This is a genomic window from Chryseobacterium daecheongense, from assembly GCF_003729955.1.
In the GTDB taxonomy this organism is placed as follows: domain Bacteria; phylum Bacteroidota; class Bacteroidia; order Flavobacteriales; family Weeksellaceae; genus Chryseobacterium; species Chryseobacterium daecheongense.
Genome location: NZ_RJTX01000004.1, coordinates 57672 through 288357, shown reverse-complemented (window position 1 = coordinate 288357; position 230686 = coordinate 57672). Strand labels below are relative to the sequence as shown.

The window sequence follows — 230686 nt, the reverse complement described above, 5'->3', positions numbered from 1 at the left end:
CTAAAAAACCTTCTGAGAAAATATTATTGAATATCTCCTCATATCTTTTATCTGTTTTTAAATAAGCCAAATGGCTTAAAAAAACACAAAAAGCGAAAAAGAATCTCAAAGAAGTTAAAGGTTTTATCATTTTTTCAAAACCAATTTATCGTTAACGAAATGATAAGAATTTCCTTCTTTATCTTTCAACATGAGATTTAAAATTATACCTTCTTTTGTAATGTAACCGCTGTGTTTAGCAGGATTTCCAAACCAAACAGTATTGGCCGGAATATCTTTTGTTATAACACTTCCGGCTCCGATTAGTGCGTCCTCTCCAATTATATTTCCCGCAATAATGGTAGAGTTTGCACCAATCGAGGCCCCTTTTTTCACCAACGTTTTGCTAAATTCTGTAGGATATTTTTTTGAGCGGGGGATCAAATCATTGGTAAATGTTACATTTGGTCCAACAAATACATTGTCTTCTAATGTAACACCATCCCAAATTTGGACACCAGGCTTTACTGTTACGTTATTGCCTATCACGACATCATTTTCAATAAAAACATTACAGTTGATATTACAATTTCTCCCAATTTTTGCATTTTTTAAAATCACACAAAATTGCCAGATCATGGTATCTTCACCAATGTTTTCAGTTTGAACGTCAGCTAAGTCGTGAATTTTATATTTCATTTTGAATTTTTAAATAAGTTTCATAATTTCTTATATAATCTTCCTCATTGTAATTATGCGATGCTAATACTAAGCATATTGCCCCTGAAGAAAAATTAGCTTCTGAAGCCCAAATTCCTGGAGGAATGTGCAGCCCGATGTCCGGACGATTAAGAAAAACTTGTCGTTTGAACTTTCCATCATCCAAAGAAATCTCAAAACTTCCACTAGCTGCAATCAAAAATTGATGACATTCTCTATGCGAATGGGCGCCTCTGCTTTCTCCACCTGCAATATCATAGAGGTAAAATACCCTTTTTACATTAAAAGGAAAATTAGAATTATTTTCAATGACAGTAAGATTACCCTCATCAAAACTGATTTTTCCTAAATCTATTACACTACAATCAAATACAGATAATTTATTTTTCATTGATCAGCTTTTTAAATTCTTCAAAATCTCTAATATAATCTTTCTCGTCGTAAGACTGATTAGAAACAATTAATGCCAATGAATTGGTAGAAAAGTTTTCTAATTTCCTCCAATACATTTTAGGAATATATAATCCGTAATATGATCTGTTAAGTGAAAATGTTTTTTCTTCTTTTCCGTCATGTATCGTTACATCAAAGCTTCCTGAGAGAGCAATGATAAATTCCTGTTGTTCTCTAAAAGCATGACTGCCTCTGGTTTCACCCCCGGGAACATCATAAATCCAATATGTTCTTTTAATTTCAAAAGGTAAATTGGAAGGGTGCTGAAAAAAGGAAAGATTGCCTCTTTTATCATATATTTTAGGAAGCTCTATTATTTTAGGTATCATGGCGTTTGTACGTTATAGTCAAAATTAGGTCTTGTAACTCCTGGGTAAACATGCAGTTTACTTCCGACTTTTACATTTTCAACTTCAAATCCAACAAAATTATCTATAGCAAATAGGACCTCTGTTTGGTTTTTCCCAAAAATTAATTTAAAATAATAATTTCCAGCATTTAAAAACCCTGGTGGGATATCAAATTCAACAGTATAAATTCCAACTTTGGAATCCTGATTTTCCGTAATAAGTTTTCCAACATGGAAAATGATAAGTTCCTCATAGTTCCTAAGCTCAAAGGTCGTGTCTAAATTGATATTTGTGAGATTATTCTGGAAAACCAGTTTTATTCTTATTCCAGACTCAATATCAATGATACCTCCCTTTATTGGAGAAACCGTGAATTCTTTGATTCTGATGTTTTCATTTCCTAAAGAGTTCTCTGGATTTCCATTGTCAATATAGTGAGTTGCTGCTGTATTGCTCTTCTGGTATTCGATAATAGTATTCATTATACTTCCTTCATAGGCAAGTGAACCCTGATGTAAAAGAATGCCTTTATTGCAAAGTTCTTTTACAGCGGTCATATTATGACTCACAAAGAGAATAGTCCTTCCTTCCCCTCTTGTCACATCTCCCATTTTTCCCAGGCATTTCTTTTGGAATTCCGCATCTCCCACGGCTAAAACTTCATCTACGATCAGGATTTCAGATTCTAAATGAGCTGCAACAGCGAAAGCAAGACGTACATACATTCCTGATGAGTATCGTTTTACAGGGGTGTCAATATATCTTTCAACTCCTGAAAAATCAACGATTTCATCAAATTTCCTCTTGATTTCTTTTCGTGTCATTCCGAGGATAGCTCCATTAAGGAATACATTTTCACGCCCTGTCATTTCAGGGTGAAAGCCTGTTCCTACTTCCAATAAAGAAGCAATTCGTCCTTGCGTATATATTTTTCCGGTAGTAGGTTTGGTCACCTTACTCAGTAGTTTCAATAGCGTAGATTTTCCAGCTCCGTTTCTTCCAATAATCCCTACGGCATCTCCTTGTTGTATTTCAAAATTGATGTCACGAAGAGACCATACATATTCGGAATCTCCTTTGGTTGTCCTGTCATTGGCTTCACCAATTTTCAGATAAGGATCTTCTTTTCCTCTTACTTTATGCCAAAACCTGTTTAGGTCATGAGAAAGTGTTCCTGTTCCCACTTCTCCTAAACGGTATTGCTTTGATATATTTTCTGCTTTTAAAGCCAGCATGTTTTCTAATTTTTGAATTAATGACTTATACCGTGTCCATGAAAGTTTTTTCAACCTTGTTGAAAATAACAATTCCTATCGCCAGAAGGATTAAAATAATAATTGAACTGATTCCCAGCATTAATGGGGAAAACTCTCCAACACCCATCCATGCGTACTTGAAACACTCGAAAATACCGGTCAAAGGGTTGTACATAGCAATCTTTTTGAAAGGACCCGGAAGTGAAGATACCGGATAAATAACCGGAGTAGCGTACATATATAAACTTACTCCAAAGCCTAATAACATGTTAAGGTCTTTATATTTTGTCGTAAGTGCTGAAAAAATCATTCCTACCCCCAATGCGAACAATGCCATCAGAATAATAAGGAACGGTGTTGCCAGGATCCACCAGTTAGGATGAACTTCTCCTTTAGCAAGATAAAAGGCCCATCCGATAATAAATAATAATAATTGGACCGCAAAACGCATAAGATTGGAAATGACAACGGAAATTGGGGTAACAAGTCTTGGGAAATATACTTTTCCGAAGATATTGGCATTTCCGGCAAAAGTATAAGATGTCCCCGTTAAGGAGCTAGCGAAGTAATTCCAAAGCGTTACTCCGGCCAGGTAAAATAAGAGTTTAGGAGCCCCGTCCGTAGGCAGATTAGCAATCTTTCCAAAAACAACCAGGTAAACAATAGTTGTTAAAATGGGATTGATAAAAAACCAGATCGGTCCCAGAACAGTTTGCTTGAAACTTGAAACAAAATCTCTTTTCACAAACATATAAATAAGGTCTTTATATCTCCAGACCTCATTCAATCGTAAGTCAAATAAAGAGTGACTTGCCTCAATAGTTTCTGTCCACTTTTGTTGTGGTTCATTCATCAGTGTTATGTTTTATGCAAATTTATAATAATTAATTCGATCATTGCTTCTCAATTTATGAATTATTCATCGATATAAATCGAAAGTAACAACTAATATATTGATATTTGTTATTATGAACAAAAAAACTATTGACCATAAAGCCAATAGTTTATCAATATTTTAAATAAGTAAGCTTATTTCTTTACGAGTTGCTTCAGATATTCCCCGTATCCGCTTTTGCCATATTTGGTTGCTGTTTCAAGAAGTTTTTCTTCATTAATGAATTTATTTCTGAAAGCGATCTCTTCAATACAGCCGATTTTGAAGCCTTGCCTTTTTTCAATCACACTTACAAATTCGGAAGCATCGTGAAGCGAATCGAACGTTCCGGTATCCAGCCAAGCAGTTCCTCTGTCTAAAACACCCACTTCAAGTTTTCCTTTTTGAAGATAAACATTATTCACATCGGTAATTTCTAACTCACCTCTTGCGGAAGGCTGAATGTTTTTGGCAATTTCCACTATCTCGTTATCGTAAAAGTAAAGTCCCGGAACAGCGTAATTCGATTTAGGCTGTAAAGGTTTTTCCTCAATGGAAACGGCCTTAAAGTTATCATCAAATTCTACAACGCCATATCTTTCCGGATCGGCCACGTGATAAGCGAATACCACACCACCATCGGGATTGGTTTTATTTTTCAATAATGTTCCCATTTCAGAACCGTAGAAAATATTGTCGCCCAATACTAAAGCAGCCGGATCGTTGCCAATGAATTGCTCTCCCAATATAAAAGCCTGTGCTAATCCGTCCGGACTAGGCTGTACCACATATTCGATATTACAACCGATCTGTGAGCCATCTCCCAAAAGTTTGATGAAGCCTGCCTGATCATGAGGAGTGGTGATGATTAAAATATCCTTGATTCCTGCCAAAAGCAAAGTGGAAAGAGGGTAATAAATCATGGGCTTATCATAAACCGGCATTAATTGCTTGCTTACAGCAATGGTAAGCGGATAAAGCCTTGTTCCTGAGCCTCCAGCTAATATGATTCCTTTCATCTTGTTGTGTTACTAATTATATTGCTTTTCGTAGTATTTCTGATAATCACCGCTTGTTACATGCTCAAGCCATTCCTTATTTTCAAGATACCAGTCAATGGTTTTGGAAAGGCCTTCTTCAAAAGTTACAGACGGTTTCCATCCTAAATCTTCATTTAATTTAGAAGCATCGATAGCGTAACGCTTATCGTGTCCTGGTCTGTCTTTCACAAAAGTAATCAGCTTTTCGGAATACCCTTCAGGTTTTCCTAATTTAGCATCCATCTGCTTAATAAGTTCCTTAACAAGATCAATATTCTGCCATTCATTAAACCCGCCAATATTATAGGTTTCTCCTGTTTTGGCTTTATTGAAGATTTGGTGGATCGCTCTGGCATGATCAATCACGAATAACCAGTCTCTTGTGTATTTCCCATCACCATAAATTGGCAGGGGTCTTTCGTTAATGATATTCGAAATACAAAGAGGAATCAGCTTTTCAGGGAAATGATTCGGACCATAGTTATTGGAACAATTAGATACAATAAATGGCATTCCGTATGTATTTCCATAAGCTCTTACCAGATGATCAGACGCTGCTTTGGAGGCTGAATATGGAGACTGTGGATCATAAGGAGTAGTTTCAAGGAAGAAGCCTGTTTCTCCTAAACTTCCATATACTTCATCCGTAGAAACGTGATAAAATAAATTGGTTCTTTTTTCATCCGGGAATCTACCGTGAGTGTGATCCGGGTTTAATATCCAAAATTCTTTACAAAGATTAAGAAGATTAGCAGTTCCGTTTACATTCGTATTAATGAATGCCATCGGGTCAGTGATACTTCTGTCTACATGGCTTTCAGCGGCCAAGTGCACAACGGCATCCGGATTATATTTTTCAAATATTTTTCTTAATTCCTCAGGTTTTGTAATATCTGCTTTTTCGAAAACATAATTAGGTTCATTTTCAATGTCCTTTAAGTTTTCCAGATTTCCTGCATACGTAAGAGCGTCAAGATTAATAATAGTTGTTTCCGGATTGTTCTTTACAAACTCTCTTACAACATGAGAGCCAATAAAACCTGCTCCGCCAGTAATAATTATATTTTTCATCTATTATTTGCTTAAAATGGTTTTTCTACCAATACTTTTATAATAAAATCCATTTTGTTCAGGAACTTCCAATGGATACATATTCCTTCCGTCAAAAATAACTTTATTTTTCATTTTTTCGGCCATAAGCTTGAAATTCGGATTTTTAAACTCTGGCCATTCTGTTGCGATAAATAGTGCATCAGCATTCTCTAAAGCTTCATACATACTTTTTGCATATTGAATTTTATCTCCAAGAACTTTTTGAACGTTCTTTTCGGCAACCGCATCATACGCAACAATTTTCGCGCCTTTTTTTAAAAGCAGATTAATATTGTCCAAAGAAGAAGCTTCACGGATGTCATCTGTATTGGCTTTAAAAGCTAATCCCCATAAAGCAATGGTTTTTCCTTCCAGGTTGCCCCCGAAATAATTCTCAATGTCGGAAACCAGGATCACCTTCTGTGCAGTATTTACATTTTCTGTAGCTTCTAAAATCTGGAAATTGAAATCCTCCTGCTTTCCAGATTTAATTAAAGCTTTTACATCTTTAGGAAAACAGCTTCCTCCATACCCGATTCCCGGAAATAAGAATCTGTGCCCAATTCTGTCATCGCTTCCCATCCCTAATCTCACTTTATCAACATCTGCACCTACTTTTTCACAATAGTTGGCAATTTCATTCATGAAAGTGATTTTCACAGCTAGAAATGAATTCGCAGCATATTTGGTGAGTTCTGAGGATTTTTCATCCATAAAAATAATTGGAATGCCGGTGTTGGTAAATGGCTGGTAAATTTTAGCCATAATTTCTTTTGCTTTCTCAGAGCTTGATCCTACCACCACTCTTGCCGGGTTCATGGAATCTTCTACTGCAAAACCCTCCCTTAAAAACTCAGGATTCGAAACCACATCAAAAGGAATGTCGGTTTTAGAAGATATTACTTCGCTTACTTTATCGGCAGTACCTACGGGAACTGTACTTTTATTAACGATAACCTTATATTCGGTCATCATTTCTCCGATATTATTAGCAACCTGTAAAACGTAAGAAAGGTCTGCAGACCCGTCTTCTCCCGGAGGAGTAGGAAGAGCCAGGTAAACGACCTCGCTTTTGTCTAAAGCTTCTTTTAAGTTGGTGGTGAAAAATAACCTTTCAGCCTGAATGTTTCTCAAGAACATTTCCTCAAGGTTCGGCTCATAAATGGGAACAATGCCGTTTTTCATCCCTTCTACTTTTTTTTCATCAATATCAACACAGTATACTGAATTGCCAAGTTCTGCAAGCGTGGTTCCTGTAACCAATCCTACGTAACCTGTTCCTACAATCGTTATATTCAAAATGTATGTTTTTAAAAATTCATGACAAAAATAGTAAAAATACCATCATTGTGTTTTAATTTTAAGGATAAATGCAAACCTGCTTATTTACTTGATACTAAGATGATTTTGCTTTTTTAGAAAAAATGTGTATATTTGCATTGGATTTACGGAAAAAAATGAGAAGGCTTCGGAAGAAAGCCTTTTTTCGTACAGGTAAACCAAGATAATTATATGGAGTTTAGAAAAAGAATTGAAGAACTGTTACATGAGTTCCTTGAAACCAGAAAAGACTTATTTCTTATCGATTTAAAGTTTTCTGCCGGGGATGATATTACAGTAATTTTAGATGGTGACAATGGAGTTTCTTTGCAGGACTGTCTGGATGCAAGCCGTGCAATAGAGTTCAATATGGATCGTGAAGAGCATGATTTCAGCCTGCAGGTAATGTCGGCCGGATTAAGTGAGCCTTTATCAACTCCGCGACAATTCAATAAAAACATCGGACGAGAAATTGAAGTTCTGTTGAATGACTCTTCCAAGATCGAAGGAGAATTGTCTAAAGTGGATGAAGAAAAAATCACTCTTGTTTTACGATACAGAAAACCAAAAGACATAGGGAAGGGTAAAGTGGATGTGGAAGAAGAAAAGGAAATACCTTATACTGAGATAAAAAAAGCATTAGTAGTAATTAAATTTTAAAAAAAGAAAAAAGATAAATGGATAATATAGCGTTGATTGAATCCTTTGGTGATTTTAAAGACGAAAAGGGGATCAGTAAGATTGATCTTATGGCAATTATTGAAGATTCACTGAAAACTCTTTTGAGAAAAAGATTCGATTCAGATGATCATTTTGATGTGATTGTGAACCCTGATAAAGGAGATTTTCAGATATTCCTGAATAAGACGATTGTAGAGGATGAAATGTCTGAAGATGATGACTTGGAAATTGAAATTTCTGAGGCTAAGAAAATAGATCCTACTTTTGAAGTGGGGGAAGAATATACCATGGAAATCCCTGTTGCTCAATTGGGAAGAAGAAATATCCTTACTTTGAAGCAGATTTTAGCTACAAAATTACAGGAGCATAACAATGCCATGTTGTACGAGCAGTTCAGAGACAGAATTGGGGAAATTGTAGTAGGGGAGATCCACCACATCCGTCACAAGCACGTTATTTTGCTGGATGACGAAGGAAATGAATTTATCCTGCCAAAAGAAAATCAGATTCCATCCGATTTCTTTAAAAAAGGTGAAAATATCAGAGCTATTGTAGAAACAGTAGACTTTAAAGGTTCTAAACCACAAATTATTATTTCAAGAACTGCACCTAAATTCCTGGAAAAATTATTAGAGCTGGAAATTCCTGAGATCCAGGACGGAACCATCATCCTGAAAAAAGTGGTGAGAATTCCTGGAGAAAAGGCGAAGATTGCAGTAGATGCTTATGACGACAGAATTGATCCGGTAGGAGCTTGTGTGGGAGTGAAAGGATCAAGAATCCATGGCGTTGTAAGAGAGTTGAGAAATGAAAACATCGATGTGATTCAGTGGTCTAAAAACCCTGAGATTTTGGTGAAGAGAGCGTTAGGAAATGTTACCATCAATAAAATTGACATCAACGAAGGAGATACCTATGCATTAGTATATACTCCGGTTGAAGAGATTTCCAAAGTGATTGGAAAACAAGGTCAAAATATCAGACTGGCTTCTTGGTTGACAGGATATGAAATTGATGTATATAGAGAGTCCAGCGAGGATGATGACGTTGAATTGAAAGAATTTAATGACGACATTGAAGAATGGATTTTGGAGGAATTCAAGAAAGTAGGTCTTACTACTGCAAAATCTGTCTTGGATAAAGATACCGAGAGTCTTTTAAATATGGTTGACCTTGAAGAGGAGACAATTGAAGAGGTAAAACGTATATTAAGAGAAGAATTTGAGGATTAAAATTTTAAATAATTTTAATAAACAGTAAAAAAGAAATACTTTAATTTTAAAAATTAAAAAATAGTAAATAATATAAATGCCAAAAATTAGATTAAATAAAGCGGTCAAGGAATTCAACATTTCGATGTCCAGATTAGTAGAGTTTTTACAATCCAAGGGCTTTGAGGTTGAAAGCAATCCTAACGCTCAATTGGAAGAAGCGGCATATTCTGCATTGGAGGCTGAGTTTGCCAAGGATGGTGAACAACGTAAGGCTTCCCATGAAGTGGTGATCACCAAAGTTCCGGAAGAAAAACTGGAAATTGAAGAAAAGAAAACCCCTGAAGTCATAAGAGCTAAAGCTAATTTAAAACCTGAAACCAAAATTTTAGGTAAAATAGATTTAGAAAATAAAAAACCTGAAGCTGAAGAAGCTCCGGCTCCTGCACCTGTTGCAGAAGAGAAAAAAGAGGAACCAAAACCGGCTCCTGCTCCTGAAGTTACTCCGGCAACACCTGAGAAACAGGAGTTTAAGGTTTTAGATAAAATTGATTTATCCCAAATAGAAAGCAGAAACAGACCTGCTAAGAAAGAAAAGCCTGTAGTGGAAGAAAAGAAAGTGGAACAAAAACCGGTTGAAGAGCCTGTGAAAGAAACTCCTAAGCCTGTTGCTGCTGAGCCAAAACCAGTTGAAACAAAACCTGAGACTCAGGCAGCTGAGGAACCACAGGAACCTCAAAAAATTGAGACCGTTTATCAAAAACTTGATGGACCAAAAATTGTTGGGGAAAAGATTGATTTAACTCAATTTGCAGATAAGTCAAGATCTTCTGCGGGTGCTAAAAAGAAAAGAAAAAGAATTGAAAAACCTGGTTCTAATCAACCGAATCAAGGAAATAATCAACAATCCGGAAACAACCAAGGTGGTGGTCAAGGAAACCGTCCTCATGGAGGAAACCAAGGAAACCGTCCGCAAGGTCAGGGTGGCCAAGGAAATCGTCCACAAGGTCAAGGTGGCCAAGGCGGAAACCGTTTTGGAAACAACAATCAAGGTAACCGTCCACAAGGCCAAGGCGGAGGATTCAAGAAAGGAGGTCAGAACAACAGACCTGGGCAAAGAGTAATGCCTGTTGAATTAACGGATGAACAAGTTAAAAACCAGATCAAGGAAACTCTTGAGAAACTTACCAATAAAGGAGGTAAATCTAAATCTGCAAAACACAGAAAAGATAAAAGAACTTTCCGTAGGGAACAGGATGAGCGTCAACAAGAGCTTGAAGCACAAGACAGAACTCTGAAAGTTACTGAATTTATTACAGTAGGAGAATTGGCAAGTTTAATGAACGTTTCGCCAACTGAAGTTATCTCTGCTTGTTTCTCACTAGGAGTTATGGTTACTATGAACCAGAGACTTGAAGCGGATACTTTATTGCTTGTGGCAGATGAATTCGGATATAAAATTGAATTCTCTGATGCAGATCTTGAAGAAAATGATGCAGAAGAAGAAATCGATACTGAAGAAGATCTTAGCCCAAGAGCACCGATCGTTACTGTAATGGGACACGTTGACCACGGTAAGACATCATTGCTTGACTATATCAGAAAAACTAACGTAATTGCCGGTGAATCTGGAGGAATTACCCAGCACATTGGTGCCTATAACGTGAAGCTTGAAAACGGTCAGAGAATTACATTCTTAGATACGCCAGGTCACGAAGCGTTTACAGCGATGAGAGCCAGAGGTGCTCAAATTACCGATATCGCTATTATTGTGATTGCAGCGGATGATGATGTGATGCCTCAGACAAAAGAAGCGATCTCTCACGCACAAGCTGCCGGAGTGCCAATGATCATTGCTTTGAACAAAGTGGACAAACCGAATGCCAATCCGGATAACATCCGTCAACAGCTTTCAGGAATGAATATCTTAGTGGAAGAATGGGGTGGAAATGTTCAGTCTCAGGAGATCTCTGCGAAGTTTGGTAATAATATTGATCTTTTATTGGAGAAAGTATTGCTTCAGGCTGAATTATTGGAATTAAAGGCTAATCCTAACAGAAATGCTCAGGGTGTTGTTATTGAAGCATCTTTAGATAAGGGTAGAGGATATGTATCAACAATGTTGGTGCAAACCGGTACTTTAAGAGTTGGAGATTATGTTCTTGCCGGTAAAAACCATGGTAAGGTAAAAGCAATGCTTGACGAAAGAGGAAGAAACCTTAAAGAGGCAGGACCTTCAATTCCGGTTACTATTTTAGGATTGGATGGAGCGCCAACTGCAGGGGATAAGTTTAAAGTATATGAAGATGAAAGTGAGGCAAAAACTATTGCCAACAAGAGAGAACAGCTTCAGAGAGAACTTTCTATCAGAACTAAAAAGCATACGACCCTTGAAGAGCTTGGAAGAAGAATTGCTCTGGGTGATTTCAAAGAATTGAATATTATCCTGAAAGGAGACGTGGATGGTTCGGTAGAAGCATTATCCGATCAGTTACAGAGATTATCTACAGAAGAGATCAATGTTAATATTCTTCATAAAGGGGTAGGTCAGATCACCGAATCTGATGTTAACCTTGCTACGGCATCTGATGCTATCATTATCGGATTCAACGTAAGAGCCGGAGCTAATGCTAAAGATCTTGCAGATAGAGAAGAAATTGAGATTAGAACTTATTCTGTAATCTATGCCGCAATTGAAGAAGTAAAAGAAGCGATGGAGGGAATGCTTTCTCCTGAAATTAAAGAACAGGTGATCGGTAACGTTGAAATCAGAGAAATATTCAAGATTTCTAAGGTAGGGACAATTGCAGGTTGTATGGTTCTTTCAGGTAAAGTAACAAGAAACTCTAAAGTAAGAGTATTGAGAGACGGTATCGTAAAATTTGATGGTGAATTGGAAAGCTTAAAGCGTTTCAAGGATGATGTGAAAGAAGTTACAAAAGGCTACGAATGTGGATTGAACCTTAAAGGATATAACGATATTGAAGTAGGAGATATTTTAGAGGTGTATGAAGAAGTTGCTGTAAAGAAGAAGTTGAAATAAAGCTTTTTAATTTAAATAGATGAAAACCACTTGTTTACCAAGTGGTTTTTTTATTTCTCTTCTTTTAATTTATAATAATTCTAAATAATATTTTTCGCATTGATGATTATTTGTTAAATGTGTTTTTTGTTATAGTTATTTTGAAGTTTATTAAATAATAACGGTCTATTATTGCTAAGTTTTATTTGTTTTATCTATAATTCACTATTTATTGTGAAAAAGAAGCCTGTATATGTGATTAAAAAACTTGCAAGTGTTAATATTTATTAACATATTTGCCTATTAAAATATATTAAAATTTGTTAATATGAATGTTAAATTACGTGTATTGAGTGCTGGAGTATTGTTCTTTATGGGTGGGCAAACACTATTGGCGCAAGCAAAACAGGATACTATTCCAAAAAAAGAGACTAAAATCGATGAGGTTGTAGTAGTTGGATATAGAGCTGTATCTAAAAAAACTGCAGTGGTATCTACTGCGCAAATTAAAGAAGAAACTATTAACGGTAGACCAAACTCAAACCTTATGAACGTTGTTCAGGGGCAGTTGGCTGGGGTTAATATTAGTACTGGAACTGGGCAACCGGGGGCTAAACCTACTGTAATCATCAGAGGGGTTGGTACTTTCAGTGGTAACACTGACCCGTTATATGTAATCGATGGTTTCCCAACAAACAGTGACTCATTCAGATCATTAAACCCTAATGATGTTGAAAGCATGGAAGTATTGAAAGATGCTTCTGCTACAGCTCAATATGGTAACAGAGGTTCTAACGGGGTTATCGTTATCAAAACGAAATCTGGTAGATATGGTGATAGAACAACATTTAACTACAGATCTCAGATTGGGGTTTCAACGTTGCAGAATGCTAGATATAATTTAGCTAATGCGAGAGAATTATTAACTCTTGAAAACAGATATGGTGCTGGTGTAGGAGCTGGTATGACTCAGCAAGAAATTGATAATTATCAAACAAATACAAACTGGCGAGATATTTTCTTCAGACCTTCTTTCTTACAGAGTCATGATTTCTCTGTAACTACAGGAGCTAAAAATATCAATAGCTATACTAACGTAGGTTACTTACAACAAGATGGTATCTTACAGAATAGTGGTATGAAGAGATTTACTGTTAGAAATACAATTAACGGTAAAACTAATGACAATAAATTCAAATATAGTTTAGGTACTGCAATCGGTTTCACTAGAAACGATCAAATCGGAAGTTTAGGAACAGGAGGGGTAAACCAAAACATGATCATTGGTGCATACCAAGGAGCACCTCACCTTTCTCCTAGCATGTATCAAAATTCTCAGCAATTATGGGATCTATACCAAACTGAGGGAACGTTATTATTTACTCCATTATTCTTGATGGATAAGATGAAAACATTCTATACTGGTTTAGATGAAATGAGATTAGACGTTACTTCTGAAATGTCTTATCAGATCCTTCCTTCCCTTACTGCTAGAATGAGAGCGAACGCTCAGTTGATTACTCAAAACGGATTAACTTGGCAGCATCCAATTTCATTCAACTCTTTCTTATTCCAAAACGGAACTGAGGCTGTAGGTACTGAAACAATTGCTGAATCAAGACAATTCTACTTCAACAATTTATGGCAATTAGAATATAGCAAGTCTTTCGGAGACCATACAATTAATGCTACGGGTGCTTTCGAATTTAACAATGCTATGTTAAAATCAAGCACATTTACTCAAAGAGGTCTTAATCCATTAACTTGGGTACCTGGAACTGGAACAGGATATGTTACAGATACAAGTGCTAATGACTTCAACGTACCAACAGTGGGAGCAGGACAATCAAGATTGAATATGTTCTCTTTCTTTGGTAACCTTGATTACGACTACAACAAGAAATATGGTATCGTTGCCAACATCAGACGAGATGCTTCAAGTAGATTCAGCGCGGATCAAAGATGGGGTACTTTCTGGTCTGTGGGAGGTAGATGGAATGTAGATGAAGAAAACTTCATGGATAATGTAAAATGGGTTAGCTCATTTAAAATTAGAGGATCTTACGGGGTAACCGGTAACCAAAGGATTGTAGATGGAACTGTTTGGGCTGGACTAAACCCTCCTCCATATCTTGATACTTTCTCTATCGTTAATAACGTTTATAACGGATTAATGGGTATGGGAATCACTTTAGGATATGCTGACCTAAGATGGGAAACTACTAAACAATGGAACGTAGGTACTGATTTCGAATTATTCAACAGAAGATTAAGAGGACAGTTCGATATATATGATAGAAAAACTATTGACCTTTTCGATGACTGGGCTCAATCTCCAACAAGTGGGGTTTTATCTATCAGACAGAATACTCCACAGGATTTAAGAAACAGTGGATATGAATTATCTCTTGCTTATGATCTGTTTAAAAATGATAACCTTACCTTTACTTTAAGAGGGAATGGATCTATCAATAAGCAAAGAGTATATGATTTACCAGATGGAGTTTTAAGAGAAGGAACTCAGCCAATGGTATATTCTCAAAACGGATCGTTATATCAAGCACCATATGTGTATCACTATTTAGGTGTTAACCCAAGTAACGGTAACTTATTGTTTGAAGATATCAACGGTAACCCAACAGAAACACCAACAACTGCTGACTTAAGACCTCTTAAGTATAACACAATTCCTAAATACCAAGGTGGTTTTGGATTTGATTTAGACTATAAAGGACTATACTTATCTACAACATTTACTTATGTTGCAGGTCTATACAGATATGATTATGATATGTCAGGATTCTACGATCCAACAGATCTAGGTCAGTTCAATGTTTCAAAAGATCTATTAAATGCTTGGACTCCTACGAATACTAATACAAATATTCCTTCGCTTACAGCTACTAACTACGAAGCTCAGGCATTGTCAGATAGATTCTTAGTTGATGGTTCTTATCTAAGACTTAGAAATATTCAGTTAGGATATAATATTCCAAAATCTCTATTAAACGGAACATTTGTAAGAGAATTAAGAATTACATTACAAGCTGAAAACTTAGCAACTTGGACTAAATGGCAAGGTTATGATGCTGAAAGTAACAGAGCTGCAGATCAAAGTCAATATCCTTCTCCTAAAACATTTACTTTAGGGTTTGATGTTAAATTTTAATTAATGAATAAGAATTTAAAAAAATGAAAAAATTAGTTTATATATCACTTATAGCTTTAGCAGGACTGTCTTCTACATCTTGTAGTAACGATTTGCTAGATACTTATGCACCTGGGGCTTTAACAGAGGATGTTGCCTTCCAGACGAGTTCTGATCTAAGACTATTACTTAACTCTGTGTATGCAGCTACTTCAAGCCGATCTGAGGCAGAATTTGTATCTGTATTTACAGATGAATGTGGAATCGGGGTAGCAAACGGAGGACAAGGTTTAACAGATGACTATGTATTTTTCTTGACTCCTACATCAGGTGGACCTTCTGCTTTATGGGCAAACATGTATGTTGCTCTAGCAAGAATTAACAGAGTTCTGGAATATTCTAAAAAAATAACACCGGTGGATGCCGATGATGCAAAAGTTATCGCCAGAATTAAAGCGGAAGCTTTAACAATGAGAGCTTACTGTCATTTAGTGATCTTATCATATTTTACTACAGATATGAAAAGTGATTCTGCTTTAGCAGGTATTATTTCAGACAGAATCTTTGCACCTGAAGACAATGACCGTCCAAGAAATACAAACGGAGAGTTCTATGCATTTATTCATAGTGACTTAGATCAGGCCATCTCTTTATATACGGCTAACCCTGCACCTGGAATTGATCCAACTGTTGCTAACGTTAACTTTACAAAAGGATTAAAAGCTCGTGCTTATGCTTATAAAGGAGATTACACGAATGCTGAAACTTGGGCCAATCAAGTAATTTCTACTTCTGGAGTAAGTCTTGCGACTAAAGCTCAGTATCAAGGAGTTTTCTTTAATGAATCTAATGGGGCAGCTCAAGAAGTTATCTTTAAATTAAAAAGAACTGCTCAACAAAATGCACAAGGTACTAACTTACACAATGCTTGGTGTAGTGTTAGACCAAATGCGGCAGGTTCACCTTTCTATGAAGTAAGTAGAGCTTTATATAACTTAGTTGCTACAAATAGTGCAAATGATGTTAGATTCAGAACAATTGTAGCTCCTTCTTCAATTGTTGACCCTAACTATGCTACTTCTCCTACATACAGAGATTCTGACGTTTTAGTAATCAACAAGCACGGAGGTGTTGCAACAGGTACTGCTACTTGGGCAACTACAGGTACAAACGGAAATAACAATGATTTCAAAATCATGAGAATTTCTGAAATGTATTTCATCAAAGCAGAAGCGAGAGTTGCTGCTGGAGATTTAACTGGTGCTGCTGCTGCTGTTAAATCTGTATTGGATCAAAGATTCGGATCTAGCCAGACTGTTACTTATCCTAGTGCAACTGCTGCTTGGAAAGGAATCCTAGATCAGAGAAGAATTGAATTTGCTTACGAAGGTTATAGATTTATAGATATAAAAAGATTGGGTACTTTAGCTAACGCAGGAATTGACAGACACCCTGCTGATTACTCTTCTAGTACTTCAAACTTCCCTGGAGGTAACCCAGCAAACTTACCTTTAAACAGTTATAAGTGGGCATTGCCAATTCCATCTTTGGAAATTAATGTGAATACAGCTATTCAACAAAACCCAGGTTATTAATTTTATAAATAGACTAAAATGAAAAATATGTTAAAATATCTAATGTTTTTTGCAGCCTTCTTTTCAATATTTTCATGTGTTGAAGATGATGGTTTGCCAAACCCAGATTACGATAAAGGTTCTTACCTGAACTTTGCTAAAACTGAAGGTACAGCAGGAGTATTAGCGGGGACTAATCATTTCGATTATGTAATTGATTACGAAACCATCGCTGCTGTTTCTGGTAGCCATGACGTTAAATTAGTTTTTGATGCAGCTAATTCAACGGCAGTTGAAGGAGTTGACTTCCAAATTGTAAATGCTACAGACAACCTTGCTAGTGGAGAAAATACAGGTAAATTTACAGTTAGAGTTTTAGAATCAGGAATGTCTCCTGTTGCTAAAGTGGCTAAATTTAAATTGCAAAGTGCTACAATCCCTAACTCAAGCTTCAAACAAGAATTTGCATTATCTATGTCATTAGTTTGTAATGCTTCTACATTTGTAGGTACATTCGATGTAAATAATGGTTTATTTGGTGCTTGGAGTGGACAAACGATTGTACAAGGTACAGATCCAAACACTCTAATTCTGAAAGATTATATTGAAGTAGGTTATGATATTAAACTTACTTATGATCCTAACTCTGGAAACGTAACATTTACTCCTCAGCAAACTGGATATCTTCACCCATCTTATGGTATGATTTCTATGAAAATGGCTGTGAATGGTGCTGCTTCTAAAGTTGACTTCTGTGCTAGAAAATTAACTTTAAATGTTAATTATTATGTAAGTGCAGGTTCTTTCGGAGACAAAGTAGATACATTAACTGGTTCTTAATATTCAATATTGATATTATAAAAAAACCTCGTCTTTTAGACGGGGTTTTTTATTATCTTTTATTTCTTATTTTTGCTCTACAAAATCAGGAAATGAAGTACATATTTCTCATCATACTTTTCTCAGGCTTTTTTGCTCATGCACAAGTAGTCAATAAGACAGACTCAAATAAACTGGATAAGAAGCTGGAAGATACTTTGGTCATAGATTCGGGGAGAAAAGACTCCTTGAAAATATTTAAGCCGACCATCAATGATTATCAATTTCAGACGCAATATACTGAAAAGAAAATTTTTGATACGGTAATGACTTTCGATAAGACCTATATTTTTTCACAGTATAATAACAGAGACAATTTTGGTAGAATTCAGTTTGCCAATGTAGGTTCTGGATTTAATCCTTTGTCTTATGAAGTCAATTCTGAACAGAACCTGTCTTTATTGCCTACCAATAAATCTTATGGGATCATCGGAATTAATGATGTGAAATATTATGATGTAAAAACTCCGACTGCTACATTTGTTTATCATAACTCAATGAGGAATGGAGCAGCTTTGAAATCCACCTATACCCAAAATATTGGAAAAAGATTCAATTTTGCAATAGAATACATGGGACTTCGTTCTCAAGGGCTTTACAGGAATTCTTTGGCTTCGAATAATAATACTTTATTTTCAGGGCACTACATTACCAAAAAAGGGAATTATGAGATCTTTGCCCATTATTTACATCAAAACGTGAACAACCAGGAAAATGGAGGAATTTCGGAAGATGAACTGTTTCAGACTGGAGACAGTGATTATAGAAACAGACAGAATGCTCAGGTAAATCTGGCTTCTACCAGCTCTCAGTTTTCTTACAGGAGATATTATCTGAGCCATCAGTTTACGCCGTTCAATTCAGAGAAATTTCCTTTTAGGATAAGACATACGATTTTTCATCAGGGAAATAAATATTTCTATCATCAGGATGCTTTAGAACCTTATTGGTATACGAATGAAGATGAACTGATCAGCGGTTTCCCACTTTCTACAAAAAAGTATTCTGATAATTTAAGCAATACAGTCAGCTTAGTTTTAGATAATGAAAAATTCAAGCTTGATGCGGGAGTTCGTTATCAGATGTTAAAATTCGGAATTGAAGAAGGAATTGTGGTGAATGATGTTGTTTGGCCTACTGAAATTAAAGAAAATAGGATAGGAGCAGTAGGGAATTTACAGGTTAAGCTTTGGGATAAAGTTCAGCTGAATTCATTCCTTGAATTTTCAAATGGGAGCGAATTTGGGACTTATGTAAAGACCACCAATAATTTGAAATTTGAGCCTATCAAAGATTACTTCGTCAATGCCAAAGTAAACTTTCAAAGTGTTTACCCTACATTCAATTATTTACTGAATACTTCGGTTTATAAAAACTTCAATTATTATCTTCAGGATGCAAAGAATCAAACCATCACCGAAATTGGCGGAAACATCAATCTGAAATGGTTCAAAACAGAGCTATTTGTCAATTATTTCAGAATAGATAATTATACTTATTTAGACAGCAGCGCAACTCCAAAACAAAGTGAGACGCCTTTGAATATTTCTCAAATTGGAGGTGATGCTACCTTCAGCTATGGCAATTTCCATTTGAATACAAGATTGCAATTTCAAAATGCTTTAACGAACAAAGATCTATATCCAATGCCAGGTTTTATAGGAAGAGCTAACATTTTCTATCAAACCCATGCATTTAAAAAAGCAGCGGAAATTCAGGCGGGGATCAAAGTATATTACTTCTCTAAATTTGCATCAAGAGATTATTTCCCGGTGCTTAATGAGTATATTCTTCCGAACGCTAATTCATTCTCCATCGGAGGACAGCCAATTGCGGATGTTTATTTTAATATGAAAGTTAAAAAAATGTTCTTCTTTATAGAAGGGCAACAAATCGGGACACTTGCGTCTCATAATAAAGCGTACGCATTTCCACACTATCCTGTATACGACTTCAGATTGAATATAGGAATTGTCTGGTATTTGTTCAACTAAAAGTACAATCAGGTTGAAAACAATAAATAAAATATCATTTAATGATATAGAAAGCATTCCTCAATTAATTAAGGACTTTTTAAACCATAAAATTGAAGGATTTGAAGAAAACACATTTTCTTTAGATAATTTCAGAAAGCAGATTCACTTAAAACAGCAATCTTTTACTGCTCAGCAAAGAGAAATTTTATCTCATGCTGTTCAGCAACAGCTTTCAGGTCTTACACTTTCCTCACAACAGAAAGAAAATCTACATGATCTGAACGCCCCTAATACATTTACTATTACTACGGGACATCAGCTAAACTTGTTCTCGGGGCCTGTTTTCTTCATTTATAAAATATTGCAGACCATTAAAACCTGTACTTATTTAAAAGAAAACTTTCCTGATTTCAATTTTGTGCCTGTATATTGGATGGCTTCTGAAGACCATGATTTTGCAGAGATCAATCATTTCAAGACACAGAACGGGTACTATGAAATAAATGAAAAATCGGGAGGTCCTGTTGGAAGAATACCTATAACGGATACTTTCTTTATTTCTGAATTTGAAAAAGAATTTAAAGATTATGTTTTCGGAACAGAGCTTATATTAATGCTTAAAGAAGCTTATAAGGCGGGAAATACACTTACTAGTGCCATTAAAATCTTGGTGAACAGACTCTTTTCAGAATTTGGATTGCTCATTTTAGATGGAGATTCTAAAGAATTAAAAACAGAAATTAAAGAAGTGTTCAAAGATGAGCTTCTTCACTCCAGCCTGCAAAAAATATCAAAGCAGAAAGTAGAGTTTCTTACAGCGAAATATGGCAAAGTTCAGGTAAATCCAAGAGAAATCAACCTGTTCTATCTTTCTGATACAAGAGACAGGATAGATTTTGACGGACAACAATACATTGTTGTTGATAAAGGTATTCAGTTCAGTCAGGAACAAATCATCAATGAACTGGAAAACGCTCCGGAAAAATTCAGCCCTAATGCGTTGATGCGCCCTGTTTATCAGGAAAAAATATTACCCAACATTGCTTACATAGGGGGGAATGCCGAAATCATGTATTGGCTGGAATTGAAAGATTATTTTTCTCATATCAATATTCCGTTTCCTATTCTTATTCCAAGAAACTCTATGCTGTTTCTACAGGAAAAAACAATCAAGAAAATTGAAAAACTGGATTTGAAAATTGAAGATTTCTTTCAAAATTTTACAACCCTTACCAACAATAAAATTTTAGATAATAATGCTATTCTGAAATTATTGGAAGAAAAAGAAAATGTGTTGATCAGTAATTTTTCTGAATTAAAAACTGTTGCGGAAACCACTGAGAAATCTTTCGGAAATATGGTGAAAGCAGAAGAAATAAGACAGCTTAAATCGTTCAAGAGAATGAAGAAAAGACTTCTCCATGCGGAAAAAATAAAGCAGAATGAATTGCTCGAACGACTGGAAAATCTCTTTCTGGATGTACACCCTTCAAAGACTTGGCAGGAAAGAATTTATAATTTTAGTGTTTTTTTTGCTGACCAAGGTTATTCGTGGCTTGAAACTTGTTTAGAGGAAATGGTGGTACAAGAATCAAAATTAATAATTGTTGCCATTTAATTTTAAAGAAGTATTTTTGTAAATTATAAGTATCGAACATGATCAAGAGGTTTTTTATTTTATCCGGTTTATGTATGGTTTTGGGCGTTTCCGCTCAAAAATCCCACACTGTTGTAAAAGGAGATAATCCGTACAATATTGCTAAAAGATACGGCATGACCGTGGATGAATTGCTGAAACTGAACCCAAAGTTTAAAGACGGCAAATTAGCAATTGGAGATGTTCTTGCAGTAAAATCAGATAAAAAAACTGTAGCTGTTGCAAAACCGGCTGTAGTTGAAAAAAAACAAACGAGTACTGAATTAGGAAAAATTGTTTTGCAGCCTAAGCAAACTATTTACGGAATCACCAAACAATACCGAATTTCAGAAACCGATTTAAGAAAGTTGAATCCTGAGTTGGAATCTCATATGAAAATTGGGGATGAGATCACTTTACCTCTTGAAAGCATTAAAAAATATGGAGGAAATCAACAGGTAGCTGTTGCAGCAAAACCTGTAGAAACTGCCGGTGAAACATCAACTTCTTCCACATCTGATACTGAGAATTATACCATTCAATCTAAAGATAATTATTACAGGATTTCAAAACAATTTGGGATCACTCAACAGGAGCTTTTTGCTCTAAACCCGGGTTTAGAAGAAAAAGGCTTAAAACCTGGAGAAACTATTAAAATAAAAAGGTCAAATACCGATACGGCTACCGAACCTGTTGTCAATTCCAAAACAAGCATTGATTCCGGAAACGACAGGTCTTCTCATACATCTTCCAATACAGAAACAGCTTCAGCAGATGAATATGTGACTTATACAGTTCAGCAGGGAGACACTGTATTCTCTATCGTTAATAAATTCGGAGTTACCATTGATGAGCTGATCGCTTTAAACCCTGAATTATCGAACGGTTTAAAAACCGGTATGGTTTTGAAAATTAAAAAACTGGATCCGGCTTATGTAAAGAAAAGTGGAGATGCATTAAGCGTAGTCATGATGTTGCCTTTCGGATATAGCACCAACGAAACCCAATACAGAAGTATGGCAATGGATTTCTTAACGGGAGCCCAGCTTGCCATTGAAAGGAATGCCAGAAACGGACAAAAACTGGATATTAAAATCGTTGATTCCGGAAATGAAGCAACCTTTAAAAATTCTTTAACGCAGATCAATCCTAATAATACGGATCTGATTATCGGGCCATTCTTCAAATCTAATGTAGTAGATGTACTGGATTTTACTAAGAACCAAAAAATCCCGATCGTTGCTCCATTTGCCAATTCTCCGGAACTATACAATTACAGCAACCTGATCATTGTTGAGACAAACGATCAAACTTACGCAGACAAAATTGTTGATGAAGTAAAAGCAGTATATTCTGACCAGAAAATTTACATAGTAGCAGATGGCAAAAAAGATAATGCTAATTACATAAAAGCAGGTCTTGAAAAAGCGGTTAAAAATTCAAATGTGAAGATTGTAAGCTCACCTTCGGAAATTCAGCTTGACCAGAATATGATGACAGGACAGGCCGCTCCGGTAATTGCTATTTTAGCAAGTGATACTGATAATATAGGGGAAGCATTTTCCAATAAAGTTATAGCTTTATCAAAAGAAGTACAGGGGGTGAAGGCTTTCAGTATGTACTACGTTCCAAGCTTCGAAAAAAGAGTGGATGAGCTGAGCCAGGCCAATCTGGTATATTTGATGGACAGAAAGATCAACACAGACGGGACTTTTGAAAAAGAAATTTTAGCAGCATATAAAAGCAAATACTGTAAAACTCCAGGCAAATATGCCATCATAGGTTTTGATGTAGTAAATGATATGCTGACAAGAGAAAATAAAAAAGGAGAAATTTTTAAACAAATGAATAAAGTTCAGACCCAGTTAGCGACCAAATTTGAATTTGTGAAATCAAAAGCGAACGGGGCATATGTGAACACTGGTTACCGAGTGATCAGATTGGTTCCATAGACTTTTATCGATTACAGAATATTTTTCAACATTATATTTATATTTGCATAATATTTTAAATTAATACATGAAAGCACTTGTATTTCCTGGGCAGGGATCTCAATTCGTGGGGATGGGAAAAGAATTATACGATTCTCGAAAAGACATAAAGGATTTGATGGAGTCTGCCAATGAAATTTTAGGATTTGATATTCTTTCCATTATGTTTAATGGAACAGATGAAGATCTTAAAAAAACAGAAGTAACCCAACCTTCAATTTTTATACATTCAGTAGCTGCACTAAAAGCAGTGAACGGTCTTGGTGCCGAAATGGTTGCAGGACATTCATTAGGAGAATTTTCCGCACTGGTTGCCAATGGCGTTTTATCATTTGATGATGGACTGAAGCTCGTAGCAGAAAGAGCAAAGGCAATGCAGGAAGCCTGTGACGCCAATCCAAGCTCTATGGCTGCCATTTTAGGATTGGAAGATGCTAAAGTGGAGGAAATATGCTCAACTATAAATGGAATTGTTGTTCCGGCTAATTATAACTGCCCTGGGCAGTTGGTAATTTCAGGAGAAACAACGGCCGTAGAAGAAGCTTGCGTTAAATTGAAAGAAGCGGGAGCGAAAAGAGCATTGTTGTTACCAGTGAACGGAGCTTTCCATTCACCATTAATGCAACCTGCACAAGAAAAATTAGCAGCAGCTATTGAGAATACAAAATTCAGAAAAGCTACAATTCCTGTGTATCAAAACATTACTACAACAGCGGTAACCAATCCGGATGAAATCAAGCAAAATCTGATAGCACAATTAACGGGGCCTGTAAAATGGACGCAGTCTGTACAAAATATGATCAAAGACGGCGCTTCTAATTTTGTAGAAGTAGGGCCAGGTAAAACTCTTCAAGGGTTGATCAAAAAAATTGATGGTTCTGTAGAAGTTGCGTCTGCAATCTAAAATTAAAAAATATGACCGGAATATTCTCACCAGGAAAGCTGATGCTTACTTCCGAATATTTCGCAATAGATGGAGCTCTTGTCTTAGCGGTACCTACCAGGCTGGGACAAGAGTTTTTCTTTGAAGAAAAAGACGATCAGAAATGTTTGGTTTTCTGGGAGGCTTATCATCAAAATACCTTGTGGCTAAAAGCTGTCATTGATTACAAAAACTGGCAGATCTTAGAAACAAATATTCCTTCAAGCGCTGAATTTATTCTTAAAACCTTACACAATGTTCAGCAGCTTTCAGAAATTAAATTTCAGCATACAAATTCTTATTACTTAAAAACCAATCTTCAGTTTCCTGCAGATTATGGGTTAGGAAGCAGTTCCACTTTAATGAATAATCTTGCGGAATGGGCGAAAATAGATCCATTTCATTTGAATACAATAAGCTTAGGCGGAAGTGGCTATGATATAGCGGTAGCTAAAGAGAAATCTGCCATTCTTTATCAGAGCAAGCCGGAAATCAAATATGAGAAGGTGAATTTTAGTCCTTCATTCAAAAATGAGCTGATCTTTATTCATTTAAATCAAAAACAAGACAGCCGGGAAGGGATCAATTTATACAGATCCAAAGAGAAGTCTCAACGGCTGGTTGATGAGTTTTCCAATCTTACAAGAAATATTTTATTATGTAATGAATTGCAAATTTTTTCTCAACTAATGTTAGAACATGAGCAAAAAATAGCCAATTTTCTTAAAATTCCTACAGTTAAAGAGCGTTTTTTTGCGGATTCTCCTGTTTTTGTGAAAAGTTTGGGAGCATGGGGTGGAGATTTTGTAATGAGTGCTAAATTTGACGGCTTTAGGGACTATTTTTGGGGAAAAGGTTTTTCTACCATTTTTGATTGGGATGATTTAATTAGCTTGTAATCAGTAATTTACAAGGTTGTATTTTTCTTTGTCATTCTGACTTATATCATTATATTTAACCACCTTTAACAATTAATTAATATTTAATTTTGTTGAACCCAAAAAGAATATAGAAAATATAAGTAAAATGAAAAACGCTAAAATCATCCAGGATTTACAAAAATTAGGGATTAAAGGAGACTACGAAGTAATTTATAATCCTTCCTATGAAGAATTATATCAGGCTGAGGTTTCTCCTGAAAATCAAGGCTTTGAAAGAGCTGAGCTTACAGAATCTGGTGCGGTATCAGTAAAAACAGGAATTTTCACAGGTCGCTCACCTAAAGACAGATATATTGTTCAGGATGATATTTCAAGAGACACTATTTTCTGGGATGGTAAAGTAAACTTACCTACAACTCCGGAAATTTTCCAATCTTGTAAAGGATTAGTGTTAGATCAGCTTTCTAAATCTAAGAAAATTTATGTGGTTGATGCTTTTTGTGGAACCAATGCAGATACCAGGTTAAAAGTAAGATTCATTGTTGAAGTGGCTTGGCAGGCTCATTTCGTTACGAATATGTTTATCCGCCCGTCTCACTATGAGTTGGAAAACTTTGGTGAACCGGATTTCACAGTAATCAATGGTTCCAAAACGACCAACCCGAATTGGGAAGCGCAGGGATTAAACTCTGAAAACTTCATTATGTTTGATTTAACTGAAAAGCTTCAGATCATCGGAGGTACTTGGTATGGAGGAGAAATGAAAAAAGGAATGTTTGCGATGATGAATTATTACCTTCCATTAAAAGGTATGGCTTCCATGCACTGTTCAGCAAACGTTGGTGAAGATGGAGATGTAGCTTTATTCTTCGGTCTTTCAGGAACAGGTAAGACAACTTTATCTGCGGATCCTAAAAGATATCTGATTGGTGATGATGAACACGGTTGGGATGATAATGGAGTATTCAATTATGAAGGGGGATGTTATGCTAAAGTAATTGATCTGTCTGCTGAAAAAGAACCGGATATTTATGGAGCGATCAAGAGAGATGCTCTTCTTGAGAATGTGGTGGTAAACAATGGTGTTGCTGACTATACGGATGGTTCAATCACTGAAAATACAAGAGTATCTTACCCGATTTATCATATCAATAAAATAGTTTTGCCTTCCAAAGCAGGGCATGCTAAGAAAATCGTATACCTTTCTGCTGATGCGTTCGGAGTATTGCCTCCGGTTTCTATTTTAGATGAAAATCAGGCACAGTATCACTTCTTATGTGGATATACTTCCAAATTGGCAGGTACTGAAAGAGGAATTACTGAACCGGAACCATCTTTCTCTCCGGCGTTTGGTGAAGCTTTCCTTACCTTACACCCAACTATGTATTCTAAAACTTTAATTGGCAAAATGAAAGAGCATGGTGCTAAAGCGTATTTGGTAAATACAGGATGGAATGGAACAGGAAAAAGAATTTCCCTTAAAGATACAAGAGCGATCATTGATGCGATCATTGATGGTTCTATCGAAAACGCTCCAAAAACAAAAGTTCCTATTATGAATCTTGAAATTCCTACATCATTGCCAAATGTTTCCGAAGGTATTTTAGATCCTAGAGATACATACAGTAATGTTTCTGAGTGGGAAGAAAAAGCAAAAGATTTAGCTTCAAGATACATCAAGAACTTTGAACAGTATTGTAATACGGAAGAAGGTAAAAAACTGGTTGCTTCCGGACCTCAATTACAAGAACAAACTATCTAATCATACAAAAAGCCTCATCAACGATGAGGCTTTTATATTTATTTATTTTCAGTCAGACTTTGTATTGCTAACCTGTAGCCATGCATTCCAAAACCAGATAAAACGGCATCAGTATTTGCTGCTGTCACCGATTTCTGCCGAAACTCTTCCCTTTTATAAATATTGCTGATGTGTACTTCTATTTTGGACTTCTGGATATTCTTTAAACAATCAGCAATAGCATAAGAATAATGTGTATAAGCTCCCGGATTGATGATGAGAGCATCAAAATCATCTTGCTGGAGTCTGTCAATAATTTCCCCTTCAATATTAGATTGATAATAGGAAAGATCATGAGAAGGAAATTCAGATTTCAACTTTTCCATATAATTTTCCATGGAAGTGCTTCCGTAAATTTCAGGCTCTCTGGTTCCTAAAAGATTCAAATTAGGACCGTTAACAATTAAAATTTTCATAGTATAAAAATAGAGATTTTTTTAATTGAAGCTTTAAAATTTAAAAAAGAATACTTTGGTACAGATTGCATTATTTTTAATGATTTTTGTCATGTTTGAGAATTTGGTAATGATTGTAAATGTCTATTTTATCGCATTTTAAACAATTTTAAGTTAATTTTTCATAAAGATTCACATTGTGTTTTTAAAAGTCTACTTGTTTTATAGACTATTTGTTTCTAGCTTTGCAACATATTTCGATCGGCTTATAAAGAAAGATGGAGGGAACTGACCCTGCGAAATCTTAACAACCTGCATGCGCAAGGTGTTACATTCAGCCTTTAAAAGGAAAAATAAGCATTAGGTTAATCATATCTATGGATACCCTTTGTTGTTTTTTCTGCAAAGGGTTAAATTTTAATATTTGATAAATAAAATTGATTATGATTAGCAATAAATTAATTATTTCGAAATCTTGGCTGCCTTCAGCTGCTGTATTTTTCTTAGGAGCGGTAGGATTACAAGGTCAAGAGATAAAATCCGGCAAGAATACAATCCAGGAGAAAAATATTGATGAAGTGGTTATTGTGGCTTATGGTAAAGCTAAAAAAACAAGTTACACAGGATCAGTAGCAACCATTTCCAGTGAAAAAATCAATAACAGACCTGTAACGAACATCACAAAGGCATTGGAAGGACAGGTTCCCGGACTCCAGGCGGTGAGTGCCTCAGGGCAACCTGGTTCTGTAGCATCCATCAGAATCCGTGGAATAGGATCGGTAAGTGCATCCAGTAATCCTTTATTTGTAGTAGACGGAATTCCTTTTGATGGAAACATCAATTCCATAAGCCCTAATGACATCGAATCCATAAGTGTACTGAAAGATGCTACAGCAAGTTCATTATACGGATCAAGAGGGGCCAATGGAGTGATCATCATTACTACAAAATCCGGAAAAAAGGGAGAAGCGAGAATTAATTTCAATATCAGTCAGGGATTCTCAACAAGAGCGGTGAAAGATTATGAACAGGTAAGTACGGATCAGTATTTTGAGCTATATTGGGAGGCATTGAGAAATGGGTATAAATCCAGTCAGATCTCATCGCAGCAGGCAGCACAGATGGCAACGGACAACCTGGTGAATTCATTGGGAATTAATCCTTATGGGGCAGGTTATGCCAAACCTGTAGGAACTGATGGAAAACTTTTACCTGGAGCAAAAGCTTTATGGAATGATGACTGGAGAGACATCCTGCAAAGAGTGGCCTCAAGAAACCAGGTAGATCTGGATTTCAGTGGGGGAAGTGAAAAAAGCAATTACTATTTTTCATTAGGCTATTTAGACGATAAAGGAATCGCTATTGAATCCGGTTTCAGAAAGTACAGTACCCGTTTAAAAATAAATACAGAAGTAAAAAAATGGTTGAATGTAGGAGCCAATTTAAGCTATACAAATAGTTTACAGCAGGCACCTCCTTCTTCAGATTCCAGAACGGATAATATCATTAATGCGGCTAGGGTGATTCCTTCTTTCTACCCTTATTATGAAAGGAATGCAGATGGAAGCTATAAACTGGATGCCAATGGAAATTATATCTATGATTTCGGAAAATACAGGCCTACAAGTGCATTGCAGAATGAGAACGCAGCGGCCACTTTACCTTTAGACAAAAATGAAAACAGAGAAGATAATTTTTCGGGAAAAGGATTTTTAGACTTTACTTTTTTGCCTGAACTAAAATTTAAGTCGAGCTTTTCCATTGACCTGGTTAACTATAATGGACATTATTATACAAATCCTTTGATAGGAGAGGGAAGCGAAATTGGGGGATCAGTTACCAAGACCAACTCAAGAACACTGTCATACACCACAAGTAATATTTTGACCTATGATAAAAAGTTCAGCCAGCATCACTTTAACATTCTAGCCGGGCAGGAATTCTATCATTATGAATATCAAACCATATCCGGAAGCAGAAGCCAATTTTCACTTCCGTATTATTATGAGCCGGATGCAGCCGCTTTATTAGGCAGTTTTAGCGGGAATAGTGATAAATTAGGATTACTGAGTTTTTTAGGGAAAATAGAATACGATTATAAAAATAAATATTTTGTTTCCGGATCAGTAAGAGCAGATGGGTCATCAAGATTTTCTCCGGATAACAGATGGGGAACATTTTGGTCTGTGGGAGGTTCATGGAAGGTGTCAAACGAGGATTTTATCAAGAACCTGAATGTTTTTAATCAGCTTACCCTGCGTGCGAGTTATGGAGGACAGGGAAATGATAAACTAAGTACCTATTACGCATACCAAAGCTTATATGCATTTTACAATAATCTTGGAGAACCGGGAACTGTTGCAAGCAGACTTCCTACTCCGGATCTGAAATGGGAAACCAACCTCAATTTAAACGTCGGGTTAGAATTTGCCATCCTTAAAAACAGAATAAAAGGAAATGTAGAATACTTCCAGCGTCAGAGTAAAGACCTTCTGTTTGAAATGCCTTTAGCACCATCTTTAGGCTTCAGCGGTTTCCAGTCAAACATCGGAGAATTAAAGAATACGGGATTTGAGTTTTCCCTATTCACAACACCAATTAAGAATGATGATTTCCAGTGGGATGTTGATGTCAATTTAAGTACCTTGAAAAATGAAATCACCAAACTTCCGAAAGGCTCCATTGTCAGCGGAACAAAGCTTTTACAGGTAGGAGGTTCTATTTATGATTTCTTCATTCCTGAATGGGTAGGAGTAGATCCGAGTAATGGAAAGCCTTTATGGAGAACTATTTCTAAGGATGCCAATGGAAATACTGTGGAAGGGACTACTTCAGAATATGCAAAAGCAACAAAAACATTACAGGGCTCTTCACTTCCAAAATTAATGGGTGGAATTACAACCAGTATCAATTACAAAAACTTTGATTTTTCAGGGTTATTGACATTCAGCATCGGAGGGAAAATCCTGGATACCGATTATACTATGCTAATGCATAACGGAAGCTCAGCTGGTAGAGCATGGAGCTCTGAAATCCTGAACAGATGGACACCGGAAAATACCAATACAGATGTTCCGGCTTTAAGTACAACAACCAATAACTGGACTTCGGTTTCTTCCAGATTTCTGTATTCAGGAACATATGCAAGAATCAAGAATGTAAGTTTAGGCTATACTTTACCGTCTGGTTATTTTGAAAGGATAGGATTGAAAAAATTCAGAATCTATCTTCAGGCAGAAAACCTGTTAACATTCTATAAGCATAAAGGAATGGATCCGGAACAAACATTAGATGGGACCACTTATTACAGATATCCGGCAATGAGAACAATAACCTTCGGTCTTCAGGCAACTCTTTAATAATCTTTAAAAATTTGAAACATGAAAAAAATAATATATCTGTCCTTATCATTATTGCTTACACTTTCAATAGTGAGTTGTGAAAGTGATCTGGAAACAGCTCCAACCAATCAGGCCAACGAAGCGGAAGTTTTTAAAACAGCTGAAAGCGCAGAAACCGTAATCAATGGAGCCTGGGCAAAATTGAATGATGATGGTCCTACATATGCCAATATAGGTTATTCAACGGTGCTCAGAACAAGTGATGCTATGGGAAGTGACGTAGCTGTTTTAACAAATAAGTATGGTTTTCCTTCGGCTTATGCATTCACGGATTTGGTGAATAACACCGGAAGCCGTTCTCTTTTCATTTGGAATGCTCTGTATTCTACCATCAATAATATGAATAATGTAATAAGTAGAATTGATGGGGTGGAAGGAAGCCAGACGAAAAAAGATCAGGTAAAAGGCCAGGCAAAAGCACTCAGAGCTTTTTGTTATTTAAACCTGGCAAGCTTTTATCAATTCAGTTATTTGAAAGATAAAAATGCATTAACAGTTCCGGTATATACGGAGCCTACGACTATAAATTCTGTTGGAAAGCCGAAAGCAAGTCTTGAAGAAATTTATACTTTGATTAAAAGTGATCTAACGGATGCTGATAATTTACTGCAAAACTATACCAGAAATAATAAGGACAAAATAGATCGTTCCGTGGTTAATGGATTATTAGCGAGAACTTATTTAAATACCGGAGAATGGCCTAAAGCTGTTGCGGCGGCAAAAGAAGCCAGAGTCGGATATCCGTTAATGGCTCCTGAAAAATATAAAGAAGGTTTCAATGATATAGGCAACGGAGAATGGATTTGGGGCCATGGCCAGACCCAGGAACAATCCGGGGAAAGCTATGCCTTCCATTATCTTGATGTGTCATCTTCAGGGAGTTATTATTACAGCTTCATGGCTGATCCTTATTTCAAAGATCTGTTTGATACCAATGATATCCGTTATCAATTATTCCAATGGGATGGACTGCCCGGAAGAGAAGGCCTTTTGAGGTATGCTAAATTTAAATTTAAAGCCACTCTGATTGCTGATATCGTATTGATGAGATCCGCTGAAATGTATTTAATTGAAGCCGAAGCTGAAGCCAGAAACGGAAATGTTACCAATGCAATTTTAGTTTTAAACCAATTGAAAGCAGCCAGAAATGCAAATGTTTACAGTGGTTCGCTTGCTCAGGATGCTGTCATTAAAGAAATTTTAATTGAACGAAGAAAAGAACTCTTTGGAGAAGGCTTTTCATTGTCAGACATCATCAGAACACAAGGAACTGTAGTAAGAAAACCTTATGTGAATGCCAACGGGCAACCCATACAAGTACAGGTAACCACACCAAACGGAACCATAAAGACAGTCAATGGGAGAGGGCATACCATTTTTGCCTTTCCTGATCAGTCTGCATTTGCTCCGAACAGCAGGTATTACCTGTTCTCCATTCCACAAAAAGAGATTGAAAATAATCCTAATCTATAACTTTTTTTAATTCCAGAAGGCCATTGCATATTATGCAGTGGCTTTTATTTTAGACTTAAATTAATCAAAAAACGAGTTTTCGTTTATAAAAAAACTTTACCTTTGTCCATATGAACCTTTTAAGATTGATTTTAGCATTCTATTTCATGGCATTATCCTTAATGCCCTGTGCAGATGTGCGTAAGCAATCAGGATCAACCAATACAGAAGTTTCTTTAAGTTTTGACGAATCCCATTCTAAAGATAAAGGGGATATCTGTTCTCCATTATGTATATGTAATTGCTGTCAGATGACTGTTGCAGCATTTAAAATGGAACCATTGATTAATGTACCGGAGAAGGTTCAAATGTATTTCTCCAAAAAAATCCTTTTTCAGAAAAACAATTTCGCTTACCAGGTGTATGACCATATCTGGCAACCTCCTAAGATTTAATTGATATTGATTTTTAGAAAATAAATTTCTAAAGTCATGTTGACAACTTTGCAATTCCATTGCAGAGCTTATCGTGATATTTTTGTGGCTCAATTTTTTTTAAGATTTGAGCATGAATTTTCAATAAAAAATTAAATCGAATAGTGTTAGATAAAATCATAAAATTTAGTATTAAAAACAAGATCGTTATAGGTATAATGACTTTGTTACTCATCATTTGGGGAGCTTGGAGCGCAACCAGGTTACCCATTGATGCCGTTCCTGATATTACTAATAATCAGGTGCAGATCATTACAGTATGTCCTACTTTAGCAGGCCAGGAAGTGGAACAGCTGGTCACATTTCCCATTGAGCAAAGTATCGCCAATGTTCCGGACATAGAAGAAACCAGAAGTATTTCACGGTTTGGATTATCAGTTATTACCGTTGTCTTTAAAGATAAAGTTGATATTTACTTTGCGCGGCAACTGATCAATGAAAAACTAAAACAGGCAGAGGAAAATATCCCAAAAGGAATTGGAACACCGGAAATGGCTCCGGTAACTACAGGTCTGGGTGAAGTCTATCAATATATTTTACATCCTAAAAAGGGAAGTGAAAAGAAATACAATGCAAAAGATCTTCGGACCATGCAGGATTGGATTGTTGCCCGACAGCTTTATGGAACGGAAGGAATTGCAGAGGTCAACAGTTTCGGAGGAGAGCTAAAGCAGTATGAAGTTGCGGTGGATCCCAATCGTTTAAAAGCGATGGGAGTAAGTGTTAGCGATATTTTTACGGCCCTTGAAAAAAATAACCAAAATACAGGGGGAGCTTACATCGATAAAAAGCCCAATGCTTATTTCATTCGTGGAATCGGGTTAGCAACTTCATTGGAAGATGTTAAAAAAATAGCTGTAAAGAACACCGGAACTGTACCTATCTTCATAAAAGATGTTGCTGATGTTCGTTTTGGGAATGCAACGCGTTATGGAGCAATGACTTATAATGGAAAAACAGATGCTGTTGGCGGAGTGGTAATGATGTTGAAAGGAGCCAATAGCAATGATGTTGTCAATAGAATTAAAGAAAAGATTCCAACCATACAAAAATCTTTACCACCGGATGTGGTGATAGAACCGTTTTTAGATAGAACGGAATTAGTAGATCGGGCTATTGGTACTGTGGAAAAAAACCTGATAGAAGGAGCACTGATTGTTATTTTCGTTCTGGTACTATTCCTTGGAAATCTTAGAGCGGGATTGATTGTTGCCTCCGCTATTCCATTATCCTTACTCTTTGCCTTAGGAATGATGAATGTTTTTGGAGTCAGTGCCAATCTGATGAGCCTAGGAGCCATAGATTTCGGATTGATCGTGGATGGAGCCGTAATTATTGTTGAGGCAACATTACATCATTTAGGAGTACGGAAATCTATGCAGAAACTGACGCAGAATGAAATGGATGAAGAGGTGTTTTTATCCGCTTCAAAAATCAGGGGAAGTGCAGCATTCGGGGAGATCATTATTCTTATTGTATATATTCCGATTCTTACATTGGCAGGAATTGAAGGAAAAATGTTTTCACCAATGGCTAAAACAGTAGGTTTCGCCATCTTAGGAGCATTAATTCTTTCCCTTACCTACATTCCAATGATGTGTGCTTTGTTTCTTTCAAAGAAAATTTCTCATAAGGAAACTTTTTCCGATAAGATGATGAATTGGTTACAGAAAAAATATCAGCCGTTATTGCAAAAAGCCATAAAGATCAAGTATGCTATTGTTGGAATAGCTCTTCTTTTATTCAGTATATCAGCATTTATTTTCAGTAAAATGGGCGGTGAATTTATTCCCCAGCTACAGGAGGGAGATTTTGCATTTCACTGCATTTTACCACAAGGAAGCTCCCTGTCACAGAGTATAGAAACCTCCATGCAGGCTTCAAGAATCATCAAGCAATTTGATGAGGTGAAAATGGTAGTTGGAAAAACGGGTTCTGCAGAAGTCCCTACGGATCCTATGCCTCCTGAAGCTTCAGATATGATCATTGTTTTAAAGCCTCAAAGCGAATGGAAATCAAAAAAGTCGTACAATGAACTTGCTGATGAGATGATGGAAAAACTAGAGGTGATTCCCGGGGTATTCTTTGAAAAAAATCAGCCGATTCAAATGAGGTTTAACGAATTGATGACAGGTATTCGCCAGGATGTGGCAGTAAAAATCTTTGGTGAAAATATGGATACCCTCTCTATATATGCAGATAAAGTAAGTAAGGTGATCCAAAGTGTTGACGGAGCGACTTCGCCGCAGGTGGAAAGAGTAGGCGGGCTTCCCCAGATTAATGTTACGTACGATAGAACCAGGATTGCCAATTACGGATTAAATGTAGAAGATGTGAATGATGTATTAAGCACAGCCTTTGCCGGAAAATCTGCGGGACAGATTTTTGAGAATGAAAGACGTTTTGACCTTGTGGTGAGATTGGATAGTTTGTATCGTACCAATATTGACGATGTAAGCAACCTCATGATTCCTACAAATACAGGAACCCAGGTTCCATTATCACAGGTCGCGAATATTGAATATAAACTCGGGCCGGCCCAAATAAGCCGCGAAGCCGGAAAGCGTAGAATTGTTATTGGATTTAATGTAAAAGGCAGAGATGTGGAAAGTGTAGTAAAAGACATTCAGGATAAACTTACAAGAGAAATAAAGCTTCCACCGGGATATTACTTTACGTATGGCGGACAGTTTGAAAATTTAAAAGAAGCAAGCCAGCGACTGATGATTGCGGTTCCGGTGTCTCTGCTTTTAATTTTTATGTTACTGTATTTTACTTTCCACTCTTTCAAACAGGCTACTTTAATATTTACAGCCATTCCTATGAGTGCAATCGGAGGTGTCTTTGCCCTTTTATTAAGAGGAATGCCGTTCAGTATCAGTGCGGGAGTTGGATTTATTGCCTTGTTTGGAGTAGCGGTACTCAACGGGATCGTTTTGATAGGGACTTTTAACCAGTTGGAAAAAGAAGGCATTTCAGATGTGATGAAAAGAGTGATGGAGGGAACAAAAACAAGGCTACGTCCTGTGTTGATGACTGCCACTGTTGCCTCACTAGGCTTCTTACCTATGGCGATTAGTACAAGCGCGGGAGCGGAAGTTCAAAAGCCGCTGGCAACAGTAGTCATCGGGGGATTGATTTCAGCAACATTCCTCACGTTATTTGTATTACCTATGTTGTATATTATTTTCAATTCTAAAATTAAAGGAAAATTTCTTAAAAAGCCCTTTACGGTGATCGCTTTGCTCGGATTTTTGTTTTTAGGACAAAATTTCAAAGCTCAGAATTCAAGAACGGTATCTTTGGAAGAAGCTATAGAATTAATGCGTACCAATAATTCTTCCCTGAAAGCGAAAGATTTAAATGTTCAATCATCAGAAGCATTAAAACCAACAGCTAAAGAACTTCCAAAACTGGATTTCAGTGCACAGCTCGGGCAATACAACAGTCCGAAGTTTGATCAGTCATTTGCTATTTCCCAGACCATCCCTTTTCCGACTTTATTTAAAGCCAGAAAGGAATTGATTCAGGAAGAAATCAAAACTAAAGAGATTGAAAAGAAAGCCACGGAAAATGAATTGATCAAACAGGTAAGAAGCTATTTCTATCAGATAGAATATCTACAATATAATCAGTCTAAACTTGAATATCTTGATAGTTTATATAATGATTTTATAAGGATTGCCACTATAAGATTCAAAGCAGGAGATATTAAGAAAATAGAGATTAATACAGCGGAAACCCAAAAAGGAGAAATCAATCTCTTGCTTCAGCAGAATAAAGTATATCTGGATAACGCATATAAAAATTTAAAAGTATTATTAAATACTGATGAGGAGATTTCTATTCCGGTCTCTCAAAATTATGAGCCTTTAAAAGCCGAAGATCTTTTAGATAATACAGATTTAGCCAATCACCCTGCTGTACAGATTTTCAAGCAGAACATGGAGGTACTGGAAAAGAATAAAAATGTTGAAAAAGCACAAGGTTTACCGGATTTCAGTATTGGGTATACTAATCAGTCTCTGATAGGTTTTCATACTCTGAACGGGCAGGAAAAATATTTCGGAGCTGGTAATAGATTTAATTCTGTAAGTCTAGGTATGGCTATTCCACTAACTTTTGGAGCAACCAAAGCCAGAATCAAGTCTTTGGAATACCAAAAGCAGATGGAAGAAAACAATGCAAAATTTCAACAGCAACAGTTGGAGGTTCAACTAAAAAACTCGTTGAGCCAATATCGGCAGGATTTTGTACAGTACGAATACTATCTTAATCAAGCTGTTCCTAATGCTAAAAATATTGTTAAGGCAGCTCAGCTGGGATATAAAACAGGGGAAATTTCCTATGTGGAATATTTATTTGCCCTCAGAACAGCAACAGATATTGAACTGAAATATCTTCAATCTATTCAGCAGGTCAATCAGACTGTTATCAATATTAACTCTATAATCAACAAATAAAATGAAATTCAAGACAAATATTATCATAGTCATTCTTTTATCATTATTTCTGATCAGCTGCGGAAAGAAGGAAACCGGAACAGAAATCAGGGAAAACAAAGAAAAAACAGAGGAGCACGAAGAGCATGAAAGTTCTGAATCCGCTTCATTGACTCAAGAACAAATGAATGCTGTGGGAATAGTTTTAGGACAGATTGAGATGAAAGAACTCACGGCAACGATTAAAGCAAACGGAATACTCAGTGTCCCGGAAAATAATAAAGCTAATGCAACATCCTTATATGGAGGTGTTATCAAGACCTTACATGTGCAGGTAGGCGATTTTGTAAGAAAAGGCCAGGTAATTGCTACAATAGCCAATCCAGAGTTTATACAGCTTCAGGAAGACTACCTTACTACAGGCAGCCGTATCACTTTTGCGGAACAGGAGTACAGAAGACAAAGAGAACTTTTTGATAACAATGCAGGTGCAAAAAAGAACCTTCAGAATGCCGAGGCAGAATTAAAGACACTGCGAACAAGAAGAGCCTCTTTACAAAGACAGATCCAGATGATGGGAATCAGTCCGGGAAGTGTTTCCAATAAAAATCTGAGATCCGGGCTTGCTGTTACGGCTCCTATCAGCGGGACAATCAGTAATGTGTTTTTACAGATAGGAAGCTATGTTGATGTGTCAACTCCCGTTGCGGAAATCGTGGATAACAGTTCATTGCATCTCGATTTACAGGTTTTTGAAAAAGATCTGCCTTCTATAAGAGCAGGCCAAAAGATCCATTTTACCCTGACCAATAACCCGGTTGAAGAATATGATGCTGAAGTCTACAGCATTGGAAGCGCTTTTGAAAATCAAAGCAAAACGATTCCTGTTCACTGTAAAGTAAAAGGAAATAAAGCAGGACTGATTGATGGAATGAATACAACAGCTATCGTAAGTCTGAATAATACATTGATGCCTGCGGTACCCAACACAGCAATTACCAGCGCAGATGGAAAAGATTATATTTTCCTGGTAACCCATAAAAAAGAAGACAGCCATGAGCATGGAAAAGAAGAAGGAGGAGAATCTCATGAACAAGAAAAGCCTCATCAAGAAGGGAATGAAAATGCTGTTGATTTTGAAAGAGTAGAAGTGGTAAAAGGGACTTCAGAGATGGGGTATACTGCCATTACGCCGGTAAAACCTATCCCTCAAGGTGCTAAAATAGCCGTAAAAGGAGCGTTCTTTATTAATGCGAAATTATCGAATACCGGAGGACATGAACATTAATTCTAAATCAGGTCATATAATTCTTAATTTCCTGATACTTGGAACCTTTGCAAATACATGTTATCTCGAAATTATAGGCGACTTCTTATTTAGAAGACAATAGATTTTGATAACTTTATTAACATAAAAATAGCATTATGCTTTTAAATAAAAAAATATCGATTTGGTATTTTATCCGCGAGATAAGATCTGAAATCCTCTTTATTCTTGTTTTTGCAATATCCATAGGTTTGCTGGATCTTCTCCCGATATTTCGTACCATATCCCTTCCGTTAAATATACCGGCCCTTTTAGGAACCGCAGTATCACTCCTTTTAGCTTTTCGTACTTCTCAATCTTATGAAAGATGGTGGGAAGCAAGAACTATCTGGGGTGCAATTGTTAACGATTCCCGCACTTTTATCCGGTTAATAATGCAGTTCCTTCCTTATAGAGATCCTTCCATAAAAGAATTTGCCGAAAGACAGATCATATGGACGTATGCGCTTGGAGAGTCTTTGAGGAAACTGCCTTTTTCTGGGAAAGTACAGAAATATTTAGATGCTCATGATATTAAGGCATTCAATATTCCTAATGCACTTTTGGATGAACATTCCATGCAATTGAAAGACGTGATCGCTTCAAGGCAACTCACCGATTTTCAGCAAAAGCAGCTGAATGATATAATGACCAGATTATGTGACAGTATGGGGAAATGCGAAAGACTGAAGAATACTGTTTTCCCAAGGTCATACAGTATTTTAGTTCATGTACTCATTTATGTATTTGCCGTTATACTTCCGTTTGGGTTGGACGATTCCCAATTGATCGTTGAGATAGTTATTACCTTCCTGATTCCGGTGATGTTTATTGCAATAGAAAAAACATCCATCATTATGCAGGACCCGTTTGAAAACCGGCCTGTTGATACCCCTATGACTTCCATAGCCGAAACCATAGAAATTAATTTAAGGCAAATGATAGGAGAGCAGAATGTGCCACAAAAGCGGATCAACGATCTGTATTATGAAATGTGAAATTTACAATGCCACTATTAAAAACAAAAAAATGAAAAAAGAAATAGAAAATAAACTTATAGATAAAAACACCAAACCCACCAGTATGAGGATTTTGGTATACGATTTTTTAAGTTCACAGGAAATGGCTCTTTCTTTATCCGAAATTGAAAATTATTTTGATAATGCGGACAGAACCACTATTTACAGGACCTTAAAAACCTTTGAAGAAAAAGGGATTGTGCACAGCATACAGGAAAACACGACTACAAAATATAAGCTTTGCCATGATGGATGTGATGAGCAAACACATAAAGACTGGCATCTGCATTTTTATTGCAAAATCTGTAAGCAGACAACGTGTAAGGAAGATATTTCATTTCCGGAAAATATTCAGACGAATTTCAGGATCGATGAAATAAGGCTTTTTGCAAAGGGAATTTGTGAACAGTGTCTTGAAAGTTTGCAATAGTATTGCATTCGTTTTACAATTACATTTGATTAAAATTATCAGTTATGGAAGAATGTTGCAGTACAAAACCAAAAAAAGAACAACATACAGAAGGAGATGGGCATGATCACAGCCATTCTCATGATACGGGAAGTCAATCCACATTTCAGATGTTTCTTCCTGCTATCATTTCTTTTGGATTATTATTAATAGGGATTGCATTAGACAATTATATAAAGCCGGATTGGTTTTCCGGTTGGGTCCGCTTGGTATGGTATCTTGTTTCATATGCTCCGGTAGGATTTCCGGTGTTAAAAGAAGCGTATGGAAGTATCATAAGAGGAGACGTGTTTTCCGAGTTTTTCTTGATGGGAATTGCCACCATAGGAGCATTTGTTATCGGGGAATATCCTGAAGGGGTTGCCGTCATGCTTTTTTATTCAGTAGGAGAAGTATTTCAATCTTTGGCAGTTACAAGAGCCAAAAGTAATATCAAAGCTTTGCTGGATCAGCGCCCTGATGAGGTTACTATTTTAAAAGATGGGCAGCCTTATACCGTAAAAGCCGAAACAGTGAATATCGGAGAAATTATTCAGTTAAAATCCGGCGAAAAACTGGGACTTGATGGTGAGCTACTCTCTGAAACAGCTTCATTCAATACTGCAGCACTTACAGGAGAAAGTAAACCGGATACCAAAACAAAAGGAGAAACCGTCTTAGCGGGAATGATCAACCTGAATACGGTGAGCCAGGTAAAGGTAACAACGGCTTATCAAGACAGTAAGTTGAGCAAAATTTTAGAGCTTGTTCAGAATGCAACGGCTCAAAAAGCCCCTACGGAACTATTCATCAGAAAATTTGCGAAAGTTTATACCCCGATCGTTGTATTTCTCGCGATAGGAATTGCTTTATTGCCATACTTTTTTGTAGCTGATTATCAGTTTAAAGACTGGCTGTACAGAGCTTTGATCTTCCTGGTGATTTCCTGTCCTTGTGCCTTGGTGATTTCCATTCCGTTAGGATATTTTGGAGGAATAGGAGCGGGAAGCCGAAATGGAATACTATTTAAAGGCAGTAATTTCCTGGATGTTCTGGCCAATGTGCAAAATGTAGTGATGGATAAAACCGGAACCATGACGGAAGGTGTTTTCAAAGTTCAGGAAGTGGATTTCAAGCCGGATTTTGATAAAAATGAAATGTTGAAATGGGTCAACGCATTGGAAAGCAAAAGTACCCATCCGGTAGCTACAGCGATTCATGAGTACGTAGGTGAAATTGATCATTCCATTCCGTTGGAAAATGTAGAAGAAATCCCGGGGCACGGTTTGAAAGCAATGATTAATGGTAAAGAATTGCTGGTAGGTAATTTCAGGCTGATGGATCAATTCAACATCAATTATGATATAAAGTCTGAAAATATCGTTTATACATTGATTGCTGTTGCCTATGGTCAAAAGTTTGCGGGCTATCTCACGATTGCGGACAGCATCAAAGCTGATGCACAGGTGACAATCAATAAGCTTACATCATTAGGTGTAAAAGCAACCATGTTGAGTGGAGATAAAACTTCAGTAGTAAAATATGTTGCGGATACATTGGGTATTCAAAATGCTTATGGGGATTTGCTGCCTGAAGATAAAGTCAATAAGGTTAAAGAAATCAAAGCTAAAAGCCAGAGTGTGGCTTTTGTGGGTGATGGAGTGAATGATGCGCCGGTTGTTGCTTTAAGCGATGTGGGAATTGCTATGGGCGGATTAGGGAGCGACGCTACTATTGAAACCGCAGATGTCGTGATTCAGGATGATATGCCTAGCAAAATTCCGATGGCCATTAATATTGGGAAACAAACAAAAAAAATTGTCTGGCAGAATATCATTTTAGCCTTCGCAGTAAAAGCGGTGGTTCTTATTCTTGGAGCAGGAGGTTTAGCTACAATGTGGGAAGCAGTTTTTGCTGATGTAGGAGTCGCTTTACTCGCTATCCTGAATGCAGTCCGAATTCAACGAATGAAATTTTAACATAAATCGATAAAAGCATTGTTAATGTAGCAATGCTTTTATCTTTATCAATGACTTTCATCAGGATCATAAAATAGAACAATATTGAGCCTTATATTTGTTACACAGAAATTGAGAAATTGAAATTTTTTGTATCCATATTCATCATTTTTATGATTGCAGTACGTCCTGTGTTGCCATTGGTAAACTATGCGGTCAATTATGAATATATTGCTAAAAACCTTTGTGAAAACAGAAGTAGGCCTCAATCCACCTGTAAAGGTAAATGCTACATTGAAAAGGAATTGGCAAAAACCGAAAAGCAAACCACCAATACAGCTCAAATTAAGATTTCTGCATTAGATGTTTTTATTCCTCATGAAAATCCTCTGTGTTTACATGCGGAAATATTGGATTATTCCAATGATACTGTGAATTCAGCTTATCCGGATATACACCTTTCAGAATATTCCGCTAAAATTTTTCATCCGCCGTTAGGTTAAATTAATAATCCCAGGTCCTGTGTTTTGTTCTAAAATCAAAACTATTTCACGTTATTATTAATTTCAATTTAAATCTTTAATGAAATCTAAGATCATTATAACGGCTTTGCTGTCGATGTCTCTATTCTCGTGCGCGCAGGAAGCTCCTAAAGTAAAGCATAAAAAGAGCATGAGCTCTTCAAAAGAAAATATAAAGAATGTAAAGGTCGTGAACGCGGAAGATCCGATCTGCAATATGAAAACAGCAGAATTTTTAAAAGATACTGTAGTGTATAAAAATAAAACGTATGGTTTTTGCAGTGTCTATTGTAAAGACGAGTTCAAAAAAAATCCTGAAAAATATGCCCAAAAATAAAGATGCAGGCTCCAAAGCAAAGTTCATTATCCCGATTGCTATCATTGCGATCATTTTTCTGGGTGTTGGAATAGCGTCTGGCTATTTTAGGAATAATCTTTATACAGTAATGAAGGTTCCGGATTTTGAACTAACGGATCAGAATAACAAGAAAATCACCAATAAAGATATGCTGGGAAAGGTATATCTGGTAGAATTCTTTTACAGCAGATGTCCTACTATTTGTCCTGTGATGAACAGCAATATGAGAGCTATCGAAGATGCAGTCAATAGTCCGGATTTCGGAATTATTTCCATCAGTATCGATCCTGATAATGATACTCCTGAAATTTTAAAACAGCATGCTAAAAGTGTAGGTTCAAAATCTCCGAATTGGCATTTTTTGACCGGAGATAGAACCTATATTGGAAATCTGGCAGATCAGTTCAATATTTATGTCGGAGATGAGGAAGATGAAGGAGAAAGCCTTAATCATAGCGGAATGATTGCGCTTGTAGATAAAGAAGGAAATGTCCGTTGCAGGTATAATAAAGATAATATGCCGATTTTATATTACTCTGGGCTTAACTATGAAGATCCTGAAGGGAAGACTCCACAATTAACAGGAAAGTATCATCCTGACAGGGAAATATTAATTGAAGATATCAAAAAACTATTACAATAGTTATTTAACTAAAAAACAAAAATATTATGAAGATTTTGAAAGTAGCTGCTTTGAGCGCAGTTTTTGCTACACAATTGATGTTCGCACAATTTAAACAGACTCCTTTGCCATATGCTTATAACGCGTTGGAGGGTTCTATTGATGCACAGACTATGGAAATCCATTATTCAAAGCATGGAGCTGCCTATACTGCTAATTTGAATAAAGCTATTGCCGGAACGCCACAGGAAAAAGAAACTATCAACCAAATTCTCTCTCAGGTTTCAAAACTGAGCCCTGCCATAAGAAATAATGCAGGTGGACATTATAACCATGAACTTTTCTGGACAGTTCTTACGCCTGAAAAAAATACCCAGCCTTCAGCAAAACTTTTGAAAGCCATTAATGAAACTTTCGGAAGTATGGATGCTTTTAAGGAAAAAATAAGCAAAGCTGGTGCAGACCGTTTCGGTTCAGGATGGGCATGGCTTTCCGTAGATAAAAACGGGAAGTTATTTGTGTCTTCAACACCGAATCAGGATAATCCTTTAATGGATGTAGTGGAGGAAAAGGGAACTCCTATTTTAGGAATTGATGTCTGGGAACATGCTTATTATTTAAAGTATCAAAACAAAAGAGCGGATTATCTTTCTGCCATCTGGAATGTCTTGAACTGGAAAGAAGTGAGCAAAAGATATGAGGATGTTCTCAGCAAAAAATAAATACAAAAGACTAACATTGATACCGGCTGTTTTATGCCGGTATTTTTTTTGACTTATTTAAAATCATTCTTGAAAAAACATTTATTAATTTTGATTTGTGAAAAAGTTTATTTCCATATTATTACTCTCACTCTATCTGGTTTCAACAACAGAATTATATCAGCTGTTGAAGATGCCTGTTCTTATTGAGCATTTTATGGAACACGAAAAGTTGAATCCGGATATGACACTGGAGGCTTTTCTCAAAACTCATTATTGCCATCCTGTAAAAGATGCTGATTATAAAACGGACCGGAAACTGCCTTTTATAGCCCACTCTGTTCCGTTAACATTGGTTTTTATTATAGGATCATCATTTACTTTAGATATCAGTAATCATGTACCAAGACAAATAGAGCGTCATGGTAAAATTCCGGTATACAATGATGCCTATTATAATAGCGGATACCTAAATTCTATATGGGAGCCACCCAGGAACTCCTGATCTTTTTTATAAAATTACATTTTGTATTTACATCTGATAAGTTTCAATTTAAGTGAAACTTAAATACGTGTTTTGTAGACTCGAATACGTACCCTATTATTTATTTATACCCATAATCTAAAAAATAATGAAAACAATTATTTCTGCCTTCTTGTGGGCTGTTTTTTCTATATTCGTTCATGCACAATCCCGCTTTGATAAAGCCCAAAAAGATGCGGCTGATCATCATAAGCTTATTGTTCTCAATTTTTCAGGTTCAGACTGGTGCGTCCCCTGTATAAAACTGCATAAGAATATTATTGATACGGAAAATTTTAAACAGCTATCCACGGATAATGTGATCAATTACATTAATGCAGATTTCCCGAGAAATAAGAAAAATCAGCTTTCCCCGGAAATGAAAAAAGAAAATGCTTTGTTAGCTGATCAATACAATGCAAAAGGATTATTTCCGTATACTCTTTTATTAGATTCCCAAGGAAAGATTCTTAAAACCTGGGAGGGATTGCCGGCGGAAAATGCATCTGCTTTTTGTAAAGAGATCAAAGACATTTATCAGCAAAAAAAATAAATATGCTAAAAGAATTCAGGAAGCCACAGCGGCTTATGGGAAATGCTTTTGAAATTACAGTGGTGGGAGAAAATGAGTCTGTAGCATACAGGCATATAGATGCTGCCATCACAGAAATTCAAAGGATTGAGAAGCTTCTTACTACTTTTAATGAAGGCAGTCAGACCCATCTTATCAATGAAAATGCCGGAATAATGCCGGTAAAAGTAGATCGTGAGGTATTTGATCTGATTGAAAGAAGCCTCAAGATCAGTCAGATTACGGATGGATATTTCGATATTTCCTACGGAGGTATTGATAAAAGCTTCTGGAACTTCGATCGTGAAATGAAAAAGCTTCCCAACCCTGAAATTATTTTAAGCCAATTGAAACTGGTGGATTACAGGAATGTTCTTTTGAACCGTGAAATGCAAACCGTATTTCTTAAGGAAAAGGGAATGAGGATAGGTTTTGGAGGTATTGGAAAAGGCTATGCTGCCGAAATGGCGAAACGTGTTCTTGTCCGAAGAGGAGTTATTTCCGGAGTTGTGAATGCTTCGGGAGACCTTACAACATGGGGAACTCAGGCTAACGGGAAACCATGGACAATAGGAATTGCAGATCCGGATAATGCCAAACAGCCGTTTTCTTATATGAATATTACCGATATGGCAGTAGCCACTTCCGGGAACTATGAAAAGTTTGTAACTATTGAAGGAAAGAAGTATTCTCATACCATCAATCCTAAAACCGGAATGCCTGTCTCCGGGATCAAAAGTGTAACGGTGATCTGCCCGAATGCTGAAATAGCAGATGCCATGGCTACGCCCATTACTATCATGGGCATCCAGGCTGCATTGAATATGGTGAACCAGATTCACCAGTTGGAATGTATAATTATAGATGATGATAACAAAATTTACTCATCTCAAAATATCAACTTTAAATGAAAAATATTACCATAAAAATAATCAGAGGGATTTGTGCTGTGAGCCTTATTACCTCTCTCTCCTGTACTACGGTAAAGGAATATGAAAAAAATAAACTGAATGATGCCGAAATGGTTTTGGGGAACAGAACCATTGAAAAAACTGAGCTTAGTTTTCAGTCTTATCGGGAAGGTTCTTCCGGAGCTAATGCCGGAAAAGTAGGTGGTGGTTGCGGATGCAATTAAAAAGAGTATCAATGTATAAAAGATTGAAATGAAAAAAATTATTATAAGCATTATCGCTCTTTTTGGATTCATGAATTCCAAAGCACAGGAAACCTCTAACAATGAGCAATCCAGAAAGCTGACCCTGGATGAAGCCAATCTTGTTTCAAGCTACTACCATCAGGATGGAAATAATTCTGCGGTCACCGGAGGTATTGGTTCCGAAAAACTGACGGACTTTTCGAATACCATAGATGTGGTAATGGTAAAATATGATAAGAAACAAAGAAAGAATAAATTCGATTTCAGTGTGGGAGTAGACCATTATTCATCCGCTTCTTCTGATATGATTGATCTTAAGGCGAATTCATCCGCTTCCCATGCTGATAACAGAATTTATCCGTCTTTTAACTGGAGCCGTGAAAATGAAACTAAAGGAAGTGCCCTTATGGGTGGAGTTTCCTTTTCAACAGAATTTGATTATCAGTCATATGGTGCTACTATAGGTTTTGCACAAAAAACTGCTAATAGAATGGGAGAATTTACTGCCAAATTCCAGGCTTACCTGGATCAGGTGAAAATGATTGCCCCAATAGAATTGCGTACCGCAAATGAAAGTGAGGAAGGAAGTAATGGAAGAAATACGTTTGCTCTTTCATTAGCCTATTCACAGATCATTAACCAGAATTTTCAGGTTGAATTTCTGGCAGATGGCGTTCAGCAGACTGGTTTTTTAAGTTTACCATTTCACAGGGTGTACTTTGCGGATAATTCTGTTCACCAGGAGACACTACCAGATAAAAGATTTAAACTTCCTTTGGGAGTAAGAGCCAATTATTTCCTGGGAGACCATGTTATTCTGAGAGCATATTACAGATATTATACGGATGATTGGGGCTTGAAGTCTAATACACTGAGTATTGAAACACCTGTGAAAATTTCTCCTTTTGTTTCTGTAAGCCCTTTTTACAGATATTATTCCCAGACAGCTGCTAAATATTTTGCGCCTTATCAGCAACATACTGCTTTTGACGATTACTATACCAGCAATTACGATCTTTCAAAGTTTGACAGCCATTTTTATGGGGCCGGAATCCGGTTCAATCCAAAGAACGGACTGTTTGGAATAGAACGTCTTAATATGTTGGAGATCAGATACGGACATTATACTAAATCTGTAGGAATGAAATCTGATATTATATCATTAAATTTAAGATTTAAATGATAAGCTATGAGACTATTAATTATAGGACTGATTTTGGGCTGCTCGAATATTATATTTGGGCAGACTAAATCGGACTCTGTTGATTACAATCAGCAGAAGCTGATGATGTATCATGAGAAAATGTATCAATTCAGTTATAAAAAACTGATAGTTCCTACAGCTTTCATTGGCTATGGAGTTTTAAGTTTAAGCTCAGATGCATTGAAGAATCTGAACAGATCCACTCAATATGAAATAGGAGAACATCAGCCTAAACATATTAAGCTGGATAATTATACTCAATATTTGCCAGCTGTTTTGGTATATGGATATAATCTTGCGGGAATAAAAGGGAAGCATAATTTTAAAGAAAGAACTATTATCTATGGAACTTCTCAACTTATTTCTGCGGCGTTTGTATTGCCTTTGAAGCATATAGTGAAAGAAGAGCGTCCAGACGGGACTAATCATCTTTCTTTTCCTTCCGGTCATACTGCTGCTGCTTTTTCATCAGCACAGTTCCTTTTCAGGGAATATAAAGATGATAATTTCTGGCTCTCTCTCTCCGGATATCCTATTGCCATCTTTACCGGTGTTTACCGAACGCTCAATGATAAGCATTGGGTGGGAGATGTGGTTGCAGGAGCAGGATTTGGTATATTGAGTACAGAATTGTCTTATTGGCTGTTTCCTGTGGTTAATGGACTATTTAATAAAAAAGAAAATAAAAGCGTAGCTTTATTGTATCCTGTAATTGAATCTAAAAGTATGGGAGTCGGAATTGTTTTAAACTTTTAATTATGCATCATCAAATTGAAAAGCATTATGTAAACAGGGTAGGATGGCTCCGGGCAGCTGTTTTAGGCGCCAACGATGGATTGTTGTCTACCACGAGTATTGTTATTGGTGTTGCGGCAGCACAACCTGATAGAAATACTATTATTCTGGCTGCCTTGGCTGGAATGATAGCGGGTGCTATGTCTATGGCTGCCGGAGAATATGTTTCGGTAAGTTCACAGGAAGACACTGAAAAAGCTGATCTTTTTAGAGAAAAGAGAGAGTTGGAAGAAATGCCCGAACAGGAGTTGCATGAATTAGCCAAAATTTATGAAAAAAGAGGCGTCAGCAAAGAGACCGCATTGCAGGTTGCTAAAGAACTTACAGATCATGATGCTTTGGAGGCTCATGCCCGAGATGAATTGGGAATGAATGAAATTACACAAGCAAAACCTTTGCAGGCGGCAATTGCTTCGTTTGGATCTTTTGCTATGGGAGCTCTATTACCATTTATTGTCTCTTTGGCAGCACCAATAAAATTAATGGTATATTGTCAATATGGTTTTTCCATTATTTTCTTAATGGCTTTAGGGGCTATTTCTGCAAAAATGGGTGGCTCCGGAATTAAACTCGCTGTTTTGAGAATTTGCTTCTGGGGAACCGTAGCTATGGGAGTGACGGCATTAGTAGGGCATTTGTTCGGAGTAAATATAAATTAAGAACCAAATACAAAAAGCACTGAATATATTATATTCAGTGCTTTGTAGCCCGTAGGGGAATCGAACCCCTCTTACCAGAATGAAAATCTGAGGTCCTAACCGATAGACGAACGGGCCCTCTACCTTCCATTAATCGAAATTAATGTGTTAGCTTTTGTTTTTATAAGTTTACAACTCTTATTTTTTTTGTAGCCCGTAGGGGAATCGAACCCCTCTTACCAGAATGAAAATCTGAGGTCCTAACCGATAGACGAACGGGCCTACTATACTTATTAAGCTAGTTTGTTAACGTGCTTAGTTAATTTGCTTTTCAAGTTAGCTGCTTTGTTTTTGTGGATAATGTTCTTCTTAGCTAATTTATCCAACAAAGAGATAACCTTTGGCAATTGCTCTGCAGCAGCAGCTTTGTCCTCTTCATTTCTCAATACTTTCATAGCTGTTCTAGCAGTCTTGTGGTAGTATCTGTTACGAAGTCTTCTTGCTTCGTTTTGTCTAATTCTTTTTAATGCTGATTTATGATTTGCCATATCGTTCAAATGTGAGTGCAAAAGTATAAACTTTTTTTTTATCCGCCAAATTTATTTTCTAAAAATTTTAATTTTCTTTGGAAAGATATTCTCTAAGTTTATTGATTGCTTGTTCTATTTTTAAATTTTCTTTTTCTTTCTCTATTTTTCTGATCGTATTCTTCAACATGATCATTGCATTGTTCCATTCTCCAGTAGTATTGGTGAAGGTAAGGTCTTCTATAGTTACCTCAAAAGCAACCTTTTCTCCACTCTTATAAAATCTGAAACTAATTTTATCATCGCTGCCTGTTATCCCTCCTTCATTGATTTTTAAATCATAACTTTTTGGGTCAGAGTGGATTTTATTAAAAAGCAATTTAGCTTCCTGAATTTTTAAATCCGGCATGATATAAGTTTTTGCCCGTCGGGAAATTCCCGGGAAGGCTTCATAATTTAATTTTCAATCATTTGTCTCCTCAATAAAAACTCAAAGAATTTTTATCCTGACTTCTTTACCAAGGAAAAAGTGATGCAAAATTAAATAATTTTTTTTAAATCCTAAATAGATATGATCAGATATCATTTAAATTTGCCGGATTTAATAATATAAAAAAGTCTTTTTTAAAAAGACTTTTTTTATATAGTAGCCTATAGGGGAATCGAACCCCTGTTGCAAGAATGAAAATCTTGAGTCCTGACCACTAGACGAATAGGCCTAATTTTGAGGTCGCAAAAGTAGTAATAAACTTTCGAACTTCAAAATTATTTTTGGCCTATTTATATACCTTCTGAATGATCGTATTCTTAATTCCTTTAACTTCAATATCTTTCTGAAGCTTCACAGCATCTTCCAATGTATACACCTTTCCGTATGTGTAATAGAAAATTCCGTTTTCTTTGGTTCTTTCAACATCTTTCAGAGTTAAGAGAATAGGAGAGTTGCCGTTAAGTTTATCTTTTCCGGTGAATACTTCTATTGTATAATAACCACTGTTTAGCTTCTGATTTGGCATAAAACCAACAGCAAACGCATTTCTGAATCCGGCATCTTTCGCTGTTTTGATGTTAATATCTCTCACAGAAGCCATATTGGTAACTCCATAATAATATTTGTATTGTCCGTTCTCTTTGATAGGAAGAATATAGTTTAATCCTTTCAGTGCCGGGTCGCCATCATTATATTTAGTAGGAGAGCTCATTAATAATACTCTGAAATCATTCTTTAAAGGAACTTCTGCCGGTTTTTCAGGCTCAGGCTTTTTAGTTGAGGTAAATCCGCCGGATTTTCTGTCAATTGCTTTCTTATAATCAATGATGGCATTATAAATACTGACCGCAATTTCCTCCTGTCCTTTATCTGATGCCAAATAATGGCTTTCTTCAGGATGGTTGATGAATCCGGTTTCAATAAGAACCGAAGGCATCGCATTCATACGCAGAACGTGTAAGTTCTTTTGAAAAACACCACGGGAAAATCTTTTATCTTTATTTACAAAATTATCTTCCACCAATCCGCCTAATAGAAGGCTTGATTCAAGGTACTTGCTTTGTTGTAATTTCAAGGCAATTAATGATTCCGGTGAACTGGGATCATAAGAACCAAATACCTGCTTATCTTTTTCATCCAGATAAATTACGTCATTTTCCCTTTTGGCAACTTCTAGGTTAGTATCATTCTGGTCTGGTCCCTGCACATAAGTCTCGGTTCCATACGCCCCGGATCTTTGTGAAGAATTACAGTGAACAGAAACGAAAAGGTCTGCTTTACTTCTGTTGGCAAGATTGGTTCTGTCTGAAAGAGAAGGATATTCATCAAACTTACGGGTATAAATTACTTTGAAATCTTTATTTTTCTCAAGCATGCTTCCGATTTTAAGAACAATGGCAAGCGTAACATCCTTTTCTGCAACTCTTCCAATATCACCATAGGTTCTATTAGCTCCATGATCACTTCCTCCGTGTCCCGCATCTAAAACGATAGTGAACTTCTTTTGTGAAAAAATAAAGGTGTTAACGAATATGAGGAGAAATGATAAAATTATTTTAAAATTTTGTTTGCGCATCTTACAGTTTTAAAAATTATATTAATTTTGAGCCTTAATTATATAGCATAACATTGGCCAAAACCGTCTTCAAAAATATATTACAAATTTTAATTATCCTAATTTTTAACAATTTTTTAGCACAGAAAACGCCTGGAAAATTGCCTGAAAATGCGGTAAATGATACTATTCCCAAAAAAGATACTGTAATATTGAAAAAAGAATCTCTGGAAGATGTACTTCGTACAAAAGCAGATGATCAGAGAAGGGATGTTCCCAAAAGAATGACCTTCCTTAATAAAAATGCCCAGGTAAAATACCAGGATATGCAGATTGATGCGGATTATATTTCGATCGATGATAATAAAAATATCATTTTTGCACGGGGAAAGCAGGATTCTTTAGGAAGAATCATTGAACCGGTAATTACTACACAAGCCGGGAAAAAATACGAAACGGATCAGTTCAGCTACAATACAAAGACAAGACAGGCCATTGCCTACAATGCAAGAACAGAGGAAAGCGAAGGGGTGATTGTAGCCAATAAAACCAAAAAATATAATGACTCTGTTTTTGCCATGAGACATGGTCTTTATACTACGGATGATTATTTTATTAAGAAAAAAGATACTGCAGCAGACTATCACTTGCTGGCTTCTAATATTAAATTAATAAAAGGAAAGAATAAATCCCAGATTGTAACGGGACCTATCCAAATGTACATAGAACGTGTACCGACTCCTCTTATTATGCCATTTGCAATACTTCCGTTTTCCGATAAAAGATCTGCGGGGATATTGATTCCGAGTTTCGGGGAAAGGGAAGATGTTGGTTTCTTTCTAAATAGCTTAGGGTATTATCAACCGATCGGGGAGCACTTTGATATTAAAGTCCTTGCTGATATCTATACAAAAGGGAGCTGGAACTTAAGGCCGGAAATGAATTACGTGAAGAAATACCGCTATTCCGGGAACTTTTCAGCCGATATAGGAACTACGGTAAGAGGAATCAAAGGATTGGATGATTATACTAAAAACAGTACATACAGGATTGCTTGGAGACATACACAGGATACAAAAGCGAACCCGTTCCTTAATTTTACGGCTTCAGTAGATATTGTGAGTACAAAGTTCTATAATAATACGGTTAATAACAATTATATATTTAACCAGAATGTATTGAATACCCAACAGAACTCAACAGTTACGTTAACTAAAAGATTTTTAAAGCTTCCAATCACAATTACCGGTACCGCCTCTTATTCACAGAACTTTGCTACCGGCCTTGCCGATCTGCGATTACCTCAGATGAATATAGCGGTCAATCAATTTTATCTTTTCAAATCTAAAACAGGGACAAGACAAGGATTATTGGAAAATATTACGGTGAATACAGGGTTTAACCTAACGAACTTTGTCAATACCAGCGAAGGTGAACTGTTCAAAAAGGAAATGTGGGACAAAATGCAGACTGGGCTTAAAAACAATATCTCTTTAGGAACCAATACAACAGTTGCCAAATATTTCACATTCAGCTTAGGAGCCAATATAGATAATGCTCTTACCACAAAAACGTTGAACAGATATTATGATCCTCTGAAGAATGTGGTGGTAGACGAAATGGATAAGAATATATCCGGATATTCTACTTTCTCTACTTCGGCAAGTATCCAGACTACTCTTTATGGAATGCTGAAGTTTAAAAAAGGTTCTGCTGTAGAAGCGATCCGACATATGATGACCCCAAGTATCGGTTTTACATATTCGCCTGATTTTGGAGATACTAAGTTCGGGTATTATAAAAATTATTATGATGCAAACGGAGCGTTGACTCCTTATTCCGTTTTCGAGAAAGGAATCGTTGGTACTCCTTCAAGCGGAATGGTAGGTGCTTTAGGTTTTAATATCGGGAACAATATTGAAATGAAAGTGAAATCCAAAAAAGATTCCACCGGAGTGAAAAAAGTAAAAATCTTTGAATCATTGAATCTCTCGGGAAGTTATAATTTTGCGGCAAAAGATCATCCATGGTCTATATTTACGATCAATGGGCAATCATCTTTTTTTGACAGTAAGCTTAGTGTAAATACCAGTTTATCAATAGACCCATATAAGATTCTTTATCTTCCGGGACAAGAAACAGGAATCAGAACTGAAGATTTCGGGCATTTCAGTGTACAAGGATTTAATGTACAGCTTTCTTATCCTTTAAGCAGTGAGCTTTTCGGGGAGAAAGTAGATTATGCTAAAAAATATTCTGCAAAAGGAGAGATCAGAAATGAAAATTATTATTTTGATGATGATAATTATGCACATTTTAATCAGGCATGGACTTTAAATGTCAATGCGAATTATGCTTTTTCAAGAGGGGCGACACGTACTGGCAGCCAGATTGCCTCGGTGGGATTGGACGGAAGTATTAAGCTTACCCCATATTGGAATATTAACGGAAGTACTCATTACGATTTAGTAACCAAAGAATTAGCCTACACGAGAATCGGTTTTTCAAGGGACCAGCGAAGTTTCACCATTAATTTTAACTGGGTACCTTTTGGACAATATAAAGTATATGACTTCTTTATAGGAATAAAAGCTAATATTTTAAGTGATGCATTGAAATATAAAGACCGAAGCTTCACACAGCCGAATGCTCCGTTCTAATTTCAAACGATATCAAATATAAATTTTATATTTGCACCCAAAATAAATTCTAATGAAAAAGATAATCTCTACAGTTAATGCCCCTGCTGCAATCGGGCCTTATTCTCAAGCTAATCTTGCAAACGGTGTTTTGTACATTTCCGGGCAGATCCCGGTAGATCCTGCAACAGGAAAATTAGTGGAAGGAATTGAAAAGGAGACTCATCAGGTGATGAAAAACCTGGAGGCTATTCTTACAGAAGCAGGAATGTCCTTTAAAAATGTGGTAAAAGCTACCATCTTCCTTAAAAATATGGATGATTTCGCTGTAATGAATGACATCTATGCATCATACCTTGATGCAGAAAGTTATCCGGCTCGTGAAACGGTACAGGTTTCTTGCCTTCCGAAAAATGTAGATATTGAAATTTCTATGATTGCACATCAGGATTAATGAACTTTTTAAGAAATACATTAGCGGTGTTAGTAGGTCTTGGTATTGCAGGGCTCACTATTACTCTTGGTATAAGGGTGTTTCCGCAATGGGTTACTTTTGAAGCTTTTGCTCCTTTTGAACATTGGCAGAAATTTCTGGAAAGTATGAAAAATAATGATGCCTTCTTTGGTTTTCTGCTGTTCGTTTCCGGATTGGGAACCACGATTGGAGGAGTAGCTACAGCACTTATCGTGAAATATGCTAAAGTGGCGTATGCCATCCTTATTGGTTTTATAATGCTGTTCATCGCTATGCTGGACGTTATTATTTTCCCCTATCATCCAACTTTTTATAAAATATCTATCTTCCTTACTTTCTTTCCTTTTTCATGGATCGGAGGTAAAATTGTTGAGGTTATTTATGAACGGAATAAAAAAAGAAGAATCGCTGATAAAATGAATAAATAAAAAAACGCTGCAATTTGCAGCGTTTTTTACTAAGTATGATTGTATTTTAATTAAGGCATTTTAAATCCTTTGGTATAGATTCTTCCATATTCATCCACAAACTTCACCTGTACATTTCCTTGATATTTATCCAGGATCTTTTCAACATCTTTTTGTGAATTCACAGGTTTACCGTTGATTTCAATGATGATATAATTGTCAACGATACCTATTTTGGCCATCTCGCTTCCTTCTCCTACATTTCTTGCAATCACCCCGCTGTTAAGCCCATAATTGGTTTTGAATGATTCGCTTAATGGTTCAAAGTCTGCTCCGATTTTTTCTGAAACACTAAGATCTGCCTTCGTTCTTGTAGAAGTACCTCCTTTTTGATCCTTCAATGTTACGGTAGTAGTGTTTTCCTTACCATTTCTTATATAAGTAACTGCTACTTTATCACCAGGACGCTTGCTTCCGATAGCGATTGATAAATCAGCAAAATCGGTTACAGGCATAGTGTCTATTTTTGTGATCACATCACCAATTTTCAGGCCTGCATCTTCTGCACCACTGTTTTCTCCGAATCCGGTGACGTATACTCCGGAACCTGTTTTAATATTGGCTTTTTTCTGGAAGTTGTATGATGCTACTTGTTGTTCATCGGAAAGATCTAATGACTGTACTCCAAGGAATCCTCTCTGTACAATTCCGAACTTCTTAATATCTTCTACGATCTTTCTTGCCAGGTTAGAAGGAACTGCAAATCCATATCCTTGGTAATAACCGGTTGTGGACTGAATCGCAGAGTTGATCCCGATAAGATCACCATTTGAGTTAACCAAAGCTCCTCCTGAGTTTCCTGGATTAATAGCGGCATCTGTCTGGATAAAGCTTTCAATTGGATTACTTGCTTTACCTTGAGAACCTAAAATACCGATTCCTCTTCCTTTCGCAGAAACGATCCCTGCTGTAACAGTAGAATTCAATCCCAGTGGATTTCCTACGGCAAGTACCCATTGTCCTACTTCAATATTATCAGAATTCGCAAAGTTCAGATAAGGAAGTCCTTTTTCTTCAATTTTTAATAAGGAAATATCCGTATTCGGGTCAGTTCCTACTAATGTTGCGATATAAGATTTTTTGTTGCTTAATACGACTTCCAGTTTATTAGCGCCTGCCACAACGTGGTTATTGGAAATAATATATCCGTCAGGCGAAATAATAACACCGGAACCCATTCCTGAAGGCATATTGTCCGGAGCCTGCTGTTTTTGTCTCTGCTGTCCTCTTCCTCCGAATGGATCTCCAAAGAAGAAATCAAACATATCCTGTTCTGATGCTCTGCTGGATGTCCTGTTCTGATAGTTCTTAATAGTAACTACAGCCGGAACGGTTGTTTTCGCAGCTTTAACGAAATCATCCCCGATGGCAGCACTGTTCATCCCTGCAAAAGAAGCATTCGTTGATGAGGTAAAATACCCCTGATCGCCATTATTGGAATTATGGCCGAAATATTGTAATGTGCCTACAGCAGTAGCTCCTGAAATAACTCCCACCACTGCAAATGGTAATAGTTTTTTTAAAGTACTCTTCATTGTATATCTTCTTTTTTTATGTTTTAAAATTTTACAGTAAACAAATTTACTGCATAATAAGTATGCAATTAGTATGCTATGTTTCAACTTTAACTAAAATTTAACAGGAATAGTGATATTTTACATCTTTTGTCATAATTGTTGAAATGTCAATTAACGAACCTTAAAAATTTATTAAAGATAATGTCACTAATTATAAGATGAATTCATGAAGGTAAAAGTTAAATTTAATTATTAAAAGTGAAAAAAAAATCACTTATTCACTGCTCATTAGCCGGATAAGATTGTCCCGATTAATATCCCTAATTGAAAAATGTCTATCTTTGCAAAAATTTTTCTCACTTAAAACGTTTATAGCATGCAACTGTATAACACCTTAAGCGCAGAAGAAAGAGCTCAACTAATTGATGAAGCCGGTAAGGAACGCCTTACGTTGTCTTTCTATGCGTATGCCAAAATTGAAGATCCCAAAAAATTTCGCGACGAATTATTTATAGCCTGGAATGCACTGGATGCGCTTGGCCGTATTTATGTGGCTCATGAAGGAATTAATGCTCAGATGAGTGTGCCTGCGGATCAATTTGAAGCTTTTCGCGATACATTGGAAGCCTACGGTTTTATGAAAGGAATCCGTTTGAATGTAGCTGTTGAGCAAGACAATCATTCCTTTTTAAAATTAACGATAAAAGTCAGACACAAAATCGTTGCTGATGGATTGAATGACGATACTTTCGATGTAACCAATAAAGGAGTTCATTTAAAAGCAAAAGAATTCAATGAGATGCTTGAAGATCCGAATACGATTGTTGTTGATTTCAGAAACCACTACGAAAGTGAAGTTGGACATTTTGAAGGCGCGATTACTCCTGATGTGGAAAATTTCAGGGAAAGCTTACCAATTATCAATGAGCAGTTACAGGATTTTAAAGAAGATAAAAACCTTTTGATGTACTGCACTGGAGGAATCCGTTGTGAAAAAGCAAGCGCTTATTTCAAACACCAGGGTTTCAAAAATGTTTTCCAGTTGGAAGGCGGGATCATTGAATATACAAGACAAATCAAAGAAGAAGGGATAAAAAGTAAATTTATCGGGAAGAACTTTGTATTTGACCACCGTTTAGGTGAAAGAATCACAGACGATATTATTGCACAGTGTCATCAATGCGGCAAACCTTGTGATAACCATACCAATTGCGCAAATGACGCCTGCCATTTATTATTTATTCAATGTGACGAGTGTAAAGCAGCAATGGAAAACTGCTGTTCTACAGAATGTTTGGAAACTATTCATTTGCCTTGGGAGGAGCAGGTAAAATTAAGAAAAGGATTACAGGTTGGAAATAAGGTTTTCAGAAAAGGAAAATCTGATGCCTTGAAATTTAAAAAATCGGGGGAGTTACCGAACAAACCTTTGGCAAAAGCCGAAACAAAGAATATCCGTCAAAAAATAGCTGTTAAGAAAGTTTTGATCGGAAAGGCTGAACATTATTATTCCAAATCGAAAATTGCTCAATTCTTAATTGAGAACAAAGAGCTTTCAATAGGGGATAAAGTTTTGATTTCCGGACCGACAACCGGTGATCAGGAAGTTACCATTACTCAGATGTTTGCGAATGGAGGACCTTGTGAAACTGCAAAAAAAGGAGATCAAATTACTTTTGAGCTTCCGTTCAGAGTTCGTTTATCGGATAAATTATATAAAATTGAGCTTTAGTCATGCTTAAAGCAGATCTAAGAAAGATATATATGCAAAAAAGAAAAGCCTTATCAACCGATGAGGCTTTCTTGTTATCTGAAAAGATTTTCAATAATTTTCTCAGCTATTTTAGACCTGTTACAGGCGAGAAAGTTCATATTTTCATTCCCATTGAGAAGTTTAAGGAAATCGACACCCAAATTTTCATTCAATATTTTTTACGGCAGAATATCCGTGTTTTTGTGCCTAAAGTTACTGATAGGCTGATCTCAATAGAAATATTTGAAAATACAGAGTTTACAGTCAATAACTGGGGGATTTCCGAACCTGTTTCCAATACCGATTCCGGAGAGCATCATTTTGATTATGTCATCACTCCTTTGCTTTATTGTGACAAACATGGAAATAGAGTGGGATACGGCAAAGGTTTTTACGATGCCTTTTTCCAGAGCCTTTCTCCAGATTCCAAAAAAATTGGGATCAATTATTTCAATGCAGAGGAAAGTATTGATGACATCTGGGAAAATGATACCCCTTTAGATTACTTGGTTACCCCCACTGAAGTACTGTCCTTTTTTAAAGATTCGGAATAGAAGTTCAGGAAATAAAACTTAAATTCTTTTTTAAACTTAATAGGCGTGGACAATAAAATATATTGGGCATTTTTTTCAAATGTACCTATAGATTTATTTTTGTCATCAAAATATTCCACACTGAATTTGGCGTAATCCAATGTATCTTTTTTGTAATAATCTTTATATACCTGAAGATTATTTACTTTTACATTCTTTACTTTCAGGCTGTCAAGTTCCCTGAAGAGCTTTTTAAATGTTAAGCTGTCCGGTTTGTGAAAATAGCTTTGCATTTGGGAATAAATAAGCGTATCAATCTCCGTATTCCTGTTTCCGGATAAATACAATGTAGACAGATCTAAAAGCTCCTGTACTTTTTGTTTGGTAATAAAGTTGATAGCTTGGGCACTATCCATCTGAACGGCAGGGTAAGTGCTTGTATTGTTGCTGTTTCTCAGTTTATCAAGGTCGCTTATTTCTGTTTTCTTTTTATTGCATGAGAATAAAGCGAGCAGCAAGATCGTAAAAATCAAAAAGTTATTTATTCTTTTCATCGGTACTTGCAATTTTAAATTTAATTGAGATTATTTTTCCCTTTTTGTCTTTTTCCATTTTGATGACATTAAGGTTTTTAAGTGACGTTGTAGGCGTTGTTACTAAGGTAATATACTTTTGCTTATCCAATGTTTCGATGCCATAAGTATCATTATCATATACCTGGTAAATGACTGCCTCATTGCTGATAAGATTTTCCAGCTGCTTCCTTTTTTGTTTCATAAGAGCTATTTGCTCTTCCGGGTTACCTTTTACATCCTTTCTGGAGAAATAATAAACTGCCATTTTGTAATCATCCGGCTTCAGCTCGATCATTTCTTCTCCTGGAGCATTTTCCAGATTTCTATTCACTTTCAAAGGCTCGTAGAAAGGCGCACTGATCTCCATCTTCAGGTTTTTATCTTTAGTAGAGTAGTAGAAACATTCTCCGGGTTTCACTTTATACAAGAGATCGGATTCGTTTTCTTTAAGGATTTTGATTTCAAGGGTATTGATTACAGAAACTCCACGATCGGCATCCGTAAAACAATATTTATACTCTTTAGAAAAAATTTCATCTTTAAAACCTAAAATACCAGTAATAACAATTAAAATGGAGGTAACAATTGCCCAGGCATTTTTTTTAACAAAATTTTTGTTGGTTTTTAAAGGAATTATTTCAGGTTGTATTGTTGGTGTTTGATTTTCTTTAATGTTCTGATTATCAGTATTTGATTTTTGTAAATCAGAATTTTCAGGAGCTTTAAATTCAACTTTTGCCGGTTGAATTTCAGTTTTTGGAAGTTCAGGTGAATTGCTAACCGTTTTTTCCAATTCCTGAAGATCATTTTCATCCAAATCTTCATCATCCTGTAATAACTCTCCTGCAAAAAGATGCTGCTTTTTGAATTCGTACCATGATTCGTAACCCGTATAAATACTTAATAAATTAAGCATATCAATTCTTGGCAGTTTGGTAACCGGTGAAGTTTTGAAATAAGTATAAAAAGATTTTTCGCTGATGTTCCCTTTGGCCTTTTTGCGAAGATCTTCCTGGAAATAGATAATATCTATACCCTTCCATTTTGATATATCATCATAGGAAGGGGTGTGTTCTTTTAGATATTGAGCCTGAACGTCCCTTTTTAGCTGCTCAAAATGTAATAGATCTAAATCTGTCAATTTTTCAAGTGGTGATTAAATAGTTGATTTTCAGATGTGTTTTTTTGTAAAACTATTTTACAAAGGTATTACAATTATTTTTCATAAACAACTTTTCTATCTGCTATACCTTTGTCTTGTTCAAATAACAGAACGAAAAGAATTTTAAAGAACAATATTAACAAAATTAAATTTAATTTATTATGAAAAAGTCATTATTCGTAGCTGCTATCGCTGCAATCTCTCTAGTTGCTTGTAAAAAAACTGAAGCTACTGAAACTAACGCTGCTGATTCTGCTGCTGTAGCTACTACTGATTCTGCTGCTGTTGTAGCTGATTCTGCTGCTACTGTTGTTGATTCTGCTGCTTCTGCTACTGTAGATGCTGCTAAAGATGCTGCTGCTGCTACTACTGCTGCTGGAGCTGATGCTGCTAAAGACGCTGCTAAAGGAGCTGCTGATGCTGCTAAAGGAGCTGCTGATGCTGCTAAAGATGCTGCTAAAGACGCTAAACAAGCTGTAGACGCTGCTAAAAAATAATTAGTAACTGTTTACTAAAAATAAAGAACCGTTTCACCCAGTGAAACGGTTTTTTTATGTTCATAATCTAATGTTTAATTCTGACTGTTCTTTTGTCTTAAGGATTCATAACAGGTAATCGCTACGGCATTGCTTAAATTTAATGAATCAATGCTCCCGGACATTGGGATAAGTGTATTCTTTCCTTTTCCTGACCAAAAATCACTTAAGCCGGAATGTTCGGTCCCGAATAAAATGGCAGATCTTTGGGTAAAATCTCTTTGATAAAGATCTTCGGCACTTTCATCCATAATGGTGGTGTAAATATTAAAAGTATTGCCTTGAAGAAATTCTAAGGTTTCCTTATTTTCAGCCTGGAAAACTTCCATTCCGAAAAGGCAGCCCACACTGGAACGGATGACATTCGGATTGTAAAAATCTGCTTTGGCATCAGTTACAATCAGTGCATCTATCCCGAAAGCCTCACAGCTTCTTAAAATAGCGCCCAAGTTTCCGGGCTTTTCTACTCCTTCAACGATAATGATGGTAGAGTTGCTCTTAGGCTTAAATGAACTTAATGGAGTTTCTTTTACGTTATAAACTCCGATAATCCCTTCAGATGTTCCGCGGTATGCTATTTTTTCATATACTTTTTCACTTACATAGTGAATCTTTGAATCAGGAAGTTTTCCTTTGAAAATGCTTTCAGAAATAAAAAATTCAACAGGCTCAAAACCATAATACTGAGCTCTTTCATTTTCCTGTTGTCCTTCTACAACAAAAACTTTTGATTTCTTTCTAAACCTGTTGTCGGTAAGAAGTTTAGTGATATTCTTTATTTTATCGTTTTGAAAACTTTCTATTAGCATTCGGGAAATTTTAAATTAATAAGGTCTGTTTTTATATAAAACTAATCTTCCAGACTTAATGTACTCTCACTATTATCAATCAGGCTTTGGGGAAGTTCTTTTTTATTTTTGATACCCAAAGATTTTAATTTTTGTGTCTGAATCACCAAATTGTCATTTCCGGTAGATAATTGTTTATAAGCATCATTGTAAACATTTTTTGCCTGATCCAGGTTTTTACCAACTTTTTCCAGGTTATCTACAAATCCGACAAATTTGTCATATAATTTCGCTCCTCTTTCCGCAATCTCCATGGAGTTTCTGTTTTGATATTCACGTTTCCATAGGTCGGCAATAAGTTTCAGAGAGGTAATTAAATTACTAGGGTTCAATAATAAAATTCTTCTTTCATAGGCATAGTTCCATAAGTTTTGATCAGCCTGCATTGCTGCAATATAGGCAGGTTCACTAGGAATGAACATCATGACAAAATCCAGAGATTTTCCAAAATCATCATAGGCTTTCTGACTCAATTGCTGGATATGGTTTTTGATAGAAGATAAATGCTGGTTAAGCTTCATGGCATAAATATCCGCATCAGTTTCATCTACTAATTCCGTGAAAGCTGTTAAAGAAACTTTTGAATCAATAATTACATTTCTTTCATCGGGATATTTCACAACAGCATCCGGTCGCATCTTTTTACCTGAAAATTCTGAAAATAAAGCCTTGTTGTCTTCATCACGAAGCTCATGTTCAAGGAAATATTCTCTTCCTTTTACCAATCCGGATTTTTCAAGGATGCTTTCAAGGATCATTTCACCCCAGTTTCCTTGGGTTTTGCTTTCGCCTTTTAAAGCTCTTGTTAATTTTTTAGCGTCTTCAGAGATCTGCTGATTCAGTTCTGCAAGTTCTTTCACTTTTTCAGCCAGAGAAAAGCGTTCTTTATTTTCTTTTTCGTAAGCTTCATTCACTCTGTTTTTTAAATCTGTAATTTTTTCCTGGAAAGGCTCCAGGATTGTTTTAAGATTATTCTGATTAAGTGTCGTGAATTTCTCTGTTTTTTCCTCAAGAATTTTGTTGGCCAAATTTTCAAACTGAAGTTTTGCTTCTTCCTGAATTTTAGCAATTTCCTCTTTCTGTGTTTCAAGAGATTTCTGTAAACTTTCATTGATGGCAGAAAGCTCTGAGTTTTTGGCGAAAATATTTTGTTTCTCTGTTAATAAAGATTCAATTTGAGTAGTCTGTCTGGTGTTGATCTCTTTCTGTTCCTGAAACTGATTTTGCAGGGAAGTATGTTCAGCTGATATTTTGGCAAATTCACTTTTGAGATCATTTAATAAATCAGATTGTTGTTGATTCAATTCTTTCTCCTTGTTGATCTGTTGATTTAATTCCTGAATTTTCAGGTTTGAATTTTCAAGATCGGAATTGTTTCTGATATGCGAGTTGTTGAGATCGTCATAAAGACTTCTTGAAATCATGGAAGATTTCAACACGAAATATAAAATAACCGCTCCGAGAACTCCTCCGGCAATAAATCCAATAATTAAATACGTTATTTCCATGTCTCAAAATTACAAAAAGAAAAATTGATTTTCAGGATGGGAAACCGTAACAATTTGAAATTATTTTAACCACAAAAGACACAAAAATTTTACTCTATAATTTTACTTCTTAACTGTTTTTCGTAGAAGCTAAAATTTCAATATTCTTTACCACATCACTGCTTTCACATTTTTTCAACTCTTTGGTTAAAGCAGGAGTAAGAATTTTAGGATTTAAAATTTGGGTGGCCACTTTTGCGGCTGCGTAATCAACAATTCCGATAACGGATTCTCTCATGAAATTGGGAGTATTGGAAGCAATAACGGCGGTTGCCCATGATGTTTCTCTTGCCCTGGAAATCGCAAAATCGAGAACAGCATTGTCTTTCCCATTGGAAATTTTATCAATAAGATCAACAGGATAACATATTTTATTCAATGAATCTTGTACTTTTTGATTGATGGAGGCGATCACAGAATTGATGTTTTCAAAATCCTTTTTAAGGGGATTGATCTTTCTATAAGGCATGATGGATGCGGCGGAAATCCCAAGATCTAAATTGATGTGCGCATTCATTCCCAGGAAAATATGTTGTAAGATCAGCAGGTTTTTATTTTTGGCGGCTTCAAAAGCAATATACCAGGAATTGGTACACTTTTTCCCTTTGCTGTAGTTTTCCCAGGCTTCCAGATATCTTGTTGCAAATGCAATATCCAATACAGTCATTCTTGGGTTGTCTTCGAACTTTTTCTGTTGAATACCTTTTAAAACCTGAGCGGTCATGATCCTGTATGTACAGGCGAAATATCCTGCAGGACTTTGATTTTCCTTGCTCCAGATGATAATCTCATCGAGCTTTTTCAGAACTTCTTCTATGGTTTTCATGGTGGTTTAGTTTTTTATAAATATAAGAAAACCGCTGCTAGTTGATGTCTATTTTGTTATTTCTTGTAATTCTATTTCTAATTCCTGTTTTTCTTTTTCTGTATAAATTTCAGAATTCACCAAAGATGCCTTAAATTTTTCGACTGTTTGAAAATAGTTCTGTTTTAGTTGAATTTGAGCTTTTATGATGTATAAAAAGCCTTGTGAAAAATTGGGGTAAGAATCCATTAATATTTGCCAGGCTTGAATAGCTTTGTTGTATTGTTTTTCGTTATAAAAATACCATCCCTTACCATTTAAGGTGCCAATTGAAAAATTTAATTTAGTTCCGTAATTGGATTGTATTTTTTGCTCAAGAGATTTTTTGATGCTTAAATCTTTTTGCTTAGTTGAGGAAAATTCTGCCTGAATAGCAGACCATTCTTCAAATATTTCATAAAGAGCTCTATTTATTAATAAACCAGGTGTTGCATTGTGGTCAGCTGCTTTAAAGTGATATCCTTTCATGTCTAAAAAAGGATTGGGAGTACTTTTTTTTATAACGGAATCCATCTTGGCAAAATCCTCGGGATAATCGTTACCAATTCCAAAACGATAATATTTTTTGGAATGATATGAAAGTTTGTTCATTTTACTTATAGAATCCGTTAAATCAACATTTTTCTGAAAGAAAAATGGACTCATGGAAATGACACCGTTCAAGTCATTTATTCTAGAATTAAAAACAGAAGTTGTGAAATAGCCATATCTTGAATGGCCAATTAATATTCTAAATTTTGAGGCTTTGTAATCTTTTTCAGCTAGCGGGATAAGTTCTTCAAAAATGAAATTTTCATTCTCAAGCGCAAGTCCATTAGCATCAGAGATTTTGTATTGTGTTTCATTATAACGATAACGTTGTTCAGATTCTACACTAATTATTATAGATGACGGCATTTGTTCAGTGCTTGTCAGATAATCAATGGTATTGATTATATAATTATGACTTCTTTTGTTTTGCTTGTCAAATACGATAATTAATGGGAAATCGTTTTTTATTCCATCTTGCCATTCTATTGGGACTGTTATAGAAACCTTTTTTTTAATTCCAAGATTTTTCGAGATTAAGGTGGTGTCTTTTAGTTTTTTATATCTTTCATAGTTTTGTGCAAATAGAGTTGAAGTAAATAAAATAAAAAACAAAGTAAATTCTTTTAACATCTCGATTGGCTTAATGTTAGGTAAACCCCCATATTTATGAAGTTTGGGTTTTTATGGATTCTCTTTCGAAATTTCCTTATGATGCTTCAAGTACATGGGTAACGCCGCAGATCCATACCAGGGGAAAATCTCATAGCTGAAAACTCCTGCCTGAACGGCTGGATCAGTTTTTACCCATTCTTCAGCTTCTTCCTTCGATTTTGTATTGAAAATAAACATTCCCTGAAAGGCTTCTTTATTCTCTTCCAAAAATGGTCCAGCAACAATGATTTTACCTTCATCCGCCAATTTTCCGATATTGGCCAAATGCCCTTTCATCAGCTCACCTTTTTTGGTTTTGTCTTCAATTTTTGTTGGTCCGGTGGTAAGCATTACAATGGTGTAAGCTTTCATACCATATTTGTCAGCTCCTAGAGAGGTCGCCAATTCCTGGTTGAATTTCGGTTTTTCTGTTTTGTTTGTACCTGCTTCTGAAGTCCCGGATTTTCCCGGTTGCCCGTCTTGTCCTTTAGTGCGGATGGAGCAGGAAGTTATTAAACACAAGATTAGTACTAATAAAATGTTTTTCATGTTATTTAGTTTTTTATTCTTAAAAATTCTTTGGCTAGTTCAATCATTTTAGGATCTCCTGTATATTTTCCGTGTTCATCTGAAAGCTTTACCGTAGGAATCCAGTCGTTATTTGGTGCTTGTACACCGATGAGTTTCATCACAATATTCATGGGTTTTAAGCCTACATCATTGGTGAGATTGGTTCCGATCCCAAATGAAATCCCGATTTTTCCTCTGCAATAGTTTGTGATTTCTTCTACTTTTTCAAGGTTTAGACCGTCTGAAAATATGATATATTTAAATAAAGGATTGATTCCGTTTTTTTGATAGTGTGCAATGGTTTTATCTGCAAATTCCAAAGGATCACCACTGTCATGACGGACTCCGTCAAATAGTTTGGCAAATTTCTTGTCAAACTGCTGGAAGAAAACATCGGTGGTATAAGTATCTGAAAGGGCTACTCCCAAATCGCCTCTGTAAACATCTACCCAATGTTCCAACGCTAATTGATTGGCCATTTTGAATCCATATTCCGCTCCGTGAAACATAAACCATTCATGAGCATGAGTTCCGATGGGTTTTACATTATATTTCATAGCAAAATGGACATTAGAGCTTCCGATAAAGGTAGAATCCTTTTTCTGGATCAAAGCTTCCATCACCAGGTTCTGCACTTTATAAGAATGTCTTCTTCTGGTTCCGAATTCTGCGAAGTTTACTCCTAGTTTATTGAGCTGTTCTGCTTTTTCTAGTGTTTTACTCATTACGACTTCGTTGGAATCCCTTTCCATATGATTCATCTCGTAATGCAGCTCGCTGATTAAAGATAATAAAGGAACTTCCCATAGAATAGCTCTGTACCATAATCCTTCAACTGTTACCTTAATATCATTTCCTTCCTGATGGATCTTTACTTCCGAGGGATCATAATGATAACCTTCAAGAAAGTCTAGATAAGGAAGATCCAGATATGGACAAGTTCTTTCGAGGAACTTTTTTTCTTCTTTGGTGAGTTTAAGTTCGGCCATTTTAGTAACCGCTTCTCTTAAAGCTACATCAAAGCCTTCCGGAAAATGATGTTTCCCTCTATTGATAAATTCGTATTTTACGATTTGGCTTGGGAATAATTTTACCACTGCATTTTGCATGGTAATTTTATAAAAATCATTATCCAAGATGGAATTTAATCGTACGTCATGCATTATTATTGTGTAATTTATACGCAAATATAATTAGAAAAATTAAAATCGCCTAAATGTAAGGCGATTTTTTTATATTTCCGGATGAATTTTTTTATGTTTACTTACCTAAATAAGAATTGTACATCCAGACTTCTTTTTCCTGTTCTGTAATATAGTCGCTCATTTGAGAATTGGTTCCTTCATCTCCAGCTTTATCTGTAATATCCAGAAGTTCCCTTTGTAAATCAATCACAACTTTGAAAGAAGCCAGTATATTTTCCACACTTTTGGTAGCATCACTTACTTCTTTACTTTCTTTAATAGTGGAAACTTTCAAGTAGTCTGAATAATTATGAGCCGGAGTGGCGCCTAATGTCAGGATTCTTTCGGCAATTTCATCAATCTTTAATACCAAGCTGTTATACAGTTCTTCAAATTTCGGATGCAGGGTAAAGAACTGATCTCCCTTGATGTTCCAATGTGATCCTCTTGTATTTTGATAAAATACAGAGTAGTTGGCTAAAAGTACATTCAGTTTTTCTGCAATGTTTTTACAATCGGCTTCTTTCAATCCGATAATACTAGCATTTTTCATAAAGTTTACATTTATATAACAAATTTAAAGAATATTGCGCCGAATATTTTTAAATCTCAATAGAAGATAACTATAAAAGTTTTTAAAATAGTTGGGAATTATTAATATTGCAGACTATGAAAAGAAGTTTATTGATTACAATAGTTTTATTTTTCGGAATGTGTCTCATTTATATTATGGCCGTACTGCTGAAAACTGAAAACTATTTCACCTATATTTTGGATGATGCGTACATTCATCTTGCGATGGCTAAGAATGTTGTGTTTCATAAAGTATGGGGCGTAACGAACTACAATTTTTCATCCTCTTCATCTTCGCCTGTTTTTACATTACTACTCAGTGGTCTTATATCTATTTTTGGAAATCAAGAACTGATCCCTCTTATCTTTAATTTTTTCTGTTCTTTTTTTATTGCTTATTTTTTAGATAAATATTATAGTGGATTTTTTAGTGAGAACATAAGTATTGTAACGGCATCAGTTTTTACCTTACTTTTTGTATCTGTCCATTTGCTTGTTTTTTCAGGGATGGAGCATGTACTGCATGTATTGCTTATTGTTATTAATGTTTTTTATTTTGAAAGATGGAAGAAATCTGGGTTTAAAGATTTTTATTACTCTGTAGGGTTTTATGGCCCTCTTGCTTTGCTGGGATTAGTAAGGTTTGAAAGTATGTTTTATTTTCTAGGGGTTGCTTTTGTCTTTTTCCTGCTAAAAAAGTTTAAGGAAGGTATTAAAGTTCTGTTTTTTGGATTTACCCCGATTTTGATTTTCGGATATTTTACTTATAGTGAAACGGGATATTTTTTTCCTAATTCTGTCTTATTAAAAGGAACTAAGCTGGACCTTTACGGAAACTATCTCCTGCAGCTTGAAAATATTTTAAGAAAGGTTTTATTAAATAAATATTTTTATCTGGCTTGCTTTTTCCCATTGTTATTCGTTGGCTTTTTTCTATTCAAAGACTATAGAAAAAAAATACATTTCCAAAAGCTACTTTTAAGCAATTTTCTTTTTATTGTGTTTACTGTTACTTTGCTTATACATGGGGTTTTTGGACAATTCACAGATTTTTTTAGGTATGAAGGCTATATTCTGGTAGTATTCGTAATGGCCGGTGTTCCAAAGATGAAAACCTTTTTTGTCAACAAGAACTATCTATTAAAAGAAAATAGGGTTTTATCCTTATTAGTACTCTGTTTGTTTACATTGATGATTTATAGAATGAATCTTGTCAATACGTTAATTATAACTGGCAGTCAAAATATCTATGAACAGCAAATTCAGTCCACAAGATTTTTGAAAAAATACTATAATAATTCTAGGGTTATTGCAAATGATATCGGAGCAATATGTTATTTTACGGATATTCACCTGTTGGATATTGCAGGTTTGGGATCAAAAGAGATTATTCCTTTTAGGATGAAGATAAAAGGACTTGATAGTAATTTCGAAAAGTTTCTGACAGACTATTCTATCCGCAATCATTTTCAATTGGCTATTGTATATGAAGAGTGGTTAAAAGGGTACACACCTAAAAGCTGGAAAAAAATAGCTGTTTTAAAAATAAAAGGAACGAACGCTGTGTTAGGCAAAGATCATCTCTCTATTTATGCTGTAAACCCTCAGCTCAGTTCCTCATTAAAAGAAAATATAAAAAGCTTCCATTGGAATAAGAATGTTGATGTTAGAATTATAAAATAAGCCATACAATTATTTTTTATCATATCAACAGCCTATTTACTCTTCAAATGAGAGAGGCTTTTTTACATAAGTGGTTGATTTTAATTTTTGTATAAGTGTTTGTAGATTAAAAAATTATTACTATTTTTGCACCCTAAAATAAAAAGCAATTAAATGCCTACTATTCAACAATTAGTAAGAAAAGGAAGAGCCACGCTTGCCAAGAAGAGCAAATCGGCTGCCCTTGATTCTTGTCCACAAAGACGTGGTGTATGTACGAGAGTATATACTACTACACCTAAGAAACCTAACTCTGCACTAAGAAAAGTTGCAAGGGTAAGACTTTCAAACGGTAAAGAAGTTAACGCCTACATCCCGGGCGAAGGACATAATCTTCAAGAGCACTCGATAGTATTGGTAAGAGGCGGAAGGGTGAAAGACCTACCGGGAGTACGTTACCACATCGTAAGAGGTGCATTAGACACTGCAGGTGTAAATGGAAGAACACAGAGAAGATCGAAGTATGGAGCTAAGAGACCAAAACCAGGTCAAGCTGCAGCTGCACCAGCAAAAGGAAAGAAAAAATAATCATTAAATAAGGTACAGAAACAATGAGAAAGACAAAAGCGAAAAAAAGACCGTTGTTACCAGATCCTAAATTTAATGATCAATTGGTAACTAGATTCGTAAATAACCTAATGCTTGACGGTAAAAAGTCAATCGCATTCAAAATTTTCTATGATGCATTAGATATCGTAGAAACTAAAAAAGGAGATAACGAAAAAACTGCACTTGAAATCTGGAAAGATGCATTAACAAATGTAATGCCTCACGTAGAAGTACGTTCTAGAAGAGTAGGTGGAGCTAACTTCCAAATCCCAATGCCAATCAGAGCTGATAGAAAAATTTCTATGGCAATGAAATGGTTAATCAAATATTCTAAAGCTAGAAATGATAAGTCTATGGCTTTGAAATTAGCTAACGAAGTGGTAGCTGCTTCAAGAGAAGAAGGTGCAGCTTTCAAAAAGAAAACTGATACTCACAAAATGGCGGAAGCTAACAAAGCTTTCTCACACTTTAAATTCTAATTTGTAATGAGTAGAGATCTTAAATTTACAAGAAATATTGGTATTGCTGCTCACATTGATGCAGGGAAAACTACCACTACAGAAAGAATTTTATTCTATACAGGTAAAACTCACAAAATCGGTGAGGTTCACGAAGGTGCTGCAACTATGGACTGGATGGAGCAAGAAGCAGAAAGAGGTATTACTATTACTTCTGCTGCAACAACTTGTTCTTGGAACTTCCCAACTGATCAAGGAAAAAATTTACCTGAAACAAAACCTTACCACTTCAACATCATTGATACACCGGGACACGTTGACTTCACTGTAGAGGTTAACAGATCTCTAAGAGTATTGGATGGATTGGTATTCTTATTCTCTGCAGTAGATGGTGTAGAGCCTCAGTCTGAAACAAACTGGAGACTTGCAGACAACTATAAAGTTGCGAGAATGGGATTCGTAAACAAAATGGACAGACAAGGTGCTGACTTCCTTAACGTTGTAAAGCAAGTTAAAGAAATGTTAGGATCTAATGCAGTTCCAATCGTTTTACCAATCGGTGCTGAAGAAGATTTCAAAGGGGTTGTAGACTTAATTAAGAACAGAGCGATCATCTGGGATGATGCAGGACAAGGAGCTACTTTCGAAGTAGTGCCAATTCCTGAAGACATGAAGGATGAAGTTCTTGAATATAGAGAGAAATTAGTAGAAGCAGTAGCTGATTATGATGAAACTTTGATGGAGAAATTCTTCGAAGATCCAGATTCAATTTCTGAAGATGAAATCAACGAAGCACTTAGAAAAGCTACTATCGATCTTTCTATCATTCCTATGACTTGTGGTTCTTCATTCAAGAACAAAGGAGTTCAGTTCATGCTAGATGCTGTTTGTAAATATCTTCCTTCTCCATTGGATAAGGATAATATCAAAGGAACAGATCCGAACACTGATGCTGAAATCGAAAGAAAGCCAGATGTAAAAGAGCCTTTCTCTGCATTAGCATTCAAGATTGCTACTGACCCATTCGTAGGTAGATTAGCATTCTTCAGAGCTTATTCAGGAAGACTTGATGCTGGTTCTTATGTTCTTAACACAAGATCTGGAAACAAAGAAAGAATTTCTAGAATCTATCAGATGCACGCTAATAAGCAGAATCCGGTTGAATTTATTGAAGCTGGAGATATCGGTGCAGCTGTAGGATTTAAAGATATTAAAACAGGAGATACTTTATCTGATGAAAAGAACCCAATCGTTCTTGAATCTATGATCTTCCCAGATCCGGTAATCGGTATCGCTGTTGAGCCTAAAACTAAAGCTGACCAGGATAAAATGGGTAACGCTCTAGCTAAATTAGCTGAAGAGGATCCAACTTTCCAGGTTAAGACTGATGAGGCTTCTGGACAAACAATCATCTCTGGTATGGGTGAGCTTCACTTGGATATCATCGTAGACCGTATGAGAAGAGAGTTTAAAGTAGAAGTTAACCAAGGTCAACCGCAAGTAGAATACAAAGAAGCTCTTACACAAACTGCTAACCACAGAGAAGTTTATAAAAAGCAATCTGGAGGTAGAGGTAAGTTCGCGGATATCGTATTCGAAATCGGTCCTGCTGAAGAAGGTAAAACAGGTCTTGAATTCGTTAATGAAATTAAAGGTGGTAACATTCCTAAAGAATTTATCCCTTCAGTTGAAAAAGGATTCAAAGAAGCTATGAAGAATGGTCCATTAGCTGGATTCGAAGTTGAAGCGATGAAAGTTACATTGAAAGATGGATCTTATCACCAGGTTGACTCTGACCAATTATCTTTCGAACTTGCTGCGAAGTTAGGTTTCAAAGAATCTGGTAGAGCTGCTAAAGCAGTTATCATGGAACCAATCATGAAACTTGAAGTAGTAACTCCTGAAGAATACATGGGTGATATCGTAGGTGACCTTAACAGAAGAAGAGGTACTGTAAACGGTATGGATGATAGAAACAACGCTAAAGTAATCAAAGCTTTCGTTCCACTATCTGAAATGTTCGGTTATGTAACTTCATTAAGAACTTTATCTTCTGGTAGAGCAACGTCTTCTATGGAATTCGAGAAATATGAAGCGGCTCCGCAGAACATTGCTGAAGAAGTAATCGCTAAAGCAAAAGGTTAATTTAAATTAGATTAAAATGTCACAAAGAATCAGAATAAAACTTAAGTCTTACGATTACAATTTGGTAGATAAATCTGCTGAGAAAATCGTAAAAACGGTAAAGGCTACTGGTGCTGTTGTAAACGGTCCAATTCCATTGCCAACAAACAAGAGAATCTTCACTGTGTTGAGATCTCCACACGTAAACAAAAAAGCAAGAGAACAGTTCCAACTTTCTGCTCATAAGAGATTGATGGATATCTATTCTTCTTCTTCTAAAACGGTGGATGCTCTAATGAAATTAGAGTTACCAAGCGGTGTAGACGTGGAAATTAAAGTGTGATAACGTGCACTTAAGCCGTGATTATATGAATCCGCTCCCTTTAAAGGGAGCGGATTTTTTTATTTTAAAATATTTTCGACATGTATTTTTAATTTTTTACTATTATGTATTGCAAGGTTCTTTTAAATTTGTACATTTGTAAAAAAAGTTATGAGAAAAATTGTATTACTCATGTTGATATTCAGTTTGTCATTGACCGGGCAAACTCATCGTTTTATTTATGATATGGTTTATAAACCAGATTCCACCTCCACCAATGTCCGTAAAACCAATTATTATTTGGATATAAACCCAACCGAAACTTATTATTATGAGAGATCTTATTTCTTAAGTGATTCCATAGAAAAGGCGAATAACATAAAGACTTTTGAAGGAAAGCTTAGTGATTTACTTAGTAAAAATTTAAAAGCAAAAGAATATACGCTTTACAATGTTCAGTTTTTTGAAGTCTATCAGCTGAAAGACAAGCCGGAGATGAAATGGAACATTCAAAAAGAAACAAAAAATATAGAAGGTGTAAAATTACAAAAAGCGACACTACGTTTTGGAGGAAGAAACTGGATCGCTTGGTTTTCAAATGAGTTTCCTTTTCAGGAAGGGCCATATAAATTCCACGGTCTACCAGGAATGATTGTGGAATTGTATGATGATAAAGAGAACTATCACTTCAGCCTTAATAAAACACAAAACTTTAAAGAAACCCAATATGTGAAATTCTTTAAAAATGTTAAGGAGAGAGGAGTTGAAATTCCTTATTCTAAGTATCAGAATCTTCTGATGAGTTATTATAAAAGTCCTTTGAAATTTATCAAAAGTGGTCAGTTGGAGATTGACGAGAACAATAAATTGCAGTTGGAGGATGGAAGAACTATTTATAAGCCGGAAGAACTCAGGCTTTATGAAAAAGAGGAACAACAAAGAATGAAAAAATATAACAATCCAATTGAACTCAACAAGGCCATACATTATCCGGATTGATTGTAATAATGAAGAAATAATAAGCCTACAATTTTAACAACATTATTATTTATGAAAAAACTATTATTCATTATGTTATTGATTAGCTTGTCGCTTACCGCACAAACTAATCGGTTTATTTATGAGCTACAGTTTAAGAGAGATTCAACGCAAAAGCAGTTTGATAAATTAAATTTTGTATTAGATGTAAATCCAAAAGATGTAAAGTTTTACGAATACTATTATCTGGAATCGGACTCTATCAACAAAGCAAAAGGGAATTATGAACACCAGTATGGAGGTGAATTTCCTGCTATAAAAAGAGAAAGGAATTCCTTTAAAAATCAAAATTATGAACTGATTAATTTTGATATATTCAGTTATACAACGGAAGATAGAATCAATTGGAATTTGTCCGGAGAAACCAAAAAAATGGGTGAATATACTTTACAAAAAGCAACAGCACGCTTTGGAGGCAGAAACTGGACTGCGTGGTTTAATAAAGATATCAATATTTCTGAAGGACCATATAAGTTTAATGGCTTACCGGGACTTGTCTTTGAGCTGGAAGATTCAAAAGGTAATTTTATTTTTACTTTGATAAAGAATAAGAAATTAAAAGAAACCTATGATACTACCGGAATTGTAGAAACATTTTATGGCAGAAAGCCTTTGGAAATCTCGGAGAAAATCCGCGAGAAAAAAAAGAAAGAATTCTTTAATGATCCACTAGCAAGCATGCGGAACAATTTTAAGGAAAACATGCAGGGACAAATGTTTGTTATGGGAACCAAAATCACCAATATAGAGCAGTTCAATGAGCTTAGCAAAAAGCTTCAGGATATGCTCCGAAAAACTAATAATCCTATCGAGCTGGATAAAGCTGTAGCATATTAACCATTTATTTATCCAAACTCTGTCTATTTCGGCGGAGTTTTTGATTGATATGTTGTAAACTGATACATATGGCAAAGTCAAAAAAGAATATTTTTGAACGATTTTCAGATTGGGCAACCAAATTTACAGGAAGTCCTCATGCATTTCTCGGGGCTACGGCAATTGTCGTAATATGGGCATTGTCGGGACCCATTTTCAATTATTCGGAAACATGGCAGTTGGTAATCAATACAGGAACAACAATCATTACGTTTTTGATGGTTTTTTTAATTCAAAAAGCCCAAAACAAGGACTCCAAAGCGATACAGATCAAGCTTAATGAGCTGATTGCCTCCCATGAAAAATCCAGCAACAGGATTGTAGATATTGAAGACCTTAATGAGGAGGAGTTGGATCAATTACACACCTATTACGAAAAGCTTTCCGATCTTGCCAAAGAAGACGCGGATATTCATACCTCTCATTCCATAGATGCGGCGGAGAGGAATCATAATTATAAGCATGAGTTCTTTATGAAAAAGCATGAGGAATGGCTACAGAAACAACAAAAAAAGGAATCACATTGATTCCTTTTTTTATTGTTTCCAATTAATTATCGTTTCATAAAGTAGTCAAAATATGAGCAGCTGCCCATTAAGCTCTTTGACGTTTCAGTATCTGCATATTGTGTTTTCAATAGTGCGAAATACGTTCTGAATTTTTGGTTTTTAATATCCTGCATCTGCTTTTCATGAGCTTGATTTTTTTCTGACCACTTGGGATCTGAATAATCGATATTGGCAGGATTTTTTGCCTCATACTGATAATATTTTCCTTGTTCTGCGCTGGCCATCTGGAAAAGTATTCTTGCTTTCTGCTCTCTGTTTGGATTCAGCTGCAGTGCTTTTTTATAATAATTGATTGCCAGATCAAAATTATCCGGCTCTATATAAGAAGTATACAGGAAATTTTTATAATAATACTGATAAGGTGTTTTGTTCTTGGTGCTCCAGAAATCAAATTTCCCACCGTTCGTATTATCTACATCCATTACAAATAAATGTCTGTAATATCCAAGGATGGAAGTATTATACAGTAAATTACCGATCAGCTGGTTTGCTTTTGCCGCTTTTTCATCCTTGCCGTTCGCAATTTTGCTAAGCTGAATGAGCGCATCTGCTAGTTCAAGCTTATTCATATTAGGCTTAATGAAAGGGAATGGAGAGTAATCTTCAGCTTCCATGCTTACGGTATCTGAGCTTTCAAAACTTTCCCACACATTATGTCCAAAGACAAGATTAGAGATATTTCTGAAACCGTTATATTCATTCTGAGCATATTGGTGTGGAACATTAGGCTTTTCACTGGAAACCCAATCATAATTCAATCTTGGGATTCCTACAAAACCTTGTGCCTTTGCATAGTAAGATTTTGCTTTCGCAAAGTCACCCATTCTCATTGCCCGGTCTCCATAAATCACATTGAAAAATGCATCAATATTTCCAACATCATCCATGTTTTTGGCAATGATCTGCTGCTCAAACCGGGTTTTATTTGGTTTTTTATAAAACTCTTCCACACTTTTTACCAGGCTTGAGTTCGGATTATACTGGAGATCAGAAAGCTTATTGCTCATCAGGAACGATTTTCCGTCTTCTCCCTGAAGATAATAGCGGTTGGCCAAAACATCCTTAAGGAAAGAAGCGGTGGAAGGAACAGGACCATAATAATTATTGTAATCAGAATTGATGCTGTCAGTCGCAACTGGTTTTCTTTCAATAAAATATTCAGCATAGTTTTTCATGAGATGATCTTCATATTCCGCTGTGATCTTTGGTTGGGAAACAATATCATTCAGAACTTTCATTCTTTTGATCTCTTCCAGGTATTCGGGATTGTTTGTTTTAATGTCATTCAGAATTTCAGTACTTCCTTCATAATCTTTGCTCAGAAACTTTAAATAAGCATCTGCGATCTGCCAGAATTCATCTTTAGATTTCTCTTTTGTTTTCTCAGTGAATTTAGCCAGATCACCTAAAAAATCGGTGGGCTTATTTTCGGACCAGTAATAACCGGTATTCTGAGTATAAAAAGGAATTCTGTTTGGGTTGTCCAATAATTCGTCATCACTCTGATCAGATTTCTTTTCACCCTCTTTTTTATCAGATTTAGAACCTCCGAAAAGGTTTTTAAAGAACCTCACAATCTTATCCCAAAAAGAAAGTTTCTCTTTTTTTACTTCCTTCACTTCAGTTTGGTCGTTGGGCTTATCAGAATTACTCTTTTGAACAACGGGATTATTAACATCATCTGAAGCATAATAATAAGTTGGAAGATAGCTTCTCTCAAGCTCATTGATACTTCTTGCAGCCATTACCTTCAGAATTTCCGAATCGGGATTGATGTCATACATCTTTTCCATTAAAGGGATCGGATTGGCAAAATCTTCATACCCCAAAAGGAAATAAGCCATGTTTTTTTCCTCATTATTCCCCGCTCTTTTCATGATATTGTTGAAAGAAGCAGTATCTGAAAGCTTCATAGAAACGAATGCGGATTCTTTACGGCTTTTACTGTTCATAAAAACCTGGAAAAAATTCCAGTTAGCATCACTGTTCATCTGCAATCCTCTTTGTGCTCCCGCTAATTGATCAAGAGCCATGAAATAAGGAGCGCCTTTCAACCGGATAGGTTCAACGTAGGTTTTAAAAGCCTGTAAAGCTTTATCGTAATTCCGGGTATAATGATTGAAACGGACGAGCTGATACCCATATCGCTGTTTGATTTCCGGGTTTTTCGCCGCATTATATAAAGACGTTAAGGCAGAGATGGTTTTGTTGTAATCTAAATTGGTGGCATTTTTATCGCTTTCCGCACGGCTGTAATAAAATGAATCCGGGTTTTCAACGAAATTGATTCTCATATAAGGCTCCAGATATTTTGCCTCAATCAGATAATCGATTCCTTCGCGGTATTTTGAGTAGAAACCGGTACCCAGTTTTTTGAGTAATGGATTATTCGGATTTCCTTTCTTCAGATCATTAAGATCGTTCATACTCATTTTATTGACCAGATAATCAGTTTCAGCATAGCTTAATTGATTATTGAAAAACTGTTTCCATGAAGCGATATTTTCATCCGGGATCTGTGAATAATTAAACTCTGTATAAAACCGGGTTGAATAACTATGCAGAAATGGCAGGTAAGATTTATCTTTAATGATCGTCTGCGTAAACAGGTTGAAATAATCATAATCAGGATCTGCCCATGCGCAAGCATCGGATTTTGTATAAAAAAACGATAATACAGCCAGCGAAAGAATGTACTTTTTCATATTAGTTTTGTTTTGGAGGGTGACTTACCACTTTTCAAAGTTGTGGGTCATTACAAATTTACTATCTAATTGATAATATATGATGGTAAAATGAGGTATTTTTTTGTTCAGGAAACCAACGACGTCTTTCAGCTGATTTTCCGTAATTTCTTCTACTTTGATAGTGAAACCTTTGTTCAGATAGTTTCCAAAATAGAAGCCGTCTTTCATAATCACAACTTCATTTTCTGCGATCTTCTTGAATGCGGGATTTTCAAGATCTTTCCTTGATAGTGCATTAATGAGTTTATGCTTTCCCAAATGGTTGGTGACAATTCCCCATGAATAAATCGGAAGCGCAACTTCAATTTTTTTGATGGGATAATCTTCCAGTCTGGAGAGATAGCTTTTCAGGATATTGATGTCCAGAATGGAATTCTTATCTGACGTTTCCAAAGGAGATGAAGTGGAGTAGCACATCAGATACACTTTTTCTACGGGAGGAATTCCGGTCAGATTTTTATCTTTTACCTGGTGAAGACGAAGCGTACAGGTGATCTCCTTTCCGGAAATTTTCTTCAGCTCTTTTAAAAATTGAAAATAGTCATCACGGGTTCCGCCGGTCCAGTCACAGTCAATCTGAATTTCGTTATTAACTTTCAGTCCATATTCTTCAATTTTCTTTTGAATTAATTGATGAACATTTTGAGCAAGAAACCTGATCTCCTCTTTCGAAATTCTCAAAAACGTCTGATTGGTAATAAAAACAGTAGGAACAATCAGTTTATCAGTTCGGAAACTCTGGTCTTTTGAAATCACTGCAACAGGCTGAAATTTTCCAGCCACTTTATCCACATCAAAAAATCTGGTATAGAGATAAGGTGCGCTTGCCTCATCTAAAGCCTTTTTCTCTTCAACATCTAATGAAAGCTTGGTTTTCCAATAATAAAAAGTGTAGGGATGATTTTCTTTTTCAGTACAGGAAATAATCAGTAAAAAAAATAATAAAAGTCTTAATACATTCATTATCTATAGAATGTACTTTCGCAGGTGCAGCTTCCTTTCCCCATTTCAGAAACCGGACAACAGTCTTCGGATTTTTTAATGTTTCCGTTTTCGTCCGTAAGATAAATCTTTTCTTTATCGAATTTCACATAAAAAGTTTCATTGTATGTTTTGAAATGAACTTTCATGACTTTCGAATTATATTTTCCGGCATTGATTTCCTCTTTGGTTTGTGTTCCATCTGCCTGGTTGATCTGGAGGAAACCGAAATAAACATCTCCATTGCTTTTTACTTCAAGATAATAAGCCGGAGTTCCGGAACCGCTTGCTCCCTGTTCAATATTAAAATCTCTTCTGCCTGTGAATGGCGCTCCGGATTGTGCAAAAGACAGGATACTGATGCAAAAAATGAGTAAGCTGAAAATGTTTTTCATATATAAATTTTCTCAAAGTTAAAAATATCCCTCCAAAAAATAAATCGTAGAATTACGGTAATTAATTTATAAAAACTTTATGTTTGAAACACGAAGTTTTAAAATAAAAAAACCATCCTGAAAACAGAATGGTTTACAATATGGTAATTATGTAGTTTAGAATACGGTGGCGGCAAGTTGTATTCTGGCAAACTTGTTAGATGGATTCCACATGGCCATCATGGACACAGGTAAGCTATAATGTTCAGTAATCTTAATAGATTTACTTGCTTTTATTCCTACATTCACAATATCAAAGCTGTTTTCTCCATTTCCATAAAGGAATCTTTTGTCATTAAGGGCGAAACCAGCACCTACAAAAGCATCAAGGTTTACTTTTTTATCTTTAATAACAGGATAACTTGCCTGAACATATGTGGAGTACCTGTTCTTTTTATAGCTTCCGTCCGGTTCAAGAATAACTTCTCCCGCATTAGCTCCGCCATAAAGCATAATATCCGCTTCAATGTTTATTGGAAATGAGGGTCCGAAAGAATAATTCGTTCTTAAATCAATAATATGTGCTGTTCTTCTATTGGAATAATGGAAAATATCATCTGAAGCAATTTCTGTATTAATATTTCTGGAATTAAATAAATCCCATAATCCGATATAAAACCGTCCATCCGAGTACTGAACATAATAATTGATTTCTTTGTAATGGGTTCCGTCTTTATCATCCGTTAAAGCTGAAGCCCCCCAAATCCCGACTTTCCATTTTTTATCTTTATCCAAAGCGTAAGATAGATTTCCCATTACCACCGGCTTATCTGTGATAATTAATCCTCTCCAAAGATGGTTGTTTTGGATGTTTGCTGTAAAGTCCAGTCTGCTTTCATCTTGCTCTTGTGTATTTTCTTGGGCAAAAAGATTCCCTGTGCCTAGTAAAACCAGGCAAAAAAAGATTATTTTTTTCATTGAGTATTTTTTGAGATTAACTTAAGGCTCCGTATAATAATGCTGCAATGGTTGCTCCTAAAATGGGTCCTGCAACAGGAATCCATGCGTAGCTCCAATCACTGCTTCCCTTTACCGGAAGAATGGAGTGCATTATTCTGGGGCCTAAATCACGAGCCGGATTGATGGCATAACCTGTAGTTCCCCCTAAAGACAATCCGATTGCCCAGACCAACAGTGTAACAGGCAACGCTCCCACGGTTCCTAATCCGATTTTAGCGCCCGGATCATTATTGAGTGAAAGACTAGGATCTGCAAAATAGAAAATCACAAATACCAAAACGAAAGTCCCAATGGTTTCGCTGATCAGATTGGAGATTGGCTTTCTGATGGCGGGACCTGTACTGAAACAAGCCAGCTTCGCCCCTTCATCTTCAGTAATGGCAAAATGATCTTTATTGAATAACCAAACTAAGAAGGCACCCAGCATCGCACCGATCATTTGTGCTGCGATATAGGAAGGAACCAAATCCCATGAAAATTTTCCGGCAATGGCCAAACCTAATGTTACCGCAGGGTTCAGATGAGCTCCGCTGACAGGTCCTGCAACGGTTACTCCTACGAAAACTGCCAAAGCCCAGGCTGTGGTGATTACAATCCATCCGGAGTTGTTTCCTTTGGTGCCTTTCAAAACAACATTGGCTACAACACCGTTTCCTAATAGAATCAGAAGCATAGTTCCGATTATTTCTGCTATAAATGGAGTCATATTTGTATTTTTACGAAAGATTAATCTTCTATCCAATTTTGAGAACGTTGAACTGCTTTGTTCCACGTATTGATCATTTTTTCAGCCTTTTCTTTTTCCAGCTGCGGATGGAAATCCTTATCAACAATCCATTGAGACTGGATTTCATCAATGCTTTTCCAGTATCCAACGGCAAGTCCGGCAAGATAAGCTGCTCCTAATGCTGTTGTTTCCAATGTTTTTGGCCTTGTAATTTTGAACCCGAATAAGTCTGACTGGATCTGCATTAAAAGATCACTTGCAGAAGCACCTCCATCCACTCTCAATTCAAAACTTGCTGTTCCGGAATCAGCCTCCATTGCTTTTACGATATCATACACCTGAAATGCTATTCCTTCCAGCGTTGCTCTTGCGATATGTCCATTACTTGTTCCGCGGGTAATCCCTACAATCGTTCCACGGGCATACTGATCCCAGTGAGGAGCCCCTAAACCTGTCAATGCAGGAACAAAATAAACTCCGCCATTATCTTCAACAGATTTTGCTAAATCATTGATTTCTTCTGCGGAACTAATTAATTTCAATCCGTCTCTCAACCATTGGATCGCTGCTCCACCTACGAAAACACTTCCCTCTAAAGCGTAATTCACTTCACCATTAATTTTCCAGGCAACAGTGGTCAATAGGTTATTTTTTGAAGAAACAGCTTCTTTACCTGTATTCATTAAAAGAAAGCATCCTGTTCCGTAGGTGTTTTTTACCATTCCGGGTTTTGTACACATCTGTCCGAATAAGGCGGCTTGTTGGTCACCAGCAATTCCGGCAATCGGAATTTTTGTTGAGAATAGAGTAGTGGCCGTTTCGCCATAGATCTCACTGCTTTGCTTTACTTCAGGAAGAATAGCTCTTGGTATATTGAATAGCTGTAATAGATCATTATCCCAATCCAGAGTATGAATGTTCAAAAGCATGGTTCTGCTTGCATTTGAAACATCGGTGATGAACATTTTTCCGCGGGTAAGTTTCCAGACAAGGAAAGTATCCACTGTTCCAAAGCATAGCTTTCCGGCTTCCGCTTTTTCTCTTGCTCCTTCTACATTGTCCAGGATCCATTTCAGTTTTGTAGCTGAAAAATAGGCGTCCAAAATCAGTCCGGTTTTCTCTTGGATCATTTCGGCATGGCCTTGCTCTTTTAACTCGTCGCAGTATTTGGAAGTTCTTCTGTCCTGCCATACGATTGCATTGTAAACGGGTTCTCCGGTTTCTTTGTCCCACACTATGGTGGTCTCACGTTGGTTGGTAATGCCGATCGCAGCAACTTCTCTTCCTGAAATTCCAGCTTTGGCAATGATTTCTGCGGCTACGGAAATCTGAGACGACCAGATTTCATTAGGATCATGTTCTACCCATCCCGGAGTAGGGTATATCTGTTCAAAACTCTTTTGAGAAATATACTCGATTTCTCCGCTGTGATTGAATAAGATGGCTCTTGACGAAGTCGTACCTTGGTCCAGAGCGAGAATTAACTTTTCACTCATTTCGTGACATTGATTAAGGTTAGATGGATTTTGGAGAATAAGGAGTCAATAAATACCCTTTCGCCAATTCGATAAATTCTCTTTCCTGTTCATTGGCCCATTCTTCGGAATGTCCATTTTCTTTTGCAATGATGGAAGCGATCTTATGTGCACTATCGATCGCTGCTCTTGCATCTAAAAATAATAAACGGACTCTTCTTGCCAGAATGTCTTCAATGGTTTCTGCCATTTCATTCCGGATGGCCCAAACTGCTTCCGCAACTGTGAATGGATGATCAGGATGTATTTTTTCTGAATATTCAGGATTGCTTTCTTGTAATGCTTTAATGGCAGGAATGTCTGAACCGTAAACGTACAAATGGTTGCTTCTATCAACCGTTTCCGGTCTTACATTGCCGTGAATCGAAAGATGCTCTGTTTTAGAAGTCGTCATTCCCAATTGATGAACTTTCATAGCTTCGTTAATAGTGTCTTCCGCCATTTTACGGTAGGTGGTCCATTTTCCACCAATAATGGAGATTAATCCGGTATCGGATGTAATCACCTTATGACTTCTTGAAACTTCTTTTGTGCTTTTGCTTCCGTCTTTTGGAGCAGCAAGAGGTCTAAGTCCTGCAAAAACGGACTTCACATCTTCACGGGTTGGTTTTTTTGCTAAATATTGTCTTGCGGTATTCAAAACGAAACTGATCTCTTCTTCCAGGGCACGAGGTTCGAAACTTTCGTTTTCCAGTAAAGTATCTGTTGTTCCCACTAAAGCTCTGTCATGCCATGGAACTACAAATAGAACCCTTCCGTCAGAAGTTTTAGGAATCATAATGGCATCGTCGCTTTTCAAGAAAGATTTATCTAAAACCAAATGAATCCCCTGGCTCGGAACTACAAATTTTCCATGTTTCGGGTTATTCATATTTAATATGTCATTGGTGAAAACTCCGGTAGCGTTAATGACAACTTTCGCATGAATTTCATATTGCTGTTTAGTGAACTGGTCTTCTGCAATTACGCCTGTTACTTTATTAGAATCATTTTTCAAAAGGTTGATTACTTTTATGTAATTAACAGCGGTTCCTCCTTTTTCAATAATGGTTTGGGTAAGATTGATAGCCAAACGTGCATCATCAAATTGACCATCCTGATAAACGACTCCGCTTGCCAGATTTTTCTGTTCAATAGTCGGAAGCTTTTCAACGGTTTTTGATTTGCTGATGTATTTCGTTTTTCCTAAACTTAATTTTCCAGCCAGGAAATCATAGATTGAAAGTCCTATTTTATAATAAATTCCACCCCACCATGTGTAATTGGGGATAATAAAAGACTGATTCTTTACTACGTGCGCGGCATTTTTAGCTAATAATCCTCTTTCTTTTAAAGCTTCTCTTACTAATCCTATATCACCTTGTGCCAAATATCTTACTCCGCCATGTACCAGTTTTGTGCTTCTGCTGGAAGTTGCTTTCGCAAAATCATGAGATTCCAGCAATAATGTTTTGAATCCTCTGCTTACTGCATCTAATGCTGAACCTAAACCGCTTGCTCCGCCACCGATAACAATAAAGTCCCATTCCTTAACGGTGGTTAATTTGCTGAGTTCTTCATTTCGTTTCATAATATTTCGTTATGTTTCGTTTTCAAATGTATAAATTAAAAACGAAACTAAAAAGAAAATAAATGAAATTTTTCGAATCCAAATAAAATTGGTATTTTTGATGAAACGAAACGGAATGGAAAAATTACTGCCCAGACATAATGATATATTAAAAGAACTGGATGAGAAAGACTATGTTCTTGTGCAGGATTTATGTGAGAAATTTAATGTTTCGTCAGTTACAATCCGAAAGGATCTGAATTATCTAGAAAGTTTAGGCCTTCTTTTCCGAAATCACGGTGGGGCAAGTAAACATGTACGATATGCCTATGAAAGGAATGTTGATGAGAAAGAAAGCATCAATGTAGAGGCGAAACAAAATATTGCTAAAGCTGCTCTTTCTTTAATTCAGGAAAATGATTGTATCATTCTCGCATCCGGAACAACCATGCACTATCTGGCGAGAATGCTTGTGAACTTCGGGCCATTGACTGTTTTAACTTCTTCCTTACGAGTGGCTATTGAATTATGTAATAATCCTCATATTAATATCATACAGTTAGGGGGCGAGGTGAGAAAAAGTTCTACCTCTATTGTAGGTTCTATTTCTGAAACCATTCTGAAGCAATTTTCCTGCAACAAATTATTTCTGGGGGTAGACGGTATCGATATGGATTTCGGGATCAGTACTTCCAATGCGGCGGAGGCCCACTTAAATCAACTCATGATCGAATGTTCAGATAAAGTTGTCATCCTTGCGGATTCGTCCAAATTAAATGTAAAAGGCTTCGGCAAGATTGCCGACCTGGATAAAATCGATTATCTTATCACGGATAATAACATTTTAGAAGAAGATAAAAATAAACTCGAAGAAATTGGAGTGAGTGTAATTGTTAAATAAAAACAATTCATTTTTAAATTTTTCACAATTCAAAAATTTTTTCTCTGAAATTCCACCTGGATTTTTCCAAAATGATCTAATTGATTAAAAATCAAAATATTTTACTGCAAATATTTGTCAGTTATAAAATTATTCATAAATTTGCACACTCATTTTAGGGGCGTAGTATGCCTATATCAAAAGTAGAAATTACTTCAGACCTTCCTAAAATGGTGATAAATAAAGGATAAATTTTATTATAATATAAACAATGTCAGGTATTATTGGTAAAAAAATCGGTATGACATCTTTGTTTAACGAAGAAGGAAAAAACATTCCTTGTACAGTTATTCAGGCTGGTCCATGTCCGGTTTTACAGGTCAGAACCCAAGAGGTTGACGGTTATGTTGCCGTACAGCTGGGTTTCGATGACAAGAGTGAGAAGAACGTTGGTAAAGCGTTAGCTGGTCATTTTAAAAAGGCTGGTTCAACTCCGAAAGCTAAAGTGATGGAATTCAAAAACGAATTCGAGCACGAAGTAAAAGTAGGAGATTTAGTAGAAGTAAACATGTTCGCTGAAGGTGAATATGTAGACGTAACAGGTACTTCTAAAGGTAAAGGCTTCCAGGGTGTTGTTAAAAGACACGGATTTGGAGGTGTAATGCAGGCAACTCATGGTCAGCACAACAGACTTAGAGCTCCAGGTTCTATCGGTGCTGGTTCAGACCCTTCAAGAGTATTCAAAGGGATGAGAATGGCTGGAAGAATGGGAGGTAAGCAGGTAACTGTTCAAAACCTTCAAGTATTAAAAGTGGATCAAGAACAAAATCTTTTAGTAGTAAAAGGTGCTGTTCCGGGAGCTAAAAATTCTTATGTAATTATCAGAAAATGGAACTAGTAGTATTAAATACATCAGGAAAAGAGACCGGAAGAAAAGTAACTCTAGACGAATCAGTATTCGGAATTGAGCCAAATCAGCACGCGGTTTACTTAGAAGTTAAACAGTATCTTGCTGCTCAGAGACAAGGTACTCATAAAGCAAAAGAAAGAAGCGAAATTACTGCTTCTACTAAAAAACTTAAGAAGCAAAAAGGATCTGGTTCTGCTAGATACGGGGATATCAAATCTCCAGTTTTCAGAGGTGGAGGTAGAGTATTCGGACCAAAACCAAGAGACTACAGATTCAAATTGAACAAAGCTCTTAAGAGATTAGCTAAAAAATCTGTTTTATCTCAGAAATTAAGAGACAACAGCATTAAAGTTTTAGAAGATATGAGCTTAAACGCTCCTAAGACTAAAGATTTCATCAATGTATTAAATGCATTGGAACTTAACGGTAAAAAATCTTTATTCGTTCTTCCTGAAGCTAACAAGAATGTATATTTATCTTCAAGAAACTTACCTAAAACTAAAGTAATGAACTTCAACGAGATCAGTTCTTACGATTTAGTAAACGCAGGTGAGATCGTATTCTTCGAAGGTGCAGTTGAAAAATTCCAGGAAAATTTAAAGAAATAAATCATGTCTATTATTATTAAACCAGTTATTTCAGAAAAGGCTAATTACCTTACAGATTTAAGAGGTTCTTATTCTTTCTTGGTAGATACTAAGGCGAATAAAATCCAGATTAAAAAAGCTGTGGAAGCGGCTTACGGTGTAAAAGTAGCAGACGTAAATACAATGATTTATGCTCCTAAGGTATCTGCGAAATATACAAAGAAAGGTCTTCAAGTAGGAAAGACAAACAAATTGAAAAAAGCGGTAATCAAACTTGCTGAAGGTGAGGTTATCGATATTTTTGCTGTAAATTAATTATTAATTATAAATAATAGTAATGTCTGTTAGAAAATTAAAACCTATCACCCCGGGACAGAGATTCAGAATTGTAAACAATTTTGAGGAAATTACTACTAACAAACCAGAGAAATCTCTAGTAGTTGGTATTAAAAAGTCAGGTGGACGTAACAACACAGGTAAAATGACCATGCGTTACACCGGAGGTGGACACAAAAAGAAATACAGAATTATTGACTTCAAAAGAAACAAAGCAAACGTTGAAGCAACTGTAAAATCTGTAGAATACGATCCAAACAGAACTGCATTTATCGCTTTATTAGAGTACGCAGACGGAGAGAAGAGATACATCATCGCTCCAAATGGTATCAAAGTTGATCAAAAAGTGGTTTCAGGAGAGAGTGTAGAACCCAATGTAGGTAACGCAATGAAATTGAAAAACATTCCATTGGGTACTGTAATTTCTTGTATCGAAATGAAGCCTGGTCAAGGTGCTATTTTAGCAAGAAGTGCTGGTTCTTCAGCTCAATTAACTTCAAGAGACGGAAAATATGCCATCATCAAATTGCCTTCAGGAGAATCCAGAATGATCCTTACTGAATGTATGGCTATGGTTGGTTCAGTTTCTAACTCTGATCACCAATTAACTGTATCAGGTAAAGCTGGTAGAAGCAGATGGTTAGGTAGAAGACCAAGAACAAGAGCGGTAGTAATGAACCCAGTAGATCACCCAATGGGTGGTGGTGAAGGACGTTCTTCTGGAGGTCACCCAAGATCTAGAAACGGTAAACCGGCTAAAGGTTACAAAACTAGAAAGAAAAACAAAGTGTCTAACCGTTACATCGTATCTAAAAGAAAATAATTATGGCAAGATCACTTAAAAAAGGACCGTTCATTCATCATACTTTAGATAAGAAGGTTCAGGCAAATATAGAGTCTGGTAAGAAGACAGTTATCAAAACTTGGTCTAGAGCATCTATGATCTCTCCGGACTTCGTAGGACAAACTATTGCTGTACACAACGGGAAATCTTTTATCCCTGTATACGTTACAGAAAACATGGTTGGTCACAAGTTAGGCGAATTTTCTCCAACAAGATCTTTCAGAGGTCATGGTGGTAACAAAAACAAAGGAAGCAGATAATCATGGGATCAAGAAAACAAGATAGCGCAATCGCAAGAAAAGAAGCTAACAAAGACGTTGTTAAAGCTTCATTAAACAACTGCCCTTCTTCTCCAAGAAAAATGAGATTAGTTGCTGATATCATTAGAGGAGAGCAGGTAGATAAAGCACTTTATATCCTTAAATATTCTAAGAAAGAGGCTTCTAATAAATTAGAAAAATTACTTCTTTCTGCTATTGCTAACTGGCAAGTGAAAAACGAAGGAGCTGACATCGAGGAAGCGAACCTTATCGTTAAAGAAATTTTTGTGGATAGTGCAAGACAATTGAAGAGACTAAGACCAGCTCCACAAGGTAGAGGGTATAGAATCAGAAAAAGATCTAACCACGTTACATTAATCTTAGGTAATAAAGAAAATTAATCAAGGTATGGGACAGAAGACAAATCCAATTGGTAACAGATTAGGTATCATCAGAGGATGGGATTCTAACTGGTTTGGTGGAAACGATTATGGAGACAGAATCGCTGAAGACTACAAAATCAGAAGATACCTTGAAGCTAGATTATCTAAGGGTGGTATTTCAAAAATTTATATTGAAAGAACACTAAAATTAGTAACAGTTACTATTACTACTGCTAGACCGGGACTTATCATCGGTAAAGGAGGTCAGGAAGTTGATAAATTGAAAGAAGAGTTGAAGAAACTGACTAAAAAGGATATTCAAATCAACATTTTCGAAATCAAAAGACCTGAACTTGATGCAGTATTAGTTGCAGATAGCATCGCTAAGCAAATTGAAAACAGAATTTCTTACAGAAGAGCTGTTAAAATGGCAATGGCTGGGACAATGAGAATGGGTGGTGAAGGTATCAAAGTTCAAATCTCTGGTAGATTGAACGGTGCTGAAATGGCAAGAAGCGAGTCTTTCAAAGAAGGAAGAATCCCATTGTCTACTTTCAGAGCTGATATCGATTATCACATTGCTGAAGCTTTAACTCAGTATGGTAAGCTAGGTGTAAAAGTTTGGATCATGAAAGGTGAAGTTTACGGTAAAAGAGAACTTTCTCCACTAGTGGGACAACAGAAAAAAGGACCTTCAGGAGGCGGAAACAGAGGAGATAGAGATAACAGAAGACCTTCAAGAGATAAAAAAAATAATTAATAAAATTTTAGAGGATAGTTTTTAAATTACCGTTACTTTTTTAAAATCTAAATTCTAAAATCTAAAATTTAAGAAATTATGTTACAACCAAAAAGAACCAAATTCCGTAGAGTTCATAAGATGAAGATGAAGGGGAATGCCCAGAGAGGTAATCAACTTGCTTACGGAACTTTCGGAATCAAAGCTATAGAAGGAGCTTGGATCACTGCAAGACAAATTGAAGCTGCGCGTATCGCTGCGACAAGATATATGAAGAGAGAAGGTCAGCTATGGATCAAAATCTTCCCGGATAAGCCAATTACTAAAAAACCAGCTGAAGTAAGGATGGGTAAAGGTAAAGGTGCTGTGGAATATTGGGTAGCTGTAGTAAAGCCAGGTAAAATTATGTTCGAAGTTGGAGGAGTACCTTACGAAGTAGCGAAAGAAGCTCTTAGACTTGCAGCACAGAAATTACCAGTAGTTACTAAATTCGTAGTTGCTAACGATTTTGTTAAACCTCTATAATCTTTGAATATAATGAAAAAAGCTGATATTAAAAATTTAAGCGCGGGTGATATTCAAGCACAATTAACTGAAGCAAAAGCTCAATATTCTAAATTGAAATTGGCTCATGCAATCAGCCCAATTGAAAACCCAATCCAAATCAGAGATTTGAGAAAAACAATCGCAAGACTAAACACTGAGTTAACTAACAAACAATAATTTCATTTTACAATGGAAAGAAATTTAAGAAAAGAAAGAATCGGAGTTGTTTCCAGCAATAAAATGGAAAAAACCATTGTTGTTAGTGAAACGATGAGAATGAAACACCCGATGTACGGTAAATTCGTATTGAAAACGAAAAAATATACTGCACACGACGAAAACAACGAATGCAACGAAGGAGATACAGTTTTGATCCAAGAAACTAGACCTTTGAGCAAGAACAAAAGATGGAGATTAGTAAGAATCATTGAAAAAGCTAAGTAATAATGTTACAAACAGAATCAAGATTAAAAGTTGCTGATAACACAGGTGCTAAAGAAGTATTAGTTATCAGAGTTCTGGGAGGAACCAGAAGAAGATATGCTTCAGTTGGTGATAAAATCGTTGTTACTATCAAAGATTCAACACCATCAGGAAACGCTAAAAAAGGTCAGGTATCTAAAGCTGTAGTAGTAAGAACTAAAAAAGCAGTAAGAAGAAAAGATGGTTCATACATCAAATTCGAAGACAATGCTTGTGTATTACTAAACGCAGCAGGAGAAATGAGAGGAACTCGTGTTTTCGGACCAGTTGCTCGTGAGTTGAGAGACAAAGAATATATGAAAATCATTTCATTAGCTCCTGAAGTACTTTAATTTTAAAAATTTTTAAAAGAAAATGTCAAAGTTAAAAATAAAAAGAGGAGATAACGTCATCATTACTACTGGTAAGAAAGAGATCAAAGGTAAGACAGGTGAAGTTATTGAAGTGATCAAAAAAGAAGGAAAAGACCCAAGAGTTGTTGTAGCAGGACTTAACATCATCAAAAAGCACGTTAAGCCTTCAGCTTCTAACCCTCAAGGAGGAATCGTTGAAAGAGAAGCTTCTATTCATATCTCAAACGTAGCTTTAGTTGGTAAAGACGGAAAAGCTATCAAAGTAGGTTACAAAATCGAAGGAGATAAGAAAGTAAGAATCAATAAGAAAACGGGTGAAACTTTATAATTTTTAAGAACACATGGAATATATAGCAAGACCCAAAAAAGCATATAAAGAAACAATTGTTCCTGCAATGATGGAAGAATTTGGGTACAAGTCAGTAATGCAAGTACCTAGATTGGAGAAAATCATCTTATCTCAAGGATTAGGTGATGCTACTGCAGACAAAAAAATCATTGATTATGCTGTAGAAGAGCTTACAAATATCACTGGTCAAAAGGCTGTTGGTACGATCTCTAAGAAAGACGAAGCTGCTTTCAAATTGAGAAAAGGAATGCCTGTAGGAGCTAAAGTTACTTTGAGAGCTGATAAAATGTATGAGTTCTTAGATAGATTAACTTCTTCTGCATTGCCACGTATTAGAGATTTCTCTGGTATTAAAGCTGATGGTTTCGATGGTAGAGGAAACTACAACTTAGGGATCACTGAACAGATCATCTTCCCTGAGATCGTAATTGACAAGGTGAAAAAAATCCAAGGGATGGACATCACTTTCGTTACTACTGCGAAAACAGATAAAGAAGCTAAAGCATTATTAACTCACTTCGGTTTACCATTTAAAAAGAACTAAGAAATGGCTAAAGAATCAATGAAAGCGCGTGAGCGCAAAAGAGAAGCACTAGTTGCTAAATATGCTGCGAAAAGACAAGCTCTTAAAGAAGCTGGTGACTACGAAGCATTACAAAAACTTCCTAAAAACGCTTCTCCTGTAAGATTACACAACAGATGTAAGTTAACAGGTAGACCAAGAGGATATATGAGAACGTTCGGTATTTCCAGAGTAACTTTCAGAGAAATGGCAAACAACGGTCTTATCCCGGGAGTTAAAAAAGCTAGTTGGTAATAATTACTAATTAATCCGGACAATTAAGTTGTTCAGATACTAAAGATAAAAATATCAGACCTAGGATTTTCTGAAGTCTGATATTTTACTCTTCAAGTCTTTACAATACTGATTGTCTTTAACCAATAATTTATAAAAGAAAAATGGTAACAGATCCAATTTCAGATTTCCTAACAAGAGTAAGGAACGCACAAAGCGCAGGCCACAAAGTGGTGGAAATTCCTGCATCGAAAATCAAAAAGGAGATTACTAAGATCTTATTCGATCAAGGGTATATCTTAAACTACAAGTTTGAAGATAACGCTGTTCAAGGTACGATCAAAATCGCTTTAAAGTACGATAAGCAAACTAACAAACCTGCTATCAAGTCTATTCAAAGAGCTTCAAGACCAGGTTTAAGACAGTACAAAGGTTCTACTGAACTTCCAAGAGTACTAAACGGTTTGGGTATTTCTATCATCTCTACTTCTAAAGGAGTAATGACTGACAAGAAAGCTAGAGAAGAGAAAGTAGGCGGTGAAGTAATCTGCTATGTTTATTAATTTTTAATCAAAGGAAAATGTCAAGAATTGGTAAAGCAATTATAACAATTCCAGCAGGAGTTACAATCACTGAAAATGAAGGTGTAGTAACTGTAAAAGGTCCAAAAGGAGAACTTTCTCAGGAGCTTACAGCAGGAATTACTTTAGAACAAAGAGATGGAGAACTGAATGTAAACAGACCATCTGATTCTAAGCAACACAAGGCGCTTCACGGTTTATACAGAGCGTTGATCAATAATATGATTGTTGGTGTATCTGAAGGATTCACAAAACAGTTAGAATTAGTAGGGGTAGGATACAGAGCTTCTCACTCAGGACAAAAACTTGAGTTGGCTTTAGGATTCTCTCACGGTATCGTATTAGAGCTTCCAGGTGAAGTAAAAGTAGATACATTGACTGAAAAAGGTAAAAACCCAATTATTACTTTAACGTCTCATGACAAGCAACTTCTGGGAATGGTAACTGCAAAGATCCGTTCTTTCAGAAAGCCTGAGCCATACAAAGGAAAAGGTGTAAGATTCGTTGGTGAAAATGTTAGACGTAAAGCTGGTAAATCTGCTTAATAAATTATAAGAAAATGGCATTAAGTAAATTAGAAAAAAGAATAAGAATCAAAAGAAGAGTAAGAGGAAAAATCTCTGGATCTTCTGAATTGCCAAGATTATCTGTATATAAAAGTAATAAGGAAATTTACGCTCAGTTAATCGACGATAACAGTGGAAAAACATTAGTATCAGCTTCTTCTAGAGAGAAAGGTGTAGATGCTAACGGAACTAAAACTGAAGTTTCTGCTGCTGTAGGTAAAGCTATTGCTGCTAAAGCTATCGCTGCAGGAATCGAAAATATAGTGTTTGATAGAAACGGATTCGTATATCACGGAAGAGTTAAGGCTCTAGCTGATGGTGCGAGAGAAGGAGGACTTAAATTCTAATCATAAAAATTTCGGAAATATGTTAGGACTAGATAATATAGAAAGAGTAAAACCGGGAGGATTAGAATTAAAAGATCGTCTCGTAGCTGTTAACAGAGTAACAAAAGTAACAAAAGGGGGTAGAGCTTTCGGATTTTCTGCTATCGTAGTAGTAGGTAATGAAGACGGAGTTATCGGTTACGGTTTAGGAAAATCTAAAGAGGTTGCTTCTGCAATTGCTAAAGCAGTTGAAGATGCTAAGAAAAACCTTGTGAAAGTTCCTGTAATGAACCACACCATCCCTCACCAAACTACTGCTAGATACGGTGGTGCAGATATCTTCTTAAGACCTGCTTCTCACGGTACAGGACTTATCGCCGGAGGTGCGGTAAGAGCGGTATTGGAATCTGCTGGTATTCACGATATCCTTTCAAAATCTAAAGGATCTTCTAACCCTCACAACGTGGTGAAAGCTACTTTCAAAGCGTTATTGGACATCAGAAGACCTGAAGAAATCGCTAGAATGAGAGGAGTTTCACTAAGTAAAGTGTTTAACGGTTAATATATAAAACAATGGCAACAATCAAAGTAAAACAAGTAAGAAGCGCTATTGGAAGAACAAAAACCCAAAAGAGAACGCTTGAAGCATTAGGATTTAAGAAACTTCACCAAGTTGTAGAACACGAAGCTACTCCTTCTATCTTAGGAATGATAGCTGCAGTTAGTCATTTACTTGAAGTTCAAAAATAATTTTTAAAATAATTTTAAAATGAATTTAAACAACATAAAACCAGCTGCAGGATCTACTTTCAATTCAAAAAGAATTGGTAGAGGACAAGGTAGTGGAAAAGGTGGTACTTCTACAAAAGGACACAAAGGACAGAAATCAAGAGCTGGTTATTCTCAGAAGATCGGTTTTGAAGGAGGTCAGATGCCTTTACAAAGAAGATTACCGAAATTCGGATTCAAAAATGTAAACAGAAAAGAGTTTAGAGCTATCAACCTAGATTCTATCCAAACTTTAATCGAGAACAAATCTATTACAGGTGAGATCACGAAAGATGTTTTGGTAGCAAACGGTTTAGCTTCTAAAAACGAATTAGTGAAAATTATGGGTAGAGGAGAATTGAAATCTGCGGTTTCAATCTCAGCTGACAAATTCACTAAATCTGCTGAAGAGCTTATCGCTAAAGCAGGTGGAAAAGCAATTACCTTATAATAATTACTAATGAAAGAATTTATACAAACCCTCAAAAATATTTGGAGCCTAAAGGAATTAAGAGATAAAATTCTTTTTACGTTAGGTATTATCCTTGTGTATAGATTCGCATCTTATATCTCTCTACCAGCAATTAACCTTGCAGAAGTAGGAGATCTCTTAGAGCATTATAAAAATCAAGGCGGAAACAAGCAAGGAGCAGGTCTTCTTGGCTTGCTTTCGTCATTTACGGGGGGAGCATTCAGCCACGCTTCCGTAATGGCGTTAGGAATCATGCCTTATATTTCTGCTTCTATTATTGTTCAGTTGATGGGGATGGCTATTCCTTATCTTCAGAAACTTCAGAAAGATGGAGAGTCAGGTAGAAATACATTGAACCAAATTACAAGATGGTTAACTATCGGAGTTTGTCTAGTACAGGCACCTTCTTATTTAACTTCTATTACTCAATTATTCTTACCGTATGCTCAGTTCCAATCTGCATACTTTGTAGAGCCAAATTCTGTTATGTTCTGGTTACCAAGTATTGTTATCTTGGTTGCTGGTTCAGTATTCGCAATGTGGTTAGGTGAGAAAATCACCGACAAGGGTATCGGAAACGGTATCTCTATCCTTATTATGGTGGGGATCCTTTCAAGATTACCGGAAGCATTCGTGCAGGAAATGGCAGTTCAGAACGGAAAAGGTGGAATGGGATCTATCATGATCCTTATTGAAGTGTTATTCTGGATGTTGGTTGTTCTTTTAGCAGTAATACTATCCGTAGCTGTTAGAAAAATTCCTATTCAGTATGTAAGCAGAGCTCAAGCAAGAGGAGGTGTAAACAGAAATCTTATGCAGGGAGCAAGACAATGGATCCCATTGAAAGTTAATGCAGCCGGTGTAATGCCAATTATCTTTGCTCAGGCATTGATGTTCGTACCTGGTTTATTAACAAAAGTAGATGAATCTAATACTTTTCTTGCAGGTTTCAAGAATGTTTTTAGCTGGCAATACAACGTATTGTTTGCACTACTAATTATTATCTTCTCATTTTTCTATACTGCAATTACCATTCCGGTGAACCAAATGGCCGATGATCTGAAGAGAAACGGAGGTTTAGTACCGAAAGTAAGACCAGGAAAAGACACTGCTGATTATTTAGATGATATTTTATCAAAAATTACCTTGCCAGGTGCAATATTTTTATCTATCTTTGCAGTCCTTCCAGCAATTGTACATGGAAGCTTTGTTCAGACAGATGCGTTCGCCCTATTTTTCGGGGGGACATCACTATTGATTATGGTTGGAGTAATTTTGGATACTGTTCAACAGATTAATACGTATCTGCTGAACCATCATTATGATGGCTTAATGCAGTCTAAATTATCAAGAACGACTGGATATTAATTTATGGCGAAACAAAAACATATTGAACAAGATGGCGTGATCGTGGAAGCACTTTCTAACGCCATGTTCCGTGTAGAACTGGAAAATGGGCATATCCTTATTGCACATATTTCCGGTAAAATGAGAATGCATTATATTAAACTTTTACCTGGTGATAAGGTAAAACTAGAAATGTCTCCTTACGATTTAACGAAAGGGAGAATTACATTTAGATATTAAACAAATGCCAAATGGAATCTCCGGATCTCCATTTGGCTCTTGTTAAAAAATAAATACTATCAAATGAAAGTTAGAGCATCAATTAAGAAAAGAAGCGCTGATTGCAAGATTGTACGCAGAAAAGGTGTACTGTTTGTAATCAACAAAAAGAACCCAAAATTTAAACAAAGACAAGGCTAACATTAAATTATGGCGAGAATTGCAGGTATTGATTTACCAAAAAACAAAAGAGGCGTTATCGGTTTAACTTACATCTACGGAATCGGAAGAAGTACTTCTTCAGAAATCCTTAAAGCTGCCGGTATCAGCGAAGATAAGAAAGTCAACGAATGGAATGACGATGAATTGGCTGCCATCAGAACATACATCTCTGAAAACATCAAAGTAGAAGGAGAATTGAGATCTGAAGTGCAATTGAACATCAAGAGATTGATGGACATAGGATGCCAACGAGGAATACGTCACAGACTAGGATTACCTTTAAGAGGCCAGAGAACGAAAAACAACTCTAGAACCCGTAAAGGAAAGAGAAAAACAGTTGCTAACAAGAAAAAAGCTAGTAAATAATCGTTAGGAATTATGGCAAAACAAACTAAAGTAGTTAAGAAAAGAAAAGTAAAAGTTGAAGCTATTGGCGAAGCACATATTCAAGCTTCTTTCAATAACATCATCATTTCTTTAACAAATAAAAACGGAGAGGTTATCTCTTGGGCTTCTGCTGGTAAAATGGGCTTCAGAGGTTCTAAAAAGAATACTCCATTTGCTGCTCAGATGGCAGCTGAAAATTGCTCTGCTGTAGCTCACGAAGCTGGGTTAAGAAGAGTAAAGGTGTTTGTAAAAGGACCTGGTGCAGGTAGAGAATCTGCTATCAGATCTATCCACAACTCAGGAATTGAAGTTAGTGAAATCATTGATGTGACTCCTATGCCACACAATGGATGTAGACCACCAAAAAGAAGAAGAGTTTAATTTTTAGAATTTACCCATTATGGCAAGATATATTGGACCTAAAACTAAGATTGCTAGAAAGTTTGGTGCTGCAATCTACGGAGATGACAAAAACTTCGAGAAAAGAAAAAACCAACCACCAGGACAACACGGTCCTAACAAGAGAAGAGGTGCTAAGAAATCTGAATATGCAGTTCAGTTAGCTGAAAAGCAAAAAGCTAAATATACTTATGGTATTTTAGAAAGACAGTTTGCTAACTTATTCGACAAAGCACACAGAAGTAAAGGTGTAACAGGTGAAGTTCTATTACAACTTTGCGAATCTAGATTGGATAACGTAGTGTACAGATTAGGTTTTGCTAAAACAAGATCTGCTGCAAGACAATTAGTTTCTCACAGACACATCACTGTGAACGGAGAAAAAGTAAATATTCCATCTTATTTGCTAAAAGCTGGTGATGTAATCGCTGTAAGAGAAAAGTCTAAGTCTCTTGAAGTTGTTACCAACGCATTAGCTTCTAAAGCAAACTATGAGTGGTTACAATTCAACGATGAGAAGAAAGAAGGTACTTTCGTTTCTGCTCCTGAAAGAATCCAAATCCCGGAAGACATCAAGGAACAGCTTATCGTCGAACTTTACTCTAAATAATTTTTTAATCAAATTTTTGCTCAACCCAATAATATGGCAATTTTACAATTCATAAAACCCGATAAAGTAATTTTACTTAACTCTGATGAATTTAGAGGTCAATTTGAATTCAGACCACTAGAACCAGGTTTCGGGCTTACAATCGGTAATGCTTTGAGAAGAGTGTTGCTTTCTTCTCTGGAAGGTTATGCTATTTCATCTATCAAAATAGAAGGTGTAGAGCACGAATTTTCAACCATTCCAGGAGTAATTGAAGACGTTACCGAAATTATTCTTAACCTTAAGCAGGTAAGATTAAAAGCTGTAGCAGAAAACCAAGCTAATGAGCAGGTAGTTGCTAAGGTTTCAGGTCAGACGGTTATTACTGCTGGAGATTTAGGGAAGTCTATCAATGGATTTGAGGTGTTGAACCCGGATCTAGTGATCTGCAACCTAAACAGTGATGTAACTTTCGAAATTACTTTCAATATTGAAAAAGGTAGAGGATATGTTCCTTCAGAACAAAATAAGTCAAACAATGCACCAGTAGGTACCATTGCTATTGACTCTATTTTCACGCCTATTAAGAAAGTACAATACAGCATTGAAAATTATCGTGTAGAGCAAAAAACAGACTACGAAAAACTTGTATTAGATATAGAAACTGATGGTTCCATCAGTCCTCAAAATGCTTTAACAGAAGCTTCTAAGATATTAATTTATCACTTCATGTTGTTCTCTGATGAGAGAATCACTCTTGAAACAGAAGCCGTGAAAGCATCTATCCAATACGATGAAGAAACTCTTCATACAAGACAACTACTTAAGTCTAAGTTAGCAGATATGGATCTTTCTGTAAGAGCCCTAAACTGTCTGAAAGCCGCTGAAGTAGAAACTCTTGGAGAATTGGTTTCTTACAGTAAGTCTGATTTGATGAAATTCAGAAATTTTGGTAAAAAATCTTTGACAGAACTAGAAGAATTAGTGCATTCAAAAGGTCTTAACTTCGGTTTCGACGTTGCAAAATATAAGTTAGACGCTGATAAATAATTAATAATGAGACACGGTAAAAAATTCAATCACTTAGGAAGAACAGCTTCTCATAGAAGTGCTTTACTTTCTAATATGGCTTGTTCTCTAATTGAGCATAAAAGAATCAACACTACTGTAGCTAAAGCTAAAGCTTTAAGAGTATATGTTGAACCTCTATTAACAAAAGCAAAAGAAGATACTACACACAATAGAAGAGTTGTTTTTTCATATCTTCAAAATAAGGAAGCGGTTGCTGAATTGTTCAGAACTGTAGCTCCTAAAATCGCTGAAAGAAACGGTGGTTATACAAGAATCATCAAAACAGGTTTCAGACCAGGTGATGCTGCTGATACTGCTCTTATCGAGCTAGTGGATTTCAACGAGCTTTATAATCCTAATGCTGAAGAGAAAAAAGCTACAAGAAGAAGCAGAAGATCTGCAACAGCTAAAAAAGCTGAAACTGTAGTTGCTGAAGCTCCAAAAGTAGAAGAAAAAGTTGAAGAGCCAAAGGCAGAAGCAGCTGATTCTACTGAAGAGAAAACTGAAGAATAAGACTTTTTCAGATATATAAAAAACCGTTCAGATTCTGAACGGTTTTTTTATGCATTAAATTTTAGTTTTCACCAGCTGAATAATGTTGTTATCCTGGTCCAGAATTAAACTATCTCCTTTTACAGTTGCTTTCATATCGTCCTTTTGGTAAATCGTTTCTTTGGCATCCGATTTTATTTTAGGTAAGGTGAAAGTTTTCTTATTGCTGGTAATAGCGAGTGTGCTTTCTTTTGAGGTCTCCGTGAAGATCACTTTTACCAGTGTTCCATCTACTGCTTTATAGATAGAAGACTTTGTTTCCGTCTTATTTCCATTGACAATTGATGTTGATGAACCGGAAGTTAATGTATCCATTGTTCCATTGTTATCAACCACTTTTGTTTCTGAGGTTTCCAATTTAATGGTGCCTTTGTTTCCGCTTTCGTTCTTCCCACAGCTTATCAAGGAAAGGACAATCAGCGAAACGCCTATTATAAGTTCTTTTTTCATATTCTCTTAAGGGATTATTCAGATTTAAATTATTTTTTTTGTCTTCAATAAATTTGATTAAATTTAGTAAAAACTAAAAACAAACCAAAACCCAAATTCAAATTATAAAATTACACAAAGGTGTAATTGATTTTATTTTGCTTTCTATTGAAATTTGTCTTAACCAAACCGACAGACATGAGTATCTCCATAGCCATAGTAGAAGACGAAAAAAACTACAACAATGCGTTGAAGAAGGTTATCAATTATCAGAATGATATGAAGGTGATTGCTCAATTCTTTGATGGTAAAACAGCCTTACATGAATTATCTGGTCTTTCTCCGGATGTGGTAATGATGGATATCCAGCTTCAGGATATGTTGGGTATTGAAATTATCGAAAAACTACGGAAAGAAATGCCGGAGACCCAATTCATCATGTGCACAAGCTTTGAAGATGATGATAAAATTTTTCATTCCTTAAAAGCCGGAGCTATGGGATATCTCATTAAGGGCGAGAGCATGGATAAGATCCTTTCATCCATAAGAGATGTTTACAATGGAGGTGCTCCAATGAGTTTTTCTATTGCCAGAAAAGTTTTAAATCATTTTGAAAGAAAACCATTGGAAATAAAAGACTTTGATGAGCTTACAACCCGGGAAACAGAAGTTCTTGAACTTTTGGCTCAGGGGTTCTTATACAAAGAAATTGCGGATAAGAAATTCATCAGTATCGATACCGTAAAAAAACATGTCGGAAATATCTACAGAAAATTACATGTAAGCAACAAAGTAGAAGCAATAAATAAATTTAACCATTTTAAAAACTAAGAAATCATGAGAAATTTAGAGAAAAACATTGATTGCCTTGAAAAGAAACTTGAATTGATGAGTTATATTTTGCAAATAAACCCTAGGGAAGATTTAGAGCGAAGTCAGCCAAGTATATCTGAAAAAAATAAGAATTCTGTTATAGACTTTTTCGGATTATTAAAAATAAATTTCGATGAAATAATAGATTCTGCGATAGTGAATGAAGGTGTTGAAATTTACAATCAGCTAGGGAGTATTATCCCAGGATTAACAAGTAGTTTTGAAATTGATTTTAATGATTTTAAAAGAATTATAGCTAATCCATTATACTTACGTTTTGATTATTGTAATTTTCATCTTCTTATTAATGGAGGAAATTTAAATATAGGACTAGCAATTTCCTCAAGTAATACATTAGATTTAGATAATGATAAACTTTTTGAATTGGAAAATGGAAAATTTGTAAATAGGAGTTCTGAAGATTTTTCAATAAAAAGAAACGAATTTTTAAGGATAGGAGGGATAAAGGATCAGATAGAGTCTCAAATTCCTTCCAAAAAAGCTACTGAAATCATCCAATTTAAACTTTTATCAGTGCTTGCTTATAATACAGCAGTTTCACACTCTGTCAAAATTGCTAAATTAAAATTTACAATGTTTATAGTACCTCAAAGCTACACTCAAAATCATGATAAAGTTGGTAGAATTTCAATGGCAGTATGTCCTGAAATCCCAGGAGTAAACACCAATGAGATTATTAATTATAATGCAGGAGATTTAAAACCATAAAAACTAATGATAATAGGAATCATTTATAAAGTAATTTTATTTTTTCCACTTATCAAATCATTTATTTTGAGCAGAAAAAGAATATTTTCTGCTCAAAATTATATTTTCATATATCTTTTAGTAACAACAATTAATGAATGGGTATCCTTTACAAGAAATGTAATCAATCCGGATGTAAAAGTAGGACTGCAGTATAATTTTTATTTCATATTTTGTATAATATTCTTTTATTTCTTTTATTCTAAGATATTTACAGCAAAATTGAATATAATCTCTTCTGTCGTAACAATTTCAACATTGATCTATATTATTTTTTCTACAGATTTATTCAAACAGGAATTTGATAAAAGAATTGGCATTGTAATTACGTTGTTTTACATTGTTAATTGCTTACTTTGGTTTTATCAAAAAATAACACTATTTGATAAAAATAAAATTACTGACGATCCTGTTTTCTGGATTTCTACTGCTTTATTAATGTGGAGCTGCTTCTTTATTTTTAGAGTTACACCAATGTTTTTCTTTGCTAAAAGTGACAATGAGTTTCTTCAGTTTCTAAAAACAGGACAGAATATTATCAATATTATAATGTACAGTATGTTTTATATTTCCTTAACTAAATATAAAAAGAAATTAAACCGATGACCCATGTTCAAGATGACATAAAACTGGCCTACATCATTGCTATTGCAATAATGATGCTTTTTGTATGCTTTATAATTTTTGTCGTTTTGATGTACAATAGAAGACAACTTCTCTATATAAAAGAAAAACAGCTTCAGGAAGCTGAATATCAAAATAAACTTCTCCAAAAAGAACTTGAAAAACAAAAATCAATAGAGCAGGAAAGAGAACGTATTTCCCATGATATGCATGATGATTTGGGTGCTGGAATTTCCGCTTTGAAACTTCAGGCTGAATTTTTAAAACAAAAAGTACAGGATGATGAATCTAAGAGTGATATTGATGAGCTTTTGAAAACCTCAGAAGAAATGAATATCTCTATGCGTGAAATGCTTTGGAGCCTGAATTCGGGGAACGATACTTTAGGAAACTTTATTGATTATGCTATTGCATATGCTGATGGTTTTCTAAGAAAAACATCAATAAAACTGTTGACAGAATCGGTGGATATAGTTGCTGAAACTCCCATTTCCACAGAGCAGAGAAGGAATATGTTTCTTTGTCTGAAAGAGGCTGTGAATAATGCCTACAAACATAGCCGGGCAGATACTATGAAACTTTCATTTTTGCAAAGTGAAAAAGAGTTTCTCATGAAGATTCATGATAACGGAATAGGAATAAATCATGAAAAACGGGAAGGAAACGGACTGCGGAATATGAAACGCAGGATGCAGGAACAGAACGGAAATTGTGAAGTTTCATCAGATGAACAAGGAACAGTTTTATATTTCAGAATAATAATTGAATCTGCATAAAGAGTCTATTCATTCCCTAAATAAATCCTTAGGAAATTTTTGTTTTATTTATTACGAAATATTAAAGTATACGTTTTCGTCACTCTACTTTTTTCATTAAATTTGTGACTCAAGTAAATTATTAATTAAATAGCTGCTGGTCAAACCAGTTGCTTATAAAAAGAGAAAAATTATGAGTTACATTTCTTACATAGAAGCAAGACAAATTCTGGATTCAAGAGGGAATCCTACTGTTGAAGTAGATGTATTCACAGAGAGTGGTGCAATGGGACGTGCTGCTGTTCCTTCGGGAGCATCTACAGGAGAACACGAAGCGGTGGAATTACGTGACGGAGGTTCCGAATATTTAGGAAAAGGTGTTCTAAAAGCTGTTGAGAATGTAAGAGAAGTAATTGCTCCGGAATTAGTTGGACTACCGGTTTTTGATCAGAATCTTTTAGATCAGATCATGATTGACCTTGACGGAAGCAGCAATAAAGGAAATCTTGGGGCAAATGCTATTCTTGGTGTTTCTTTAGCCGCTGCAAAAGCTGCCGCTACAGAATTGAGAATGCCTCTTTATAAATATGTAGGTGGTGTAAATGCCAATACACTTCCTGTTCCGATGATGAATGTTATTAATGGTGGGTCTCACTCAGATGCTCCAATTGCATTCCAGGAATTCATGATTATGCCAGTAAAAGCAGATTCTTTTTCTCACGCTTTAAGAAAAGGAACTGAAATTTTCCATAACTTAAAATCTATTCTTCATTCAAGAGGTTTATCTACTGCGGTAGGAGATGAAGGAGGTTTTGCACCAACGTTTAAAGGGACTGAAGATGCATTAGATACATTGCTTCAGGCAATTGAAAAAGCAGGTTATAAACCAGGTGATGATATCATGTTAGCATTAGATTGTGCTGCTTCTGAATTCTATAAAGACGGAGTATATGACTATAGAAAATTCCAGACTCCGGATGCTGCGCAATTTACCAGCAGTGAGCAGGTTTCTTATTTGGCAGAATTAGCAGCTAAATATCCAATTATTTCTATCGAAGATGGAATGCAGGAAAATGACTGGGAAGGTTGGAAAATGTTGACGGATAAAATCGGTGACAGAGTACAGTTGGTAGGGGATGATTTATTCGTTACCAATGTTGAAAGATTATCAAGAGGTGTTAAAGAAGGAATCGCTAATTCAATCCTTGTAAAAGTAAACCAGATTGGTTCTCTTTCTGAAACGATGGCTGCAGTACAAATGGCTCAAAACAACAGATTTACTTCTGTAATGTCACACAGATCAGGAGAAACTGAAGATGCTACGATTGCTGATTTGGCAGTAGCCATGAATTGCGGACAGATCAAAACAGGTTCAGCTTCAAGATCAGATAGAATGGCGAAATATAACCAGCTTTTAAGAATCGAGGAAGCTCTTGGAGAAACTGCAATTTTTCCAGGATTAGAGGCATTTAAAGTAAAAAGATAATTGAATTTATAAATAACGGCAAGCGATTATTTTTGTTTGCCGTATTTTGTAATAAGTAGTATATTTAGAAAAAAAATAAATAATGTCAGACAACAAAGTAATATTGAATTACGACGGTAATTCATATGAATATCCAATCGTGGATAGTACTATCGGAGACAGAGGGATAGATATTTCAAAATTAAGAGACCAGACAGGTTTAATCACTCTGGATTTAGGATATAAAAACACCGGAGCGACCATTAGCGAAATCACTTATTTAGACGGAGACAAAGGAGAATTATTCTACAGAGGTTATCCAATCGAGCAGATTGCTGAAAAATCTAACTTCACAGAAGTAATGTACCTTTTATTGCACGGTGAATTACCTACTCAAGATCAGTACACGTCTTTCGAAAACAACATTAAAAACTATAACTTCATAGCAGAGGAGATGAAAAAGATCATTGATGCTTTCCCTCGCTCTGCACACCCTATGGGAGTTTTATCTTCTTTAACTTCCGCTTTAACAGCTTTCAATCCTAAAGCTGTTAACGTAAATTCTAAAGAAGAAATGGACCACGCTGCAGAACTGATGATTGCAAAATTCTCCCACCTTTGCGCCTGGACTTACAGAAAAACTCAGGGGTTACCTCTTAACCACGGAGACAACAGCCTGAACTATGTAGAAAACTTCTACAAAATGACATTCAGATTACCAAACGAAGAATTTGAAATCGATCCGGTAGTTGTAGATGCATTAGATAAATTATTGATCCTTCACGCTGACCATGAACAAAACTGTTCTACTTCTACAGTAAGAATGGTAGGTTCTGCTCATACAGGTCTTTTCGCTTCTATTTCTGCAGGGGTTTCTGCTCTTTGGGGACCACTTCACGGTGGTGCAAACCAGGCAGTAATCGAAATGCTTGAATTAATTGAAAGAGATGGTGGAGACGTTTCTAAATATGTAGCTAAAGCTAAAGATAAAAATGATAATTTCCGTCTAATGGGATTCGGACACAGAGTATACAAAAACTTTGACCCAAGAGCGAAGATTATTAAGAAAGCAGCAGATGATATCCTTAACGCTTTAGGTATCCAGGATAAAGCTCTTGATATTGCAATGCAGTTAGAAAGAGTAGCTCTTGAAGACGACTACTTCGTAGAAAGAAAACTATATCCGAACGTAGACTTCTATTCTGGAATTATTTACAGAGCATTAGGAATTCCTACAGAAATGTTCACCGTAATGTTCGCATTAGGAAGACTTCCGGGATGGATCGCTCAATGGAAAGAAATGAGATTAAAAGGAGATCCTATCGGAAGGCCAAGACAGGTTTACCAAGGAGCTCAGCAAAGAGATTACATCGATATTGCTAACAGATAATCTTTGATTAAATAATAAAAAATCCCAAAGCTGGCTTTGGGATTTTTTATTTTGTGGCAGAAATCCATTTTTGAATGATTGCCTTAAGATCTGAAGTTGAGTTCTCAATTTCTTGAACACTTTTGAAGCTGGCAAAAGCCCTGTCATTTTCTTTCCATGTTAATAGCCCTGAATTATCATCAATCAACCGAGTTTTAGGTTGCTCAATTTTTTTAGCGCCACGATGAAATATCAATTGAATTTGTCTTGGTGGCTGGATTTTCATAGTGATTCTGTCTTCGGTGTGAAAGCTGTAATTAGGTCCATTCCATTTTATATTTTCTTCTAAACCTTGTTCCGATAAGAGAATAGATCTTAGTAATTCAATTTCATCCCTTAACGGATGTTTCAAAGCATCCAGAAATCGGGTGACTTCATCATTCCTGTTGAATAATATTTTCATGGTATTGATTTTCCCCAAAATTAAGATTTAATATCATTTAAATGTATTCTCTGAAATCGAAAAAGATTTTTCGTTAATTTTACCTGTAAATCCGGTCATAATGAATTTCGCACAACAAATGCTGTTTTTTTTCAGTGCAATAGGAGCTTTTAACGGGCTTCTGCTTGGCATTTATTTGTTGTTTTTCAAGAAACTCAAAGATATTCCGGATTTCTTTTTAGGCTTAATTTTATTGACTTTAAGTACCAGAGTAAGTATTTCAGTATGTATTTATTTCTATCCTGATTGGCCGAGAATTATTCCATATCTTGGTTTGGCAGCTTTATTTTTTACAGGTCCTGCTTTATTGTATTATATTCGTTCATCTTTTTTGCAGGAGCAGTTCGTATTAAAAAACTGCCGGAAGTCTTTCGGGATTTTAACAGGGATTTTAGCTGTTGTCGGGGTTCTATATCTGTTTTTCCCCATTACCTGGGACAGATATTTTGCTACATTTGTATATACGGTTTGGTCGGTTTTTGTTTTCCTTTCTATATATCAGTATTATATTTTTTCAAAGCGGACATCTAAAAAACCGAATGCATTTGTTCTTCCTGTTTTGCTAAGTAATATAATTATTTTCCTGGCCTATCAATTTATTTCTACTGGCTGGATTCAAGTGTATTGTGCAGGAGGAAGCTTAGTTTTTTCGTTTGTTTTATATGCTAATTTTTTAATTTTTTTTAGTAATAAACATCCCTCGATATCTAAAGAAACTAATAAATACTCCAATAAAAAGATTTCTGAGGAAAAAGCCGGCAGCTTTGTTTCAAAACTGGATGAGCTCATGCATGCGGAAGAATTATACAAAAACCCCAATCTGAAACTGAACGATCTGGCTTCAAAAATGAATATGTCGGCTCACCAGCTTTCACAATTATTGAATGATAATTTAGGAAAGAGTTTCTCTACGTATATTAATGAATACAGGATTAATGAAGCTTGTGAATTAATGGAAGCCAATTCTTATTTAAAGATTGAAGAAATCGGATATGAAGTGGGGTTCAATTCAAAGTCTACCTTCTTTTCAACGTTCAAAAAAATTAAAAATACAACGCCTCTGTTGTATAAACAATCACAAACTCCTTCTGAAACGAGGTTTCAGAGTTCAAATTTATAATTCTGTACTTCGGAATTTATATTTCAAAACCTGATTTTTAGTAGTCTCCGATAATTTTGGTGTCATAAAATTTAAATTTATGATGATCAGATTATGGATTTTTATCCTGCTATTATTTTTGTCCATTTTTGCGAAATCACAAAAAACCGATTCTTTACGGCCAAAAGATTCCATACAAACAATTTCCGGAGTAGTGATACAATCCGCACCCAGGAATATCAAATTAAATGATGGAAACATGATCCTCAATATTTCCGGGAATAAGGATTTTAAAACAGCTGTCAATATTCTTGAAGTATTAAAGAAAACTCCGGGTGTTACAGTGGATCAGGAAGATGGAATATTTTTAAACGGAAGAATAAGTCCGGCGATTTTTATCGATGGAAAACCTGTGGTGATGAGCAGTCAGGAGTTACAAGCTTATCTAAGATCGTTATCTCCCGAATTGGTTGAATCGCTTGAGGTAAATTCCAACCCTTCTTCAAAATATGATGCGGAATTTAAAGGAATTATAGATATTAAGCTGAAACGAAACGTGAATTTAGGCTGGAAGGGAAGTTATAGCGGAAACCTATCCGTCAATAAATTCAATTACAGAGAGAACTCCCTGAATATTTCTTATAACACAGAAAAAGCCACCTATAATTTACAGATGGGGTACAATAGCGGGATTTCGACTTACAGGTATAACGCTTTGCAAAAATTAGCCAATACCAATGTGATGCGTACCAATACTTATCAAAAAGATGAGGCAACAATAGGAAATCTTCAGGCAGGAATTGATTACAGAATTAATGATAAAAACAGATTGGGCTTTACCATAAGAGGCAATTTCAGAGAACATGACAGGAACCGTTCCGGAATGTTGTATACAACAAATAATGATGAAACACAATTGGTGTTTAATACCGCAAGTGAGAACCCTATTGACTACAAACAGAAAAATTACGGAATTACCACAGATTATAGCTATCAAAATAAAAACTTTAAACTCAGTTTTTTAGGGAATTATCTTTTGGTGGAAAATAAACAGAAAGATGATTTCATTAATAGAGACGCGCCCACTTCACAGGTATTGTCCTATTGGAAATCTGATCTGATCAATAAGATTAATATTTATACAGCCCAGTTGGATGCTTCACAAAAATTAGGAAATGCTAATTTGGAAGCCGGAATAAAGTTCAGCAGATCACATACCCAAAATAACATCAGATATGATACCCTTTCGGTCAATGAAGAATTTACTTTTGATCCTACCCGAAGTAACCGATTTTCTTATAAAGAGAAAATTCTTGCAGGATATGTTGCCTATAATCATAAGTTTGACAAACTTCAGATCAATGCAGGATTGCGTTTTGAAAATACCAAGAGCATCTCTGATGCAATAACTGTAGATTCTATTGTTTCCAGGAGCTATCTCGAATGGCTCCCATCTTTTAATGCCCAATATACATTTAATAAATCCAATGAATTATCAATTTCCTACAGCAGAAAAATAACCCGACCTGTTTTTTCACAGCTCAACCCGTTCAGATACTATTTCAGTCCATTGAATTACTGGATCGGGAATCCGTACCTGAGACCCTCATTTACCAACCAACTAAAAGCCACTTACCGATATAAAAGTTGGATCACAAGCCTAACAGTAGGAAAAGAAAACGATGTAATGACACGATACCCCCTCTATAACCCATCCACCAACGTTCTTGAATACCTGGGAACCAACCTCCCGTACCGGAAGTTTGCAACACTGGAGACGAGCTTCCCTATAAAACTGACCAAATGGTGGAGTATGAACAGCCAGATCGCAGGATATTATAATGATGAATTCAGACCTTATCTTAACGAAGTTTTTGCTTTAAAGATTTATAATTATGAAATCCGTCTGAATCAGGTGTTCTCTCTTCCGAAAGGGTTCACCATCAATCTTTTTACCAATTATGAATCCAGAACCGGAAACAGTCTATACATTATAAAGCCAAGATATTCGGTAGATATTTCAGTACAGAAATCATGGTTTGAGAATACATTGAACACAAAAATCAGTTTTAATAATATTTTTGATACCTATGATCAACGATTGGAATTCAGACATAAGCAGATTATGGATAACCGTTTTACCCATTGGTGGGATAGTCGCAGACTTGTTTTCTCATTGAGTTATAGTTTTGGAAATTCAAATTTTCAAACCAAAGAAATACAAAAGACAGAGGAAGAAAACAGAACCAGATAAAAGAAAACCTACTTATTGAAGCAGGTTTTTTATTTTTAATTATGGACATTGGCATCGGTCACATGTCCAAAGCGTACACGCTCCGGTTTCAAAGTCCCATTCACAACAGCGTTTGCCTGTAGGGATTCCACCGCCGATAATAGATTTTTGTTGATCTCTTCCTAATTTTTGTGCATTTTTTAGCACAGGATTTTTCTTGTTCATGATGTTGATGTTTTTTGATGTTAATAGTTAAGTTTTAATTCTTCATGAAAAATTATTTCACTAATGTATGAATTTATTTTTAATTGATGTAATTTTTTTGCTTCTCTAAATAGATAATAAACAGTAGTTTATAGATTTTATTTTGAAATAATCAATAAGAGATTAAGTTAAAAAAAGAAGAAAAAGCCTGGATTAATAACGGAAACTTATTGGCCTGGAAATAATTCTGTGCATAAAACATTTCAAAAGTTTTTCAAGTACAGACCTTTACTTATATTTGTATTATGCATAAATCTTTATGAAACTAAACATTAAAAACGAAACAGGAAAGTTAAAATCAGTTGTTCTTGGCCAGCCGAATTCTATGGGTCCGGTTCCTACGCTTGAGGAAAGCTATGATGCCAAATCATATTACTCCATAGAACATAATATGTATCCTAAAGAAGTAGATATTATTAATGAAATGGATGCTTTTGAAGCAGTTCTTAAAAAATATGATGTAGAAGTTCTCCGTCCGAGTATTATTAAAGATTACAATCAGGTTTTTGCCAGAGATGTAGCCTTTGTGATCGATGATAAAATGATCATTTCTAATGTGATTGCAGATAGAGCAGATGAACAGGATGCCTATAAAAAAGTCTTTGAAAAAGTGGCTTGGAGAAAGATCATCAATCTTCCGGAAACTGCTCACATTGAAGGAGGAGACGTTATTGTATGGGATGATTTTCTTTTCATAGGAACGTGTTTCAGTGAAGATTACAGAAACTATAAAACGGCAAGAACCAACGAATATGCCATAGAAATTCTTAAAGAATATTTTCCTAAAAAAAGAATCATTGATCTTGAATTAAAGAAGAATGATAAAATCCCGTATGAAGGAATCCTTCACTTGGACTGTACCTTTAATCCTGTAGGAAAAGATAAATGTATTATTTATAAAGACGGATTTGTAGACGAAAGCGATTACCGTTTGATCATCGATATTTTTGGTGAAGAAAATTGCTTCCACGTTACAGCGGAAGAAATGTTCGAAATGTTCCCGAATATCTTCTCCATCTCTCCGGAAGTAGTAGTTTCCGATAAAGCTTTCACCAGAATGAACGATCACCTGAGAAATGAATGGGGGATGACTGTGGAAGAAATTCCTTACCGCGAGATTTCTAAAATGGGCGGATTGTTAAGATGTTCTACGATGCCTCTTGTGAGGGAATAACTAGATAGTATTTTGAAAAGAATATTTACATTTCTCTTATTATTTTTTATAAGTAGCATTTATTCTCAAAAGAAAATTAATTGGGAAGATATCTTTTTGGGTGACTTTACCAGTCTTGTAAAGAATAATGTCAAAACGCTGACACTTAAAAAAAGAGGGAATGTAGTGAGGACAGTCGAAGTGGAACCTGAGAAATATCAAATTGTTGTTAAAGATTCTGTAAAAAGTAATTATTTTATTTTTGATACAAATAATCACCTTACATCGTTAAAAGTCCAGACGACTCATGATCTAAATGATTTTGTAGTTAAATATAACGACGACAAGGTTCAGTGGATTTCAAACCGGATAGAAGATAGGGAAAGTATACATTATCAGAGAATTTCCTACCCAGAAGTTTTGAATCCGAAATATAAAGAAGTTGATAAGTTTATTCTTAATAAGAAAAATAATGATTCTGCAGATGTGCTCAGAATCAAATACTTCTTCAATGAAAAAGATCAGCATCTGGGATATGAAGAAATGTATAAAAGTAACTATTGGAGAAGAAAATATTTCAATAATGTGGAAACCATAAAGCAAAAATTTTCAGATCATTTCGTAGTTGATTCAATTTTGTATGTAGATAAGAAAAAACAAACATACCATTTTGAAAATTATAAAGATGAGCAGAAAATTGTAATTGAAAAGGACTCCATATATACAATCAATAAGAAATTTGGGAAAAAAATCAATGAGAAAGTAGAGTACCAAAGTTTAATTTTTAAAGAATTTTTTTACAATAAAGATGGAGAAATTGTCTCAAAAATAGATTATATATACTATAAAAATGATTTTGGTAATCTTATTTTATGGGAAATAAAAAATACAGATAATAATAGGATAATTGACAGAAAGTTTCCCAACAAAAAGTTTTATAAACTAAAAAAAGGAGTTCTTTACAGTAAATTAAAAACCAGTACAATAACTAATACAAATTGTAGTTTAACTTGTAGTGTGAGATATATAAAAATGTATTATGCAAGTTTCTTTTCTCCATCAATTCTTTTTAATTTAAAAATTGAAAAATCTTTTAATGATTATTTTGATGCTTCCATATTAGCTGATAATGATCCGGAGTTACTTTATAACCAATTAGATTTTAGATATACTGGTTCAAAGGTGCATTTTGAAACGAATAAAGATATAATTTCCGAACTAGGCAGAACTACAAAATATATAACTAAAACAAAAGAAAGGTTTCTTAATTATTTTAAAGATATGAATGTTGAATTAGAAACATCCGATGGCAAAAAATCAATATTGAACCTTTCTGAAAACCCTGAATTATTATCTTTGTCAATATATACATTTATAATTCAGGATTATTAAGATTTAAAAACAATGCAAACAACAGATACAGTTTTAATGATAGAGCCGATAGCATTCGGTTATAATGCAGAAACAGCAGAAAATAATTATTTCCAGGTAGAACAGAAAGGTTCTGACATCCAGGAAAAAGCTTTGCAGGAATTCAATGCTTTCGTTGAAAAATTAAGAATCAAAGGAATCAATGTCATTACGGTAAAAGATACATTAGAGCCTCATACTCCGGATTCTATTTTTCCAAATAATTGGGTGAGCTTCCATAATGATGGGAAAGTGGTTTTATATCCTATGTTTGCTCAAAACAGAAGAGTGGAAAGAAGGAATGATATTCTTGAAACGATAAAAAATAAAGGTTTTGATGTGGAGGAAGTTGATGACTGGTCTTCTTCAGAAACAGAAAATAAGTTTCTGGAGGGAACCGGAAGTATGATTTTCGATCATGATCATAAAATTGCTTACGGATCGGTTTCTTTAAGGCTGGATGAAAAATTATTCAGAGAGTTTTGCGAAAAATATGGTTTCACCCCAGTTGTTTTTCATTCTTTCCAAACAGTGGGTTCAGAAAGACTCCCTATTTATCATACCAACGTTATGATGTGTGTGGCAGATCAATTTGTAGTGATTTGCTTAGATTGTATTGATGATGAACTGGAAAGAAGTAAGGTTATAGAAACCATTAAAAATTCAGGAAAGGAAATTATTGAAATTTCCGAAGAACAGATGCAGCAGTTTGCAGGAAATATGCTTCAGGTACAGAACAAAGACGGACAAAAATTCTTGGTAATGAGTGAAACAGCTTATCGATCTTTAACACCTGAACAGATTTCAAGTATTGAAAAACACTGTGAAATCATCTATTCTGATCTTCATACAATAGAAGTAAACGGTGGCGGAAGCGCACGATGCATGTTGGCTGAGGTTTTCCTGCCGAAAAAATAAATATATTTGCTCAAAATATAAATCATTGGACTCATTAACCAGTAAAGGTTTACATATACTTCTGACTTTGGAAACAGAGTCAGAAGATTTGTTATTAGATAGTAAAGGTTTTTTGGAATCTGTAAGGAAAATATTAGAAAATAAAGCTGTTGAAATTGTAGGAATTACCAACCATGTTTTCGAAAACCAAAGCTTCACTTCTGCGGTATGCTTGAAGGAATCTCATCTTTGTGTCCATACGTGGCCTGAATTCAGACAATTAACATTTGATGTTTTTCTTTGCAACTACCTACAAGATAACACGGATAAAGTGGAACAAATTGCTGATGAAGTGATATGCTATTTTAATGCTGAAATTATTCAAAAACACAAAATTTATCGATAAAAAATGATTTACGTTTGTCCTGTCTGTAAAACCGAAAACAAGCTTGAGTTCACTTTTCCTATTGAAGAATATGTTTGTAAATCATGTTCAAACCTTATTGATGCTGATAAAAATACCAGTTCAAAGGTCATAAAAAAGCCTATTGAAAATGTAGTTCTTGAAATTGGACATAAAGGAATGATCAATGATATTGAATATAACGTTGTCGCCATTATTGTTCGGAAATATGGCTCCCATACCTATTGGCGTGAGTACTACTTAAAAGATCATAAAGGAAATGATGCTTTTTTAAGTGAAAGTGATGGGCATTGGGTTTTTTTGATTCCTGTATCAGCTGACACAGTGAAAAACAAAAACCGTAAAATCATAGATTATAATGAGAAAAGCTATCGTTGGTACGAAAATACAGAATGTCATATATATGCGGCATCAGGCTTTTTCGAAGATAAAATCAATTTAAATATTGCTCATTATAAGGAATATGTGAACGGAACAGAAATGATTTCGCAGGAACAATCCGGAGGGAAAACCTATTATTTTTATGGGAAACATATTTCAAGATACGTTATAAAAAATAGTTTTAAACCTTCCCACATGCCTAATTATTATGGGATAGGAATCGTACAGCCATTCTATGTTGATATAAAGCAGGCTATCAATATACTTTGTACTGCTGCTCTTTTAATCTGTCTTCTGCAATTATATGTATTTTCCTCAAGAACCAACAAAACCATCTTTGAACAAGATATCGATTTCACAGAAGTAAGGAACAAGGAATTGGTGAGCAAGAGTTTTGAACTTAAAGGAGGATCTGCACCTCTGGAGGTGCAGGCTTATTCAAATGTTGACAATTCCTGGGCGAATATAGGATTAGGTTTAGTTAATGAAAATACGAATGAGGTTACTTATGCATCAAAAGATATTGAACGATATTACGGATTTGAAGATGGAGAAAGCTGGAGTGAAGGAAGCCAAACCGAAGAATTTAATTTTTGTGGAGTAGCTCCCGGAAAATATCATTTCATTGTTTCAGCAGAAAAACAACAGCCTTTAGAAGTTTCTATGCCGGCAAGTTTTTCATCTTCGGATGGAGCGGTATTGCTAACAAGGGAATCTAATGGAACCATTAATGTAACCAATAATAAGACTTTGGAAACAGTTGCATTTGGCGACGTGAAGACCTTGGAAAAAGACTCAACGGCAATAGGGAAGCTCGTTCGTCAGACATTGGGAAATAAGAATATTGATTCTCTTATCACAGCCAGTTTACTTTCAGGTACTACAATGGTAAACCCAGAAAATAAATATGTTAAAGTTAAAACAACCTGGATGCCTGTTTCCTTCTGGAATTTTGGAATCATTCTGGGACTTATGACTGCTTTTTTTGCCGTTTGTTATTTTGGAAGACGCCAGTTTAATATCATAAAATGGAGTAACAGTTCAAATTCACCCTATCCTCAAAACTGAAACAATGACGAAAATTTTTGCTTATATTAAAGAACATTGGATTCTCTGTTTGGTTGGCGGAATGTTTTTAAGTTGGTTTGTGTATCTTACCTATGCCGGAAACCAATTATGCGATTGCGAAAAAACAGAAACCTATCGCGATGGAACGACAAGAAGCCATACTTCAGGAAGAAGCTTTTATCGATACTATCATAAATAAAAAAATATAAACTATGGACAAGATCAATTTATTACCAATATTGAATTCAATTCTTTATGCATTTCTGGGATTTGCTATTTTATTGGTGTGCTATTTAATCATTGAGAAATTAACGCCGGAAAAGACGTGGCAGGAAATTTCTAAGAATCAAAATATTGCTTTAGCTATTATTTTTGGAGCATTTATTATTGGAATATCAATTATTATAAGTGCGGCAATTCATGGATAAAAAGAGGATTCCTCTTGAACTTCTTTTACTGTTCTCAGTATTTGTTATTGCTACATGTGGACTTATTTATGAATTAGTTGCAGGAGCATTGGCAAGTTATCTGTTAGGAGATTCGGTGAAACAATTTTCTTTCATTATTGGGGTTTATCTTTTTTCAATGGGAGTTGGATCTTATTTGGCAAAATTTATCAAAGGAAACTTGATAGATAAATTCATAGAAATTGAAGTACTTGTCGGGATCATTGGTGGAATAAGTTCAGTGGTATTATTTATCCTGTTTAATACCTTAGCGCATTTTGAAGTCGTTTTATATCTTTTTGTTTTTTTTACGGGCTGTTTGGTTGGAGTAGAAATTCCACTTCTCATGAATATTCTAAAAGACAGAATAGGTTTTAAAGATCTTATTTCAAATGTTTTTGCATTTGATTACATCGGAGCATTATTAGCTTCAATACTCTTTCCTTTGGTCTTGATTCCAAATCTAGGAATTGTGAAAACACCTCTGTTCTTTGGCTTAATCAATATTTCAATTGCCATATTTCTATGTTTTTACCTGAAAAATGAATTGTCAAAACCATTTTCTTTAAGAACAAAGTCAATAGGAGCGTTTGTGCTGCTTTTAGGACTTTTTATTTTTTCGGATAAGATTTTATCTTATTCCGAAGAGAAACTATATGGAGAAAATGTAGTCTATACTAAAAGCTCACCTTATCAACGGATAGTATTGACAAGAAACAATAAAGAATTCCGTTTATATTTGAACAATAACTTGCAGTTTTCTTCTAATGATGAATACCGATATCATGAAGCATTAGTACATCCTGCGATGTCAATGGCCAAGAAAATTGATAATGTTTTGATATTAGGAGGAGGAGATGGTTTTGCCGCTAGAGAAGTATTAAAATATAAAGAGGTTAAAAATATTGTATTAGTCGATTTAGATGGTGAAATGACCAATTTTTTCAGGACCAATGAAACAATGTGTCAGCTAAATCAACATTCCTTATCCAATGAAAAGGTAAAAGTAATTAATAAGGATGCATACATTTGGGTAAAAGAAAACAAGCAAAAATTTAATGTGGTCATCATAGATTTCCCTGATCCTTCCAATTACAGTTTAGGGAAATTATACTCTTTACAGTTTTATAAAGAATTGGAAAGAGTAACAACGCAGGATACAAAAATTGTTGTTCAGACAACTTCCCCTTATTTTGCACCAAAATCGTTCTGGTGCATAGAGAAAACCATTCATCAGATATTTCCTTTTACTTCAGCGTATCATACCTATGTTCCGTCATTCGGAGAATGGGGATTTTCAATGGCATCATTTGAACCGGTAGATAATCATAAGATTTACAGGAGAATTTCCAATTTGAAATTTTACGATTACAATTTTCTGCAAATGGCCTATTTCAGTAAAGACATGAAAACAGAGACTATCGAAGTCAATCGTTTGGATAACCAAATATTAGTTCGTTATTTTGATGAAGAGTGGGGGAAAGTACAGTAGGAAAGATTTTATTAAGACTATATTTTTGGGCAGTCTTATTTTTCCTTTTTTACAATATTGTGAAAAGAAAGGGAAGTCTTTGCTTCTGAAAATTACTGGGACCAATCATATTTTAGGACATCAACTCTGGGCAAAAGATTTTCCCGATGCCACAGAAGGATTGCAAACGAAATATTTAATTGTCGGGGGTGGGATTTCCGGACTTTCTGCTTGTAGGTTTTTAAGTCTAAATAATCAAAGTGACTATCTGCTGTTGGAAATGGAGAATCATTTGGGAGGAAACTCATCAAACGGACAAAATAAGTTTTCAAAGTTTCCATTAGGAGCTCATTATCTTCCTTTGCCAAACAAAGAGAATAAAGAAATTATTGAGTTTCTGGAGGAATGTGGAATTTATTTAGGTGACGATGAAAATGGAGAGCCTATTTTAGATGAATATCAGATGACATTTCCACAACAGGAACGTTTATTTTACAAAAACTCATGGCAAAATGATATTGTTCCACAAAAGGGAGTTTCCTTGGAAACTCAAGAAGAATTTGAGAGGTTTTTTAAAAGAATGGATGAGTTCCGGAAAGGAAAAGATTCTCAAGGAAAATATTGGTTTGCTATTCCTGTTGAAGATTCCAGTATGGTCCATTTTGATACCATTCAATTAGAAAAGATAACCTTTAAACATTTTCTTTTTCAGGAAGGGTACAAGTCGGAAGAATTACTTTGGCTGTTGGATTATTCTTGCAGGGATGATTATGGGTTGGGTATAGATTACGTTTCCGCTTGGGCAGGAATACATTATTTTGCAGGAAGAAAGAACAATTGGAGCGAAAAATATAAAGATCAGGTATTTACTTGGCCGGAAGGAAATGCAAAACTGGCCAAACACTTCTCAAAATATACAGAAGAAAGACATTTACCCAATCATTTAGTTTTTGATGTTCAGGTCAAAGATGATAAAATTGAGGTATTAAGCTTTGATAATGTTCAGAGAAAAACAAAAAAGATCATTGCTGAAAAAGTTTTAATGGCAACACCCCAGTTTGTTAATGAAAGAATTTTTAAGGATAGAAAAGCTGATTTATTCAATTATGTACCATGGCTTTTAACTACCATTACATTGAAAAATGAATTTGGAGGTGATGAAGAATTAGCCTGGGATAACGTGATCTATGGATCAGATGGATTAGGGTATATTTATGATCAACATCAGAATGTAGATCAGATCATGGGTGAGAAAGTAATCACATATTATCGAAGCTTCTCAACGGGAGATTGCAGAAAAGCAAGGAAGAAATTATATTCGATGAAAAAAGATCAGCTTAAAAATCTGGTTCTAGAGGATTTGAGAAAAGCCCATCCATTAATAGAAGAGTACATTCTGGAAATGCAGTTTCATAAAATTGGACATGCAATGATAGCCCCGGTTCCTGGTCAGATGAGAGAGCGCTCTCAACTGGCAAAGCAATCTAATGATGGTAAAATATTTTTTGCCCATACTGATTTATCGGGAATTTCTATTTTTGAAGAAGCATTTTATCAAGGAATAAGAACAGCAGCGCAAATGATATGAAATCGTTTACGATATATGATAAGATATGACCCTTATAAGATAATGAATACCCATATATGAAACAACCTTGGATACATAGTGCAAAAACTGATGGGTGGTTTATTCTTTTGCCACCGTTTTGGGTTCTGCTGATTATTTTCCTATTTCAAAAACAAATTCAGGAGCTGGAAAGTGAATATTCTTTTTATACTTGGTTATTTCTTATTGTTTTTGTAGATGTGGCACATGTTTATTCCACTTTATTCAAAACATATTTTGTTAAAGGTGAAGTGCAGAGAAGAAGAATATTGTATTGGGGAATTCCGGTATTAAGTTGGATACTGGCGTTAAGTTTATACCAATTTGGGAGTCTGGTATTCTGGTCGGTTTTGGCTTTAATAGCAGTATATCATTTTATCAGACAACAATATGGCTTCATGCGAATCTATGCTCGCTTTGAACCCAATAATTGGAGTAAGAGGATTGACGAACTGGCAATATATTCCGCAACAATTTTTCCGATGTTGTATTGGTTCAAAACACCAAGAGCTTTTACATGGTTTGTAGAAAATGAGTTTATGTGGTTGAAAAAATTACCGGATTACACTTATTTCATAACAGTTCTATACTGTATCGTTTTAATGGTGTGGATCATTAAAATCATTCTGGAAGTTTTCAAAATGAAGCAGTTTAATATTCCCAAAATAGCTTTAATTATGGGAACCTATGTTTCCTGGTATTTTGGAATTGTATATTTCAACAATGATCTTGTTTTTACTTTTCTGAATGTAGTTTCACATGGAATCCCATACATAGCTTTGATTTATATCAGAGAGATAAATCAAAAAGAAAATCACCAATTACAAATACTTTCGTTTTTTAAATCAACGTTTGGAATTTTCCTATTTATTGGAGTTATTTTGGCGTTTGCCTTCTTTGAAGAATTTTTATGGGAAGTCTTAGTTTGGCGGGAACATTTGTCGTTGAACTTTACAGTTTCAAAGAACTGGTTTCAATTTCTGATTCCTTTATTGATTGTTCCCCAATTAACGCATTACCTATTAGATGGATTTATTTGGAGGAAACCTGGAAAAGTTAAGTAAATTTGTCTTAAGTAAAAATTTAAAGATGCAGAAGTACTTACTATTGTTAGCTTTTTTGCTAGGAATTAATATCACAGCTCAGCAAAAAACTTTTTGCAATCCCATTAATATAGATTATGGCTATACTCCGTTTGAATCTTTTTCTAAACAGGGTAAACACCGAGCTACGGCAGATCCGGTGATTGTGAATTTTAAAAATAAGCTGTTTCTTTTTTCAACCAACCAGGAAGGATATTGGTATAGCGATGATATGCTGGACTGGAAATTTGTCAAAAGAAAATTCCTTAGAGACAATAAATATATCCATGATCTGAATGCACCCGCAGTTTGGGCAATGAAAGATACTTTGTATGTTTTCGGATCTACATGGGAACAGGATTTCCCGATCTGGAAAAGTACAAATCCTACCAAAGATGACTGGAAAATTGCAGTGGATACTTTAAAAGTAGGAGCATGGGATCCTGCTTTTCATTACGATGAAGACAAAAACAAACTTTATTTATATTGGGGATCAAGTAATGAATGGCCGCTTTTAGGAACGGAAGTAAAAGTTAAAACGTTACAGTCAGAAGGGTTTGTAAAGCCCATTATCAAATTGAAACCGGAAGATCATGGTTGGGAAAGATTCGGGGAATACAACGACAATGTTTTTCTGCAGCCTTTCGTGGAAGGAGCCTGGATGACCAAACATAATGGCAAATATTACATGCAGTATGGAGCTCCGGCAACTGAATTTAGTGGATATTCCGATGGGGTGTATGTAAGTAACAATCCCTTGGAAGGCTTTGAATATCAGCAGCACAATCCATTTTCTTATAAACCGGGTGGTTTTGCCAGAGGGGCAGGACACGGAGCGACCTTTGAAGATAATTATAAAAACTGGTGGCATGTGTCAACGATTTTTATTTCCACTAAGAATAATTTCGAACGAAGATTAGGAATCTGGCCGGCCGGTTTTGATAAAGATGATGTCATGTATTGCAATACGGCTTACGGGGATTACCCGACTTATCTTCCACAATATGCCCAAGGAAAAGATTTTACTAAAGGCCTTTTTTCAGGTTGGATGTTGTTGAACTATAACAAACCTGTCCAGGTTTCCTCTACTTTAGGGGGGTATCATTCCAACTATGCGGTGGATGAAGATATCAAAACATATTGGAGTGCCAAAACTGGTAATGCAGGAGAATGGTTTCAGACGGATCTGGGAGAAGTCTCCACCATTCATGCGATTCAGGTAAACTATGCAGATCAGGATGTGGAGTTTTTAGGAAAAACATTAGGGAAAATGCACCAATATAAAATCTACGGATCCAATGACGGCAAAAAATGGCATGTGATTGTAGACAAAAGCAAAAATACCAAAGATGTCCCCCACGATTATATTGAGCTGGAAAAGCCTGCCAAAGCAAGATTTTTGAAAATGGAAAATCTGAAAATGCCTACAGGAAAATTTGCATTAAGTGGTTTCAGAGTGTTTGGAAAGGGTGATGGAAACAGACCTGGCAAAGTTCAGAACTTTGTTCCGTTAAGAGCTGATCCTAAAAAATATGGGGAAAGAAGAAGTATCTGGATGAAATGGCAGCAAAACTCAGATGCGGATGGATATGTCATTTACTGGGGCAAATCTCCTGATAAATTATATGGAAGCATCATGGTATACGGAAAAAATGAATATTTCTTTACCGGGGCCGACAGAACGGATGCTTATTATTTCCAGATCGAAGCTTTCAATGCGAATGGTATTTCAGAACGAACAGAAGTTGTAAAATCAGAATAAGTAAGAAACGCTTTGAACCTTTCAAAGCGTTTTATTTTTGATCAAGAAGGTTTATAAATTCGGATATATGGTTAATTAAAAAAGCGGAATGAGGCTCCTTAAGCCATTCAACATGGTTTCCATTAAATTCAAAAGATTGACGGGGTACTTGATGTTGATCTAAGGTAGAATCCAAAATAGCTTTTTGAGATGAAGGGATTATAGCGTCTTTCATTCCATAAAAAGAAAGAGTAGGAGCTGAGGTTTTTCTGATCCAGTGTACAGGGCTCGCCAGTTCATTCATAGAAATAGTATCGGAAAGAATTTCAGGATCTACTAAATGATTTTCAACAAAAGAATAATCTTCGTAATTTTTAAAATTTGAATCTGACAGATCGGAAGGTCCTACAATATTAATCACTGCTTTTATCTTTTTGTCCTGATCATATTGGTATGCATATAACATCGATAAATGCCCGCCTGCACTATTGCCAAGTAAAATAACATCAAATTTATATTGTAATTTCCTTTCTAAAAACAGGATCGCCTGATGAATATCTTCAGTCTGATTAGGTAACGCATACCGAGAGCTGGAAGCCAGCCGGTAATTGATATTGGCAAAAATACAGTCCGGAAACTTTTTCATTAATGAAAATATAAAGGAAGATAAGATCGATTTGTCTCCGCCGCGCCATCCACCACCATGAACGATAAGAAAAACGTTTTTTATTTCTTTTCCATCATTAGGAATGTATAAGTCCATTGTTTGTTCCGGATCTTTTCCGTAACTGATATTAACCTGATTTTCAAAATGGACCCTTTTATCAATCTCAATTGTTTTCTTTTTACAACTCATCATCATTGCAGCTATAAAAAGAAATCCGAATATGAATCTTAAAAATCTCATCATCATAAAGGTAAAAAAACTCACTGATTGCTCAGCGAGTTTTCGTACAAAAATAAAAATATGAAGAAATGATTGTTTTTTATCTTGTTCTGTTTTTAATGTCATCAGAAGCACTTTCAATGTCTCTTACTTTTTTCACTTTCTGGTTTCCGAAGTTATACGTAATGCTCACAGTCATGTTTCTTCTGTATTGGTCGTTTCTGATGTAGTTATAGTTTCCGGAGCTTTGGTAATCTTCAATTTCCACCATATTGGTTCTGAAAACATCATTGACGTTTACGGCAAAAGTCCAGTCGTTCCAGTTTTTCTTTAAGCTTAAATCAAGGCTCATCAGGTTTTTCAATAATCCAAGCTCAATTTGTTGCTTGTCTACGAAGAAATAATTAACTCCAAGGAACCATGTTTTCTTTTTATCCAACCGGATCGTGTTATTGGTTTGAATCACCAAACTTGTAGATTTTGTGTTGTTCGTATACATATCAAAAACCTGTCCTGTTGTCGGGTCTGTATTCAACGTACCGTCATTGATGTTATGCTGAACTCCGATGTTGAAATTAGTCGTTAAATATTGTTTAAAGAATGTTTTTTGCATTCCTACCATTGCAGACATTTCCTGTTTTGTTCCGAAATTGGTTCTGATATAGGCAAGCTGCACCTTTTCAATACCATTTTCCATATACTTTCTCTGTAAAGGAACCTGTGTAATTACATCTTTGAATAATGAATGATTGAGGATCAGGAAGTAAGAATTCTTATACATATACGTTAATTCCTGATTGTAGGTAGAAGACGCTTTTACAAAAGGATTGTTTTGCGTGTAATTATCTTCCGTGATATAATTTTTTACAGGATTCAGTTCCCAGAAGCTTGGTCTTCTCATTCGGCTTGAGAATGAATAGGAGATGTTATTCTTGTCATTGATCGCATAGTTGAAGCTCAGATAAGGCAGGAGGTTCTTATAATCTCTATCAATTCTCTGATGACGTTGTGCTTCCACAGGATTTTGAGGATTATCTGCTGTTCCTAAACTATTGGTGATCTCATATCTTGTCCCTACTTTTCCTGAAAACTTGTCTGAAAATTTCTTTTCAAAGGTCACATACAGACCATAAATGCTTTCATCATAAATAAAATGATTGAAATCCAGTTTCGGCTGAACATTAGGAATCGGATTACCATCTTGATCTACGAACTGATATGTATAGTTCTTTGTATCGTTGTCTGTTTTTGTTTTGTTAAAGTTTCCTCCCGCAGAGAATGTAAAATCATTTTTAAACTTTTGTACGTAATCTACAGTACCTGAAAAGTTGTTGATGATCTGAGGAATATCCTGGATAATCTTTTTTCCTGTCAGAGAAAAATCATTCATTGCTCCCGGAAGCATGGTGTTGTTATCAGAATACTGAAATCTTTTATAATTGAGATAAGCTGCATTTACATTCAATTTGCTTCCAAGAGAATCCAGTTTCAATTCATAGTTGAGGTTCACTGAGTTATTATAATTGCGGGCATTCTCTTTATTTTTGGTGCGGGTATAATCTGTAGAGATCAGATGACCATTATTGTCATATTGAGTGATCTTGTTCAGCAAATTGATGGTAGAATTATAACTTCTGTTGGCCCATGAATTCCAAGATAATGCTAAATTGCTTTTATCCGTAAGCTGATAATCCACATTTATATAGCCTCCTATATTTTTATTTGGATCATCAATATCTCCTGTTGACTCATTTTTAACCTTATCTGTTCCGTTTCTTAAAATATAAGTCTGTGGCTGAATATTTTCTGCACCATTTAAGTTGGCATTGATTCCTAATTTATCCTTTCTATAATTAAGGGAGAAACTTGCTGAGCTTGAATTATATTTGTTCTGGCTATTAGACATTCTCATATTACCGCTGGTTCCGTCACTCATCTTTTTCTTCAGAACGATATTGATGATTCCATCTGAAGATTCCACCTGATATTCACTTCCCGGAACCGTAATGACTTCGATCTTCTGAATATTTTCTGCGGGTGTGTTCTTCAGGAATTGCACCAAAGATTCTGCATCCATATTGGTTTTTCTTCCATTGATATAAATTAAAGCATTGTTTTTTCCTGCAATCTTTAATGTTTTATCATCAGTAGTAGACAGAAGAGGAGTCTGCTTCAATAAATCGAAAGTAGTATTTCCTTTGGTTACAGGAGAAGATGCCACATCATATACAAAACGGTCACTTTGCTTTTTGAAAACCTGTTTTGTGAGAGTTACTCCTTCAATATGTTGAACACCTTCATTATTAGGGGTTTTTATTGAGTCCGGTTTATTTTGTTGAGCGAAAGTTAGTCCGCTGAAAAATAGAGCTGCGATGAGAATTGGCGTTTTCATGACTTTTAATTTATTAATAGCTTGTATTTGTTATTATTTAACATTGCAAAGATATATAATAATTTAAGTATCTTGCAATACAAAGTAGTAAAAATAATTTTATACTCAATTTAACTTATTGATTTTCAGCTAATAAAAATTAAGTTGAAATTTTACTACGATTGACTTGTTACTTAATTAGACAATCTTAGCTCGTGATTTGTTACATGCTGAACTTAAAATTTAAAAAAAATGATAAAAAAGCATAAACTGAATCTATCGTATGTGTTTTATGATTAATTTAGTGAAAATCAAAAAATTAATAATATATGAAACACATTTACTCCTTATTTTTAGTATTATTTGTATTATTTTCATGTAAAAGTGATTATTATATAGATGAAGAGAACACTACTCACCCTGAATCCAATTTCAACTTTGGAAATACGGCTCAAAAAAACTTTCAGGGACAGGTGATCGCTACCAACGGGACTCCGGTTTCCGGGGCAACCGTAACCATTGGAACGAGTACTGTACAAACCAATTCGAAAGGTCTGTTTACCATTAAAAATGCCCAGGTTAAAGAAAATTTTGCTTACATCAAAGTGAATAAGGCCGGCTACGTGAATGCATCAAGAGCATTGGTTCCTACCAATGGAGACAACCGAGTGAACATTATGATGATTCCTGTGACAACAACAGCCACTATTGCTTCCGGAGCTACAGCTACAGTTTCTTTACCGAATGGAACAAAAGTGAAATTCGACGGAAGTTTCAAAGATGCAAGTGGAAATGCATATAGCGGAAATGTAAGTGTTGCTTTATTTCACTTAAGCCCGTCGGATCAGTATCTGAATGAACTAATGCCCGGTTCTTTTCTGGCGACCAATTCCAATGGGAATGCCAGGATCATGGAAACCTATGGAATGTTGCATGTACAGCTTACCGGAGCTTCCGGACAAAATCTCCAGATTGCGAGCGGACATACGGCAGAAGTGACTGTACCATTGGATCCTGCACAAACAGCAACTTCACCAAGTACGATTCCTTTATGGTCCTTCAATGAAGAAACAGGAATCTGGCAGGAAGAAGGCGTTGCTAATAAAGTAGGAAATACGTATGTAGGAAATGTAAGTCATTTCTCATGGTGGAATTGTGATGCCCAGTTTGCTCAGAGTATCTTGAAAGTAAACGTTAAAAATGCTTCCGGACAACCTGTAAGCAACATAAAAATAGGCTTGAAAAGAAATAGTCAGACGTATGAAACGTATGCTTTTACAGATAATTTAGGTGTGGCTTCAGGGATTGTCCCAGCCAATGAAACACTTACTATGAAAGTGTATGATGTTTGTAATACGGTGATTTCTACAACGACGATTGGTCCTTTTGCCCCAAATTCTACGACTACGCTACCGGATATTGTAATTCCTAATGGGAATACTTATACAATTAAAGGAACATTGAAAACCTGTTCCGGAGCGGATGTCACCAATGGCGTTGTTGCTTTAAAATTTGCAGGATCAGCAAGCTACTTTCAAACAATTACTGCCTTAGTGACAAACGGAGCTTTTACCATTAATACACCGGCATGTTCAAGCAGTCAACAATTTATTCTGGAAGGATTTGATCTTACCAATCTTCAAACTTCAGGAGAAATCAATTTTATTGGAGTATCTCCGGTTACCAATCTTGGAAATATCCCGGTTTGTACTACTGTAAGTGAATTCGTCTATTATCAAATTGATGCTCAGCCCGTACAGCAATGTATCTTAGGTTTCAATGCCAGTCTGGATATTAATATTCTTAATATTAATCATTATCAAAGCCCAGTTGGGGTAAATACCTATTTCAATTTTCAATCCACCGGGGTAAATTCAGTGGGAACATATACTACAGGATTTACAGTAATGACAAGCCCAAATATTCCCGTTCCTGCGCAAGGTAATAACCTGACTTTACAGGTAAATCATTTCGGGGCAGTAAATGATTATATAGATTTTACGATCAATGGGACCTATACTGATTCGTCAGTCAGTCCAGCAGTAACAAGAACACTGTCTGTAACAGGGCATGTAAAAAGAGATCACTAATATAAAAAGGGGCTTTTTAAAAGCCTCTTTTTTATTCTCTGTCGAATTTAGCTAATGTTTTATCCACCCAAATTGTAGCAAATGGGAAAAATGCTGCCAGTAAGGCATAAACAAAATCTTCATCATCCCATTCAAAGATTTTTCTTGCAGGTAAGCAAAGCAGAAGATATAATGTAAAGAAAAGGCCATGGATATTTCCTACGGCAATAATGAAAATGGTTGAAAGAAGCCCTTCTTCATCATATCTTTTCCAGACCATGGCAATACCATAAAGCAATAGACAGGAAATGGCTTCTGCAATACAAATTTGTTTAAACCATTTGATGATTTTTTCCTGGGGATATTTTGAGAAAAATTTATCGATGAAATTCATGATACGGTTATGAGTAAATTCTAAAATCTAATTTCTAACATCTAAGTTATTTATAAAAACTACTTCCATCCAAATATTCGAAAACTTCTGGAGGAAGCATAGGACGTACATTTTTCCCCTGTTTGATCATATTTCGGATCTCCGTTGCAGAAAGTTCTATAACCGGGGCTTTCACCAAAGATATATTCTCATGCTGTAAATATTCCGAATCTTTTTTCTCACCGTCAAAAACTCTCGGGTATACAATAATATGATGATTTTTAATTAAAGTCTCAGCATTTTTCCATTTATGAAGGCTTCCGAGATTATCCTCTCCCATAATCAGGCTGAAAGAATAATCAGGATATTTTTCATGAAGATAAGTTAAAGTATCGATCGTATAGCTAGGTTTTGGCAGTGAAAACTCCACATTCGAAGCCCGCATTTTAGGATAATTTTTTACCGCAAGCTGTACCATATCAAGCCTGTTGTGGTCTTTCAATAAAGATTTTTTATCCTTAAACGGATTCTGTGGGCTCACTACAAACCACAATTCATCCATATCCGAGTTTTCTAAAATATAATTCGCTAAAATTATATGACCAATATGAATAGGGTTGAAGGATCCGAAAAATAAACCAACTTTTTTCATGAAATAGAATTAGGATTCAGGAATCAAGAGTGGAAATCAATCCCTGAACTTTACGTCCTTTATATTTAAATAATGTGTTACATTTCCTTTCCAGTGATTCTCTTCTAAAGTAAAGGCAATATCAAAATTTTTATTCCTGAAATCTTCAGCAAACTGTCCTAGTTTAAAGCCTACACATTCTATATTTCTACCTGTAGATTCTTGTTTAATGAAAAATTTCAGGTGATTGTTATCTTTACCCATTGTTTTTACATATCCTGAAACTTTCTGATTCGTTAAAGTAAGAATAGGTTTCATATTATGAGGACCAAAAGGAGCTAGTTTCCTGTGGAAGTTAATAAACTCTCTGTTGATCTCATCAATTTGGATTTCAGAATCTATCGTCACGGAAGGTTCCTTCTGATGTTCTTTGATCTTTTCCGAAACAATTTTTTCAAATTTCTCTTTGAACGCTTCAAATTTATCCTTTTCCATGGAAAGCCCTGCCGCGGCATGATGACCACCGAATTTCAGGAAATATTCTGAGCAAAGATCCAATGCTTCGTGAACATCGAAGTCAGAAACAGATCTTGCGGAAGCAACCATTTCTCCATTATTACCGTCCGTAAAAACCAAAGTAGGTTTGTAATAAGTCTCAATAAGTCTTGAGGCTACAATTCCGATAACACCTTTGTTCCATTCAGGATGATAAACGATCGTGGTATGTTTGGTTTCCTGTTGAGACTCAATGATCTGGTTTAAAGCTGAAAGCGTAGAGTTCATATCCAGCTCACGTCTTTCATCATTGAGGTTCATAATATCATCAACAATTTGATGAGCATGCTTCAAATTGTCAGAAACCATTAACTCTACAGCTGCTTTTCCGTGAGAAATTCTTCCTGCAGCATTAATTTTAGGGGCAATTTCAAAAACAATATTCGAAATTTCAAAATGAGAAAGCTTATCTTCAGGAATTAAGAGTCTTAATCCCATATTTCTTGTCTTCCTCAATGTTTTCAGTCCCATTTTTGCTAAGACCCTGTTTTCTCCGGTCATAGATACAATATCAGCAGCAATCGAGATGGCTAGGAGATCTGTAAGTTCAAATAATTCGGCTTCAGGAATTTTATAAATGGTATTCAATCCCTGACATAATTTGAAACCCACTCCACATCCGGATAATTCTTTAAACGGATACCGGCAATCACTTCTTTTAGGATCCAGTACAGCTGCTGCATTAGGGATTTCTTCCCCCGGAAGGTGATGGTCACAAATAATAAAATCAATACCCAGACTTTCTGCATAGTTCACCATATCAATGGCCTTAATTCCGCAGTCTAAGGCAATGATTAAAGAAAAACCATTGTCTTTGGCAAAATCAATTCCTTCTGTAGAAATTCCATATCCTTCCGAATTTCTGTCAGGAATATAATAATCAAGATATTTTTTCTCAACAATTTTGCTGAGGTATAGGTACATTAATGCAACGGCGGTAGTGCCGTCTACGTCGTAGTCGCCATATACCAATATTTTTTCTCCGTTTTCAATGGCAGTAGCAATACGCTCAACAGCTTTCTGCATGTCGGCCATTAAAAAAGGGCTGTGTATATCGTTAAGGTTTGGTTTGAAAAACTCTCGGGCCTTCTGATAATTGTCAATTCCTCTAAGAACGAGAAGTTTAGATTCGAAAGTTCCAAAACCAAGTGACGAACTTAATCTGTCTACAATTTCCTCATCAGGTTCGGGCTTATAAATCCATTTTTGACTCATTTCACAAAAATAGGGAATTATATTTTAAAAAGTAAATAAGTATAAAATAAAAAAAACCGTTCAAGTTTTGAACGGTCTGTCTATTTAAGAATACATTTTCTCTCTTAATTCTTTTACCTTCTTATCTGCCAGGTATTCATCGTAAGTCATTTCTCTGTCGATAATTCCGTTAGGAGTCAATTCGATAACCCTGTTACAGACAGTCTGAAGCATTTCGTGGTCATGAGATGCCAATAAGATATTTCCTTTGAAGTTGGATAAAGAGTTATTCAATGTAGTGATACTTTCAAGATCCAGGTGGTTCGTAGGCTCGTCTAATAAAAGAACATTAGCTTTCTGAAGCATCATTCTGCTGAACATACATCTCATCTTTTCACCTCCTGAAAGAACTTTACAAGATTTTAAAGCTTCATCTCCTGAGAATAGCATTCTTCCCAGAAATCCTCTTACGAATTCTTCGTGACGCTCTTCATCATTTTTCGTGAATTGTCTCAACCAGTCAACCAGGTTGATATCTTCCTGGAAGAAGTTGGTGTTATCTAGAGGCATGTGAGATTGGTTGGTGGTAACACCCCATGCAATTGTTCCTTTATCAGCTTCAGTGTTTCCAGCTAAAATTTCAAAAAATTCTGTGATAGCTAAAGAGTTTTTTGAAAGTACTGCTACTTTATCTCCTTTTTTAAGATTTAAATCAATGTTAGAGAAAAGCAATTCTCCGTCTTTTGTTTTTTCAAGACCTTTTACATCTAAGATCTGATCTCCCGCCTCTCTTTCCATTTCGAAAATAATAGCAGGATATCTTCTTGAAGAAGGTTTGATATCATCGATGTTCAATTTATCGATCATTTTCTTTCTTGCGGTTGCCTGTTTAGCTTTAGCAACGTTTGAACTAAATCTTGCGATGAAGTCCTGAAGTTCTTTCTTCTTTTCTTCAGCTTTTTTGTTAGCCTGAGCTCTTTGTCTTGTCGCTAACTGAGAAGCCTGATACCAGAAAGAATAGTTACCTGTATAAAGGTTAAGTTTAGCATAATCTAAATCTCCGATATGCGTACAAACCGTATCCAGGAAGTGACGGTCGTGAGAAACCACGATTACCGTGTTTTCATAATCCGCAAGGAAATCTTCTAACCAGGAAATGGTATCGATATCAAGGTCATTCGTAGGCTCATCCAGAATCAATACATCAGGATTACCAAAAAGAGCCTGAGCCAAAAGGACTTTTACTTTATCCTTATTCTCAAGTTCGCTCATCATTTGCCAATGCATATCTTCTGAAATACCAACATTTGAAAGCATTGTCTGAGCATCAGATTCTGCAGTCCATCCTCCCATCTCATCATAAATCACACCAAGCTCACCCGCTTTAATACCATCTTCATCAGAGAAATCTTCTTTAGCATACAATGCATCCATTTCCTCTTTTATCTCGAATAATTTCTTGTTTCCTCTCAAAACAGCTTCAAGAACAGTATATTGATCATAAGCAAAGTGATCCTGCTCCAAAACTGACATTCTTTTCCCTGGTTCCAGAGATACGTTTCCTGTAGTTGGATCTTGCTTTCCTGTTAATATTTTAAGGAATGTAGACTTTCCTGCTCCATTTGCTCCGATAATTCCGTAGCAGTTTCCTTTGGTAAACATAATATTTACCTCGTCAAAAAGAACTCTTTTCCCGAATTGTAAAGATAAGTTAGATACTGTTAACATATTGTTTTGTAAATTTGGCGCAAAAATACAAAAAGAATTTGGGTATTTCGTAATATTATAATAGTCAAGTTTTTAAATGAGAAGTATTTTTTATATATTTCATTACATTAAATTTAATAAATGCAATAGCGCTGAATGAACAATTTAGCGAAGTAAGGTGCAACTTTATTAAATTTTTACATCCATAATATATACAAACTTAAAATGAAGATTGAAAAAACAGTCAATATATTAAACAGAAGAGCCAGATTTGAGTATGAAATCATCGAAGAAGTGGAAGCTGGAATGGTTTTGACAGGTACGGAAATAAAATCTTTGCGATCTTCCAAAGCCTCTATCACAGAATCCTTCTGTCAGTTTATTGATGGGGAATTATACATTATTAATATGATGATTGATGAGTATAAATTGGGAACTTTTTACAATCACAAAACAAAAAGGGAACGGAAATTGCTGTTGCACAAAAAAGAATTGCAAAGACTGGAAAAAAAGCTAAAGGATGTAGGGAATACCATTATACCTTTAAAGCTATATATCAATGATAAGGGAAAAGCAAAGGTTTTAATAGCGTTGGGAAGAGGGAAAAAGCTTTTTGATAAAAGGGAGAGCATAAAAGATAGAGAAAATAAACGAAACCTGGATAGAATATTAAAGAAAAGTTAAAAATCATTTAAAAAACTTTGTATATAAAGAAAAATTATATTTATTTTGCATTATCAATTATTTAATCATTTAATTCTATGAAAAATCTAAAATTAGGAATTTCAGCATTGGCACTTACTGTTGCTTCTACTGTATTCGCTCAGACTACCAACAATCCGTGGTTGATCGGAGTTGGTGCTCATGCGGAAAACCATATGGCACAGAGAGGTAATTTCAGTAATACGTTCTCTGCTAATAATTTGACGAAGACAATGTTCAATGTGAACAACTTCTCTATTACACCTCCATTGTCTAAACTAACAGTTGCTAGAAATATTGGTAAAGGTTTAGTTATCGACTGGCAGACTTCCGTAGGAAATGTTGATAATAAGAGATTCAACATGGGGAAAGAATTCTTCCTTATGTCAGGTCTTGGTTTCCAAGCTAAGGCAGCAGGTCTTTTGTGGAATGAAGAGTCTTGGTTTGACCCATATTTAAGAGTGGGTGCTAACTATTTAAGACATGACTACACTGATCTTACTTTCCCAAGAACTGATGCTAATGGAGAATTGATCTCTAACGGTGAAAACGGAAACGAAAATGGTAAAGCTAACTTCTTTACAGTTTCTACTGGTGCTGGAGCTAACTTCTGGTTAACTAAAAACTTCGGTCTTGGTATCCAAGGAGATTATGTTTCAACTCCAGGTGATAAATCTACAGTAGCTAACTTCTGGCAAGCTTCTGCATCTTTGAACTTTAGATTTGGTAACAGAGATAGAGATAAAGATGGAATCTTAGATAAAGATGATCTTTGTCCAGATACTCCAGGTTTACCTGAGTTCCAAGGATGTCCTGATACTGACGGTGACGGAGTTCCAGATAAAGACGATCAATGTCCAGACGTAGCAGGACCAGTTGAAAACAACGGTTGTCCTTGGCCAGATACAGATGGTGACGGTGTTATCGATAAAGACGATGCTTGTCCTACAGTAGCAGGTCCAGCTGAAAACAACGGTTGTCCTTGGCCAGATACAGATGGTGACGGTATCTTAGATAAAGACGATGCTTGTCCTACAGTTCCTGGTTTACCAGAATACAACGGATGTCCTAAGCCTAAGACACAAACTGCTATTGAAGTAGAGAACGAATTCAAAAACGTTTACTTCGACTTCAACAAAGCGACTATCAAGCCAGAATCTAAAGATGCATTAGACAGAGCTGCTGCTCTAATCAACAAAGATGGTGGTAACTATCTATTAGAAGGTAGAACTGATGCTAAAGGATCTGAAGCTTACAACTTGAAACTTTCTAGAGAAAGAGCTGCTGCAGTAGTTGCTGCCCTAGATGCTAGAGGTGTAGATGCTAACGCTCTTAAATCAGTAGGTGTTGGTGAATCTAAAGCTACAGTTTCTGAAAAAGCTTCTGACGCTGAAAGACAAGTTGACAGAAAAGTAGTTGTAAAAGCTATTGAAAGTGCTGATGAGTGGAACGCAATCAAGAAAAAAGATTACGAAGATGCTCCAGTGAAAAAGGCTACTAAAAAAGCTCCGGCTAAGAAAAAAGTAGTTAAAAAGAAAAAATAATTAATTTTTCTAAATAATAAATACCTCCAAGTTTTTGGAGGTATTTTTTTTTCGTTCACTTTTAAGTAATTTTGTCGAAAATTTAAAAAATAAAATGGGAAGAGCATTTGAATATAGAAAAGCTTCTAAAATGGCCCGTTGGGATAAAATGGCCAAAACATTCTCTAAAATTGGTAAAGATATAGCCTTGGCTGTAAAAGCAGGTGGTCCAGATCCTGAATCTAATCCGGCATTGAGAAGATGCATCCAGAATGCGAAAGGAGCCAATATGCCGAAAGATAATGTAGAAAGAGCTATCAAAAAGGCAAGCGGTGCTGATGCTGAAAACTACGAAGAAGTTACTTACGAAGGTTATGGACAGGGTGGAGTAGCATTTTTTGTTGAATGTACCACAAATAATACAACAAGAACTGTTGCTAACGTAAGAGCCGTTTTCAATAAGTTTGACGGTAACCTTGGTAAGAATGGTGAACTTGCATTTATCTTTGATAGAAAAGGAATTTTCAATATAGATTTATCTCAAATTAAAATGGATTGGGATGATTTTGAAATGGAAATGATTGACGGGGGTGCAGAGGAAATTGACAAAGACGAAGAGGAAGTAATGATTACCACAGCTTTCGAAGATTTTGGTTCTATGTCTCATAAATTAGATGAATTGGGAATTGAAGTGAAAAGCGCAGAGCTTCAAAGAATTCCGAACAATACAAAAGAAGTAACCGAGGAACAGTTCAAAGCAAATATGAAAATGCTTGAACGTTTTGAAGAAGATGATGACGTACAAAACGTGTATCACAACATGGAAATTACAGAAGAGTTAATGAACTCTCTATAAAATTAACATAACATTCATATATAATTCATTTTCAATTAGTTTCTTTGCGTAAAACTATGAAAAGAAACGTTGAATTAGTAGTAATATCGGATGTTCATTTGGGAACTTATGGATGTAAGGCTAAAGAATTACTAAGATATCTGAATTCAATTCAACCTAAGACCTTAGTTTTGAACGGAGACATCATTGATATCTGGCAATTCAAAAAGTCTTACTTTCCTAAACCCCACCTGAAAGTGATCAAGAAGATCCTTTCATTAGCCACTAAAAATACAGACGTTTATTACATTACCGGAAATCATGATGAAATGTTCCGGAAGTTTACCGATTTCGAACTGGGTAAATTAAAAGTCTGCAACAAGATTTGTCTTGATATTGATCACAAAAAAACCTGGATTTTTCATGGGGATGTTTTTGATGCTTCTGTACAGCATTCCAAATGGATTGCCAAATTAGGCGGGAAGGGATATGATCTGCTGATCATGATCAATAATGTTGTGAATTGGTTCTTAGAAAAAATGGGTAGAGAAAAATATTCCTTTTCGAAGAAGATCAAGAATAATGTAAAAAAGGCGGTAAAGTATATCGGTGACTTCGAAATGACTGCTTCTGAACTTGCTATTGATAATCATTATGATTATGTAATCTGTGGACACATTCATCAGCCTCAGATCCGGGAAGTAGTCAACAAAAAAGGTTCTTGTACTTATCTTAACTCAGGAGACTGGATTGAAAACCTTTCTGCATTGGAATACCACAATAATGAATGGAAGATATTCTATTATGACGAACATAAACATTTGTTGAAAGACGAGGAGGTTGAAGAGATTAAAGAAATGGATACGTCCGAGCTTTTGAAAATTGTAACTAACTTTTCCCAATGAAAATCCTTTACGCATTCCAGGGTACCGGGAACGGACATATAGCAAGAGCTCAGGAAATAATTCCTATTCTTAAAAAGTATGTGTCGGTAGATACTTTGATCAGCGGCCACCAATCTCAATTAAAGGCTGATTTTGACATTAATTTCCAATTTAAAGGTATTTCCCTTCTTTATAACAAAACAGGCGGTTTATCCTATCGCAAAACGTTTACAGAAAATAAATTCATACAAGCTGTAAGAGATATCAAAGCATTGAAGCTTTCTGATTATGATCTTATTATTAATGACTTTGAACCATTAACAGGATGGGCTTGTAAACTCAAGCAATTACCCATGATTGAATTGAGTCATCAGGCGTCAATGAGTTTTAAAGAAACCCCCAAGCCTGAAAAGAAGGATTTTTTCGGGGAGTTAATTTTAAAATACTATGTTCCCAGTGAGAGAAAAATAGGCTTTCATTTTGAAAATTACCACCCACAGATCAAAAAGCCGGTTATTCGTAGAAAAATCAGGAACCTTAATCCGGACAAAAAGGGATTTTATCTGGTGTACTTGCCCAGTTTTTCCGATGATAATATCATCAAAGTTTTGAAACAAATCCCGGTTGAATGGAAAGTGTTTTCCAAATACAGTAAGCTACAGTTCAGAGAAGGAAATGTAGAAGTATTCCCGATTGATGAAACCCAATACCTGAAATATTTTGAAAACTGTGAAGGTATTCTGTGTAATGCAGGTTTTGAAACTCCCGCCGAAGCACTTTTTATGGATAAAAAACTATTTGTTATCCCTATACATAATCAGTATGAGCAGGAATGCAACGCTTGTGCCTTAGATAAAATGGGAATACCGAATTCCAAAATTTTAGCATTGGAAGAAATACAAAACTGGGTAGCTTCCGATCATCATTTACAGGTTAATTATCCGGATGATATTGAAAAAATTCTTGTTGAAGAAGTTCTAAAGATATAAAAGCATTACATAATAAAACAGGCAGGATAAAGTTATTATAGAACTAACCTATAAAATCTTTAATATGAAAAAATTAAAAATGCTTCAAAAGCCCCTTTCCAGAAATGAATTGAAAGAAATTTCGGGAGGAATTATTATTGCGTGCTCAAAACAATGCTGTCCTACAGACGGAAGACCAAGATGCCCGGGAATTTATTGCCCGGATGTAGTGTGTCCACAATAGTTTTAAAATAAAAAAGTTCTCTTTGGAGAACTTTTTTTATGATTTAATTTCTGATAAAAACGTCGTCTACATCACTCATTCTCATCATCACAGATCTGGCATAAGAACAGTGCGGATATACTTTCCAGTTATTTTCCCGGGCAAATCTGATGGCTTCTTCCACCAAAAATTTTCCCATTCCCCTGCCTTCAAATTCAGGATGCACCAGAACGAAAGAAATGATAAACCTGTTTTCTTCAGGAAAAATAGTATAAGTAAGTCTTCCGACTTCTTTGATTTCATTATTTAAAGTAAGAACACCGCCGTTCCCTGATTTATTGTTTTCAAATTTCATAATCCAATCATTATCTATTAAAGATACGAAAATTTATTAATTGTCTTTTCCTGTATAGTAATTGTAATCTTTGATCACAATATTAATGAACTGTCTTTCCGTCATTTTGGTAGGATCTATTTCAAGTTTTAAAATCCCTTTGATCTTGTCGGAAAGCCTGCTGATGATCTCCCTGTCATCCACCCGTAATGCTTTGGTGTAATTGTCTTTAATAATCCTCATGTCATTATCACTTAAAGCAATAACCTGAGGAAAAGACGGAATGTAATCTTCATGAATGTTCTCTAAAATAGTATGCGAAATAGTAATGCTGTTCTTCAAAGAAATGACAGCAGTTCCTGAAGCAATGTCTCCTAAACGCTGATTGTTTTTAGAAACGATCATAGAAATTAAACCAATGACTCCGGCGAAAGAAGTATCAATGATCCTGAAAATCCAGCGGATCATATAATCTCCGAAGCTGGCTTGGTATCCATCGATTTTCACCACACGTATCTTCATTACTTTTTTACCGGGAGTTTGCCCTTCCATTAAACTTTCCAGGACAACAGGATAAATATAGACAGGAAATGTAATCGCAATATAAATGGCAATAACAGACCATTGATCCATCCCGGATAAAATATACCCCAGATCAAAAACATTGAAGAATAAATAAAATACAAGAATTACATAGGCTACCTTGATCAGGAGATCTATGATGAAAGCAAGCATCCTTTCTCCAACACTGGCAATGTTGAAATTAATATTTACATTTTGTGAAGTATTAATCGCAATTTGAGACATAATTTTTATTATTTTAGCCTATAGATTATGAGAGAAGTTTATTTCATAAAACAAAATAAAGAAAAATGGCTGGGAATTGAACAGGTTATTCAAGGGAAAATTAAAAAAAATCCGGATGACCTGTCTTCGTTGTACATTAATCTCATTAATGACCTTTCATTTGCCCAGACCTATTACCCTAAAAGTAATACAACGGTCTATCTGAACCACCTGTCTTCACAGATATTTCAGAAAATTTATAAAACGAAAAGAGTAGAAGAGAACCGGATTCTGTATTTCTTCAAAACGGAAGTTCCTTTGTTAGTCTATCAATACAGAAGATATTTGCTGTATGCTTTTCTGTTTTTCATCCTGTTTACTTTAATTGGAGTGCTTTCTGCAGTCTATGATAAAGAATTTGCTACCATTATTCTTGGTGAGGGTTATGTGAACGAAACTATTGAAAATATCAAGAAAGGAAATGCTGTAGGTGTTTATCAACAAGGATCAACATGGGGAAGTACGATCGGAATTATTTTCAATAACATCGGTGTCGGAGCAAAACTTTATATCTATGGCGTTTTTGCAGGAGTAGGAACATTGTATGCCTTACTATCCAACAGTGTGATGTTAGGCTCCTTTCAATACTTTTTTTACGATTACGGAGCATTGAAAGACAGTGCAAGAGGAATCTGGCTTCATGGGGTCTTTGAGATTTTCTCTATGGTAGTAGAAGCGATGTGCGGGTTGATTCTGGGAGCATCTATTCTGTTTCCAAGAACATTTTCCAGATTCAATTCTTTTAAAAACGGTTTTAAAGATTCTTTTAAAATATTTTTGAGTACGATTCCTTTCACAATTTGTGCAGGAATTATTGAAGGCTATGTAACAAGACATGCCTTAAAAATGCCTTTGATGCTGAATCTGATCATTATCTTCGGATCATTGGCGATCATTGGCTTTTACTACTTTGTATATCCAACTATTGTTCATAAAAAACTAAACAACCAAATCAATGATGCAGTTTTATAAGAAAAGAGATTTTGGCACTTTTATAAGTGACAGCTTTAATTTTTTCAAATTATACGGAAAGAATTACTTTAAGAATTATATATTAATCAACGGGTTACTGTTGATTCTGATGGTCGTAGTATGTATATTCGGATATAGAGAACTTTTTTCACAGGTTTTCGGATCTAATCTGAGTGGAGAAGGCCGTTATTTTGAACAATACTTCGAAGAAAATATGGGGATGTTTATTGGTGTCGGAATCCTGACTTTCTTCCTTTTTATCATTCTGATGATCGTTAATTATCTGTACCCTGTTTTTTATCTAAGAAGACTTGCCCAGGGGCAGGAAAAAATAAAAACCGATGATATTCTGAACGATTTTAAGAGTAATGTAGGCAAAATTGCTATTCTTTGCCTGGGAATGATCTTTATTGTAGCACCGTTGACAATCTTAATATTTGGAATTTCTGCTGCATTGATGGTGATTGTTATAGGATTCTTTCTTATCCTGCTCCTTTATCCGGTGATCATCAATGTCACTACATTCCTGATGTATGATTTTTTTAATACAGAAAGAGGCTTTTTTGAAAGCTTAAGCTACTCCATAAGAGCACAGTTTTCCTATACCAATGGAAGAGAAAGATCTCCGTTTTGGAAATATTGGGGCGCAACCATTATCATTTTTATCATTCTATATATCATTTCAAGTATTTTCACTTCTATTCCCATGTTTTTTATGTATGGAACTCTTCTTACGACTCCTCCGGATGGAAATTTCGAGCAGAATCCGTTTGATGGAACATTTGGAATATTTTTCTTTGTGATGTATGGGATTTCGATGCTTGTTTCCCTTTTTCTTTACAATTTAATGTATGTGAATGCCGGATTGATGTATTATGACAGCAGGACAGACCTTCATCAGAAAGTGGAGCTTGCCGAAATAGAAACTATTGGGATCAATGAATAAACGGTTTCTTGTTTTCTTATTATATCTCCTTTCCTTTGGAACAACGGACGCTCAAAATGCCCCTGAACCAGTGGTGGAAGAGTATGTGGTGGATTCATTGAATGAAGGATACTATAAAAATATGTATCCGGCAGACTCTATTCTCAAACAAAAACCGGTTTCGGAAAATACTGTTTATCCGAAAAAATTTAAGGAAAACCTTCAGTCAAGATATAAATCAGAAGAATTTGATTATTCTACCTCAAAACCAAGAGAATCTTTCTGGCAGAAGCTTAAGCGGAAAATAGCTCAGATCCTCCAAAGCATTTTCGGAGATACGGTTTTTACGAAATCAGAGAAAACCACAGGAGTTATGATTCGTCTTTTTGCAATCATTCTTGTTGGGTTTCTGCTTTATTTTATAGTGAAATACCTCCTGGGAAAAGATGGCAATTTTATCTTCGGGAAAAAGAATAAGAAGATAGATATCCATGAAGAAGAGCTTCACGAAAATATTCATGAAATCAATTTTCCGGAAAGTATTGCCCAATTCGAGAGAGCTGGAGATTATCGTTCGGCCATCCGCTATCAGTTTCTTTTTGCCCTGAAAAAGCTGAGTGACAAAAAACGGATCAACTGGAATCCTGAAAAAACCAATAAAGACTATATCGCAGAATTAAAGCCGGGACCTTTAAAGGATGAGTTTTTTAATTTGTCTTATATATTCGATTATGTTTGGTATGGAGAGTTCAATATTGATGAACAGGCTTACCTGAAGTTTAAAAATCAATATCAGTCGTTCAAACCATAAATTACTTTGATCATGAACAAAAATTTCAAAATATATGCTATCATTTTCATCATTATCATGGTGATCATGGCATTGTTTGAAGTTAACAAAAAGGAGATGACCGACTGGCGCAAAAACTTCGATGTGAATGAGAAATCTCCATTCGGGCTATTTGTATTCAATCAGGAAGTGAAAGACCTCTTTAAAAATAATCTTAAAAAAATAGATCAGAATCCTTATGATTATTACAATCAGCATAAGAAAGGTCTTCACAATATTTTAGTGATTGAGAGTGATCTGGACGAAGAGTCCTGGAATAAAATTTTAACCGAAGTTTCCAAAGGATCGGATGCAATGGTTATAACAAGCTATATCCCTAAAGAGATTTCAGACAGTATAGGATATTTTAATTCACAAATGTCTTACGAAGATCAAAGTGTTTTGAAATTGACAGATAAAAAATACCAGAACGATTTCATCAAGCTTGATAAATTTCCTTCCGGAAGAGGATTTGAATTTGTGAAACCTGAAGTGGAAATCCTTGGAAAGTCTATGGAAAAGGATAGTGTGGTGTATGCCAATTTCATTAAAACGAAAATCGGAAAAGGAAATGTGTATGTGCATAGTGAACCTCTTTTCCTTACCAATTACTACCTTCTTAAAACAGGAAATATAAAATACACCCAGGATGTTTTTTCATACCTTCAGGATAGGGAAACCTTATGGTTTGTAGAAAGCAATACTAAAGTGTCACGGTTTTTCATGAGATTTATTTTATCAAAACCTGCATTAAAATATGCTTGGTGGGTATTTTTGGGGGGATTGGTGCTGTTTGTTTTCTTCAATGCCAAAAGAAAGCAGCGGATTGTACCTATTGTTGAACCACTGAAGAATACATCCGTGGATTTTGTGAAAAGTATTGGAAATTTATATCTTCAGGAAGGAGATTTCCATGATATGATGGCCAAAAAGGCACAATATTTCCTGAATAAAGTAAGAATAGATCTTTTGATAGATACCCAGAATCTGGATGAAGAATTTGCCAATAAACTTCATTTAAAAACAGGGAAACCTATAGAAATGATTAATGAGGCTGTAAGCTTAATTAAAAAAGGGCAGGATCCTTATGCAGCCGTTATGAAAGAAGACCTTACCAGGATGAATCAGTTACTGGATGAGATTTTAAAATAAAAATAACATGAATTACCGGAGAAATCCGGAACAAAAAGATACAATTTATGGAAAACCTTGAAAATTTTGAGAATGTAGAAAATCAAAATTCTACACCTGTTGATAAAAAAGAAAGCGAGTTTGAATCCAGAATAGATTTAATCGAGCTTCGCGCAAGCCTGGAAAAAGTAAAATCCGAAATAGCAAAAGTAATTGTTGGACAGGAAAATATGGTAGAGCATCTTCTGGCTGCTTTATTATCGAACGGGCATGTTCTGATTGAAGGTGTTCCGGGGGTAGCTAAAACTATTACAGCCAAATTATTAGCTAAAACCATTGATGTAGGTTTCAGCAGAATACAGTTCACACCGGATCTGATGCCATCCGATATTTTGGGAACTTCAGTTTTCAGTGTTAAAAATTCAGAGTTTGAATTTAAAAAAGGGCCCATTTTCTCCAATTTTATCCTGATTGATGAGATCAACCGATCTCCGGCAAAAACCCAGGCTGCATTGTTTGAGGTGATGGAAGAAAGACAGATCACGATGGATGGAACCCGCTATCAGATGGAAGAGCCTTTCCTGGTAGTGGCCACACAAAACCCTATTGAGCATGAAGGAACTTACAGACTTCCTGAAGCACAGCTAGATCGTTTTTTATTCAAGATCAATGTCAACTACCCGAATCTTGAACAGGAAATCGCCATTATCAAAAATCAGCACGAAAGCAAAGTAGAAGATAAAACAGAAGTGGTAAACCGGGTGATTACTGCTCAGCAGCTGAAAAATTATCAGCATCTGGTTAAAGAAATCATCGTTGAAGCTCAATTGATGGAATACATTGCTAAAATCATTATTAATACCAGAGAAAACCAGTTCTTATATCTGGGAGCATCACCAAGAGCGAGCTTAGCATTATTGACGGCTTCAAAAGCTTTTGCGGCACTAAGAGGAAGAGATTTTGTAACTCCGGAAGATATCAAAGAAGCCAGTTATGCAGTGTTAAGACACAGAGTAATCGTTTCGCCGGAAAGAGAGATGGAAGGCTTAACTGCCGATGAAATTATCCGTCAGATTTTAGAAGGAATAGAAATACCGAGATAGACGGTAAAATTTAATCAATGAATAAAGGTAAAATTTTAATGCTGCTTATTCTGGCAATTTTAACTTTTAGTTGTCAAAAGGGATATAAGCAAGAGTATAAAACATTTGCTGAATTCAACGAAAAAAATGAACGAAATAAAGGATGGTTTCCTCCAATTATTCATAATGATGTAACTGACTTGAGGAACGTTTCATATTTAGATCCTTTATGTGCATTTGGAAAATTTAATTATAAAAATTCGGGATTTTATGATTCAATTTTCTCAGCAAATGAGAAAATTAGTTTTGACTTGTTTAATAATAAAGTTGAGCAAAATATAAAACTAAAACCAAATTGGTTTTTAGATTTAAAAGAATTTGACAAATCAAATGTTGAGGTCATAAAAAAAGAAGAATTTTACGTATTGAAAAATAAAAAAGATAAAACGATATATTTTATTCTTTCGAACTCAATACCTTAAGACCTGCAACCTTAAAAAAGAATGAAAAACTTATACATCAATAACCGTTTTTTCTTCACGCTCGTAGGAGTGGGGATTCTGTATGTTTTTGCATTTTTCTTTCCGTTCCTGATGTGGGTGGCTCATATTATGCTGTTGGTTACTTTCCTCACAGTAATGGTGGATTACCTTTTAATCTTTAATCAGAAAAATGGAATTCTGGCACAACGGATTTTACCTGAAAAATTATCCAACGGAGACGAAAATCCGGTTAAGATTGACATTAAAAATAATTATCAATTTACAATTGATGTGAAGGTCATTGATGAAATCCCTTTCCAGTTTCAGAAAAGAGATTTCTTAATCAATAAACGTATTGAAACAGGAAGGAACAGTTATTTTCAATATACTTTGGAGCCTAAAGAAAGAGGAGAATATCATTTCGGAAGCTTAAATGTGTATGTGTCATCACCAATAGGATTTGTTTCAAAAAGATTTAATTTTCAGAAAGATGCCGCATTACCATCTTATCCGTCTTTTATTCATCTCAGAAAATATGAATTAATGGCCCTTCAAAGCGAATTCTTATTGGGAGGAATCAAAAAAATACGAAAGCTTGGGCACACCATGGAATTTGAGCAGATCAAAGACTATGTTCCGGGGGATGATATCAGAACGATCAACTGGAAAGCGACCTCTAAAGTGAATCGTTTGATGGTGAATCAGTTCCAGGATGAAAAATCCCAGCGTATTTTCATGCTGATTGATACAGGAAGAACCATGAAAATGCCCTTCAATGGATTGAGTCTTCTGGATTATTCGATTAATGCAACGATGGCTTTGTCTCATATTATCTTGAAAAAAGGAGATAGGGCGGGAATGATGACCTTTTCGAAAAAAACAGAAAACAAAATTGCAGCTGAAAATAAATCGGGACAGCTTAAAAAGATTTCGGAAGCCCTGTATAACATCAAAACCAATTTCTTTGAAAGCGATTTTAACCGCTTATATCAGGATGTAAAATATTCGATCAATCAAAGAAGTTTAATATTGCTTTTTACCAATTTTGAAACATTAGACGGATTGAACCGGCAATTGAAATACCTGCGTGGAATTGCTAAAAACCATTTATTAGTGGTTGTATTTTTCAAAAATGCAGAACTTCAGACGCTGATTCATAAAAACCCTGAAAGCATGCAGGAAATCTATGATGAGATCATTGCGGAAAAATTTGAATTCGAAAAGAAACTTATTATTCAGGAACTCCGAAAATATGGAATTTATACTGTTTATACACTTCCTGAAAATTTAAATATCGATGTTATCAATAAATATTTAGAGATAAAAGCGAGGGGAATTTTATAATTTTGCAACAAGCAACAAGCAACAAGCAACAAGCAACAATGAAAATAACACTTAACAGAGTCAACGACGATTTTTTATTTGAATGCACCAATTCCCAGGGAAATTCCATTCTTTTGGATAATACTTCGCAACCCGGAGCAAAAGGGGTCTCACCAATGGAAAGCGTATTAATGGCAGTAGCGGGATGCAGCGGAATAGACGTTGTTTCTATTTTAAAAAAACAGAGACAGGAAATCACGGATTTTAAAGCGGAAGTAGAAGGAGAAAGAATCCCTGTGGAGGATGCCAAACCTTTTAAATCAATCAGTGTTAAATTTCTTTTGGAAGGAAATATAGATCCTAAAAAAGCATTGAAAGCAGCTCAATTATCATTCGAAAAATACTGTTCAGTTTCCAAAACATTGGAGCCTACTGTAGAGATCGGCTATGAAGTTTTTGTAAACGGAGAAAAAGTGGATTAAAAAATAAATCATAAAAAAGGCCGGATGATTCATCCGGCCTTTTTTATGATTGAAAGTGATTATCTTTTTATGATTTTTGTGCTCTTCGTCGAGCCATCTTTCATCGTTAATGTCAGAATATACATTCCGTCTTTAATGTCTCCCAGGTGAAGCTGTGAAGTTGGATTATCAACCGTTTTTACAGTAATTCCTGAAAAATCCGTAACCGAGATACGCTTTACATTGCCTGAATTTTCAATGGTAATGGCTTCGTGGAAAGGATTTGGATAAGCAAGCCTTTCTTTTTCTTTTACAACCTCGTTGACAGCCAAGGCAGCGGGCTCCAAAGTCACAGTTATTTTCCATGTATTGTTATCCACTTTGTTATAATCGGCATTACAATCAGAACCGCCATACGTTCTCCATGCTCTTAATTCAAAATTGACAGTTCCTGATAATGTATTGGCAATGGTAAGACCTGTTCTGTTGTAAGAATATGTTCCACCCGTATTTCCGGAGCCCGTAGAGACAGCACTTTCACTTGTTCCTGAAGTCGTACAGATCAGTAAGCTGTTTTGCTCAGACATCCAGCCGTTTGATGCGGTAGTCATTGTATAGGAAACATTGGTAGATTTTATTTTATATCCTGTAGGAACATTGATGGAAAGAGTGGCAGGACAATTAGTGGTAGATGTCACATCAGGAGAACCACTGCTGAACATGGTATTGATATCTCCGGAAGTATACGTTGTAGAAATCTGTCCGGTAGTAAACTCCTTCATTTTCCAGAAACCTTGTGAGGAACCACAATTGGATCTTACCCAGAAATAATACGTTTGTCCTGTTGGTAATCCGCCAATAGTTACGGTTGTTCCGGATACATTTCCCGTAGGCGTAGTTGTTGCGGTAGGAGGAGTAGGAGAGGCGGTGTAATAATAGTCATAGCCTCCGGAAGGAACTGAAGCTGGAGCAGTCCAGTTGAATGTAGCTCCATCTACATTGGATGTATAGGTAATGTTGGTTGGAGCCGGACATGAAGTATACACATCTGCTGAAAATGCAAAAATATTAGGTATTCCACCGGTCCCTGATTTTGTTACCGTTACACTTTTAACAGGCTTAGATTGATTGGCGGCACTAATTGCCAAAGGGATCTGATATAACCTTGGATTAGTACCACTCCCTGATTCCAGACCGTCATTGGTAATATTAATCCTTCCGATTCCCTGGATAGCATAATTGCTGCCTCCATACCAGTCTGAGATGCTTATTCCTGTAAAGGTCTGGGAAGTATTATCCTGGAAATTTACATCTATATTCACGGTACATGCTCCACTTCCCCCTGTTGCCAACATATATAAGTTTAATACAGGAATGGGAGTGGTAAATACAAGAGTACCGTTGTCATTAGCATTTTGCAGCCTTAGTGAATTATTGCCACTGTAAGAGGCAAGCTGATAATTCAATCCTGGAGTAGAAGCCACCGCAGAAGTAATGATTCCATTGATGGGTAATCCATAAGAAAGTGGCGAACTGGAAGAAGTAAGCTTAAAATCTTTGGAAACAAACGCATAGCTTACGCCGTCAACATCATTATTGGTGGATGTAGTGGAAGACCCTGTGCCATTCGCGATAACATCAGCAGAAAACCCACTTGTAATGGGGATCGGCTGATACTCTTGGGCGCAGACAGTGTTAGTAAATAGGCCGGATAATACCAGGCATAAAGTAGGTAATAGTTTTTGTTTCATAATAATCAGTAAAAATTAGTTTATGATACTAAAATAGAGAATGGACTGAAAATAATTCAATACTATTCGATCAATAATATCAAATATTAATAAATGTTTGGAATTAATGGCTAATTTATTTTTATGAAACAATGTCATTTATATAGCTGGTACAAAAGAAAATAAAAAGCCTCTTGAAAAGAGGCTTTTTATTTTAGTTCTTTATAACTTTTTTCATGATAACTTCTTTTTCAGTGATAATTTTGAAAATATATAATCCGGAAGCGGTACTACGTATAGAAACTTTTGCATTTTGAGCATTGATTCCCATATGTTTTTGAATAATTCTTCCTTGTGCATCATATACTTCAATTGACTTGATCTTAGAATCTGTAAGGATATTCACATCATCTTTCGTGGGATTCGGGTATACATTAACTTTGTTATTAATTGCTGTATCAATGGTCTCCAATGTAGGGTTTTTGATCATGGTAATGGTTTCATTAGTTTCTACAGGGAAGTTATAGTCGAAATAAATATTAGCTTGATTGCTCACGCTGTCACCAGTAGCCAGATTGTTGTTGGACTTTACTTTTAAGGTAATATTTCCGTGGGCGAGTGCAGCAAGATTAATATCTTTCATGATAAATTCCACCTTATTGCCGATTATTTTGGTGTATGTGCTGTGAGAGGTATTTTGCAACTGTAAAGAAGAAATATCAAAATCATCCGGATTTACATTCATTTCAACTACAATATTGGTTGCCGGTGCGGTACCGGTGTTCTCAAAATTAATAATATAATGAAGGTATTTTCCAACCATTGATAATGGGATCTGGCTCCCTTCCAGGCAAGTGATATCATTAGGATCAAATGAACCTACAACGGTTTGCTTGAAAGCAAATTCATTGTCTTCCGGAGTATTTTCTCCTGAAGGAGAATTGATTATGGCATTAAAGTTAAGAGTATTCCCAATATTTACCGGATAGGTAGGATGAGTGGGAGGATTGATATTAAATGTAAGTTCAGATGCGGTGTTTGCGAAAGGCTTCAAATTAGTAAAGCTAAATGTGATCATATTTCCGCTTACTGTAGAAGGAAGTTCAGAAGATATGAAAGCCATTTTGGTATTTTCAAAAGTCAAAGTGACGTTTCCTGAAAGAGTAGTATTCCCTTTATTTCTCCAAATCAATTGATAAACAGCATCAAAACCCGGCCTTGCATCGGTTGCAGGAGCGAATACAACTTCCAGATCTTTTACATTTCCGTTTTTGGTAACACAAATATTTTGAGTGGAAACATTATTGTTGGCATTTGCAAAATGGGTAGTAAAAGTAGAAGGTGTTACAGTAAATAATGAAGGATTTTCAGGCTCCACAGTAACGGTGAAATCTCCTGCCTGTGTATAAAAATTGTATTTCCCATCATTTTTAACAAAGGTTTCTCCCGTAGTTGTTCCGTCATTGATCTTTAGCTTCATATGCTCAAAAACTTCATCATTGGTATCACATCCGTTGTTATTTTCATCAAATCTTACGGTTCCTGTGATAGTATTGTAATTCCCTCCTGGCGTGAAATTACAGTAAGTATTAATGGAAACATTGTTCAGGTTCAAATAGGCAACTGTATCCTGAGCCATTAATAATTCTGTATAGGTTGGGTCAAAGGGAGCCGTCATATCATCCAGACATATATATGTCAAATTAGGATTGTCTGCGATCGAATAATTATCAAAGATGCCATTTTTAATGAACAAATACTGCAATTGATTGTTATCTGCATTAAAAGAACCTAATGAAGATTCATTCAAATCAAGGGTTGTTAATAGGTTATTTGAACAGTTTAAAGTATCAAGTTGTAATCCCTGAACATTTAAGCTGGTTAAAAGATTATTAGTACAACTAATCCCTGAGGGATAATAGTATGAATAATAATCCAAAAGCATAGGATCTACTATAGGCAATGAATGACATATAAATGATGTCATACTATTAAAGCCAAAATCAAGGGAATTAATATGAGAGAATGAATCAATATTTAAGGAGGTTAGCATATTGTGTGAAGCATTTAATATCAAAGCATTCATTTTATTGATGCTTAAAGAGCTTAAATTATTATAACTGCAATCCAGCCTTTCCAGAATCAGGTTTTCTTTCAGATTGATTGTTGATAGGTTATTATGGCTACAATCAATAAAAGGTTTCAGATTGGTAGTAGCAATACCGGGAACCCCTACAAGTGAAAATGTTTGAAAATCCAGCGCTGAAATATTATTGTAACTACAGTTTATAAAGTTTGTGGTTAAATTGCTGATATTTAAATTGGTTATGTTGTTATGGCTGCAATCTACCCCAGCAATATAATTGGTCCATTGTCCTACTGAAGTATTTTCTCCGCTTATGTTCATTCCATGCAGATCAAGAGTGGAAATATTATTATAGCTGCAGTTTAATTGACGAAGATTCGTGCATCCCTGAACATTTAAAGAACTCAGATTATTGTTGCTGCAATCTAAGTTTTTCAGATAAATACAACCTTCAACATTCAGGTAATTCAACTCTAAATTGCTTGCATACAGTTCTACTATATTAGTGTCCTTCACATTCAAATATTCCAGGGAAGGAGCAAAAGATCCTAGACCTGCTAACCCTAAACTTTTACAACCCTCAAAATTTAGTGATTTTAATGTGGGAACATATCCTGAATACACAAAATAATATGAATAATTTGAAAGACTCGTACAGCCGCTTGCATTCAGGTTGACCAGAATATGATTACTGATACCTAACTCCTGAAGCTGAGTAAGCCCGTGAACATCTAAGTCTGTCAATAAAGGATTCATGATGCATTTTAGATACTTCAGATTTGAAAGATGCAAAACGTCTAGCGTACTGATGTTATTATAAGAACAATCCAGGTCGGTTATATTGTTCAGACCTTGAAGATTTAAAGAGGTAAGCTGATTGTTACTGCATTTCAAAACCTTAAGATGAGGTAAACTCTGTAGGTTAACGGATAAGTTAGGATTTACACTGTAGTCAAAAACTTCAAGATTAGGACAGTGCTGAATATTCAGACTGGATAATCTGAAACCTGGAATTTCCAGAGATATTAAATTGGTTCCCTGAATATTTAATGATGTATTGGTTAAAACAATAGCCGAATATGGATAATATCTGAAATATTTTAATTGACTAAGTCCATGAAGATCAATAGTAGGGATTTTTTCATAAATAATATCCAGCTTGGTCAAATTTGTAAAGCTTAGGATTCCAGTAATATCTGCAATATAGTTATAACCAGGATTAGAAAGGCTCAGATAACTGACTTGTTGTGCCTCACTGGCTTGGATTTGACCATCATTATTAGCATCAATTTTAAAAAAAACACCATTTAGATTTTTTGCAATTTCATTATTTGGAGATGCTGAAAGTAGTCTCGCCTTAAAATTGGCATCAGGAATATTGACAAGTTGGGCTCGAATTCCTAATGTGATCATAAGGAAAACGAACAAAAATAATTTTGTTTTCATAGTATGATTTTTTATGTGTTTTTAATGTAAAGAACAGAATGCATTATCCGTAGAATTCCCTACCTATAATTGGCAGGTTTAATTACTATTGATGCGGAGGTATGTTAGATTGAATAATCGAGATAGAGTATAATCTTGCCTTGATTCCTGATACGAAGGCAGGAAAGCAAATAATAAATCTGTTTTCATTTGTGTGTTTTTGTGAGGAGGCAAATGTAATTAAAAGCAAATACAATTATTTTTATGGTTTTTTTTATGAAAAAGAATTACTGATTTTTTATTTTAAATATTAGAACTATATGTGTTATATTATAAAAGAAATATTGGATTATATTTTATAATATTTTAAAATTTTCACTTGAATTTTTTTTCATAATAAATTCAAATTTTTGATTTTTTTTAACCTAATAATAAAGAAGCCAGCTAAAAGCTGGCTTCTTTATTATTATAATGTCATTCTTGGCTTCATCAATTTGGCCACAGTGGCAGTCCATCCTGTCTGATGCGAAGCACCTACACCCCGCCCATTATCTCCATGGAAATATTCATAGAATGTGATGTAATCTTTAAAATACTCATCATAGTTGAATTTCCCGTTTCCGCCGTTGAATGCTCTTTCACCGTTTTCATCTTTTAAGAAAATGGAACAAAGCCTGTTGCTGATATTTTGAGCCACTTCATCCAGGTTTTTCTTGTCACCGCTTCCCGTCGGAAACTCTACTTTCATACTGTTTCCATAATAAAAATGGAAGCGTTGTAAGCTTTCAACGATCAGGAAATTGATGGGAAACCAGATTGGTCCTCTCCAGTTGCTGTTGCCTCCGAACATTCTGCTGTCACTTTCCGCAGGCGTATAATATACCACATTTTCATTGCCATGAACAGAAAAAACAAACGGATTTTCCTCATAGATCTTGGACATTGCACGTATTCCGTAGGAACTCAAGAACTCATTTTCATCAAGCATTCTTTTCAATACTTTAGTGAGACGGGTTTTACGTAAAATGCTCATCAGGTGTTTTCTTCCCTGTCCTTCCTCTTCCCAGTGGGAAACCAATTTGGTGAGCTCAGGCTTATTCTTTAAAACCCAATCCATTCTTTCCCTGAAATTGGGCATCTTCTCCAATAAGTGATGATCAATAATTTCAACGGCAAACATCGGGATCAGTCCTACAATACTTCTTAATCGTAAAGAAACACTATCTCCGTTTCCAAGCTGGAGAACATCGTAGAAAAATCCGTCTTCTTCATTCCATAGGCCTTTGGTTCCTTCACCCAAATTCTCCATCGCTTCAGCAATATAAAGATAGTGTTCAAAGAACTTAATCGCCATATCTTCATATACCTGGTAATATTGGGCCAACTCCATGGAAATTCTCATCATATTCAAAGCATACATCGCCATCCAGCTTGTTCCGTCAGCCTGTTCAAGGTGTTGTCCGTCTTTCAGGATCATATTCCGGTCAAAAGCACCGATATTGTCCAGTCCAAGGAAACCTCCTCCGAAAATATTCTTCCCGTTTTTATCCTTTCGGTTCACCCACCATGTGAAATTAAGAAGCAGCTTTTGAAAAACCTTTTCAAGAAATAATAAGTCCGGTTTTCCGTTTTGCTTTTCATCAATTTTAAAAACTCTGAAACAAGACCATGCATGCACAGGAGGGTTTACATCACTCAGATTCCACTCATAAGCGGGAAGCTGTCCGTTCGGATGCATATACCATTCCTTCGTTAGCAAAAGAAGCTGTCCTTTGGCAAATTCGGCATCAATGATGGCAAAAGGTACACAATGGAAAGCAAGGTCCCATGTCGCATACCATGGGTATTCCCATTTATCCGGCATGGAAATAATATCCTTATTATGCATATGGTTCCATTCCGTATTTCTTACGTACTCATTGAAGTTTCTTGGTGCCTCAAAATTAGGATCTCCTTTCAGCCATTTTCCTACATTATAATGATAGAACTGTTTATTCCAGAGTAATCCCGCAAAAGCCTGTCTTTGAACATTTCTTTCATCATCATTGTTAACATCATGTTGAACCTCCTGGTAAAACTCATTGGCTTCAGCTATTCTTGTATTGAAAATTTCATCAAACTGATCAAAGGGTTCATCCGTATCTTGAGGTGATAATCTGAATTCAAAAGTTTTAAATTGCCCACCTTCAATGGTTTCATCAATGATAAAAGAAGCTTTTGTACCTCTTTTTTCAGGATTTACCGTGTTACTTCCATAGACAATATGATCGTTGATCCCATCTTTATAATAAGTGTTTCCGAAATAAAGCGTTCCGTGTAATTTCGGATTATTTGTTTCATTATCACAAAAAACACTTCTGGCATTGTTGTTTCTTGAATACAGCTTTTTGATGGAAACACTATCATGGTTAATGTCGATGCAACTGTCATGAGAAGTATGTAAAAAAGGCTGATATGTATTATATCCCCATTTCCAGTTGTTTCTGAACCATAGTGTCGGAATCACTACAATAGGGGCTTCCTTTTGGCTTCTGTTATGTATACTGACTCTTACTAAAATATCATCAGCATCGGCTTTGCAGTATTCAATAAAAATATCAAAATATTCATCGTTGTCAAAGATTCCCGTGTCAAAAATTTCATATTCAGGCTCTCTCTTGCTACGTCTCCCGTTTTCAGCAACAAGATCCTCATAAGGAAATGCATTGATAGGATATTTGTACACCATTTTCATATAGCTATGTGTAGGCGTATTGTCCAGATAATAAAAGAGTTCTTTGATATCTTCCCCATGATTTCCCTGAGGATTACTCAACCCGAAAAAACGTTCTTTTACAATCTTATCTTTTTTGTTCCAGAAGGAAAGGGCAAAGCACAAAAGCTGTTTGGTATCCGAAATTCCGGCAATACCTTCCTCTCCCCATCTGTAAGTATAGCTTTCAGCATTATCGTGATTGGCAAATCCCCATGCATTCCCGTTAGGACTATAATCTTCACGTACATTTCCCCATTGTCTGTTGCTTACGTAAGGTCCCCAGTTTTTCCAGTTAGTATCTTGTAGTCTTTGTTTTTCAGCAATCATATCTCATCATTTTCAAATACGAAGGTAGCTTTTTTGAGAAATAATTCCAATTTTCCATAGCTGAACAATTCTTAATATGGCCTTAGAAATCTTGTATTTATGGGCTTTTTGTAGAATAAATTAATTTTTCTTAAATATTTAAAAGAAAAAAACTATCTTTGCACCATCGTTCATTCAAATATTGAAAATGTTATCAAGAAAGGTTGAGGGAATAGACCCTGTGAAACCTTAGCAACCCTTTGCGCAAGCAATGAAGGTGCTACGTTCTACCAAAATAATTTGGACAGATAACTTACTGAAGTTCTTTTCAGCCATTTCTCATGGCATTTTCAATTGTGTTATAAAATATAATAGAATTGAAAACAGAACTAAACTATATTAATTTCTCGTATCAAACCAATTCCCAAAAGGAATATCATATCCCGTTAAGCTATCAGCTTTTTGGGCAAGAACTCTTTACAGCACCTATCATTTTAGTAACCCATGCCTTAACTGGAAATTCAAATGTTTCGGGAGAAAAAGGATGGTGGAAACAGCTGATAGGAAAAAACCAGATTATTGATACGGACAAGTACACTGTTCTGTGTTTCAATATTCCCGGAAACGGCTATGATGATTTTTTAATTGACGAATATGAAGATTTCACCCCTTCGGATATAGCCAATATATTTTTGAAGGGACTTGAGACTTTAAACATACAAAACTTATACGCCATTATAGGAGGCTCTCTTGGAGGAGGAATTGGATGGGAAATGTTGGCGAAACGTCCTCAATTAGCAGAAATTTTTATTCCTATTGCCTGCGATTTTAAAACACATGACTGGCTTCATGCTCAATGCCTTGTCCAGAAATTTTTACTGAACAGTAATGATGAGCCTTTACAGAAAGCAAGAGTCCATGCGATGTTGTGTTACAGGACCCCGCAATCACTCAATGACAGATTTCAAACTCAATATAACCAGCAAAAGAAACGTCTGGAATCAGAAGACTGGTTGATATATCATGGGAATGCATTAAGCGAAAGATTTAGTTTAAAAGCATATAAATTGATGAATCATTTGCTGATGAATATCAATACGGAAGAGAAAATGTTAGAGAAAATAGATGCACGAATGCACATGATCTCTGTAGATTCCGATCTGTTTTTTCCTGCCTCGGAAATTCGAATGTGCTTCGAAAGGCTGAAAGAAAAAAAAGATAATGTTTTCTATCATGAGATCCAATCAATACATGGGCACGACGCCTTCTTAATGGAATACGAACAATTAAATAATATCATAAAACATATTTTGTAAAGAATGAAATGGAGCTTTTTGCGAAGTTCCATCTGACAAAAAAATAAATAAGTTACAGATGAAAAATGCTAACGAAATAAAATTTTTAAAGAACAGATCAATCATTAAGTTCGAAGGAGAAGATTTTTTAGGAGAAATCGGAGTAGACGGACGAATTTTTAAAGCACTTACATTGGCAAGAATCAGTGTAGGAGTAATTTCCCAGCAAGCTATTGAAAACGGGATCTCCATTCTGGTTCATGAAAATGATGCAGAAAATGCAGTGAGCTGCCTGATAGAAGAATTTGAAGCCGAAAGAAGATCAGGAAAAGTTTCACAGATTTATAGTATCAACAATGTTTCTGTTTTAGGTTTTGTATCCGAGGATTATAATAAAGTACTTGTTGAATTGGCAAGAAATAACGTTTTCCCATTACTTTTAAATCAGATTGCAAGTGAAAACAGAGTAAACATCGTAGTCACTTCTTCGCAGGACGAAAAAGCAAAAAATATCATCGAGTCTGAAATTTTCAAAAAACCTAAAACCGTTCATCTGGCGATCATCGGACATGGAAATGTTGGAAAAACCCTGATCGATCAGGTATTGGAATCTTCAGAAGAAATCAAAAGACGTAAAAAAATAGATCTTAAAGTGGTTGCTGTAGCCAATTCCAAAAAAATTGCCTTCAATAAAAAAGGTTTTGACAATAATTGGGGTGATGAGGTTTTGGTTGCAGAAAACCCTTCCAATGTAGAAACCCTTATTAATTTCTCCAAGGAAAACCAGTTGGAAAACCTGATCGTAGTTGATAATACCGCAAGCAAAGACTTTGTTAAAAACTATCACGCGTTGGCCGAAAACGGATTTGATCTTGTTTCTTCCAATAAAATCTTCAACACATTACCTATTGAAGAATACCGTAAACTAAGATATACGTTGAACAAAAATAACAGACGTTATCTCTATGAAACCAATGTGGGAGCAGGTTTACCATTGATCGATACCATTAAATTATTACACCTTTCCGGTGAGAATATAACAAGAATCAAAGGGGTATTTTCAGGAACGTTGAGCTATGTCTTCAATAATTTTTCTTTAAGAGATGACAAATTTTCAACAATTATCAACGAAGCTTTGGAAAAAGGGTATACCGAGCCAGATCCAAGAGAGGATTTATCCGGAAATGATGTGGCAAGAAAGCTATTGATTTTGGCGAGAGAACTTGACCTTATTAATGAATTTGATGATATCAATATCCAAAATCTTGTCCCTGAAAGTTTATTATCCGTGTCCAAACAAGAATTCCTTTCCAGATTGGATGAGCTTGATGAAGAATATCAGAAAATTAAAGAAAATCAGGAAGAGGGACACGTGTTGAGATATGTTGGAGATCTGCATGGAGATTTACAGAAAGATAAAGGAGAACTTGATGTAAAACTGGTTTCAGTTCCGGCAAGCTCGGCTTTAGGACAATTAAAAGGTTCAGATTCCATTTTTGAGATCTACACAGAAAGTTATGGCGAAAACCCAATTGTAATTATGGGAGCCGGAGCTGGAGCTCAGGTTACGGCAAGAGGTGTTTTCGGAGATATTTTAAGAGTAAGTGAAACCAAATAATATAAAATCTAACAATTTAACAATGTAGAGAGGTAGCAATGAATTGTCACTCTGAGCGAAGCGAAGAATCTCATTGGAAACGGATACATTGTTACATTTTAATTAAACTATATGGAAAATTTTGAAACATTGGCAATAAGAACACAAACGGAAAGAAGCCAGTTTGATGAACACTCTACACCGTTGTATCTTACATCCAGCTTTATTTTTCAGGATGCGGAAGATATGAGGGCGAGCTTCGCAGAAGAAAAATCTAAAAATTTGTACAGCCGTTTTTCTAATCCTAATGTGACTGAGTTCACCGATAAGATTGCAAAAATGGAAGGGGCGGAAGCAGGATATGCTTTTGCAACAGGAATGGCCGCCATCTACTCAACTTTTGCAACACTGTTGAATGCAGGAGATCACATTGTAAGCTGTCAGTCGGTTTTTGGGTCTACTCATACTTTGTTTACCAAATATTTTCCCAAATGGAATATAGAAACCACCTACTTCAAAGCCGAAGATGCAGAAAATGTTGAACAATATATTCAACCGAATACTAAAATCTTATATCTGGAAACACCCACCAACCCGGCCATTGAGATTTTAGATCTTGAATTTTTCGGACAGATTGCTAAGAAACATAATTTGATCTTCATTGTAGATAACTGTTTTGCAACACCTTATCTTCAGCAGCCGATAAAGTATGGTGCAGATATTGTTGTACATTCCGCAACAAAGCTGATTGACGGACAGGGAAGGGTTTTAGGAGGTGTGGCAGTAGGAAAAGCGGATCTGATAAGGGAAATTTATCTTTTTGCCAGAAATACAGGTCCGGCGATGTCACCTTTTAATGCATGGGTTCTATCCAAAAGCTTAGAAACATTGGCCATACGTGTTGAAAAGCACTGCGAAAATGCACTGAAGGTTGCCGAGTTTCTGGAAAGCCATCCCAATGTTGAATTTGTAAAATATCCGTTCCTGAAATCCCACCCTAGCTATGAGGTCGCCAAAAAGCAAATGAGATTAGGAGGGAATATTGTTGCCTTTGAGATCAAAGATGGAATTGAAGGTGGAAGAAAATTTTTGGATAATATCAAAATGTGCTCTTTGTCCGCCAACTTAGGAGATACAAGAACTATTGTAACCCACCCGGCCTCCACAACGCACTCTAAATTAACGGATGAGGAAAGAAATGAAGTGGGAATTACAGCTGGTTTGGTTCGTTGTTCAGCCGGTCTGGAAAATATAGATGATATCATAGCAGATTTAAAACAAGCTCTTGAAGCATAGCGGTTCGAAATAAAAAAAGTAAAAGAAAAAATGAAAAATATAGAATCACTTTATAAAGCGCTTACCGAAAGAATTCTTGTTCTGGATGGAGCTATGGGAACCATGCTTCAAAGGTACAAATTCGAAGAAGAGGATTACAGAGGAGAGCGCTTTAAAGATTGGGATCACCCTGTAAAAGGGAATAATGATCTGCTTTCTTTGACGCAGCCTCAAGCTATTGAAGAAGTTCACAGAAAGTATCTGGATGCAGGAGCAGATATTCTGGAAACCAATACGTTTTCCGGAACTACTATTGCTATGGCAGATTATCACATGGAAGATCTGGTGTATGAATTGAATTATGAATCTGCAAAGATTGCCAGGAAAGCCTGTGATGAATACACTGCTAAAAACCCGGATAAACCGAGATTTGTTGCAGGTTCTATAGGACCTACCAACAAAACGGCAAGTTTAAGTCCTGATGTGAATGACCCCGGTTATCGTGCCATTACTTTTGATGAATTGAGGATTGCCTATAAACAACAGGCAGAAGCTCTTTTGGATGGAGGATCAGATATTCTGTTAGTCGAAACTATTTTCGATACCCTGAATGCCAAAGCAGCTTTATTTGCCATTGATGAAATTCAGGAGGAAAGAAACATTAAAATTCCGATCATGGTTTCAGGGACGATTACTGATGCCTCAGGAAGAACGTTGAGCGGGCAGACTGCAGAAGCATTTTTAATCTCTATTTCACATTTGAACCTTTTAAGTGTTGGGTTCAACTGTGCATTGGGTGCTAATCAGCTGACGCCATATCTCGAAACATTAGCTCATAATTCAGAATTTTATGTTTCAGCGTATCCGAACGCAGGTTTGCCTAATGCATTCGGGAAATACGATGAAACGCCTGAGTTTATGGCTGAGCAGATTAAAGAATACGTAGAAAAAGGATTGATCAATATTATTGGCGGATGCTGTGGAACTACGCCGGATCATATTAAGGCAATTGCAGATCTGGTGAAAGAGTATCAGCCAAGAAAATTGAAGGAATTTGTCTGATTTGATAGATTTTTTTAATTAAAACGGGATATGGGGACAAGGTTATAAATATTATCTTTAAATAAACCACAAAATTTAATAATAATGGAAAAGCCGAGTTACTTAAAAGATTCAGATGATGCAAAATTATTTAATGAACTAAGAAAGAAAGTGAACCAACGAGTAGAAGCAATTCCTGAGAATAGGGATATCTATATTCGGATCAAAGCGGTTATTCTGCCTTTGGTGTATTTTGGGTTGTATTTCTTTGCCATTTTTAATGCGGATAAACCTTGGATATATATTCTCAGCTTTTTATTAATGGGTATTTCATTGGTCTTGATTTATTTGAATCTTATTCATGAAGCTGCCCATAATAATATTTACAAGAGCAAAAGATTAAATGGACTGGTATTGCAGATTTTTGATTTTGTGGGAGCCAATTCCTACATCTGGAAAAAAAGACATATTGCAAGCCATCATGCATATCCGAATGTGGATGGATGGGATACAGATATTGAACAGAGCGGATTGCTTTTAATTATTCCATGGATCAAAGCTAAGGGGATTCAAAAATATCAGCATAAGTTTTTCTTTTTGGTATATCCTCTTTATTTGTTCAATTGGATGTTCATCAGGGACTTTAGAGATTTTTTTGATAACAACAGAGTCATCTTAAAAACCCAGGGTTCCATTCCTGTTGTTGAAAAGGTGAAAATGGTTGGGTATAAGTTATTCTACTTCTTTTATCAGATTGCAGTTCCGATTCTGTTTTTTAAAGTGTCTGTTGGCTTGGCTTTGGGAGCCTGGTTTTTGCAGGTGATTGCGGCAAGTATTTTTGCACTATTTGTTTTGCTGCCTCTGCATCCGCTTCCGGATAATGCCTTTCCAAAATTGGACGAAAAAAACGGACTTCCTTTCAGCTGGCTTCATCACCAGTTTGAAGTAACGAATGATTTAGCGGAAAACAACTGGTTTGTGAGGAATGTTTTGGGGAATTTCAACTTCCATGTAGCCCACCATTTATTTCCGAATTACAGTTATCTGTATTATAATGAGATTACGGATGAGATCGAAAAATTTGCAAAAGAACATAATCTGGCATATAAAAGATTCCCCATTTTAACGGCTTTAGGCAAACATGTGGATTTGCTTAAACAAAATGCAAACAATGCATATTACATTTTAGAAGAATAAAAAACTGAATGAGATATTTAAGATTATCGGGGCTTGAGCCTCTTATCATAACACCGGAAAGTAATTTCATTAATGTTGGTGAAAGAACCAATGTAGCCGGGTCCAAAAAATTTTTAAGATTAATAAAAGAAGAAAAATTTGCTGAAGCATTGGATATTGCCCGCCATCAAGTGGAAGGTGGGGCACAAATTCTCGATGTCAATTTTGATGATGGTTTAATTGATGGAAAAGCTTCCATGATTAAATTCCTGAATTTAATTGCTTCAGAGCCGGATATTGCAAGAATCCCCATCATGGTCGATTCTTCCAAATGGGAAATTTTGGAGGCCGGACTTCAGGTGGTACAAGGGAAATGTGTGGTCAATTCCATCAGTTTGAAAGGAGGTGAAGAAGAATTCATCAAACAAGCCAAAATCATCAAAAGATATGGTGCCGCGGTAATTGTTATGGCATTCGATGAGGTAGGGCAGGCTGATAATCTGGAACGTAGAATTGAAATTTCAAAACGCTCCTATGATATTTTGGTTAACCAACTGAACTTTCCTCCGGAAGACATTATTTTCGATTTAAATATCTTCCCGGTAGCAACGGGAATGGAGGAACACAGAAAAAATGCCATTGATTTTATCGAAGCTACGAGATGGGTTCGTCAAAACCTTCCTTATGCATCCGTGAGTGGTGGCGTAAGCAACGTTTCATTCTCTTTCCGTGGGAATGATACCGTAAGAGAAGCGATGCACTCCGTATTTCTTTACCATGCTATTCAGGCAGGAATGAATATTGGAATTGTAAATCCAGCCATGTTGGAAGTATATGATGAAATCAACAAAGAATTGCTGGAGTTGGTAGAAGATGTTATTCTGGATAGAAGAGATGATGCTACGGAAAGACTTCTTGACTACTCAGAGAAGCATAAGTCTGTAAAAAAAGAAAAAGTTGAGGACCTGGAATGGAGAACTCATCCGTTACAGGACAGAATTACTCACGCCTTGGTAAAAGGGATCGATCGTTTCATTGAAGAAGATGTTGAAGAAGCAAGACAATTGGCAGAAAAGCCACTTCATGTCATTGAAATCAACTTAATGACGGGAATGGGTGTTGTAGGAGATTTATTCGGAAGTGGAAAAATGTTTCTTCCCCAAGTGGTAAAATCGGCGAGAGTAATGAAGAAGGCAGTAGCTTATCTCCAACCTTATATAGAAGCCGAAAAGGATAGTTCAAAGCCTGCGAACGGAAAGATATTAATGGCAACCGTCAAAGGAGATGTTCATGATATCGGTAAAAATATTGTGAGTGTGGTTTTGGGGTGTAACAATTACGAAATTGTAGATCTTGGAGTGATGGTTCCTGCAGAAAAAATTATCCAGACCGCCATTGAGGAAAAAGTGGATGTTATAGGATTAAGCGGTTTGATTACACCAAGTTTGGACGAAATGGTGTACATCGCATCGGAATTGGAAAGACAAAATCTTGATTTTCCTTTATTGATAGGTGGTGCAACGACTTCGAAAGCACACACCGCCGTGAAAATCGATTTGAAATATAAAAATGCAGTAGTTCACGTGAATGATGCTTCCAGAGCGGTGAATGTGGTAAGTTCATTACTGGGAGACAGAAACAAAGAATATGTTGCGGATTTAAAAAATGATTATTCAGATTTCAGAGAAAAATTCCTGAACAGACAGGTGGATAAGGATTATGTTTCCATTGAAGAGGCAAGAAAAAATAAATTTAAAATTGATTGGGAAAACGAAGAGATATTTGAACCTAACCAATTAGGAGTAACTATTATTGAAAATCAGGATTTAAGAGAATTATTACCTTTTATTGACTGGTCTCCTTTTTTCAGAAGCTGGGATCTGCATGGAAAATATCCGAATATTTTGGAAGATGCGGTGGTTGGTGCTCAGGCAAAAGAATTATTTAAAGATGCTCAGGTTATTTTAAATAGAATTTTAGATGAAAAGTTATTAACTGCAAAAGCTATTTTCGGAATTTTTAAAGCTAATTCTGATGAATCAGATGATATCATTATTTATGATGAAAATAATCATGAGCAAGCAAAATTCTTAACATTGAGACAGCAGGCTCAGCGTTCAAAAGGAAAAGATTATCTGGCATTAAGTGATTTCATTGCTCCTCAAAGCTCCGGAAAAACTGACTATATGGGTGCCTTTTGTGTGACCGCGGGTTTTGGAACCGATGAACTTGCTGCTGAATACGAAAAAGCAAATGATGATTACAACGCCATCATGGTGAAAGCTCTTGCAGACAGGTTTGCAGAAGCTTATGCTGAGTTTTTACATAAAAAAGTAAGAACAGAATATTGGGGGTATGCGAATCAGGAAAACTTAAGCAACGAGGACCTGATCGCCGAAAAATATAAAGGAATCCGTCCGGCTCCGGGGTATCCGGCTTGCCCTGATCATTTGGAGAAGAAAACCATTTGGAATTTATTGAAAGTGGAAGAAAATACAGGTGTTTTCTTGACAGAAAGTTTGGCAATGTTTCCAACGGCTTCGGTTTCTGGATATTATTTTGGAAGTCCGCATGCCAAATATTTCGGGCTTGGGAAAATCACAGAAGATCAATTGGAAGATTACGCTGCAAGAAGAGGGTGTAGTATTGAAGAAGCTAAAAAATGGTTGTCACCTAATTTGGCATAATAAGAATAAACTAGGATTAAATATACAATGAAGATAACTGAACATATAAAAAAGGCTGATGGAAAAACTTTATTTTCTTTAGAAGTAGTTCCGCCGCAAAAAGGAATCGGGATTGAAGATCTATACCGGAATATTGATCCGTTAATGGAATTCAAACCTCCTTTCATAGATGTTACCACTTCCAGAGAAGAATATATTTATATAGATAAAGGAAACGGATTGATGGAACGCCGCATTACGAGAATGCGCCCCGGAACATTAGGTATCTGTGCCGCCATTCAGCATAAATATAATGTGGATACAGTTCCACACTTACTTTGTGGAGGTTTTACAAAAGAAGAAACAGAATACCTGCTGGTAGATTGTATGTACCTTGGAATAGACAATGTAATGGCATTGAGAGGAGATGCGATGAAAGGGCATCAATACTTCGAACCAACCCAGGGAGGGCATGCGAGTGCTATGGATCTGGTTCATCAGATTAACAATTTAGGCCGCGGAAAATATCTTCATGATGAAGACCAGGTCTGTGATGAGCATAATAAATTCTGTATTGGAGTTGCCGGCTATCCTGAAAAACATATAGAAGCACCTTCCATGAATTATGATCTGAAATGGCTGAAAGAAAAAGTAGACGCAGGGGCAGATTATATTGTTACCCAAATGTTTTTTGATAATAAAAAATTCATTGAATTTGTACAGAAAGCGAGAGAAATGGGAATTACTGTTCCTATTATTCCGGGGATTAAACCTATTGCTACCAAAAAACACCTGAAATTGTTACCACAGGTTTTTAAAATAGATTTACCAGAAGAATTGATCAATGAAGTGGAAAAAGCTAAAAATAATGAAGCCGTAAAAGAGATTGGAATAGAATGGGCGATCGCACAATGCAAGGAACTTTTAGATTTTGGTGTACCTGTATTGCACTTTTATTCAATGGGGAAAAGTGATAATATTAAGAAAGTAGCCGGAGAGCTGTTTTAAATAAAAAGCCTTGTAAATCTACAAGGCTTTTTATTTTATTGATTTAAGAACTTAACTAGTTTGATTAAGTCTTCTTCTCTATCAAACTTTATTTTATTAGATTTAAAGAATTCCGTTAAAGAATCTTTCATCTCTGGTAACTGAGCAATAATATCTTTTTGATTTCTAGGTTTTTTAATAAAACCATTGCTTGTTTTGATATAATAAATAGGGTCAAGCAATTTGAAATTGGCTGGCTTGTCACTTGTATATGAACTGTTAGCCGGAACCGCATCTACAAATTTTGTTTTAAGCTTTTTGTACAGAGAATATTTCGGACCTGCTGCTAATTCAAAGAAATAACCACTAAATTCATCATTAGTCTCTAATAAAACAAGGGTTTGCTTAGGGGATAAAATTTCTATCCTGGAAAATTTGGATTCTTTCGGAAGAACCAATGTTTTTCCATCCCTTTCAAATTCAACCTGATCAGCATAACTGTTATATCTTACATAAACCTTTTCATAATTTTCCGCAATCTTCGCATCAACAAACATTTTGTTCAAATAAGGAGAACCAACAACATCATCGTATGTTAAACTTCCTCCCGAATTTTCAGATCTGATTCTGTTAGAAAATGTACTTCCATCAGCAATATCATTTTTAGTAAGAACAGGACCGTTCTGAGCATTTAAAGCAATAAATGATACGATAAAAATACTAGTAATTAATTTTTTCATTTCAAGTTTTCAATTTTTTAGTATAAATATTATTCAAATATATGATTTATCTAGTTAAAAATTAAGCTTTTACTACTCAATACAACGAAAAAATGTTTATTTTCTTATATGATGGGGAATGACAGGATTACAGTGATAGTAGAGATCTACGGTATTTTCATCTATAAAATAGGATGTCTTTCAAAAGGTAGCTCTCGGTCAAACAGATATCTGTAAGTGGCTAATTTTCTGGTTACCGTAGTATCAAGGTTTTCTGCAATTTTAATCATCTTAGGATTAAAATCTCCGATCCACTGAAGTTCCGTCACGGTGAAATCCGTATGTTTCCTCAAATGCTGCGTTCCTTCCCAGATCATGAAGCCGTCAATTCCTTTTTTTTGCCATTCCGGAACGACACCGAAAACAAGACCAACCATTTTTTCGTTCTTCTTAAACTTTTTATACCACAGGAATTTCAGCTTTTCAATCGGCCCGAATTTTCCATTCAGGTATTTAAACCATTGATTGAGATCAGGGAGATTCATCCACATGGCAATAGGTTTTTCATTTTCGTAGACGAACCAGGAAATATGCTCATTAATGATAGGTTTCATGGTTTTGAACATCTTCAGAACCTTGGCTTCTTCTATCTGTTTTCCTTCTCCATGTGCAGCCCAGGCTTTATTATAAATCTCGGTAAAATCTTTGGCGAACTTTTCAAGATTATTTTTTTTCATAGGCAAGGCAGAAATTTCAGGATTTCTCTTATGCTTCTGATGCATTACAGTAAAAACCCGGGACACTTCTCCGAAAATCGGTCTTGAAAAACACAGCTGTTCAAAGTAAATTTTAAAGCCGTAGTTTTCAAAAAGATCTACATAATAAGGGAAATTGTAATTCATTCCATACAAAGGTTCCATAAATCCTTCGATAAGGAGTCCCCAGAATTTATCCCGTTCCCCCAAATTAATTGGTCCATCCATGGCTTCCATTCCTCTTTCCATGAGCCATTGCTTACAATGATCAAAAATAAAATTGGCTGTTTCCTGATCATTAATACAATCAAAAAAACCTATCCCACCCGTAGGCTGATTCTGCCTATAAAGCTTATTCACAAAAACAGCTACTTTTCCTACAGTCTCACTTTTTTTATTTTTAAACAAAAGCCGTTGGCATTCTCCATTTTTGAAGAATTTGTTTTTTTCGGGATTAAAAATAGCTTCGATGTCCTTGTCTAAAGGACGGATGTAGTTTTTGTCATGTTGATAAAGTCGGGATGGGAACTCTAAAAATTCCTTTTTCTGGGTTTCATTCTGTACCTCTTCAACAATAATCATAGTTTACATAAATGGGTGGGTGAAAAGATAATATTTTTTCATTCAAATTGAAATAAGAAAAAAGATATTATCCGTATTTTTGCTGCAAATTAAATAAAAATGGTTGATTTTACTGATAACGACGATGATATTTTCACAGGAAAAGAACATACGCCTATACGTAAAGATGCTTTTGATAAATCGCCAGAGGAAAAGATAGAAAAGATAACGGAACTCTTTGGAGAGATCATGTACACCTTAGGAATGGATATGACGGATGATTCTTTAAAAGACTCTCCGAAACGTGTGGCAAAAATGTATGTGAATGAGATTTTCGGAGGGCTTCTTCCTGAAAATAAACCCGGAATTTCCACGTTCTCCAATAAATATAAATACCGCCAGATGTTGGTGGAGAAAGACATTACCGTATATTCTTTCTGTGAACATCATTTTTTGCCCATCATTGGAAAGGCGCATGTGGCCTATATCTCCAATGGTGAAGTTATTGGTCTTTCCAAAATCAACAGGATTGTAGATTACTATGCAAAAAGACCACAGGTTCAGGAAAGATTAACGATGCAGATTGTGGATGCACTTAAAGAAGCATTAGGTACAAAAGATGTAGCGTGTATTATTGATGCAAAACATTTGTGTGTCAATTGCAGAGGAATTAAAGATACAGCAAGCTCTACCATCACAGCAGAATTAAGTGGAATTTTCAGAACCAATCCGATTACAAGACAAGAATTTCTGCATTATGTAGGCAGTCATGCAAAATTTGATTAAATTGAACGCTAAATGAATTACCAGATCCTTAAAAATATCATTGATGCAGAACTTCAGAGATTTGAAACCATTTCTGAAGAAGATTGGTGGTATAAAATTTCACCCGAAAAATGGTCTAGAAAAGAAATTTTAGGACATCTTTGTGATAGTGCTTTAACCAATATCAGAAGATTTGTGGTCACTCAGTACAAGGAGAATGAGAATATTGTATATGATCAGGACTTTTGGGTAAAAGCTCAAAATTATCAGCATGTCCCGACTTCAGATATTATCAACCTCTGGAAATTTTTGAATGGACAGATCGTTCATACTGTTGGAAATATCCCGGATGAGGCTCTGAAAAGAACTTGTGATACCACAAAAACGAATCCTCAGAGATTTACTTTAGAATACATCATTCAGGATTATATAGATCATTTACAATATCACTTAAAGGCCATTTAATAATGATAAAATTTAAAAAAGTTTCAAATAAAATCTTTCTTGCAACCATTATCTGTTGTTGCTGAAATTATAATAGTTAGGAGATTTCAAACTTCTAATAGGAAGCTTTATTAAATCATTAAATCAAAAATAAAAAATGCAACTAAAAATATATAATTCGCTTACAGCAGAAAAAGAAATATTCAAACCTATTTTGGAAGGAAATGTCGGAATGTATGTTTGTGGACCTACTGTTTACAGCAATGTACATTTGGGGAATGTGAGAACTTTCCTTTCTTTCGACTTTATCTACCGTACTTTAATGCATTTGGGGTACAAAGTGAGATATGTAAGAAATATCACAGACGCGGGTCACCTTACAGACGATGGGAATGTAGAAAACGACAGGTTTGTAAAGCAAACCCGCCTTGAAAAGCTGGAGCCGATGGAAATCGTACAGAAATATACAGTAGACTTTCATAAAGTTCTGGAAATGTTCAATCTTCTGCCACCGAATATTGAGCCTACTGCAACAGGCCATATTGTGGAACAGATTGAGTTAACTCAAAAATTAATTGAAAGAGGATTTGCTTACGAGAGCAATGGCTCTGTATATTTCGATGTTCTTGAATACAACAAAAGAGGACTGAATTACGGAGAACTTTCAAAACGAAATATAGAAGAACTTTTTGCCAATACCCGTGATTTGGACGGACAGGGCGAGAAGAAAAATCCACAGGATTTTGCCTTATGGAAAAAAGCTTCTCCGGCTCACATTATGAGATGGAATTCGCCTTGGGGAGAAGGTTTCCCGGGATGGCATCTTGAATGTACTGCGATGAGCACAAAATATTTAGGTGAAAATTTCGACATCCACGGAGGTGGGATGGATCTGAAATTCCCACACCACGAATGTGAGATTGCACAAGGAAAAGCTTGCAATGATACTGCTCCGGTCAATTACTGGATGCATGCGAATATGCTGACGATGAACAGTCAGCGTATGAGTAAATCAACAGGGAACTATATTTTACCGATGCAATTGGTTTCAGGAGAAAATGATTTCTTTGAAAAACCATTTCACCCTTCGATTGTACGTTTTTGCTTCCTTCAGGCTCATTACAGAAGTGTTTTGGATATTTCCAATGATGCCATGATTGCCAGTGAAAAAGGATTCATCAGATTGATGGAAGCCGTAAAAGTACTGAATTCAATAACTCCGGATGATACTAAGGAATCAGGATTCAATCTGGAGGAGTGGAAAAATAAATGTTATGAAGCGTTAACGGATGATTTTAACTCGCCGATTCTTATTGCTCATTTATTTGAAGCGGTGAAATTTATTTTTGCTTTGAATGATGGAAAAGAAACCATTTCTTCGAAAGATCTGGAAGATTTAAAATCTACGTTAAATGCCTTTATCTTTGATGTGTTGGGACTTCAGACCATCGAAGAAAATAACAACGAAAAGTTAGACCAAACTTTAAAAGTTTTAATTGAATTAAGAAACCAGGCAAGAAAAGCTAAAAACTTTGAGCTGTCAGACCAGATCAGAGATAAGCTTCTTGCGGAAGGTATCGAGTTAAAAGACGGAAGAGACGGTACAACTTATGTTTTAAATTAGATCGATAAACATACTTATATTCTCTCGCAGATTTTGAGGATACGCAGATTTTAGACAATCATCTGCTCAATCCTCAAAATCTGCGAGAGTTTTTTATACACCACTTTCTCAGTCTTGTCATTCTGAGCGAAGCGAAGAATAAATTTCAACCAATATTTCTGGAAATAATAGTATTCAAAAACGTAGATTTTTTACAATTTCAATTCAAAAATTGTGTAACTTAGTCATACTAAAATGATTACGAATCTAAATCCTACATATTATGAAAAAACATTTATTCCCTCTATTCTTATTAGTATTAGGCGTTAATGCTCATGCACAGCAAGATTTTTTTGCATTAACAGGCAAAGACACACCTAACATTGTTTTTAATGACTTTCGTGCAATAGATGTGGCAAACGGAACTTCCGGGGAAAGTGTTTTCACTTCGGAAATGTCTCCGAAAGTATTTTCACAGCAAAGAAATTCATCGGTAACGGAAGATAAAACGGCTTACAATCACTCCCAGTCAGCAACAATGGCTGCTCTTGCCTATGATGCATTGAATAACAATCTGGTATATATGCCAATGTTCTCTTCCAATATCTATGTGTTGAATTCTAAATCCCAAGAAATCACTTTAGTCGAAAATTCAGTGGCGAGAGTAACCTCTTGTGATATTAATTCTCATATTACAAGAATGACAACCGGATATGATGGAAATATTTATGCGATTAATAATGCCGGAACACAATTCTTGCAGATCAGCAGAAAAAATAGCCAGTATGTGGTGAATGATCTCGGAATCATAAAAGATGATGCAGGAAACGGTAAAAATTCTTTCACGACTATTGAAACCGGCTTCGGCGGAGACATGATTGCAGATGCTGAAAATAATTTCTATGTTTTTTCAGCTTCAGGAAATGTATATAAGGTGGTAGCGAAAGAATTAAAAGCAAAATTCATTGGAAAAATAGTAGGAATCCCTGAAAATTATTCCGTAAATGGTGCTGCTGTGAATTCCAAAGGAAAAGTAATCATTGCAAGCGCAAAAGGAGCTCCTTTATACGAAGTAGAGTTGGAATCATTGCAGGCAAAACAGCTTCCGGGAGAACAAAATCTTCACATTTACGATCTGGCCAGCAAATATTTTATAAATGATAGAGCGACATCCATTAACCCTATCGCGAATTTAGATATTTATCCTACCAGAGTAGATGAACAGTTTATCAATGTTAGTGGTAATGATAAAACTTTGAAAGGAAATCTGAAACTTACGGTTTTTGATATTTCCGGTAAAAGTGTGATGAAGCAGAGTTTATCAGTGAAAAATGGTTCATTAGAACAGCAGGTTCATCTGAAAAACCTTGTAAGCGGAGCTTATATAGTAAGCATCACGGATGAAGCAGGTAAAATATTATTGAACAAGAAAATTCTGGTTACGGAATAATCCACTACATTTGTTTAAAATTAAACCTTTTCAAGTATTTTGGGAAGGTTTTTTTAATGAATATTTGATATTCAAGAAGTTTTATTTTTCGAGATTAAAATGTATTTTTATAAAAAAATGTAAATGAAGCTATACTTTAATATAGGTTACAGCACAAAAGTCGGTGAATCCCTGAAGTTGGTTATTAACGAAGAAGGTGCTGTTTCCAAAATCCATACAATGTTTTATACAGAAAACGGTTTGTGGAAATGCGAAGTAGACTATTTCTCAAAATCGGTTTCTTACCAATATCGGCTTATTGATGAAAGGGGAAATATAGTGAAAGAAGAATTTGTACCACATCATCTTCAATTTCCTCATAACTATAAAGAGTTTATCATCTTTGATGAATGGAATAATAAGAATTTCCCTGAAAATTACCTGAATAATAAAATTCTTCACAATAAGCTCAATCAGTTTGTACCTGAAAAAATATCTGTTCTAAAAAAACATACCCATTTATTCAGAATTGAAGCTCCGATTTACAATCCGGACTGGAAAATTGTTTTGATCGGAAGTACAGATTCATTGGGAAACTGGGATTATGAAAAAGCAATTCATCTTTCACAAACTGATTTCGGAGTCTGGGAAACCTCTCTTGAAATTCCTGAAAATGAGTTTATCCAATATAAATATTGCCTTTACGATAAGAAAGAAGAAAGAGTAATTGACGTAGAAACCGGGGAGAACAGATTTACGGTAGGCAATCCGGTAAAAGATGTCTTGCAGGTTGTTTCCAACCATTATTTCAGGTTTAAGGCTTACCAGATGTATCATGATGCAGGAGTGGCAGTACCTGTATTCTCTTTAAGAAGCGAAAATGGGTTTGGAGTTGGAGAATTTTCCGATATGAAAAAACTGGCGGACTGGGCAAAAGAGACCAACCTCGGAATTATCCAGATTTTGCCGATCAATGATACAACAGCCAATTATTCGTGGACAGATTCTTATCCTTATGCTGCCGTTTCTGTATATGCGCTTCATCCACAATATATCTCATTAGAAAATCTTGATTTTCCATTACCGAAAGATTTAGTTGATGAGTATTTGGTTGATAAAGAGGAGCTTAATGCTCTTGATTTGATTGATTATGAAAGAATGATCAAATCAAAGTGGAAATATTTAACTGCGGTTTTCACGGCAGATAAAGATAAAATCTATAAAGACAGAAGCTTCAAAAAATTTATTAAGGATAATGAAGAATGGCTGATTCCTTATGCGGCATTTTGTGTATTAAGGGACAAGTACAAAAGTCCCAACTTTAATGACTGGAAAACCCACAAAAAATATATTGCAGGTAAAATTGCACAGTTCTTTTCTCCAAAAAGCAAAGATTATGATACTTCCATGCTGCATGCCTGGGTACAATTCCAGCTTCATAAGCAATTAAAAGATGCTATTGATTATACACACAGTTTAGGAGTATCCGTAAAAGGAGATCTGCCGATTGGTATTTACAGGTATTCTGTGGAAGCGTGGGCAGAACCGGAATTGTTCGGAATGGATTTCCAGGCAGGAGCACCGCCTGATCAGTTTACTGAGCTGGGTCAGAACTGGGAATTCCCAACCTATAATTGGGAAGCCATGAAAGAAGATGATTACCGCTGGTGGAAAAACAGGTTCAAAGCTTTAGAACAATATTTTGATGCCATGAGAATTGACCATATTCTAGGATTTTTCAGAATATGGAGAATGCCGATTTCTGCAACTCAGGGTATTTTAGGATATTTCTATCCGGCTGTACCCATTGTTTTGGGTGAATTCAAAGCATTGCATATCCCATTTAATTTTGACAGATATTGTAAGCCGTTCATCAACGATCAGATCCTTTGGAATTATTTCGGTGAAAATGCGAATAAAGCTTTTGAGTTTATTCAGAATAATCATAACGGAACCTATTCTTTTAAAGAAGAATTTGATACTCAAAGAAAGCTTTCCGATTTCTTTAAGAAAAATCCAAGAGGCCCGATAGAAGAACAATTAATTTCTCTTTGTGCGAATGTTTTGTTTTTAACGGAAGAAAGAAACGGAGAAACGGTGTATCATCCGAGATTTAATTTGTATAAAACAGATTCTTATCAATATCTTTCAGATTGGGAAAAGAAAACTCTTTATGATCTGTACCATGATTATTTTTTCAGAAGGCAGGATCATTTATGGTATGAAAAAGCAATGGAAAAGCTTCCGGTGATCTTAAATGCCACCGAAATGCTGATTTGTGGTGAAGATTTAGGTCTGGTTCCGGCTTGTGTACCGGTAGTAATGGATGAACTTGCGATTATTGCATTGAAAGTCCAGCGTATGCCTGCTGAAAACATTCCTTTCTATAATCCAAAGAATGCTTCCTATCTGAATGTAGTGACAGCTTCATCTCATGACAGCTCAACGTTAAGACAATGGTGGAAAGAGGACCCTGCACTGACTCAGAAATATTTTAACCAGCAATTGGTACAATACGGAAGATCTCCTGAAGAACTGGATTCTCATTTAGCAGAGATCATTATGAAACAGCACTTATATAATGATGCCATGTTAGCGATCTTCCCAATCCAGGAATTTTTAGCCACAGATAAAAGATTGACCAATGAGAATATGGACAATGAAAGGATCAATAATCCGGCAGTATTTCCTCATTATTGGCGGTATAGAATGCACCTGAAATTAGAAGACCTGAAAAATGAAGAAACGTTCAATGAAAAAATTGCTAATTGGGTCAAAGATAGTGGGAGAATGTAAATTTAACATTTGATTATCAATTAGTTAATGATATTTTAAAAGAAGTTTTATCGAAAGATTTAACTTCTTTTTTGTATTCATATCAAAGAAATAGAATAGAGATATTCTGCTATATATTAACCAATTAACGACTATAGAGATGAAAAAGATACTTTTGGGATTTGCACTGGGCCTGGCTACCTTGTCATTTGCACAGCAATATCCAAATAACGGTTGGGGAAATGACGGATATGGATATGGAGGCTATGATGACGGATATTATTCTGATGAAGATGATGAAACCTATTTTCCGGATGATTATTATTATAACTATCCTCAGGATTATTATCCAAACGATTACTATCAAACCAACTACAACGATTACAGAAACAGCATCATCAGTATTAACTGGAATGTGTTTTTTGCTCAAAACAGATTGACACGTTGGCAGATTGATCAGATCTTAAGATTAAATAATCTGTATGTAAATTTTTCAGTTTGGAATAATTTTTACAGATATAATCCGGACAGATGGTATTATGACAGATTTTACGCATTGCGTAGAATTATGGGACCAAGAATCTTTGTGGTATTCCAAAACAATTACTATCACGGATACAGCCCGGTTGTATATTTCCAGAATTACAGAAGAACACATTATGCTTCCATATGCAGACCAATGCCTCGTTACAGAAATGTGAACATCAATGTATACAGAGTGGAAAGAAACAGATTCCGTCAGGATAACCCAACATTGAATATTGTAAGAAGAAGTTCAGGAGAAGGGTTCAGAGGTTCCAATGGAAATAACGGGAACAATGGCTTCCGAGGACAAGGGAATAATGGAGTAAGAAACAATTCAGGTGGTTTCCGTAACTCTGACAATAATGGGGTGAGAAATAATGATAATAATGGAGTAAGAAATCATGGAGGATTTAGAGGAAATTCAGAAAATAATGGTAACTTTAGGAGTGAAGGAGGATTCAGGGGAAGACAGGAGGTAAGAAGAGAGGATAATGATGGATTCCGCGGCAATGGAGGAGGTTTCAGACAACAGAGAAATGAAGGTGGTCCTAAAATGAAGAACAATGCTCCAAGACAAAACAATGGAAACGAAGGCAGAGGTGGAGGATTCAGACAAAAATTAGTAAAAAATTAATATTTTCATATATTATATTTAAGTGGTGTGAAGGGCAGATTTTTCTTAAATCTGTCCTTTTTTTATCGATTGTGGTTTTGATATGAAAAATTAACATTTTTTATGAATTATTTCTTTTAACTTTTGATTTGTTGTGTAATCAAAAAGATATAAAGAGAATAATTAAAATATTTTTAAGATGAAAAAATTAGTTTTAGCATTAGCGTTGATCGGAATGGGAAGCTTTGCAATGGCACAGACAACTCCACAGGACAAACAGGCAAAAAGAGCTGAAATGCAGCAAAAAATGCAACAAAGAGAGCAGGAACATTTAGTACAGATGCAAAAAGATTTAAATCTGAACCAGTCTCAGGTAGATCAGATAAAGGCATTACATGAAAAAAGAAAAGCTGAAATGCAGGCAGATTTTGCAAAGAATAAAGAAGACAGACAAGCTAAGATGGAGCAGATGAAACAAAAAAGAGCACAAATGGATGCTGATATGAAGCAAATTTTAACTCCGGAGCAGTATGATAAATGGCAGGCTGACAGAAAAGCTAAAATGGAGCAGAGACATACAATGATGAAAGACAGAAAAATGAATAAGTCTATGCATACAGCAACTCCGGATGCAAAATAATAGTTTGTAATTTTGATTTTTTAATGTGAGAAGGGTGGAAGTAATTCCATCCTTTTTGTATTAAATTTCATTAAATCCTTTGAATTCGGGCTTAATTTCCATAATTTTGAATATAAATTTTTTATTATGGTCAGTGAAAAAATCGCAAAACTAATTAATGAACAAATAGCACACGAACAGTATGCTGCACAATATTATCTTTCTATGTCTGCTTGGTTTTCCGGAAAAGATTTAGACGGAATTGCTAATTATTTCAGAGTTCAAAGCAAAGAAGAATTAATGCATGCCGATAAAATGTTCGATTATTTAAATGATGTAGGAGGGGAGATCATTATCGGGGAAATCCCTAAACCACCACACGAATTTGAAAATGCAACCGATATTTTTGAAAAAGCATTGGAACATGAAAGAAAAGTGACCAAAAGTATTTTCAATATCGTTAAAAATGCAAATGACGAAGGTGATTTTGCTACCACTTCTTTCTTACAATGGTTTATCAATGAGCAGGTGGAAGAGGAAGCAAGTGCATCGCAATATGTCACCAAAATTAAAATGGTTTGTGATAATCCTTCAGCATTATATCTTTTTGATCAGGAATTGGCTCAGAGAGTTTTCAATCCGGCAGCTGAAGCTTAGAGTATAGAAAATAAAATAGTTTCGGCGGAGCCTTTGGCTCCGCCGAAACTATTTTTACAAGTAAATAAGCTGCGTCTCAATCACATTCCTTCCCAGGCTTTCCAGCACCTTTTTATAGGTTTCTATCTGCCTGTCATTTTTTTCAGAAACTTCACCGGTTTTGAAATCCACAATAATGTATTCTTCGCCATTTTTTAGAATACGGTCCGGTCTGTAAATGTGGCTTTCCCCATTTTCAGAAATCATGATATCCTTTTCATTGATAACTTCCCATTTCTCATCAAAAAATTCGGAGTAGGTAGTAACGAATTCCGACAAAGTCTTTTGAATTTCATTTTTCTCCTCGAGAGTAATCTGCCCTTCCAGAACATAGCTTTCCAAGACTTTGACAATATCTTTTTCGGTATTGATTTTAGATAAAAGTTCATGGACAAAGAGACCTATTCTTACCTTTTCATTCCGGACCTGGTAATTTTTTGATGGAGTGGCAATTTTGATAGAAGTACTGTTTTCATCAATATTTTTTAGATTACGGATGTCTTTAGTCACAAAAGATGAAGCTGTATTTTTGGAATGCTTTTTCAAGGTGTCAGGAGATACCTCATACAAATCAAACTCATCTGCATTCTCACAGTTTTTGGATTGCAGGAATTCCAGTAGCTCAAGATTATTGGATGTTTTATTAGCTTTTTGAATATAAAAGAATAATTGCTCAACAGGCCTTGTTGTTGCTACATATTGCAGGCATAACCGGTCTACAAGGTTTTTATAAGAATTTTGCCGGTTAAATTTTTCAATTTCTTCATCATAGACTTCCAGGTTTTTACTGAACTGGTTGATATTGACTGATTTCAAAGCATCATCCTTGCTCGTTTCAAACCAATTGGTGAATTCATTATCACGGTTCTTATTCAGCATTGGAATAAAAACAATAGGGAATTCCAATCCTTTTGCCTTGTGAATGGTCATGATCTGGATGGCATCAAGATTTTCCGAAGCCTGAATACTGTGAGTGGAAGCTTCTTCATCCCAATACTTTAAGAACTCCTTTGTACTTGCTCCTGCGTTTTGAGTAAAATTGAAAAGCATTTCCAAAAAGTTCAGAATAAAATCTGTTTCCTTATTTTCAACGGAAAACTCATTGATATAATATTCCACAAAATTATACAGGTTGAATTTTGGGAAGTGATCCTGTTTAAGCTTCAAAAAATAAGTGTCCCGGATATATTGTAAAATATCTTCATGAGATTCAATTTTCAGAATGGTATCCATTTCCAGGGTAAAGTCCGACATGGTGATTCTTCCTAAATGATTCAGGTAATACATCATCATGATTAAGTTAGGCTTATTCTTTGGATTGATTTCCCACCTTAAAAACTCAATCACAGCCTGAAGCGTATCAGATAACTCCAAAGTAAGACCTTTTTCGGAAATGGTTTTAATATTGGTTTCCTCTCCGTGATAGGTCACTTTTAAGTTTCCCAGTTTTTGGGAATAGCTGAAAATATCAAAGTTACCGCGGCAAAGAATAGTAATATCCGAAAATGAGAATCCATTATCTAGGCATTCTTGGATATCTTGCCGCATTTTTTCCGAAGTATCATTGTAGAAATCTTCATTCGTCAGATTTTCAATAAGGTTTACTTTAACGCGTCCTTCAATATTGGATTTTGGATTTTGTTCCGCATCCGTACCAAAAATAGCTGCATGTTCTTCCTCCAAAATATCGGCATGAAATTTATACAGCTCATTGTTGAATTTTACAATATTTTTAGCGCTTCGCCAATTATCTTTTAAAACAAGCAGTTCCGCTTCTTTAGGAGAAATTTCTTTTTTATTGATAATATCCAGCATTAATTTACTTTCCCCACCACGGAACCTATATATACTCTGTTTGGGATCTCCCACTAATGTAAAAGAGGTGTTTTCCGTTGAAACACTATGGTCTCTTAACGGAATAAAGTTCTGCCATTGTAATTCAGAAGTATCCTGGAACTCATCAAAAAAATAATGCTGAAACTGGGAGCCTACCTTTTCATAAATGAATAATGAAGGTTCATTCTTTAAATTTTCATTGATCAGGATATTGAATTTTGAAAGCAAAACCAAGTCATTTTCCTCTTCAATCTTCCTTAATTCATCCTGAATGTCTTTATTTACTTTTAAAGGAAGAAGAGCAGATAAGATCTTTTCTTTTTTCTGGGTTTCAATATACAGAAGAATAAGTTTCATCCTGTTTTCCAATAACTGCTCCAGAATTTCCAGAATTTCTGATTCTTTATGTTTGGATTTTGAGGCAGCACCTTTTCTGTAATTATTTACAACAGATTCCTCCTGTGTTGTAGGGAAGGGAAATCCCGTTCTTTTTTGCTGATAAAAATCTAAAACCTTTGTGAAAAATCCGCCGATCCCGTTCTTCCCTTGGGCAAAATCTTCAATTTCAATATTTCTGGATCTGAATAGCTCGATAGATTGGGCTGCGATTTCTTCAGATTGTTTCCTGTTCAAGAGAATCTCTTTGCGGATCGTGTTTTTTATATTTTCATAATTCGTATCATCAAAGTCCTTATTGTTTTTAAGATTTTCGTAGTGAATATCTTTTACGAATTCTTTAGCGGAATCATATAGGTTTTTATTGAGATTGATGCGTTCATTATTTTCCAGGCTATAGTCCACATAATCCATGAACGAGTTGGATATCGCTTCATTTTCCCCGATCTGATCAAGCATTTTATCTACGGCTTCAATCAAAAAAGGTTCTGCTTCAATTTCAAGATTGAAATTTTTAGCGAGTCCAAGTTCATAAGAAAAGCTTCTAACCAGCCGGGAATTGAAACGGTCAATAGTCCCGATGTTTAAGGTTGAATAATTATGCAGAATATAATCAAGTAATTTCTTGGCACGAATGTGCAGCTCATCAATTGTAATCCGTAAACCTTCTTCTTCAAAGGCTTTCTGAATATTTTTAAGATCAGCATTTTCAGCATAATTCTGTTGGGAAAAATTTCCCAGCCAAGATAAAATTCTCTCCTTCATTTCATTGGCCGCCTTATTGGTAAAAGTTAAGGCCAGAATATTCCTGATCGACTGCTGCTGATTAGGATAACGAAGACAGATCATCAAAAGCCTTTGAACCAGTGCATATGTTTTGCCTGAACCCGCAGAAGCATTGATAACCGTATAAGAATTTTGCATTTTCAAAATGAGAATTAATATTGCAAGTTAGCTAAATTTTGAGTGAAATTTTAACAATTTTATCAACGTCTTTAACAAATGGAGTATCAGAAATTCTAAAAAAAATCCTAAAACCGTTAAGTGTGGTTAAACTTATAGGATAATTTAAAAATAACTTTAGTTTTGCTTAATAAAAAATAGCCAGTGAAACTTAAACTATTCTCTCTTTTACCCCTTATCTTTTTTATTAATACCAGTGCTCAAAGTTATATTTTTGGAAAAGTGGTTTCCGAAGAAAATATGGAAATGCCGGATGTAACAGTCATCAATATACGGACTGATGAAAGGGTGCAAACTAACCGGGACGGGCATTTTATGATCTCCGGAAGACAAGGCGACGAACTCCGTTTTGTAAAAGCAGATTATGGACGTATCGTCCAAAAAGTGGCCGATATTAGTGCTCCCATGAATATTACTTTGGTCAGAATTCCTATTCAGATTGAAGAAGTGGAAATAAAAAAAGGAATTACGGGTGATCTGAAAATAGATTCTAAAAATCTTAACAAGCCTAAAAAAGTGGAAAAGCTGCTCCAAGATCTGGGACTTTATATGTCTCAAAAATCTGATCCCAGAGTGTTGGCCGCGAGGCCCGGAGAATTTGTACAGCCTGTAACTAAAGGAACCTTTAGCTTCGGGAAAATAAAAAATAAATGGGACGATGTAGATTTTATGAATTACCTTACCAGTGCATTGGGAGAACAGTATTTTACAGACCTTAAAATAGAAAAATCGTTGATCCAACATTTTATATACTATGTTTTTGCAGGCGGGTTCGAAAGAAAAAATATTCTGAAATATGGATATTGCAGTGACGCAGATCTGATGAGATTTCAACGAGCTGTGTTGACCCGGATTTCTTCTTACAGAGCTCCACAAACTCAAAAATAAATCATAAATGAGAAGGCCATTAGCATTGGTGTTATTATTTTTATTTAATCTCTTGCTTTCTCAACAGATGGTTACTGGAATCATTACAGATGAAAATGACATCCGGTTGAATTCTGTGACTGTAATCAATATGTCAACAGATCAGAAAGTTATTTGTAATTCTTCGGGGGAATTCAGTATTGCAGCTTCGAGGAATGATGAATTAAGATTTGTAAAAGCAGGCTATGAAAGAGCCTCAAAAAGAGTTCTTACGGATGGAATCAATTCCCGGCTGATTATTACTTTAACTCAGCTTCCCCAAGAAATTGAAGAAGTCCAGATTGTTAAATTAAGCGGCGATTTATCAAAAGATTCCAGGAAAGTAGCTAAGGTTGATTTAGGGGCCCAGGTTCAGGCAGCTGTAGGTCTTCCACAACCCATTGGAAAAATGAGGGAGAAACCGGCTGAAGTAAAGAAAGTCTTGCTTCCGATGCTTTTAGGAAGTCTGAATATACAAGGACTTTACGATCTGGTAAGCGGAAAAGCCAGAAAACAGAAAAGGCAATATCAATATGAAGATTTGCAGGAGCATATTGCATGGATACGGGATAGGGTAGATGACGATTACTTTGTGAAAATGGGAATTCCCGTAGAAAGAATTTCGGAATTTATAGAGTTCTCGTTCTTAGTAAAACCGCTTATCCGTACTTATGTAAAAGCCAGGAACTTATCAGCAGTATTGCTAAGAATAGAAGAAGTCATCCCATTATACACGGAAAGATTGAAAGAACCCAAGCAATAATAAAATGTTAAGAAAATCTTAAAATTTGGAACGAGAATTGATGTGATATTTCTGTTATCAATTGAAAACCAAAACAATTCACGAATTTTATGAATAAAAATATCATTGCCATTACCATTGCTGCGCTTGGATTCATTATTGGACTCGGGCTTTTGGGAAATGCGGTTAAAAACAGAAATAAATCTGAAAATACCATTTCTGTTACAGGTTTAGGAACTAAACAGTTCACTTCTGATCTTATCACATGGTCCGGAAGCTTTTCAAAAAATAATGTTGATCTGAAATCAGCTTATGATGAACTTGCGGTAGACAGGAAGATCATCAATGATTACCTTATTTCGAAAGGTATAAAACAGGCTGAAATCGTATTTTCGTCGGTAGATATTCAGAAACAGTTCAGAAGCTATAATGATGCTAATGGAAATTATGTCCAGGGAGAATTTTCCGGATATAATCTCACGCAGAAAGTTTCTATTGAAAGTAAAGAGGTGGCTAAAATCGAAAATCTTTCCAGAAATATTACAGAAATTATTAATCGTGGGGTAGAGTTTACATCCTCTTCGCCTAACTATTTCTATACAAAATTAGCCAGTGTGAAACAGGAAATGATTGCAGCTGCTACCAAGGATGCTAAAGAAAGAGCTGAAAAAATTGCTGAAAATTCGGGAAGCAGCTTAGGAAATCTTAAAAAAGCGACCATGGGTGTTATCCAGATTACCGCTCCTAATTCTAACGAAGATTATTCTTATGGAGGAACATTTAATACCTCTTCTAAAGAAAAAGAAGCAAGCATTACCATCAAGCTGGAATATCAAGTGAATTAATATATCTCTCGCAGTTTGGGCAAATAACGCAGATGTTTGTGTTATATTTTATCTGTGTGATCTGTGAGGATTTAAAAAATAAAAGCCGGAATTTTCCGGCTTTTTTATATTAATGATAAACGATATCGTAAATTTCTTCTTTAATTTCCTTGAGATTTTCGGGAGAGTAGTTAGCCAGTAACCAAAGATCAAGTGCCTTTTTACCTTCTCCATAACTTGGTTGCACATACATTTCATCTATTAGCCTGAATCCGTTTTTCTGATAAAAAGAATATCTTCTCTGTGCATCTTCGCCGGTATGCCCAGGTTCAATTTCCAAAATAATTCTCGGGAAATTTTTAAATAAATAACCTGTAATATGTGAACCGAACTTTTGACTTCTGAATGCTGCAAAAACCTCAAAATGTTCTACAAAAATATGATTGCTTAATTCCCAAATGATCAAATATCCAATGTTTTGGGTTTCATGAAGTACTGAAATGATTTTAGCATTAGGGTTTGTAAAAAGCTTTACAAACTGATACCAGTCTCTTCTTTCATCTTCCGGAAAGGTCGTGCTGTAAGAATTAAAGATTTCCTGGATTCTGTAATCATCAGGCGAGGTGATCTGTAAAAATTCCATAATTATAAATCAAAAACGCTTGGTCTTCTGGTAATAAAAATATCTTTGATCCAAAGAGTGAATGCCAATCCGAGATAAATGAGGAAAAAAAAACCAGCGGTTGCAAAAGTAGAGTAGATGAAGAAAACTCTCAGTTTAGAAACCGGAATTCCAAGTTTGGCCCCTGTTCTTGTAAGAACACCGAACCATTCTCTTTCCATTTTATGACGAATATTATCAAGCATCTGAAGATTCTTTTAATAGTTTAAATCCAATACTGCAATTTAAGCAATTTTTTTCTTTACAGGCGTGGGAATAATGATAAATCAGACTTTGACTTTCCAAAGCTGTGGTCACATTCAATCCCAATTTTTTCCAATTATCCACAAGAGAATTTTTTTCAGCCGGAATACTCCTGTAAAAATGCATGATCTCATCCGTAATTTCTTCCTTGTGATATTTATGGTAGGTATATTTTAAGGGGAGAATGGTGTTGAGAATGATGAGATCTATAAAATCCTTGCTTAAAAATTTCTCCTGGCTTTTTGGAGTGGGTTTTCCAAAGTTGAAATGATCCTTCCAATAGTCTGATGCTTTTACTTTTGTGAAGATTGTCATTAAGTCATCTGTGTTTTTTGCATCAAGAATTTTTGAAAATAAATATTGCTGTCCATAGAGATCCGCTAATTGAGATAAACGGAGGGTTGGAAAATTGTGAGGTCTTAACCTTAAAAATTTAGGATGAAACCTTAAATCTGAGATTTTGAATTTTATGGTGAGGAAATCAAACTCTCTTTTCCATATTTTCATGGGCTCATCCTCTGGGAAATCAAGCCAGCCGGAAATTCCGAATAACAAAGCTTCCAATTGAGTTGTATTCTGCCTGATTTTATTGATGATACTGAAATCAATACTTTCTGCAATCTGCTTAAAAGTAAAGGCATTGACCTTTAATCCGAAAGAATAGGCGAAACTATGGAACAAAACCGCTTCGAAATTGTTTTTATATTTCTCTAAACTTTTTTCGAGCTCAACGGATTTTTCATCCAGTTTTTTAATGATGTTTTCTTCATGAAAATTGATGGGTAGCTTATTATTATCAAAAATAGGTTCACATGGAATGAAATGATTTCCATTGACTAATTTTTCATATTGCAAAAGAAGCTGCTGATCAATATGATTTTTCAATTCCAGAGTTGGAATACTGTTGTTTTTTAAATCATCAATTTCAATATCATGTTGAAAAACAACGTGGAGGATGATATTTTCGTAATTGGGATCGCCGGAATGATGATGAAAAATCCAATCAGAAGATTTAATGTGAAGCTCAATATTTCCTGCTAAAATCAAACCGCAGATTTTTACTTTGGCTAATAAAAAATCAGGACCTGCATTGGTATTCCATTGTCCGAAATCCAGAATTTCAACGGAATTTCCTTCAATATCCTTGAAGTCGAAATTGTTGAAAACCTTATGGTTCCAAAGATATTGAAGTAATTTTTCCGTCATGAGTGTGTCAACAAATATAATAGAAGTATTATACTCTTGACAACTCTTTTTTAAAATTTTCTATGGTTGTTCTATACATGTCTTCATAAATAGGAAGAATGTTTTTCAAATCGAATTTTACCGCCTGCTCTTTCGCATTTTTCTTCATTTTGGCTAAAAGATCTTCATTGCTTAAAAGCTTAATGGTATAATTACTCATGGCCTCCACATTTCCGATTTCAGCTAAAAAGCCGGTTTCCCCCTGGATATTAACTTCTGGGATTCCTCCTGCGTTAGAGCTGATTACCGGTGTATTAGCTGCCATAGCTTCCAATGCGGCCAAACCGAAACTTTCCTGTTCGGAAGGAAGTAAAAATACATCGGAAAGCTGTAAGATTCTGTACAGATCATTAACTTTTCCAAGAAGGCGGATCTTAGAGATCAATTCCGGATTTTCTTCCAGGAACTGGTTGATTTTTTCCATATCCGGGCCTTCGCCAATGATAATTAATTTGGATTTTACCTTTTTCTCAACGTTTTTAAAGATCTGCAATACTTCATCCACGCGTTTTACCGGTCTCAGGTTGGAAACGTGGATCAATATCTTTTCATCGGGATTGGCAAACTGTGTTCTTTGGCATTCGTTGCAGTCATCAAACTCAGAATTATCAATAAAATTGGTAATTACCTGAATGTCTTTTTTGATATTAAAGAACTGAAGGGTATCTTTTTTTAAACTTTCCGATACCGAAGTAATGGTATCTGATTTATTAATGGAAAATTCTACGGCGTGTTTGTAACTTGGATGTTGTCCTACCAAGGTTATATCTGTTCCGTGAAGAGTGGTAACCAATGGAATATCGTTATTATCTTCCTGAAGCATCTGTTTGGCTGTAAAAGCGGCATAAGCATAAGGAATGGCATAATGGGCATGAAGAAGGTCCAGCTTATAAAGATTAACAACGCGGTAAATCATGGAGCTTAGTGCAATATCATAAGGCTGATACTGAAAAAGTGGGTAAGTCTGAACATTCACCCGGTGGAAGAAAATGTTGGGATTCGTAATATCTAATCTTGCCGGAAGAGCCGAACTGATAAAGTGGACTTCATAGCCTTTATTGGCGAGAGACATTCCCAGTTCCGTTGCTACAATTCCGCTTCCCCCGTATGTTGGATAGCAAAGTATGCCTATTTTCATTATTTTATGGTTGTTTTGATGTTGTAAATGTTGTTGAGTTCGGTTGAGAAGTATTGGAAACAGATGAGGTATTTAAATCCATTCCCATTCCTGTTTTTAAATTATCATTTACCAATACAGGAAGTCTTCCCGATATCTTTGTTTTCCCATTCAATGCATCTGCTGTTGCTTTCATGGAATCATCATTGTTTTCGTAGGAAACCAGAACCGTTGAGACTTTTGCAATATCCATGTCTTTTAACGCATAAGCACTTCCGAAAACGTTTAAGATCACATTTTGATTCTTCGCAAGATCTGCTAAAATTTTCTTTGATTCCGCAGAAATTTTATAAGGTTTGTAAGCCGTAGAGTTATCTTTATGGAACCCTACAATTACAGTGGAATTAGCTGGAATGGTATTAATTTCACTGGCTTTTTTAACAATGACTGTTGTTCCCAGGTTTAATTGATTCGCAAAAGTCTGATAAGGAGCTTCTTCTAGCGGAACATAATAATAGGTTCCTTTGCAGTTAAGAGGGAGCAGTTTTTTCTCATCCTTCAGTAAAGTCAATGCATTGGCATAAAGATTTTGAACCAGTTTTTGATGAGAAGTATTATTCAGGTCGTAATTAACATTTTCCGGATTTTTCGGAGTGTATTGAGACAATCCTAAAAAATATTTCGTCAGGAGAATTTTCTTTACACTTTCTTCCACCCTTGATTGAGGGATTTCGCCGTTATCAATAGCTTTCTGAATCAATTTTTTTCCTTCTGCAACTCCCTGAGAAAACAGCATGATGTCATTTCCTGCTTTGAATGCTAAAGCATCCAGTTCTCCCGGATTGTATTTATTAGCAACAGCTCCCATATTGAGTGCATCGGTAATAATTAATCCTTTAAAACCCAATTTTTCTTTTAATAAGCCGGTAATAATATTTTTGGAAACGGAAGCCGGAATTCCTTTTGTAGATTCCAAAGAAGGAACATATAAATGAGCTACCATAACACCACCTATTCCTTTATTCATTAATGCTTTGAAAGGGGCTAATTCAATAGTATTCAATCTGTCGATATTGTGAGAAACAACCGGAAGATCAAGGTGAGAATCCGTACTGGTATCCCCATGTCCCGGGAAATGTTTTATAGCTGCCAGAATATTGTTATCCTGCAACCCATTTGAATAGGATAATGCAGAACTGATCACGTTATTCACTTCAGAACCAAAGCTTCTGTTCCCGATAATCGGATTGTTGGGGTTGGTATTTACATCAACAACCGGAGCAAAATCCCAATTGATGCCCATTCTTTTACAGTCTTCTGCAATTTTTGAAGCCATCTGGTAAATCAGGCCTTTATCCTGAATCGCTCCCAAAGTCATTGCCCATGGAAATTTATGAGCGGCAGCAATTCTCTGATATAGTCCCCATTCCGCATCCATACCTATCATTAATGGAACTTTAGACTTTTGCTGGAATTCATTAACAAGGTTAATTTCTCTTGCGGCATCGTCCTGCATGAGGATCAATCCCCCTATTTTATCGTTTACAACAATATTCCTTACCTGATTGATGTGATTTTCATCTTTATTGGTATAAAGGGCTACAATAAAAAGCTGTCCTAATTTTTCGTCCTGCGAAAGAGAGCTATAGGTCTTATCAACCCACTGCTGAGCTTTATTCAGATCAGTCTGTGAAAGGTTTTTAGGCTGATACTGTGCTGCTATTTTAGAACTGATAAAAAAGAATACGAGTAAGGATGTGTAAACTATTTTTCTCATAATTTTTGAATAAGAACAAAAATACAATTAAAAAAATCAGGATAAAGAATGTTTTTGAGTTTTTTGGTATATGTTTTGAATGTGCATAATCAATAATAAACTAAACCTTTATAGCAATGAAAAAATTTCTTCCATTTTTAGTTTTGGCTTTTGTGAGCTTATTCATCTTTAGCTGTGACGATAATAATGACGATGTAGTTTACGAAGATCATGATACTTATTCAGTAGCGTATGATATTACTCCTACCTTTAGTAAAGTGAATACTAATTTGTATGAATATAATGATGCATTTAATACTCCTTTAGTGGAATCTGATGTAGTGCTTATTTATTTACAAACAGGAGTTACCAATAACAATTCTCCAATCTGGAAATTACTTCCCTATACTTTCTACGTAGGAAATGCAAATAATGATGAGGTGGATTATACATTTGATTTCAGTAAATATGATATCGGAATTTATGTAAACTCTACTTCTACATTGAACTTGGATACCAACTCTACTTATTATACCAATAAAAGATTCAGAGTGGTTATTGTTCCTGCAAGTACGGGGAAAAATGCAAGCGTAGATTATAACGACTACAATGCTGTAATCAAATATTACAATATTGATGAGTCTAAGATCAAGACGAAGCTTTAATCAGAAAATATCTTTTCAGTTTTTTATAATTACAAAAAAAGCTCCGGGAGAAATTCCGGAGCTTTTGCTTTATTATTAGTTATCGTTATCATCCAGAAGATGACCGAAGTAATCTTTCTTGGTTTTCAGGTATCCTCTGCTCATATCGTTTGCCGGTATTTGTAAAGGGATTCTTGAGTTAAGATGAATATTGCTGTCTACAACATATTTTACCTTTTCAGGATTATTGGTAAGCAGATTAACGTCTTTTACGTTCAGCAGGTTTAAGATTTCAATTGCCACTCCAAAGTTTCGATCATCCGCCGGAAGTCCCAATTGTAAATTGGCTTCTACTGTATCTAATCCTTTTTCCTGTAATGAGTAGGCTTTAAGTTTATTGATAATCCCGATATTTCTTCCCTCTTGTCGAAGGTAAACGATAATCCCTCCATTTTCATGGATATATTTCATTGCCGCATCCAATTGCTGGCCACATTCACATTTTTTTGAATGGAAAACTTCTCCAGTAATACACTCTGAATGGAAACGCACATTTACAGGCTTGGAAAAATCTGTGTTTTCCGCTATAATAGCCATGTGAGGCATCCAATCGTTTGCGTTTTCGGAGAAAGCAATCATCCGGAAAGTACCGTGTTCTGTAGGAACATTGGCTTCCGCCTGAATCTTAATCATTAATAGTTTAATAGTTTTTAATTTCCTTTTAAAGAGTCTTCGATTACAGTGATGTTGGTTTTTAACCTTACCAGATACCGGTTGAGAACATCATTATCATCCTTATTAAGATTCTGTCTCAGCTTTTGAACTTTTTTATAGGATTTCTCAAAACTCTTGAGGGCTCTGTTTTTCCCGGATAAATTATTGGCATCTATCGCATACAAATAGTTCTGAAGACTATATTTCAATGAAGTGATCTCTTCATTTAATGCGGCATTCTTAAATTGTGGAAAGGTTGAAATAAGGTTGGAGATTTCTGAAGCATTTACATTTTCTTTGATATTAATATCAAAGCCTTTCTTTACTCCTCTGTCAGAATCAGAACCTTTTGAATCACTGTAAAAATTATTAGACAACGGAGAAAAATTCAATTTTTCCGTTGCACAGGAAGTTATGATTAGTAGTACTCCAAAAAAAATTAGTCGTTTCATTTTTGTTGCCCCTTTTGATAAAGGATTGGGTTAAGACTTTCATCGTTATACATTTTCATTTGTTTGTATACTTTCATCTTAACATTACCGTTCTCAATATCAGTAAGCAACTGATTAATGGAAGTTGAGAGATCCTCTTTCTGAATAAGAAGCACATCCAGTTTTGCCTGGCAATTGGCACGGTGCTCTTCAGAAGCGGATTCTCTATTAGCTTCTAGTGACATGTGATAAACCTTCAGCGCAAGTATTGATAATCTGTCTACAGCCCAAGCGGGTGTTTCCGTATTGATTTTTGCATCAGGTTTAGGAGTTATATTTTCAAACTTTTTAAGAAACCAACTGTCTATAAATTCCACTAAATCTGTTCTTTGTTGATTAGAGGCATCTATTCTTCTTTTGAGTTGAAGAGCTTCAGTCGGATCAATATTTTCATCTCTAATTATATCTTCCAAATGCCATTGAACGGTATCAATCCAGTTCTTTGCATACAAAATCCGTTCCAAACTGTCTTTGTCGAACGGATTATTAATTAGAGTGTTAACGTCATCAAGCACGTGATAATCTTCAATGGATTGGTTGAAGATTTTCCATGCAGTTTCAGTAAAGTTCATTACTTAAAAAGAATTTTTAGTTACTAGAAGAGCTATTGTTGTTAGTTGAAGAATTTTTATTCTCTGAACCTGGTTTATCCTCTTCTTTTACAGCATCTTTAAATTCTTTAATACCTGAACCTACTCCTCTCATCAGTTCCGGAATTTTTTTACCTCCGAAAAGCAGTACAAGAAGTATTGCCACGATAAGAATATGTTGCCATGATAAGGCTAATATTGTTAATGTTTCCATTTCTAAATTTTTTGCAAAGTTAATCTTTTTTAATAAGAAACCCAACCTAATGGATCAACTGGTGTACTACCACTCCATACTTGGAAATCAAGGGTATAGGAACCATCGAAATCCTGTCCTACGGTACCTACAGGAGTACCTGCGGAAACCTGTTGTCCTTTGGAAACGTTCACACTTCCCAGATTGGAGTAAATGGTGAAGTAAGTTCCATGCTTTACAATAACGGTTTTTGTTCCGTCACTACTAGCTAAAACTGAAGATACGGTTCCTGGGAATACAGACTTTGCACGTGTGCCTGAAGGAACGGAAATTTTAATTCCGTTATTTTCTTCAACGATATTTTTCAGAACCGGGTGTTGCTGTCTTCCGAAACGGTGGGTAATCTGGCCTCTGTCTACAGGGAAGCCCAATCTTCCTTTATTGTCAGCAAAATTATTTCCGGCAGCTGTTGAAACTCCAAAGTTGGTCATGGCTTTAGTTTCGGCAGCTTTTTTCTCGTCTTCTTTTTTCTTCGCCAGTGCAGCTTCTGCAGCTCTTGCGGCGTTTAATTTATTAGCCGCTTCTTTTGCTTTGGCATTGGCTTCTTCTGATGCTTTTGTGGCTGCTACTTTTCTGGCAGCGTCTTTCGCACTTGCCTCAGCTCTTGCAGCTTCTTCAGTACGCTTTCTTTCCTCTTCTGCTCTTTTTGCTGCTAAGTCTGCTGCTTTTTTAGCCTCAGCTTCCGCCAGCTTTCTTTCTCTTTCCAATGCTTCGGCTTTGGCTTTATTTTCAGCTTCAATTCTTGCTTTTTCTCTTTCAGCAGCCAGTTTTGCCAAACGTATTTTTTCAGCTTCGGCTTTTTTTCTGGCTTCTTCTTCCGCTTTAGCTATTCTGATCTCTTCTGCGATGATAGCTCGGATCTGGCCTTCAACAGCTTTGTTTTGAGCTTGTTTTTGCTTAAGTTCTGCCGTTAATTTGACCTCATTTTTCTTAAAATCAGCAACAAGTTGTTCTTTTTGTGCTCTTTCCGCATTAATAGTCGTTAAATCTTTCTGTTGATTCACGAGAAGAACTTCTTTATCTCTGACTGATTTCTGTCTCTGAGCAATTGATTTCTTGATCTGTTCGGCAGCATCTGTGATCTCAGCCGCTTTTTTATCTTGATAATCAGAATATTGTTTTAAGTACTGAACCCTTCTTATTGCTTCTCCTAAATTTTTTGCAGAAAGAATAAAGGTCACTTTATTTTGTACCCCTTTGTTTTTATAGGCATTCACCAAAACTTCAGCATAATTCTTTCTAAGAACTGCCAATTCTCTGTTTTGGCGGTTGATTTCCAACTGACGAAGGTAAATCTCGTCTTCAATAAATCTTTTCTCTTTTTGAGTATTGTTGTAAACCTTTTCTCTTAAAGCCAGCTTTTTATTAACATTGGTAAGATAAGCTATGGAAAGCTTGGATTCGTTTCTTGTTTTGGCTAAGTCAGAATTTATTTGTGCAATTTGTTTTTTAAGTTCGGCATTTTGTTTCTGCAATTGTTCTTTTTTTTGCCCATAATGCAAAGTGAACAGCAAAATACCTATTAAAAAGCTAAATTTCTTAATCATTTAATCTCAATTTTCTTATAATTGGCTGGAACTGAATAGGGAGTTTCCATCTTCGAAAAATCAAATTTCGTATTTTCCATTAAAATCTGACTGTTTTTTGAACCTTTTATAATTATTTTAACATTTTTTGGTAAGCGGATTCCATTATATTCATCCCAGTTACTATAAGAGATTTCCAGTTCGTCAGGAGATAAAACATCTTTCAGCTGAACGCTTAACAGATCATAATTTTCATCATACTGCAATGTTATTTTGTACTCTCTTGCTTTTTCATCCGTCTCAATTCTTTGGTTAGAATTTGAAACCATTTTAAAACCTTGCGCATTTTTGGTAAGGGTGAATTGGGAATCGCTGATTTTCACAAAAGTTCTTCCCATGAGTATCTTCTCCAAAGATTTGTAATCTATGAAATTGACATTCAGTAAATTGTTTAAGTATTCGAAATCAGAGTCAATGTAAGACTTATTGGTTTTATCATAGCCTTTTACTCCTTCCGGTGTTGCTTTTCCTCTTGCTACATTGATAAACAAGGCAGATAAGTTCATCCAGACTTTCTGATTATTTTCAATATAAATAGTTGCATCCAGAGTAGGAACAAAACTTCCGGTTTCCACATTGACCTTGCTGTTGATCTTAATCTGATCAAATTGAGGGGGAATAAGTACATGTTCGTAAAAGGTAAGCTTATCTCTTACGGGTTCATTGGCGTCTTTTGGATCTGTATTGCTTTCTACATAGATGCTGTCCTGTGGATTGCTGTTGTCTTTCTTAGCAGCATTTCGTGTTTTACAAGATGAAACAACGAGAAGCAATACAAATAAGGGTATCCAATTTTTCATGTATTTTATCTTTTCAATTCAAGGAATTACGTTGCAATATTAACGCCAAACCACACAAAATCTTTTGTGTGGCCTGATTATATTGTATTTTATAAAAAAACTCTTCTATTTAGATAAGAAATCCAAGACAGAATAATCTCCTAATGAAATTTCTCTTGCTACTCCAAAATATTGAGCAGAATTACCAATCATGGAATTCGATAGGTTTCCGTGATTGATCCTGGTATTTTCCTGGATCAGAGAATTTTCAATATTGGAGTTGACAATCACTGTATTATTTCCTAAAGATACTCCGGGACCTACTTTGGAATTGGAGATCTTTACATTTTCACCAATAAAGCATGGTGGAATAATAAGGGAATTTTCGATTTGAGCTGTTGCCGGATAATTGGCCATTTCTTCTTTTTCGTAAGCAAGGATTTTGCTATTGGTTTCTACGGTAGCATTTTTGTTTCCACAGTCCATCCAGTCATTTACTTTACCTAATGTAAATTTAGCGCCTTTAGCTCTCAGGTTTTCTAATGCTGTCGTCAATTGATACTCCCCACCATTCTTGATATCATTGTCCATGATATAGTTGATCTCATCCATCAGCTTTTCAGCACTGTTAAAATAATAGATACCGATAATGGCCAGGTCTGAAACAAATGTCTGAGGCTTTTCAACAAAATCCGTAATGAATCCATAATTGTCCAATTTCACTACTCCGAATGCAGAAGGATCTTCTACACTTTTTACCCAGATGACACCATCTGAGTTTTTATCTAATTGAAAATCTGCACGGAAAAGAGTATCTGCGAAAGCGATCACTACATTTCCCTGCATGGAATTTTCGGCACATTTTATGGCATGAGCAGTCCCTAAAGGATCATTTTGATAGTAAATACTTCCTTTAGCACCTAGTTTTTCAGCAATCTGAATTAAAGATTTTTCGATTTCGGGACCGAAATCTCCGATGATGAAGGCTACTTCTTCTATTTCTTCGCCAGCTACTTTGGCGATATCTTCTACCAGTCTTTGTACAATGGGTTTTCCGGCAATAGGAATAAGAGGTTTTGGAACAGTTAACGTATGCGGACGCAATCTGGAGCCACGTCCAGCCATAGGTACAATAATTTTCATGTTTTAATTATACTATTTGTATTTTTCTATTACTTAAAAATCGTAAAAATCGTACTGATTTTTGGCAAATGTAATTAAAATTCACAGATACTTGATGGAGAATCTATGAAAGATTACAATTTGTATGATAACAAATGTTGTAAGTGTTTGATACTATTGATGATAAACTATCTTTTGAGGATCTTTTTTATAATGGTTTTTTCATTAAAAGCAACTAATGCAAAGAATGCCAATAAGAATAAATTGCCTACAAAATAATTGGTTCTGAAACAATAGAATGATACTAAAGATAATGAGACCGTAACCGTAAGGTACAATACTATTTTGGCTGTGTTATAATGGATTGGATACCATATTTGTCCCCAAACATAGGAAATAATCATCATAGACATAAAAGTGATTAATGCCGCTATTGCACTTGCCCAATATCCGTACTTAGGAATGAATAAGAAATTGATCAGAATCGTAATGACAGCACCTATGATGGAGATATATAAACCTACTTTTGTCTGATCAGACAATTTGTACCATATAGACAGATTAAGATATATTCCTAAAAATAATGCCCCTAACATCACAAACGGAATGATTTCAATGCCTTCATAATAAAGCGGGTTTCTAAGATATTCTTCGGAAATCCATTGCAGATTGACCATTAATCCCATATAAATGACGCAGCTGCAAATCACAAAAACATCCATCAACACTGCATAGGTTTTATGGGAATCCTTATTCTTAAAGCTTGAGAAAAAATAAGGCTCAATACCCAGCTGATAAGCTTGTCTGAACACTGTAATAAAAGTGGCTATTTTATATACGGCACCGTAAACTCCAATTTGATGGCGGGCTTCTTCATCAGGAAGAAGATATTTCAGGAACTGTCTGTCCAGGGTCTGATTTACAATACCGGCAAGTCCGGCAATCATTACGGGCCAGGAGTAATTCATAATTCTTTTCCACAATTTGAAATCAAATTTCGAAATACTGAAATTCACGAATTCTTTTCCTACAATAGCCAGTGTAATAATACTCTGAACAAGATTGGCAATGAAAACGTAGCCGACTCCAAACTCAGGGTTGTATTGTATTCCTAAGATCCCTTCAGGATGTTTTGGAAGCCATTTGATAAAGAAGACTACTAAGAAAAAGTAAACCAATGAACCTGCCACTTTGGAAAACATATATTGAAAAGCTTTCCCCTCAAGCCTCAAAATAGCGGAAGGTATGGTGGAAAAAGCATCTAATGACAAGATGAATAGAAATATAACAAGATAGTTCACCTGGTCCGGGGTTTCGAAAGCATTAGCTAAATCCTGCCTGAAAACATATCCAAGAATAAGATAAATAAGACCTATTCCAATAATGCTCATGGAGCATGTAGAAATTAAGGTTTTTCTATCGATGCTTTCCTCCTGTGCAAAACGGAAGAAAGAAGTTTCCATACCATGCGTCAGCAAAACAGTAATCACTCCGGCAATGGAATACCAATCCACGAAAGGCGATGAAGCGGCCGGTCCGAAAGCCTTGGTAACTATAGGGGCAATAATGAACGGGAAAATTCTGACCAATACAGAACTAAGACCGTATATTGCTGTTTGTCCAAATAATTTCTTGTACAATTCTGAAAAATTTTCTGCAAATGTAAATATTAGATTTTAGAATTTTCCGACTTATGTTTAAAAATCGTTTTTGAAAGCTTAATTTTGCGGAAATGAATCTTTTATATCTAAAAAAGTATAATGAAGACCTTAATTAAAAATGTAAAAATCGTTAACGAAGGACAAATCTTTGAAGGTGATATTTTAATTGAAAATGATGTAATCTCGAAAATAAAATCTTCTATTTCTGAAGAAGCAGATCTGGTGATTGATGGTTCAGGAAAATATCTGTTGCCTGGAGTTATTGATGATCAGGTGCATTTCCGTGAACCGGGACTGACACATAAAGGAGATATTGAAAGTGAATCCAGATCGGCAATTGCAGGAGGTGTAACAAGTTTTATCGATCAGCCGAATACAGTTCCGAATGCAGTTACCCAGGAATTATTGGCAGATAAATATGAAATTGCTGCTCAGAAAGCGTATGCCAATTATGGATTTATGATGGGGGGTACTAATGATAATCTGGCAGAGGTTTTAAAAACAAACCCCAGAAATGTTCCCGGAATTAAACTTTTCCTAGGTTCTTCTACCGGAAATATGCTGGTTGACAACCCTGAAACGCTGGAAAAGATTTTCAGTAATACCAAAATGCTGATTGCGGTTCACTGTGAAGATGAAGCCACCATTAAAGCCAACACCCAGAAATATATGGATGAATACGGAGAAGATATTCCTGTAAAATTCCACCATCTGATCAGAAGTGAAGAGGCGTGTTATAAATCTTCTTCAAAAGCCATTGAATTAGCAGAAAAAACCGGAGCAAGACTTCATGTTTTCCATCTTTCCACGGCGAAAGAAACTTCACTTTTCAGAAATGATATTCCTTTACAAGATAAAAAGATTACAGCGGAAGTATGTGTTCATCATTTGACGTTCACTAACGAGGATTATGAAACAAAAGGTGCTTTAATCAAATGGAATCCTGCCGTAAAAACTCAGCAGGATAAAGATGGACTTTGGGAAGCGCTTTTGGATGATAGAATTGATGTGATTGCGACAGACCATGCCCCTCACACAGCAGAAGAAAAACAGAATGTATATACAAAATGTCCTTCCGGAGCCCCTTTGGTACAGCATTCATTAGTGGTAATGCTTGAAAATTATAAAAACGGAAGAATTTCTTTAGAGAAAATCGTTGAGAAAATGTGCCACAATCCGGCTATTCTTTTCAGAGTAGAGAAAAGAGGCTTTGTAAGAGAAGGGTATAAAGCAGATTTGGTTTTAGTAGATCTCAATGAAAACTGGACGGTTTCTAAAGACAATATTCTTTACAAATGTGGTTGGAGCCCGCTGGAAGGTATGAATTTCCATTCCAAAGTGACTCAGACTTTTGTAAACGGGCATTTGGTTTATGATCATGGAAAAATTAGTGAAGAAAAATTCGGGGAGCGATTGCTTTTTGAAGTTCAGGAATAATTCTTAAGAAATCCGTTTTAACTAAATATAGTTTTCTTTCGCAGATTTTACAGATGACGCAAATCCTTTTTTTACACAGCCCTCTGCTAAATCTGTGAGAGATTTTCATATTTTAAATTAAATTGGTATAAAAATAAAAAACGAAGCCTTCTCAAATTTAAAGGGCTTCGTTTTCTAACACTTATATTAAAAAAATTAATCAATAGTAATTCCTTCAATCGCTTTTTCCAAAGAGGTTTCCATGATTCCAGGAATTGATAACCCTTCTGCACGGAAAACACTAATATCTGAAACACCGTAGAATCCAAAAATATTTTTGATGTAAGGTACATTCGAATCATAAATCTGAAAAGGACCTTGAGAATAAATATTCCCTGAAGTGAAGGCTATATATAGCTTTTTATCATTATTCAACAAGCCTTTTGGTCCGTTTTCATCATATTTAAAAGTATATCCTGCTCTCGAAGTGAAATCAAAATACGCTCTAAGTGTTGCCGGAACCGAAAAATTGTACATTGGAGAATCAATTACGATGATATCAGCTTCCTGCAGTTCCGAGATTAAATCTTCAGAATATTTGTTAATGGATTGCTGTTCGGAAGAATGACTTTCAGCCGGAGAGAAAAACGTGTTGATATGAGCTTCGTTCAAAAGTGGAGCCGGGCTTGTTGTAAGATCTCGGTCTTTTACAACAGCATCAGGATATTTTTCCTGAATTTTTTCAATAACAGCTTTTCCTAATTTTCTGCTTGCCGAAACTTCTTTTCTTGGGCTTGAAATGATATGAAGTATATTTTTCATGTTTTAAATTTTAAATTTCTTTGACAAAATTATGTACATTTGCTTATCAAAAGTTAGTAGTGAACTTAAGGTTAGTAGTAACTTTTTGGTTAGTTAAAAAAATGATTTATGGAAGAATCTGCTATTTTAAATAATTCTGAATGTACCAGAAAATGTTCTGAAAACCTTTCTGCTGTGGAAGACGCAATTTATGTGATCGGCGGAAAATGGAAACTGAAGATCATCATTGTTTTACAGGAAAGCGGAAATATCCGTTTCAACGAACTTCAAAGAAACATTCAGGGAATTTCTGCAAGAGTACTTTCAAATGAACTCAAAGATCTGGAACTGAATGGTTTTGTGAAAAGAGTGGTTCATGCAGAACAGACCCCGGTGATAGTAGAATATATTTCAACAGATTATAGCCGAACGCTCAAGCCTGTTATCATGGCACTTTCGGAGTGGGGTAAAACGCATAAGCGAAACATCAGAGAAGATGCATTTTAAAAATCCTTAAAAATATTTTATAAACTCAGCCTCATATGTTAAACATGTGAGGTTTTTTTAGGTTTTTGATATACGTCACTGTTTTTAGAAATAATTTTAAATGAAACTGGTTGATTATCAAATTATTTGTTATTATTTTTCTTATCAGTGTAACAAAGTTCTAGCATAAGCTGTCTTATTCAAAAAGAATTACCATTTCATGAAACTATTTTTAACATTGGGAGGATCTCTATTGAGTACTTTCATTGTCGCACAAACTCAAAAAGATACCCTTAATAAGCAAAAAGAAATAGAAGGCGTTACCCTTGTTGCCAAAAAGCCGACGGTGGAAAGTAAGGCAGACAGAACGGTTTTTAATGTTGCCAACAGCTCTATCCTGGCTGGAAATACGACCTGGGATATTGTAAAAATGTCGCCTTTGGTAAGTGTAGACAACAATGATGTGATTAAAGCGGAAGGAGAATCCGTAACAGTTTATATCAACGACAGAAAATCTGTTTTTACAGGAAAAGAACTTAAAGAATATCTCAAGACCATTCCGGCAGACAACCTTTTGAAAATAGAGGTGATTACAAGTCCTTCTTCAAGATATGAAGCAACGGGTGCAGTCATCAATATTGTATTAAAAAAACGTGATGATGAAGGGATAAAGGGCAGTATTTCCCTTACCAATACTCAGAATACGAAGAATAACCAATATGGGAGCTTCAATCTCAATTATCATAAAAAAAGCTTCACGCAAACCTTTACCGGAAGTTACAGCGATAACACTTTTATAACAAAAAACTCTGCCAGGAATACGTATTATAAAAATAATTTAGTAACTACTATTGATACGGAAAACACTTATAAAAACAGGAATCCTTCTGTTTCATCGACTTCGGAATTTGAGCTGGATAATAAAAATAACATAGGTTTGGTTCTGGAATATTATCAAGGCGACGGAAATGCTTTTTCTAATGCTGCGGGAGCCAATTATCTCAATAATGTTTTTCAGAATTCTTACGTTCAGGATCAAAATTCATCTTCGCTTACCCGTAATTTGGGGACCAATATTTTTTATAAATATTACGACAAGGAAAAAAACAAAATCCTCGATATCAATCTGGGAAGCAATTATAATTCCAATGACGGAGTAACAGATTTTATTAAAACATTTAATAATTCAGTAATTCCTGAAGGATCGAGGATTGATAATTATAATCAGAACCGGAATTATTATCTGAAAGTAGATTATACCACTCCGCTAGGTAAGAATGGCGGAAATCTGGAAGTAGGCGGGAAAGCAAATTTTAATAATAATGTAGTTCCCAATACCTATTTTAATCTTTCCAATGGGGATTGGGTCTTTGATGATACAAGAAGCAATAATTTCCATTATTCAGACAATATCAATTCAGTATACGCCAACTACAGCAAAACATTTTTTAAAAAGTTTGAAACCAGAATCGGGTTGCGTTATGAATATATCCGTTTTAAAATCAGACAGGATGTGGGAAATATTGAACGGACTGATTCCTATGGAACACTTTTACCCAACCTTTTGCTGAAGTACTCTTTTTCTAATAACTATGATCTGACCTTAACGTATAATCATAGCCTTTGGCGTCCGTGGTATGCGGAATTTAATCCTTTCCTTATGCCGAATAATGATGGATTGTATTCCCGCGGAAATATGGATCTTCTTCCTAATCCGAATGATAGGGTTGCATTGAAGTTAGGATTATTTAAAAAATATTTTATCTCTGCAAGATATATGTTCACCGATCAGGATTATTGGAATACTTTTGTGGAAGAAGATGGTAAAACGATTTCTATGCCGGCGAACTTCAAAGGTAAAGTTGAAAAATTCTACCTTTTTGCCAACACTAATCAGAATTTGATGAAAAACAAACTTAATATCAATTTCGGCATTGGTTGGTATTATATAGACAACAGTGATTTCAATACAAGAAACAATTTGTCATCTCAAAATTTCATCAATTATTTTTCAGGATCTACCAATCTTTCTTATACCAATCTTTTTAATAAGAATATTAATTTGGGAGCCTGGTTTAGTGTTGATAATCAGAATAGCGGGAATTCTATCGCTAACAAAGCCAATTTCTTCCATAATATTTCGGTGACAAAAATATTTCCGGCATCTCAGATAGAAACCAGTCTTCAGCTGATGAATATTTTCAAGAGACCGAATATGAATACCACCACCTACAGCCAGATCGGTACTTTCCAAAATTCTAACCGATGGGATTGGTATGGATTTTCCCTTACGTTTGTCAAACGTTTCGGAAACCAGAAGGTAAAAGAAAATACCAAGACAGATACTGAAAAGAATGAGGGAGGAGGAAAATAAAATCAAGATATGATTTCAAATAATTATAATCAATTAAAGCGGGTTTTATAGCCCGCTTTTTATTTGAAAACACTGAAATTTTCATCCAAATTCAATCATCTGTAAAATCTGTAGAATTTAATTAAAAGACTGCCTGAATTCCAGTGGGGACATATTCGTTTTCTTTTTAAATAATGTACTAAAGGATTGTGAATGCTCAAATCCCAATTCATACGCAATCTCACTCACTGAAAGATCCGTTGTAGAAAGCTTTTCTTTTGCTTTGCTGATAAGTTTTTCATGGATGTGCTGCTGTGTATTCTGCCCGGTATGAATTTTCAAAAGATCACTCAGATAGTTCGGTGAAAGATTCATTGCTTCTGCAATTTGATGCACGGTTAAAAGCCCTTTATCAGCAGATTTTTTATCAAAATAATCATTTAAATAAGATTCAAATTTCGTTAAAAGCTGATGGCTTCCGCTTTTTCGGGTAATGAATTGTCGCTCATAAAAACGTTTGGAATAATTCAGCAGCAATTCAATCTGCGACAAAATAATTTCCTGTGTATGATGATCGATGTGCTGACATTCTTTATCGATTTTATACATGATTTCTAGCAGGTCATTTTCCTCATCCTCAGATAAATGTAAAGCTTCATTCACAGCGTATGAGAAAAATCCATAAGAAGAAATTGTCTTTGCCAAAGGATGTTTCAACAGAAAATCTTCGTGGAAAATCAACAAATAGCCCGTATTTTCACAATCCATTGTCTTCAGATCCAGATACTGAACCTGATTCGGAGCTGTAAAACTCAATACACCTTTATCATAATCATAATGCTGCTGACCGTATTTTATTTTTCCTTTTGCATTTCGTTTTAGAGCGACACAATAATACCTGCTCACGAACCCCTTCCATATATCATCCTCAATGAAAATACTTTCATAAAGATTGATAACACTTACCATCGGGTGCTTTGGCTCGGGAAGAGAAAGCAATTTGTGAAATGCCGAAATAGATTTTATCGTGTTCATAACTTTTAAATTTTTTTAATGATAATTTGGGCAGTTATTTCCGCTCAAGCCGGGCTGTGAAAGCGTTTATAATTAAACAGTATGAATAATTTGATCTTAAACAAATAAAGTTACAAATTAATAATCCAAAAGCCCCATTCCGAAATCATCATAAGTTGCACCTGTATCTGTTCCCAAAGGGACAATGCTTTCCAGTTTCTGAATTTCAGATTCACTCATCTGAACATTGGCCGCTTCAATATTCTGTTCAAGATATTTTCTGCGTTTCGTTCCCGGAATAGGAAGAATTCCTTTGCTGATGATCCACGCCAAAGCCAATTGTGATGACGTGATATTCTTTTCTTTTGCTAAATCTTCGATGGCTTCCACCAACTCAATATTTTTATAAAAATGTTGCTCCTGAAAACGAGGAATTCCCCTTCTGAAATCATTTTCCGGCAAATCATCAATAGTTTTGATATTTCCTGACAAAAATCCTCTTCCCAAAGGTGAATACGCAACAAAGCCAATTCCCAGTTCATTCAATGTTTTGAGAACTCCTTTCTCTTCAACAGTTCTTTCAAAAAGAGAATATTCACTTTGTACCGCAGAAATCGGATGAACGGCATGCGCTTTTTTCACTGTTTCAGAAGATACTTCCGACAAACCGATATAACCGATTTTTCCTTCCTTCACCAAATCACTCATTGCTCCGACAGTTTCCTCAATAGGTGTATTTTTATCAAGACGGTGCATGTAATAAAGATCGATATAATCTGTTTTTAGATTTTTCAGAGAACGTTCGATAGATTTTTTCACATAATCCTTTGTCCCGTTGATTTTCCAGGTTACTTGCTCGTTGTCATCAATCTCCCAACCGAATTTTGTTGCAATAATATACTTATCGCGATGGCCTTCAATTGCTTTTGCAATCAGTTGTTCGTTTTTGAAGGGGCCGTATAAGTCGGCAGTGTCCAGAAAATTCCCACCCAATTCCAAAGAGCGGTGAATTGTTGCAATAGCTTCCTTCTCATCGGTTTTGCCATACATGTCTGCATCGCCAAAACCTGTCATTCCCATACATCCCAAGCCAATTTTCGGAACTATTAGTCCCTGATTTCCTAATTTTACCTGATTCAATTTCATATTGTTGATTTTATTGATACAAAATTCAGCAGAAATTAGAAATTGAATGTATGCAAAACCATGGTTGTCGTATGCAAATTACAGATTATGATTTGAACTTTAATTATCTACAGCAGTTTACCAATCTGTGAGAAAATTGTGTATAATTATTAGTTAAAATTAGTTTGAATATTAGTACAGTTTATGTTTTGAAAAAATTATTTTCTGGGTTTAGAACTCATGTAAAAAATCAATTTCCCGCCATTCACAATATCAGAATGTTTTAAAGTAAAGTTTTTGATTTCTTTCCCATTCAGAAGAATTTTTTCAACGTATACATTCTTTGGACTTTGATTGACAGTTTCAATTTCAAAAGTCTTTCCGTTTTCTAAATGTAAAAAAGCTTGATCTACAGCCGGACTCCCGATTGCATAATCTTCTGATCCGGGAGCCACAGGATAAAATCCAAGTGTGCTTAAAATATACCATGCGCTCATTTGTCCTGCATCATCATTTCCGCCCAATCCATCCGGAGTTGCTTTGTACTGCATTTCCAGGATGTGTCTGATCTGAGCCTGTGTTTTCCACGGCTGCCCTGCCCAATTATAAAGATAGGCAACATGATGAGCGGGTTCATTTCCATGGACATAGCCGCCGATAATTCCTTCCCGGGTAATATCTTCTGTATCTGCAAAAAACTCATCCGGTAAATGCATCGTGAACAATTCATCCAGCTTTGCTGCAAACTTTTTCTTTCCGCCCATCATCTGGATAAGTTCATCCGGATGGTGAGGAACAAAGAAGCTGTAATTCCATGAATTTCCCTCAATGAAACCCTGACCGTGAGTGCTCAACAGATCGAACTCTTTTTTAAAGCTTCCATCTGCCAAACGAGGACGCATGAAACCAATGCTTTTGTCGAAATTATTTTTCCAGTTTTCAGAACGTTTGATGAATTGATTATAAATTTCAGTTTCTCCTACATGTTTTGCCAATTGAGCAATGGCCCAATCGTCATAGGCATATTCCAATGTATTGGAAACTGAGGTTCCGTTTTTCTCTGCAGGGATGTATCCGGAATCTATATAATATCCGATTCCTTCATAATCTCTTTTATTGGCAGTTGCCACACAAGCCTTTAATGCTTCTTTGGGATCTCCGTCATAATTCCCTTTAATAATGGCATCCGCAACTACACTTACACTATGGTAGCCGCTCATGCACCAGTTGTCGTTGGCATAATGAGACCAGATGGGTAACATTTTCATAGAAAACTGGTTGTAATGGGCTATCATGGATTTTACCATATCATTATTTCGCTTAGGCTGTATGATATTGAAGAACGGATGTAAAGCACGGTAAGTGTCCCAGATTGAAAATGTAGTATAGTTGGTAAAACTATCCGCTTTATGAATATTTTGATCCAGACCTTTGTATTCATTATTGACATCCATATAAACAGTAGGATTAATGAATGTGTGATACATGGCCGTATAAAAATTGGTTTTTTCAGTCTCGGAGCCCTGGATGACAATTTTATTGAGTTCTTTGTTCCAGTCTTCCTGCGCTTTTGCTTTTACCTGATCAAAAGATAAACTTCCGGTTTCCTTTTCAAGGTTATCTAAAGCATTAGTTTGACTTACCGGGGAGATGGCTAATTTGATTTCAATAGCTTCATTTTCATTAGTGTCAAAATCAAAATACATTTTCAGGTTTTTTCCTGCGATTTCTGGGAAGTTTTTAGTCTGATCAAATTTTCTCCAGAATCCTCTGTACACCTGTTTCTCATCATAATTTTTCTGGCCGTATGATTTGAACGGTTTTGAAAATTTCATCGCAAAATATACCGTCCTTGTTCTCGCCCAACCATTGGTTTGACGGTAACCTGTGATGGTGTTATCATTTTCAACACGAACATAAGTCCATACGTTTTTACCGTCATAATTATAAATTCCGGCCATCAGATCCAAAATAATATGAGCCTGATCTGATTTTGGAAACGTATAGCGATGTACGCCAACTCTGGTTGTAGCCGTAAGTTCAGCCAAAATATTATTTTCTTCAAGCTTTACTTTATAATAACCTGCTTCAGCTTTTTCATTTTGATGCGAAAATCTGCTTCTGTATCCTTTTTCAGGATTTGAAGCAGTTCCGGGGTTGAGCTGTAATGGTCCGACAGTCGGCATTACCAAAAAATCTCCAAGATCAGAATGTCCGGTTCCACTAAAGTGGGTAGAGCTGAAACCTACAATTGTTTTGTCCTCATACCGGTACCCTGCACAGTATTTGTACACTTCTCCATTGTACTTTCCGTTGAGCTCATAAGAAATGGAATCTGTTTCCGGGCTTAGCTGTACTGCACCAAACGGAACCGTGGCTCCGGGATAAGTATGTCCCATTTTTTCAGTTCCTATCAGTGGATTCACGTAGTGATAGAGTTTTTCGAATTGTTGGGCTTTATAATGTAAACTAAAAAATAAAAGAAATAGAAAAACAGTAGTTCCTGACCTTTTCATGGATGAATATTTTTTCGAAGAGTAAATGTAAAGAAAATCAAAGAATAACTGTTTATTGTTTTGATTTCATATCCTTTATTTTTCAGAAAAACGGAAACCTATTCCATGGAGATTTTCAATGCATATATTCTGTTCATCGGCAAATACTTTTCGTAATCTTGAAATAAATACATCCAGGCTTCGTCCCATAAAATAGTCATCATCGCCCCAAATAGCCTTCAGAATATCCTGTCTTTTCAGAACGGTGTTTTTATTGCGGATAAAATATAAGAGTAGGTCAGATTCCCTTTGCGTGAGAGTGATGGTATTTTGTGCATCTCGCAAAGTATAGTTATCCGGATCAAAGTCATATTTTCCAACTTTGTATTTCGATGGATAGCTGTTTGTTTTCTTAGAGCGTTTCAAAAAAACTTCGATTTTAAGAATGAGTTCTTCAATGCTGAATGGCTTTACCAGGTAATCATCTGCGCCAATTTTTAACCCTTTAATTCTGTCTTCTTTTAACGCTTTTGCAGAAATGAAAATAATGGGAATTTCAGAGTTTTTTTCACGAATATGCTGTGCCAGTTCAAATCCATTGATTTCAGGCATCATGATGTCTAAAAGGCAGATGTCGAAAGTCCCGCTGTTAAATGCTTCAAGCGCAGATTTTCCATCAGAATACCATGAGATGTCATAATAACTTTCCAGGCTGTCCTGGATCAGGAAAGCTATTGTGCTGTCATCTTCTGCATATAGAATTTTAGACTTTTCCATGGTTTTACTATGAATTAAATGGTAAAAACAGGGTGATGGTAATCCCTTTATCAGGATTATTTTCCACCGAAATTTTCCAATTATGTTGCTGAACGATCTTTTTTACATAAAATAAACCTAATCCAAAACCGTTTACTTCATCACTTTTTTTGGTGTTGACCCTGTAAAATTTATCAAAAATATGGGGAATATTTTTAGCAGGAATTCCCATTCCGTTGTCTTTAAACTTTAAATATAAGCCTTTTGTGTCTTTTGATGAAGAAATGATGATTTCCGGTTTTGTTTCACAATATTTGATGGAGTTGTCTAAAATGTTGTAGATAATATTGGTGAAATGAAATTCATCAGCAATTATTGAAATATTATTATCTATATCTATTTGTATGGAAAGATTTTCATTCTTTTGTTTGATAGTATCCACAATTTCCTGAATGAAAGGCAATAAAACTATTTTCTGTGGTTTCAGTGATAATCCGGAAGCATCGTTGCGGGCAATATTCAATATTTTTTCAATATGATGATTGAGCTTATAGCTTTGATCGGTGATAATGGAAGTATAGGTTTGTAGTTTAGGGTTTCCTTTTATGAGTTCTTGCTTTCTTAATGCTTCAGAAGCTAAAAGAATGGACGAAAGGGGAGTTTTGAACTCATGCGTCATATTATTGATGAAATCCCTTTGCAGTTCCGAGAATTTTTTTTGCTGAATAATAGTGTATATGGAATAAACATATACAAGAAGGATAATAATAAGGGCAAAGGTAAGCAAATACCAAAACCTTAACGAGCTTATCAGATACGTGGTTTTATCAGGAAAACGGATGGAAAAATAATAAACAAGATTTTTATGTTTCGGGAATTTGATCATCTTATCATTAGGGTTCTCCTGATGACTTGAAACGTATTTCCCATAGATCATCTGATCACTGTGGCAATTGTATAATGCATACACATAATTGGTATTGATTTGAAAACGGTTGAATTCTGTTTTCAGGTAATGCTCAAGGACCGCAGGATGAAATTCATTATTGATATTAACTACATAATAATCGTTGGAAATATTTTGTACCGGGTTTTCGGTAAAAGAAGTTTTTCCACCGGATAATTTCTCCACGACTTCAAGTAGGGCGACATTTACCGTTTGGTTAAATTTTTTATCCTCAAGATTATAGGCTTGCCGGGTCCACAAAAGCTGGGCTATCAAAATTCCGATAATAGCTACAAACCCGAGAGTGATAATAATATTGAGTTTCTTTATTTCCATTTACAGAAGCAATATTATCCAAAAATATCTATTTATCTTTTATCATTAACAACTCGTTAACAAATGTTTGAGAGCGATTAACATGTTCGATTAATAATCACTGTTACATTTGCTATATCAAAATATCAACAAAGAGATTTTTTAATCCATTAATAAAATTTGTATCATGAAAAAATTAACAATTACAGCTCTTTTAGCAGTTTTAACATGCGCTCCGTTTTATGCTAATGTATTTCCTGTAGATCATGCTCCTGTGGTAAAGGCACTTCCAGATGCTATCAAATGGAAATCAGAATCTATTGACGTAGGAAATATTCCCCAAGGAAAACCAAAATTGATCAGATTTGAATTTACTAATACGGGTTCAAAGCCAATTGTAATAGAAAATGTAGCACCATCATGTGGATGCACAACAGCAGATTATACAAAAACTCCAATCCTTCCGGGAAAAAAAGGGTTTGTAGAAGCTAGCTACAATGCAGCAAATCCAGGTGCGTTTATGAAAACGGTTAATGTTACAACAAGCGACAGTAAAACTCCAAAAACACTTTCTTTCAAGGGAGTAGTGGTTTCATAATTAATTTTTAAAACCCATTTAAAAACAGCCTGGTCATAATGACCAGGCTGTTTTGTTTTTTTGATAAGGTTATTTCGGTATTTATTATTTATAACATCATTTATCAATGTATTTTGAAATTTTGCATTTTAATATTTATTATTTTTAGGAAAAATTAAAATATATGAATCTATATACACAGCCGATGTTGCGTGAAGATGCTCTGAAAGATAAAGTAGCTATTGTAACCGGAGGCGGAAGCGGTCTTGGAAAGGCCATGACCAGATATTTTCTTCAGCTGGGTGCCAAAGTAGTGATTACTTCCAGAAATCTTGAAAAGCTGCAGGTTACAGCTAAAGAATTGGAAGAAGAAACAGGCGGGAAAGTTCTTTGTGTTGCGTGTGACGTGAGAAACTGGGATGAGGTGGAAGCTATGAAAGATGCTACGTTGAAAGAATTTGGGAAAATTGATATTTTGCTGAACAATGCTGCCGGCAATTTTATTTCTCCCACCGAAAGATTGACGCATTCTGCATTTGATTCTATTTTAGATATTGTTTTAAAAGGAACAAAGAACTGTACACTTTCCGTAGGAAAACACTGGATCGCTTCGAAAACTCCCGGAACGGTTTTGAATATTGTGACCACCTATTCCTGGACAGGTTCTGCTTATGTGGTTCCATCCGCATGTGCGAAGGCAGGTGTTTTGGCTATGACAAGATCTTTAGCTGTTGAATGGGCGAAGTATGGAATACGTTTTAATGCGATTGCTCCGGGACCTTTTCCTACAAAAGGAGCATGGGACAGGCTTCTTCCCGGAGATTTACAGGAAAAATTCGATATGAGAAAAAAAGTTCCGCTGAGAAGAGTAGGAGAGCACCAGGAATTAGCCAACTTAGCAGCTTATCTGGTTTCAGACTATTCAGCCTATATGAATGGAGAAGTGGTTACCATTGATGGTGGTGAATGGCTTCAGGGAGCAGGAGAATTTAATATGTTGGAAGATATTCCCCAGGAAATGTGGGATGCGCTGGAAGCAATGATCAAAGCTAAAAAGTCAAATTAAAATAATTTAACATAATAACTGCAAGCATAAACTTCTCTCGCAAAGGGAAGTTTTTTATTTTTGTTTATTAATTAAAATATAGAATATGAGTTTCAAATTTTCAGTTTTGTTTCTAATGCTTTTCACATTGGGCTTTTCGCAGGATTTTAAAGTAATGAGTTTCAATATCAGGCTTCAGGTAGAATCTGATAAGGAAAATGCATGGACGGAAAGAAAACCGGAAGTATTGGATTTGTTAAGCTATTACCACCCGGATTATTTTGGAGTTCAGGAAGCACTTCCTGAACAAATGAAAGACCTCAAAACAGGATTGAAAAATTATGATTATGTAGGAGTAGGAAGAGATGATGGCAAGGAAAAAGGTGAATTTTCAGCTATATTTTATGATGTAAACAGACTTCAGGTTCTGAAATCAGGAACATTTTGGCTGTCCGAAACTCCTGAAAAGCCTTCTAAGGGATGGGATGCTGCTTTAAACCGGATTTGTACTTATGCTATCTTTAAAGACAAAAAATCCAAAAAAGAATTTATGGCTTTAAACCTGCATTTCGATCATATCGGGAATATAGCCAGGGCGAAATCTTCAGAATTGATCCTGAAAAAAATAAAAGAACTCAATCCTAAAAATTTACCGGTGACTCTAAGCGGAGATTTTAATCTTACAGAAGATACGGTTCCTATTAAAACACTTTCTCAAAACCTGGAAGACAGTTTTTATCATTCACAAACGAAACATTATGGACCTGTAGGAACTTTTACTGCATTTAATGTCAATGAAATTCCGAAAGATAGAATTGATTATATTTTTGTCAAAGGGTTTAAAATAAAATCCCATCGCCATATTAATGACAGACGAGAAAATTTATTATATCCGTCGGATCATTTTCCGGTACTAGTGGAATTATCATTATGATTATGAGTTTTTAGGGAAATCAATTTCAAATCCAATTCCTCTCAGGGATTGGATTTTTATTTGAGGATCGTTACTGAAATATTTTCTGAGTCTGCTGATGAAAACATCCAAACTTCTTCCGGTAAAATAATCGTTGGTCTCCCAGAGAGTATTTAAAATATCGTCCCGTTTCAGTGTTTTTTGGTTATGCTTTAAAAGATAAAGTAAAAGATCTTTTTCTCGAATGGTCAGGCGTACATTTCCTTTTGGGTGCAACAGCAGTAGTTTTTTGGGTTCTAAATGATACTCTCCGATTTGTATGCGGACTTCCTGTACTGTGTGTAATGTTCTTTTAAGAATGCTTCTGATTCTGAGGACCAGCTCTTCAGGGTCGCATGGTTTTGAAATATAATCATCTGCTCCCAGCTTCAAACCTGTTAGTCTGTCTATTTTTTGATTTTTTGCAGTCAGAAAAATCAATGGAAAATCTGCTTTTTCAGCTAAAATCATTTTTGCCAGGGAAAACCCGTCCATATTAGGTAACATAATATCTAAGATTCCTATATGAAAAGCAAAATCGGAATTTAGGATGTTTACGACATCATCGGGATTTTGGAACCAGGCTACTTCAAAATCTTCCAGCTCCAGATATTGTTTCAGTATCATTCCGAAATCTGTATCATCTTCTACTAAAAGAATTTTAGTTTTCATAGGGTAAATATATTGTAAAAGTTGTTCCCTCACCACGTTTACTGGCTACATCAATTCTGCCCTGGTATTTTTTTATAATCTTCTGCACAAAATAAAGGCCTAATCCTAATCCTTTGGTATTGTGTATGTTGTCGGATTGTATCCGGTAGAATTTTTCAAAAATATTCTTCAGTTCTTTTTTCTCCATACCCCAACCATTATCAGATATTTTGATTTCAATACCTTTTTTGAGATCAGCAAGTGTAAGTTTTACAGATGAAGAACCATATTTTATACTGTTTTCACAAAGATTTTTAATCATAGTTTCCATAAGGTTTTTATCGAATGGAAGTTGTCTGGAAATTTGGTTTTCTAAAACGAATTCTATTTCCTGATAGGTAAAGGCAAGATCCTGAACAAAAAGTTGCCAGTCTTCAGTGGCTATTTCTGCGGGTTCATTTTTTGTATCATCTGTGTGCAATTGATGCATCAGGTTCTCCAGTCGGTTGATTTGCCGGTCGATGATAGGTAAATTTTCTGCATTTAAATCTTTTTTCAAGGTCCTTGCAGCAATTTTTAGGGTAGCAATAGGAGTTTTGAATTCATGTGAAATGTTATCTACCACTGTATGCAGAATTTCAACCTGTTTTTGTTGGGCTGCTAGATTTTTAATAGTAAAAATATATAGCATCAGTACACAGGATAAGATCGCAATACAAGACAAAAAAAGTAAGGCCTGCTCTTTAAAAACAATACTTTTAATGTTTAATATTTCAAAACTGGTTTTGCTTTTTACGAGGAAAACGTCGTCTTTTCCGGATTTGTGAGTGATTTTTGATGCCGAAGATGTTTCCCATTTTCCCCTGCTTAGAATTTCGGGGCTGATTATTTTATTTCTGGTTTCATATAGCACAATCGGTTTGTCAAGAAGATTAATATTTTCCGGTACAAAAGAAATGGATAAGTATTCTATTTTTACTGCAACTCTATATCCTTCTTTTTTAAACATATTATCAACATGATTGCTGAATAACTCCATTGTTTGCTTTCTGTTTTCTTCAAAAAATCTTAGAAAATCTTTCTTATTGATTTCTTTATTGTTGTACCGGATAAAGAGATATTGTAAAGAATCGTCATCAATTTTATTTGCGCCGCCGTTATCTTCCAGTTCATCAGTATAATCTCTAAGTGGAGATTGTATCGTTCTATAGATTTCTCTGGCTGTTACCTGATAGGTTTTATACATAAAATAAGCCTGTATTCCTAAGAGAATGAGGAATAAAACAGTAAAAAGAATAAAAAGAGTTTTACTTTTCAGGATCATTGGAAGCAAAGATAAAACTTTACATTTTTTGCCAATATACATTAACCTATCATTAACCTTCCATTAACTGAATTTCTCTGTTATAACAACCAATTTTGTATCAATAATTATGGCAAATACTGTCTTCGTATTGTTATTAAAATAAAAAGTTATGTACAAAATTTTTCTTCTTATATGTTTCCCGATACTGGTGTTTTCACAGAAAAGGATAGAAGGGACAATTATAAATATTGGGCAGGAAAAACTTCCTCAGGTGGCTGTTGAAGTTTATGACTCTCAGAATAAATTGATAAAAACATTAATCACAGATGGTCATGGCAATTTTGTATTGGAAGGTATTACCGGGGATTCTGCTAAATTGATTGTGAATGATTTAGAATATGCCAGGTTGGAAAAAGTTTTTAATCCTGAAAAGCAAGATGTACCTCTTATCCTTATTTTGAAAAAAGAGACACAGGATATTCAGGCAGTAACCCTTACAAAACAAAAACCTTTGGTAAAACGTAAAATAGATCGCCTGGAATTTAATGTTGAAAACAGCAATATTACGTCCCTCAATGTTTGGGAAATTCTGAAAAAGACACCGGGAGTAACAGCAAATAACGATGTATTAGGAATCAAAGGAAGTACAAGTATTCTTGTGACAATTAATGATAAAAAAGTAATGCTTACAGGGGATGAGCTTAAGAATTTTCTAGAAAACATTCAGGGTGAAGAATTAAAATCTGTGGAAGTCATTACGAATCCTCCTGCAAAATATGAAGCATCCGGAAACGCGATATTAAATATTGTGATGAAAAAAAATACTATAGAAGGCTACAGAGGCATTTTTTCTTCGAAATATATACAAACCCAATATGCAAAAGGAGCTGTAGGGGTTTCTCAATATTATAAGAAAAATAAACTTTCGGTTATGGGAAGTTATAACTTAGCTCGTGGTACTTATTACAGAGAAGGAACAGATCATGTATATTATGTGGAAGATCAGACAAGGTGGGTGAGTACCATGAACAGGAAAGACCGGAACAAAGGTCAGAATACACTGAATTTCAATGCGGAATATGAAGCGGACAGTCTTACAAATATCAGCCTGAACTATTCCGGATATTTCAGTCCAAAATCATACGGGATCTATAATGTTCCTACTTTGATCTACAATGCTCAAAATATTGCTGAGTCTGATTATACTACCATTAATGATCATCATTCACGTTCCATTAATAATACATTGAGCTTTCAGGCAGACAGGAAAATAAATGAAAAAAGCCGACTGACATGGACAGGCTATTTTGCCAGCAATAATCTTATGAGGTATCAGAATGTGCTAACCTATCTTAATTTTATCAACCAGTCTCCGGAAATAAACAACTTTATAAATCAGAATAAAAATAATGTCCAATTATATTCTACACAGGCAGATTACCAATGGAAGAATGACCAGTGGCAATTGGAGTCAGGTTCCAAGTACAGCTTTGTAAAAACCCGCAATCAGCTTGATTTTTCAGATAATAACAATGGGGAATTACAATACAGGCCGGATAAAAGCAATACTTTTAATTATAAGGAACATAATTTTGCCCTTTACACCTCACTGGCCTATAACCCCGGAAAATGGAATTTTAAAGCCGGCCTGCGTGCAGAAAAAACAGATTTGGAAGGAGTTGTATCAGAGCCTTATGAAGTAAATAAGGACAGCTACTGGAAGTTATTTCCCACCCTTTATATACAATATTCCACAAGCAACAACCATCAGTTTGGACTGTCCTACGGGAAACGGATCAGCAGACCATCGTATTCTTCGCTGAACCCGGCAAAGTCATATTATAATCTGTTTTCATATTATCAGGGGGATCCAAAACTTAAAGCTGCCATTATTCATAATTTTAACTTTACTTACACCTGGAAGGAATGGAATTTTGATCTTTATTACAACAAAGAAATTAATCCATCGATGGAAATTTCACTTCAGGAGCCGAGTACCAATAGCCTTATTTATCACTATACCAATATTGAAAAAGGGCAAACGTTTGGTCTGAGTTTATACAAAAATCTTAAGATTAAGCCTTGGTGGAATATAAGTTTATCTGAAAATTTTGAATATGCGGAAAATTATTTCATTGGGGTAGATAATGTGTTGTATAAGAATAAAGTCTGGAATTGGTTTTCGGATGTCTCTGTAGTTTTCATATTAGACAAAAGCAGTGATTGGAAACTGGAAACTGGGCATCGGTATTATTCTCCTTCCATACAGGGGACTTTCAGTATCTCAGGATCTTCTTCCACTTATTTGGTCATGAATAAAAAGTTCTTTAACAAAAAATTGGAAGCAAGCCTTTTATTTAATGATATTTTTAGAACTTCACGGGAAAAAATCAGTACAAAATATGCCAATCAGGATAATTTTTTCATGGATTATAGAGATACTCAGAGTTTTACGGTTTCGCTGAAATTTAATTTTGGCAATCAATCTGTAAAAAATACCAAAACAATTAAAAAAGTTGAAGAACAAGGCAGAATGTAAAAATAACTTTAATTAAAATTTATTATTCAGATGATACGGAACAGGTGCAATCTGTGAATTTTTTCTAAATTTGAATTCATTTAAAGTTTGAAAAAATGAAGAAATTCCTTTTAGGATTGTTGGCTTTAGCCTCTTGGCAATTTTCTGCACAGGAGTTGTATATGCCCCGTAATATTAAAAAAGCATATGAGAATGGAACCCGTGATATCTCCGGAGCTCCAGGGAAAAATTACTGGCAGAATAAAGGAATATATAACGTTGAAGTGAAAGTGGATGCTAATACTAAGACTGTTTCTGGAAAAGAAACAATAGTGTACTCCAATAACAGTCCCAATGATTTACATGAGCTTGCAATAAGATTCGTGAACAATCTGCATAAGCCACAGTCTCCAAGATCTGGTTTTGTCTCTAAAGATTTTTTGTCGTCCGGTTTACATATCAAATCTTTTATTGTGGATGGTCAAAAGTATGAGGTTGATAGTGAAAGCTGGGGAACGGTTGAAAAAATAAAGCTCAATAAGGTTATAAAATCAAAATCAAAATCTGAAATTAAAATAGAATGGGAATATCCTTTGTCTGTTCAAAGTGGGAGAGAGGGACAAATTGATCCGGAAACATTTTATGTGGCATATTCTTTTCCGAGAATTTCCGTCTATGATGATTACAATGGATGGGATATGCTTCCGCATTCTGACAGGCAGGAGTTTTACAATGATTTTAATGATTATTCTTTTGCAATTACGGCTCCTAAAAACTACGTAGTTTGGGCAACCGGTGATTTTCTGAATCCGGATGATGTGCTTCAGCCTGAATATTTAAAGCGATATAAAGCTTCCCTGAAAAGCGATGAGGTAATACATATTGCGAATGAACAGGAAATGAGATCCGGAAAAGTAACTCAACAGAATAAATGGAATATCTGGAAATTTAAAGCCAATCATATTACCGATTTTTGCTTTGCTTTAAGTAATCATTATGTTTGGGATGCTGCAAGTGTTCAATTGAAAACAAAAAGAACAAGTGTTCAGGCAGGATATACAAAAGGAGCAAAAGATTTTGAACATTATGTAGACTGGATGCGCTATAATCTGGATTGGTTCTCGAAAAACTGGCCGGGTGTGGAATATCCTTATAATGTAATGACAGCTATTCAGGGATATGCGGATATGGAATATCCTATGATGATCAACGATACAAGTATTCCTGATGATCTTCAGGATGCCCGATTGACAGCAGATCATGAAATTGCCCACACTTATTTTCCTTTCTACATGGGAATCAACGAAACGCGTTATGCCTTTATGGATGAAGGTTGGGCTACTACACTTGAATATTTAATAGGGATTGATGAAAACGGAGAGGACGCAGCTAAACGTTTTTACCAGAATTTCAGGGTAAAAAGATGGATCAATGACCCTTCTTCTGAACAGGATCAGCCTATTATTACAATGAGCACGCAGGTAAGTGGTGCAGGATATGGAAATAACTCTTATGTAAAAGCTTCTCTGTCGTATCTTGCTTTGAAGGATTATCTTGGGGATGAATTGTTTAAAAAAGCATTACACCATTATATGGGGAACTGGAACGGGAAACATCCGATTCCGTGGGATTATTTTTACTCCATGAATGCAGGGTCCGGTAAAAATCTGAATTGGTTTTGGAATAATTGGTTTTATACGAATAACTATATAGATTTGAAAATTACGGCAATTGCCCAGGAAAACAATCTTCTTACAGTGAATATTGATAATGTGGGAGGTTTTGCCATTCCTTTTGATGCTTATATTACCTATGCAGACGGAGCAGTCGAAAAACTTCATTTTTCGCCGGCGTTATGGGAAAAGGATCAAAAGCAGTCAAGTTTAACTATTCCTATTAAGAAGAAAATAAAGTCTGTTGGTTTGGAAGGTGGTATTTTTATGGATTATACTCCGGAAGACAATGTGAAAACATTTTAATAAATACAGAAAAGCCTAGACATGTCCAGGCTTTTTATTTTGTGTATTAGTTAATCTTAAAGGACTCTTAATCCTGCTCTTGCTCCTGAAGCATCTACTACAGACTGCATTCTTGTTTTTTGTCCTCCTGAGAACATAAACATGGCTGCATCATCTACATAGTCCATATAGTTCATGAACATTACAGATCTTTGAACTCCACTACAAGTATTGTATAACGGATACGTAGGTTTTCCATAATTTGCAGTAGTCTGAGTAGGTGTGTCTGCAACAAGGTCGTTACCGCAGTTCGCATCACCCCAAATGTGTCTTAGGTTTAAGTAATGTCCAACTTCGTGTGTTGCTGTTCTTCCCAAGTTGAAAGGAGATGATGCTCCTGTTTTTCCGAAGAATGGCGCTGCAATTACTACACCATCATTCCATAATCCTGATGATTCAGGGAATGTAGCGTATCCAAGGATAGTCCTTCCCTGGCTGGTCATTTTACTTACTACCCAAATGTTCAAATAGTTGGTAGGATTTGTAGCATCAATACCACCTTTAGATGCTTTTTTCATATCATCGTTGGTAGACCAGCTTGTTTTTGTCGTAGACTTTCTTACCGTATTTACTAATCTGAATTTGATCTTAGTATCACCTGCGCTTACTGTTTGGAATTCTGAAGGGATTTTATTGATGTCTGTGTTGGTTCCGCCATAATCAGCATTCAACACAGCAATTTGTTCAGCGATTCTTGCGTCTGAAACGTTTTCAGCAGCAGTTTTGTAGATTACATTTACTACCACAGGAATTTCCACTGAGCCATCAGCCAGGACTTTTCCCAATTTAATAGCCTCAGCGAATTTTTCAGTATTGGCTTCAAGATTAGCGAATTTTTGTCTCAATTCAGGACTGTTCTTTAAAGCTTCTTTACGAATGTCTTCAGAAGCACAGCCTCTTGCAGCGATATCTCCCGAAGTTGCTTCCTGGTTGGCCGGGTTTTCAGTTGGGTTAGTAACATTGTCGCTGTTACAAGCAGTTACGAAGCCTAGCATTAGAGCTCCAAATAATAATTTTTTCATAGACTGTTATTTTGTAAAATTTCAGAATGTGAATTTATATTATTTGAAATTACTGTACAATATATTTTTGCGTTTTATTTGATAAATTACCATGTATTTTATAAAAATATTATGCAATGTGTAATTTATTTTGTGAATAATTGTGTTTTATTTAATATTTGGCATTTAATGAAATTGTTTTATCATTTTAAATATTTTCACATAATTGATTTTTTAGTTAAATATAATTGATTAAAATTGGCTTTTATTTGAGTTGTTTGTAATTGTACATGTGTGCTGAGTTTCTTTGGTAAAGAAAAAACCCGGATAAATCCGGGCCGTTTTTATTTTGATTTATTTGAAGTTTAGCTTGCAAATCCGTTTTTGATGGCAAAAACAGCCAGTCCTACACGGGTTTTTAAATCCAGTTTTTCACAAAGCTGATCTCTGTAGCTTTCAACGGTTCTTGGGCTGCAGCACATCTTATCAGCAATTTCCTTATAGCTAAGTTCCGTTACGGTATATTTTAAAAATTCTTTTTCACGATCAGAAATTCTTACAGCGTTTTCCGCTTCCTTATCATTGTTAAGATTGGAAAATATTATCTTGGATGCCCAGTCCGGATAGAAAAAACCATCCGAGTTAAGCTTGGTAAGCGCATTTTCCAACTCTTTAGGGTGTGTATTTTTTAATAAATAACCTTTTGCTCCGTTTTTGATCATCTTAATAACGCTCTTGTCATCACCTTGCATGCTTAATGCCATTACCTTAATGTTGGGATGATGTTCCTTAAGCCATAGAACGGTTTCGAAACCATCCATAATCGGCATGCTGATGTCTAAAAGAATAATGTCTGGAATTTTACTGTTGTTTTCAAACTTCTGAATCAGGTCTTTTCCGTTTTCACAGACATAAATGACTTCAAAATCTTTGAAATTATCAATAATCCCTTCTAAAGCTTTGGCTATGAGTACATGGTCGTCAACAATGACTATAGTTTTTTTCATGGCTGTCTTTTTAAAATGATATTAAGGGTGGTTCCCATATTTTTCTGGCTATCCAGGCTGAAATCAGCTCCAATGATTTCGGCTCTGTTCTTCATATTCGTCAGTCCTATTCCGTTGGAGGTGATTTTAGATCTGTCGAATCCCACACCATCATCATGGATTTTTAGTTCCCAAAGAGATTCTTCAGATGTATTCAGATTGATGAAAATATTCTTACAGCGGGCATGTTTCATGCTGTTCTGAATAAATTCCTGTGTAATTCTGAGAAGAACATTCTTATGAACAAATCCAAGATCCAATTGCTGAAAATTGTGATCAAAGCTTACTTTACATCTTTTAAAAGCATTGGTTTTGTCTACTTCTTCCTGAATTAAAGTTACGATTTCCTTTTGATTTATATTGTCGTCTGTTAAAGTTTTTGAAAGGCTTCTCAAATCCTGAAGTGACTGATTGATGATCTGGGAAACCTGTTCAATGGTTTCGCTTACTTGGGGAACTTTGTTTTCATGCAATAATTGCTGGGTGTACAGGCTTACGAGAGTTAATTTTTGGCCAATATTATCATGAAGTTCGCGGCCGATCTGCTGCATGGTAGCTTGCTGAATTTCCAGCTGCGTTGCGAGAAGTTCTCTTTGATGTGCTTCGTTTTTCAATTGAATTTCATTTAAATATTCTTTCTTCCGTTGTTTATATTTTTTAATGTATACAAAAACGGCCACCACAAACAACACAAAAAATATGTTGAATAAGATCAGTGTTATTAAGAGCTCTGTTTTCCCCATATAAATGAAATTGAGAAAAGTAAATACATAAGAAGAAGAGAGATTTGATAGTAGCTGTAATAGATGCTCCAGATTTCAGGACTCTCTTTATATAAAAGTTCATAAAATGTAAAGAAAGGAAGGGTGCCAATATAAAAAAGAGTAACTCCTAAATTAATATAAAACATCCTGTTTTTATGAAAACTGATAATATCTTCGGAATTAATCTGCTTATAATACTCCAGGATTACCATGATCATTAAAAGAAGGCAACCGAAAGTGTAATTAAATGAAGATACTATTTTACTTTCTTTAAAATAAAGCTCGCTGGGAATAAATGAGAGTACATATAATAATGAAAAGATCCAGAATATTCGATTGTTTTTTAATGATTTTGCTCCATATAACCAGTAAAAAAATATAAACTGAAGTGGAATTACAAAATAGTTATAATAGATCGCTTTTTTGATTTTTTCAATAGCCGGATCTGAAAATGTAATCCAGTTTACTCCCCATTTTCCTAAAACTTCACATAAAAATATAATGACTAAATAAAATGCAAAATACTTCCAATATTGTCTTTTTACGCTTCCGTAGTATACTAGGGCTATGATTGCGGCAAAGCCTTCAAAAAAAAGACCGCTATTGCTTAAGAAAAGTTGAAAATTACTTAGGTCCATTAACTTTTATATAGATTAATACATTTGTACAACTGTTGATGAAGGAGGAATAAGCTGTCCGTGGTTCTGCGCTAAAGCATCATCATCTGATAGAGGAGTATCGCCGTCTGCATTTGATGTAAACCCTAAAGGAACCATATTATTTTTATAGCTCTCCTGATGTAAAGGATTAAAATCGTAATCTAAAAATTCTCCTTCTTCATTAGCTCTTTTCAAAGTTGGAACTAATACTAAGGTATGTTTTCCAGCATATTCCTCTCCAATTGGTTGGTTTTCCATCAGATCCCAGTTTTCCGCTGAAGGATAAGCAGCATAATAAAATCGTATTCCAAGATCATTCTCTGAAGCATCAGGGTTTACTTTTTGAGTTTCAGATTCAATATCAGCAATAAATTTCTTCAATGTTGCCAGATTAAACCATATTGAATGAGCGTCATTCATATTAAGGTTGGTGTTGATTGTAGCAAGTTGAGAATTACGATAATTGTCTACCAGGGTTTGAATAAGTGTTGCTGGTATTGTGCTAAGACTAATGATTGGATCCAATGTTCCACTTTCTAAGGTTGGTTTTGTTTTCATAATGTTAGTTTTATAATAGTGTTTCTTAACGCAAAGGTCGTGAAAATTTCACGTAATACGACACGTGTTTTTCCTGTTTATTATCCGTGATTTTACGGATTGACTGGTAGCAATAAAAAAATCCCCGATAATCGGGGACTTTTGTTATTAAAAGAAGAGATATTATAAGATTCTTAAGCCAGCTCTTGGTCCTGAAGCTGAAACAGTAGCCTGCATCCTGTCATTTTGTTTTTTGGTGAACATGAATAAGGTGGTTTCATCAGAATAATCCATATAGTTCATAAACATTACAGAACGGGATACACCTCCGCAGGTTTCATATCTAGGATAGGATGGAACTCCTCTGTGGTTAGTGATCTGCTGTGGAGTGTCATCTACTAAATCGTTTCCGCAATTGGCATCACCCCAGATGTGTCTCAGGTTTAGATAGTGTCCTACTTCGTGTACGGTTACCCTTCCTTTATTGTGAGTGGAAACTGGGCCACCTGCTCCAACATATTCGTCCATCATTACCACTCCGTCATTCCAAAGACCTGCTGACTCTGGGAAAGTTGCATATCCAAGAACATATCCGGTTTGATACGGCATATAATCTACCACCCAGATATTTAAATATTTTGTTGGATCTGTTGCGTTTACTCCTCCGGTAGTGGATTTCTTCATTTTGTCATCCGGAGCCCAATTCGATTTAGTTGTTGATTTTCTATTGATTTGTACCAATCTGAATTTAATTTTGGTGTCTCCTGCGTTTACAGGTTGAAATTCGGCAGGAATACTGGAAACATCAGCATGAGTAGAGGCAAATGCTTTATTCAGAACATCAATCTGTGAATTGATTCTCGTATCCGAAACATTATTGGTGGAATTGGTGTAAAGAACATTGAAAATAACTGGAATTTCAACACTTCCATCGGCCAGTACTCTGCCTAGTTTTTTCTGTTCAATAAAGTCAGCGGTTTTGTTCTCTAGCTGAAGCATACGCTGCATGGCGGCAGGATCTTCAGATAAGAGTTTTTGTCTTACAATGTCCGAGCCGCAAAAGGCACCTTTGCTTGCGACCATGCCAGACTGTTCAGCATTAGAATTTTGGGGAGAATTTGTTTCGTTTTCATTGTTACATGAAACTACCAGAGCGATTAAAGCTCCAAATAATAATTTTTTCATAAAACACTTTTTTTGGTTTGAAAAACGAATATAGAAAAAATAATTCTTTGTTGGGTGAATTTTAACATTTTGCTCTTTTTGTTATGTTAAATCCATTAAATAGGATGTTTTAATGTTATTTCGTTAATTTTTATTTTATAGAAATAAATTAATCATTTTAAAAAAATAAGTGTCTCAGATTTTGTCTGAAACACTTATCTACAAAAATAATATATATGAAAAAAAACTACTTTATTTTTCTGTTGGTCTGAAAACCAGCCCTGTTTCTTCAAAATAATCTAAAGTGATTCTGTCGCCATCATTAATATTTCCTGCCAGAATCTCTCGGGATAATTTATTTAAAACTTCCTGCTGGATTACTCTTTTCAAGGGTCTTGCACCGAAAACAGGATCATACCCTTTATTCATCAAATAATCTACAGCATCCTGAGTAGCTGTCATAATGATATTTCGTTTGGCCAGCATATCATTAAAGCCTCTCAATTGATATTGAACGATCTTTCCGATTTCTTTTTTTCTTAAAGGCTGGAATAAAACCACCTCATCAATCCTGTTCAGGAATTCGGGACGCAGGGTCTGCTTTAATAGATCAAAGACTTCAACCTTAGTTTTATCTACAATCTCGTCTTGGTTTTCTTCTGTGATATTTTCAAAATTCTCCTGTATCAAATGAGAGCCCAGATTAGAGGTCATAATGATAATGGAATTCTTGAAATTCACAACGCGTCCTTTGTTATCTGTTAAACGGCCATCATCTAATACCTGCAATAGGGTATTGAATACATCCGGGTGAGCCTTTTCAATTTCATCTAAAAGCACTACGGAATAAGGTCTTCTTCTTACGGCTTCCGTCAGTTGCCCGCCTTCATCATAACCAACATATCCCGGAGGCGCTCCTACCAATCTGGAAACACTGTGACGTTCCTGATATTCACTCATATCAATTCGCGTCATATTGTTTTCATCATCAAATAAAAACTCTGCCAAAGCTTTGGCCAGCTCTGTTTTACCCACACCGGTTGTTCCTAAGAATAAAAAGGATCCGATGGGTTTCTTCTCATCGCTTAAGCCGGCTCTGTTTCTTCTGATCGCATCTGCCACAGCCTGGATTGCTTCGTCCTGGCCCACGACTCTGTGATGAAGCTCGGTCTCAAGATGTAATAATTTTTCTCTTTCGGATTGTAAAAGCTTGGTTACTGGAATTCCAGTCCACTTGGCGATCACTTCCGAAATGTTTTCGGCAGTAACTTCTTCCTTGATCAGCTCATTCTGATGATTTTGCATTTCAAGCTCCACCTTTTTCAATTCTTCTTCTTTTTCGCGAAGCTTACCATATTGGATCTCCGCAACTTTTGCATAATCTCCTGCTCTTGAAGCTCTTTCCGCTTCTAACTTCAGAGATTCAATATCTTTTTTAATCTGCGTTAAATCTTCAGATTTTTGTTTTTCTTTCAGCCATTTGGCATTGATCTCATTTCTTTGTTCAGAAATCTTGGCAATGTCTTCTTTCAAATGATCGATCTTGGTCTGATTTCCTTCTCTTGAAATAGCAGCTAATTCAATCTCCAATTGCATCAGCTTTCTATCTAATACATCAAGCTCTTCAGGCTTGGAATTGATCTCCATTCTCAACTTAGCGGAAGCTTCATCGATAAGGTCAATGGCTTTATCAGGTAAAAATCTGTCTGAAATATATCTTTGCGACATTTCTACTGCAGCAATAATAGCCTCATCCTTAATTCTTACTTTATGATGCGCTTCATATTTATCTTTGATTCCACGAAGAATAGAAATCGCAGATTCAGTATCCGGTTCTTCCACCATTACTTTCTGGAAACGTCTTTCTAAAGCCTTGTCTTTTTCGAAATATTTTTGATATTCATTTAAAGTGGTTGCCCCGATGGCTCTTAATTCTCCTCTTGCCAAAGCAGGTTTCAGGATATTGGCTGCATCCATTGCACCTTCACCGCCTCCGGCTCCCACTAAAGTGTGGATCTCATCAATGAAAAGAATGATCTGTCCGTCAGATTTTATGACTTCATTCACTACGGATTTCAAACGTTCTTCAAATTCCCCTTTATATTTGGCTCCTGCAATCAGGGCACCCATATCCAATGAATATAAAGTTTTATCCATCAGGTTCTCGGGTACGTCACCACTGATGATTCTGTGGGCAATTCCTTCTGCGATCGCAGTTTTACCAACTCCAGGTTCCCCGATTAGAATAGGATTATTTTTGGTTCTTCTTGAAAGAATCTGTAATACCCTTCTGATTTCTTCATCTCTTCCGATTACCGGGTCAAGCTTTCCTTCTGCTGCTAATTCATTGAAGTTTTTAGCATATTTATTTAAGGATTGGTAAGTTTCTTCCGAACTTGCGGAAGTTGCTTTGCTTCCTTTTCTTAATTCTTTAATTCCGCCTTCCAGAAGATTTTTGGTTACGCCCATATCTTTCAGTATTTTGGATACTTCTGAATTGGTTTCCAGAAGAGAGAGCCATAAATGTTCAATGGTCACATATTCATCACCCATTTTTTTAGCAATGTTCGGTGCGTCCAGCAAAACTTTGTTGGCGGATTGTGAAAGGTAAATGTTTCCTCCTTGTACTTTTGGGAGTTTTTCAATGCTTTCACGGTTGCGCTCTCTTACTAATTGGGCATCTGCTTCAGATTTTTTTAATAAGAAAGGCGAAATATTTTCATCTACCTGAAAGATCCCTTCAAGTATATGTTGAGGTTCAATACTTTGGTTGCCGAATTCCATAGCAACCTGCTGTGCTGCCTGGATGGCCTCCTGTGATTTTACGGTATATTGATTTAAGTTCATATTTATAGTAATGTTGATTAGTTCACTGTTTAATTTTCCAAAAAACATTAAGAAACTAAATTTTCAGGCTTAGTCTCTTAACGCCATCAATTATTTATCATTTAATTCGAGTAGCGTATCACAAAAACCGTTCAATTATTAAATTTACAAAAATATAGGACAAAATTTCCGAATTTTATATTTTTAACGTAAAATTAACTTGACAAAATTTCCGAATTGTGAAAATTTACTATAAAATGATGTGACTTTATGTAACTCAGTCTTTCATTCACTTCCTTCCTTCCTTCCTTCCTTGGAATGTTGGTAGATTCTTAATTTAATGAGCTAGTAAAAACTTATTCTTCAATTTCGATGAGAATAGCTATTTTTGCAATTATCAAATGGAGCTTAAGGAAAAACAAAAGAAAATACTCGAGGTAGCAATAGAACTTTTCAAAGAGAAAGGTTATGTGGGAAGTTCAGTACGGGATCTTGCTACCAAGCTGAACATTAAGGCAGCGTCCTTGTATGCGCATATTCGTTCTAAAGAAGAAATTCTGGAATGGATATGTTTTGGTATTGCACAAGATTTCTTTGTTGAGCTTCAGGCGGTAAAAAATACAGAGATTGCTCCTAAAGAAAAGCTGAATTTATTAATTGATAAGCATTTGTCGGTTGTTCTTAAAAATCCGGATGTTACCCATATCTATTCCAATGAATGGAAACATCTGGAAGAAAGACTTTCGGAGTTTGTTGAGCTGCGAAAAAAATATCAGTTAGAAGTTGAGGAGTTGATTTCAGAAATTTACCACGCTCAAAATTGGGAATTGAAATCACCGGTTTTCACCACCAGATTTATTCTTCATACCCTTAATAATTCCTATTTCTGGTTCAAAAGAAATACTGAATCTACTATTGAAATCACTGATGAAATCAGGGACAAAATTCTTTACGGTCTTTTAGGAAATCAGAAATAACTTTGTCATTCTGACGAAGGAAGAAGCAGACTTCTTACTGCATAGGTTCAGTTCGGAATGGCAAACAGCTAATAAATCAGATCATTATTTAGAACTATTTAAAATGTGACGAAAATCATAAAAATTTTGTGGAGAAAGAAATTCTTTTTAAATTTACACCTAACAAATGTTAGTTAGTTTTATGGATTTTTCAGTTGAATATTTAAAGCTCGACCAGTTGAGACAGCTTCAGTCTGAGAGATTGGCAAATTTGGTCGGATATCTTGAGGCGAGATCGGAGTTTTACAGAGGAAAGTTGAATGAATTAGGAATATCATCTCAAGATATAAGGACAATTGAAGATATCACAAAACTTCCTATCACCTATAAACAAGATTTAAGAGATAACTATCCGTTTGGATTATGTACCGTTCCGAAAAATGAGCTTCAGAGAATTCATTGTTCAAGTGGAACTACAGGAAAACCAACGGTTGTAGGATATACTAAAGAAGATGTAGATCTTTTCAGTGAAGTAGTAGCAAGGTCATTAAATGCAGGAGGAGCAAAACCTGGAATGCAGTTGCATAATGCGTACGGTTACGGAATTTTTACCGGAGGTTTGGGCTTACATTACGGAGCAGAAAAATTGGGGATGAGCGTTCTTCCTATTTCAGGGGGAATGACAGCAAGACAGGTAGATCTGATTTTAGATTTCAAGCCTGAAGTCATTTGCTGTTCTCCGTCTTATGCCTTGACTATTGCAGATGAATTTGCTAAAAGAGGAATTACTGCGGAAGAAATTAGTTTGCAATATGCTGTTTTGGGTTCAGAACCCTGGACGGAAATTATCAGAGGCCACATTGAAGAAAAATTGGGAGTTCATGCCACCAATATTTACGGGTTAAGTGAAATTATCGGTCCCGGAGTTTCCATGGAGGATTTTGAGGAGAAAGGTGGAGCTTACATTTGGGAAGATCACTTTTACCCGGAAATTTTAGACCCGGTAACCAAACAACCGGTTCCTTTCGGAGAAGAAGGAGTATTGGTCATTACAACCTTAACAAAGAAAGCGATGCCACTTTTGCGGTATTGGACGAATGACATTACAAGCCTTTATTATGATCAGAACGCAAAGAGAACGATGGTTAAAATGAAACCTATTGTGGGAAGAGCGGATGATATGTTGATCGTAAGAGGTGTGAATGTATATCCGAGCCAGATTGAAGAAGCTTTTTCTCATGTGAAAGGAGTGGTTCCGAATTATTATTTAACTCCGATTGAAAAAGAACAAATGTGTGTGGCATTGGATATTGATGTTGAAATTGATGATGAGTTGGTAAAAGCACAGCAGCTTGTTATAAATACCGATGATTATCTTAATTTTGTCGGAAGCTTTGGAAAAAATATAGAAAACGAAATAAAAAAACGGGTAGGAATCACCACAACAGTGAAAATTCATGCTCAGGACAGTTTGCCTAAGTGCGAAGGCGGAAAAATTAACAGAATACTCAAAAAATAATGAATTCATTTTATAAGCTAAAAACTGTAAAGGTTCAGAAAGATACCAATGATGCAGTGAATGTAGCGGTGGAAATTCCTGAAGAACTGAAAGATAAATTCAGGTTCAAGCAGGGGCAGTATCTTAATTTTAAATTAATGATCGACGGAAACGAAGAACGCCGTTCCTATTCTATCTGCAATGCTCCAAGTGAAAAAAGCAACACTTTGGAAGTATTGGTGAAATTATTGGAAGGCGGAAAGGTTTCAGGATACTTCAATGAACATCTTCACATGGATGAAGTTCTTGAAGTAATGCCTCCGATGGGAAGTTTCAATACAACTTATCACCCAAGCAATGCCAAAACTTATATTGGATTGGCTGCGGGAAGCGGAATCAGCCCGATTCTTTCCAATATTAAAGAAAGCCTTTATCAGGAGCCCAACAGTAATGCTTACCTGTTCTACAGCAACAGGAGTATGAATCATGTGATGAAAAAGGCGGAAATCGACAGGTTGGTTGAGCATTTCAACGGAAGATTAAAAGTGATCTATCTGGTAAGCCGTGAAAAACATGAAGATCCTGTATTTGAAGGCAGAATTTCAGCTGAAAAATTAGAACAATTATTTGAAAAATATCCGGAGATCAATGTTCAGGAATCTACTTATTTTATCTGTGGACCTGCGGAAATGATCAAAGGGATCGCAGATTATTTAAAGAAAGACAAAAAGGTGCCTGCGATTCAGGTTTTATATGAATATTTCACTGCTCCTGATGAAGAAAACACAGAGGAAATGAGTGAAGAATTCAAGGCGATTGCCAATATTGAAAGTATGGTAACGGTGATCATTGATGATGATGAATATTCATTCCACCTGAATTCCAAAAAAGAAAGTATCTTAGATAAAGCATTGAAAGACAATCTTCCTGTGCCTTTTGCATGCAAAGGAGGAGTTTGTTGTACGTGTAAGGCGGAAGTTTTAGAAGGCGAAGTTTTCATGGAGAAGAATTTTGCGCTTACCGAAGAAGAAGTAGCCAGAGGTTATGTTCTGACATGTCAATGTCACCCAACAACCAATGTGGTGATGCTTAATTATGATGTTTAATAGAATTTGAAATGAGCTAATGTGTTAATTTGAAAATGCCATTATACGGTCATTAACTTTCAAATTATCTAATCTCAAATTTTCAAATTATTTAATTTTCAAATTCAAAAAAAAGATGGACTTAGAAAAATTTGTTCAATACGTTCACGAAGAAAATAAAGTAGAACCAAAAGATGTGATGCCTGATGATTACAGGAAACTACTGGTTCGTCAGATCTCACAGCACGCCCATTCTGAAATTGTAGGAATGCTGCCGGAAGCTAACTGGATTTCCAGAGCACCTTCTTTAAGAAGAAAAATGGCTCTTTTAGCTAAAGTTCAGGATGAAGCAGGACACGGATTATATCTGTATGCTGCAACCGAAACATTAGGAAACGGGACCATCAGAGCAGACAGAGATGCTACTTATGATGATATGCTTTCAGGAAAAGCGAAATATTCAAGTATTTTCAATTACCCTACCTTAAGCTGGGCGGATATTGGTGCAATCGGCTGGTTGGTAGACGGAGCAGCCATTATGAACCAGGTAATGTTGATGGGAAATTCTTACGGCCCTTATTCAAGAGCGATGGTAAGAATCTGTAAAGAAGAATCTTTCCACCAAAGACAGGGATACGAAATTTTAATGGCGCTTTGCCGCGGAACAAAACAGCAGAAAGAAATGGCACAGGCGGCGTTGAACCGTTTCTGGTGGCCGGCTTTAATGATGTTTGGGCCAAATGATGACAGCTCGCCTAACTCTAAAATTTCTATGAATTACAGAGTGAAAAGAGAAAGTAATGACAGTCTTCGTCAAAGATTCATTGATGTTACCGTTCCTCAGGCTGAATTCTTAGGATTAACGATTCCGGATAAAGACCTGAAATGGAATGAAGAAAGAGGTCATTATGATTTCGGTGAGCTTCCTTGGGATGAATTCATGGAAATCTTGAAAGGAAACGGACCTTGTAACAAGAAAAGATTACAGACCAAAGTAAAAGCGCAGCAGGAAAACCTTTGGGTAAAAGAAGCGGCAGCTGCTTTTGCGGAAAAACAGGAAAAAGAAGTAATATAATAATGTAACAATATACCGATGTAGCAATGCAACAATTATTACCATGTTAGCTAGTCAAAGTATTTCATTGGTAAACTGTTCACTGATACATTGTTAACTTAAAATTTGACTATGGCCAATTTAGATATGTGGGAAGTGTTTATTCAGACTAAACCGGGATTATCCCACAAACATGCCGGAACAGTTCAGGCGCCAACAGCGGAAATGGCATTACAGAATGCAAGAGACGTATATACCAGAAGAAAAGAAGGAACCTGTGTTTGGGTAGTTCCAAGTAAATATATTGTGAGTTCGGAAGGAATGGAGCAGGATGCGTTTTTCGATCCTGCGGATGATAAATTGTATCGTCACCCGACTTTCTATGAGATTCCTAACGATGTAAAAAACATGTAATATGAACGCATTATTCAATTATTTATTAAAGCTTGCGGATGATAGTTTCATCATGGGGCAAAGATTATCTGAATGGTGTGGGAAAGGTCCGTATCTGGAAGAAGATATTGCATTAACCAACATCGCTTTGGATGAACTGGGACAGGCCAATAATTTTTACCATTATGCTTCAAGAGTAGCCGACAATGGCAAAAGTGAGGATGATTTGGCTTTCTTAAGATATGAACATGAATATGTGAATGCTCATTGGGTAGAGTTGCCTAATGAAGATTATGCACAAACTGTTCTTAAAGTATATGTTTTCTCTGTATATCAGAAATTGATGTACGAAGCTTTGTCAAATTCTGCAGATGAAGAACTTTCTGCGATTGCTCAAAAATCATTGAAAGAAGTGAAATATCACTATACGCATGCTTCTTCATGGATGAAAATCTTCGCTCAAGGGACAGAAGAAAGCCGTGAACGTTTGGTAAAAGCTATAGATAATATCTGGGAATATACAAAAGGCTTATTCGCAAAAGTAGAAGGAGAAGATGATTTGATTGCTTTAAACATCGCTTCGAATGTTGATGAACTATACCAACAGTTTATTTCCATCACAGAAAAAGATTTCCAGGATTTTGGATTGGAATATTTAAAAGATCATTTCATGCAGCCAAAATCAAGAACCGGATATCATACGGAATATTTCGGATATATTATTTGTGAATTGCAATATATGCAGAGAGCTTACCCGGGGTGTTCTTGGTAAAATTCTAAATGTAACAATGCGTCTAACAGTATAATAACCGCACTGTCATGCTGAACTTGTTGAAGCATCTTATGATGCATTATAAATTGTAGATTTAAAAAGATTGAAAGATCCCATAGAAATATTAGAATTAGTTCCCGACCCGGAAATCCCGGTAATCAATATCGTGGAATTAGGCATTGTAAGAGATGCAAAAGTTACCGGTGAGAATTCTTGTGAGGTAACGATTACGCCTACTTATTCTGCCTGTCCCGCTATGTTTACCATTGAAGAGGATATCATAAAGATCATGAAAGAAAACGGTTGGGAAGCGAAAGTGGTAACCAAAATGTTTCCGATCTGGACAACAGACTGGTTAACCGATGAAGCACGAGAAAAACTTCGTGTCTACGGAATTACCCCTCCTGAAAAAGGAGCAGACGAACATCATATAGGAAAACCTAAAAAATGTCCTCGTTGTGGTTCCATGCACACCAAGCAGATCAGCAGATTCGGATCTACATTATGCAAGGCTTCGTATCAATGCTTAGACTGTTTGGAACCCTTTGACTATTTTAAATGTCATTAAAAATGATTAACTTTATAGAAATAATCATTTTGTATTAACTCATTAATAACCAATTCAATATGTATACACAACTCGATATTGAAACGCATTTTGACGGAAAACTCAAAATTGCCTACCTGAATCAACCGCAAACCATGAATGCGCTTACAAAGCCATCTCTATCGGATCTAAAAGACTTTATCAAAGACTGTAATGAAGACCCAACAGTAAGATGTATTGCAATTTCAGGAAGAGGAAAAGCATTTTGTTCCGGACAAAACTTAGATGACGCTTTCGTTCAGGGTAACGAACATCATGATAAATATATCGTTCGCAAGATCGTTGAAGATTATTACAACCCGTTAGTAACGGAAATTACACATGCTAAAAAGCCGGTTATTGCGTTGGTAAATGGTCCGGCAGTTGGAGCTGGTGCCATGTTAGCATTGATCTGCGATTTTGTTTTAGCGAATGATAAAGCATATTTCTCTCAGGCATTTTCAAATATTGGATTGATTCCGGATACAGGAGGAACTTACTTCTTGCCTAAATTGTTAGGAAGACAGTTGGCTACTTATTTAGCTTTCACAGGGAAAAAATTATCTGCTGAAGAATCCAAATCTTACGGATTGGTAGCAGAAGTTTTCAGCGAAGAAGAATTCATGCCGAAATCCATGGAGATTCTGGAGAAACTATCGAATATGCCTACAGCTGCTTTCAAACTGACCAAAAAAGCCTTTGCTCATTCGTATGACAATACATTGAGTCAGCAATTGGAGTTAGAAGCAGATTTACAACAAGAAGCTTCTGAAACAGAAGATTTTATAGAGGGTGTAAATGCCTTTTTACAGAAAAGAAAACCTAATTATAAAGGAAGATAAATTATGAGAAACTGGATGTTAGAAGTTAGGTGTTAGTCAGGCTCTAGCTTCTAATGTCTAATTTCTAACATCTATAATAAATGAAAAATATTGGAATTATTGGAGCAGGAACCATGGGTATAGGAATTGCTCAGGTGGCTGCAACAGCAGGATGTAAAGTAGTAGTTTACGATGCACAGGCTCCACAAATTGATAAAGCGCTTTCAGGCTTAGAAAAGACCCTCCAGAAACTGGTTGAAAAAACCAAAATTTCACAGGAAAAAGCCACAGAGATCAGAAATAATATCAGTAAAGCTGAAAATCTTCAGGGTTTAAAAAATTCAGATCTCGTGATTGAAGCAATTATTGAAAACAAAGAAATCAAAACCAAAGTTTTCACGGAGCTTGAAAACTATGTTTCAGAAGACTGTATCATTGGCTCCAATACATCATCCATTTCTATTACCTCTTTAGGTGCGGAACTTAAGAAACCGGAACGTTTCATCGGAATACATTTTTTCAATCCTGCACCATTAATGCCTTTAGTAGAGGTTATTCCATCTTTATTAACAGAAAAATCACTGGCGGAAAAAATATATAACCTCATGAAAGAATGGGGGAAAATGCCTGTGATTGCTAAAGATATTCCCGGATTTATTGTCAACAGAATTGCCCGTCCCTATTATGGAGAAGGATTAAGAATTGTTGAAGAAAACATTGCAACCCCTGAACAGGTGGATGAAGCAATGAGAACGCTTGGAAACTTCAAAATGGGGCCTTTCGAATTGATGGACCTAATTGGGGTGGATGTGAATTTCGCCGTAACGACAACGGTTTACAAAGACTACTTCTACGATCCGAAATACAAACCATCTTTATTGCAGCAACGTATGTCTGAAGCTAAACTTCATGGAAGAAAAACCGGAAAAGGTTTCTATGACTATAGCGAAGGAGCAGAAAAACCGGATGCACAGAAAGATGATGCTTTATATCAACAGATATTTTTAAGAATTATTTCAATGCTGATCAATGAAGCGGTTGAAGCGAAAAGATTAGGTGTTGCCAATGATGAAGATATAGAATTGGCTATGCAGAAAGGAGTGAACTATCCGAAAGGACTGTTAAGCTGGGGAAAAGAAATTGGCTATTCAAAAATTTCCGAAACCCTGCAAAGCCTTTACGAAGAATATCAGGAAGAAAGATACAAACAGAGCCCTTTGTTAAAAAAGCTATAAATGAAAATAGATAAGAAGAGGATAATAAAATGTCTGATGGTAGCTGTTTTTATGACAAGTATATTTATGTTGATAAAGCTGCCTGATTTTAAAAATTTCCAGATAAGGCTTTACGCATTATATTTCCTTGGAATATTTGTACTTTATTACCTTCTTGACGAATTGAACAATCTGAATCGAAAGAAAAAATCTCTAAATAAAAATATTAAATGACGCCGAGACAAGTTGCAGATTATATGCTTAATCAGGACTATTTCTCTCAATGGATGAATATCAGAATGATTGAGGTTAAAGAAAACTATTGCTTGATAGAGATGCCCATCAAAAAAGAGATGATCAATGGGCTTAAAACCGTTCATGGAGGGGTTACTTTTGCTTTTGCAGATTCTGCA

The 230686-nt window shown here is 35.6% G+C and carries 219 protein-coding genes, 3 tRNA genes and 2 riboswitches (2 of these 224 only partly in view); of the genes, 144 read left to right on the top strand and 78 right to left on the bottom strand.

Annotated elements, in window-relative coordinates; translation table 11 throughout:
• From EGI05_RS14705 to EGI05_RS14665, 9 genes are all read right to left on the bottom strand, one after another.
• Positions 1-130 carry the 5' end (the start) of an acyltransferase family protein gene (locus tag EGI05_RS14705; RefSeq protein WP_123263789.1) on the bottom strand. The gene continues 929 nt to the left of window position 1, outside the view, so only the first 130 of its 1059 coding nucleotides appear in the window; it begins with the start codon at positions 128-130; its stop codon lies off the left edge, out of view.
• Positions 127-678 carry an acyltransferase gene (locus EGI05_RS14700; RefSeq protein WP_123263788.1) on the bottom strand — a complete coding sequence of 184 codons (552 nt, stop codon included), beginning with the start codon at positions 676-678 and terminating at the stop codon, positions 127-129. Before EGI05_RS14700 ends, EGI05_RS14705 begins: the two co-directional genes overlap by 4 nt.
• Positions 668-1090: a sugar 3,4-ketoisomerase gene (locus tag EGI05_RS14695; protein ID WP_123263787.1), complete on the bottom strand. Its 423-nt coding sequence runs from the start codon at positions 1088-1090 to the stop codon at positions 668-670. The genes EGI05_RS14700 and EGI05_RS14695 overlap by 11 nt, the downstream gene beginning before the upstream one ends.
• Entirely contained in the window at positions 1080-1481 is a 402-nt protein-coding gene (locus EGI05_RS14690) for a sugar 3,4-ketoisomerase (protein WP_123263786.1), read from the bottom strand. Before EGI05_RS14690 ends, EGI05_RS14695 begins: the two co-directional genes overlap by 11 nt.
• Positions 1478-2737, bottom strand: coding sequence for an ABC transporter ATP-binding protein (locus EGI05_RS14685; protein ID WP_123264376.1), 1260 nt, complete (start codon positions 2735-2737; stop codon positions 1478-1480). Before EGI05_RS14685 ends, EGI05_RS14690 begins: the two co-directional genes overlap by 4 nt.
• A gap of 25 nt (positions 2738-2762) precedes the next feature.
• On the bottom strand, positions 2763-3611 hold the full coding sequence (locus EGI05_RS14680; RefSeq protein WP_123263785.1) for an ABC transporter permease: 849 nt from the start codon (positions 3609-3611) through the stop codon (positions 2763-2765).
• Between the two features lie 176 nt (positions 3612-3787).
• Positions 3788-4651, bottom strand: a complete 864-nt coding sequence (rfbA, locus tag EGI05_RS14675) for a glucose-1-phosphate thymidylyltransferase RfbA (protein ID WP_123263784.1) — start codon at positions 4649-4651, stop codon at positions 3788-3790.
• A 12-nt stretch (positions 4652-4663) separates the two neighbouring features.
• Positions 4664-5743, bottom strand: coding sequence for a dTDP-glucose 4,6-dehydratase (rfbB, locus tag EGI05_RS14670; protein ID WP_123263783.1), 1080 nt, complete (start codon positions 5741-5743; stop codon positions 4664-4666).
• A gap of 3 nt (positions 5744-5746) precedes the next feature.
• Positions 5747-7063 carry a UDP-glucose dehydrogenase family protein gene (locus tag EGI05_RS14665; RefSeq protein ID WP_123263782.1) on the bottom strand — a complete coding sequence of 439 codons (1317 nt, stop codon included), beginning with the start codon at positions 7061-7063 and terminating at the stop codon, positions 5747-5749.
• Between the two features lie 213 nt (positions 7064-7276).
• Between EGI05_RS14665 and rimP the strand changes: the two genes are divergently transcribed.
• From rimP to pckA, 12 genes are all read left to right on the top strand, one after another.
• On the top strand, positions 7277-7744 hold the full coding sequence (gene rimP, locus EGI05_RS14660) for a ribosome assembly cofactor RimP (protein ID WP_123263781.1): 468 nt from the start codon (positions 7277-7279) through the stop codon (positions 7742-7744).
• 17 nt (positions 7745-7761) lie between these two features.
• Positions 7762-8997, top strand: coding sequence for a transcription termination factor NusA (gene nusA / locus EGI05_RS14655; RefSeq protein ID WP_123263780.1), 1236 nt, complete (start codon positions 7762-7764; stop codon positions 8995-8997).
• A 76-nt stretch (positions 8998-9073) separates the two neighbouring features.
• A complete protein-coding gene (infB, locus tag EGI05_RS14650; protein ID WP_123263779.1) occupies positions 9074-12019 on the top strand; it encodes a translation initiation factor IF-2 in 2946 nt (981 codons plus the stop codon).
• Positions 12020-12326: 307 nt separating this feature from the next.
• Positions 12327-15167 carry a SusC/RagA family TonB-linked outer membrane protein gene (locus EGI05_RS14645; RefSeq protein ID WP_123263778.1) on the top strand — a complete coding sequence of 947 codons (2841 nt, stop codon included), beginning with the start codon at positions 12327-12329 and terminating at the stop codon, positions 15165-15167.
• Between the two features lie 23 nt (positions 15168-15190).
• On the top strand, positions 15191-16741 hold the full coding sequence (locus EGI05_RS14640; protein WP_123263777.1) for a RagB/SusD family nutrient uptake outer membrane protein: 1551 nt from the start codon (positions 15191-15193) through the stop codon (positions 16739-16741).
• Between the two features lie 18 nt (positions 16742-16759).
• A complete protein-coding gene (locus EGI05_RS14635) occupies positions 16760-17560 on the top strand; it encodes a hypothetical protein (RefSeq protein ID WP_123263776.1) in 801 nt (266 codons plus the stop codon).
• A 92-nt stretch (positions 17561-17652) separates the two neighbouring features.
• Complete coding sequence (locus EGI05_RS14630) at positions 17653-19593, top strand: putative porin (protein WP_123263775.1); 1941 nt, start codon at positions 17653-17655, stop codon at positions 19591-19593.
• A 13-nt stretch (positions 19594-19606) separates the two neighbouring features.
• Positions 19607-21193: a bacillithiol biosynthesis cysteine-adding enzyme BshC gene (gene bshC / locus EGI05_RS14625; protein ID WP_123263774.1), complete on the top strand. Its 1587-nt coding sequence runs from the start codon at positions 19607-19609 to the stop codon at positions 21191-21193.
• Positions 21194-21231: 38 nt separating this feature from the next.
• Positions 21232-23163 (top strand): LysM peptidoglycan-binding domain-containing protein, encoded by a 1932-nt coding sequence (locus tag EGI05_RS14620; RefSeq protein ID WP_123263773.1) that lies wholly within the window; start codon positions 21232-21234, stop codon positions 23161-23163.
• A 67-nt stretch (positions 23164-23230) separates the two neighbouring features.
• A complete protein-coding gene (gene fabD, locus EGI05_RS14615) occupies positions 23231-24106 on the top strand; it encodes an ACP S-malonyltransferase (protein ID WP_123263772.1) in 876 nt (291 codons plus the stop codon).
• A gap of 11 nt (positions 24107-24117) precedes the next feature.
• Entirely contained in the window at positions 24118-25023 is a 906-nt protein-coding gene (locus EGI05_RS14610; protein WP_123263771.1) for a GYDIA family GHMP kinase, read from the top strand.
• 127 nt (positions 25024-25150) lie between these two features.
• The gene (gene pckA, locus EGI05_RS14605; protein WP_123263770.1) at positions 25151-26767 is read left to right on the top strand and encodes a phosphoenolpyruvate carboxykinase (ATP); all 1617 of its coding nucleotides are present in this window, start codon (positions 25151-25153) and stop codon (positions 26765-26767) included.
• 38 nt (positions 26768-26805) lie between these two features.
• On the opposite strand, the gene EGI05_RS14600 is transcribed toward pckA, so the two are convergent.
• On the bottom strand, positions 26806-27222 hold the full coding sequence (locus tag EGI05_RS14600) for a type II 3-dehydroquinate dehydratase (protein ID WP_123263769.1): 417 nt from the start codon (positions 27220-27222) through the stop codon (positions 26806-26808).
• 242 nt (positions 27223-27464) lie between these two features.
• Positions 27465-27561, top strand: a riboswitch (SAM riboswitch).
• An 83-nt stretch (positions 27562-27644) separates the two neighbouring features.
• Here EGI05_RS14600 and EGI05_RS14595 point away from each other — a divergent pair.
• The 19 genes from EGI05_RS14595 (at position 27645) to EGI05_RS14505 (ending at position 48831) form a co-directional block, all read left to right on the top strand.
• A complete protein-coding gene (locus EGI05_RS14595) occupies positions 27645-30560 on the top strand; it encodes a SusC/RagA family TonB-linked outer membrane protein (protein ID WP_123263768.1) in 2916 nt (971 codons plus the stop codon).
• Positions 30561-30581: 21 nt separating this feature from the next.
• On the top strand, positions 30582-32075 hold the full coding sequence (locus EGI05_RS14590; RefSeq protein WP_123263767.1) for a RagB/SusD family nutrient uptake outer membrane protein: 1494 nt from the start codon (positions 30582-30584) through the stop codon (positions 32073-32075).
• 110 nt (positions 32076-32185) lie between these two features.
• Positions 32186-32509 carry a DUF6660 family protein gene (locus EGI05_RS14585; RefSeq protein ID WP_123263766.1) on the top strand — a complete coding sequence of 108 codons (324 nt, stop codon included), beginning with the start codon at positions 32186-32188 and terminating at the stop codon, positions 32507-32509.
• A 143-nt stretch (positions 32510-32652) separates the two neighbouring features.
• Positions 32653-37011 (top strand): CusA/CzcA family heavy metal efflux RND transporter, encoded by a 4359-nt coding sequence (locus EGI05_RS14580; RefSeq protein ID WP_123263765.1) that lies wholly within the window; start codon positions 32653-32655, stop codon positions 37009-37011.
• A 1-nt stretch (position 37012) separates the two neighbouring features.
• On the top strand, positions 37013-38278 hold the full coding sequence (locus EGI05_RS14575; RefSeq protein WP_123263764.1) for an efflux RND transporter periplasmic adaptor subunit: 1266 nt from the start codon (positions 37013-37015) through the stop codon (positions 38276-38278).
• A 137-nt stretch (positions 38279-38415) separates the two neighbouring features.
• Positions 38416-39294 carry a bestrophin family protein gene (locus tag EGI05_RS14570; RefSeq protein WP_123263763.1) on the top strand — a complete coding sequence of 293 codons (879 nt, stop codon included), beginning with the start codon at positions 38416-38418 and terminating at the stop codon, positions 39292-39294.
• Positions 39295-39325: 31 nt separating this feature from the next.
• Positions 39326-39745: a Fur family transcriptional regulator gene (locus EGI05_RS14565; RefSeq protein ID WP_123264375.1), complete on the top strand. Its 420-nt coding sequence runs from the start codon at positions 39326-39328 to the stop codon at positions 39743-39745.
• A gap of 44 nt (positions 39746-39789) precedes the next feature.
• On the top strand, positions 39790-41742 hold the full coding sequence (locus tag EGI05_RS14560) for a heavy metal translocating P-type ATPase (protein WP_123263762.1): 1953 nt from the start codon (positions 39790-39792) through the stop codon (positions 41740-41742).
• Between the two features lie 119 nt (positions 41743-41861).
• The gene (locus tag EGI05_RS14555) at positions 41862-42224 is read left to right on the top strand and encodes a hypothetical protein (RefSeq protein ID WP_166668361.1); all 363 of its coding nucleotides are present in this window, start codon (positions 41862-41864) and stop codon (positions 42222-42224) included.
• A 79-nt stretch (positions 42225-42303) separates the two neighbouring features.
• Positions 42304-42579, top strand: coding sequence for a YHS domain-containing protein (locus EGI05_RS14550; protein ID WP_123263760.1), 276 nt, complete (start codon positions 42304-42306; stop codon positions 42577-42579).
• On the top strand, positions 42566-43243 hold the full coding sequence (locus EGI05_RS14545; RefSeq protein WP_123263759.1) for an SCO family protein: 678 nt from the start codon (positions 42566-42568) through the stop codon (positions 43241-43243). Before EGI05_RS14550 ends, EGI05_RS14545 begins: the two co-directional genes overlap by 14 nt.
• A 26-nt stretch (positions 43244-43269) precedes the next feature.
• The gene (locus EGI05_RS14540) at positions 43270-43944 is read left to right on the top strand and encodes a superoxide dismutase (RefSeq protein ID WP_123263758.1); all 675 of its coding nucleotides are present in this window, start codon (positions 43270-43272) and stop codon (positions 43942-43944) included.
• A gap of 97 nt (positions 43945-44041) precedes the next feature.
• Positions 44042-44428: a hypothetical protein gene (locus EGI05_RS14535; protein ID WP_123263757.1), complete on the top strand. Its 387-nt coding sequence runs from the start codon at positions 44042-44044 to the stop codon at positions 44426-44428.
• A gap of 127 nt (positions 44429-44555) precedes the next feature.
• The gene (locus EGI05_RS14530; RefSeq protein ID WP_123263756.1) at positions 44556-44999 is read left to right on the top strand and encodes a thioredoxin family protein; all 444 of its coding nucleotides are present in this window, start codon (positions 44556-44558) and stop codon (positions 44997-44999) included.
• Between the two features lie 2 nt (positions 45000-45001).
• Positions 45002-45928, top strand: coding sequence for an FAD:protein FMN transferase (locus EGI05_RS14525; RefSeq protein ID WP_123263755.1), 927 nt, complete (start codon positions 45002-45004; stop codon positions 45926-45928).
• The gene (locus EGI05_RS14520; RefSeq protein ID WP_123263754.1) at positions 45925-46152 is read left to right on the top strand and encodes a DUF4266 domain-containing protein; all 228 of its coding nucleotides are present in this window, start codon (positions 45925-45927) and stop codon (positions 46150-46152) included. The genes EGI05_RS14525 and EGI05_RS14520 overlap by 4 nt, the downstream gene beginning before the upstream one ends.
• Positions 46153-46180: 28 nt before the next feature.
• The gene (locus EGI05_RS14515; protein WP_123263753.1) at positions 46181-47356 is read left to right on the top strand and encodes a DUF3570 domain-containing protein; all 1176 of its coding nucleotides are present in this window, start codon (positions 46181-46183) and stop codon (positions 47354-47356) included.
• Between the two features lie 6 nt (positions 47357-47362).
• Positions 47363-48133 carry a phosphatase PAP2 family protein gene (locus EGI05_RS14510; protein WP_123263752.1) on the top strand — a complete coding sequence of 257 codons (771 nt, stop codon included), beginning with the start codon at positions 47363-47365 and terminating at the stop codon, positions 48131-48133.
• A 2-nt stretch (positions 48134-48135) separates the two neighbouring features.
• On the top strand, positions 48136-48831 hold the full coding sequence (locus tag EGI05_RS14505; RefSeq protein ID WP_123263751.1) for a VIT1/CCC1 transporter family protein: 696 nt from the start codon (positions 48136-48138) through the stop codon (positions 48829-48831).
• Between the two features lie 45 nt (positions 48832-48876).
• Here the strand turns inward: EGI05_RS14505 and EGI05_RS14500 are convergent.
• From EGI05_RS14500 to EGI05_RS14475, 6 genes are all read right to left on the bottom strand, one after another.
• Positions 48877-48948: transfer RNA gene (locus tag EGI05_RS14500), tRNA-Glu, on the bottom strand.
• A gap of 72 nt (positions 48949-49020) precedes the next feature.
• A tRNA-Glu gene (locus tag EGI05_RS14495) sits at positions 49021-49092 on the bottom strand.
• An 11-nt stretch (positions 49093-49103) separates the two neighbouring features.
• On the bottom strand, positions 49104-49358 hold the full coding sequence (gene rpsT / locus EGI05_RS14490) for a 30S ribosomal protein S20 (RefSeq protein WP_123263750.1): 255 nt from the start codon (positions 49356-49358) through the stop codon (positions 49104-49106).
• A 67-nt stretch (positions 49359-49425) separates the two neighbouring features.
• Entirely contained in the window at positions 49426-49746 is a 321-nt protein-coding gene (locus EGI05_RS14485; protein ID WP_123263749.1) for a hypothetical protein, read from the bottom strand.
• A 238-nt stretch (positions 49747-49984) separates the two neighbouring features.
• Positions 49985-50056 (bottom strand) — tRNA-Glu (locus EGI05_RS14480).
• A gap of 57 nt (positions 50057-50113) precedes the next feature.
• Positions 50114-51403: an N-acetylmuramoyl-L-alanine amidase family protein gene (locus tag EGI05_RS14475; RefSeq protein ID WP_123263748.1), complete on the bottom strand. Its 1290-nt coding sequence runs from the start codon at positions 51401-51403 to the stop codon at positions 50114-50116.
• A gap of 53 nt (positions 51404-51456) precedes the next feature.
• On the opposite strand from EGI05_RS14475, the gene EGI05_RS14470 reads away from it, so the two are divergent.
• Genes EGI05_RS14470 through EGI05_RS14460 form a run of 3 tightly spaced genes read left to right on the top strand, consistent with a single transcriptional unit; the run spans position 51457 to position 54924 of the window.
• Entirely contained in the window at positions 51457-54042 is a 2586-nt protein-coding gene (locus EGI05_RS14470; RefSeq protein ID WP_123263747.1) for a putative LPS assembly protein LptD, read from the top strand.
• A gap of 52 nt (positions 54043-54094) precedes the next feature.
• Positions 54095-54475 (top strand): RidA family protein, encoded by a 381-nt coding sequence (locus tag EGI05_RS14465; protein ID WP_123263746.1) that lies wholly within the window; start codon positions 54095-54097, stop codon positions 54473-54475.
• Entirely contained in the window at positions 54475-54924 is a 450-nt protein-coding gene (locus tag EGI05_RS14460; RefSeq protein WP_123263745.1) for a hypothetical protein, read from the top strand. Before EGI05_RS14465 ends, EGI05_RS14460 begins: the two co-directional genes overlap by 1 nt.
• A 50-nt stretch (positions 54925-54974) precedes the next feature.
• Here EGI05_RS14460 and EGI05_RS14455 read toward each other — a convergent pair whose 3' ends face one another.
• The gene (locus EGI05_RS14455) at positions 54975-56498 is read right to left on the bottom strand and encodes a trypsin-like peptidase domain-containing protein (protein WP_123263744.1); all 1524 of its coding nucleotides are present in this window, start codon (positions 56496-56498) and stop codon (positions 54975-54977) included.
• Positions 56499-56856: 358 nt separating this feature from the next.
• Here EGI05_RS14455 and trhO point away from each other — a divergent pair, with 358 nt between their 5' ends.
• Positions 56857-58212, top strand: coding sequence for an oxygen-dependent tRNA uridine(34) hydroxylase TrhO (gene trhO, locus EGI05_RS14450; RefSeq protein WP_123263743.1), 1356 nt, complete (start codon positions 56857-56859; stop codon positions 58210-58212).
• A gap of 32 nt (positions 58213-58244) precedes the next feature.
• Positions 58245-58787, top strand: coding sequence for a 5-formyltetrahydrofolate cyclo-ligase (locus tag EGI05_RS14445; protein ID WP_317125052.1), 543 nt, complete (start codon positions 58245-58247; stop codon positions 58785-58787).
• On the opposite strand, the gene EGI05_RS14440 is transcribed toward EGI05_RS14445, so the two are convergent.
• Both EGI05_RS14440 and EGI05_RS14435 read right to left on the bottom strand, forming a co-directional pair.
• Positions 58736-59320: a hypothetical protein gene (locus EGI05_RS14440; protein ID WP_123263741.1), complete on the bottom strand. Its 585-nt coding sequence runs from the start codon at positions 59318-59320 to the stop codon at positions 58736-58738. The genes EGI05_RS14445 and EGI05_RS14440 overlap by 52 nt on opposite strands.
• On the bottom strand, positions 59304-60482 hold the full coding sequence (locus EGI05_RS14435) for a hypothetical protein (protein ID WP_123263740.1): 1179 nt from the start codon (positions 60480-60482) through the stop codon (positions 59304-59306). Before EGI05_RS14435 ends, EGI05_RS14440 begins: the two co-directional genes overlap by 17 nt.
• Before the next feature lie 182 nt (positions 60483-60664).
• Between EGI05_RS14435 and EGI05_RS14430 the strand changes: the two genes are divergently transcribed.
• Positions 60665-61000 carry a hypothetical protein gene (locus EGI05_RS14430; RefSeq protein ID WP_123263739.1) on the top strand — a complete coding sequence of 112 codons (336 nt, stop codon included), beginning with the start codon at positions 60665-60667 and terminating at the stop codon, positions 60998-61000.
• A gap of 74 nt (positions 61001-61074) precedes the next feature.
• Here EGI05_RS14430 and EGI05_RS14425 read toward each other — a convergent pair whose 3' ends face one another.
• From EGI05_RS14425 to EGI05_RS14395, 7 genes are all read right to left on the bottom strand, one after another.
• Positions 61075-61848, bottom strand: coding sequence for a TrmH family RNA methyltransferase (locus EGI05_RS14425; protein ID WP_123263738.1), 774 nt, complete (start codon positions 61846-61848; stop codon positions 61075-61077).
• A gap of 41 nt (positions 61849-61889) precedes the next feature.
• Complete coding sequence (gene rmuC, locus EGI05_RS14420; RefSeq protein ID WP_123263737.1) at positions 61890-63395, bottom strand: DNA recombination protein RmuC; 1506 nt, start codon at positions 63393-63395, stop codon at positions 61890-61892.
• 109 nt (positions 63396-63504) lie between these two features.
• Positions 63505-64260, bottom strand: coding sequence for a DUF5995 family protein (locus EGI05_RS14415; RefSeq protein ID WP_123263736.1), 756 nt, complete (start codon positions 64258-64260; stop codon positions 63505-63507).
• Between the two features lie 48 nt (positions 64261-64308).
• A complete protein-coding gene (locus tag EGI05_RS14410) occupies positions 64309-65460 on the bottom strand; it encodes a hypothetical protein (RefSeq protein WP_123263735.1) in 1152 nt (383 codons plus the stop codon).
• A 51-nt stretch (positions 65461-65511) separates the two neighbouring features.
• Entirely contained in the window at positions 65512-66030 is a 519-nt protein-coding gene (locus tag EGI05_RS14405) for a YciI family protein (RefSeq protein ID WP_123263734.1), read from the bottom strand.
• A 5-nt stretch (positions 66031-66035) separates the two neighbouring features.
• Positions 66036-67214, bottom strand: coding sequence for a nicotinate phosphoribosyltransferase (gene pncB / locus EGI05_RS14400; protein ID WP_123263733.1), 1179 nt, complete (start codon positions 67212-67214; stop codon positions 66036-66038).
• Between the two features lie 97 nt (positions 67215-67311).
• Complete coding sequence (locus tag EGI05_RS14395; RefSeq protein ID WP_123263732.1) at positions 67312-67788, bottom strand: Dps family protein; 477 nt, start codon at positions 67786-67788, stop codon at positions 67312-67314.
• A gap of 245 nt (positions 67789-68033) precedes the next feature.
• Between EGI05_RS14395 and EGI05_RS14390 the strand changes: the two genes are divergently transcribed.
• From EGI05_RS14390 to EGI05_RS14355, 8 genes are all read left to right on the top strand, one after another.
• Positions 68034-69491, top strand: a complete 1458-nt coding sequence (locus EGI05_RS14390) for a hypothetical protein (protein ID WP_134197469.1) — start codon at positions 68034-68036, stop codon at positions 69489-69491.
• Between the two features lie 153 nt (positions 69492-69644).
• Positions 69645-70058, top strand: coding sequence for a 30S ribosomal protein S12 (rpsL, locus tag EGI05_RS14385; protein ID WP_002983146.1), 414 nt, complete (start codon positions 69645-69647; stop codon positions 70056-70058).
• Between the two features lie 23 nt (positions 70059-70081).
• Positions 70082-70558: a 30S ribosomal protein S7 gene (gene rpsG / locus EGI05_RS14380; RefSeq protein ID WP_002983149.1), complete on the top strand. Its 477-nt coding sequence runs from the start codon at positions 70082-70084 to the stop codon at positions 70556-70558.
• 6 nt (positions 70559-70564) lie between these two features.
• A complete protein-coding gene (gene fusA / locus EGI05_RS14375; protein WP_123263730.1) occupies positions 70565-72682 on the top strand; it encodes an elongation factor G in 2118 nt (705 codons plus the stop codon).
• Positions 72683-72698: 16 nt separating this feature from the next.
• Positions 72699-73004, top strand: coding sequence for a 30S ribosomal protein S10 (gene rpsJ / locus EGI05_RS14370; protein WP_002661363.1), 306 nt, complete (start codon positions 72699-72701; stop codon positions 73002-73004).
• A gap of 150 nt (positions 73005-73154) precedes the next feature.
• On the top strand, positions 73155-73982 hold the full coding sequence (locus tag EGI05_RS14365; RefSeq protein ID WP_123263729.1) for a GLPGLI family protein: 828 nt from the start codon (positions 73155-73157) through the stop codon (positions 73980-73982).
• Positions 73983-74033: 51 nt separating this feature from the next.
• Positions 74034-74858, top strand: coding sequence for a GLPGLI family protein (locus tag EGI05_RS14360; RefSeq protein ID WP_123263728.1), 825 nt, complete (start codon positions 74034-74036; stop codon positions 74856-74858).
• Positions 74859-74926: 68 nt separating this feature from the next.
• Positions 74927-75424 (top strand): low affinity iron permease family protein, encoded by a 498-nt coding sequence (locus EGI05_RS14355; RefSeq protein WP_123263727.1) that lies wholly within the window; start codon positions 74927-74929, stop codon positions 75422-75424.
• Positions 75425-75450: 26 nt separating this feature from the next.
• Here the strand turns inward: EGI05_RS14355 and EGI05_RS14350 are convergent, their stop codons facing one another.
• From EGI05_RS14350 to EGI05_RS14320, 7 genes are all read right to left on the bottom strand, one after another.
• A complete protein-coding gene (locus EGI05_RS14350; protein ID WP_123263726.1) occupies positions 75451-78171 on the bottom strand; it encodes a hypothetical protein in 2721 nt (906 codons plus the stop codon).
• A gap of 24 nt (positions 78172-78195) precedes the next feature.
• Positions 78196-79176 carry a hypothetical protein gene (locus EGI05_RS14345; protein ID WP_123263725.1) on the bottom strand — a complete coding sequence of 327 codons (981 nt, stop codon included), beginning with the start codon at positions 79174-79176 and terminating at the stop codon, positions 78196-78198.
• Complete coding sequence (locus EGI05_RS14340) at positions 79176-79589, bottom strand: hypothetical protein (protein WP_123263724.1); 414 nt, start codon at positions 79587-79589, stop codon at positions 79176-79178. Before EGI05_RS14340 ends, EGI05_RS14345 begins: the two co-directional genes overlap by 1 nt.
• 156 nt (positions 79590-79745) lie before the next feature.
• Complete coding sequence (locus EGI05_RS14335) at positions 79746-80546, bottom strand: hypothetical protein (protein WP_123263723.1); 801 nt, start codon at positions 80544-80546, stop codon at positions 79746-79748.
• 16 nt (positions 80547-80562) lie between these two features.
• Entirely contained in the window at positions 80563-81315 is a 753-nt protein-coding gene (locus EGI05_RS14330; protein WP_262694929.1) for an MIP/aquaporin family protein, read from the bottom strand.
• Complete coding sequence (glpK, locus tag EGI05_RS14325; RefSeq protein ID WP_123263721.1) at positions 81315-82811, bottom strand: glycerol kinase GlpK; 1497 nt, start codon at positions 82809-82811, stop codon at positions 81315-81317. The genes EGI05_RS14330 and glpK overlap by 1 nt, the downstream gene beginning before the upstream one ends.
• 19 nt (positions 82812-82830) lie before the next feature.
• Positions 82831-84420: a glycerol-3-phosphate dehydrogenase/oxidase gene (locus EGI05_RS14320; protein WP_123263720.1), complete on the bottom strand. Its 1590-nt coding sequence runs from the start codon at positions 84418-84420 to the stop codon at positions 82831-82833.
• Positions 84421-84535: 115 nt separating this feature from the next.
• Here EGI05_RS14320 and EGI05_RS14315 point away from each other — a divergent pair, with 115 nt between their 5' ends.
• The 29 genes from EGI05_RS14315 to rplQ all read left to right on the top strand — a co-directional run bounded on the left by EGI05_RS14315 (position 84536) and on the right by rplQ (position 99325).
• The gene (locus EGI05_RS14315) at positions 84536-85300 is read left to right on the top strand and encodes a DeoR/GlpR family DNA-binding transcription regulator (protein ID WP_123264374.1); all 765 of its coding nucleotides are present in this window, start codon (positions 84536-84538) and stop codon (positions 85298-85300) included.
• A gap of 250 nt (positions 85301-85550) precedes the next feature.
• Positions 85551-86177: a 50S ribosomal protein L3 gene (gene rplC / locus EGI05_RS14310; protein WP_123263719.1), complete on the top strand. Its 627-nt coding sequence runs from the start codon at positions 85551-85553 to the stop codon at positions 86175-86177.
• Positions 86168-86797, top strand: coding sequence for a 50S ribosomal protein L4 (rplD, locus tag EGI05_RS14305; RefSeq protein ID WP_123263718.1), 630 nt, complete (start codon positions 86168-86170; stop codon positions 86795-86797). Before rplC ends, rplD begins: the two co-directional genes overlap by 10 nt.
• 3 nt (positions 86798-86800) lie before the next feature.
• On the top strand, positions 86801-87091 hold the full coding sequence (gene rplW, locus EGI05_RS14300) for a 50S ribosomal protein L23 (RefSeq protein ID WP_123263717.1): 291 nt from the start codon (positions 86801-86803) through the stop codon (positions 87089-87091).
• Positions 87092-87113: 22 nt separating this feature from the next.
• The gene (rplB, locus tag EGI05_RS14295) at positions 87114-87935 is read left to right on the top strand and encodes a 50S ribosomal protein L2 (protein ID WP_123263716.1); all 822 of its coding nucleotides are present in this window, start codon (positions 87114-87116) and stop codon (positions 87933-87935) included.
• Between the two features lie 2 nt (positions 87936-87937).
• Positions 87938-88216, top strand: a complete 279-nt coding sequence (rpsS, locus tag EGI05_RS14290; protein WP_002983209.1) for a 30S ribosomal protein S19 — start codon at positions 87938-87940, stop codon at positions 88214-88216.
• A gap of 2 nt (positions 88217-88218) precedes the next feature.
• Entirely contained in the window at positions 88219-88617 is a 399-nt protein-coding gene (gene rplV / locus EGI05_RS14285) for a 50S ribosomal protein L22 (protein ID WP_050020604.1), read from the top strand.
• Between the two features lie 7 nt (positions 88618-88624).
• Positions 88625-89359 carry a 30S ribosomal protein S3 gene (gene rpsC, locus EGI05_RS14280; protein ID WP_123263715.1) on the top strand — a complete coding sequence of 245 codons (735 nt, stop codon included), beginning with the start codon at positions 88625-88627 and terminating at the stop codon, positions 89357-89359.
• 78 nt (positions 89360-89437) lie between these two features.
• Positions 89438-89863, top strand: coding sequence for a 50S ribosomal protein L16 (rplP, locus tag EGI05_RS14275; protein ID WP_121462210.1), 426 nt, complete (start codon positions 89438-89440; stop codon positions 89861-89863).
• A 12-nt stretch (positions 89864-89875) separates the two neighbouring features.
• Positions 89876-90061, top strand: a complete 186-nt coding sequence (rpmC, locus tag EGI05_RS14270) for a 50S ribosomal protein L29 (protein ID WP_027381309.1) — start codon at positions 89876-89878, stop codon at positions 90059-90061.
• A gap of 12 nt (positions 90062-90073) precedes the next feature.
• Positions 90074-90328, top strand: coding sequence for a 30S ribosomal protein S17 (gene rpsQ, locus EGI05_RS14265; RefSeq protein WP_002661338.1), 255 nt, complete (start codon positions 90074-90076; stop codon positions 90326-90328).
• Positions 90329-90330: 2 nt separating this feature from the next.
• Positions 90331-90699 carry a 50S ribosomal protein L14 gene (rplN, locus tag EGI05_RS14260; protein WP_007839504.1) on the top strand — a complete coding sequence of 123 codons (369 nt, stop codon included), beginning with the start codon at positions 90331-90333 and terminating at the stop codon, positions 90697-90699.
• Positions 90700-90721: 22 nt separating this feature from the next.
• The gene (gene rplX / locus EGI05_RS14255) at positions 90722-91048 is read left to right on the top strand and encodes a 50S ribosomal protein L24 (protein ID WP_123263714.1); all 327 of its coding nucleotides are present in this window, start codon (positions 90722-90724) and stop codon (positions 91046-91048) included.
• A gap of 13 nt (positions 91049-91061) precedes the next feature.
• Complete coding sequence (gene rplE / locus EGI05_RS14250) at positions 91062-91613, top strand: 50S ribosomal protein L5 (RefSeq protein WP_100377196.1); 552 nt, start codon at positions 91062-91064, stop codon at positions 91611-91613.
• A 3-nt stretch (positions 91614-91616) separates the two neighbouring features.
• The gene (rpsN, locus tag EGI05_RS14245; protein WP_121462208.1) at positions 91617-91886 is read left to right on the top strand and encodes a 30S ribosomal protein S14; all 270 of its coding nucleotides are present in this window, start codon (positions 91617-91619) and stop codon (positions 91884-91886) included.
• A gap of 143 nt (positions 91887-92029) precedes the next feature.
• Positions 92030-92428, top strand: coding sequence for a 30S ribosomal protein S8 (gene rpsH / locus EGI05_RS14240; RefSeq protein WP_123263713.1), 399 nt, complete (start codon positions 92030-92032; stop codon positions 92426-92428).
• Positions 92429-92445: 17 nt separating this feature from the next.
• A complete protein-coding gene (rplF, locus tag EGI05_RS14235) occupies positions 92446-92991 on the top strand; it encodes a 50S ribosomal protein L6 (RefSeq protein WP_123263712.1) in 546 nt (181 codons plus the stop codon).
• A gap of 14 nt (positions 92992-93005) precedes the next feature.
• Complete coding sequence (gene rplR, locus EGI05_RS14230) at positions 93006-93359, top strand: 50S ribosomal protein L18 (protein WP_123263711.1); 354 nt, start codon at positions 93006-93008, stop codon at positions 93357-93359.
• A gap of 19 nt (positions 93360-93378) precedes the next feature.
• On the top strand, positions 93379-93900 hold the full coding sequence (gene rpsE, locus EGI05_RS14225) for a 30S ribosomal protein S5 (protein ID WP_047401284.1): 522 nt from the start codon (positions 93379-93381) through the stop codon (positions 93898-93900).
• A gap of 11 nt (positions 93901-93911) precedes the next feature.
• Complete coding sequence (gene rpmD, locus EGI05_RS14220; RefSeq protein ID WP_007839493.1) at positions 93912-94088, top strand: 50S ribosomal protein L30; 177 nt, start codon at positions 93912-93914, stop codon at positions 94086-94088.
• Positions 94089-94107: 19 nt separating this feature from the next.
• Entirely contained in the window at positions 94108-94557 is a 450-nt protein-coding gene (gene rplO / locus EGI05_RS14215) for a 50S ribosomal protein L15 (protein ID WP_123263710.1), read from the top strand.
• Between the two features lie 9 nt (positions 94558-94566).
• Positions 94567-95946, top strand: a complete 1380-nt coding sequence (secY, locus tag EGI05_RS14210) for a preprotein translocase subunit SecY (protein WP_123263709.1) — start codon at positions 94567-94569, stop codon at positions 95944-95946.
• 3 nt (positions 95947-95949) lie between these two features.
• Positions 95950-96165, top strand: coding sequence for a translation initiation factor IF-1 (gene infA / locus EGI05_RS14205; protein WP_002983257.1), 216 nt, complete (start codon positions 95950-95952; stop codon positions 96163-96165).
• A gap of 63 nt (positions 96166-96228) precedes the next feature.
• On the top strand, positions 96229-96345 hold the full coding sequence (rpmJ, locus tag EGI05_RS14200; RefSeq protein WP_007839480.1) for a 50S ribosomal protein L36: 117 nt from the start codon (positions 96229-96231) through the stop codon (positions 96343-96345).
• Positions 96346-96354: 9 nt separating this feature from the next.
• On the top strand, positions 96355-96732 hold the full coding sequence (gene rpsM, locus EGI05_RS14195) for a 30S ribosomal protein S13 (RefSeq protein WP_050020611.1): 378 nt from the start codon (positions 96355-96357) through the stop codon (positions 96730-96732).
• Between the two features lie 12 nt (positions 96733-96744).
• Positions 96745-97134 carry a 30S ribosomal protein S11 gene (gene rpsK / locus EGI05_RS14190; protein ID WP_002983263.1) on the top strand — a complete coding sequence of 130 codons (390 nt, stop codon included), beginning with the start codon at positions 96745-96747 and terminating at the stop codon, positions 97132-97134.
• 19 nt (positions 97135-97153) lie between these two features.
• Positions 97154-97762, top strand: a complete 609-nt coding sequence (gene rpsD, locus EGI05_RS14185; protein ID WP_121462204.1) for a 30S ribosomal protein S4 — start codon at positions 97154-97156, stop codon at positions 97760-97762.
• Between the two features lie 33 nt (positions 97763-97795).
• Entirely contained in the window at positions 97796-98791 is a 996-nt protein-coding gene (locus tag EGI05_RS14180; protein ID WP_121462203.1) for a DNA-directed RNA polymerase subunit alpha, read from the top strand.
• Between the two features lie 6 nt (positions 98792-98797).
• Entirely contained in the window at positions 98798-99325 is a 528-nt protein-coding gene (gene rplQ / locus EGI05_RS14175; RefSeq protein WP_123263708.1) for a 50S ribosomal protein L17, read from the top strand.
• Between the two features lie 54 nt (positions 99326-99379).
• Here the strand turns inward: rplQ and EGI05_RS14170 are convergent, their stop codons facing one another.
• Complete coding sequence (locus EGI05_RS14170) at positions 99380-99814, bottom strand: hypothetical protein (protein WP_123263707.1); 435 nt, start codon at positions 99812-99814, stop codon at positions 99380-99382.
• Positions 99815-99991: 177 nt separating this feature from the next.
• Between EGI05_RS14170 and EGI05_RS14165 the strand changes: the two genes are divergently transcribed.
• The 5 genes from EGI05_RS14165 to EGI05_RS14140 all read left to right on the top strand — a co-directional run bounded on the left by EGI05_RS14165 (position 99992) and on the right by EGI05_RS14140 (position 105668).
• A complete protein-coding gene (locus tag EGI05_RS14165) occupies positions 99992-100624 on the top strand; it encodes a response regulator transcription factor (RefSeq protein WP_123263706.1) in 633 nt (210 codons plus the stop codon).
• Positions 100625-100630: 6 nt separating this feature from the next.
• Positions 100631-101395: a hypothetical protein gene (locus tag EGI05_RS14160; protein WP_123263705.1), complete on the top strand. Its 765-nt coding sequence runs from the start codon at positions 100631-100633 to the stop codon at positions 101393-101395.
• 641 nt (positions 101396-102036) lie between these two features.
• Positions 102037-102834, top strand: a complete 798-nt coding sequence (locus EGI05_RS14150; protein ID WP_123263703.1) for a sensor histidine kinase — start codon at positions 102037-102039, stop codon at positions 102832-102834.
• Positions 102835-103006: 172 nt separating this feature from the next.
• Positions 103007-104299 (top strand): phosphopyruvate hydratase, encoded by a 1293-nt coding sequence (eno, locus tag EGI05_RS14145; RefSeq protein WP_123263702.1) that lies wholly within the window; start codon positions 103007-103009, stop codon positions 104297-104299.
• Positions 104300-104381: 82 nt separating this feature from the next.
• Positions 104382-105668, top strand: a complete 1287-nt coding sequence (locus EGI05_RS14140) for a citrate synthase (RefSeq protein ID WP_123263701.1) — start codon at positions 104382-104384, stop codon at positions 105666-105668.
• Positions 105669-105714: 46 nt separating this feature from the next.
• Here EGI05_RS14140 and EGI05_RS14135 read toward each other — a convergent pair whose 3' ends face one another.
• A complete protein-coding gene (locus EGI05_RS14135; RefSeq protein ID WP_123263700.1) occupies positions 105715-106110 on the bottom strand; it encodes a DUF1801 domain-containing protein in 396 nt (131 codons plus the stop codon).
• 100 nt (positions 106111-106210) lie between these two features.
• On the opposite strand from EGI05_RS14135, the gene EGI05_RS14130 reads away from it, so the two are divergent.
• Both EGI05_RS14130 and EGI05_RS14125 read left to right on the top strand, forming a co-directional pair.
• Positions 106211-107269: a helix-turn-helix domain-containing protein gene (locus EGI05_RS14130; RefSeq protein WP_123263699.1), complete on the top strand. Its 1059-nt coding sequence runs from the start codon at positions 106211-106213 to the stop codon at positions 107267-107269.
• 79 nt (positions 107270-107348) lie between these two features.
• On the top strand, positions 107349-109502 hold the full coding sequence (locus tag EGI05_RS14125; protein ID WP_123263698.1) for an outer membrane beta-barrel protein: 2154 nt from the start codon (positions 107349-107351) through the stop codon (positions 109500-109502).
• 39 nt (positions 109503-109541) lie between these two features.
• On the opposite strand, the gene EGI05_RS18035 is transcribed toward EGI05_RS14125, so the two are convergent.
• Positions 109542-109706, bottom strand: coding sequence for a hypothetical protein (locus tag EGI05_RS18035; protein WP_166668362.1), 165 nt, complete (start codon positions 109704-109706; stop codon positions 109542-109544).
• 298 nt (positions 109707-110004) lie between these two features.
• Here EGI05_RS18035 and EGI05_RS14120 point away from each other — a divergent pair, with 298 nt between their 5' ends.
• Genes EGI05_RS14120 through EGI05_RS14070 form a run of 11 tightly spaced genes read left to right on the top strand, consistent with a single transcriptional unit; the run spans position 110005 to position 121445 of the window.
• Positions 110005-110919, top strand: coding sequence for a dimethylarginine dimethylaminohydrolase family protein (locus EGI05_RS14120; RefSeq protein WP_123263697.1), 915 nt, complete (start codon positions 110005-110007; stop codon positions 110917-110919).
• A gap of 12 nt (positions 110920-110931) precedes the next feature.
• Positions 110932-112290 carry a hypothetical protein gene (locus tag EGI05_RS14115; protein WP_134197471.1) on the top strand — a complete coding sequence of 453 codons (1359 nt, stop codon included), beginning with the start codon at positions 110932-110934 and terminating at the stop codon, positions 112288-112290.
• Between the two features lie 12 nt (positions 112291-112302).
• Positions 112303-113226 carry a citrulline utilization hydrolase CtlX gene (gene ctlX, locus EGI05_RS14110; RefSeq protein ID WP_123263695.1) on the top strand — a complete coding sequence of 308 codons (924 nt, stop codon included), beginning with the start codon at positions 112303-112305 and terminating at the stop codon, positions 113224-113226.
• A 25-nt stretch (positions 113227-113251) separates the two neighbouring features.
• Positions 113252-113611, top strand: coding sequence for an S-adenosylmethionine decarboxylase family protein (locus EGI05_RS14105; protein ID WP_123263694.1), 360 nt, complete (start codon positions 113252-113254; stop codon positions 113609-113611).
• 3 nt (positions 113612-113614) lie between these two features.
• Positions 113615-115078 carry a DUF4178 domain-containing protein gene (locus EGI05_RS14100; protein ID WP_123263693.1) on the top strand — a complete coding sequence of 488 codons (1464 nt, stop codon included), beginning with the start codon at positions 113615-113617 and terminating at the stop codon, positions 115076-115078.
• A gap of 4 nt (positions 115079-115082) precedes the next feature.
• Positions 115083-115277, top strand: a complete 195-nt coding sequence (locus tag EGI05_RS14095; protein WP_123263692.1) for a hypothetical protein — start codon at positions 115083-115085, stop codon at positions 115275-115277.
• Between the two features lie 13 nt (positions 115278-115290).
• The gene (locus EGI05_RS14090; protein WP_123263691.1) at positions 115291-115506 is read left to right on the top strand and encodes a DUF350 domain-containing protein; all 216 of its coding nucleotides are present in this window, start codon (positions 115291-115293) and stop codon (positions 115504-115506) included.
• Complete coding sequence (locus tag EGI05_RS14085; RefSeq protein ID WP_123263690.1) at positions 115499-117016, top strand: polyamine aminopropyltransferase; 1518 nt, start codon at positions 115499-115501, stop codon at positions 117014-117016. The genes EGI05_RS14090 and EGI05_RS14085 overlap by 8 nt, the downstream gene beginning before the upstream one ends.
• Positions 117017-117041: 25 nt before the next feature.
• Positions 117042-118583, top strand: a complete 1542-nt coding sequence (locus tag EGI05_RS14080) for an NAD(P)/FAD-dependent oxidoreductase (protein WP_228428620.1) — start codon at positions 117042-117044, stop codon at positions 118581-118583.
• A gap of 56 nt (positions 118584-118639) precedes the next feature.
• Entirely contained in the window at positions 118640-119665 is a 1026-nt protein-coding gene (locus EGI05_RS14075) for a hypothetical protein (RefSeq protein WP_123263688.1), read from the top strand.
• A gap of 25 nt (positions 119666-119690) precedes the next feature.
• Complete coding sequence (locus EGI05_RS14070; RefSeq protein ID WP_123264373.1) at positions 119691-121445, top strand: discoidin domain-containing protein; 1755 nt, start codon at positions 119691-119693, stop codon at positions 121443-121445.
• 31 nt (positions 121446-121476) lie between these two features.
• On the opposite strand, the gene EGI05_RS14065 is transcribed toward EGI05_RS14070, so the two are convergent.
• Together EGI05_RS14065 and EGI05_RS14060 are read right to left on the bottom strand one after the other, a co-directional pair.
• Entirely contained in the window at positions 121477-122355 is an 879-nt protein-coding gene (locus EGI05_RS14065) for an alpha/beta hydrolase (RefSeq protein ID WP_228428619.1), read from the bottom strand.
• A gap of 55 nt (positions 122356-122410) precedes the next feature.
• Positions 122411-124702 (bottom strand): outer membrane beta-barrel family protein, encoded by a 2292-nt coding sequence (locus tag EGI05_RS14060; protein WP_123263687.1) that lies wholly within the window; start codon positions 124700-124702, stop codon positions 122411-122413.
• A 308-nt stretch (positions 124703-125010) separates the two neighbouring features.
• On the opposite strand from EGI05_RS14060, the gene EGI05_RS14055 reads away from it, so the two are divergent.
• Positions 125011-126771 carry a carboxypeptidase-like regulatory domain-containing protein gene (locus EGI05_RS14055; RefSeq protein WP_123263686.1) on the top strand — a complete coding sequence of 587 codons (1761 nt, stop codon included), beginning with the start codon at positions 125011-125013 and terminating at the stop codon, positions 126769-126771.
• 31 nt (positions 126772-126802) lie between these two features.
• On the opposite strand, the gene EGI05_RS14050 is transcribed toward EGI05_RS14055, so the two are convergent.
• From EGI05_RS14050 to EGI05_RS14035, 4 genes are all read right to left on the bottom strand, one after another.
• Positions 126803-127144 (bottom strand): DUF3817 domain-containing protein, encoded by a 342-nt coding sequence (locus EGI05_RS14050; RefSeq protein ID WP_123263685.1) that lies wholly within the window; start codon positions 127142-127144, stop codon positions 126803-126805.
• A 46-nt stretch (positions 127145-127190) separates the two neighbouring features.
• Positions 127191-127775 (bottom strand): nicotinate (nicotinamide) nucleotide adenylyltransferase, encoded by a 585-nt coding sequence (gene nadD / locus EGI05_RS14045; RefSeq protein ID WP_123263684.1) that lies wholly within the window; start codon positions 127773-127775, stop codon positions 127191-127193.
• Positions 127776-127811: 36 nt separating this feature from the next.
• A complete protein-coding gene (gene recJ, locus EGI05_RS14040) occupies positions 127812-129524 on the bottom strand; it encodes a single-stranded-DNA-specific exonuclease RecJ (RefSeq protein ID WP_123263683.1) in 1713 nt (570 codons plus the stop codon).
• Positions 129525-129608: 84 nt separating this feature from the next.
• Entirely contained in the window at positions 129609-131231 is a 1623-nt protein-coding gene (locus EGI05_RS14035; protein WP_123263682.1) for an ABC-F family ATP-binding cassette domain-containing protein, read from the bottom strand.
• Positions 131232-131435: 204 nt separating this feature from the next.
• On the opposite strand from EGI05_RS14035, the gene smpB reads away from it, so the two are divergent.
• From smpB to EGI05_RS18030, 6 genes are all read left to right on the top strand, one after another.
• Positions 131436-131894 (top strand): SsrA-binding protein SmpB, encoded by a 459-nt coding sequence (smpB, locus tag EGI05_RS14030; RefSeq protein WP_123263681.1) that lies wholly within the window; start codon positions 131436-131438, stop codon positions 131892-131894.
• Between the two features lie 77 nt (positions 131895-131971).
• Positions 131972-133456 carry an OmpA family protein gene (locus EGI05_RS14025; RefSeq protein ID WP_123263680.1) on the top strand — a complete coding sequence of 495 codons (1485 nt, stop codon included), beginning with the start codon at positions 131972-131974 and terminating at the stop codon, positions 133454-133456.
• Between the two features lie 94 nt (positions 133457-133550).
• Positions 133551-134291, top strand: coding sequence for a YebC/PmpR family DNA-binding transcriptional regulator (locus EGI05_RS14020; protein ID WP_123263679.1), 741 nt, complete (start codon positions 133551-133553; stop codon positions 134289-134291).
• A 56-nt stretch (positions 134292-134347) separates the two neighbouring features.
• Positions 134348-135175 (top strand): UDP-2,3-diacylglucosamine diphosphatase, encoded by an 828-nt coding sequence (locus EGI05_RS14015; protein WP_123263678.1) that lies wholly within the window; start codon positions 134348-134350, stop codon positions 135173-135175.
• Positions 135172-136143, top strand: a complete 972-nt coding sequence (locus tag EGI05_RS14010) for a glycosyltransferase family protein (RefSeq protein ID WP_123263677.1) — start codon at positions 135172-135174, stop codon at positions 136141-136143. Before EGI05_RS14015 ends, EGI05_RS14010 begins: the two co-directional genes overlap by 4 nt.
• A 64-nt stretch (positions 136144-136207) precedes the next feature.
• Complete coding sequence (locus EGI05_RS18030; protein WP_166668363.1) at positions 136208-136366, top strand: hypothetical protein; 159 nt, start codon at positions 136208-136210, stop codon at positions 136364-136366.
• A gap of 43 nt (positions 136367-136409) precedes the next feature.
• Here the strand turns inward: EGI05_RS18030 and EGI05_RS14005 are convergent, their stop codons facing one another.
• On the bottom strand, positions 136410-136700 hold the full coding sequence (locus EGI05_RS14005; protein WP_123263676.1) for a GNAT family N-acetyltransferase: 291 nt from the start codon (positions 136698-136700) through the stop codon (positions 136410-136412).
• A 36-nt stretch (positions 136701-136736) separates the two neighbouring features.
• Positions 136737-137486, bottom strand: a complete 750-nt coding sequence (locus EGI05_RS14000; RefSeq protein ID WP_123263675.1) for an RDD family protein — start codon at positions 137484-137486, stop codon at positions 136737-136739.
• A 27-nt stretch (positions 137487-137513) separates the two neighbouring features.
• On the opposite strand from EGI05_RS14000, the gene EGI05_RS13995 reads away from it, so the two are divergent.
• Genes EGI05_RS13995 through EGI05_RS13960 form a run of 8 tightly spaced genes read left to right on the top strand, consistent with a single transcriptional unit; the run spans position 137514 to position 144751 of the window.
• The gene (locus EGI05_RS13995; protein WP_123263674.1) at positions 137514-138497 is read left to right on the top strand and encodes a stage II sporulation protein M; all 984 of its coding nucleotides are present in this window, start codon (positions 137514-137516) and stop codon (positions 138495-138497) included.
• Positions 138481-139443 (top strand): DUF4013 domain-containing protein, encoded by a 963-nt coding sequence (locus tag EGI05_RS13990; RefSeq protein ID WP_123263673.1) that lies wholly within the window; start codon positions 138481-138483, stop codon positions 139441-139443. Before EGI05_RS13995 ends, EGI05_RS13990 begins: the two co-directional genes overlap by 17 nt.
• Positions 139436-140233 carry a DUF4129 domain-containing protein gene (locus EGI05_RS13985; RefSeq protein WP_123263672.1) on the top strand — a complete coding sequence of 266 codons (798 nt, stop codon included), beginning with the start codon at positions 139436-139438 and terminating at the stop codon, positions 140231-140233. The genes EGI05_RS13990 and EGI05_RS13985 overlap by 8 nt, the downstream gene beginning before the upstream one ends.
• A 12-nt stretch (positions 140234-140245) precedes the next feature.
• Positions 140246-141403, top strand: coding sequence for a DUF4350 domain-containing protein (locus EGI05_RS13980; RefSeq protein ID WP_123263671.1), 1158 nt, complete (start codon positions 140246-140248; stop codon positions 141401-141403).
• 47 nt (positions 141404-141450) lie between these two features.
• Positions 141451-142485 carry an AAA family ATPase gene (locus tag EGI05_RS13975; RefSeq protein WP_123263670.1) on the top strand — a complete coding sequence of 345 codons (1035 nt, stop codon included), beginning with the start codon at positions 141451-141453 and terminating at the stop codon, positions 142483-142485.
• A 17-nt stretch (positions 142486-142502) separates the two neighbouring features.
• Positions 142503-142946, top strand: a complete 444-nt coding sequence (locus EGI05_RS13970; protein WP_123263669.1) for a hypothetical protein — start codon at positions 142503-142505, stop codon at positions 142944-142946.
• A 21-nt stretch (positions 142947-142967) separates the two neighbouring features.
• On the top strand, positions 142968-144290 hold the full coding sequence (locus tag EGI05_RS13965) for a DUF58 domain-containing protein (protein ID WP_123263668.1): 1323 nt from the start codon (positions 142968-142970) through the stop codon (positions 144288-144290).
• 38 nt (positions 144291-144328) lie between these two features.
• On the top strand, positions 144329-144751 hold the full coding sequence (locus tag EGI05_RS13960; protein ID WP_123263667.1) for an OsmC family protein: 423 nt from the start codon (positions 144329-144331) through the stop codon (positions 144749-144751).
• Positions 144752-144810: 59 nt separating this feature from the next.
• On the opposite strand, the gene EGI05_RS13955 is transcribed toward EGI05_RS13960, so the two are convergent.
• The 3 genes from EGI05_RS13955 to EGI05_RS13945 form a co-directional block, all read right to left on the bottom strand.
• Positions 144811-146481 (bottom strand): T9SS type A sorting domain-containing protein, encoded by a 1671-nt coding sequence (locus tag EGI05_RS13955; protein ID WP_123263666.1) that lies wholly within the window; start codon positions 146479-146481, stop codon positions 144811-144813.
• A 193-nt stretch (positions 146482-146674) separates the two neighbouring features.
• Positions 146675-149992: a DUF7619 domain-containing protein gene (locus EGI05_RS13950; RefSeq protein ID WP_123263665.1), complete on the bottom strand. Its 3318-nt coding sequence runs from the start codon at positions 149990-149992 to the stop codon at positions 146675-146677.
• Between the two features lie 445 nt (positions 149993-150437).
• Positions 150438-153053, bottom strand: coding sequence for an MGH1-like glycoside hydrolase domain-containing protein (locus tag EGI05_RS13945; protein ID WP_123263664.1), 2616 nt, complete (start codon positions 153051-153053; stop codon positions 150438-150440).
• Between the two features lie 187 nt (positions 153054-153240).
• Positions 153241-153347, top strand: a riboswitch (SAM riboswitch).
• 62 nt (positions 153348-153409) lie between these two features.
• On the opposite strand from EGI05_RS13945, the gene EGI05_RS13940 reads away from it, so the two are divergent.
• The 7 genes from EGI05_RS13940 to metF all read left to right on the top strand — a co-directional run bounded on the left by EGI05_RS13940 (position 153410) and on the right by metF (position 163090).
• Complete coding sequence (locus EGI05_RS13940; RefSeq protein WP_123263663.1) at positions 153410-154348, top strand: alpha/beta fold hydrolase; 939 nt, start codon at positions 153410-153412, stop codon at positions 154346-154348.
• A gap of 58 nt (positions 154349-154406) precedes the next feature.
• Positions 154407-155945: an ACT domain-containing protein gene (locus EGI05_RS13935; RefSeq protein ID WP_123263662.1), complete on the top strand. Its 1539-nt coding sequence runs from the start codon at positions 154407-154409 to the stop codon at positions 155943-155945.
• Between the two features lie 111 nt (positions 155946-156056).
• The gene (locus EGI05_RS13930) at positions 156057-157220 is read left to right on the top strand and encodes an O-succinylhomoserine sulfhydrylase (RefSeq protein WP_123263661.1); all 1164 of its coding nucleotides are present in this window, start codon (positions 156057-156059) and stop codon (positions 157218-157220) included.
• Positions 157221-157250: 30 nt separating this feature from the next.
• Positions 157251-158261, top strand: a complete 1011-nt coding sequence (locus EGI05_RS13925) for a homocysteine S-methyltransferase family protein (protein ID WP_123263660.1) — start codon at positions 157251-157253, stop codon at positions 158259-158261.
• Between the two features lie 84 nt (positions 158262-158345).
• Positions 158346-159437 (top strand): fatty acid desaturase family protein, encoded by a 1092-nt coding sequence (locus EGI05_RS13920; RefSeq protein WP_123263659.1) that lies wholly within the window; start codon positions 158346-158348, stop codon positions 159435-159437.
• 8 nt (positions 159438-159445) lie between these two features.
• The gene (gene metH / locus EGI05_RS13915; protein ID WP_123263658.1) at positions 159446-162103 is read left to right on the top strand and encodes a methionine synthase; all 2658 of its coding nucleotides are present in this window, start codon (positions 159446-159448) and stop codon (positions 162101-162103) included.
• A 27-nt stretch (positions 162104-162130) separates the two neighbouring features.
• Positions 162131-163090 carry a methylenetetrahydrofolate reductase [NAD(P)H] gene (metF, locus tag EGI05_RS13910; protein WP_123263657.1) on the top strand — a complete coding sequence of 320 codons (960 nt, stop codon included), beginning with the start codon at positions 162131-162133 and terminating at the stop codon, positions 163088-163090.
• A gap of 35 nt (positions 163091-163125) precedes the next feature.
• On the opposite strand, the gene EGI05_RS13905 is transcribed toward metF, so the two are convergent.
• Both EGI05_RS13905 and EGI05_RS13900 read right to left on the bottom strand, forming a co-directional pair.
• Entirely contained in the window at positions 163126-163809 is a 684-nt protein-coding gene (locus EGI05_RS13905; RefSeq protein ID WP_123263656.1) for a hypothetical protein, read from the bottom strand.
• 161 nt (positions 163810-163970) lie between these two features.
• The gene (locus EGI05_RS13900) at positions 163971-165125 is read right to left on the bottom strand and encodes a hypothetical protein (protein ID WP_123263655.1); all 1155 of its coding nucleotides are present in this window, start codon (positions 165123-165125) and stop codon (positions 163971-163973) included.
• Positions 165126-165224: 99 nt separating this feature from the next.
• Between EGI05_RS13900 and folE the strand changes: the two genes are divergently transcribed.
• The 8 genes from folE to EGI05_RS13860 all read left to right on the top strand — a co-directional run bounded on the left by folE (position 165225) and on the right by EGI05_RS13860 (position 174534).
• Positions 165225-165890 carry a GTP cyclohydrolase I FolE gene (gene folE, locus EGI05_RS13895; protein ID WP_121462159.1) on the top strand — a complete coding sequence of 222 codons (666 nt, stop codon included), beginning with the start codon at positions 165225-165227 and terminating at the stop codon, positions 165888-165890.
• A gap of 12 nt (positions 165891-165902) precedes the next feature.
• Positions 165903-166334: a DinB family protein gene (locus tag EGI05_RS13890; protein ID WP_123263654.1), complete on the top strand. Its 432-nt coding sequence runs from the start codon at positions 165903-165905 to the stop codon at positions 166332-166334.
• A gap of 136 nt (positions 166335-166470) precedes the next feature.
• A complete protein-coding gene (cysS, locus tag EGI05_RS13885) occupies positions 166471-167937 on the top strand; it encodes a cysteine--tRNA ligase (protein WP_123263653.1) in 1467 nt (488 codons plus the stop codon).
• Between the two features lie 262 nt (positions 167938-168199).
• On the top strand, positions 168200-169366 hold the full coding sequence (locus EGI05_RS13880) for a T9SS type A sorting domain-containing protein (RefSeq protein ID WP_123263652.1): 1167 nt from the start codon (positions 168200-168202) through the stop codon (positions 169364-169366).
• A 123-nt stretch (positions 169367-169489) separates the two neighbouring features.
• The gene (locus tag EGI05_RS13875; protein WP_123263651.1) at positions 169490-172141 is read left to right on the top strand and encodes a 4-alpha-glucanotransferase; all 2652 of its coding nucleotides are present in this window, start codon (positions 169490-169492) and stop codon (positions 172139-172141) included.
• Between the two features lie 139 nt (positions 172142-172280).
• The gene (locus EGI05_RS13870) at positions 172281-173279 is read left to right on the top strand and encodes a hypothetical protein (RefSeq protein ID WP_123263650.1); all 999 of its coding nucleotides are present in this window, start codon (positions 172281-172283) and stop codon (positions 173277-173279) included.
• A gap of 178 nt (positions 173280-173457) precedes the next feature.
• Positions 173458-173898 carry a hypothetical protein gene (locus EGI05_RS13865; RefSeq protein ID WP_123263649.1) on the top strand — a complete coding sequence of 147 codons (441 nt, stop codon included), beginning with the start codon at positions 173458-173460 and terminating at the stop codon, positions 173896-173898.
• Positions 173899-174024: 126 nt separating this feature from the next.
• Positions 174025-174534: a ferritin gene (locus EGI05_RS13860; RefSeq protein ID WP_123263648.1), complete on the top strand. Its 510-nt coding sequence runs from the start codon at positions 174025-174027 to the stop codon at positions 174532-174534.
• 54 nt (positions 174535-174588) lie between these two features.
• On the opposite strand, the gene EGI05_RS13855 is transcribed toward EGI05_RS13860, so the two are convergent.
• Positions 174589-177729 carry a UvrD-helicase domain-containing protein gene (locus tag EGI05_RS13855; protein ID WP_123263647.1) on the bottom strand — a complete coding sequence of 1047 codons (3141 nt, stop codon included), beginning with the start codon at positions 177727-177729 and terminating at the stop codon, positions 174589-174591.
• Between the two features lie 183 nt (positions 177730-177912).
• Between EGI05_RS13855 and EGI05_RS13850 the strand changes: the two genes are divergently transcribed.
• The 3 genes from EGI05_RS13850 (at position 177913) to EGI05_RS13840 (ending at position 180261) form a co-directional block, all read left to right on the top strand.
• Positions 177913-178656: a hypothetical protein gene (locus EGI05_RS13850; RefSeq protein ID WP_123263646.1), complete on the top strand. Its 744-nt coding sequence runs from the start codon at positions 177913-177915 to the stop codon at positions 178654-178656.
• 7 nt (positions 178657-178663) lie between these two features.
• The gene (locus EGI05_RS13845) at positions 178664-179437 is read left to right on the top strand and encodes a carboxypeptidase regulatory-like domain-containing protein (protein ID WP_123263645.1); all 774 of its coding nucleotides are present in this window, start codon (positions 178664-178666) and stop codon (positions 179435-179437) included.
• Positions 179438-179526: 89 nt separating this feature from the next.
• Positions 179527-180261, top strand: coding sequence for an SIMPL domain-containing protein (locus EGI05_RS13840; protein ID WP_123263644.1), 735 nt, complete (start codon positions 179527-179529; stop codon positions 180259-180261).
• Positions 180262-180370: 109 nt separating this feature from the next.
• Here EGI05_RS13840 and EGI05_RS13835 read toward each other — a convergent pair whose 3' ends face one another.
• The 5 genes from EGI05_RS13835 to EGI05_RS13815 are packed head-to-tail and all read right to left on the bottom strand — an operon-like array spanning position 180371 to position 185304.
• Positions 180371-180883: a GNAT family N-acetyltransferase gene (locus tag EGI05_RS13835; protein WP_123263643.1), complete on the bottom strand. Its 513-nt coding sequence runs from the start codon at positions 180881-180883 to the stop codon at positions 180371-180373.
• Between the two features lie 2 nt (positions 180884-180885).
• A complete protein-coding gene (locus EGI05_RS13830) occupies positions 180886-181107 on the bottom strand; it encodes a PspC family transcriptional regulator (RefSeq protein WP_123263642.1) in 222 nt (73 codons plus the stop codon).
• On the bottom strand, positions 181100-182371 hold the full coding sequence (locus tag EGI05_RS13825; RefSeq protein ID WP_123263641.1) for a DUF2851 family protein: 1272 nt from the start codon (positions 182369-182371) through the stop codon (positions 181100-181102). Before EGI05_RS13825 ends, EGI05_RS13830 begins: the two co-directional genes overlap by 8 nt.
• Positions 182372-182399: 28 nt before the next feature.
• The gene (gene bshA / locus EGI05_RS13820) at positions 182400-183548 is read right to left on the bottom strand and encodes an N-acetyl-alpha-D-glucosaminyl L-malate synthase BshA (RefSeq protein ID WP_123263640.1); all 1149 of its coding nucleotides are present in this window, start codon (positions 183546-183548) and stop codon (positions 182400-182402) included.
• Positions 183549-183552: 4 nt separating this feature from the next.
• Positions 183553-185304 (bottom strand): glycoside hydrolase family 3 protein, encoded by a 1752-nt coding sequence (locus tag EGI05_RS13815; protein ID WP_123263639.1) that lies wholly within the window; start codon positions 185302-185304, stop codon positions 183553-183555.
• 116 nt (positions 185305-185420) lie between these two features.
• On the opposite strand from EGI05_RS13815, the gene EGI05_RS13810 reads away from it, so the two are divergent.
• Positions 185421-185948 (top strand): hypothetical protein, encoded by a 528-nt coding sequence (locus tag EGI05_RS13810; RefSeq protein WP_123263638.1) that lies wholly within the window; start codon positions 185421-185423, stop codon positions 185946-185948.
• A 75-nt stretch (positions 185949-186023) separates the two neighbouring features.
• Here EGI05_RS13810 and ribA read toward each other — a convergent pair whose 3' ends face one another.
• From ribA to EGI05_RS13770, 8 genes are all read right to left on the bottom strand, one after another.
• Positions 186024-186620, bottom strand: coding sequence for a GTP cyclohydrolase II (gene ribA, locus EGI05_RS13805; RefSeq protein WP_123263637.1), 597 nt, complete (start codon positions 186618-186620; stop codon positions 186024-186026).
• A gap of 17 nt (positions 186621-186637) precedes the next feature.
• Positions 186638-187093: a hypothetical protein gene (locus EGI05_RS13800; RefSeq protein ID WP_123263636.1), complete on the bottom strand. Its 456-nt coding sequence runs from the start codon at positions 187091-187093 to the stop codon at positions 186638-186640.
• Positions 187090-187704, bottom strand: coding sequence for a DUF4254 domain-containing protein (locus EGI05_RS13795; RefSeq protein WP_123263635.1), 615 nt, complete (start codon positions 187702-187704; stop codon positions 187090-187092). Before EGI05_RS13795 ends, EGI05_RS13800 begins: the two co-directional genes overlap by 4 nt.
• A gap of 16 nt (positions 187705-187720) precedes the next feature.
• Entirely contained in the window at positions 187721-187936 is a 216-nt protein-coding gene (tatA, locus tag EGI05_RS13790; protein WP_123263634.1) for a twin-arginine translocase TatA/TatE family subunit, read from the bottom strand.
• Between the two features lie 29 nt (positions 187937-187965).
• Positions 187966-189522: a peptidoglycan DD-metalloendopeptidase family protein gene (locus EGI05_RS13785; protein WP_123263633.1), complete on the bottom strand. Its 1557-nt coding sequence runs from the start codon at positions 189520-189522 to the stop codon at positions 187966-187968.
• Positions 189519-190361, bottom strand: coding sequence for a DUF4292 domain-containing protein (locus tag EGI05_RS13780; protein ID WP_123263632.1), 843 nt, complete (start codon positions 190359-190361; stop codon positions 189519-189521). The genes EGI05_RS13785 and EGI05_RS13780 overlap by 4 nt, the downstream gene beginning before the upstream one ends.
• Before the next feature lie 105 nt (positions 190362-190466).
• Positions 190467-191483, bottom strand: coding sequence for a sugar phosphate nucleotidyltransferase (locus EGI05_RS13775; RefSeq protein ID WP_123263631.1), 1017 nt, complete (start codon positions 191481-191483; stop codon positions 190467-190469).
• A gap of 167 nt (positions 191484-191650) precedes the next feature.
• The gene (locus EGI05_RS13770) at positions 191651-193102 is read right to left on the bottom strand and encodes a lipopolysaccharide biosynthesis protein (RefSeq protein ID WP_123263630.1); all 1452 of its coding nucleotides are present in this window, start codon (positions 193100-193102) and stop codon (positions 191651-191653) included.
• Between the two features lie 120 nt (positions 193103-193222).
• Here EGI05_RS13770 and EGI05_RS13765 point away from each other — a divergent pair, with 120 nt between their 5' ends.
• Positions 193223-194560, top strand: coding sequence for a dihydroorotase (locus EGI05_RS13765; protein WP_123263629.1), 1338 nt, complete (start codon positions 193223-193225; stop codon positions 194558-194560).
• A 195-nt stretch (positions 194561-194755) separates the two neighbouring features.
• On the opposite strand, the gene EGI05_RS13760 is transcribed toward EGI05_RS13765, so the two are convergent.
• Complete coding sequence (locus tag EGI05_RS13760) at positions 194756-195361, bottom strand: FMN-dependent NADH-azoreductase (protein WP_123263628.1); 606 nt, start codon at positions 195359-195361, stop codon at positions 194756-194758.
• Positions 195362-195469: 108 nt separating this feature from the next.
• On the opposite strand from EGI05_RS13760, the gene EGI05_RS13755 reads away from it, so the two are divergent.
• Complete coding sequence (locus EGI05_RS13755) at positions 195470-195847, top strand: winged helix-turn-helix transcriptional regulator (RefSeq protein ID WP_123263627.1); 378 nt, start codon at positions 195470-195472, stop codon at positions 195845-195847.
• 199 nt (positions 195848-196046) lie between these two features.
• Positions 196047-198200, top strand: coding sequence for an outer membrane beta-barrel family protein (locus tag EGI05_RS13750; RefSeq protein WP_123263626.1), 2154 nt, complete (start codon positions 196047-196049; stop codon positions 198198-198200).
• A 117-nt stretch (positions 198201-198317) separates the two neighbouring features.
• Here EGI05_RS13750 and EGI05_RS13745 read toward each other — a convergent pair whose 3' ends face one another.
• The 5 genes from EGI05_RS13745 to EGI05_RS13725 all read right to left on the bottom strand — a co-directional run bounded on the left by EGI05_RS13745 (position 198318) and on the right by EGI05_RS13725 (position 204851).
• A complete protein-coding gene (locus EGI05_RS13745; RefSeq protein WP_123263625.1) occupies positions 198318-199214 on the bottom strand; it encodes a helix-turn-helix domain-containing protein in 897 nt (298 codons plus the stop codon).
• A gap of 117 nt (positions 199215-199331) precedes the next feature.
• The gene (locus tag EGI05_RS13740; RefSeq protein WP_123263624.1) at positions 199332-200339 is read right to left on the bottom strand and encodes an aldo/keto reductase; all 1008 of its coding nucleotides are present in this window, start codon (positions 200337-200339) and stop codon (positions 199332-199334) included.
• A 197-nt stretch (positions 200340-200536) separates the two neighbouring features.
• A complete protein-coding gene (locus EGI05_RS13735) occupies positions 200537-202834 on the bottom strand; it encodes a GH92 family glycosyl hydrolase (RefSeq protein ID WP_123263623.1) in 2298 nt (765 codons plus the stop codon).
• Positions 202835-202909: 75 nt separating this feature from the next.
• Positions 202910-203590, bottom strand: a complete 681-nt coding sequence (locus tag EGI05_RS13730; protein ID WP_123263622.1) for a response regulator transcription factor — start codon at positions 203588-203590, stop codon at positions 202910-202912.
• Positions 203591-203597: 7 nt separating this feature from the next.
• Positions 203598-204851, bottom strand: a complete 1254-nt coding sequence (locus EGI05_RS13725) for a sensor histidine kinase (protein WP_123263621.1) — start codon at positions 204849-204851, stop codon at positions 203598-203600.
• A gap of 166 nt (positions 204852-205017) precedes the next feature.
• On the opposite strand from EGI05_RS13725, the gene EGI05_RS13720 reads away from it, so the two are divergent.
• The 3 genes from EGI05_RS13720 to EGI05_RS13710 all read left to right on the top strand — a co-directional run bounded on the left by EGI05_RS13720 (position 205018) and on the right by EGI05_RS13710 (position 207386).
• Positions 205018-205428: a DUF1573 domain-containing protein gene (locus EGI05_RS13720; RefSeq protein ID WP_123263620.1), complete on the top strand. Its 411-nt coding sequence runs from the start codon at positions 205018-205020 to the stop codon at positions 205426-205428.
• 163 nt (positions 205429-205591) lie between these two features.
• Entirely contained in the window at positions 205592-206473 is an 882-nt protein-coding gene (locus tag EGI05_RS13715) for an SDR family oxidoreductase (protein WP_123263619.1), read from the top strand.
• Between the two features lie 85 nt (positions 206474-206558).
• Complete coding sequence (locus EGI05_RS13710) at positions 206559-207386, top strand: endonuclease/exonuclease/phosphatase family protein (RefSeq protein ID WP_123263618.1); 828 nt, start codon at positions 206559-206561, stop codon at positions 207384-207386.
• Here the strand turns inward: EGI05_RS13710 and EGI05_RS13705 are convergent, their stop codons facing one another.
• Both EGI05_RS13705 and EGI05_RS13700 read right to left on the bottom strand, forming a co-directional pair.
• Entirely contained in the window at positions 207387-208076 is a 690-nt protein-coding gene (locus EGI05_RS13705) for a response regulator transcription factor (protein WP_123263617.1), read from the bottom strand. It abuts the gene before it with no gap.
• Positions 208066-209421: a sensor histidine kinase gene (locus tag EGI05_RS13700; RefSeq protein WP_123263616.1), complete on the bottom strand. Its 1356-nt coding sequence runs from the start codon at positions 209419-209421 to the stop codon at positions 208066-208068. Before EGI05_RS13700 ends, EGI05_RS13705 begins: the two co-directional genes overlap by 11 nt.
• A gap of 109 nt (positions 209422-209530) precedes the next feature.
• Between EGI05_RS13700 and EGI05_RS13695 the strand changes: the two genes are divergently transcribed.
• Both EGI05_RS13695 and EGI05_RS13690 read left to right on the top strand, forming a co-directional pair.
• Entirely contained in the window at positions 209531-211900 is a 2370-nt protein-coding gene (locus EGI05_RS13695) for an outer membrane beta-barrel family protein (protein WP_123263615.1), read from the top strand.
• 95 nt (positions 211901-211995) lie between these two features.
• Positions 211996-213858, top strand: a complete 1863-nt coding sequence (locus EGI05_RS13690; RefSeq protein WP_123263614.1) for a M1 family metallopeptidase — start codon at positions 211996-211998, stop codon at positions 213856-213858.
• 56 nt (positions 213859-213914) lie between these two features.
• On the opposite strand, the gene EGI05_RS13685 is transcribed toward EGI05_RS13690, so the two are convergent.
• The 7 genes from EGI05_RS13685 to clpB form a co-directional block, all read right to left on the bottom strand.
• Positions 213915-214919: a zinc metalloprotease gene (locus EGI05_RS13685; protein WP_123263613.1), complete on the bottom strand. Its 1005-nt coding sequence runs from the start codon at positions 214917-214919 to the stop codon at positions 213915-213917.
• Positions 214920-215263: 344 nt separating this feature from the next.
• Positions 215264-215905 carry a response regulator transcription factor gene (locus EGI05_RS13680; RefSeq protein WP_123263612.1) on the bottom strand — a complete coding sequence of 214 codons (642 nt, stop codon included), beginning with the start codon at positions 215903-215905 and terminating at the stop codon, positions 215264-215266.
• Positions 215902-216558, bottom strand: coding sequence for a sensor histidine kinase (locus EGI05_RS13675; RefSeq protein ID WP_228428618.1), 657 nt, complete (start codon positions 216556-216558; stop codon positions 215902-215904). Before EGI05_RS13675 ends, EGI05_RS13680 begins: the two co-directional genes overlap by 4 nt.
• Positions 216559-216665: 107 nt before the next feature.
• A complete protein-coding gene (locus EGI05_RS13670; protein ID WP_123263610.1) occupies positions 216666-217346 on the bottom strand; it encodes a hypothetical protein in 681 nt (226 codons plus the stop codon).
• 15 nt (positions 217347-217361) lie between these two features.
• A complete protein-coding gene (locus tag EGI05_RS13665; protein WP_123263609.1) occupies positions 217362-217925 on the bottom strand; it encodes a hypothetical protein in 564 nt (187 codons plus the stop codon).
• Between the two features lie 162 nt (positions 217926-218087).
• Positions 218088-219089, bottom strand: coding sequence for a zinc metalloprotease (locus EGI05_RS13660; protein ID WP_123263608.1), 1002 nt, complete (start codon positions 219087-219089; stop codon positions 218088-218090).
• A gap of 231 nt (positions 219090-219320) precedes the next feature.
• Positions 219321-221915: an ATP-dependent chaperone ClpB gene (gene clpB / locus EGI05_RS13655; RefSeq protein WP_123264371.1), complete on the bottom strand. Its 2595-nt coding sequence runs from the start codon at positions 221913-221915 to the stop codon at positions 219321-219323.
• A gap of 380 nt (positions 221916-222295) precedes the next feature.
• Between clpB and EGI05_RS13650 the strand changes: the two genes are divergently transcribed.
• The 10 genes from EGI05_RS13650 to EGI05_RS13600 all read left to right on the top strand — a co-directional run.
• Positions 222296-222871, top strand: coding sequence for a TetR/AcrR family transcriptional regulator (locus EGI05_RS13650; RefSeq protein ID WP_123263607.1), 576 nt, complete (start codon positions 222296-222298; stop codon positions 222869-222871).
• Positions 222872-223052: 181 nt separating this feature from the next.
• The gene (locus EGI05_RS13645) at positions 223053-224369 is read left to right on the top strand and encodes a phenylacetate--CoA ligase family protein (RefSeq protein ID WP_123263606.1); all 1317 of its coding nucleotides are present in this window, start codon (positions 223053-223055) and stop codon (positions 224367-224369) included.
• Positions 224369-225454, top strand: coding sequence for a 2Fe-2S iron-sulfur cluster-binding protein (locus tag EGI05_RS13640; RefSeq protein ID WP_123263605.1), 1086 nt, complete (start codon positions 224369-224371; stop codon positions 225452-225454). Before EGI05_RS13645 ends, EGI05_RS13640 begins: the two co-directional genes overlap by 1 nt.
• Positions 225455-225569: 115 nt before the next feature.
• Positions 225570-226508 carry a 1,2-phenylacetyl-CoA epoxidase subunit PaaA gene (gene paaA, locus EGI05_RS13635; protein ID WP_123263604.1) on the top strand — a complete coding sequence of 313 codons (939 nt, stop codon included), beginning with the start codon at positions 225570-225572 and terminating at the stop codon, positions 226506-226508.
• Between the two features lie 111 nt (positions 226509-226619).
• Positions 226620-226901, top strand: coding sequence for a 1,2-phenylacetyl-CoA epoxidase subunit PaaB (gene paaB / locus EGI05_RS13630; protein WP_121462113.1), 282 nt, complete (start codon positions 226620-226622; stop codon positions 226899-226901).
• A gap of 1 nt (position 226902) precedes the next feature.
• Positions 226903-227652, top strand: coding sequence for a 1,2-phenylacetyl-CoA epoxidase subunit PaaC (gene paaC / locus EGI05_RS13625; protein WP_123263603.1), 750 nt, complete (start codon positions 226903-226905; stop codon positions 227650-227652).
• A 103-nt stretch (positions 227653-227755) separates the two neighbouring features.
• The gene (paaD, locus tag EGI05_RS13620; protein WP_123263602.1) at positions 227756-228220 is read left to right on the top strand and encodes a 1,2-phenylacetyl-CoA epoxidase subunit PaaD; all 465 of its coding nucleotides are present in this window, start codon (positions 227756-227758) and stop codon (positions 228218-228220) included.
• 59 nt (positions 228221-228279) lie between these two features.
• Positions 228280-229080, top strand: a complete 801-nt coding sequence (locus EGI05_RS13615) for an enoyl-CoA hydratase/isomerase family protein (protein ID WP_123263601.1) — start codon at positions 228280-228282, stop codon at positions 229078-229080.
• A gap of 80 nt (positions 229081-229160) precedes the next feature.
• Complete coding sequence (locus EGI05_RS13610; protein ID WP_123263600.1) at positions 229161-230294, top strand: 3-hydroxyacyl-CoA dehydrogenase NAD-binding domain-containing protein; 1134 nt, start codon at positions 229161-229163, stop codon at positions 230292-230294.
• A gap of 209 nt (positions 230295-230503) precedes the next feature.
• A protein-coding gene (locus EGI05_RS13600) for a PaaI family thioesterase (protein ID WP_123263598.1) crosses the window boundary here: on the top strand, positions 230504-230686 show its 5' end (the start). The gene runs 231 nt beyond the window's last position; only the first 183 of its 414 coding nucleotides appear in the window; its start codon is at positions 230504-230506; the stop codon falls past the right edge of the window.

Coding starts and splice junctions, on each gene's coding strand:
- EGI05_RS13700 (WP_123263616.1), bottom strand. CDS start 209,421: ATGTATATTGGCAAAAAATGTAAAGTTTTATCTTTGCTTCCAATGATC.
- nadD (WP_123263684.1), bottom strand. CDS start 127,775: ATGAAAAAAGTTGGTTTATTTTTCGGATCCTTCAACCCTATTCATATT.
- EGI05_RS13995 (WP_123263674.1), top strand. CDS start 137,514: ATGAGAGAAGTTTATTTCATAAAACAAAATAAAGAAAAATGGCTGGGA.
- cysS (WP_123263653.1), top strand. CDS start 166,471: ATGCAACTAAAAATATATAATTCGCTTACAGCAGAAAAAGAAATATTC.
- EGI05_RS14475 (WP_123263748.1), bottom strand. CDS start 51,403: ATGCGCAAACAAAATTTTAAAATAATTTTATCATTTCTCCTCATATTC.
- EGI05_RS13935 (WP_123263662.1), top strand. CDS start 154,407: ATGAAAAATGCTAACGAAATAAAATTTTTAAAGAACAGATCAATCATT.
- infB (WP_123263779.1), top strand. CDS start 9,074: ATGCCAAAAATTAGATTAAATAAAGCGGTCAAGGAATTCAACATTTCG.
- EGI05_RS14515 (WP_123263753.1), top strand. CDS start 46,181: ATGAAAAAAATTATTATAAGCATTATCGCTCTTTTTGGATTCATGAAT.
- EGI05_RS14100 (WP_123263693.1), top strand. CDS start 113,615: ATGATTTACGTTTGTCCTGTCTGTAAAACCGAAAACAAGCTTGAGTTC.
- pncB (WP_123263733.1), bottom strand. CDS start 67,214: ATGCATGACGTACGATTAAATTCCATCTTGGATAATGATTTTTATAAA.
- EGI05_RS13930 (WP_123263661.1), top strand. CDS start 156,057: ATGGAAAATTTTGAAACATTGGCAATAAGAACACAAACGGAAAGAAGC.
- EGI05_RS13610 (WP_123263600.1), top strand. CDS start 229,161: ATGAAAAATATTGGAATTATTGGAGCAGGAACCATGGGTATAGGAATT.
- EGI05_RS13685 (WP_123263613.1), bottom strand. CDS start 214,919: ATGAAAAAATTATTATTTGGAGCTCTAATGCTAGGCTTCGTAACTGCT.
- EGI05_RS14360 (WP_123263728.1), top strand. CDS start 74,034: ATGAAAAAACTATTATTCATTATGTTATTGATTAGCTTGTCGCTTACC.
- EGI05_RS14000 (WP_123263675.1), bottom strand. CDS start 137,486: ATGTCTCAAATTGCGATTAATACTTCACAAAATGTAAATATTAATTTC.
- EGI05_RS14140 (WP_123263701.1), top strand. CDS start 104,382: ATGTCAGACAACAAAGTAATATTGAATTACGACGGTAATTCATATGAA.
- rplX (WP_123263714.1), top strand. CDS start 90,722: ATGTCAAAGTTAAAAATAAAAAGAGGAGATAACGTCATCATTACTACT.
- EGI05_RS14060 (WP_123263687.1), bottom strand. CDS start 124,702: ATGAAAACGCCAATTCTCATCGCAGCTCTATTTTTCAGCGGACTAACT.
- EGI05_RS14645 (WP_123263778.1), top strand. CDS start 12,327: ATGAATGTTAAATTACGTGTATTGAGTGCTGGAGTATTGTTCTTTATG.
- EGI05_RS13615 (WP_123263601.1), top strand. CDS start 228,280: ATGTATACACAACTCGATATTGAAACGCATTTTGACGGAAAACTCAAA.
- rplD (WP_123263718.1), top strand. CDS start 86,168: ATGGAACTAGTAGTATTAAATACATCAGGAAAAGAGACCGGAAGAAAA.
- smpB (WP_123263681.1), top strand. CDS start 131,436: ATGAAGATTGAAAAAACAGTCAATATATTAAACAGAAGAGCCAGATTT.
- EGI05_RS13970 (WP_123263669.1), top strand. CDS start 142,503: ATGAATAAAGGTAAAATTTTAATGCTGCTTATTCTGGCAATTTTAACT.
- EGI05_RS14550 (WP_123263760.1), top strand. CDS start 42,304: ATGAAATCTAAGATCATTATAACGGCTTTGCTGTCGATGTCTCTATTC.
- EGI05_RS14120 (WP_123263697.1), top strand. CDS start 110,005: ATGAAACTAAACATTAAAAACGAAACAGGAAAGTTAAAATCAGTTGTT.
- EGI05_RS14355 (WP_123263727.1), top strand. CDS start 74,927: ATGGCAAAGTCAAAAAAGAATATTTTTGAACGATTTTCAGATTGGGCA.
- rpsT (WP_123263750.1), bottom strand. CDS start 49,358: ATGGCAAATCATAAATCAGCATTAAAAAGAATTAGACAAAACGAAGCA.
- EGI05_RS14465 (WP_123263746.1), top strand. CDS start 54,095: ATGAAAAAGATAATCTCTACAGTTAATGCCCCTGCTGCAATCGGGCCT.
- secY (WP_123263709.1), top strand. CDS start 94,567: ATGAAAGAATTTATACAAACCCTCAAAAATATTTGGAGCCTAAAGGAA.
- EGI05_RS13680 (WP_123263612.1), bottom strand. CDS start 215,905: ATGAAAAAAACTATAGTCATTGTTGACGACCATGTACTCATAGCCAAA.
- trhO (WP_123263743.1), top strand. CDS start 56,857: ATGCAACTGTATAACACCTTAAGCGCAGAAGAAAGAGCTCAACTAATT.
- EGI05_RS18035 (WP_166668362.1), bottom strand. CDS start 109,706: ATGAACAAGAAAAATCCTGTGCTAAAAAATGCACAAAAATTAGGAAGA.
- EGI05_RS14640 (WP_123263777.1), top strand. CDS start 15,191: ATGAAAAAATTAGTTTATATATCACTTATAGCTTTAGCAGGACTGTCT.
- EGI05_RS14010 (WP_123263677.1), top strand. CDS start 135,172: ATGAAAATCCTTTACGCATTCCAGGGTACCGGGAACGGACATATAGCA.
- rpsS (WP_002983209.1), top strand. CDS start 87,938: ATGGCAAGATCACTTAAAAAAGGACCGTTCATTCATCATACTTTAGAT.
- EGI05_RS14085 (WP_123263690.1), top strand. CDS start 115,499: ATGGATAAAAAGAGGATTCCTCTTGAACTTCTTTTACTGTTCTCAGTA.
- bshA (WP_123263640.1), bottom strand. CDS start 183,548: ATGAAAATAGGCATACTTTGCTATCCAACATACGGGGGAAGCGGAATT.
- EGI05_RS14095 (WP_123263692.1), top strand. CDS start 115,083: ATGACGAAAATTTTTGCTTATATTAAAGAACATTGGATTCTCTGTTTG.
- EGI05_RS13755 (WP_123263627.1), top strand. CDS start 195,470: ATGGAAGAATCTGCTATTTTAAATAATTCTGAATGTACCAGAAAATGT.
- EGI05_RS14610 (WP_123263771.1), top strand. CDS start 24,118: ATGACCGGAATATTCTCACCAGGAAAGCTGATGCTTACTTCCGAATAT.
- EGI05_RS13900 (WP_123263655.1), bottom strand. CDS start 165,125: ATGATTATTGTTGAAGAGGTACAGAATGAAACCCAGAAAAAGGAATTT.
- clpB (WP_123264371.1), bottom strand. CDS start 221,915: ATGAACTTAAATCAATATACCGTAAAATCACAGGAGGCCATCCAGGCA.
- EGI05_RS14390 (WP_134197469.1), top strand. CDS start 68,034: ATGGCTAAGAATGTTGTGTTTCATAAAGTATGGGGCGTAACGAACTAC.
- EGI05_RS13735 (WP_123263623.1), bottom strand. CDS start 202,834: ATGAAAAGGTCAGGAACTACTGTTTTTCTATTTCTTTTATTTTTTAGT.
- metH (WP_123263658.1), top strand. CDS start 159,446: ATGAGATATTTAAGATTATCGGGGCTTGAGCCTCTTATCATAACACCG.
- EGI05_RS14005 (WP_123263676.1), bottom strand. CDS start 136,700: ATGAAATTTGAAAACAATAAATCAGGGAACGGCGGTGTTCTTACTTTA.
- EGI05_RS13785 (WP_123263633.1), bottom strand. CDS start 189,522: ATGATTAAGAAATTTAGCTTTTTAATAGGTATTTTGCTGTTCACTTTG.
- EGI05_RS13650 (WP_123263607.1), top strand. CDS start 222,296: ATGGAGCTTAAGGAAAAACAAAAGAAAATACTCGAGGTAGCAATAGAA.
- EGI05_RS13660 (WP_123263608.1), bottom strand. CDS start 219,089: ATGAAAAAATTATTATTTGGAGCTTTAATCGCTCTGGTAGTTTCATGT.
- EGI05_RS13795 (WP_123263635.1), bottom strand. CDS start 187,704: ATGAACTTTACTGAAACTGCATGGAAAATCTTCAACCAATCCATTGAA.
- rpsJ (WP_002661363.1), top strand. CDS start 72,699: ATGTCACAAAGAATCAGAATAAAACTTAAGTCTTACGATTACAATTTG.
- EGI05_RS13960 (WP_123263667.1), top strand. CDS start 144,329: ATGAAAATAACACTTAACAGAGTCAACGACGATTTTTTATTTGAATGC.
- EGI05_RS13835 (WP_123263643.1), bottom strand. CDS start 180,883: ATGGAATTTTTACAGATCACCTCGCCTGATGATTACAGAATCCAGGAA.
- EGI05_RS14560 (WP_123263762.1), top strand. CDS start 39,790: ATGGAAGAATGTTGCAGTACAAAACCAAAAAAAGAACAACATACAGAA.
- rplB (WP_123263716.1), top strand. CDS start 87,114: ATGTCTGTTAGAAAATTAAAACCTATCACCCCGGGACAGAGATTCAGA.
- EGI05_RS14570 (WP_123263763.1), top strand. CDS start 38,416: ATGCTTTTAAATAAAAAAATATCGATTTGGTATTTTATCCGCGAGATA.
- EGI05_RS13920 (WP_123263659.1), top strand. CDS start 158,346: ATGGAAAAGCCGAGTTACTTAAAAGATTCAGATGATGCAAAATTATTT.
- rplF (WP_123263712.1), top strand. CDS start 92,446: ATGTCAAGAATTGGTAAAGCAATTATAACAATTCCAGCAGGAGTTACA.
- EGI05_RS14340 (WP_123263724.1), bottom strand. CDS start 79,589: ATGAAAAACATTTTCAGCTTACTCATTTTTTGCATCAGTATCCTGTCT.
- EGI05_RS13745 (WP_123263625.1), bottom strand. CDS start 199,214: ATGAACACGATAAAATCTATTTCGGCATTTCACAAATTGCTTTCTCTT.
- EGI05_RS14505 (WP_123263751.1), top strand. CDS start 48,136: ATGCATCATCAAATTGAAAAGCATTATGTAAACAGGGTAGGATGGCTC.
- EGI05_RS13730 (WP_123263622.1), bottom strand. CDS start 203,590: ATGGAAAAGTCTAAAATTCTATATGCAGAAGATGACAGCACAATAGCT.
- fabD (WP_123263772.1), top strand. CDS start 23,231: ATGAAAGCACTTGTATTTCCTGGGCAGGGATCTCAATTCGTGGGGATG.
- EGI05_RS14130 (WP_123263699.1), top strand. CDS start 106,211: ATGAATTTCGCACAACAAATGCTGTTTTTTTTCAGTGCAATAGGAGCT.
- EGI05_RS13715 (WP_123263619.1), top strand. CDS start 205,592: ATGAATCTATATACACAGCCGATGTTGCGTGAAGATGCTCTGAAAGAT.
- ctlX (WP_123263695.1), top strand. CDS start 112,303: ATGCAAACAACAGATACAGTTTTAATGATAGAGCCGATAGCATTCGGT.
- rpsC (WP_123263715.1), top strand. CDS start 88,625: ATGGGACAGAAGACAAATCCAATTGGTAACAGATTAGGTATCATCAGA.
- EGI05_RS13865 (WP_123263649.1), top strand. CDS start 173,458: ATGAAAAAATTAGTTTTAGCATTAGCGTTGATCGGAATGGGAAGCTTT.
- EGI05_RS14620 (WP_123263773.1), top strand. CDS start 21,232: ATGATCAAGAGGTTTTTTATTTTATCCGGTTTATGTATGGTTTTGGGC.
- EGI05_RS13810 (WP_123263638.1), top strand. CDS start 185,421: ATGAAAAAATTTCTTCCATTTTTAGTTTTGGCTTTTGTGAGCTTATTC.
- eno (WP_123263702.1), top strand. CDS start 103,007: ATGAGTTACATTTCTTACATAGAAGCAAGACAAATTCTGGATTCAAGA.
- EGI05_RS14075 (WP_123263688.1), top strand. CDS start 118,640: ATGAAACAACCTTGGATACATAGTGCAAAAACTGATGGGTGGTTTATT.
- EGI05_RS14050 (WP_123263685.1), bottom strand. CDS start 127,144: ATGAATTTCATCGATAAATTTTTCTCAAAATATCCCCAGGAAAAAATC.
- EGI05_RS14015 (WP_123263678.1), top strand. CDS start 134,348: ATGAAAAGAAACGTTGAATTAGTAGTAATATCGGATGTTCATTTGGGA.
- EGI05_RS14425 (WP_123263738.1), bottom strand. CDS start 61,848: ATGCTAATAGAAAGTTTTCAAAACGATAAAATAAAGAATATCACTAAA.
- EGI05_RS13955 (WP_123263666.1), bottom strand. CDS start 146,481: ATGAAACAAAAACTATTACCTACTTTATGCCTGGTATTATCCGGCCTA.
- rplV (WP_050020604.1), top strand. CDS start 88,219: ATGGGATCAAGAAAACAAGATAGCGCAATCGCAAGAAAAGAAGCTAAC.
- EGI05_RS14025 (WP_123263680.1), top strand. CDS start 131,972: ATGAAAAATCTAAAATTAGGAATTTCAGCATTGGCACTTACTGTTGCT.
- EGI05_RS13965 (WP_123263668.1), top strand. CDS start 142,968: ATGAAAAACTTATACATCAATAACCGTTTTTTCTTCACGCTCGTAGGA.
- EGI05_RS18030 (WP_166668363.1), top strand. CDS start 136,208: ATGAAAAAATTAAAAATGCTTCAAAAGCCCCTTTCCAGAAATGAATTG.
- EGI05_RS13780 (WP_123263632.1), bottom strand. CDS start 190,361: ATGAAAAATTGGATACCCTTATTTGTATTGCTTCTCGTTGTTTCATCT.
- EGI05_RS13870 (WP_123263650.1), top strand. CDS start 172,281: ATGAAAAAGATACTTTTGGGATTTGCACTGGGCCTGGCTACCTTGTCA.
- EGI05_RS13720 (WP_123263620.1), top strand. CDS start 205,018: ATGAAAAAATTAACAATTACAGCTCTTTTAGCAGTTTTAACATGCGCT.
- EGI05_RS14530 (WP_123263756.1), top strand. CDS start 44,556: ATGAAAACAATTATTTCTGCCTTCTTGTGGGCTGTTTTTTCTATATTC.
- rpsH (WP_123263713.1), top strand. CDS start 92,030: ATGGTAACAGATCCAATTTCAGATTTCCTAACAAGAGTAAGGAACGCA.
- EGI05_RS14035 (WP_123263682.1), bottom strand. CDS start 131,231: ATGTTAACAGTATCTAACTTATCTTTACAATTCGGGAAAAGAGTTCTT.
- EGI05_RS13710 (WP_123263618.1), top strand. CDS start 206,559: ATGAGTTTCAAATTTTCAGTTTTGTTTCTAATGCTTTTCACATTGGGC.
- folE (WP_121462159.1), top strand. CDS start 165,225: ATGGTTGATTTTACTGATAACGACGATGATATTTTCACAGGAAAAGAA.
- fusA (WP_123263730.1), top strand. CDS start 70,565: ATGAGTAGAGATCTTAAATTTACAAGAAATATTGGTATTGCTGCTCAC.
- rplE (WP_100377196.1), top strand. CDS start 91,062: ATGGAATATATAGCAAGACCCAAAAAAGCATATAAAGAAACAATTGTT.
- EGI05_RS13705 (WP_123263617.1), bottom strand. CDS start 208,076: ATGAAAACTAAAATTCTTTTAGTAGAAGATGATACAGATTTCGGAATG.
- EGI05_RS14700 (WP_123263788.1), bottom strand. CDS start 678: ATGAAATATAAAATTCACGACTTAGCTGACGTTCAAACTGAAAACATT.
- EGI05_RS14690 (WP_123263786.1), bottom strand. CDS start 1,481: ATGATACCTAAAATAATAGAGCTTCCTAAAATATATGATAAAAGAGGC.
- rpsD (WP_121462204.1), top strand. CDS start 97,154: ATGGCAAGATATATTGGACCTAAAACTAAGATTGCTAGAAAGTTTGGT.
- EGI05_RS13670 (WP_123263610.1), bottom strand. CDS start 217,346: ATGGACCTAAGTAATTTTCAACTTTTCTTAAGCAATAGCGGTCTTTTT.
- EGI05_RS14410 (WP_123263735.1), bottom strand. CDS start 65,460: ATGTTAAAAGAATTTACTTTGTTTTTTATTTTATTTACTTCAACTCTA.
- EGI05_RS14590 (WP_123263767.1), top strand. CDS start 30,582: ATGAAAAAAATAATATATCTGTCCTTATCATTATTGCTTACACTTTCA.
- rplO (WP_123263710.1), top strand. CDS start 94,108: ATGAATTTAAACAACATAAAACCAGCTGCAGGATCTACTTTCAATTCA.
- EGI05_RS13690 (WP_123263614.1), top strand. CDS start 211,996: ATGAAGAAATTCCTTTTAGGATTGTTGGCTTTAGCCTCTTGGCAATTT.
- rmuC (WP_123263737.1), bottom strand. CDS start 63,395: ATGGAAATAACGTATTTAATTATTGGATTTATTGCCGGAGGAGTTCTC.
- EGI05_RS14165 (WP_123263706.1), top strand. CDS start 99,992: ATGAGTATCTCCATAGCCATAGTAGAAGACGAAAAAAACTACAACAAT.
- rfbB (WP_123263783.1), bottom strand. CDS start 5,743: ATGAAAAATATAATTATTACTGGCGGAGCAGGTTTTATTGGCTCTCAT.
- EGI05_RS14585 (WP_123263766.1), top strand. CDS start 32,186: ATGAACCTTTTAAGATTGATTTTAGCATTCTATTTCATGGCATTATCC.
- EGI05_RS13975 (WP_123263670.1), top strand. CDS start 141,451: ATGGAAAACCTTGAAAATTTTGAGAATGTAGAAAATCAAAATTCTACA.
- EGI05_RS14135 (WP_123263700.1), bottom strand. CDS start 106,110: ATGAAAATATTATTCAACAGGAATGATGAAGTCACCCGATTTCTGGAT.
- EGI05_RS14020 (WP_123263679.1), top strand. CDS start 133,551: ATGGGAAGAGCATTTGAATATAGAAAAGCTTCTAAAATGGCCCGTTGG.
- glpK (WP_123263721.1), bottom strand. CDS start 82,811: ATGAGTGAAAAGTTAATTCTCGCTCTGGACCAAGGTACGACTTCGTCA.
- EGI05_RS14150 (WP_123263703.1), top strand. CDS start 102,037: ATGACCCATGTTCAAGATGACATAAAACTGGCCTACATCATTGCTATT.
- EGI05_RS14525 (WP_123263755.1), top strand. CDS start 45,002: ATGCTAAAAGAATTCAGGAAGCCACAGCGGCTTATGGGAAATGCTTTT.
- EGI05_RS14070 (WP_123264373.1), top strand. CDS start 119,691: ATGCAGAAGTACTTACTATTGTTAGCTTTTTTGCTAGGAATTAATATC.
- rplP (WP_121462210.1), top strand. CDS start 89,438: ATGTTACAACCAAAAAGAACCAAATTCCGTAGAGTTCATAAGATGAAG.
- rpmJ (WP_007839480.1), top strand. CDS start 96,229: ATGAAAGTTAGAGCATCAATTAAGAAAAGAAGCGCTGATTGCAAGATT.
- rfbA (WP_123263784.1), bottom strand. CDS start 4,651: ATGAAAGGAATCATATTAGCTGGAGGCTCAGGAACAAGGCTTTATCCG.
- EGI05_RS14545 (WP_123263759.1), top strand. CDS start 42,566: ATGCCCAAAAATAAAGATGCAGGCTCCAAAGCAAAGTTCATTATCCCG.
- EGI05_RS13950 (WP_123263665.1), bottom strand. CDS start 149,992: ATGAAAACAAAATTATTTTTGTTCGTTTTCCTTATGATCACATTAGGA.
- rpmC (WP_027381309.1), top strand. CDS start 89,876: ATGAAAAAAGCTGATATTAAAAATTTAAGCGCGGGTGATATTCAAGCA.
- EGI05_RS14600 (WP_123263769.1), bottom strand. CDS start 27,222: ATGAAAATTTTAATTGTTAACGGTCCTAATTTGAATCTTTTAGGAACC.
- EGI05_RS14365 (WP_123263729.1), top strand. CDS start 73,155: ATGAGAAAAATTGTATTACTCATGTTGATATTCAGTTTGTCATTGACC.
- EGI05_RS14510 (WP_123263752.1), top strand. CDS start 47,363: ATGAGACTATTAATTATAGGACTGATTTTGGGCTGCTCGAATATTATA.
- EGI05_RS14485 (WP_123263749.1), bottom strand. CDS start 49,746: ATGCCGGATTTAAAAATTCAGGAAGCTAAATTGCTTTTTAATAAAATC.
- EGI05_RS13875 (WP_123263651.1), top strand. CDS start 169,490: ATGAAGCTATACTTTAATATAGGTTACAGCACAAAAGTCGGTGAATCC.
- rpsN (WP_121462208.1), top strand. CDS start 91,617: ATGGCTAAAGAATCAATGAAAGCGCGTGAGCGCAAAAGAGAAGCACTA.
- EGI05_RS14685 (WP_123264376.1), bottom strand. CDS start 2,737: ATGCTGGCTTTAAAAGCAGAAAATATATCAAAGCAATACCGTTTAGGA.
- rpmD (WP_007839493.1), top strand. CDS start 93,912: ATGGCAACAATCAAAGTAAAACAAGTAAGAAGCGCTATTGGAAGAACA.
- EGI05_RS14160 (WP_123263705.1), top strand. CDS start 100,631: ATGAGAAATTTAGAGAAAAACATTGATTGCCTTGAAAAGAAACTTGAA.
- EGI05_RS13880 (WP_123263652.1), top strand. CDS start 168,200: ATGAAAAAACATTTATTCCCTCTATTCTTATTAGTATTAGGCGTTAAT.
- EGI05_RS13860 (WP_123263648.1), top strand. CDS start 174,025: ATGGTCAGTGAAAAAATCGCAAAACTAATTAATGAACAAATAGCACAC.
- EGI05_RS13800 (WP_123263636.1), bottom strand. CDS start 187,093: ATGAAACGACTAATTTTTTTTGGAGTACTACTAATCATAACTTCCTGT.
- EGI05_RS14345 (WP_123263725.1), bottom strand. CDS start 79,176: ATGAATGTATTAAGACTTTTATTATTTTTTTTACTGATTATTTCCTGT.
- EGI05_RS14595 (WP_123263768.1), top strand. CDS start 27,645: ATGATTAGCAATAAATTAATTATTTCGAAATCTTGGCTGCCTTCAGCT.
- rpsK (WP_002983263.1), top strand. CDS start 96,745: ATGGCAAAACAAACTAAAGTAGTTAAGAAAAGAAAAGTAAAAGTTGAA.
- rplC (WP_123263719.1), top strand. CDS start 85,551: ATGTCAGGTATTATTGGTAAAAAAATCGGTATGACATCTTTGTTTAAC.
- EGI05_RS13890 (WP_123263654.1), top strand. CDS start 165,903: ATGAATTACCAGATCCTTAAAAATATCATTGATGCAGAACTTCAGAGA.
- rpsM (WP_050020611.1), top strand. CDS start 96,355: ATGGCGAGAATTGCAGGTATTGATTTACCAAAAAACAAAAGAGGCGTT.
- EGI05_RS13945 (WP_123263664.1), bottom strand. CDS start 153,053: ATGATTGCTGAAAAACAAAGACTACAAGATACTAACTGGAAAAACTGG.
- rplN (WP_007839504.1), top strand. CDS start 90,331: ATGTTACAAACAGAATCAAGATTAAAAGTTGCTGATAACACAGGTGCT.
- EGI05_RS13980 (WP_123263671.1), top strand. CDS start 140,246: ATGAACAAAAATTTCAAAATATATGCTATCATTTTCATCATTATCATG.
- metF (WP_123263657.1), top strand. CDS start 162,131: ATGAAGATAACTGAACATATAAAAAAGGCTGATGGAAAAACTTTATTT.
- EGI05_RS13840 (WP_123263644.1), top strand. CDS start 179,527: ATGAATAAAAATATCATTGCCATTACCATTGCTGCGCTTGGATTCATT.
- EGI05_RS13925 (WP_123263660.1), top strand. CDS start 157,251: ATGAAAAATATAGAATCACTTTATAAAGCGCTTACCGAAAGAATTCTT.
- EGI05_RS14170 (WP_123263707.1), bottom strand. CDS start 99,814: ATGAAAAAAGAACTTATAATAGGCGTTTCGCTGATTGTCCTTTCCTTG.
- EGI05_RS14565 (WP_123264375.1), top strand. CDS start 39,326: ATGAAAAAAGAAATAGAAAATAAACTTATAGATAAAAACACCAAACCC.
- EGI05_RS14180 (WP_121462203.1), top strand. CDS start 97,796: ATGGCAATTTTACAATTCATAAAACCCGATAAAGTAATTTTACTTAAC.
- EGI05_RS13990 (WP_123263673.1), top strand. CDS start 138,481: ATGATGCAGTTTTATAAGAAAAGAGATTTTGGCACTTTTATAAGTGAC.
- paaB (WP_121462113.1), top strand. CDS start 226,620: ATGGCCAATTTAGATATGTGGGAAGTGTTTATTCAGACTAAACCGGGA.
- EGI05_RS14415 (WP_123263736.1), bottom strand. CDS start 64,260: ATGAAAACCATAGAAGAAGTTCTGAAAAAGCTCGATGAGATTATCATC.
- EGI05_RS14445 (WP_317125052.1), top strand. CDS start 58,245: ATGCAAAAAAGAAAAGCCTTATCAACCGATGAGGCTTTCTTGTTATCT.
- EGI05_RS14320 (WP_123263720.1), bottom strand. CDS start 84,420: ATGAAACGAAATGAAGAACTCAGCAAATTAACCACCGTTAAGGAATGG.
- EGI05_RS13740 (WP_123263624.1), bottom strand. CDS start 200,339: ATGAAATTGAATCAGGTAAAATTAGGAAATCAGGGACTAATAGTTCCG.
- EGI05_RS13855 (WP_123263647.1), bottom strand. CDS start 177,729: ATGCAAAATTCTTATACGGTTATCAATGCTTCTGCGGGTTCAGGCAAA.
- EGI05_RS13645 (WP_123263606.1), top strand. CDS start 223,053: ATGGATTTTTCAGTTGAATATTTAAAGCTCGACCAGTTGAGACAGCTT.
- EGI05_RS14405 (WP_123263734.1), bottom strand. CDS start 66,030: ATGAAAAACATTTTATTAGTACTAATCTTGTGTTTAATAACTTCCTGC.
- EGI05_RS14335 (WP_123263723.1), bottom strand. CDS start 80,546: ATGAAAAAAATAATCTTTTTTTGCCTGGTTTTACTAGGCACAGGGAAT.
- EGI05_RS13905 (WP_123263656.1), bottom strand. CDS start 163,809: ATGAAAAAATTAATTACTAGTATTTTTATCGTATCATTTATTGCTTTA.
- rplR (WP_123263711.1), top strand. CDS start 93,006: ATGGCATTAAGTAAATTAGAAAAAAGAATAAGAATCAAAAGAAGAGTA.
- EGI05_RS13985 (WP_123263672.1), top strand. CDS start 139,436: ATGAATAAACGGTTTCTTGTTTTCTTATTATATCTCCTTTCCTTTGGA.
- EGI05_RS14395 (WP_123263732.1), bottom strand. CDS start 67,788: ATGAAAAATGCTAGTATTATCGGATTGAAAGAAGCCGATTGTAAAAAC.
- EGI05_RS13760 (WP_123263628.1), bottom strand. CDS start 195,361: ATGAAAAATATACTTCATATCATTTCAAGCCCAAGAAAAGAAGTTTCG.
- EGI05_RS14695 (WP_123263787.1), bottom strand. CDS start 1,090: ATGAAAAATAAATTATCTGTATTTGATTGTAGTGTAATAGATTTAGGA.
- rplQ (WP_123263708.1), top strand. CDS start 98,798: ATGAGACACGGTAAAAAATTCAATCACTTAGGAAGAACAGCTTCTCAT.
- infA (WP_002983257.1), top strand. CDS start 95,950: ATGGCGAAACAAAAACATATTGAACAAGATGGCGTGATCGTGGAAGCA.
- rpsE (WP_047401284.1), top strand. CDS start 93,379: ATGTTAGGACTAGATAATATAGAAAGAGTAAAACCGGGAGGATTAGAA.
- rpsL (WP_002983146.1), top strand. CDS start 69,645: ATGCCTACTATTCAACAATTAGTAAGAAAAGGAAGAGCCACGCTTGCC.
- EGI05_RS14430 (WP_123263739.1), top strand. CDS start 60,665: ATGAAAAAGTCATTATTCGTAGCTGCTATCGCTGCAATCTCTCTAGTT.
- nusA (WP_123263780.1), top strand. CDS start 7,762: ATGGATAATATAGCGTTGATTGAATCCTTTGGTGATTTTAAAGACGAA.
- EGI05_RS14440 (WP_123263741.1), bottom strand. CDS start 59,320: ATGAAAAGAATAAATAACTTTTTGATTTTTACGATCTTGCTGCTCGCT.
- EGI05_RS13825 (WP_123263641.1), bottom strand. CDS start 182,371: ATGACGGAAAAATTACTTCAATATCTTTGGAACCATAAGGTTTTCAAC.
- ribA (WP_123263637.1), bottom strand. CDS start 186,620: ATGATTAAGATTCAGGCGGAAGCCAATGTTCCTACAGAACACGGTACT.
- paaA (WP_123263604.1), top strand. CDS start 225,570: ATGGACTTAGAAAAATTTGTTCAATACGTTCACGAAGAAAATAAAGTA.
- EGI05_RS13725 (WP_123263621.1), bottom strand. CDS start 204,851: ATGGAAATAAAGAAACTCAATATTATTATCACTCTCGGGTTTGTAGCT.
- EGI05_RS14520 (WP_123263754.1), top strand. CDS start 45,925: ATGAAAAATATTACCATAAAAATAATCAGAGGGATTTGTGCTGTGAGC.
- EGI05_RS13665 (WP_123263609.1), bottom strand. CDS start 217,925: ATGAAAACAAAACCAACCTTAGAAAGTGGAACATTGGATCCAATCATT.
- EGI05_RS14540 (WP_123263758.1), top strand. CDS start 43,270: ATGAAGATTTTGAAAGTAGCTGCTTTGAGCGCAGTTTTTGCTACACAA.
- EGI05_RS14055 (WP_123263686.1), top strand. CDS start 125,011: ATGAAACACATTTACTCCTTATTTTTAGTATTATTTGTATTATTTTCA.
- EGI05_RS14315 (WP_123264374.1), top strand. CDS start 84,536: ATGGAAAAATTACTGCCCAGACATAATGATATATTAAAAGAACTGGAT.
- EGI05_RS13830 (WP_123263642.1), bottom strand. CDS start 181,107: ATGCTTGATAATATTCGTCATAAAATGGAAAGAGAATGGTTCGGTGTT.
- EGI05_RS14350 (WP_123263726.1), bottom strand. CDS start 78,171: ATGAAAAAGTACATTCTTTCGCTGGCTGTATTATCGTTTTTTTATACA.
- EGI05_RS14630 (WP_123263775.1), top strand. CDS start 17,653: ATGAAGTACATATTTCTCATCATACTTTTCTCAGGCTTTTTTGCTCAT.
- rplW (WP_123263717.1), top strand. CDS start 86,801: ATGTCTATTATTATTAAACCAGTTATTTCAGAAAAGGCTAATTACCTT.
- recJ (WP_123263683.1), bottom strand. CDS start 129,524: ATGAGTCAAAAATGGATTTATAAGCCCGAACCTGATGAGGAAATTGTA.
- EGI05_RS13775 (WP_123263631.1), bottom strand. CDS start 191,483: ATGAAAATTATTGTACCTATGGCTGGACGTGGCTCCAGATTGCGTCCG.
- pckA (WP_123263770.1), top strand. CDS start 25,151: ATGAAAAACGCTAAAATCATCCAGGATTTACAAAAATTAGGGATTAAA.
- EGI05_RS13845 (WP_123263645.1), top strand. CDS start 178,664: ATGAGAAGGCCATTAGCATTGGTGTTATTATTTTTATTTAATCTCTTG.
- EGI05_RS13815 (WP_123263639.1), bottom strand. CDS start 185,304: ATGAGAAAAATAGTTTACACATCCTTACTCGTATTCTTTTTTATCAGT.
- rpsG (WP_002983149.1), top strand. CDS start 70,082: ATGAGAAAGACAAAAGCGAAAAAAAGACCGTTGTTACCAGATCCTAAA.
- EGI05_RS14125 (WP_123263698.1), top strand. CDS start 107,349: ATGATGATCAGATTATGGATTTTTATCCTGCTATTATTTTTGTCCATT.
- EGI05_RS13695 (WP_123263615.1), top strand. CDS start 209,531: ATGTACAAAATTTTTCTTCTTATATGTTTCCCGATACTGGTGTTTTCA.
- EGI05_RS13640 (WP_123263605.1), top strand. CDS start 224,369: ATGAATTCATTTTATAAGCTAAAAACTGTAAAGGTTCAGAAAGATACC.
- rimP (WP_123263781.1), top strand. CDS start 7,277: ATGGAGTTTAGAAAAAGAATTGAAGAACTGTTACATGAGTTCCTTGAA.
- paaC (WP_123263603.1), top strand. CDS start 226,903: ATGAACGCATTATTCAATTATTTATTAAAGCTTGCGGATGATAGTTTC.
- EGI05_RS14635 (WP_123263776.1), top strand. CDS start 16,760: ATGAAAAATATGTTAAAATATCTAATGTTTTTTGCAGCCTTCTTTTCA.
- EGI05_RS14680 (WP_123263785.1), bottom strand. CDS start 3,611: ATGAATGAACCACAACAAAAGTGGACAGAAACTATTGAGGCAAGTCAC.
- EGI05_RS14090 (WP_123263691.1), top strand. CDS start 115,291: ATGGACAAGATCAATTTATTACCAATATTGAATTCAATTCTTTATGCA.
- rpsQ (WP_002661338.1), top strand. CDS start 90,074: ATGGAAAGAAATTTAAGAAAAGAAAGAATCGGAGTTGTTTCCAGCAAT.
- tatA (WP_123263634.1), bottom strand. CDS start 187,936: ATGGAAACATTAACAATATTAGCCTTATCATGGCAACATATTCTTATC.
- EGI05_RS14575 (WP_123263764.1), top strand. CDS start 37,013: ATGAAATTCAAGACAAATATTATCATAGTCATTCTTTTATCATTATTT.
- EGI05_RS14455 (WP_123263744.1), bottom strand. CDS start 56,498: ATGAAGAGTACTTTAAAAAAACTATTACCATTTGCAGTGGTGGGAGTT.
- EGI05_RS14460 (WP_123263745.1), top strand. CDS start 54,475: ATGAACTTTTTAAGAAATACATTAGCGGTGTTAGTAGGTCTTGGTATT.
- EGI05_RS13750 (WP_123263626.1), top strand. CDS start 196,047: ATGAAACTATTTTTAACATTGGGAGGATCTCTATTGAGTACTTTCATT.
- EGI05_RS13765 (WP_123263629.1), top strand. CDS start 193,223: ATGAAGACCTTAATTAAAAATGTAAAAATCGTTAACGAAGGACAAATC.